Raw genomic sequence first — 225,602 nt, 5'->3', positions numbered from 1 at the left:
ATCGTCCCGCCCGAGCCGACCGCGCAGATGAACCCGTCGACCTTGCCGCCCGTCTGCGCCCAGATCTCCGGACCGGTCGTGTCGATATGCGCCTGCCGGTTCGCGACATTGTCGAACTGGTTCGCCCATATCGCGCCGTGCGGCTCCGTCTCGGCCAGCTTTTGCGCCAGCCTCTGCGAGTATTTGATGTAATTGTTCGGGTCTCGGTAAGGCTTGGCCGGCACCTCGACCAGCTGCGCCCCTGCAAGCCGCAGCATCTCCTTCTTTTCCTGGCTTTGCGTCTCGGGGATGACGATCACCGTGCGGTAGCCCAGCGAAGCACCCACCAGCGCCAACCCGATGCCGGTGTTGCCCGCCGTGCCCTCGACGATCGTTCCGCCTGGCCTCAGCTCTCCCGACGCGATGGCGTGCTGGATGATCGACAGCGCCGCGCGATCCTTGACCGACTGGCCGGGGTTCAGGAACTCCGCCTTTCCGAGGATTTCACAGCCCGTGGCCTCGGAGGCGGCCGTCAGCCGGATGAGCGGAGTGTGACCGATCGCATCGACCAGATTTTTGGCTACGCGCATGACGCCTCGCAAACTTGAATTTCGCGCCCGGTCTATGCCCGCCGCGCGCCTGTTTCAAGCCGCGCCCGCCGCCTGCCTCAGTCGCGGGCGATGTCGTGCCAGCCAATGCCCCATCATCGCGAGCGGCATGGCCGACAGACGATTTATATCGACCATCTCAAGAAAGGCGTCGAAAGTCATCCGGTGCGCCCGGATGTCCTCGCCCTCCGCATCGAGCCCGCCCAGCCCTTCGGCGCTTTCAGGAAGGTCCGCAAGTCCCAGGAACATATGGTAAAACTCGGTTGACGCGCCCGGCGAAGGATAGCCCCGCGCGATGAGTTCGAGGCTCTTGAGCGCCAGCCCTGCCTCCTCTTCCGCCTCGCGGCGGGCCGCTTCCTCCGGCTCCTCGCCAGCGTCCACGAGACCGGCGATCGGCTCGAGAACCCACGCCGTTCGGGACCCCCTCAAATGCGGCGCGATGCGGAATTGTTCGACGAGCAGCACGCAGTCCTGGACCGGATCATACGGCAGCACCAGCGCCGCATCGAAAGCGGTAAAGACCTCGCGCCGCGTCGGCGCCATCTCGCGCCCGTCGAACCGCGCATGGGCCACGTCACAGGTCTTGAGCGCAAAGAAACCGCCGTGGCCGTACCCTTCGTTCGTCAGTGCCACATCCCGCGGTGCCTCGGCCAGATCGCGTAGCAGGTCTCGGCGCGCCAGCACCCGGCTCCACGCCCGCATCTGCGCCGTCCTGAGCCTTTTGCGGACTGCACTCGGCGCCTCACGCTTTGACCAATAAAGGACCTCGGGCAGCATCTCCTCGAACATCGCAAGCACCTTAGGGTTGCCTATTAGTGAACTGCTTTCACTGCCCAAAATGGGAAAGGCATTGTCTTCGGCATGTGGTGCGATGTCGGCAAAGCATTCCAGCAGGCGTGACACCCGGTCCCAATCCGCAGTGACCTCCATCACAGATACCGGCTGTTTCTCCTCCGTCGGATGAAACCCAAGCAGCCCATAGTCTAAGGAAACCACATCGAAACAGAGGCTTGCGACCCGCTCCTCACCTGAGTTTGCAAGACCGTGCGCCGCCAGAAGCTGCGCGAGCCGCGTTGGCAGGAGCCGGGTTTCAGTCACGCCGGTTTGCGGATCGTGATCTGGGTCACGTCACAATTGCCGCTTTGGAAGGTTGAGGCGCAAGATGTCAGGTAAAAGTTCCACATGCGGCGGAAGCGGTCGTCGAAGCCGAGCGATTTCACCTCGTCCCAGCGGTCGTTGAACGTCTCGTGCCAACGGCGCAGGGTCTGTGAGTAGCTTTCGCCAAATTCTATTGATTTCTCGACACTTAGCCCGGCTTTCTCAACCTCTGCCTTAAGAACGGTGGGGGCCGGCAGCATCCCCCCAGGAAAGATGTATTTCTGGATGAAATCCACCCCCCGTTTGTAGACATGCCAACGGCGGTCCTCGACCGTGATGATCTGCAGCGTGGCTTGCGCACCGGGCCGAAGGCGGTCCCGGACGGTCTGGAAGTAGGCCGGCCAGTACTTTTCCCCGACCGCCTCGAACATCTCGATCGACGCGATGCCGTCGTAGACACCGCGCTCGTCGCGGTAGTCCTGCAGCTTGAAGGCGACTTTATCGGAAAGCCCTGCCTTTTCAATGCGCTCCACGGCGTAGTTATACTGCTCTTCGCTGATCGTCAGGCCGGTCACCTTGAGCCCGCGTTCCTTGGCCGCGTATTCCGCGAACCCGCCCCAACCGCAGCCGATTTCCAGCACGTGATCGCCGGGCTTGACGCCCATCTGGTCGACCATCGAGGCGTATTTGGCGATCTGCGCGGCCTCGGTGCTCTCCTGCCCTGTAGTGAAGAGCGCCGACGAATAGGTCATCGTGTCATCGAGCCAAAGCGCGTAAAATTCATTCCCAAGATCGTAGTGATACGAAATATTCTTTTTCGCTTGCCCGCGGGAATTGGATTGCAGCCAGAACCGCAGCTTTTCGAACTGGCGCACCAGACCCATGCCGGGAAAGGCGTCGTACATGCTTTCGTTGTCGTCGTGCACGAGGTCCATGAAGGCTTGCAGGTCCGGCGTCGACCACCACCCGTCGAGGTAAGCGTCGCAAAAGCCCAGATCTCCTTCGCGAATAAGTCTTGCAAAGAGATCGGCGTTGTGGATTTCCACCACCGCAACCGGGCCCGGATTCCTGGCATCCGCGCGGAACGTGCGCCCGTCGGGCAGGACAAAGTCCACCCGCCCGTTGTTCATCTCCTGCGCCATGGCAAAGACGCGCGCAAAGTAGCGCGGCAGCCCGGTCTGGCCTTCGGTGGATGTCAGAACCATGGTCGTGTCTCCCAACTGACCGTCACGCTAGGCTGTGAGTTGCGTCCCGTGCAACCTGTAACCCTGCGGCATCGTTCAAAATTTGCGGTTTTCGTAGGCGCCGAGCGCGCGTTTGCGTCCCTTGTCGGCGGTGACGATGGGCTCGGGGTAGCTGTCGTGCGGCGCCATGTTCCATTGGCGCGGGATTGCGTCAAAGTATTCAAGGGCTTCGGAGGCTTTCTTCGAGTAGGGCTCGGCCAGCCATGTGCCGACGTAGCGGCGGTCCTTGTCGAACTTGTCGAGCTGCGTGACCGGGTTGAAGACGCGGAAGTAGGGCGTTGCGTCCGGGCCAGAGCCTGCGGACCATTGCCAGCCCATCGCGTTCGACGCCGGGTCCCAGTCGATCAGGCAATCCTCGAACCACTTCATCCCGACTTTCCAGTGCGTCATCAAGTGCTTGCAGAGATAACTTGCCACGATCATGCGCGTGCGGTTGTGCATGCGGCCGGTCGTGTACATCTCGCGCATGCCGGCGTCGACAAAGCGGATGCCGGTGCGGCCTTGCTTCCACGCTTTGACCTCGGCCAGGCGCTCGTCGGTGTTCCATGGAAAGGCGTCCCATTCCTCGCGCCAGTTCCCGGTCGTGATGCGCGGCGTGTGGAACATCAGGTGGTAGGCGAACTCGCGCCAAACAAGCTCCTTGAGGAAGGTTTCGGCGCCTGCCTTGCCGTCCTGCATCGCCTGCATCCCGGCGTGCCAGCACGTGCGCGGGCTGATCTCGCCCAGCGAGAGGTTCTCGCTGAGGTTCGACGTGCCGGATTTCCACGGCAGGTCGCGGTTCGCGTCATATCCGGCGACGCCATGGGCGATAAACGACCCCAGCCGGGACGAGGCGGCGCGTTCGCCCACGTTGGCATAGCGCGCGACGACGTCCGCCCCGCGGTCCATCGCCTTGCCCAGCTGCCAATCCGCCAGCGTCTCGCTCGCAGGCCAGCTGGAGGGCGCGGGAATCGACCCGGGCGTGGGCAGGGGCGTGTCGACATCGCGGTCGCGGTTGGATTTCCAGAAGGGTGTGTAGACCTTGTAGAACCCGCCCGTCTTGGTTTCCGAGGTCCAGGGCTCGAACATCAGGTGCCCGTGGAAGCTCTGGGCGTCGATGTCCTGCTCCTTGAGCGCGGACTTGATGTCGGTGTCGCGCTCGCGGGTGTCGGGGTCATAGAGCCGCGTCCAGTAGACCGCGCCCGCGCCGGTCTCCTCGATCAGCTCTTGCAGCGTCTCGAGCGCATTGCCGGACCGCAGGATCAGGCGGCTGCCTTTGTCCCGGAAGCTGGCGTCCAGCGCGGCGAGCCCCTCGCCCAGACGCCATTTCGGCGCCGCGCCATAGCCGTCCACGATCCCATCCCGGATAAAGACCGGGATCACCGGCCCGCCGGCCTTGCACGCCTCGGTCAGCGCCGGGTGGTCGCCCAGCCGCAAGTCGCGCCGCAGCCAGAGTAGAATTGGTGTGCTCATGCCCCGCCCCAAGTTACGTTACCTTGACATACGGACCGGGCGGGCGATCAGTTTCAAATAACCTCGTCCAGGGCCGACAAAAGTTGGTCGATCTCGGCCCTCGAGGTGTAGTGCACGAAGCTGAGGCGCAGCACGCCGGGGTCCGGGGCGACGCCCATACCATTGAGCGCGCGCACCGCGTAAAAGTCCGAGGCGGCGGTCATGATGCCGTGCTGCGCAAGAGTGGCGGCCTTGCCGGCGGGGTCCGGCAGCTCGAGCGCCACGGTGGGCGCACGCGACGCGGCGTCTGCGGGGCCGAGGAGCCGCACGTCGTTGCGCGCCGACGCCCAGTCGAGGAGCGGCTGCAAAAGCCCCGTCTCATGCGCGCGCATCAGGTCGTGGCACCCTCTTGCATCGGTGCCGTGATGCGCGCCAAGCGCGTCGAAATAGTCCACAATTCCGGCCGAGGCCGCGACCTGCGCGTGATCGGGCCCGGCGGGCGTGAACTTCTTGGTCAGGTCGTATCCGTTGAACCCGTGGCCCTGGTTCGGCAGCATCTCGGCAAGCGGCGCGCGCATGGCGAGGATGCCCTGGTGCGGTCCGTAGGTCTTGTAGGCCGAGAACATATAGATGTCGCACCCCAGCGCGCCCACGTCCGGGATGCCGTGCGGCGCGTAGGAGACGCCATCGACGCAAACAAAGGCGCCCGCCGCATGCGCCAGCGCGGTGATCTCGACCACCGGGTTGATCTCTCCAACGACGTTCGAGCAGTGGGGAAAACATACCAGCCGCACCCGCTCGTCGAGTAGGTCTTCGAGCGCCTCGAGGTCCAGATGGCCGGTCTCGGGATCCATCCGCCACTCGCGCACTTCAAAACCGCGCTCCGCGAGGCGCCGCCACGCGCCGGTGTTGGCCTCATGGTCCTGGTTGGTCACGATGATCGCGTCGCCGGGCTGCATCCAGGCCGCAAACGCCTGCGCCAGCACGTAGACGTTCTGCGTGGTCGAGGGGCCAAAGCTCACCTCGTTCTCCGCCATCCCCATCAGCGCGGCAAGCCGCGTGCGCGCCTCGTCCATCTCCTCCCCGCCGAGGCGGGAGGCGTCGTAGGGCGCGTAGGGCTGCACCTTGCGCTCGGTGTAGAAGCGCATCAGGCGCTCCACGACGGCGCGCGCGGTGTAGCTGCCGCCCGCGTTCTCAAAGAACGCCTGCCCCTTGAGCGCGTCCACGTCAAAGGCCGGGAACTGCGCCCGCACGAAATCGAGATCGAGGGATGTGCCAGATGTCATGGCGCGTTTGTGCGGTGTCGGGTGCCGGGCGTCAATCGCGGGCGCACACAAAAAAGGCCCGGACCCACGCCGGGCCCGGACCTTTCGAGATGGCGCGGTCTATTCCGCCGGGGTCGCGAGCTCACCGATCGTCGTCGGAACGCCCGCTGCCTCGCGGCGCCCGTCGTTCCAGATCGCCTTGATCAGCGCGAAACACATCAGCACCATCACGATGCTGAACGGCAGCGCGCCGATCACCATGGCCGTCTGGATCGCCGAGGTGCCCCCCGAAAGCAGCAGGCCGCCCACGACCAGCGCCAGCGCCGCCCCCCAAAAGAGGATGTGCGGGCGCGCCTTCGGCCCTTCGTCTCCGGCGGCGTTGATCGTGTTCACGATCAGCACGGCCGAGTCCGCCGACGTCACGAGGAACGTCATCAGCAGCACCACGATCAGCACCGCCATCCCCCAGGCCAGCGCCTGCGCGATCGGCGCCAGCATGAACTCGGTCATGGCAAAGATCTTGTCACCGTTGCCGGCATCAAAGATCACGCCATTGGCCTCGCCGTAAAGCTCCAGCCAGATCGCCGTGCCGCCCGCCCAGGAGAACCAGACCATGCACATCAGGCCCGGCACGATCATCGCGCCCAGCACGAATTCGCGGATGGTGCGCCCGCGCGAGATGCGTGCCAGGAAGAGGCCGACAAACGGCGCAAAGGCGATCCACCAGGCCCAATAAAAGACCGGCCACCAGCCCTGCCACTGCGCGAGGCGGAACGCCTCGGAGCCTTCCACGCCGTCCGAGAAATAGACGTTAAAGCTCAGGTAAGGCAGCGCCAACAGGTAGTCCCACAGGCCCACGATCAGCGCCGTCGCCCCGAACCATGTCGCGCCAAAGATGATAAAGAACCCCAAGAGCACGATCGAGAGCACCATGTTGATGTTCGACAGCCACTTGATCCCCTTGCCGACGCCCGACAGCGCCGAGAGCGTCGAGGCACCCATGATGAACAAGAGCGCGACGAGGATCCCGACAAAGTTGACCGATCCGGCGATGTCGGCGCCGCTGGAATCCACCGCTCCCGCCGGATGCACAAGGCCGCCGATCCCGATCCGCGTCAGGCCGGCCACGAACTGATCGACCCCAAAGCCCAGCGTCTGCGCCACGCCGAGGATGGTCGCAACCACGGCGACGATGTCGACGATGTGACCGAGGGTGCCCGACAGCGCCTTGCCAAAGAGCGGCGTCAGCGCCGACCGGATGGTCAACGGCAAGCCGCGGCGGTAGCTGAAGAAGGCCAGCGCGAGCCCGATCACCGCGTAGCACGCCCAGGCGCCCGCGCCCCAGTGCAGGAACGACCAGACGTAAGCCGTGCGGATGTTGTCCTCACCCCCCGCCGTCGTCAGCCCCTGGATCACCGATGGGTTGTTCTGAAAATGCGCCACCGGCTCGGCCACCGCCCAGGTGAGCATGCCCACGCCGATGCCCGCGCCGAACATCATCGAAAACCACGAAAAGTTGGTGAACTCGGGCGTGTCGCCTGGCTGGCCAAGCAGCAGCTTGCCCCCGGACGGCCAGGCCGCGAGCCCCAGACACACGATCACGAAAAGCGCGACCACCCAGATGTACCAGGCGGCAAAGTTCGACAGGATGACCGAGTTGAGATCGCCCAGCACGCGCCCCGATTGCGTGGGCCAAAAGATGCACCAGACGACGAGGACCGAGATGATGATTTTGCTGACCACGGTGACGTCGACGCTGAACCCGCGGTAAAACCCGGAGTCCGCCGTCTTGATGGGCAAGTCCATCAACGGTGGTTTGACTGGCATGAGAAAGGCTCCCTTTTTGGCGTCCCCGGTTCTGCCGCGCGTGTGTCGCAAGACGTTCTCTGCCGGAGTGCCTTTCAGCCTTTGCCGCGCGCCCTCCCATGTCAAGAAAAAGCCCGCGCCAGGAGCACGGGCTGAAAATTTCTCAGGTTTTTTCAGGATTGCCGCAGTTTTCGGACTTAAATCGGCCCGCCCTACGCGTTCACGTCCACGACGACCCGCCCCTTGACCTGACCCTTGAGGATGTCCTTGCCGAGCCCCGGCAGATCGCTCAGGACCGCCGGCTGGATCATCCCTTCGAGCTTGTCCATCGGCAGGACCTCCGCCAGCCGGTCCCAGGCCCGCACGCGGTTCTCGTAAGGCTGCATGACCGAGTCGATGCCCAGAAGGTTGACCCCGCGCAAAAGGAACGGGATCACCGTTGCCGGCAGCGCCGCGCCACCCGCCAGCCCCACCGCCGAGACCGAGGCGCCATACTTCATCTGACCCAGCAGACGCGCCAGCATCGCGCCACCCACCGCATCGACACAGCCCGCCCAGGTCTCCGCTTCGAGCGGGCGCTTCGACGTCTCCGCCAGCTCCTCGCGCGGCACGATGCGCGCCGCGCCCAGCTCCTTGAGATACCCTTCCGTCTCCGGCCGCCCCGTCACCGCGGCCACCTCATAGCCCAGAGCGGCCAGGATCGCCGTCGCCACCGAGCCGACGCCGCCCGCAGCGCCCGTGACCAGCACCTCACCCTGCCCCGGCGCCAGCCCGTGATCTTCGAGCGCTTGCACCGCCAGCATGGCAGTAAAGCCCGCAGTCCCAACCGCCATCGCCTGGCGCGCATCGAGCCCGCCCGGCAGCGGCACCAGCCAGTCCGCCTTGACGCGCGCCTTCTGCGCATAGCCGCCCCAATGCGCCTCCCCCACGCGCCAGCCGGTCAGCACAACCTTGTCGCCAGCCTTGTAGCGCTCATCGTCAGACGCCTCGACCGTGCCGGCAAAGTCGATGCCCGGCACGTGCGGGTAATTGCGCACCAGACCGCCGCCCGGCCCGATGCAGAGCCCGTCCTTGTAGTTCACCGTCGAATAGTCGACCGCCACCGTGACCTCGCCCTCCGGCAGCCGGTCCTCGCTAATCTCCTGCACCGAAGCTGACGTCTTGCCGTCGTCATCCTTCTCGACGATCAAAGCCTTGAACATGGGTCTTCCCTTCTCTGGTTTCCCAAATACCTCGGGGAGCTCGAGGGGTTGACCCCTCGAACCCGCCGCTCAAATCCAGAACTTCGGCTGCACTTCGGCGCCGAACGCGCCAGCTTGCGTTTCGACCGTCAGTGCCGTGCCGGCGTCCCAGTGCGTCATGCGCACCATGCCAATTGCGACGTTGGTGTCAAAGTCCGGCGATTTCGCCGCCGAGGTCACCTGCCCCACAACCGTGTCCCCCGCTTTGAGCGGCCAGACGCGGTCACAGCCTGGCAAGTCGCCGTCGATCGCGATCGCCCGGATTTGCCGGATCGGCCCCTCCTGCGACACCCTGAGGAGCGCATCGCGCCCCACACAGCCAATCGCCGTCTGGACCGAGCAGAACTTGCCCAGGCCGCATTCATGCGGCGTGTTCGCGCGCGTCATGTCGTTGCCGTAGCTCAAGAGCCCACCCTCGACCCGCTCGATCAGGTTCGGACAGCCCGCGTGGATGTCGAGGTCGCGGCCCGCCTCCATCAACGCGTTCCAGAGCGGCATGCCCAGATCGCTGCCCTCGACATAGATCTCGAAACCGCCCTGCTTGGAATAGCCCGAGCGTGCGACCACCAGATAACGTCCCTGAAACTCGAACCAGCCGTAGCGGAAAAATTTGATCTCCTGCACCGCGTCGCCAAAGACCCGCGCCATCAGCGCGTCGGCCTTGGGACCCTGCACCGCGAGCGGCGACACATCCGGCTCTTCGACCAGTACGTCGAGGCGAAAGCCGTAGGCGATCCCCTTGACCCAAAAGAGCAGATCACTGTCCGCAATCGAAATCCAATAGCGGTCCTCGGCAAGCTTCACCCCCACCGGGTCGTTCAGCATCCCGCCCGTCTCGTCGACCATCGGCAGGTAGAAACACTGCCCCGGCAGCATCCCCCTCAGATCGCGCGGCGTGAGCATCTGCATAAGCCGCCCCGCATCGGGTCCGCGCACCTCGACCTGCCGCTCCACGGCCACATCCCACAGCTGCACTGCGCTCTTGAGATGGTGGTAATCCTCCACAACCGAGCGAAAGACCGTCGGCAGCAGCATGTGGTTGTAGACCGTGTAGGCCTTGACCCCCGCCGCTTCGACCCCGTCCGAGAACGGCGTCCTGCGCGCCCGGCGCGACACCGACAAAAGCGGCGGCATACTCACTGGTGTTTGCACGTTCATGTCCCCTCCATCCGGGCTGCGCTCCCCGCCGCCCCCAAACCCAAGGTTGTGCGCCTCTTCAGTGCTCCGGCTCCCCGTCCGGCATGATGAAAAGGTCGGTGTCCTGCGGGCGCGCGCCCGCTGCCGTCAGCATCGCGTGCATCTGCCCGCGGTGATGCGTCTGGTGATTGAAGAAATGCGTGACGCACAGCGCCAGCGGCTTCTCGACCTCACGCCCCAGCGCGCCCGAATGCCAGCTGAGACGGCCCGAAAGGGCCGGCGAAGTGACCCCTTCGGCCCAGCCGAGTATCCGCGCGTCCGTCTCCACCCGCGCCTCGCGCCAGGCGCCCAGGTCTGCGCACAGCTCCGGCGAGCCCGGAATGCCGACCTCCGGCGCCGGCTGCCCGTCGAACCGCGACATCCAGACGAGATCTCCCCAAAGCAAATGGTTCGCCGTCCCCAAGAGCGAGCCGAAGAACGCGCCGCGATCCTCGCGCAGTGCCGCCTCCAGCAACGTCTCCAGCGCCGCGATCAAGCCCTCGTTCTGCCAGGCGTTGTAGCGCGCCATGGTCAGAACATAGCCCCTGTCGATCACTTGCCCGGACCGGACCAGTCGATCGGGCAGATCTCGGCCGACTTGCCGCCGAAATCCCAGACCCGGCCGTAGTCACGTACCCTGGACTTCAGCCCGCGCGCCGCAATGATGTTCGGACCCATCCAATATTTGGAGTTGGTCACAGTAACCGGCTCGCTCGGATCGGCGCCCGTAATCATCTCGATCTCGCCCGAGATCTTGCGCCCGATGTGCAGACCGCGCTTGGTGCCCTCGCGCACGATCTCCACCGGCGCGCGCTCGGCGCCGATGATCGTCGAAACCAGCATCGTGAACAGACCCGTCGTCCCGCCCGCCGCGCCCGAGAAAATGCGCAGGATGCCGTCATACGCCTTCCCGCTCGCACGCTCGTCCACATAAGCCGCCACGCGCCAGTCGCCTTCGGCCATGCGGCCCGGGATCTCGACCATCAACCCGACGTTCAGACCCGAAAGGTCCTCTCCCTCGAAATGCCCCTCGTCGATCGCGATCGCCATCCAGGCCTTGCAATCGCCCTCCGTCGGAGGGTGCGCGCCAAGGCTCACCACGCAGGGGCAAAAGACCGTGCACGAGCAGTTGAGGAACAGCTCGCCCTTGATCGCCCACTCGCTGGGGTTTTGCTGACGGCGCGCCGGGTTCTGCACCCGGCTGTCGATGCGCTGACTGACCTCGAGCCGGTCCGCGTCGGGTTTGCGTCCAAGAGCCATGTTATCCTCCCATATATCCGTAGCCGATGACGCCGAGCCCGGCGACCACCAGTAACGCACCCATCGGCCGCGTCACGTAGTGTCCGATCTGCGGCAGCTTTTCGATCACCATGAAGAGCGTCGCGAGGCCCATCCACAAAAGGCTCATCACACCGCCGACAAAGCCAAGCGCCATGAACCCCCAGCAACAGCCGACGCAGAACGCGCCGAGGCCCAGCCCCATGCGCAGCCCGCCTGCCGTGCCATCACGCCAGTGACCCAGGAAATAGGTCATGGGCGCGTGACAGACGCCGTGGCAGACCTCTTTGATGCGCGTGAACTGGAACGCGCCCACGACGATCAGCAGCCCGCCTGCAAAAAGCGTTGAAGTCGCGATCCCCATCATGTCGATGGCCCCGGTCGCCAGCAAACCCACCTGGACCAGCGCAATCGCGGCGGCAAAGACGACCCAGACCACGAAATACCCGACCAGCACGCCCAGCCAGCCGCCGCGCGTCGCGTTGGCGCTCTTCATCAGGTCTTCATAGGCGCGCAAGGTCGGCACCATCGTCGGCAGCATCATCGCTGCCATCATGATCGCCCACATCGGAAAGAGCGTGCCAAAAGTGGTCATCGACATGCCGCCCATGTCCATGCCGCCTGTGTCCATGCCGCCAGTGCCGTTTTCAGACATACCTTGGCCTGACATGGCTTGGCCCGACATGCCGCCCTCGGACATCCCACCGGACATGCCACCCATATCCATGCCCATCTGCGACGGACGCCCGATCCAGTCGAGCCCCATCTGCATGGCCATCGCGTACATGACCCACCACGCGGCCAGGATCGCGCCGAAAAAGCCGAGCCACAAAATCGTTCTCAGTGAGTGCGCCATGCCGTCCCCAACGAGTCGCCATCCCAACAAGGTCTTGCATTGCCAATGTCAGACTTTTAATTGTCTGACAAATGAAAAAATCCAGCGCGAAACCAGACCTTTCGGCGCAGATCGCCACGTCGATCCGCGACGCCATCATCGACGGACGACTGATCGTCGACGAGCGCTTGCCGTCGGAGGCCGAACTGGCGACGGAGTTCAACGTCTCCCGCCCCACGGTGCGCGAGGCGCTCAAGCGGCTCGGCGCGCAGTCGCTAATCCGCACGCAGCGCGGCGCCACCGGCGGCGCCTTCGTCAACCACTTGCGGTACGAGGATGCCTACGCACAGCATGTGACGACCTCGACGCTGCTCTTGTCGATGAACGAAGTGCATTTCGAAACCGCCGCCGAGGCCCGCTTCGCGCTCGAGGCCGCCTGCCTGCCGCTCGCCTGCGCGCGCCGCTCGCCCGATCACCTGGCCACGATGCGCGCCGAGTGTCACCGGCAGGCGCAACCGGGCCTCTCGGACGAGGGGTTCTGCGCCTCGGACGTCGCCTTCCACCGCGCGCTTGTCGACGGGGCGGCCAACCCGGTTCTCAGCTACCAGCTCGCCGGCGCTGTCGAGGCTATGCAGCCGCTGATGAACATGATCACCTTCACCGCCCGCTCCCGCTCGCGCATTGTCGAGCTGCACGCCTCTGTCGCCGACGCCGTCGAGGCGCGCGATGCGGCCACCGCCGCCGCGCATCTCACCGAGCTCTGCGACTACACCCAGACCCTCGCCCGAGACGTCTTCGCCGCCCGCGCCAAGCGGTGAATCAGCACCCACACGCTGGCTACACGCGAAACATCTGAGCACGCGCCGTCCCTTAGGGGTGGCGCGGCCTGACGTAAACGTAAGGCAAGCGCTTTGATTTAAGCGTCGACTATAAGCCAACCCAGACTTTGAGCATTCGGACCTAAAGCCTCGGAGCCCGCACATTCGGCCAATCCGTAGCCCGATGCCAGCGCTCCGCCATGCCGATCAGCGCCGCGTCAGACCCCCGCGGCCCGACCAGCTGCAGCCCCATCGGCAGCCCTGCTGCGCCAAACCCAGCCGGCACCGCAACCGCCGGCAGACCGATCAGCGAAGCCGAAATTACGACCTCCATCCAGCGGTGATAGGTGTCCATCGGCACGCCCGCGATCTCGCACGGATACTCCCACGTCCCCTCGAACGGCCAGCACTGCGCCGTCGGCAGCGCATAGGCGTCATAGCGCTCGAATAGCTCCGCTGCCGCGGCAAACCAGACCGAGCGCACTTCACTCGCCCGGTGCACCTCCATCGCCGTCAGCGCCCTGCCCCGCGCGATCTCCCAGACACAGGTGTCCTTGAGCTGCGCACGTGTCGCCTCATCATCGTAAAGCAGTGACAGCCCGCCCGCGACCGCCCAGCTGCGCAACGTGATCCACGCGTCCCAAAGCGCCTCCGCATCAAACGGCGGCGCAACCGGCTCGACAACGAACCCGAGCCCTTCCATCTCGCGCAAAGCACTCTCGCAGGTGTCACGCACCCCGGCCTCCATCGGCAGCGCTCCGCCCCAGTCGCCCAGCCAGGCAATGCGTCCCGTGCGCGGCACAACATCCACGGCGCGAAACGTCCCCGCCCGATGCGGCTGACGCGGATCAGGCCCCGCCTGCACCTCCAACAGCGCCGCCAGCCCCTGCGGCGACCGCGCCATCGGCCCGTTCGTGGCCAGCTGATGCAGGAACGTCTCGCCCTTCGGCTCGGACGGCACCAGGCCAAAGCTCGGGCGGAACCCATAGACATTGCACCAGCCCGCCGGGTTGCGCAGCGAGCCCATCATGTCCGAGCCGTCCGCGATCTCGAGCATCCCCGCCGCCAGCGCCGCCGCTGCCCCGCCCGACGAGCCACCCGCCGACCGGCTCAGATCATACGGATTGCACGTGCGCCCATGCACTGGGTTGAACGTATGCGAGCCCAGCCCGAACTCCGGCGTGTTGGTCTTGCCGATCACAATGGCGCCCGCCGCCCGCATCCGCGCCACAAACAAATCGTCCCGCGCCGCGACGTGCTCCGCAAAAAGCGGCGAACCCATGCTCGTCGGCAGCCCCGCGGCATTGGCCAAGTCCTTCACCGCAACAGGCACCCCCGCCAGCAACCCCGCGCCGCGCTCAACCGCCGCCGCTTCCGCCAAAAGCGCCGCCTCATCCCTCAGCGACACAACGGCATTCACCGACCCATTGACCTCGGCCACACGCGCCAAGGTCGCCTCCATCACCGCCACCGGCGACGCCTCGACGCCCAACCGCTCCGCACACTCCGTCAAAACACTGGTCACTCCGGCTCCCCCTTCATCTTCCGAAATAAACTCCCGCCGGAGGCTCCCGAAGGTGCAATCAGCGCATCGCTCAATACCGTGTCACAACACACGCCAAACAAAAGGGGCGCGGGCCGTCAGGCCCGCGCCCCTACCGCGACGTGCGCAGCACGGCGCAAAACCTCATTCCTCGGCGCGCGCGTCGGCCCGGCTCTTCCCGGCGACATCCATCGCCAGCGTGGCCGCCATGAACCCGTCGAGATCGCCGTCCAGCACGCCCTTCGTATCCGCCGTCTCGAAGTTCGTGCGCAAGTCCTTCACCATCTGGTAGGGCTGCATCACGTAAGAGCGGATCTGGTTGCCCCAGCCGGCATCGCCCTTGGCCTCGTGCAGCTCGTTAACTACCGCGCTGCGCTTGTCGAGCTCCAGCTGGTAGAGCCGCGATTTCAACGCCTTCATCGCGATGTCGCGGTTCTGGTGCTGGGATTTCTCAGACGACGTCACCACGATCCCGGTGGGCGCGTGGGTGATGCGCACCGCGGAATCGGTCGTGTTCACGTGCTGCCCGCCCGCGCCGGACGAGCGATAGGTGTCGATGCGGATGTCGGCGGGGTTCACCTCGATCTCGATGTTGTCGTCGATCACCGGATAGGCGCCCACGGCGGCGAACGATGTCTCGCGCGTGCCCTTGCCAAACGGAGAGATGCGCACCAGCCGGTGCGTGCCGCTTTCGGATTTCAGCCAGCCATAGGCGTTGTGGCCCTTGATTTGGTATGTGACCGACTTGATGCCGGCCTCGGTGCCGGGCGTCTCTTCCTGCAGCTCGACCGAATAGCCGCGCTGCTCGGCCCAGCGGACGTACATGCGCGCCAGCATCGAGGCCCAGTCGCAGGCTTCCGTCCCGCCCGCGCCCGACTTGATCTCGAGAAAGCTGTCGTTGGCGTCGGTCTCCCCATTGAGGAGCGCCTCGAGCTCCTTCTTGGCCGCCGTCTCCTTGAGCGCCTTAAGCGCACCCTCGGCGTCCGCCACGACCTCGGCATCGTCCTCCATCTCACCGAGCTCGATCAGCTCGATGTTGTCCGCCAGGTCCTGCCGGATGCCGTCATGGGTGGCCATCTGGTCCACCAGCGTCTGCCGCTCGCGCATGACTTTCTGCGCATGCGCCGGATCGTTCCAGAGGTCCGGGTCCTCGGCGCGGGCGTTGAACTCCTCCAGCCGATGATCGGCGGTGGCGCGGTCCATGCGCTGGCCCAAGAGCTCCAGCGACTTCTGGATGTCCTCGACGACCGACTGGATTTCAGCGCGCATGGCAGGGCTCTCCAAAGAAAACGTCAGGTTCCCCGTGTACGGGGCAAGAGGGGGGCGCTGCAAGGCCCCCCGGGCGTAGCTAGCGAGCGGCCTTAGAACAGACCGCCCGAGCTCAATGTGCCGAAGGTCGCCTTTGGCCCGACCCGCGCGGTGCCGCCGCTCGAGGTGGTGACCGTACGCGCGGCGGGCTGGCCGTCCGAGAAGGTCTCGAAGTTCGTGCCCATGGCAAAGCCGCCGTCGAAGGTGATGCCGAAGATCGGCGTCTCGCCCTCGCGGAAGCACTCGGCGACGACGTTGTTGCCCCGGGCGCCCTCGCCCAGACGTGCGCCGGTGAAACGGTCGATGTTGATGAACTCGCAGCCCTCCGGCACGTCGAACTCACCGCCGCCATAAGCCTGGATCGCCTTGGACATGAAGCGCTGGAAGACCGGCCCGCATTGCGCGCCGCCACCCGCCCCGCGTCCCATGGGGCGCGGGTTGTCGTAACCGATGTAGCAGCCCGCCACGATGTTCGAGGAAAAGCCGACGAACCAGGCGTCCTTCTCGTCGTTGGTGGTGCCGGTCTTGCCGGCCACGGGCACGGGAAGGTTGATCGTCTTCTTGGCGGTGCCGCGGTCGATCACGCCCTCCATCATTGCGGTCAGCTGGTAGGCGGTGACCGGGTCCATGACCCGCTCGCGCTGCGAGACGATGCGCGGGCCGCGCCCGTCGATGATCGCCGCGCTGTCGCAATCGATGCACGTGCGTGGGTCGTGACGGTAGACGGTCTTCCCGAAGCGGTCCTGGATGCGGTCCACGAGCGTCGGCTCGACCCGTTCGCCGCCGTTTGCGAACATCGCGTAAGCCGCGACCATGCGGTAGAGCGTCGTCTCCTGGGAGCCGAGCGCATTCGCCAGCACCGGCACCGCCCGGTCATAGACGCCAAAGCGCTCGGCGTAGACGCCGACCGTCTGCATCGACACCTCCTGCGCGAGGCGGATGGTCATCAGGTTGCGCGACTGCTCGATCCCGGTGCGCAAGGGCGTGGGGCCATAAAAGCGGTTGGACGCGTTCTTGGGACGCCAGAGCCCCTGCGGCGTGTCGATCTCGATCGGGGCGTCCACGACGATCGTGGCGGGCGTGTAGCCAGAATCCAAAGCAGCGGCATAGACGAAGGGTTTGTAGGCCGAACCAGGCTGGCGCCGGGCCTGCGTCGCGCGGTTGAAGACCGAGTGCTGGTAGGAGAACCCGCCCTGCATCGCGATCACCCGGCCGGTGTTCACGTCCATCGCCATGAAGGCGCCCTGCACCTCGGGCACCTGCCGCAGCGTCCAGCGGATGTGGGCACCGCTGCCGTCCTCGGTCATCTCGCGCACATGCACCACGTCGCCGCGCTTGAAATTCTCGGCGAAATCGCCGCGCATCCACTCGATGTCGCGGCGCGGCACGACAAAGGGCTTCTCGGCCGTCTCCGTCACGCCTTCGATCCCGATACGCAGCTGCTGCGAGGAGACCTCGAGCACCACGGCGGGGTGCCAGGTGTTCTCCAGCACGATGTCTCGCGCGATGTTCACGTCGCCAAGCGCCTCGCGCCACGCCTCTTCGGAGCCCAGCGACTCTTCGGGTATCGTCTTGCCGGTGCCGCGCCAGCGCCGCAGACCCCGGTCGAACTGCTCGAGCTGGCGGCGCAGGGCGTTGGCCGCCTCCAGCTGCATGTCGGGGTCGATGGTGGCGCGCACGGTCATGCCGCCGGTAAAGAACTCCCCCTCGCCGAATTCACGGCTGAGCTGGCGGCGGATTTCATCGGTGAAGTAATCGCGCGGCGGCAGGCCGCTTTGGAAACTCTCGAAATCGCCATTCTGCACCGACCGCAGCGGCGCGGCGCGCTCTTGCTGGTAGACGGCCTCGGTGATGTAGCCGTTCTCCATCATCTCCTTGAGCACGAAGTTCCGCCGCGCCAGCAGCCGCTCCTTCCGGCGCACCGGGTGGTACTGCGAGGGCGCCTTCGGCAGCGAGGCGAGGAAGGCCGCCTCGTGCGGCGCAAGGTCGCTCAGAGGTTTGTTGAAGTAGGTCTGGCTCGCCGCCGCCACGCCGTAGGAGTTCTGACCGAGAAAGATCTCGTTCATGTAAAGCTCGAGAATCTGCTCTTTGGTCAGCGATTCCTCGACGCGGGTGGCGAGGATGATCTCCTTGATCTTGCGCTCGGCGCGGCGCGATCCATCGAGGAGGAAGTTCTTCATCACCTGCTGGGTGATCGTCGAGGCGCCGCGCACGTTCGAGCCGCGCGAGACCACCGCGTCGCGCACCGCCGCGCCGATCCCTTCGACGTCATAGCCGTCGTGCTGGTAGAACCGCTTGTCCTCGGCGGAGATGAACGCCTGCTTGACCAGGTCCGGGATCTCGTCGGCGGGCGCAAAAAGACGCCGCTCGCGAGCGAACTCGTCGATGATCTCCCCCTCGACCGAGTAGATGCGGCTGATCGTGGGCGGCTTGTAGCTCGCGAGCGACTCGTGGCTCGGCAGGTCCTTGGAATACATCCAAAAGACCGCACCGATCGACAGGCCGACCATCATCGCGCCGAGGGTGACGAGGCTGAACACCCCGCCCAGGATCGAAAAGAAAAACCGGACCACGTCAGACCGCCCTTGCTCTGCGTTTGTTCAAGTCGTTCAAGTATTGGCCGTTCAAGTCGCGGCCGCTCGTATTCTGCTTGGTTCCCGTTCGCGATACCATCCCGCCCTCGCGGGGTCAAAACACGAAGCGCCCCGGGCTGCGGGGAATTTTCCCGCTCGGCCTACTTTCGCCGAAGCGGCGCCAGCGCGGCATCCTCGAGCGCCCAGGCCTCGATCCCCGATTGCAGCCCGCGCACCATGCGCGCACGCCAGGCAGGATCCTGCATGTCCGCCAGGTCCGCCGGGGTCGACAGGTACCCGACCTCGACCAGCACCGACGGGATATCGGCTGATTTCAGCACCGAGAACGAGGCGGCCTTGAGCGGGCGCTTGTGCGTACGGGCGCCTGCGCCCCGGATCGCCGTGACAAGTTGGCCCGCCAGCGCCCTCGAGCGCGGGGTGGTCTCGAGCCGCGCCAGGTCCATGAGCACCCGCGCGACCACATCGTCGGTGTGGGCCAGATCGAGCCCGGCCAGAAGGTCGCTGCGTTCGTGCCGCTCGGCCAGCGCCGCCGCCGCCGCATCGCTTGCCTCTGCGGCCAGGGTGTAGACCGTCGCACCCCGCGCCACGCCTTCCTTGAGCGCGTCGGCATGCAACGAGACAAAGAGATCGGCCCCGGCCGCCTTGGCCAGTGCCACGCGCCGCTCGAGCGCAACAAAGACATCCGCATCCCGGGTCAGTACGGCGTCAAAGCCGTCGGTCCGGCGCAGCGCATCGCGCAGCGCGCGCGCGAGGATGAGCGTCAGGTCCGCCTCGCGCACACCGCCGGCCTCCGCGCCGGGGTCGATGCCGCCATGGCCCGGGTCGATCATCACCACGATCTCACCGGTGTTCGGCGCGGGCGGCGTCTGCGGCACGGGCGCCGGCCCCCATGTGGCATCCCGCGGAGCGCCCGCGCGCGCGGCAAAGGCCTCCGCATCCGTCTCGCCGAGCGTGAGCGTGAGCGTGGCGCCGTCCTCGCGCAGCGCCATGCCCGCCGTCTCGACCTCCAACGGCACTGCCAGATCGAGCACCATCCGCGACCAGCCGGGCTTGAACCGGCCCACGTGCACCGCGGCGACCCGGTCCGCGCGGTCGAGCGCCCGGGCGTCAAAGCCGCTCCAGTCCACTTCGCGGAAATCGAGGACCAGCCGCGGCGGGCCGGCGACGGTGAACACGCGGTAGGGCACGCCTTGCGTCAGCTCGAGCGTCAGCTCCGCCCCGCCCCAGGTGTCCTCGAGACTGCTGCCGGGCGCCGTGCGCGCGAGCGCGGAGAAGTCCTGCGCAGCCGCCAACCCCGGCAGCGCCGCAAGCCACATCCAGAAAATCGTACAAAGACGCGTCACGCACACTGCTCCGGTCTGATGCCGTTTGCACGAGTAAACGCCAGGCGCCGCCGCGCTGGCAAGGGCTGTCAGACGCTCCGCCGCGTCATGTAGGCCGCCAGCCGCTCCAGCCCTTCGGTGATGTCAGCGGTGCTGCCCGCGTAGGAGAACCGCACCGTCTGGTGGCCGCGCTCCGGGTCGAAATCGAGCCCCGGCGCCACCGCCACGCCCGCTTGATCCAAAAGCTCGTCGCAGAACGCCAGGCTGTTGCAGGTATGCTCCGACACGTCTGCATAGATGTAGAACGCCCCATCCGGCGGCGCGATCCGGTCGAAGCCGGCCTTGGGCAATCCTTCGAGCATCAATCGCCGGTTTTCCGCGTAGACAGAGAGGTTTGCAAGGCATTCCTCATGTGCCTCGAGTGCGCCAAGGGCGGCCACCTGCGCGGCATGCGGCGCACAGATGAAGAGGTTCGCGGCCAGGTTCTCGACCCGGCGCACATGCGCCTCCGGCACCACCATCCAGCCGACGCGCCAGCCGGTCATGCTGAAGTACTTGGAAAAGGAGTTGATGACGTAGACCTCGTCCGAGAGCTCCAGCGCCGAGACCGCGCGTTCGCCGTAGCTGAGGCCGTGGTAAATCTCGTCGCTGATGAAGGCCGCGCCAGTGTCCTTGCAGACGTCGATCAACGCGCCGAGCGCGACCGCGTCCAGCATCGTGCCCGACGGGTTTGCGGGGGAGGCCACAAGCAGACCGTCAAGGCCGTGGGCCGCGACATCCTCCGGCACCGGTTGCAGGCGGTTTTTCGCCAGCGTTTCAATGTCCACAGCTTCGAGCCCTAGCGCGCGCAGGATCTGCCGATAGGACGGGTAGCCCGGCCGCCCGATCCCCACCCGCGCGCCCGTGTCAAAGAGCGCGGAAAAGGCCAGCACAAACGCGCCGGAAGCGCCTGCGGTCACGACCACCCGGCCCGGGTCGAGCTGAATTCCGTACCACTTTTCATAAAGTTGCGCGATCGCCGCCCGCAGCTCCGGCAGTCCGGTCGCCTGCGTATAGCCCAGCGGCCCTTCCTCGAGCGCGCGCGACAGCGCCGCCCGCGCCGTGGCCGGTGCGCCGGTGCCCGGCTGGCCGACCTCCATGTGCACGATGTGGCGTCCTTCGGCCTCGGCTGCGCGGGCTTTTGCCAGCACGTCCATCACGATGAAGGGATCGACGTCGCCGCGCCTTGAGTTCCGCATGATCCGCCTCCTAAAGTCGCGCCAACCTCGTCACAAATCCAGAGAGTGCCGTCAATGCTTCGCCTCCGTGCCGTGCTGACCGTTTGCATGATCCTTCTGACCGCCGTTCAGGCGCAGGCGCGCGGGCTGATCCGCGATGCGGACATCGAATACGCCCTGAAACAGGTGGCAACGCCGGTGCTGCGCGCCGCGGGGCTCAGCCCGAACTCGGTCAAGATCCTGGTGATCGACGACGGATCGCTCAACGCCTTTGTCGCGGACACGCAGCACATCTTCCTCAACAAGGGGCTGATCATGCGGCTGCAAAGCGCCCCGGCGCTGCAGGCGGTGATCGCGCACGAGGCGGCGCATATCACCAACGGCCACCTGACGCGGCGCGCGGGCAACCTGCGCACGGCGCGGACGGTGGCGGGGCTGGGCGCCATCCTTGCCGCGGCCGCCGCCGTCAGCGGACGCCCGGACCTTGGCGCCGGGCTGGCGGCAGGCTCAGCCGGCTCGGCGCAGCGCGTGTTCTTCAGCCATACCCGTGCGGAGGAGGCGAGCGCCGACCAGACCTCGGTGCGCATCCTCGCGCGGGCGGGCATTCCCGTGGTGGGCGCCACCGAAGTCATGGGCATCTTTGCCGGTCAGGAGCTGCTCAAACCGGGCCGCCAGGACCCCTACGCGCGCACGCACCCGCTTTCGCGCGACCGTTTGCGCGCGCTCAAGGCGCAAGCCGAGGCTTATAAAGGCCGCGGACGCATCGATCCGGGCGCGGAGTACTGGTTCCAGCGGGCCAAGGGCAAGCTCACGGCCTTTACCCGCGCACCGGGCTGGACCTTTCGCCGCTCAAAGGAGAGCCCGACCCAGGACATCAAGCTCATGCGGGAGGCCGCCGCCCATCACCGCAAGTCAGACGTGAGACGTGCGGTTGCAGCCATCGACGGTGCGATCCGGCTGCGCCCGAACGATCCCTTCCTGTGGGAGCTCAAAGGCCAGATCGAGCTTGAGAGCCGCAGGACCGGGGATGCCGTTACCACCTACAAGCGCGCCGTGAACCTCGCCCCATCCGAGCCGCTGATCCTCGGCGGATATGGCCGCGCGCTGCTGGCGGCCAAGCAGTACCAGGCCGCGCTTCCGATCCTCGAGCGCGCCCGCTCCGCCGATTACCGCGACGCGCGCATCCTGCGCGATCTGTCGGTCGCCTATGCGCGGCTGGGGCGCAACGGGATGGCCTCGCTGGTGACGGCGGAACGCTATGCCTTGCAAGGCCGGCTCAAGGATGCAGAACTGCACGCCAAACGCGCCCTTGGCCTTTTGCCGCAGGGGTCTGGACCTGCCCGCCGGGCCGAGGACGTGCTAAGCGTCGCACGCCGCGCCCGTCGATAACCAAAGGATGATCTGATGCGCACTCTTCCCTCCTTGCTCGCCGCCTCTGCGCTGAGCCTCACGCTTTCCGCCCCCGCCTCTGCCATCGACCTCGAGGCGATGAGCGCCGAGGAGCGCGCCGCCTTCGGCTCTGCCGTGCGCGCCTACCTTTTGGAAAACCCTGAAGTCATCATGGAAGCCGTCGCCGCGCTCGAGGCGCGCCAGCAGGCCGAGCAGGCCGCCGCGGACGTCGCGCTGGCCGCGCAGCACATGGACGCGCTCCACAATGACGGCTTCTCCTGGGTTGGCGGCAACCCGGAGGGCGACATCACTGTCGTCGAGTTCATCGACTACAGGTGTGGCTATTGCCGCCGGGCGCACCCGGAGGTCGACGCCTTGCTCGCCGCGGACGGCAACATCCGCCTGATCGTCAAGGAACTGCCGATCCTCGGGGAGGCGTCGATGACCTCGTCGCGCTTTGCCATTGCAGTCAAGCAGCTGGCGGGCGGGGACGCCTACAAGGCGGCGCATGATGCGCTGATCGCGCTCAACGCCGATCCGAGCGACGCCGTGCTGACGCGTCTGGCGGAGGGGCTGGGCCTCGACGCTGGCGAGGTGCTGGCGCGGATGGAGGCGGACAGCGTCTCGGACGAGATCGCCCAGACCCGCGAGCTGGCGCGGGCGCTGCAAATCAACGGCACGCCGTCCTTTGTATTCGGGGACGAGATGGTACGCGGCTACGTGCCGCTCGATGCCATGCGCGAGATTGTCGCCGCCGAGCGCGGGTAAAGCTGGGCCCACATAAAATGAGGGCTCATTTTATGTGGGGTCACTCCGCGGCGATGGCGTCGAGTTCGGCGGCTTTCTTTTCGACCTCTTCGACGATGTGGTCGATCATCTGATCGTTCGACATCTTGTGCGAGGCCTTGCCCGCCAGATAGACCATGCCGCTGCCCGCACCGCCACCGGTAAAGCCGACGTCGGTCATCAGCGCCTCTCCCGGTCCATTGACCACGCAGCCGATGATGCTGAGCGACATGGGCGTCTTGATATGCTCGAGCCGCTTTTCGAGCGTCTCGACGGTCTTGATCACGTCAAACCCCTGCCGCGCGCAGGAAGGGCAGGAGATGATGTTCACGCCCCGGTGGCGCAGGCCGAGGGATTTGAGGATCTCATAGCCGACCTTGACCTCTTCGACCGGGTCCGCCGAGAGGGAGACGCGGATCGTGTCGCCGATCCCCATCCACAAAAGGTTGCCGAGGCCGATGGCGCTTTTGATCGTACCTGAGGTGAGCCCGCCTGCCTCGGTGATGCCGAGGTGGATCGGCGCGTCCGTGGCCTCTGCCAGCGCCTGATAGGCGGCCGCGGCCATGAAGACGTCGGAGGCTTTGCAGCTGATCTTGAACTCGTGAAAATCGTTGTCCTGCAGGATCTTGATATGGTCGAGACCGCTCTCGACCATCGCGTCTGGACAGGGCTCGCCGTACTTCTCCAAAAGGTGCTTTTCGAGACTGCCCGCGTTCACGCCGATGCGGATCGAGCAATTGTTGTCGCGCGCCGCCTTGATAACTTCCTTGACGCGCTTTTCGTCACCGATGTTGCCGGGGTTGATCCTGAGGCAGGCCGCGCCCGCCTCCGCCGCCTCGATCCCGCGCTTGTAGTGAAAGTGGATGTCCGCCACGAGCGGCACCGGGCTTTCGCGCACGATCTCCTTCATCGCCCGGGAGGACGCTTCGTCCGGGACCGACACGCGCACGATATCGGCGCCCGCCTCAGCGGCCGCCTGCACTTGCCCGATGGTGCCGGGGATGTCGGTCGTGACCGTGTTGGTCATGGTCTGCACGCTGATCGGCGCGTCGCCCCCGACGGGGACGTTGCCGACCATGATCTGCCGCGAGGTCCGGCGGTAGATGTTGCGCCAGGGGCGGACGTGATTGACGGACATGAGGGTGGTCACTTCTCAGCTGCGATCTGGGCGCAAGTGTAAACCTTGGTGGACAGGTTGCAAGACGTCTGGCGGGTCTCAGTGGAGGCTGGGCGCAATTGCCTCACGGCTGGCGCGCCAAGAAAATGGGTTCACCAAAGCCCGACCGCAAGGTGGCGCGATCAGTTGTCCTGCACCGGGAGCGCGCCAAGCTCTGCCACGACGCGGCGCACGTCTTCGGACTGGGTCGACATGTCGGCCACGCCAAAGTCGGTCATCACGGCGCTCGCGGTGAGCTGCTGGTTGTCGGCTATCTCGCCCCGTCCGCCGTAAGGTCCGTAGGTCTGGCCTGCGACGTTGAAATAGACGCCGCCCGCGTTGCCGGTACGGATGATGGGAGGGTTCTCGGTCTGTGGCACGGTGTAGGTATCGCCCGCGTTCAGCACCGCTTCGAAGAGGCGCGCACCTGCGGCGTCCTTGATCAGCACCCAGGTTGTTTGCGTTGCAACGACCGTCACGGCGGGCTGGCCGTTTTCAAAGACTTGCGGACGGGACGGCACAGACGGCAGAGCCGGCGAGGTCACATCCGCGACTTGCAGCACCGGCGCGTCGGGAGCGACCGGGACAAGGCCCGGGTCGAGATCGGCGAGCAGCGTGCCGAGGTCTTCATCGGTGCCAAGCTCAGCCAGTGCAAACTCGGTCTTGAGCGACTCTGCGGAGAGGTCGATGTTGCCGCGCGACGTGCCCGGCGCGCCCATCGGGCCGTAAACCGTGCCGTCGACCATCACGTAGACATCGCCCGCCCGGCCCACGACAAGGCTGCCGCCCTCGGGCGCAACGGTGTAACTGTCGCCCGCATTCATCGTCGCCTCGTGCACCACCGCGCCGTCCGGCCCTTCGACCTGCAGCCACGAGGGGCGCGCGGCGAGGATCGTCACGCCCGCGTGGCGCGACAGCGGCACCGCGTCGGCGGGGGCTGTGGTGATTTCCGGCGCGGCGTCTGCGACTTGTGTCCCGGTGAATGCCCCGTTGCGGCGGGGGTCGAGCGTCGAGATCGGACCGTCGCGCGCCACCAGCACGGGAACATCAAGCGCCTGCGGGCGGTACAGCCGGTCGAGCGTCTGCGTCGGCGCCTCGAGCGTCTGCGCAACTTGCGCCACCTCGGTGGTGCGCGCGGCTCCTGCGAGCGGGTCGAGGTCGGAAAGCGCGATCGGCGTCTGTTCGACCGGGGCAAGCTGCACGCGCTGGACTTCCTGCAAAACGCTCCACCCGCCGTAGCCGATCCCGCCCAGCACCAACGCCAGGACCAGTACCGAGCCGACGGCAGCCGGTTCGATCCGCGACAGCACGCTGTCACCCACCGGAACAAAGGCCGTGCGCGCATCGACGAGAGGGTCCGACTTGACCGCGGAGGCGCTTGCCGCCGCCGTCACCGCTTCGCTGCGCTTGAGCGAGGACGCCTCCGACGACATGCCGTGCGCCGTCGCGAACCCGCTTTCCTCGCAGAACGCCTGGAACACCAGGTCGCTGTCCATGCCGAGATATCGCGCGTAAGACCGCACGTAGCCCGCGATGAAACCGGGCGTTTCGAACACCGACGGGTCGCAATTTTCGATGGCGGAGATGTAGGCGGCCTTGATGCGAAGCTCACGCTGAACATCGAGGAGCGACTTGCCAAGCGTCGCACGCTCGCCGCGCATCAGGTCGCCGAGGCGCGTCTCAAAGTCGTCAAAGCCCTTTGGCTTTGGCGCCTCTGTCTCGGCACTCTGGCGCGGTTTGCGTCCGATCATGTCCCGGCCTGTCCACATTACGTCGCGCTGTCCCGCGCGATTCGATCCCCAAATCCTTGGATCTGCTTAGCACAGCATGGACTTATGAACAGGCTTTAACCTGAGTTACGCCCTGATTTCGGCACGATTCAGCGCACATCCCGACCAGAGCGCATCAAGCGCTTGCACCAATGCGTCCGTTTCCGCCGGACCGTGCACGGGGCTCGGAGTGAACCGCAAACGCTCGGTCCCGCGCGGCACGGTCGGGAAATTGATCGGCTGGACATAGATGCCGTGCTCTTCGAGCAGGCGATCCGACAGCGTCTTGGCGTGCACCGGATCGCCCACGATCAGCGGCACGATGTGCGAGCCATGATCGAGGATCGGCAGACCCAGCCCCTTGAGCCGCGCCTTCAGGCTCTTGGCCTGCGCAAGATGGCGCGCACGCAATAGGTCGTCGCTCTTGAGATGCCGGACCGAGGCCGCCGCCCCTGCCGCCACTGCCGGAGGCAGCGACGTGGTAAAGATGAACCCCGGCGCGTAGGAGCGCACCGCATCCACCATCCGCGCAGAGGCCGCGATGTATCCGCCCATCACGCCATAGGCCTTGGCAAGCGTGCCGTTGATGATGTCGATGCGCTGCGCCAGTCCGCGCGCGGCCGCCACCCCTGCCCCGCCCGGGCCGTACATGCCGACCGCGTGCACCTCGTCGATGTAGGTGAGCGCGCCGAACTCCTCGGCCAGATCGCAAATCTCGGCAATCGCGCCAAAGTCACCGTCCATCGAGTAGACCGACTCGAACGCAATCAGCTTGGGCGCTGCAGGGTCATCCGCCTCCAAGAGCTCTCTCAGATGCGCGGTGTCATTGTGGCCAAAGATGCGCTTGGCCCCGCCGTTGCGCCGCACTCCCTCGATCATCGAGGCGTGGTTGAGCGCGTCCGAATAGATGATCAGCCCCGGAAAGAGCTTTGGCAGCGTCGAGAGCGTCGCATCATTGGCGATATAGGCCGAGGTAAAGAGCAGCGCCGCCTCTGTCCCGTGCAGATCGGCGATCTCCGCCTCGAGCGCCTTGTGGTAGACCGTCGTGCCGGAAATGTTGCGTGTGCCGCCCGAGCCAGCGCCCGTGGCATCAAGCGCCTCATGCATCGCGGCCAGCACAGTCGGGTGCTGCCCCATCCCGAGGTAGTCGTTCCCGCACCACACCGTCACATCGCGCGTGCTGCCGTCGGCGCGTTTCCAGACCGCATGGGGATAGGCGCCCTTGCTGCGCTCGATGTCGATGAACGTCCGGTAGCGGCCTTCGGCATGCAGGCGGTCAAGGGCGGTGTCGAGCTGGGCGGCGTAGTCCAAGGGGCGTCTCCGTCTTTGATTTAGAACTGACCTAAACGTCTCAGCGCCGGGTGCAGCCGGGCAAATTGACGCTGCTATGGGGGCTGCTACTCTGGGTGCAAACCATTCGGAGCTCTCCATGACCCTTGACCCCGTCCTCGCCCGTATCGACGCCGACCTCGACGCCTCGGTGGCGCGGCTGATGGAGCTTTTGCGGATCCCCTCGATCTCGACCGATCCGGCCTATGCCGCGCATTGCCAAGAGGCTGCCGACTGGTTGGTAGAAGACCTCGCCTCGCTCGGCGTCGCCGCTGAAAAGAGGGAGACTCCGGGCCACCCGATGGTGGTCGGCCATATCGACGGGGACGGACCGCACCTGCTGTTTTACGGCCATTACGACGTGCAACCGGTTGATCCGCTTGAGCTTTGGGACACCCCCCCGTTCGAGCCAGAGCTGCAGGACACGCCCAAAGGCAAGGTCATCCGCGGACGCGGCACGTCCGATGACAAGGGGCAGCTGATGACCTTTGTCGAGGCGTGCCGGGCGTGGAAAGAGGTGCACGGCGCCCTGCCCTGCAAGCTCACCTTCTTTTTCGAGGGGGAGGAAGAATCCGGCTCCCCCTCGCTGGTGCCCTTCATGCAGGAAAACCGCGAGGAACTGACCTCCGACATGGCGCTGATCTGCGACACAGGCCTTTACGGCCACGACACGCCGGCCATCGTGACCATGCTGCGCGGGATGCTGCAGGAGGAGATCACGATCACCGGCCCGTCCAAGGACCTGCACTCGGGCATGTTTGGCGGGATCGCCATGAACCCCGCGCGCGTGCTGACCAAAGTGCTTTCGTCCCTGCATGACGAGACCGGGACCGTGACAGTGCCGGGTTTTTATGACGGCGTGCCGGAGCTCTCGAACTCGGTCCGCGCACAGTGGGAGGGGCTGGGTTTCGACGAAAAGGCGTTCCTCGGCGAAGTCGGCCTGTCCGAGCCTGCGGGCGAGCAAGGCCGTACCGGCCTCGAGATGATCTGGTCCCGCCCCACGGCCGAAATCAACGGCATGTGGTCGGGCTACACCGGCGCGGGGTTCAAGACCGTGCTGCCGTCCAAAGCCCACGCTAAAGTCAGCTTCCGCCTCGTCGGCACACAGGACCCCGAGGCCATCCGCGCCAGCTTCCGCAAGATGGTCGCGGACATGATCCCCACCGATTGCGAGGTGAGTTTTTCCGAAGATCTCGGCGCCGGCCCTGCCTCGGTCATGTCGACCGAGAGCCCGATGTTCGACGCCGCGCGGCAAGCGCTCAGCGACGAATGGCCGAACCCCGCGGCCTATGTGGGCTCCGGCGGGTCGATCCCGATCGCAGGCTATTTCAAGTCGATCATCGGCACCGACGCCATGCTCATCGGCTTTGGCCGGGACGACGACCAATTGCACTCGCCCAACGAGAAATACGACCTCGAGAGCTTTCACAAAGGCATCCGCAGCTGGGCGCGCATCCTCGCGGCGCTCACGTGATAGCGGGCTTCGAGACAAGTAAGACGAACGGGCTCTTCTACGCCACAGGTGGCGACGGCCCACCGCTCGTTCTGCTGCATGGCTTTCCCCAGACGCATGCGATGTGGATGAAGATCGCCCCGCAGCTTGCTGAAACACATCGCGTTTTCTGCTTTGACCTGCCCGGCTATGGCGCCAGCGACACACCGCCCCTCCAGGGCAGCAGCTTCCGCGCGATGGCCTCAGCGATCCTGACGGCGTTGGACGGTTTCGGGGTCGAGGACTTCGCGCTGATCGGTCACGACCGGGGCGCGCGGGTGGCGCACCGGATGTGTCTCGACGCGCCGAACCGCGTGTCCCGCGTGGCGCTCCTCGACATCGTGCCGACCCACACGCTTCTTGCAGAGCTCAAACAAGAGGTCGCAAGAGACTATTATCACTGGTTTTTCCTGGCTCAACCCGAACCCATGCCCGACCAGATGATCGCCGCGGACCCCGATGCCTTCTTCGAAGGCTGCCTCGCCGGCTGGGGCGGCGCGGGTCTGGCGGAGTTCGACGCAGCCGCCCTCGACGCGTATCGCGCAGCGTGGCGTCAGCCAGATCGGATACGCGGCATGCTCAACGACTACCGCGCCGCTTTATCTATCGATTTCAACGATGACGCGGACGACCTTGATGCGAAGGTTCAATGCCCTGCCCTGATCCTCTACGGGGCGGACGGGGTCATGGCGCGGCACTATGACGTGCCTGCGACCTGGGCGCCGAAGTGCGTGGATATGGTGTCGGAGACGGTGCCGGGCGGACATTTCTTCCCGGACATTGCACCGGAGGAAACGGTGGCGAAGTTGAAAGCGTTTCTCGCCGCCGGGTGATAGCCGCACGTCGACGGGCCCTGGTTCGGCGATCCGACGAGTGTTTCAAGCACCTTTATGGTGGCCAAGTCCTTGCGGCGGTCGAGCGATGCGCTGCTGTCTACGTATCGCCGGGCCGTGGGAGGGCCCGGAGATGTGCGGCGGCCTTTGGCCTTGATTCCGCACGGGTACTTAGAAAAGCCCAATAAAGCGGTCTGGCAGCACGTACTGGAGGTCGTGGTCCTTGCGGTCGAACTGGTAGAAGCCCGTATCCCCACGCGCCTTCCACGAAGCGTGCATCCCTTTGCGCAGCCAGCCAAGGTCAAAGCCGTCCTGCATCTGCAAATCGGCGAACGCGTCGAACACGGCCCGGTCCTCTCCGCGCGCTTCGGCAAACCAATGGCGGCCGATGGAGATGTCCTTGACCGTACCGCCAATGGACTGCGTCACCGCGTTGCGCTGGTTCATGGTCTCCACGTAGTTCGGGAAATCGCAGAACTTGAGGTGAAAGAGGTAAAGCTCCTCCGGCGCAAAGAGCTTGGAGGCTTGGGTGAAATGCCCGCCCCTTGCGATCTTGGTGCCAAGCGAGACCACGCAGGGTTTCGAGTAGTGCGGCGCGAGGCGCACGTGGCGGCGGGGGCCGAGGATGGTATCGGTGATCGCCTCGGGCTCGACGTCGATGCGGTGGATGACCTCCAGCCCGACAGGCGTCAGCACGCGGCGGATCGGGCTTTGCGCAAGGTAGTCCAGCAGATCAAGGCCATGGACCGGATCGACCACTACCAGCTCGTCCACGTCCCCGACGATCACATGGTCGTAGTAGCTGCGCAGACCGGCGACGAGCCCGTTGAGGAGCCGCCAGCGCTTCATATCGAAATTCTTGTGCGGATCGCCCGGGATGCCGATGACGTTGCAGCCCGAGGCGAGGTCCGAGACTTCCCCCCCGCGCCCGTGGTTGATGATGTAGCAATTCTCGCGCCCGAGCCGCGTGCCGTAATAGCGCAGCCAGGCTTTGAGAAAAAACGCGTCGTCACGCACCATCGTGACCGCGGCGGCGGTGGACTGCATCGGAACCCCTTACATGTGCGCACGCCTCTACCGGGCGCTTTCAACGTGTGTTTCGCGCCTCTACCGGACGCTTTGCGAGGGCAGCCTAGTGGACAGGGAGGCTTTTGTGAATCATCAATGGCGAAAAAAGAGCGTGCGATCATGGACCTGGTAACGTCTCCCCTGCATCTTCATCGCGTCGCAAAGACGCCGATCACCCATTTTCAAGTGTTTGGAGAGCGCGCGTCGGGCACCAACGTGGTGCGCAAGACCATCGAGAAAAACATCGCCATCGAGCGCACGGACGCGCTGGGGTGGAAGCACGGGTTTCCGCATATGGTCGCGGTGCCAACCGAATGCCTGGTGATTTGCGTGGCGCGGAATGCAGCGGACTGGGCGCTGTCGATGCATAAACGGCCCTGGCACGCAGCGCCGGCGATGCAAAAGCTCGATTTTGACGCGTTTATCCGGGCGGAATGGCACAGCATCGTCGACCGTGCGTCGGACTTTGCGGAGGCGCCCGAGGGGCTGGGCGTGGAGGGGCGGATGCTGCAGCACGACCGCCACCCGCTGAGCGGGCGCGCGTTCGAGAACCTCTTTCGGCTGCGCAGTCTCAAGCTGGAGGCGCTGCTCGGGATGCGGCACCGGGGGTGCTCGCTGGTGTTCGTGCAGTTCGAGTTCTTCCGCGATGACCCGGAGCGGTTCGTGGAGGCGCTGTGCCAAGCGTACGGACTGGCGCGGTCCACCGACACCTATCAGGGTGTGACGCGGCGCATGGGCAACCTGTGGAAGAGTTCGGTCAAGGCGCGTCCCGAGACACCAAAGGCGCTGAGCGCGGAAAACCTGGCGTTCATGAAACGCAACCTCGACCTCGATGTGGAGGCGCGGTTCGGGTACAGCTACTGACCAGCCGAAACGCTGGATCAACATACCCAAAAGGTGTGGCGGGGGGAAGTGGCGCGGTTGACGGGGCTCGAACCCGCGACCCCCGGCGTGACAGGCCGGTACTCTAACCAACTGAGCTACAACCGCGCGTGAGGCGTGATTAGGCCAAGCGGCGGGGCGCGTCAATCGGGATTTTGCGAGAAATGTGCGGGCCGTACAATTGCGGAAAATCGCGCCTGTCCGGGCACATCCGCCCGGCCCGGCCGGCGCGCAAAGGCGCGGCGCGGTGCAGGGTTCGTGTGTGGCGGAGAGGTCAGGCCGAGGCAGCCTGCTGCATGCCGAAGTGCGGGAGTGCGGGGCTGTGCGCGGGGGCGGCCAAGGGCGCCGGGTCCTGACACAGGAAGCGTTTGAGCAGCTCGACGTGGAAGTAAAGCTCGTCCCGGCGGAGCGCCATCAGGCGCAGGCGTTCCTCGAGCGCGGCGCGGCTGCCTTCGGGCAATTCAGAGACGTCGGGCAGCATCGCCAGGTCGCAGGCCGGAAGGCAGATGTCCTCGAGCGCGGCGAGCGCGACGGCGTTGCTCTGCGCGGCCACCGGGTTTGCCACGTAATCCTGGCGCCGGAACGCTGCGGCGATCGAGCCGATGAAGTACATGAACCGCATGGTGACCTTGCGCGTCCCGTCGGCGAGCACGTGGCTCAGCACCCGCATCCGGGCAAGCACCAGCCCCGGCAGCTCGATCACGCGGTCAGGTGCGGAAAAGACGGCCTGGCCGCTCGCCAGATCGCCCAGCACCTCGCGCACCGTGCGGGCAAGGTCGGGACACAGCGCCTGGTCAAGCCGGTCCCCGCGCATAAAGCTCATCCGGTGGTGGAAGTCGCCGCTGCGCACGTCTGCCGAGATCACACGGCAGCTTTCCTCCGTGTCGCCGACACGCAGCGACATCGCAAACATCGATTCAGTCATTGTCGTCCCCTGGCTTTCGCCTCCCCCTGCCATCCAATCAGGGGTGGCAAAGGTATCGTCTGCAAAAGTAAACAAAGTCTTAACGACCGGCAAATTTGCTATGTTTTATGACATATTTTGCGGATGACGTGGCGTGAACGGGCAGTTATTGATCGAGCCGTTTGAAAGCGCCAACCAAAGCAACGACTTGGCCGCCGTCCCCGAGTACCGCGGTGCCGACCGAACGGACGGCGATTTCCTGCCCATCGGCGCGTTTGAGGCGCGCATCGAAGGCAAATTCGGACTTGGTCGCGATGCAGCGGTCGAGCGAGGTGCGCACCAGCGGGCGATCATCGGGGTGGTAGAAGTCGATGGCCTTGTCCACGGAAGGCTCGCCCTTGTCCGGGTCGAGGCCGTGGATGTGGAATACCTCCCGCGACCAGGTCAGCCGGTTCACGATCAGGTTGTAGCGCCAGTGCGAAATGCCGCCGAGCCGGTCCATGAGGTCGGTCATCTTGCCGATACTCGACAGGTCGATCTCCTGCGCCGAGATCGTCAGGCCGATCACATCGCCGTGCCCGTCCCGGAACGGGGCAAAGTAGAGCCGTCGCGCGCGCAGGCCGGTCTCGAAGGGAATGACCTTCTGCTGCCGCGTCCGAAAGACCTCGCCGGCCGCGTCGATCAACGACGGAAATCCCGGCTGAGGCGTGCACTGCGTCAGGTGCATCCGTGTCGGCGCGAGGTCCGGCAGTCCGAAGAAACCGCTCCCCGACCGCGACGCGCGCCGTATCATGAGGGCCTCGTCCACCACCATGATCGGATAGGGGATGGAATCGAGGATCGCCTCGAGCTCGGTGCTGATCTTTTGCAGCTCGGAGGAGCTGACCTTCATTTCCTCGTTGACGGTGATGAGCTCTTCGTTCGTCGATTGCAATTCCTCGTTGGAGGTCTCGAGCTCTTCGTTCGTGGCCTGCAGCTCTTCGTTCGTCGATTGCAGCTCTTCGTTGACCGATTGCAGCTCTTCGTTCGAGGTCTGCAGCTCTTCGACGGTCTGTTGGAGCGCTTCGCGGGTGCTGACCATCTCGCTTTCGATATGCTTGAGGTACTCAAGCCTTTCGGCCTCCGAGAGCGTGTCGACCTGGGTGTCCAATTTCGTGCTTTCGCGCGTCTCGATGGCCACGAGCACATGCTCTTCGCCGTCGTCCATCGGGCCGAGCGGGTAAACCACGGCACGGGCCTCTTGGTTTCCGTCGGTCCTCGTCTTGTGCCACTGGCCATTGCGCCGCGCGTTGTGGCGCAGACTGAGGGTGATGAGGCTGACGACGTCGTCGCGCAGGGGCGGTGCCAGAAGGTCGGTCGACAGCGTCAGACGGCTCTTGTCGCTCAGGCGCAGGAACGGCGTGATCTCCCCGAGCACCCTCAGGATCGTCTGGCCACGGGTCGCGATAAAGCCGTTTTCTGCCACCCCGCGCAGGAGCGCGTCGTACATCTTCTGAGCGTTGGAATTGGCCTGAGCCGCAACCGGCACCCCCGGCAGCCGCGGCGCCTCCGCGCGCGGAAGGGCGCGCACGTTTGCCAGGGCCAGCCGATCGGCGAGCTTTTCGCGGAACGCCTCGCGCTTGGCGAAGATCTTGTCCGCGCCTTGGGTCGGGCGGTATTGCGCCTGCATGTTCCCGACCGTCTCGGACGTGCCGAGAAAGAGCAGCCCGCGCGGTGCCAGCGCGTAGTGCAGCCGCGTCAGCACGCGCTCCTGCAGCATCGGGTTGAAGTAGATCAGCACGTTGCGCAGGCTCACCACGTCCACGTTCATGAACGGCGGATCCTGAAAGATGTTGTGGTGCGAAAAGAGCGTCACGGCGCGCAACGCGCGTTTGACCTTGAGCTTGCCCGACTGCATGTCGAAATAATCGCGCACGTACTTTTCCGGCACGCCCTGCACAGCCGAGATCGGGTAGAGCCCTGCCCGCGCCACATCGAGCGCACGCGCGTCGATGTCGGTGGCAAAGATCTGCAGCCGCGCCTTGTCCAGCTTGTCGAGCCCGCCCATCGCCTGCGCCAGCAGGATGGCGATCGAATACGCTTCCTCCCCCGTGGCGCAGCCCGCCACCCAGACACGCAGCGGCGCGTCGCCCTTGGCCTTGACCAGCTCCTCGAGCTGCGTGCCGAGCGCGGCGAACTGGTCGGGATCGCGGAAGAACCGCGTTACCGAGATCAAAAGGTCGCGAAAGAGCGCGTCGACCTCGTCCGTGGAGACCCGGCAGAACGCAACGTAGTCGTCGTACTCGTCGATCCCCAGCGCCACCATGCGCCGCGCGATGCGCCGGTTGACGGTGTTCTCCTTGTAGTCGCGGAAATCGACGCGGGTCCGGGCCAGCAGGATGTGCATCAGGTCGGTCATCCGGCCCGGCTGCTCGTTCAAGGTCTTGAGCGCGCCGAAATCGCGCGAGGACGACAGGATCTTGCCCAGGTGCACGCCGATCTGTTCCGGCGTCAGCGTCAGGTCGACGCAGCCCGTTGCCACCGCCGAGGACGGCATGCCGTCGTACTTTGCCGTCGACGCCTCCTGCGCGATGGTGATGCCGCCCGCCTCGCGGATCGCCTGCACGCCGTAGCTGCCGTCGCTGCCGGTCCCGGACAGGACAACGCCCATGCAGTACTCGCCGCATTCCTGCGCGAGGCTCTTGAAGAGACGGTCGGCCGAAGGCTTGGGCGGCGCGGCATGTTCGGACGGCGGGCGCAGGCGGAACTGCCCGTCCTCGAGCACGACGTCGGTGTTGGGCGGCGTCACGTAGATCGTGTTCCGCTCCGGCATCACGTCCGAGGCCGTCAGCTCGATCACCGGCAGGCTCGTCTCGTGCGACAAAAGCGAGGTCAGGAGGCTCTTGTGATGGGGCGACATGTGCTGGGCAAGCACGTAGACCGCCGGCGCATCTTCCGGCAGGTTCTGTGCGAGCTGCGACACCGCTTCGAGCCCGCCCGCCGACGCGGCGATGCCGATAAAGTATGTGCGGGTGTCGGTCACGCGAGAGCCTTTGACGCAAGTCGCCTCAGGGTAGAAGGGCATGGGTGTCAGCGCAAGCGAACACTGCGAAGCGGTATGGGTGTGGCCCGGCCCGCGTAAGGTGGGCAGTGCCGAAGGACACCGCCCGCCCCTCTGGTCCGGCACTGCCCACCCTACGGTTTGAACGGAGGGAAGCGCCCCTTTTCCTGCGCCACCCGGTAGTCCATGTGGTTGCGCACGTATTCGAGCGAGGCGTCCCGGGGCGGCTGCCAGTCCCAATGCGTCGGCGCGCCACGCTGCATCGCCCGGTAGACCGCCCGCCGCTGGCTTTGCGAGGCGATCACCTCGGCTTTCAGCGCTTTGAGATCCCAGCGCGCCGCCACTTCGGCGGCAAAGGCGCCGGCCTCCTCAGCATAGTCGGGATCGTCTGCAAGGTTCACCAGCTCGTCCGGGTCGTTCGCCAGGTCAAAGAGCATCGGCGGATCGTCCGGGCAAGCCATGTATTTGAACGTCCCCCGCCGCAGCATGATCATCGGCGCGCCCGTCGTCTCGGCGCAATACTCGGAGATGGCGGTGCCATCCTGCGTTTCGCCTTTGAGCGACGGCGTCAAGGACACCCCGTCGAGTGGCAGGCCAAGCTCGGGGTCGGCGCCCGCCAGATCGAGCAGCGTCGGGGTCAGGTCCACCAGTGAGCACACGGTGTCCGAGGTGCCCTCGGCCACGCCCGGTCCGGCCACGATCAGCGGCACGCGGACGGAATGCTCGAAATGGGTCATCTTGTACCACAGGCCCCGCTCGCCAAGCATGTCGCCGTGATCGGCGGTCACGATGACGATGGTGTTCTCGAGCTGGCCCGTGTCTTCGAGCGCCTTGAGCATGATGCCGAGGTTGTGGTCCACGTGGCTGACGTTGGCATAATACCCGTGCCGCGACCGCCGGATCATGTCTTCGGTGATCTCGGCGGTGTCCGCGCCGATCCCCTTGCGCACGCGCTGGGTTTGCGGGTCGTCCTGCTCGGGGATCTGCGGCAGGTCGATCTCGTCCTCGTCGTAGAGGTCCCAGAACTCTTGCCGTGGCAGGTATGGGTCGTGCGGGTGAATGAGCGAGAGCACCATGCAGAACGGGTGCTGTTTCTGCATCGCCCGTTCGATCAACCAGCGGCGGGCGAGAAACGTCGCCTCTTCATCGTACTCGACCTGAAAGGACGTGGTAACAGGGCCGGCCTCCACGACGCTGTCCATGTTGTGGTACCACTTGTCGATCCGCTCGTCCGGGTTTCGCCAGTCCGGGATCCACGCCAGATCGGCGGGGTAGACGTCGGTGGTCAGCCGCTCTTCGAACCCATGGAGCTGGTCGGGGCCGACAAAGTGCATCTTGCCCGACAGGCACGTGCGGTAGCCGGCCTCGCGCAGGTAATGCGCAAAGGTCGGCAGGCCGGAGGCCATCTCGGACGCATTGTCGAAGGCCCCGATCTGCGAGATGTGCTTGCCGGTCATGAACGCCTGGCGCGACGGCGCACACAGCGGCGAGTTGCAATACGCCGCGTCGAACCGCATGCCGCGTTTCGCGAGCCGGTCCATGTGCGGCGTCTGTACGACGGGGTGGCCGTAGGCACCGGTGAACTGCGGCGCCAGCTGGTCGGCCATGACGATGAGGATGTTGGGCTGGGTCATTCGGAGCTCCTGAAGACGTGTTTAGGTCGTGTGGTCAGGAGCCCTTCGGTGGCGGCTGGTAGTGCATGGGTTTTGTGCTGCGCATGGGCGGTAGAGTGGGCAATTCGGACCGGCTGTCAAAGAAAAACGTGGGCACGTTGCTCCCGCGCGGAATCAAGGCGAAGCCGCCGCGCATCGACGGGCCGCCCCCCGGCACGTCGATATGTCTCAGTTCGTGCATCGCTCGAACGTCTTTAGGACTTGGCTAGGATAAAGGTGCCTAGAATAAATGCAGCATCGACGCACCGCGGCCCGTCGATGCGCTCGTATCAAATCAAAACCGGCGCGCCCGGAAAGCACGCCGGTTTAAGAATCTCGCAGAAAGATGAGGCCCTACCCCCGCCCCTTCCAAGGCACCAGCCACTTCTCGGCCATGCGCATCAGGATATCGATGCCGTAGCCGATCACGCCGATCAGGATGATGCCGGTGATGACGATGTCGGTCAGCTGGAAGCGGGAGGCGACCATGATCATCATGCCCGCGCCCTTCTCGGCGGCGACCAGCTCGGCCGCGACCACCGTCCCCCAGCAGACCCCCATCGCGACCCGCGCGCCGGTGAAGATCTCGGGCAGCGAGTTTGGCATGATCACATACCGCATCACCTGCCACTTGGTCGCACCCAGTGAATAGGCGGCGTGGACCTTAGAGATCTTGACCCCCGACACACCCGCGCGCGCGGCAATTGCCATGATCCAGAGGGCTGCGAGGAACAGAAGGATGATCTTCCCCTCCTCCCCGATGCCCGCCCAGATGATCACCAGAGGGATCAGCGCCAGTGGCGGCACCGGGCGCATGAACTCGACGATCGGATCGAACCAGCCCCGGAACCAGTTGCTGAGACCCATCGCGTAGCCCAGCGGAATGCCAACGAGCGCGCCGATGATAAAGCCCGCGATCACGCGCAAAAGCGACCAGCCAAGGTGCTCGAGCAGGGTAAAGTTCTGGTACCCCTCGTCAAAGAGCGACAGGAAACGGGTCCAGACCGTCTCGGGCGCGGGCAGCCAGATCGGCTCCATCTGCATGCCCTTGTAGGGCGTAAAGTTGATCGTGCCCTTGTCGGTGATGACCACCGTCCCGTCGTCCGTCTCGACCTCGCTGCCGGGCTCGACCGGCTCGCCGTTGATCGCGACCAGACGGGCGCCATCATCGCGGCGGGTCGCCTCGTCGTTGCGGTCCCAGAGGATCAGTCCCGAACGCCACGCGCCGATCGTGTCGGTGTCGTTCTTTGCAAAGCCGCTCCCGGGTTCGACCTCCGGCGCATCGGGCGTCTCGGAGACAGGGTGCACGCGGATCGTCACCGTCGCCTCGTCGCGCCCTGCGGGGCCCTCGGCGGTGTAGGTGAACTGGGTGTCGCCCATGAACGGTCCCGGCATGTGCAGGAACTTGGGCAAGAGCGAAGAGCCGGTGAACATGCCCCAGAGGACAAAGAGCGCGATCACCGAGATGATCGAGGCCCACCGGTCCGCGCGCACGGCACTCTCGTCGCCAAACGTCACGGTTTTAAGGGAGGTAAAATCCTTGGGCGTCGCGCGGCGCACGATGAATTTGACCGCAAAGTAGGCGCCGACAAAGATGGCGACGTAAATCAGCAAAGGGATCATGCGCTTGCCTCCTCGGTACGGCCCATGATCTCTTCTTCCATGTCCCAGATCATCGACAGGATTTCCTCACGCGTCGGCGCGTAGTCGGGGTGGGTCTTGACCTCACGCAGGTCCTTGCCAACACCCATGTCTGCGAACGGCAAACGGTATTCCCTGTGGATGCGGCCGGGTCGCGGCGCCATCACCAAGAGGCGCTCACCGAGCAGCAACGCCTCCTCCACCGAGTGGGTGATGAGGATGATCGTCTTGCCCGTCTCCTTCCAGAGCTTGAGCACCAGACCTTGCATCTTTTCGCGGGTCAGCGCGTCGAGCGCGCCGAGCGGTTCGTCCATCAAGATCACGTCCGGGTCATTCGCCAGACAGCGGGCCAAAGCCACACGCTGCTGCATCCCGCCCGAAAGCTCGTAGACCATCTTTTCCTTGAAGTCCTGAAGGCCGACCACATCCAGAAGGTGATCCACCTTTTCGCGGCTCTCAGCCTTGGGGGCGCCCTTCATTTTGGGACCAAAGCCCACATTTTCGCGCACGCTCATCCACTCGAAGAGCGCGCCCTGCTGGAAGACCATGCCGCGCTCGGCGGCGGGTCCCACGACGCGATTGCCGTCGAGCCGGATCTCGCCGGAGGTCGGCGCCAGAAAGCCCGCCACGATGTTGAGGAGCGTCGTCTTCCCGCAGCCAGAGGGCCCAAGTACCGACATGAGCTCCCCCCTCTTTAGGGTCAGGCTGACGTCCTTGAGCGCTTGCACGTAATCGCCGTTCGGCAGATCAAAGCGCATGGAGATGTTGTCGATCACAAGCTCTGACAAGAGGCGACCTCGTTCGTTGTAAGGGGGTGTCCGCGAAGGCCCGGGACCGGCATGGATAAATGCGCAAAGGGCGCGCAGCGTGTCGCCGCGCGCCCTTCACAAAGCGGCTTACATGCCGCTCACAGCCTTGAGGCCGTCGAGGTTCACCGCGTTCTCGTAGCTGTCGAGTGCGCCGTCAATGGAGCCTGCTTCGACGAAGACGTCCGCAACACCCTTCATAAAGGTCTGTGCGTTGCCGCCAAGCCAGCCGTCGCCCAGCTGCTCTTCGACCGTCGGGAAGGTGAAGGTCGCGATGGTTTCCATCGTCGCCGTCTCGTCCATGCCGGCGTCCTTGGCGATGACGGGGAGCATCTTGGCGTGGTTCGCCTCATCCGCCCACATCGCGTTGGCGTCTGCGGTCACTTGCAGGAACTTCTCAACCATTTCGCTGTTCTCAGCGACAAAGGCGGCAGGCGCCGAGGTCACGTCGAAAACGAGGATGCCGAGTTCGGTCTTCTCATCGCCGGTCAGCAGCACGTTGCCGTGCTCTTTCATACGGCGGAGCGAGCCGCCCCAGCCGCAAGCCATGTCAACCGCGCCTTGCGCGATGGCGGCCGCGCCTTCGGGCGGGTTCATGTTGACGATTTCCATGGACGCCGGATCAACGCCAAAGTGCTCCATCTGCTTGAGGTAGCCGTAGTGCGCTGCGGTGCCGAGCGGAACGGCAACCTTCTTGCCTGCCAGCTCGGAAGCGGAGGAGGCGTCGATCTCGAGCGCTTCGGCCACAACGCAGTTGTCGTTGTCAGCGTAGGACACGGCGACGTCGATGATCTGCAGGTCTTGCCCGCCCGAGGTTGCGACCACGAAGGGCGGCAGACCTTGGCTGACCGAGATTTGCACGTCGCCGGACGCCATGGCTGCGGACATCGCCACACCGGAGTCGAACGAGACCCAGTTGACGGTGGTGCCGAGCGCCTCGTCGTACATGCCTTCGACCTTGGCGAACTGGAACGGCATCGGCCATTCGAGGAAGTAGCCGACGGTCAGCGAGTGGCCATCTGCAGACGCCATTTGCGCGCTGAGCGCCATCGCCGTACCCGCGAGCAGCGCGGTCAGGTTTTTGCGTTTCATGAGTTTCTCCCTTTTGGTTGTGACCCGCCCCGGGCTTTGCCCAAGCTGAGCCGACAGAAGCGCACGCGCTTCCACGCGCCAGACTTTCAGCGCTTGAGAAGGCAATGGCAACAGCTTCCTGCGAGGGGGGATAGGATCAGTTTTGCAGGCTTGATAAGTCCAGTTTGCCCGCGCGGTATCCGACGGCACACCTTTGCGACGCATCACGTTGAATAGGCGACAGAATTCCGTGCTGCCGCCTTCATGGGTCAAAAAATGAGACTTAGGGTATTAAAAACCCCTGCATGGATTTTGTGCGGGGTCCCTGCCCGCTCAACCCCGGATCGTGCCGTTCCCGGTCACGAGGTACTTGAACGAGGTCAGCTGCGCCGCCCCCACCGGTCCCCGTGCGTGCATCTTGCCGGTGGCGATTCCAATCTCCGCGCCCATTCCGAACTCGCCGCCATCGGCAAATTGCGTGGAGGCGTTGTGCATGAGAATGGCGCTGTCGAGGCGGGCAAAGAAGGTGTCTGCCGCCGCCTGGTCCTCAGTGAGGATGCAGTCCGTGTGCTGCGAGCCGTACTGCGAGATATGGGCAATCGCCGCGTCGATGTCGTCCACCACGCGCGCGGCCATGATCATGTCGAGGTACTCGGTCCCCCAGTCCTCGTCGCTCGCCGGAACAGTGCCCTCGATCTGGGTCAGGCCTTCGCCCACGCGCATCTCGACACCTTTGTCGATCAGAGCCCGGATGACCCCCTGCCCCAATGTCTCGACCACGTCCTTGTGGATCAAAAGGCACTCCGCCGCGCCGCAGATCCCTGTGCGCCGGGTCTTGGCGTTCAGCACCACGTCGAGCGTCTTTTGGGGGTCTGCGTCCTTGTCGATGTAGACGTGCACAATCCCCTCTAGATGGGCAAAGACCGGCACCCGCGCCTCGCGCTGCACCAGCCCCACGAGGCCTTTCCCGCCGCGCGGGACGATCACGTCGATGCTGTCCGTCATCGTGAGCATCTCCGAAACCGCCGCCCGGTCCCGCGTGGGGACGCGCTGGATCGCATCTTCGGGAAGACCAGCAGACTTGAGCCCTTGGACGAGGCAGGTGTGGATCGCGCCTGAAGAGTGGAAACTCTCCGAGCCGCCCCGCAGGATCACTGCGTTGCCCGCCTTGAGACAAAGAGCACCCGCGTCTGCCGTGACGTTGGGTCGGGACTCGTAGATGACCCCGATCACCCCCAAGGGCGTGCGCACCCGCTTGATCTGAAGGCCGGTGGGCTGGGCCCATTCGGAAAGGACCTCCCCCACCGGATCGTCCTGCGCTGCGACCGCCCTGAGCCCCGCCGCGATCCCTTCGGTCCGCGCGGGATCAAGCATGAGCCGATCGAGCATCGCAGCGCTGAGCCCCTTCTCGCGCCCGTAGGCCATGTCCTTTTCGTTCGCCGCAATCACCTCGTCGCTCCCTTTCAGGAGCGCCTCGGCCGCCGCCTCCAGCGCCTGGCGCTTTTGGTCTGCCGTGGCCGTTGCGAGCGTTTCCGCTGCCTTTTTGGCACGAGCACCGAGGTCGGCCATCAGGGTGGAGATGTCGGTCATGTCTTTCATCGGTCAGGTCCTGGTGGCGATGTGGGGAGCCTCCGGCGGGGATATTTTTAGCCAGAAGAAGAGTTAGAGCGCGAGGTCGTCGCGGTGGATCATAGCGGCGCGGCCGGGATAGCCCAAGAGGGCTTCGAAGCGGGAAGAGTGCTGACCGCGGATCTTGCGCGCCTCGTCGGAGGTGTAGCGGGTGAGGCCCTGACCGAGGCGGGTGCCGGTTGGCGCGAGGACCTCGATGGCGTCGCCGCGCTCAAACGAGCCGGTCAAATCCGTGACGCCTGCCGGGAGGAGCGATTTGCCGGAAGCGAGTGCTTGGGCGGCGCCGGCGTCGAGGTGCAGGGCGCCTTGCGGTTTCATTGCGGCGATCCATGCTTTGCGCGCGGAGGCCGGGTCGGTCTTGGCAGTGAACCAGGTGACCGGCGCGCCTGTCTCGATGGCAGCGAGGGCGTGGTCGGGCGTGCCGAGGGCGATGGCCATGGCGCAGCCGGCGGCGGTAGCGGTTTTGGCGGCCATGACCTTGGTCTTCATCCCGCCTTTCGACAGGCCCGAGCCTGCGTCGCCGGCCATCGCCTCGATCTCGGGCGTGATCTCGGTCACGGTCTCGAGGCGCGTGGCAGAGGGGTCCTCGTTCGGGTTAGCGGTGTAGAGCCCGTCAACGTCCGAGAGCAGGATCAGGTGGTCGGCGCCCACTGTCACGGCGATCTGCGCGGCAAGCCGGTCGTTGTCACCGAAGCGGATTTCGTCCGTCGCGACGGTGTCGTTCTCGTTCACAATCGGCACCACGCCAAGCGCGAGAAGTTGGTTCAATGTTGCGCGCGCGTTGAGATAGCGGCGGCGGTTGGCGCTATCCTCGAGCGTCAGAAGAACCTGCGCCGTGGTCAGTTGGTGCGGGTGCAGCGCCGCCTCGTAGGCGCGTGCGAGCTGGATTTGTCCAACGGCGGCAGCGGCTTGCGCTTTCTCAAGTGGCAGGACGCCGGTGCCGAGGTTCAGCACGCCGCGCCCGAGCGCGATGGAGCCGGAGGAGACAAGCACGACGTCGATGCCGCGCGCGCGCAAAGCGGCGACGTCGGCGGCGAGCGCGGTGAGCCATGTCTCGCGCAGGGCGCCGGTCGCGCGGTCCACAAGGAGGGCCGAGCCGATCTTGACGACGATGCGGCGGGCCTGGCCTAGGGCTGCCACGGCGCGTCCTCCTCGGGCGGCAGCTCGGCCTTGCGCTCGGCGTCGATCACCCGGCGGAGGGCGCGGAGGACCTCCGGCACGCCCTGCCCCGCGACGCCGGACATCACCATGACCTCCCCGCCGGATGCTTCGGCCACCTCGGCGCGCTGCATCTCGGTCAGCTCGGCGTCGAGCGCGTCGATCTTGTTCAGGACGGTGATGCGGGGCTTGTCCGCGAGGGCGCCGCCGTAGGCTTCGAGCTCGGTGATGATGGTGCGGTAGTCCTCGGCGGGATCGTTCACGGTGCCGTCGATCAAGTGCAAGAGCACGGCGCAGCGCTCCACGTGGCCCAGGAAGCGATCACCGATGCCTTTGCCTTCAGAGGCGCCTTCGATCAAGCCGGGGATGTCGGCGACGACAAACTCGGTGTTGTCGATGCCGACGACGCCCAGTTTGGGGTGGAGCGTCGTGAACGGGTAGTCGGCGATCTTGGGGCGGGCGTTGGAGGTGGCCGCGAGAAAGGTCGACTTGCCCGCGTTCGGCAGGCCAAGGAGGCCCACGTCCGCGATGAGTTTCAGGCGCAACCAGATGGTGCGCTCGACGCCGGGCTGGCCGGGGTTGGCGCGGCGCGGGGCCTGGTTGGTCGAGGTCTTGAAATGAAGGTTGCCAAAGCCACCGTTGCCGCCCTTGGCGAGCTGTACCCGGTCGCCGACGTTCACGAGATCGGCGATCACCGTTTCCTGGTCTTCGTCCAGGATCTCGGTCCCGGCGGGCACCTTGAGCACGATGTCATCGCCGGACGCGCCCGTGCGGTTGGCGCCCATGCCGGGGCGCCCGTTGTCGGCGAACCAGTGTTGCTGGTAGCGGAAGTCGATGAGCGTGTTGAGCCCGTCCACGGCCTCGGCCCAGACCGAGCCGCCCTTGCCGCCGTCGCCGCCGTCGGGCCCGCCGTATTCGATGAACTTTTCCCGGCGAAAGCTGACGGAGCCGCCCCCGCCGGAGCCGGAGCGCAGGTAGACCTTGGCCAGATCGAGGAACTTCATGTGGCGGCCTCCAGGGATGCGCGGGTCAGGCGATAGAGCCAAACGGGCGCCGGCTCAAGTCGCGCGGCGGAGGTGGCGGTGCCGGTGCCGGTCCGTTCAAAGCCGATGGAACGCAGGATGTGGTCCGAGGCCGGGTTGTCGGTGAAGACGTCGGCGGTGAGCGCGGTGACGTCGAAGGCGTCAAAGAGGGCGGCGCAAAAGGCGACCATGGCCTCGCGTCCAAATCCCCGGCCCTGCACCGCCGGGTCGAGGAAATAGAAAACGTCGGGCTCCGCGCCTTCGTCCACGCCGACGGAGCCAACGAGGTGACCGTCGTGGTAGACGCCCAGCCGAAAAGGCAGCGCGCCGCGCGGCTGTGTCTCTTCGATAAAGGCGCGCGCGGCCTCTACCGTCCAGTCGGGCGGGAACTTGAAGAGCATCCTGCCGACGCTGTCCTGTGTGACGATGGCGCGGACGGCAGCGGCGTCGGCATCTGCCATCGCGCGCAAGGTCAGGCGCCGGGTGTTGAGCTGCATCACATCTGCCTCAGGTAGGTCCAGGTCGGCACGTTGGCGCCGCGCGCGACGGAATACGCCTCGGCGTCGCCGATGTACGCGAACCCGCAGGCGGTCAGCACGCGGGCGGAGGCCGGGTTGTCCTGGAACGTCGAGCCGAAGAGCGTCGCGCAGCCCTGCGGGTTGGCGGCCACAAGCGCAGTGAGCGCGCGCTGCGCGATACCGTTGCCCCAGTGGACGGGCGCGATCCAGTAGCCGATTTCGGATTGTTCGGGCGACAGGCGCGTGAGGGAGATGAGGCCCATGACCTCGGCCCCGCCAGAGGCGCTGGCATCGACGGCCCACACGTCCTCGACCCGGTCCGGTGCGCCGGCGCGGGCGATGAAATCCTCGGTCACGCCGGGCGGCAGCGGGTGCGGGATCGACGTCGTCATCTGCGCGACCCGCGCGTCGCTGGCGTATTGCGAGATCGGCCCGGCATCGGAGCTGCGCAGCGGACGCAGCGCGAGCGCTTCGGTGGAAATCACAGGCTGGGTCAGCGTTTGAAGGGTCATGGGGTGGCTCCTTCCAGCAAGAGGACGTGCAGCACCGAGGCCACAGTGAGCAGCGCAAGGGTGATCATCAGCGCGCGCTCGTAGCGCGTGCTAGCCAAGACGCGGGCCAGCCGGTCGCCGGCAAACGCCCAGAGCGGGTGCAGGATCAGCTGCGCGGTGCCGAGCGTGAGCGCCACCATAAGCGTCGCCTGAAAGGCGCTGGCGCCCGCGGGGACAAAGCTGGTGAGGCCGGTGATCGCCATCGCCCAGGCCTTGGGGTTGAGCGGGTGCACGATCAGGCCCGCGCGAAAGCCGACGCGCCGCGTCTCGGTCCCCGGGGTCAGCCGCATCTGCGCGACGCGCCACGCAAGCCAGCAGATGTATCCGATGGCCGCCCATTTCAGCACCGCGAACAGCAGTGGCGCATCAGCGAGAAACGTCATCAGCCCCAGACCAAGCGGCCAGATCAAGAGCTGCTTGCCCGCCGTCACGCCAAGCGCAAAGGGCAGGCTCGCGCGGAACCCCTGCGCCGCGCCCGTCGCCATCAGCGCCATGTTGGCAGGTCCCGGCGTGCCGACCTGCGCGACGGCAAAGGCGGCAAAAGGCAGCGTCGTCAGGACCATGACCGCGCCTCCCACGTGGCGCGGGTCAGGACAAATCCGGTCTCGGGCAAGTCCTCGCCGCGCGCGCGGCAGTGGCTGACGCAGCGGGTGGTGGGTGTGAACCCCAGCTTTTCGAGCACCCGGACCGAGCCGGGATTGCCGTCAAAGACGCAGCCCGAAACCGTGTCCGCCTCCGTGCGGCGGGCGAAATAGGCGTCGAGCATCAGGCGAGCGGCGCGGGTGGCCAGCCCCTGCCCCCACGCCGCGCGCGCGAGCCAGTAGCCAATCGTGTCCTCGACCCGGATCACGCCGACCGGGGCGCCGCGCCACTCGATCACCGCAGAGGCCGGCCAGAACGGCCCGCCGTCCGGCTCGGTCCGGCGCACGTCCGCTTCGCGGCAGGGATGCGGGATCACGGCCGTCCATTTGGAGACTTCAAAATCGTTCAGCGCTCGCGCCATAACCGGCACGTCGGCGTCCCGGATGTCGCGCAGGATCAGATCGCCCTCGATCATCTGCTGGTCTTGTGCGGGCATGACCTGCCCTTTCTTTTCCCTGTTGCGGCCTGAGCCAACGCCCAAACGCAAAGGGGACCGGCTGGTGCGCCGATCCCCTTGAAAGATACCCTGAACTCAGGCTCGGCTTACTCTGCGGCCTCCGCCACTGGGAGCACCGAAATGAATGTGCGGCCCTTGAGACCCTTGCGGAACGAGATCGCGCCTTCGGCGGTCGCAAAGAGCGTGTGATCCTTGCCCTGGCCCACACCTTCACCCGGCCAGAACTTGTTCCCGCGCTGGCGCACGATGATGTTGCCGGGGATGGCGTGCTGGCCACCGTAGAGTTTCACGCCGAGACGGCGACCGGACGAGTCGCGACCGTTGCGGGAGGAGCCGCCTGCTTTTTTATGTGCCATGGGGTCTTACTCCTGTTCTTTGGCGAAATCGCTCGCCTGCTGAATCCAGTTGTCACGCTCGATGCGGCCCTTGAAGGACAGACGGTCGTCCATATAGGCGATCTCGTCCGCGCCCCAGGCTGCGATCTGGTCGAAGTGGAAGACGCCGTTCTCGTGCAGCAGCCCTTCGAGCTTGGGCCCGACGCCCGAGATCTTCTTCAGGTCGTCCGGCTGGCCGCCACGTGCCTCGGTGAGCAGGTTGGCCGGCTTGGTGCCTTCTTCGGCGGCGGGGGCCTCTGCCTTGGGCGCTTCTTTCTTGGGCGCTTCGGCTTTGGGTTCTGCCTTCTTGGCCGGCTTGGACGCGGCAGCTGCGGCCACGGCCACACCGGCGACGGAGCCTGCGCCGATCGCGGCCTTCACGCCGGTCTTGTCACCGCCAGAGGCGAGGATCTCGGTGATCCGCACCATGGTCAGCTGCTGGCGGTGGCCCTTCGTCCGCTTGGACGAGTGCTTGCGGCGGCGCTTGACGAAGTGGATGACCTTGTCACCCTTGATCTGGTCAACGACCTCGGCCTGCACAGCCGCACCATCCACGGTCGGCGTGCCGACGGTGACGCTGTCCCCGCCGAGCATCAGAATGTCGTTGAACTGCACGGTTTCCCCGGCATCGGCGGCGAGTTTCTCGATCTGCAGCGTGTCGCCGGATTGCACCCGGTACTGCTTTCCGCCGGTCTTCATGACTGCAAACATATGTATCGTCCTTTGGTCCCGCGTTCTGTGGCCCGGCGGGTGCGCGTGGTGCGCCCTGTTTGCCGTGTTTGTGTGAAGGTCTGCGCCTTCACGCCGCGAACAGCGCCCGCCCGGTGGCGGGAGTTTCTGTCGAGCCTGCGCAATGGTCGGTTTGCGCGCTCATGTCAAGCGGGGTTGGTGGGGTTTGGGTCGGGAATTGCTGATGAATAATCTTTGAACAGACGTGCAGTCGCATAAACCATAACGCCCGCCTGACGGGCACCGTCAGGCCACGCCGACCCGCCCCCCTGGGGCGGCGCGATTGCGCCACCCCGCGGGACGACGCGTGAATTGCTGTTTCGAAGTTACAAGAGGTGGTCTGCGCGACGCAACACCGCCTACAGCTCCTGCACCTGCGCCTGCCGCGCCATCGCGACACCCAGCGCGTAGGAAATCTCTTCGTACATCGCGTTGAACCCGGCAAAGAGCGCCTGGTTGAGCGCGTCCCCTGCCTCGGTGTCCGACAGCTCGGTATAGGTGTCGAGCACGTCGTCGGCGAGCGGGCGGTACGCCATCAGAAGGAACCCGTAGACCCACTCGCGCGTGTCGGCACGGGTCTCCTCCTCCTGCGCCCAGGCGTTGGCAAAGATCTGATCCTCCGTCAGGTCCGACGCGCCGCCGTCGGCCATGCCGCGGAAAAACACGATGTTGGCGTTGAGCGCGCCCACGACGTTCGATTCGATCAAATCGTTGGCAGCGACGAAGTCGTCGATCTGCGCGAGCCGCGCGTCGTCGGTGTCCTCGACCACACGGAACGCCTCGCGGGCGGCCTCCTCGACGGCCTCGTCCATCATCGCCTCGCGCGCCGAAAGCTCGAGCGCGATCACCTCCTGCCCGTCGTCGGAACGGAAGAACTCGAGCATCGGGCCCATGTCCGTGTCGCCAAGCGCCGCCGTGAACGTCGTCTCCATCGTCGCCATCATGCGCTCGGCGTCATAGATGCGATCGACGACCTGCATCCAGCCAGGGCCACGCGCGCCGTCGGCGCCCAGCTCCTCACCATAGTCGAGCCCCTCGGCACGCATGATGTCGACCATCTCCTGCAGCTGCATCGTCTCGATCAGCGCCTCGGCGTCGCCGCTCTCGGCGCTGAGGGTGATCGGGAAGGCAAGGCATGTCGAAAGGGCAAGGGCGCGCAGCATGTGACGGTCTCCGGCTGTGAGGTTGCCAGTGAGGTAGGCGATGGGGCCGGCAATTCCAAGCACGGGGTCGCGGCATCGGCATCTTTCATCTTGCAGGGGTCAGGCACAGACGCTAGACGAGCGCCACCAAGACCCCCGCGGAGAGGTGCCGGAGTGGTCGAACGGGGCGGTCTCGAAAACCGTTGTGGGTGCAAGCCCACCCAGGGTTCGAATCCCTGTCTCTCCGCCATATTCTTTTCGCTGAAAATGTAGCCTGCACCTGCGCCGGAACGCGCATCCCGGTAAGACTTAACAGCATCGGGGCGGTCGCCAGACGCGTCGCTCCTTGCATGGTTGGTCTTGTGCGCCTTCGCGAAGCGCAGCTTTCACCTTCCCGCGTCTGCCGCCCCAGGACAGGTCCGGTGCCCATTGCACGCGCGATTTCGCTCACCACGTTTTTCCGACTATTTTTATCGACTACCCTTGACGGGCAACTTCACCTCTGTAATTGAGTAAAACAGTTGGATTTAACACCCAAGGGAAACACCATGTTGAAAACGTCCATTCTCGCGCTCTCCGCCGTCGCTATGTCGGCGCCGGCGTTTGCCGAAGGCGAGCTGAACCTCTACTCTTCGCGCCACTATGACACCGACGAGCGGCTTTACTCGGACTTCACCGAGGCGACCGGCATCACCGTGAACCGGATCGAGGGCAAGGCCGACGAGCTGATCGCGCGGATGGAGGCCGAGGGCGCCAATTCGCCCGTCGACGTCTTTCTGACCGTCGACACCGTGCGCATCACGCGGGCCAAGGAGCTGGGCCTGCTGCAATCCGTGGACAGCGACGTGCTCGAAGCGGCGATCCCGGCCTACCTGCAGGACGAGGACAACCAGTGGTTCGCCTTCTCGCAGCGCGCGCGGATCCTCTTCTATGACAAGAACGACGTCGAAAACCCGCCGATGACCTACCAGGATCTGGCCAAGCCCGAGTACGAAGGCATGGTCTGCATCCGCTCGTCCTCCAACGTCTACACCCAGAACATCGTGGCGGCGCTCACCGCGCACCTCGGCGAAGAAGCGATGGGCGACTGGGCCAAGGCCGTCGTCGGCAACTTTGCGCGTGACCCGCAGGGCGGTGACACAGACCAGCTGCGCGGCATCGTTTCGGGCGAGTGCGACATCGCGATGTCGAACACCTACTACTTTGCCCGCGCGCTGCGCAAAGATGTGTCGGGCCTGTCGGGGAGCCAAGAGGACATCGGCTGGGTCTTCCCCAACCAGAACGACATCGGCGCGCACATGAACATCTCAGGCGGCGGCGTCGCGGTGAACGCGCCGAACCGCGAGAACGCGGTCAAGTTCCTCGAATACCTCGCCTCCGAGCAGGCACAGGAGTATTTCTCGGCGGGCAATGACGAGTACCCGGCGGTCCCGGGCGTGGGCCTGTCGCCGTCGGTTGCGGCGCTTGGACTTTTCCGCCCGGACGCGATCGCGCTGTCGGACATCGCCGACAACATCGGCGCCGCGCAGACGATCCTGAACGAGGCCGGCTGGCAGTAACTCCATTTCCATGAAGCTCCAAAGGGCGCGGCTCCGGTCGCGCCCTTTTTTTAGTGCGGACGTAGATGCGTGCGGGCAGGTAAGGTGGGCAGTGCCGATCCCGTTTTATCAGCCTCACCCGCCGGCAGTGCCCACCTTACGGGGGTGAATCGCAGCTGGATGACGTAGGCGCCCCAAAATATCTGAGAAAAATATGAAGATTTATTTCTCACGTTTTCAGTGATTTGCGTCGCTTTTGTTTTAGCTCCGCACATTTTCTCACAAAAAATCGCGCTCATCTGTCGATTGAGCCGCCCCGCGTCCGTCGTGTGGGTGAAGAGGCCAAAAAGGTCCTTCACCACACCAACGAGGAGACAGATCATGAAACTCAAGAAAATCGCCGCCGTCACAGCCTGCGCCACCCTCGGCCTCGCCGTGGCCAGCCTCGCCCTGCCGCGTCACGTCAGCATCGAACGCAGCGCCGTCATCGACGCCGCCCCGGAGCGTGTCATCGCACTCGCGGCCTCCAACACCGGCTACCAGAGCTTCAATCCCTACTGGCAGCTCGACCCGGAGCTGAAGGTCGACATGTTTGGCCCGGAAACCGGCGTCGGCTCGGGCTTTCACTTCGCCTCCAAGGACGGCGCGGGCAGCCAGACGGTCGCCAAGGTGAGCGCGTCGCAAGTCGATTTTGACCTCGACCTTGGCCCGCTCGGCACACCCACGCAGGCCATCAAAGCCGTCGCGACGGATGCGGGTACCCGCGTCACCTGGACCATGGACGCCGACATGGGGTTCAACCCGGTGTTTCGCGTCATGGGCCTCTTCATGGACGGCATGGTCGGCCCGAACTTCGAGCTGGGACTTGAAAACATCGCACTTGAAACCACCGACGACGCCGCCGCTTAATCGAAACGCCAACAAGGGACTGAACCAATGCGTTACACATTCTTGCTTTACTCGAACCCCGCCGACTTTGCTGACATGACGCCCGAGGACTGGGCCAAGGAGAAAGAGGTCTATGGCGCCTATATCGGCGCGCTGCACGAGGCCGGCATCTTTGTCGACACCGACTGGCTGCACCCGGCGGAGACCGCCACCACGATCTCGACCAAGGACGGCGAGACCCGCGTGCAGGACGGCCCGTTTGCCGAGACGCGCGAGACGCTGGGCGGGTATTTCTGCATCGACGTGCCGGATCTGGATGCGGCGCTCGCCTGGGCCAAGAAGTGCCCCGCGGCCCAGCACGGCAAGATCGAAATCCGCGCCTCCGCCATGGACAGCGTGTGATCCCGCGCAGCCCCGAGGCCCGGGCGGAGGATGTCGCCCGGGCCGCCTACGGCAAACTGATCGCGATGCTCGCCAGCCGGTCCGGCGACATCGCGTCGGCCGAAGACGCGCTCTCGGACGCCTTCGTCGCCGCCCTGCGGACCTGGCCCGAGCGCGGCATCCCGGACAAACCCGAGGCCTGGCTTTTGACCGTGGCCAAGAACAGACGCACCGATCAGGCGCGCAAGGAGGCTCGTCTGGTCATCACAGACGAGGTTCCCGACATGCCTGATACAAAACACCCCCACCCCGACCTGGCCGAGACCGAAGAGACGCTGGACGAACGGCTCAAGCTGCTCTTTGTCTGCGCCCATCCGGCCATCGATGCCGCCATCCGCACGCCGCTGATGCTGCAAACCGTGCTGGGGCTCGAGGCCGAGCAGATCGCGCAGGCGTTTCTCGTCTCGCCCTCCGCCATGGCGCAGCGCCTTGTGCGCGCCAAAAAGAAGATCAAGAGCGCCGGCATTCCGTTTGTGATCCCCGAGCCGGACGCCTTTCCCGAGCGGATGGGTGCGGTGCTCGAGGCGGTTTACGGCGCTTATGCGGTCGACTGGCTCGAAGGCGCGGGTGATCTGTCGCACGAGGCGTTCTTTCTCAGCACGATCCTGACCCAGCTTGCGCCGGACAACCCCGAGGCGATGGGCCTGACCGCGCTCATCGGTTTCATCGAGAGCCGCAGGATAGCGCGGGTGCGCCGGGGCGTGCTGGTGCCGGTGCCGGAGCAAGACACCGATCTTTGGGACAAGAGCCTCATCGACCAGTCGGCAAAGCTATTGACCGACGCCGCGCAGCACGGGAAGACCGGACGCTTTCAGCTCGAGGCGGCGATCCAGGCGGTGCACGCCGCAAGGACGGTGACACTCAAAACCGACTGGCGCGCACTCTCGCAGCTGTACGCCGGGCTCTTGCACATCTATCCCACCATCGGCGCGGCGGTCAGCCGGGCGGCGGCGGTGGCAGAAGACGCAGGCCCGGGTGAAGGGCTCGCGATGCTGGCCAAGATCGACGCCGAGGCGCTTGATACCTACCAGCCCGCCTATGCGGTTCGTGCTGACTGCCTTGCCAAGCTTGGACGCACCGCAGAGGCCGCAGAAGCATATGCCAAGGCCATTTCGCTCTGCACCGATCTGCCCTCCCGCCGGTGGCTTGAGAAAAAAAGTACGGGTCTGCGAAAAAAAATGTCGTGAGGTGTCGATTGGCCGCCTCCCCGTCCGTCGTGTGGGCAGAAGGGCGAAAAAAGCCCCGCTCAACCCAAACCCAACACGGACCTCGAAGGACAAACCAATGACCATTCTTTACACCGCCATCGCCATCCTCGCCGCCATCGCCCTGATCGCGCTTCTCCTGCCGCGCAAGGTCGTCGTGACCCGCTCCGCCGACGTGAGCCTCTCACCCGAAGAGGTGATCGCCCGCGTCGCCTCCACCGAAGGGTTCCAGACCTTCAACCCTTACTGCACCACCGATCCCAAGCTGCAGATCACACCCTTCGGCCCCGCTTCGGGTGTTGGCTCCGGCTTTCGGTTCGAAGGCAAAGAGGGCAAGGGCACCCAGACCGTCACGGACGTGACCGCGACCTCGGTCACGCACCTCATCGACCTCGGCGCCATGGGCAAACCGGTGCAGACCATCGAGGCCAAGCCCATCGTCGGCGGTGCCCGCGTGACATGGTCGGTGGCCTCGGACATGGGCTTTAACCCGGTGTTCCGCATCTTCGGCCTCTTCATGGACGGGATGCTGGGCAAGACCTACGAGCTGGGCCTCAAGAACATCAAAGCCCTTGGCTAAGCGACTTTTTTACAAACAAAAAACGCCGGGCGCAAAAGGCCGGCGTTTTTTGCATGTCAAACAGAATTTCACGCGCCGTCCCGAGGGGTGGCGCATCGCGCCGCCCCAGGGGGCGGGTCGGCGCGGCCTGACCGTGCCGGTCAGGCGGGAGCTTTGAATTAAGCGGCGTCGCTTAGAATGCCGCCTAAACCGCTCACCCCTGCGGCGGCACCCGCGACACCCTCGTTCCCTCGGACGCATCCCCATCCAGCAGCACATGCAGCGCCGCCTCTCCGGTGTAGCGAATGGCGGCAATCCCGCCTTGAACGTCCAGCACCTCGACCGGCGTCAACGAGACCGTGTCACCCTGCCCCACAAGGCTCAGCACGGCCTCGCCCTCAACCGCGGCCTCCGGCACATGGTAAACGCCGTCGCCTGTGTGGCCCGCCGTGACCTCGACCGCCTCGTTGAGGAACAGCCGGGAGGCGCAGGCCCCGTCCACATCCAACGTCGCCTTCACGTACTGCGTCTCGAGATCGGCCTCCGTGTCGACCCAGCGCACCGTGCCACCGCACACGTCGCCATTGACTCGCGTGAAGCCCACCGGCTGACCCGTGCCGATCCCGGACGGCCCCATCGCCGACAGGCGGCTGACGAGGAAGAACGTCTCAACCGACTTCTCCGCCGGCGCATAAAGCTGCGCCGCCTCCCCGCCGTTCTGCACGCAATCGCCCACCGCCGCGTCGAAATCCACGAGCACGCCATCATATGGCGCGCGGAGCACCAGCAGCTCTGCCGTCAGCTCCGCATTGTCGACCTCGAGCGCGCCAATGTCGCGCGCGATCTCCGCCCGCCGCTTGGCCGCCCGCGCGGAGATGATTGCCTCCTGCGCCCGGTCCGCGGCAAAGCCCGCGTCCATGAACCGTCGCTCGACTACATCCATCGTCGTCTCATTGATGAGCCCGCGCCCCAACATGACCGAGTTGCGCTGATGCTCTCTGGTCACGAACTCCAGCTCCGCCTGCCGCCGCTCGCCATCCGCGATCGCCGAGGCAATCCCGAGGTCACGCTCCTCGACCAGCCCTTCGAGCTCGGCCAGCCGCGCCCGCGCCGTACGCAGCGCCAGCTGCGCGCGCCGGTCGTCGAGCCTGACGAGCACCTGACCCGCGCTTGCCCGCTGGCTGCGCAGCGCATCGGTCGACACCTCCGTGATGCAGCCGCCCGCCGTGTAGCTGAGCCCGGTCCGCTCTTTGGCGACCACGGTGCCAAAGAACGTCTCCGCCGCCGGCGGCGCCAAATCTGCAAGCAGCGCCGTCTCGACATACTGCAAGTCCTCGGCAGCAGCAGGGAACGCCGCCCCCGCCAAAAAGCCAACCATCATCATGCGTGGCAGTGTCATCGCGCCTCCTCCCGGCTCGGACGGAACCAATCCGTCTGAGGCGCAAGCTAGCGCTGCGATGTGTCAATTGCGAGATGTTTGGCGCACCCGAAAGGATTCGAACCTTTGGCCTCTGCCTTCGGAGGGCAGCGCTCTATCCAGCTGAGCTACGGGTGCGTTAGGTGCCGTATAAGACGCCGGACAAGGCCCGGCAATCCCCATTTGCGGTCAGGCGAAAAGCTCGTGCGCCAGCTCCAGCGCCTCGACCAGTGTGTCGACCTCGTCCGTCGTATTATAGAGCCCGAACGACGCCCGGCAGGTCGCCGTCACGCCCATATGCTCCATCAACGGCGCCGCGCAATGGTGACCCGCACGCACCGCGACGCCCTTCTTGTCGAGGATGGTCGAGATGTCGTGCGCATGCGCCGCGCCGTCGAGCGTGAACGAGAAAATGGCCGCCTTGTCAGGCGCTTGGCCCTGGACATTCAACCAATTGAGCCCGTGCAGTTTCTCGGTGGTGTACCTGGCAAGCGCGTCCTCATGCGCCGCCACGTTCTCCATCCCCAGCTCCATCAGGTACTCGAGCGCCACGCCCAGCCCGATCGTCTGCACGATGCCCGGCGTGCCCGCCTCGAACTTCATCGGGCCGGTGTTCCAGGTGATCTCGTCGCGCCGGACCTCGCGGATCATATCCCCGCCCCCCATAAAGGGACGCATCTCCGCCATGCGGTCAGGGTGGATGTAGATCGCGCCCGACCCCGACGGACCGTAGAGCTTATGCCCTGTAATTGCATAGAAATCACAGCCAATGTCCTGCACATCGACGGCCATGTGCACCGCACCCTGGCTGCCGTCAACAAGCACCGGCACGCCTTTCGCCTTGGCCGCCACGCAGATCGCCTTTACGTCGATCTTGGTCCCCAGCACGTTGGACAGCTGCGAGACAGCAACCAGCTTGGTCCGGGGACCGATCGCATTGATCACCTTTTGCGCATCGAGCGAGCCGTCCGGCTCAGGCTCCACCCATTTCAGCGTAACCCCTTGGCGTTCCCGCAAAAAATGCCATGGCACGATGTTGGCGTGATGCTCCAGAACCGTCAGCACGATCTCGTCACCCGCCTGCATCCGCGGCGCCGCCCAGCCGTAAGAGATCAGGTTGATCCCCTCCGTCGTGCCGGAAGTGAAAACGATGTGATCCTCGGAGGCCGCGTTCAGAAACTTCGCCACCGTCCCGCGCACCGCCTCGTACTTGTCGGTCGCAAGGTTCGAAAGGTAGTGCAAACCCCTGTGAACATTCGCATATTCCATCGAGTAGGCTTGCGTGATCGCGTCGATCACCACCTGCGGCTTTTGCGCGGACGCTCCGTTGTCGAGATAGACAAGCGGCTTGCCGTTCACCTCGCGCGACAGGATCGGAAAATCGGCGCGCACTTGGTCAAGGTCATACATTTCCCGGCATCCCTCCTGATCCGACGCCAAAGAGCGCGAGCACGACTGACAACCCCAAAGTCAGTCCCACAACCGCTGCAAACATGACGCCCAACGTCTTGAGAATATTGTCAAATCCAAACGCAACGTCGATAAAGTTCGTCGCGATCCACAGCGCCAGAGGCAGCGCGATCAGGCTGATGAGCCCCGCCACTGGCGCCAGCACAAATCCCATAAGAAGCAGCAGCACCTGCAGCAACAACTGCAGCACTTGAAACCAGACCATCAGGCTTAGCACGCCTTCGAAAGAGCTCTCCCCACCGAGCGCGCGTCCGGTCAAGTGGAACGCGTAACCCACGATACCCACGCCGAAAAACGAGACCGAAGCCAGCAAGACCGGCATCCGCAAGAGCGCCATCACTTGCGCTTGAAAAGGGTCGGTGGTCGTCTCAGGCGCAAAAAGGACGGCCGGCGCCGACGACAAGACAGCACCCAGACACGAGACCGCAGCCAACGCCAGCCACAACTCCGCCCGCGGAATTCCGTATGAAATGATCCTTCGCGCAACGTCGCGCGGAGCCATCACGGATTGGACGGCCAAATTGAGCAAAGCAGTCAAACCTGAAGTCATGCCTTAAGAACCCGCCGCAAACCGCTGATCCAAAACCATAAAAACAAAACACACCAAATCAGCCCAACCGCCGTTGCCGCGGGACTGTCGCCCGTGAACCCAACCGTGAGCCCGTAGAGCAGAATAATGGGTGACGTGGCGAGCAGCGGCCAAAAAAGCGTGATCCGCGCCGGGTATCCCGGCTCCTCCTTGCCCATCGCGCGCAGCACCAAGCCGATCACGAACGAGATCGCGTAGAACAGCAGCGGCGCGATGAAAATCCAAGCCATCAGCGACGCCCCCAGCAGCGGGCTGAGTTCGACATCTTCCAACACAGCCCGACGGTTCAGAACGGGCCATTGCGAGATGAAGACAAGCGTACATCCGGCCATCAGGACTGCGAGCGCACGGTCCTCACGCGCCCCCATGTCGAGCCAGCGCTGAGCCACTTGCCCCGGCCGGCGGTAGGTCGCCACGATGTCTTTTGATACAGACACTTATCGCCGTCTCTTCAACCAGTTTTCCAGCCGCGCGACCATGTCGTCGCGCAGGTCTTCGGCCTCGATTTCTTCCACCGCCTCGGCCAGAAACGCGAGGGTCAACAGATCGGTTGCGTCACTCTGCGACACCCCGCGCGACCGCAGGTAAAAGAGCGCCGTCTCGTCAATCGCGCCCGACGTCGAGCCGTGCGAGCACGCCACGTCGTCGGCGTAGATCTCGAGCTCGGGCTTGGCGAGGAACTGGCTGTCATCGTCGAGCAGCAGCGACTGGCTGATCTGGTAGCCGTCCGTCTTCTGCGCACCTTCCTTTACCAGGATTTTCCCTTGAAAGACGCCCGTCGCACCGTTGCGCAGCACCTTTTTGAACACCTGCCGGCTTTCGCAATTCACCGCATCATGCGTCACGAAGACCGTGGAATCGTTGTGGAAATCACCATCCCCCACGCTGGCGCCCGCGACCGTCGCCATCGCGTCGTCGCCCGTGAACTCGATCACGGTTTCATTCCGAGTCAGCACGCCGTTGGCGGTCAGGGTAAAGCTCTTGAACACGGACTCCGTGCCGAGGCGCGCGAAGATATGCGTGGCGGCGCGGCGTTCGTGGTCGCGGCCCTGCGCGCGCACGTGATGGAGCGTTGCGCCCGGTGCAATCTCCACCTCCATCCCGGTGTTGAACCGCGCAGCGCCAGGACCGGTCTCGAGAAAGGTCGCCGAAGCCCCCTCCTCCACCTTAATGCAATGATGCAAGATCGCATCGGAAGTCGTTGAGGTGTGGCGATAAATAGCGTGGATGGGACGCGCCGGAGTTTGTGTAACGTGGATGAGCACACCGTCGGTTGCAAAAGCCGTGTTCAGAGCTGCCAGCGGGCGCTCGACAGGGGTTTGTCCGCGCGCTTCGAGGGTTCCGTAGAGGTCCTTGGCCCAGTGGATGTCAGCCGACTGCGCTTCAGCGAGACGTTCGATCTGCACGCCCGAGAGCGTCAGGTCATCGGAAGCGTCCGCATCGAACACACCGTCAACAAACACGATCTTGAGCCGGTCGACGCCCTCGAACGGCATGTCAGTCTCATCATAAAGCGCCGCCTCGAGCGCCTCGACCTGAACCAGCGTGTCGGGGCGCGTGTACTTCCAATATTCGTCACGACGGCTCGGCAGACCCATGGCCTGGACACGCGCCAGAGCGGACTTTCGCGCGGCCTCGGTCCAGCCTCCCTGCGGCATGTCGAGCGCGGCGAGGCGCGCGTCGGTGGCGTCCTGTTTGAGCTTGGGCAGCGCCATCACGCGACCTCCGCCAGGATATCCGAATAGCCGTTGTTCTCGACCTCTAGGGCAAGCTCGGGGCCACCGGTTTTGACGATCTTTCCGTCCGCCATGATGTGCACGACGTCAGGTTTGATGTGGTCCAGAAGCCTTTGATAATGCGTGATAACTAGGAAACCGCGGCCTTCGTCACGAAGCGCGTTCACACCTTGTGCGACCAGCTTCATCGCGTCGACGTCGAGGCCGGAGTCGGTTTCGTCGAGGATGCACATCTTGGGCTCAAGCATCGCCATTTGCAGGATCTCGTTGCGCTTTTTCTCACCGCCGGAGAAGCCAACGTTAACCGGGCGTTTGAGCATGTCGGCGTCGATGTTGAGCGTCTTGGCGCGCTGGCGCACGACCTTGAGGAACTCGGTCGCGGACATCTCCTCCTCGCCGCGCGCCTTGCGCTGCGCGTTTACGGCGGTGCGCAGGAACGTCATGTTACCGACGCCCGGGATTTCGACCGGGTATTGGAAGGCGAGGAACATGCCGGCGGCGGCGCGCTCTTCAGGCTCCATCTCGAGGATGTCGTCGCCGCCAAGCTTGGCCGAGCCGTCCGTCACTTCGTAGCCGTCCTTGCCCGAAAGCACGTAGGACAGCGTCGACTTGCCCGAGCCGTTGGGCCCCATGATCGCGTGTACCTTCCCCGCCTCGACGGTGAGGTTCACGCCTTTGAGGATCGCTTTATCCTCTTCTTCAAGAGAGGCGTGCAGGTTGTTGATCTCAAGCATTTTTCTGTCCTTGCGCGGTAGGGTCGGCAGTGCCCACCCTACGAGTTATCCGAGTGTGACTGCGGTGCCGGAGGCCGACACCATGAGCATGTTGTTAATGACCTCGTAGTCGAGATCGACGCCGACGACGGCGTTGGCGCCTTTGGCGCGGGCGCGGTCTTCGAGCTCGCGGAGGGCGGTTTCACGGGCCTCTCCGAGGCTTTCCTCGTATGCGCCAGAGCGTCCGCCGATGATGTCGGTGATGCCTGCGAAGACATCGCGGAAAATGTTCGCCCCAAGGATCGCCTCGCCCACGACGATGCCCTTGTAGTCGGCGATCTGGTAGCCTTCGACGGAGGGGGTTGTTGTAATGATCATCCTTGTTTCATCTTCCCGACATCGAGCCATTTGAGCTTCGAGTCGTGGTCAAAGTTGATCACTTGATTGCTCCAGGTCTCGCTTAAGGTAGCACCAACAAACAGCTGTTTGATGTTCTCGTGGTTTGATTGAGCCGCCAATTCTGCCTGTTTAGGGTCATCGACTTCTTCTTCTACCCAATGCACAGGCACTTTACTTGCGCGTCCCAGGAACAAGACCCCTCCAGGATTCGGCAGCTCACATGCTTCACATGCGTATGGGTTAGTGACTTCATCTACTGTCCAAAAGAGATCCTCACCGCCAAATTCACTATCGATAGAAAAGAAACCGACAAGCTCCTGCTCGTCTTTAAGCCTCACCATAAATACCGGCATCACCCCACCGACCCTTCCAGCGAGATCGCGACCAGCTGTTGCGCTTCCATCGCGAACTCCATGGGGAGCGCTTGCAGCACGTCCTTGCAGAAGCCGTTGACCACGAGGGCCACCGCCTCCTCCTCGTCCATGCCCCGCTGGCGGCAGTAGAAGAGTTGGTCGTCGTCCACCTTGGAGGTCGTCGCCTCGTGCTCGACGCGGGAGGAGTTGTTCTTCACCTCAATATACGGGACCGTATGCGCCCCGCATTTGTCGCCGATCAGGAGCGAGTCGCACTGGGTGTAGTTGCGTCCGTTCTTGGCCTTGGGGTGCATCGAGACAAGGCCGCGGTAGGTGTTCTGTGCCTTTCCCGCGCTGATGCCTTTCGAGACGATCCGGCTCTTGGTGTTCTTGCCGAGGTGGATCATCTTGGTCCCGGTGTCGGCCTGCTGCATGTTGTTGGCGATGGCGATCGAGTAGAACTCGCCTTGGCTCTCGTCGCCGCGCAGGATGCAGGAGGGGTATTTCCACGTCACCGCCGAGCCGGTCTCGACCTGCGTCCACATGACCTTAGCCCGGTCGCCGCGGCAGTCGGCGCGTTTGGTGACAAAGTTGTAGATGCCGCCCTTCCCGTTTTCATCGCCCGGGAACCAGTTCTGGACGGTGGAGTATTTCACCTCCGCGTCTTCTTCGACGATGATCTCGACGACGGCGGCGTGCAGCTGGGAAGTGTCGCGCTGGGGCGCGGTGCAGCCTTCCAAGTAGCTGACGTAGCTGCCTTTATCGGCGATGATGAGCGTGCGTTCGAACTGGCCGGTGTTCTCCGCATTGATGCGGAAGTACGTCGACAGCTCCATCGGGCAGCGCACGCCGGGCGGCACGTAGACAAACGAGCCGTCGGAGAAGACCGCTGAATTGAGCGTCGCGTAGTAATTGTCCGACACAGGCACAACCGAGCCGAGGTATTTGCGCACCAGTTCGGGATGCTCCTTGATCGCTTCGGAGATCGAGCAAAAGATGACGCCGGCCTTCTTGAGCTCGGCCTGGAAGGTGGTCCCCACCGAAACCGAGTCGAACACCGCGTCCACGGCCACCTTGCGACCCTCGGCCGGCATATCCTCGGCGCCCTCGACGCCCGCAAGGATCATCTGCTCCTTGAGCGGGATGCCGAGCTTTTCGTACGTCGCGAGCAGCTTGGGATCGACCTCGTCCAGCGACTTGGGCTTGACCTCCATCGACTTTGGACGGGCGTAGTAATACTGGTCCTGGAAGTCGATCTCGGGGTAGTCGACCATCGCCCAATCAGGCTCTTCCTTTTCGAGCCAGCGGGCGTATGCCTCGAGCCGCCATTCGGTCATCCACTCCGGCTCGTCGTTCTTTTCCGAGATCAACTTGACGATATCGGTGTTCAGGCCCTTCGGCGCGAACTCCATCTCGATCTCGGTTTCCCAGCCATACTTGTAGGCGCCGCCCACCTGGCTCACCAGCTCGACGGTTTCCTCTTCGACGCCGTCCTTAACCTTCACATCATCCAGTGCAGCCATGTCACCCTCCAGTCACGCCGCGCGGGCGCGGAATTTGGTGTGCGCGCGCAGCCAGGTCTCGGCAAAGCGCAGCACGTCGTCTTCGGTTGTGGTGGGACCCAGCGACACGCGCACCGCGCTCGCCGCCTCCACCTCGGTATATCCCATCGCGCGCAGCACGCGGCTCGCCTTGACCTTGCCCGACGAGCAGGCCGAACCCGCACTGATCGCAAAGCCGGCCAGGTCCATCGCCATCACCTGCGTCTCACCCTTCCAACCGGGGGTGAGGAAGCACGAGGTGTTCGGCAACCGCTCTGCGCCTTTCCCGACAAAAATAGTCTCTGACGCGCCGGCTGCAATGGCGTTTTCTAGAATGTTTCTAAGTTTTTCGACATGCGCCCAGACGCCGCGTGCGAGGTCGCGCTGCGCCGCCTCCGCCGCCGCTCCAAAGCCGACGATCCCCAGCACGTTCTCCGTGCCCGACCGGCGCCCCATCTCCTGACCGCCGCCCTTGATCTGTGCCGCGATATCAAGACCTTGCCGGATCACCAGCGCCCCGACACCCTTCGGCCCGCCCAGCTTGTGTGCCGAGACCAGCCCCGTATCGACGCCCAGCCAGTCGAACCCAAAGGCCAGCTTGCCAAACGCCTGCGTCAGATCGCTCACTGCCAGCCCTTGCGACAAAGATTGCACCACACCGGTCTCCGAGTTGGCATACTGCAAAGCCGTCCGTCCCGGCGCGTCCACCGCCACGGCCCCGCTCTCGGACACCGCAAGCTCCGACAATACCCAAGCATCCACCGCATCATGCTCGACACAGCCCGCCACCAGCCCGCGTCCCGCGCAAGCCAGCGCCGCCGCCTCCGTCGCGCCGGAGGTAAACACGACATCCGCCCCGGAGGCCCCGAGCGCCTCCGACACCTGCGCCCGCGCCTTCTCGATCAGTCCCTTCGCCGCGCGCCCCTCGGCATGGACCGACGACGGATTGCCCAGCACGTCCATGGCCGCGATCATCGCGCCCCGCGACTCCGCCCGCAAAGGCGCCGTCGCGTTCCAGTCGAGGTACACCCGCTCCTTCATCTTCCCAGACAAACTCCCGCCGGAGGCTCCCGCAGCCTGCCTATTCGTCCACCATCTCGAAAAGGTTCGGAACCGCCGGACAAGGCGCTAATTCATTCGAAATCACGTCCGAGAGCCGCGTCTGATGGAGGAAGACGTAGACGTGCGCCGAAAACCCTTCCCACAGACGGTTGGTGAGCGACTGCGCCCGGCTGCCCGACTGCCCGCCAGAGGCACCCGCCCCCTTGTGCATCGCGTTGACCGTCTCGTCGACCGCGCTCAGCACGTCGACCACGCGGATATCCGACGCCGCGCGGGCCAGCCGGTACCCGCCCCCCGGACCGCGCACCGACTCGACCAGCCCCGCCCGGCGGAGCTTCACGAAGAGCTGCTCGAGATACGGCAGCGAGATGCTCTGCCTCCGCGCAATGTCTCCTAGCGGCACGAGACCGGCAGGTCCCTTAGAGGTCTCCAGCGCAATGTCGCAGAGCGCCAGCATCGCGTAGCGTCCCTTGGTCGACAGCTTCATCGGACACCCCCCGTGTCATATCCGCCAGTGCGGGCCAACCCCGCCACCGCCACGCGCGCCAAACGATTGACGCCCCAGCCGCAACAGCCTACCTGTGCCGAGCTTGCGCGGCACCATCGCCGCCTGATTTAGAACCATTCTAAGGTCTGCCAGGGAACGCCGTCAACCGGCCCCGTGCAGAACAACGACACGAAGGAGGCTCCGCCGATGCCCGAGGTGATCTTTCCCGGACCCGAAGGCCGCCTCGAAGGCCGCTATCACCCGCAAAAGGACCGCGACGCGCCGATCGCCATCGTGCTGCACCCGCACCCGCAATTCGGCGGGACGATGAACAACAAGGTCGTCTACAACCTGCACTACGCCTTCTACAACATGGGCTTCACCGTGTTGCGCTTCAACTTCCGCGGCGTCGGGCGCTCCCAGGGCGAATACGACCAGGGCGTGGGCGAGCTTTCGGACGCGGCCTCCGCGCTCGACTACCTGCAGTCGATGAACAACAACTCCAAGCATTGCTGGGTGGCCGGCTTCTCCTTTGGTGCCTGGATCGGCATGCAGCTTCTGATGCGCCGCCCAGAGATCACCGGCTTCATCTCGGTCTCGCCACCCGCCAACATGTACGACTTCTCGTTCCTGGCGCCCTGCCCCTCGTCCGGGCTGATCATCAACGGCTCGGCAGACCGCGTGGCCCCGCCCGCAGACACGGTGAGCCTCGTGAACAAGCTGCACGAGCAAAAGGGCATCACAATCACCCATACCGAGCTCGAGGGCGCCGACCACTTCTTCAAAGAGCCTTACATGGATGAGATGATCGGCAACGTCTCGGATTACGTCAAACGGCGCCTGACCGAGACCTCGCGCTGAGACATCGCGAAACACAAAAAAGGCCGGGCGCTCTGCCCGGCCTTTTGTTTTGTAGGATGGGTGCTTGCACCCATCTTACTTTAGATGTCGAAGCGGTCCGCGTTCATCACCTTGGTCCAGGCGGCGACGAAGTCCTCCACAAACAGCGTATCCGCATCGTCCGAGCCATAAACCTCCGCCAGCGCCCGCAGCTGCGAGTTCGACCCGAAGACCAGATCGACCGTCGTCGCGTTCCACGTCCGACCCGCGCCACTGCGCGAGGAACTCTCGTAGCGGTCGTCGCCCACCTCTTTCCAGGTGTTGTCCATGTCGAGCACGGTCTTGAAGACGTCCCGCGTCAACGCGCCCGGGCGCTCGGTCAGTACACCCAGCTCGGAGTTGCCCGAGGTCGCGCCCATCGCGCGAAGACCACCAACCAGCACCGTCATCTCCGGCGCCGTGAGGCCCATCAGCTGAGCGCGGTCGATCATCAGCTCCGCCTGCGGGCGCAGCTCACCCTCGCTCAGGTAGTTGCGGAAGGCGTCCGACGTCGGCTCGAGCGGGTCAAAGCTCTCGGCGTCCGTCATCTCGTCAGTCGCATCCGTGCGGCCCGGCTGGAACGGCACGGTGACGTCGTGACCGCCCTCTTTGGCCGCGGCTTCGACACCGGCGCAGCCCGCCAGCACGATCAGGTCGGCCATCGAGACTTTCTTGGCGTCCGTGTCAAACCCGTCCTTAATGCCTTCCAAAACGGTCAGCACTTTTGACAGTTCCGCCGGATCGTTCACGGCCCAGTCCTTTTGCGGGGCAAGACGCACACGCGCGCCGTTCGCACCACCCCGGCGATCCGACTGGCGGTAGGTCGAGGCCGAGGCCCAAGCCGCCTTGACCAGTGCAGAAACCGGGAGACCCGCGTCGAGGATTTGCGCCTTGAGCGCTGCCACGTCCGCGTCATCCACCAGCGCATGATCCACCGCAGGCACGGGGTCCTGCCAGATCATCGGCTCAGCGGCCTTCAGCTTGCCCAGACCCAGCTCGTGCGGGCCCATGTCGCGGTGCGTGAGCTTGTACCACGCCTTCGCAAACGCCTCGGCAAACGCCTCCGGGTCCTTGTGGAAGCGCTTGGAGATCTCGATATACGCCGGGTCCGTGCGCAGGGCCATGTCGGCGGTGGTCATCATGATCGGCGCATTGCCGTTGCCGTCCGCTGCCGGCGCGTGATCACCTTCCTTGAGGCCCTTGGCCTGCCACTGGTTGGCGCCGGCGGGCGACTTGGTCAGCTCCCACTCGTAGCCGAAGAGCACGTCGAAATAGGACATGTCCCAGGTCGTCGGCGTCGGCGTCCAGGCGCCTTCGATGCCCGAGGTGATCGCGTCGATGCCGCGGCCCGACTGGTGCGCGGAGGTCCATCCGAGACCCATCTCGACCAGCGGCGCGCCTTCGGGCTCAGGCCCCACAAGGCCCGCGTCGCCTGCGCCGTGCGCCTTCCCGAAGGTGTGTCCGCCCGCAACGAGCGCGACGGTTTCCTCGTCGTTCATCGCCATCCGGGCAAAGGTCTCGCGGATGTCGCGCGCCGAACCCATCGGGTCGGGGTTCGCGTTCGGACCTTCGGGGTTCACGTAGATCAGGCCCATCTGCACGGCGGCCAGCGGGTTCGCCAACTCGCGGTCGCCCGAGTAGCGCTCGTCATCGAGCCAGCCTTTCTCGGGACCCCAGTAGATATCCTCCTCGGGCTCCCACACGTCCTCGCGGCCCCCGGAGAAGCCCCAGGTCTTGAATCCCATGCTCTCGAGCGCGACGTTGCCGGCGAGGATCATCAGGTCCGCCCAGCTGAGCGCCGCGCCGTACTTCGCCTTGATCGGCCAAAGGAGGCGGCGGGCCTTGTCGAGGTTGCCGTTGTCCGGCCAGGAGTTGAGCGGCGCGAACCGCTGCGTGCCCGAGCGTGCGCCGCCACGGCCGTCAAACGTCCGGTAGGTGCCTGCCGAGTGCCACGCCATGCGGATAAAGAAGGGCCCGTAATGGCCATAATCCGCAGGCCACCACTCCTGGCTGTCGGTCATCAGCGCGTGAAGGTCCTCCACGACGCCATCGAGGTCGAGGCCCTGGAATGCCTTGGCGTAGTCGAACTTTGCGCCATAGGGGTTCGCCTCGGGCGTGTTCTGGTGCAACACCTTGAGGTTCAGCTGGTTCGGCCACCATTCCTGGTTGGCGATCGTGCCGCTGGGGTAGCGGGTGCCGTGGATGACCGGGCATTTGCCGCCGCCCGTCGGGGATCCGTCCATGTTGCTCTCCTATTGCTGCATGTTGGGACCCGGCGCTCCGAATCCCGATCTGCGCCTGTTCTAGCAACGTTCTGGAATAAGTCTAAGTTGAGTTTTCTGATATGAGCGATAAGCTGCGCCTATCATGAACCTCACACTCAAACAGCTGCGCTACTTCGAGGCGCTCGCCACGCAGGGCCACTTTGGCCGCGCGGCGGACTTCTGCGCGATCTCGCAGCCGGCCCTTTCGATGCAAATCAAGGAGCTCGAGCGCACGCTTGGCCAGCCGCTCTTTGAACGTGCAGCGCGGGAGGTGACGCTGACCGGGTTCGGCGCCGAGTTTGCGCCCCGCGCGCGGGCCATCCTGCAGGCGGTGGACGACCTCGGCGAGTTGGCGCGCGCGACCTCCGCCACGCCCACGGGCGAGATGCGGCTGGGGGTGATCCCGACGGTGGCGCCCTACCTGCTGCCTGCGCTCATCCCGGCGCTTGGCGCGGCGCATCCCGAGCTGACCTTGCGCATCCGGGAGACCACCACACCGCGCCTGATCGAAGAGCTGCGGCGCGGGCGGATCGACGCGGCTCTGCTCGCGACCCCGCTCGATGAGCCGGGCTTTGCCGAGCTGCCGCTCTTTACCGAGGACTTTGTGCTGGTGCGTCCGCAAGCTTCCGCCCATTTGCCCGTCCCGGCGGCGGACACGCTGAGAAGGCCCGAGCTACTTCTTCTAGAGGAAGGGCATTGCGTGCGCGATCAGACCCTCGCGGTCTGCAAGATGCCGGGGCAGGAGAAAGACGGCCTCGACGGTGCCTCGCTTGCGACGCTGGTGCAGATGGTCGGCGCGGGGCTGGGCGTGACGCTTATCCCCGAGATGGCCGTGCGGGTCGAGACGCGCTCTGCCGACGTGGCGCTCGCGCGGTTCGCCGGCCCCGCGCCGCAGCGCGAGATCGGCATGGTGTGGCGCCGCACCTCTCCGCTTGCCGCGCAGTTCAGGCAAGTGGCCGAAGTGGTTCGGCGCGTGGGGCTGAGCTCATAACTAAACGGTTTAACCCTAGGAGAAAAACAGACGCTCACGCGCCGTCCCGCGGGGTGGCGCAATCGCGCCGCCCACTTTGCCGAAGGCAAACCTTCGGTTTGACGGGGGCGGGTCATGCCGGAGGCATGCCTTTGGCATGACGCGGCCTGACAGTGCCTGTCAGGCGGGTGCTTTGGTTTGAGCGATAGTGAGTTAGGCTTAAGTCGCCCGGATCAGCTCAGGCTGTTGAGACCCAGATCGAGCAGCTCCTTGATTTGCGCCTCGCCCGTGCCTGCAACGAGGCGGCCGAGCTCCTGATCGCCTTTCAGCACGATCAGCGTCGAGCGGCGCGGGATGTTGCGCGAGGTTGTGACCTCGTGGTTGCGGTAGTCGTCCCAGTCGACACGCACAAAGAGCATGTCGTTGTACGCCGGGTTTTCTGACCGCAGCGCGCCGATCACCCGCTCCTGCCGCGCGCAGGTCGAGCACCAGTCAGCGGCGAAATCGACGAACACGGTCTTGCCTTCGGCCAGTGCGTTTTCGACCACGCCCGGCGCATAGTCGACGGTCTCGGCGGCAAAGCTTGCACTCGGCAGGGCGATGGCGGCAGCGCCAAGGGCGAGCACGGAACGGCGGTTGAGCATGAGAAATCTCCTTTTGACGTGGATGAAAGGCTGGCTCAGAAGGCTACAGAGAGGTCTTGCAGCCAGAAAGGCAAGGTGCGGACCGCCCACGCCTCGATCACGTGGTGCAGTTTGAAGAAAAGCGCGAGGCCGACGGCGATGAAGGTCACGCCGAGGATGGGCTTGGAGCGTTCGGCAAGGCCCCGCAGCTTTTGCGCCCGGCTGCGGATGAGCTCGCGCGCACCAAGGCCAAGGCCGAGGATCAGCGTCGAGACACCCAGCGCGAAGGCGCACATGATGAGTGTGACGTAGCCGAGGTTCTCGCCTTGCGAGGCCAGCGCGATGGCGCCGCCGAGCGTCGGCCCGATGCAGGGCGACCAGACTGCGCCGAGGAGAAGGCCGCCGAGGAATTGGCCTTTGAGCCCGTCCGCGCTCGACTTCGTCAGCTGCGCGTCCGCCGAGGCAGCCATACCGGCGGTCGCCATCTCGAAGCGGCGGGCGAAGGCAGGCACCAGGAGGATCGTGCCAAAGACGATCATCAGCGCCGCGCCGATTTGGGCGAGCATCTCTTGCGTGAGGCCAATTGTGGCGCCGAAGGCGGTAACAAAGACGCCGAAGACCACGAAGGACAGGCTCATACCTGCAGCCAGCGCGACGGGACCCAGCCGATCCGCGTTGAGCGCGCTCACCAGCACGATCGGCAGCACCGGCAAAACGCAAGGATTGATGAGCGTCAGGAGCCCGGCGAGATAGGCAAATAGAAATTCCATGGAAAGCGGGATGCCTCGGTTTCGCGCCCCGATCAAGCGCGCCGCACACACGCTCCGGTCACGAAGGCGTCAGGCTTTCGCAATGCGTGCTATGTGTCGTACCGCGCCTTGGCCGGGCCGCGGTAGGCAGAGGTGAGCTCTCCGGGCACTTCGCTGCCGTCGACGAGGAACGGCAGGATGCCTTTGCGCAGCGAGCCGCCGCGGCCGGCGATGATCTCGGCGTCCGAGCGGGTGATGCGCTGCGCGCAGCGGCGTCCCCAGGCGGCGAGCTGGTCATAGAGACGGTCGATGATCTCGGCATGGGCGGTGCCTTTGGCGAGGTCGTGGAACTCCTGCGGATCCTCCTGCAAATCAAAGAGCATCGGGCGAAAGCCGCCTTCGGCGTGCATCATCTTGTAGCGTCCGTCGAAGACCATGAAGAGGCGGCAATCCTTGGGTGCGAGTCCCAGTTTCACTGCCTGCGGCGTGCCGGAAAAGTCGAACTCGGAGATGGCCACCTCGCGCCAATCCGGCCTTTGGCCGTGCAGGAACGGCAGGAGCGAGCGGCCTTCGAGGATGTGGTCCGGGACCTCTCCGCCTGCGGTCTCGACAAAGGTCGGCGCGAGGTCGATGGCCTCCACGAGCGCGTCGCAGGTCGTGCCGCGCGTTGCGTCGGCTTCTGTCCGCGGATCGTAGACAATTAGCGGTACCTTGACGGATTGTTCGTGAAAGAGGTCCTTCTCCCCCAGCCAGTGATCGCCCAGATAGTCGCCGTGGTCGGAGGTGAGCACAATCATCGTGTCCTCCATCTGGCCGGTGTCTTCGAGGTACTTGAGCAGCACGCCGAGCTGGTCGTCGCATTGCTTGATCAGTCCCATGTAGGCCGGGATCACCTTGTTCCGCACCTCGTCCTGCTGGAAGGCGGCGGCGATCTTGTTGCCCATGTAGGCGCCGTAGACAGGGTGCGGGTCCTCGCGCTCGACCTCGTCACGCACGGCGGGCGGCACGTGGTCGGGGCCGAACATCTCGTGGTAGGGCGCGGGCACGATGTAGGGCCAGTGCGGCTTGATATAGCTGAGGTGCGCACACCAGGGGCCGCTCGCCTGCTCCATGAACGCGATGGCCTCCTGCGTGAGCCAGGGCGTCTCGCTGTCTTCCTCGCGGATGTTGGCGGGCTTGTCGGCGTTGGCGAACATCCAGCCCGAGGCGATGTCGCCGTCTGCGTCGACGCCCGCGTTGGCAAAGTCCGCCCAGGGGTTCTGCGACGGGTATCCCTTGTCCCTGAGGTAGGCGTTGTAGGGCGAGCGCCCGCTGTCGTAGAACCCGTCCGGTCCCTCCGCCCAGAGCCCGTCGTCGCGGGTCCAGACGTCGAAGCCGCACTCGGCCTGGCGTGCACCGATGACGCTGTCGGGTTTGAGGCCGAGGCGGGCCATGCCCTTGGCATCCGCCTTCATGTGGGTCTTGCCGATCAGCCAGCACTCCATTCCGGCGGCGCGCAGATGATCGCCCATGGTCCACTCGCCCACGCGCAGGGGAACGTTGTTCCAAGAGGCGCCGTGGGAGGAGACGTAGCGCCCGGTGTAGGTGCTCATCCGGCTGGCGCCGCAAATGGGGGACTGCACATAGGCGTTGGTGAACCGCACGCCCCTGGCGGCGACGCTGTCGAAATGCGGCGTCTCGAGATGCGGATGACCGGCGCAGCCGAGATAGTCGAACCGCAGCTGGTCATACATGATGAAGAGGATGTTCATGGCGCGCCTTTCGTGCTGTGCGGACGCTAGCGGCATTTTTGCGCCGCCGCCAGATTGTCGGCGCCTGCCGCCGGATCGAGGGTGGCTCTGCGCCGCGACCTCATTTATGCCCGTGCAAAACACGCAAACAGGCACATCCATGATCCGAGCGCTCTATGACTGGACCTTGCGGCTGGCGGACCATCCGCGCGCGCTCTGGGCGCTTTTTGTGGTGTCCTTTATCGAGGCATCGGTGTTCCCGATCCCGCCCGATGTGATCATGATCCCGATGATCCTCGCCGCGCCGCGCCGGGCGTGGCTCATCGCCTTTACCGCGCTCGCAGGCTCGGTGTTGGGAGGGCTTGCGGGCTATGCCATCGGCGCCCTCGCGTTCGAGACGCTGGGCCAGCCGATCCTCGAGGCGCTTGGCAAGGCCGATGCCATGGAGGCGTTCAACGCGCGTTTCAACGGGGTCGGGTTCTGGGCGGTGCTGGTTGCGGGACTGACGCCGTTCCCGTTCAAGGTGATCACGATCATGTCCGGCTGGACGGGTATGCCGCTGGTGACATTTATCCTGACGTCGATCCTGGCGCGCGCGCTACGGTTCTTCCTCGTCGCGGCGCTGCTGCATTACTACGGTGCGCCGATCCGCGAGTTTATCGAACGGCGTCTGGGCCTGATGTTCACGCTCTTTTGTGTTGTGCTGATCGGCGGATTTGCAGCAGTCAAGTTGCTATGAGCGCTCGGTTTTTCATTGCTTTGGCCGCAGGCGGCTCGGCGGCGGTTCTGCTGGCGGCCTACGGGTTTCAGCACCTGGGAGGGCTGGCGCCCTGCAAGATGTGCCTGTGGCAGCGCTGGCCGCATGCCGCGGCGATCCTGATCGGGGTCCTGGCGTTTGTCGTGCCTGTTGGGACGCGGGTCTGGGCGGTTCTGGGCGCGCTTGCGGCGCTGGTGACAGCGGGGATCGGGCTTTACCATGTGGGCGTCGAGCAAGCGTGGTGGAAGGGTCCAAGCTCTTGTTCGGCGCAGAGCATCGGCGGGCTGTCGACGGACGAGCTGCTGGATCAGATCATGTCCGCGCCGCTGGTGCGCTGCGACGAGATCGCGTGGAGCTTTGCCGGGCTGTCGATGGCCGGATGGAATGCGGTGCTGTCTTTGGGGCTGGCGGTGATCTGGGTGATGGCGTTTCGGAAGGCGTGAGGCTGTTCGGCGGTGCCCACCTTACGTAACGAGGCAGGCTTAGCAGGGGTCGATTTCTGGAAAATGCGCACTTGCGTCTCGAGTGGTGGGGCTGCTGGCAAACTAAGCACTCGAGTGTCATAACCCTGTTCGGCAGTGCCCACCTTACCAGTAAGGTAAGCACTGCCGTTTAGGGGGCGCGTGGTAAGCCTACAGGTTCGAAGGGCAGACAGGGTCGTCGCAAGGACACGTCGCTCGTTCGTCGCATGCGGACTTTGGTTGAATTCGGGTACAACCAAAGTAGCGATGCCATGTCAGCGTGCGCACACTGCAACCCTCTGGATAGACCTAGGTTAGGTGGTCGGTGCCGAAGGGCGCACGCTAACTTCAAAGAAGCGCGCGCCATCAAGCACAAGCCACGATCCTTGGACGGACCTAGGTAAGGTGGGCAGTACTGAAAGGCGTAAGGTCAAGCGCAAAGACATGCGCGCGCCAAGCGCAACCGTCGCTCAATGCTCACAGCCTGCCCACCCTATGGACGCACTGCCCTACCCGGCCAGATAATCCGACCGTTGGAGCGCGTACTTCGCCATCTTCTCGTTCAGCGTTCGGCGCGGCAGGCAGAGCTCTTCCATGACCGATGCGATGGAGCCCTTGTGGCGGCGCATCGTGTTGTCGATGAGCATGCGCTCGAACGCCTCCACGTACTCCTTCAACGGCTTGCCCTCGGTCGTCATCACCGGCTGCATCTCGTCGTGATCGCTCATCAGAAGCGACGCGATGGTCCCCGAACCACGCCGGCTCTGCAGCACGGCACGCTCGGCTAGGTTAATCAGCTGGCGCACGTTGCCCGGCCAGGGCGCCTGCAAGAGCTGCGCCGCCTCCTGAGCGGTCACGGCGGGCGCGTCACAGCCGTACTCTTCGGAGAACTGCTCGCTGAGCCGGGTGAAGAGCGTCAGGATATCCTCCCCGCGCTGGCGCAGCGGCGGCACGGTGATCTTGAGCGCGGCAAGGCGGTAATAGAGGTCCGGGCGCAGCGCATCCTCGCAGGTCTTGTCCTGCTCCTGCAGGTTGCAGATCGCCACGATGCGCGTCTCGGCGGGCGTGCCCTGCTCGTTGATCACGCTCAAAAGGCGCGCTTGGAGCGTGTCCGACAGCGCCTCCACGTCTTCGAGCACCAGCGTGCCGCCGCGGCCCTCTTCGATCGCCGGCAGGAACGGATCATCGGCGCGCACCGGGCCAAAGAGGCGGCGCGAGAGCTCCTCCTCCTCGAGCGCGGCGCAGGGCAGGAGCACGAACTTCTTGCCCGCCCGGCTGCCGACGGCGTGCAGCGCGTGTGCCACCAGCGTCTTGCCCGTGCCCGTCTCGCCCTCGATCAGCACATGGCCGTCCGCCTGGCCGAGGTCGAGGATGTCCTCGCGCAAACGCTCCATCACCGGGGAGGCGCCGATGAGCTTCTTCATCAGCTGCGAGCCGTCCGAGAGCTCGCGCCGCAGCGCCCGGTTGTCGAGCGTCAGACGACGCGCGTTCGACGCTTTCTTGGCGAGCTCGGTCATCTTGTCGGGGTTGAACGGCTTTTCGAGAAAATCGAACGCGCCGAGCCGCATCGCCTCCACCGCCATCGGCACATCGCCGTGACCAGTGATCATGATCACAGGCAGCGCGGAGTCAGACCCCATCATCTTTTTCAGGAACTGCATCCCGTCCATGCCGGGCATCTTGATGTCCGTGATGACGATGCCGGGGTAGTCGGGACCCAGCTTGCCAAGCGCGTCCTCGGCGCTGGCGAAGGTCTCCGTGTCGTAGCCCGAGAGCGCCAGCCACTGGCTGATGGACTGACGCATGTCCTGTTCGTCGTCGACGATGGCGATCTTCATGGGACGGGGCATGCGCGCTCCTTAGACGTTTGCGGCCGCGCGGCGCGGTCCTGGTTACTCGGCAGCTTCGATGCTGTCCTCAGGCAAGATAGGCAGCTGCATCTCGAATACAGCCCCCCCGCCCTCGGCATTGCGCGCAATCAACCGCCCGCCGTGGTCGTTCACAATCCCGGACGAGATGGCAAGCCCCAGCCCGACCCCGTCGCCGGGACGCTTGGTGGTGTAGAACGGCTCGAAGAGCGCATCGAGATCGTCGATCCCGCCGCCGTTGTCGCGCACCGTCAGCGTCGCGGTCTCACCGGCCGCCAGGATCAGCTCGACCTGCGGGTCGTCCGAAAGTTTCGTCGCGTCGAGCGCATTGCGCAAAAGGTTGATCATCACCTGCTCGATCCGCACTCGGTCGCCCAGCACCCAGACCTCGTCCGAGGGCAGGATCCGCGTGATCCGCGCCTTGCGCGATTTCAGCTGCGGCTCCATCATCGTGAGCGCCGAGGCCAGTGCATCGCCCATGTTTACAGGGGCCAGCGCATCCGCCCCCTTGCGCGCGTAGGACTTGAGCTGGCGGGTGATCGCGCCCATCCGCTCGATCAGATCGTCGATCCGGTGAAAGGCGCTCAGCGCCTCGTCGGGGCGATTGCGCCCCACCAAAAGGCGCGCGCCCGCAAGGTAGGTCTTCATCGCCGCCAGAGGCTGGTTCAGCTCGTGACTGACCGCCGCCGACATCTCGCCCAAAGCGGCCAGCTTGGACGATTGCGCCAGCGACTGCTCGGCCACTGCAAGGGTTTCCTGCACCCGCTCGCGCTCGGCGATTTCCCGCTGCAATCGCGCGTTCAATGCGCGGAGCTCTGCCGATTCCCGTTGAAAGAGCGCGACCCTGACCGCCGACTTGCGGCTCAGGAAATAGAAAGCGAGCGCCAGGAGGATCGCGAATCCCATGATCTCGAGCGCCAGAACGCCATTCACCCGCTCGCGCACGCTGGCGTAGTTGGTAAACGAGGCAATGCGCCAGCCGCGGAACGCCACACGCGCCTCGGACCGCATCATCGCCTCCCCGGCGAGGTAAGCGTCGACCGGCAGCGCCGTCCAGTCCGCAGTCGCCTTGATCGCCCGCTCGATCGCGCCTTCGGGGTCCTGGCGGCGCAGCGCCTCCTCCTCGGTCAACCCGCGCCAGCGCGGCTCGGTCGCCAGGATGATCGTGCCCTCGCTGTCGGTGACCAGAACCGCCGCGGTGATCCCCGCCCAGGCGCGCTCGAACTTCGCCAGATCCACTTCGACGGCAATCACGCCCAGCGTCTCCCCGTCGAACTGCACGCGCCGCGAATAGGTGAACTGGTATCCGCTCGCCTCGCGCGGCGTCTGCGAAAACACCGTCGCGCTCGACCGCAGCGCATCGAGGAACTGCGGCTGGTCGCGCAGGCTCGCCCCGATCCGCCGCCGCTCGGTCGCCGCCACCACGCGCCCGTCCTTGTCCATCAGAAAGAGCGAGGCCGCCCCGATCTCCTCGACGAACGAGATCAGACGCTGGGTCGAGCGCGAATAATCCCCGTCCGTCAGCGCCCCGATCAACTCGCGGTCCCGCGCCAGCAGCTGCGGCACGATTGCGTTCGAACGCAGCTCCGAAAGGAGGTTCCCCGAATGCAGCGCCAGCCGCAGGTCCGCCCGGATCCGCGTGCTCTCGGTAAACCGCTGGGTGAGGTAAGCATTGGTCTGCCAGATCGTGAGCCCGGCAATCGCCAGCAAAGCAACCAGCGCGAAACGCGCGCGCCACGGCACAGCCGTCACGCGGTCGCGGATCGTGGTGGGGGCGCTGGCAGACATGGTGTGATCCTAAGTCCAGAACGCACGCCGCTCAAGCGCCCTGCGCCCAGGCGGGTACAGAGCGCTCAGGCGGCCACCAGCCCGCGCGCAATCCCCTCGAAAAGCGCGCGCCCGCCGGTGCCGCCATGGCCCGCGTCGATGGCCCGCTCGGGATGCGGCATCATGCCCAGCACCCGGCCGTTCTCGGACAGGATGCCGGCAATGTCGCGGTCCGCGCCATTGGGATTGTCGAGGTAACGGAACGCCACGCGCCCCTCCCCTTCGAGCCGGTCCAGCGTCGCCTCATCCGCGCGGTAATTGCCCTCGTGATGCGCAATCGGCACCGCGATCTCCGCGCCCGTGGCGTACCCTTCGGTAAAGACCGACGCCGTCGTCTCGACCCGAAGCCCCACCGTCCGGCAAATATACGCCAGTCCCGCGTTCTGCATCAGCACACCGGGCAAAAGCCCCGCCTCGGTCAGAACCTGAAACCCGTTGCAGACCCCCAGCACGTACCCGCCCCGCGCGGCATGCGCGGCCACCGCGCCGCAGATCGGCGAACGTGCCGCAATCGCCCCGCAGCGCAAATAATCACCAAAGGAAAACCCGCCAGGAAGACCGACGACATCAACCCCGGCAGGCAAGGCCGTGTCCTTGTGCCAGACCATCTCGACCTCGGCCCCAGCCTCCCGAAAGCCGACCGCCAGATCGCGATCACAGTTCGAGCCGGGAAAGACGACAACCGCCACCTTCACGCCAGAACCTCGATCTCGTAGTGCTCGATCACGGTGTTGGCGAGCAGCGCCTCGCACATCTTCTCGACCTCGGCCCGCGCCGCACCGGGATCGCCCGCGGCCAGATCGAGCTCGATCACCTTGCCCTGCCGCACGCCGCCAACGCCCGCGAACCCGAGCGCCCCCAGCGCATGGCGCACCGCCTCGCCCTGCGGGTCCAGAACCCCGTCCTTGAGCATCACATGCACCCGTGCCTTCATCGCGCCGCTCCCAGCTTCATCTTCCCAAGTAAACTCCCCCCGGAGGGCCGATCCGCCACCCTCGCCTTACGCGGGCCCATTCTGCCTAGTTGATCAAAGTCGGCTTGGTGATCGGCATCGCGCCCTTGGGGATCACACCCAGCCGCGTCGCAACCTCGGTATAGGCGTCCGTCAGATTGCCCAGATCGCGGCGGAACACGTCCTTGTCGAGCTTTTGCCCCGTCTCAATGTCCCAAAGCCGGCAGCTATCCGGGCTGATCTCGTCGGCCACCACGAGACGCTGAAAGTCGCCCTCGTAGACCCGGCCAATCTCGATCTTGAAATCCACCAGCCGGATGCCGACCCCATACATCAGCCCGCTGAGGTAATCGTTCACGCGCAAGGCAAGGCTCAGGATGTCGTCCATGTCCTGCTGGCTGGCCCAGCCAAAGGCCGCGATATGCTCCTCGGTGACCAGCGGATCGCTCAGCTTGTCGTCCTTGTAGCAATACTCGACGATCGGGCGCGGCAGCGGCGTGCCCTCCTCGATCCCGAGGCGTTCGGCCATGGTCCCGGCGGCAAAGTTGCGCACGATGATCTCGAGCGGCACGATCTCGCAGGACCGCACCAACTGCTCGCGCATGTTGAGCCGCTTGAGGAAATGCGTCGGCACGCCAATCGCGTTGAGCCCGGTCATGAAAAACTCGCTCAGCCGGTTATTCAGCACGCCCTTGCCGTCGATCACGTCCTTTTTCTGCGCGTTAAAGGCCGTGGCGTCATCCTTGAAATACTGCACCAACGTGCCGGGCTCGGGCCCTTCGTACAGGATCTTGGCCTTGCCTTCGTAGATCTTCTTGCGCCGTGCCATGTGTGTGAGGTCTCTCATGCTCGCCCGGCCAAAAGAGCCGCCGCGTTGCCCGTCTCCTATCCCAAGGCCCCCTCCGCCGCAAGCCGCGCGCCCCTTGAACCCGGCCCGGGCGGAGCGCATATTTTGAGCATCCACGTCCATGCCAGAGGAGGCCTTGATGTCCAGCTTTGACGACCGCGCCGACGCGTTCGAGAACAAATACGCCCACGACGCCGAGATGCAGTTCAAGGCCGAAGCCCGCCGCAACAAGCTGCTCGGCCTCTGGGCGGCTGGCGTGCTGGGCAAATCGGGCGCCGATGCCGATGCCTACGCCACCGAGGTCGTCAAGTCCGACTTCCAGGAGGCCGGCGACGAGGACGTCTTCCGCAAAGTGTCCGGCGATCTCGGCGACAAAGCCTCCGAGGCCGACATCCGCGCACAGATGCAGACGTTGCTGATCGAGGCCAAAGCGCAGATCATGGACACCTGACCCCGTCAGTCACTGCATTCAGCTGTGACCCATCACGTGAGCCGCCGCCGGCACCGGGCGCGCGGCTCATGTTCTTTATGAACAGGATGAATTTGCGTCATATTGGCGCCCCATGCCACATGAGCCGATTGCGCCCGATTGCACATGAGGCTCCCATGACCGACCTGCTCTCCACCCTTCTGGCCGACCGCGACTGGCTTCTGGCCGATGGCGCGACCGGCACGAACCTCTTTGACATGGGGCTGATGTCCGGCGACGCGCCGGAAATCTGGAACGAGACCGAGCAGGACAAGATCCGCGCCCTCTACAAAGGTGCCGTGGACGCAGGCTCGGACATCTTCCTGACCAACTCCTTCGGCGCCAACGCGTCCCGGCTCAAGCTGCACGGCGCCGAGGGGCGCGTCTACGAGCTGAACAAGATCGCCGCCGAGCTCGGCCGCGAGGTCGCGGACGCTGCGGGCCGTCCCATCGTCGTCGCGGGCTCCGTAGGCCCGACCGGCGAAATCCTGCAGCCCGTCGGCAGCCTCAGCCACGAAGACGCTGTGGAGATGTTCTACGAGCAGGCCATCGGCCTGCGCGACGGCGGGGCTGACGTGCTCTGGCTCGAGACAATTTCTGCCGAAGAAGAGTTCCGCGCCGCCGCCGAAGCCTTCGCTCGCGCCGGCATGCCCTGGTGCGCGACCATGAGCTTTGACACCGCTGGGCGCACGATGATGGGCGTGACCTCGACGGCCTACGTGCAGATGGTGGACGGCCTCGCGCACCCACCGATCGCCTTTGGCGCCAATTGCGGCACCGGCGCGTCGGACCTTTTGCGCACCGTGCTCGGCTTTTCGGCCACCGGCACGACCCGCCCGATCATCGCCAAGGGCAACGCGGGCATTCCCAAGTACCACGACGGCCACATCCACTATGACGGCACGCCCGAGCTGATGGGTGACTACGCCGCCCTCGCCCGCGCCTGCGGCGCGACAGTCATCGGCGGCTGCTGCGGCACCAAACCCGAACACCTCGAAAAGATGCACGCCGCGCTCAGCACCCGCGAGGTTGGCCCCCGCCCCTCGCTCGAGGACATCGTCGCCGCCCTCGGCGCCTTTTCCTCGGACAGCGATGGCACCGGCGAGGACGCAGCCCCCGAGCGCCGCACCCGCCGCCGCCGCCGCGCATAAGGATGGGTGACACCACCCATCCTACGTTTACGCGCTCCACCCCGTAGGATGGGTGCTCGCACCCATTACTCTCTCAGAAAAGCGCCAGCTGATCCCCGGCCCGCTCGGGCGGCCTGAACAGGTCCGTGCGCAGCGCCGGCAACCGCGTGTCCAGCCCATGCGCCCGTGCCGCACGCTTCCAGCGCGCCGCGATCATCTCGGCATAGACCCCCTCGCCCCGCATCCGGTGTCCCCAGCGCGCGTCGTAATCCTTGTGCCCGTGCATCTCCCGCACGCGCGCCATGACCCGCGCCGCCCGGTCCGGCAGATGCGTCTCGAGCCATTCGCGAAAGAGCGGCGCCACCTCCCGCGGCAGCCGCAGCATCACCCAGGTCGCCCCCTTCGCGCCCGCCTCGGCGGCGGCCCCGAGCAGCGCCTCGATCTCGTGATCCGTCAGCCCCGGCACGATGGGCGAGGTCATCACCCGCACCGGAATGCCCGCCTCGCTCAGCTTGCGCACCGCCGCCAGCCGCCGCTGCGGCGACGGGCAGCGCGGCTCCATCAGCCTCGCCAGCCCCGCATCCAGCGTCGTGATCGACAGCCCCACGCGCACCAGGCCCTTGGCTGCCATCGGCGCCAGAACGTCGATGTCCCGCTCGATCAGCGTGCCCTTTGTCACGATCGCGACCGGATGCCGCGCCCGCGCCAGGACCTCGAGGATCGCGCGCGTGTCCCCCCGGTCCCGCTCGATCGGTTGGTAGGGATCCGTCGCCGCCCCCAGCGCGATCACAGCCGGGCGATAGGACGGCCTGCGCAGCTCATCTTCGAGCACCCGCGCCGCTCCGGGGCGCGCCACCAGCTGCGTCTCGAAATCAAGCCCCGGCGACAGTCCCAGATAGGCATGCGTCGGACGCGCGAAGCAATAGATGCAGCCATGCTCGCACCCCCTGTAGGGATTGATGGTCCGGTCAAAGCTCAGATCGGGCGAGGTGTTGCGCGTGATGACCGACCGCGGCCGCTCCTCGGTCACCTCGGTCCGCCAGGGCGGCAGCGCGTCGTCATCGCTCTGACCACCCGGCCAGCCGTCGGACACCGCCTCGCGCGCAGGCTCGAACCGGCTCGCCGCATTGCTCCCCGCCCCGCGCGCAATGGCGCGCTTACGCTCAACATGCTCCATACCGCCACGCTAGAACAAAGGCAGAACATGCGCAATAACCCGATAATCTTCTTGAACTAATGTCATTAGGCAAACCGCGCTCGGCCGCATACAAGGTCGGGGATAGCCCTGCTCGTGTCGGTTTTTTGTCAGCCGCCGGGCGGCAAACAGGTCAAGCCTGCACCAAGACCAAACCCAGGGAGACACGCCCATGTCGGATGAAGAAGACGACATCATCCTCAGCGAACTCGACGACGACGAGCTGGTCCAGCAGATGTTCGACGACCTCTACGACGGTCTCAAGGAAGAGATCGAGGAAGGGGTCAACATCCTTCTCGAGCGCGGCTGGGCGCCCTACGACATCCTGACCAAGGCACTCGTGGGCGGCATGACCATCGTCGGAAACGACTTCCGCGACGGCATCCTCTTTGTCCCCGAAGTGCTGCTGGCCGCCAACGCCATGAAAGGCGGCATGGCCATCCTCAAGCCCCTGCTGGCCGAGACCGGCGCACCGCGCGTGGGCAAGATGGTCATCGGCACGGTCAAGGGCGACATCCACGACATCGGCAAGAACCTCGTGTCGATGATGATGGAGGGCGCAGGCTTCGAGGTGGTCGACCTCGGCATCAACAACGCCGTCGAGGCGTACATGGAGGCCATCGAGAAGGAAGAGCCCGACATCCTCGGCATGTCCGCGCTCCTGACGACGACCATGCCCTACATGAAGGTCGTGATCGACACGATGGTCGAGCAAGGCATCCGCGACGACTACATCGTGCTTGTCGGCGGAGCGCCCCTCAACGAGGAATTCGGCAAGGCCATCGGCGCCGACGCCTATTGCCGGGACGCCGCCGTTGCGGTGGAGACGGCCAAAGAGTTCGTCGCCCGCAAGCACAACCAGCGTGCCTCCGCTTAGGGCACGAGCGCCCCGGAGCCTCACCGGCCAGCAGAGCTGTTCAGAAACCCGCGCCCACCTGCGCGGGTTTTTGCTTGGCAGACGGGCAGCTTACCTCTGCACCTCGTGAACGGCAGGAACATTGTGCGGCGCCCCGGCGTTGCTGCCACAATCCCTTGTTCCAAATCCGCGGAGGCCCTCCATGGCACAGCGCCTGAACATTCTGAACAAACTGATCTCCCACCTGCGCACCGGCGCCGGCTATTACCGCCGCGCAGCGCGCCAGACCGATTACGAGGACCGCGAAGAGGTCTTCCTCTCCCACGCGCTTGTGCGCGAAACCCACGCCAACACGCTGGCCGCGATCATCGAAGACGTCGGCGGCGAGGTGCAAAGCATCCACCCCGTCGAAAAGGGCTGGGAAGTCATCGGCCGGCTCTGGGCGTGGTCGAGCGAAACCGAAAAGCGGCTCGTCTTCGGGCTCGAAGAGCACGAGGACCGCACGCTGGCCGCCTTCCGCGACGCGATCGCGCACAAGGACACAGACCGCGACACCCACATGCTCGAGCAGATGCTGACCGACTTCGAGGCAACGCATGACCGCATGCGCGCGCTCAAGCACCGCATCCGCAAGAAAAAGCGGGACACCGCGACCCCGGCCGCGGAGCATCAGCCCGACGCCTGGAAGGCCGCGCCCGACAGCGCATCCGATGGCGCAAGCACAGCGCAGCAGCGCGTGGACGGCACCGCCGGCACCAAGGCCAAGCCTGACCCGGCAGCGCCCAAAGCCGCCGAAGAAAGCCCCAAAAAGGCAGCCTGACAGGCTTCGCCCAAACGTCTCTTGACCGCCCCATGGCCCTCGGGCCAACTGGCGGGATGATGGACGATCAAAGCCTCACGACCTCCGGCCTCGCCCCCTCGGGCGCGGGCCGGATTTTGCTTTTAGCCTGCGGCGCGCTTGCGCGGGAAATCCTCGCGCTCAAGGCGCAAAATGGCTGGGACCACATGGATCTGCGCTGCCTTCCCGCAATCCTGCACATCATGCCCGACAAGATCGTTCCGGCCGTCGAGGAGGCCGTCGCCAAACACCGCGCCGACTACGACGACATCTTTGTCGTCTACGCCGATTGCGGCACGGGCGGGCAGCTACAGGCAGCCTGCGACCGCCTCGGCGTCAACATGGTCGCCGGCCCGCATTGCTACAGCTTCTTCGAGGGCAACGACCGCTTTGCCGCGATGGCCGACGACGAAATCACGACGTTCTACCTCACCGACTTCCTCGTCCGCCAGTTCGACGCCTTTGTCTGGAAACCCCTCGGCCTCGACCGCCACCCCGACCTGCGGGACATGTATTTCGGCCACTACACCAAGCTGGTCTACCAGGCACAAACCGATGACCCGGCGCTCGATGCCAAGGCGGCCAACTGCGCCGAAAGACTGGGGCTGGAGTACGAACGCCGCTTCACCGGCTACGGCGATCTCAAGACTGAGTTGGCGGCTCTGACGTAAAGCGAGGCGCGCCAAACGGCGCGACGAGCGGGCGCTACGCTGACACCTCGCGCAGTCGCGCGATCATGGCACGCAGCCCGTTCGAGCGTTGCGCCGACAGGTGATCGTTGAGACCCAGACGCGCGAACTCGGCGCCTGCATCGACCTTTTGAACGTCCGGGAGCGGCACGCCCTCATAGAGCGCTTTGAGCACCGCGATCAGCCCGCGCACGATCATTGCATCGCTGTCGCCGTCGAACTGGAGCGTCCCGCCTGACGTGTCCGGGTGCAGCCACACCTGGCTTGCGCATCCGTCGACCTTGGTGGCCGGCACTTTGAAGGCGTCCTCGAGCGGGTCCATCGCCTGCCCTTTTTCGATGACATAGCGGTAGCGGTCTTCCCAATCCTCGAGGAATTCAAAGTCCGCCACGATGTCTTCAAACGCCGGTTGCGCCATGCCCGAGGTCTCCCGTTTTGCGCGCCTGAGGTAAGCCGATCCGCCCGCCGCGTCCAGTGGGGCGAATGGCTTTTCAACCGCAGGCCAAGCCGCTAGTGTCGCGCCATAAACGAACGAGGCACCCCTCCCATGAAACGGAACATGACGCGGACGGTCACCCTTTTGATCCTGTCGGCCCTGATCCTGACAAGCTGCGGCAGGGTGGCGGAGAGCCGCCTCAACCCGTTCAACTGGTTCGGACGCGGCGAGCCGGTGGAGGTGACCGAGGCGCGCGAGGTCAATCCGCTGATCCCGCAACGCTCGATCTTCGCCGCGCGTGCGCCCGACCGGACCTACACCGGGATCGCTGTGAGCCAGGTCACGGCGCTGCGCGTCGACCGGGTGCCCGGCGGGGCCGTCATCACGGCGACCGGCGTGACGCCTCGGCTTGGCGCGCATGACGTGCGGCTGACGCTCGAAGAGACGACAAACGGCATCCAAGTCTACGCCTTACGGACGCTGCAGGACCCGCGCGATGGCCGCGTCGGCCCGCCTCCGGGCCGGACTGTCACGGCAGGTGTGCGCGTGAGCGATCAGGACCTCGCCGGCATCCGCCGCATCCGCGTCCTCAGCGCCAGCAATGCGCTGGAGTCGCGGCGGTAGGTGGTACCTAGGCTAAATGAAGCGCCATGGCTGTGCGCGCGCCGACCCGAGGGGTGGCGCAATCGCGCCGCCCCAGTTGGGCGGGTCGGCGCGGCTTAACAGTGCCTGTTAAGCTGGGCTTCTAAATTAGGCAGTTCTGGCAGTTGAGAAATTGAGCAGCTAAAGCTCGATCAACTTGATCGTCCGGCCCTTGGCCGTCAGCGCGATCTGGCCCTCGCAAAGGCGCAGGGCGTCGCCGCCAAACGCCTCCTTGCGCCAGCCCCGCAACGCCGCCACGTCGCGGTCGCCCGAGGCGATCGCATCGAGATCCGCAGAAGACGCGATCAGCTTGGCCGCCACGCCGATGTCCTCGGATTTCGCCTTGAGCAGCACCCGCAAGAGGTCCGCCAGCGCCGGGTTGATCTGCTGCTTGTCACGGCTCTTCGGCACACGCGGCAGGTCGGCGTCGGGCGTGTTCAGCCCTTCCTCGATCGCGGCGAGAATGCCGTCGGCGATGGCCCCTTTGCGCGCCTCGCGCAACAGGAGCCGCGAGCGGCCGAGGTCCTGCGCCGAGCGGGGCTTGGTCGAGGCCAGCTCCACCAGCGCGTCGTCCTTGTAGACCCGGTTGCGCGGGATGTTCTGCGCCTGCGCATAGCTCTCGCGAAACGCCGCCAGCGCCCGCACCAGCCCCAAAAAGCGCGGCGTCTGCGTGCGCGTCTTGACGCGCTGCCAGGCAAGCTCGGGCGGGTTCTCGTAGGTCTCGGGATTGGTCAGGATCGCCAGCTCTTCGGCCACCCATTTCTCCCGCCGCGTCTCGCGGATCTTAGCGGCGAGGAACTCGTAGATCACCCGCAGGTGCGTGACATCGCCCAGCGCGTATTTCTGCTGCGCGGCGCTCAGCGGGCGGCGTGACCAATCGGTGAACCGTGAGGATTTGTCGAGCGACTGCTTGGCGATCTTGCGCACCAGCGTCTCGTAGCCGACCTGCTCGCCGAACCCGCAGACCATCGCCGCGATTTGCGTGTCGAAAAGTGGCTCGGGGATGACGCCTGCGTCGACGCAGAAAATCTCGATGTCCTGACGCGCGGCGTGGAACACCTTCACCACCGCCGTGTCTCGGAAGAGGTCATACAGAGGCTCGAGCGACAGCCCCTCGACCAGAGGGTCGACCAGCACCGCGTCGGTCTTGCCATCTCCCGGGTAGGCCAGCTGCACGAGGCACAATTTGGAGTAATACGAGCGCTCGCGCAGGAACTCGGTGTCGACGGTGACGTAGTCGGTGGCCGCGGCGCGCGTGCAGAACTCCTGCAGCGCCTCGGTCGTGGTGATCGTGATCATGGCAGCCTTGGTGTCTTCATGGCCTGTATCTATAGCAGCAGGCCGCGAGCGCAAGTTTGTTGCGCATCCTACTGGATGGTCGGAAAGATTGCTTTGAAGCGGAGGCTGATTTCATTGCAGAAATATCCGGCAGCGCCCCAAGTGTTGCGTCCTCACAGGTCAATCCGACCGGCCTGACCCTCCGCAAACCGGCGCAGCACGGCGGGATAAAGCCGGTGTTCCTGAACCAGAACCTTCGCCGCAAGCGTCTCTGCCGTGTCGCACGGCGCAACTGCCACCCGCGCCTGACCCAGGATCGGACCATCGTCGAGCGCGGGCGTAACCATATGCACGCTGCACCCATGCTCGGCATCCCCGGCATCGAGCGCGCGCTGGTGCGTGTTCAGCCCTTTGTATTTCGGCAGGAGCGACGGGTGGATGTTGAGCATCCGCCCCTCCCACCGCGCGACAAAGCCTTCGGTCAGCACCCGCATGAACCCGGCAAGGCAGAGGATGTCCGGCTGCGCCTTCATCAGCTGCGCGTGCAGTGCCGCCTCAAACGCAGCCCGGTCTCCCGCAAAAGGCGCGTGCGGCACGCAGGCGGTCGGGATACCCAGCGCCTCGGCTTTGGCCAGTCCGCCCGCGCCCTCGACGTTCGAGAGCACGAGGCAGGCGCGCGCGGGGTGGTCACCGGTCATGCTGTCTGCCAGCGCGACCATGTTCGAGCCGCCACCGGAGATCAGGATCGCGACCCGTTTGGTCACAAAAGCGCGCCTCGGTAGGCCACGCCCTCACCTGCCGTCACCTCACCAAGGCGGATCACCGTCTCGCCCGCGGCCTCTAGCGCCGCCGTGACCTCCGCCACGCCCTCCGGCGCAACGACCAGCGTCATGCCAATCCCGGCGTTGAACGTCTTGAGCAGCTCGCCTTCGGCCACGCCCCCAACCTCCGCCAGCCAGGCAAAGACCGCCGGCAGCGTCCAGGCACCCAAATCGATCCGCGCGCCCAGCCACTCGGGCAGCACCCGCGGCAGATTTTCCGTCAAGCCGCCGCCAGTGATATGCGCCAGCCCGCGCACATGGCCCGTGCGCACCGCCGCCAGAGCCGGCTGCACATAAAGCCGCGTCGGCGCGAGCAGCGCCTCGGCGAGTGTGCCCTCCCCGAACGGAGACGGCGCGTCCCAGCCAAGGCCCGCGTGCTCCACGATGCGGCGCACCAGCGAGTAGCCGTTGGAATGCACACCCGACGACGTGAGCCCCAGCACCACGTCGCCTTCGGACACGCCCGCAGGCAAGGCCGCGCCCCGCTCCATCGCGCCCACGGCAAAGCCGGCCAGGTCGAAATCCGCGCCCTCGTACATGCCCGGCATCTCGGCGGTCTCGCCCCCGATCAGCGCGCAGCCCGTCGCCTTGCACGCGTCCGCGATCCCCTCGACCACTGCCGAGGCGACGTCGAGGTCGAGCTTGCCCGTCGCAAAGTAGTCGAGAAAGAAGAGCGGTTCCGCCCCCTGGCACACCAGATCGTTCACGCACATCGCCACGAGGTCGACGCCCACGCCCGCATAAGTGCCAGTGTCGATGGCGATCCGCAGCTTGGTGCCGACACCGTCGGTGGCCGCCACCAGGATCGGATCGTCGTAGCCCGCCGCCTTGAGATCGAAGAGTCCGCCGAAGCCGCCGAGGCCCGCCATCACACCCGGGCGCTTCGTCCGCGCAGCCGCCGGCTTGATCCGGTCGACGAGCGCGTTGCCCGCGTCGATGTCGACCCCCGCCGCCGCATAGGTCAGCCCGTTCTTGCCGTCGCTCATGTCATGCCCCCGCGCGATCCCTGCCTACCCCGGCGGATACGGCAGGCGGACGGCCCTGTCCACGCCGAAAGGCTTGACCCGCCCGCCCCGGCAGGCCAAACCGGCGCCATGGCGGGCCTGTAGCTCAATTGGTTAGAGCAGAGCGCTCATAACGCTTTGGTTGCGGGTTCAAGTCCTGCCGGGCCTACCATACGCAGCGCCGCACCGTGAGGAGGCGCACCGCAAGGGGCGATGGCTGGCCCTCAGATGAGGTTCGGGCTGCAGTCCAGCGCCGTAATCCAGCAACGCCTGCCACCAACTTCGAGCCGGCGCAATGCGCCAAAACACGGCTACCCCGAGCCGCCACCCGTGCCATCGGCACTGACCTTTGACCTCCACGACGCGGCGTATCTCAAGAGCGCGTCGCTGCCGGGGTGATAGGTCCGTCGCCGTTCGGCCGCCGGGGGCTGCGATCCTGCGGGCAAAGCAAGAAGCGCAGCGCCCTCGCTGGTCCCCGTGGTGCCGCCCGACGCCTCGACCATAGAGCCGGACGCGGCGGCAAGCATGGCGCAAAAACTTGCGTTCCAGGCAAACGGGCCTTCAATGATCACGGTGCCTTTGTGCCCGATCAGCGTCAGGCACTCGGCTGCCATCAGGGCCAGATAAAAGCCGGTTGCGACGGTGCGTTCGATGCTGCCATGGGCCGGCTCGGAGCCGATCCAACGCGCACGGCGGTTTTGAAACGGACCGCATTCGGGAATGATCGCGGGCATGAGCATCGGGCCTTCTTGCGCCACAGCCAAGATGTTATCTTGGGTGTAGTCAGCCGCATCGCCCTTGAGGATTGTGTCATATTCCCGTCCGCCCATAAAACGCGCGGATGGCACCGGATTACCCAGGGCATTGACGTTGATCAGAGTATCCCGCGCCGGATCAAGCAGCTTCTGTGCGCCTCCGACGCTCATGGCAATGACCCAGGTGCCCGTCGAGACCACCGAGAACGGCGCGGTTTGCCGCAAGATATGCGGCAGAAGCGACGCGTTGGAATCGTGAACGCCGCAATAAACAGGCGTCGCGGGACTGAGGCCGGTTTGATCGACGATAGCAGGACGAAGTTGCCCGAGGATGTCCGAGCCTTTGCGCGGCGCACCGATCAGATCGGCAATCCCCAGGCTTTCGACCAGTGTCGAGAAAGTGCCGCTGCCCGGGCTCCAGAGGTCGGTGTGACAGCCGAGCGAGCTGACGTCGCAGGCGAAAGCCCCCGTCAGCCGGTAGCCCCAGTATTGCGGGTATGTGACCACGGCCATGGTGCGGTCGCGCAACCCTGGGTCTTCGGCGAATTGCCAATGAAGTTGCGCCCCGAGGTTGAGACCCTTGGGCAATCGTGCCGCACCCGTTTCTGCGAAGGGCGGCCGCAGGGCGTCATACGCGGCAGCGGTCTCAGCCGGCCCGTCATGTTCGTAGTCAAGGATCGGCGCGGCCAGATCGCCATCGTGACCGATCAAGGCAGCACAAGCCCCGTGGGTCGTGACCGAGATCGCGTCTATGCCGTGGCTCTTTTGAAACCGGGCCATCGCGCCAAGCAGGAAGTCCCAGATGCCCTCCACATCGAAATGCGGCCAGGGCGGTCCGGGCAGGACCCTGTTCGGACGCGTGAGAACCGCGAGCTCCTTGAGCGTCTCCAAATGCACCAACGCAAGCTTGGCGTTGGTCTTGCCGATGTCGATGACGGCGACATGGGTCATGGCATGTGAAAGACGGTCGTCAGGGGTACGACGATTGGCGCGTTGTCTGGATGGGTCTCCATGATGTCGGCCATATGCGCCCACCATCTTTGCATGATCGCATTGGCAGGCAGGCTGTCCATCGCGTGATCGTCGCTGCGCCACAGCACCCCGAACAGGATGTTGGTCTCCTCGTCGAGATGGATGGAGTAATCGGAGATGCCAGCGCCCTTGAGCAGCTCCAGAAGCTCCGGCCAGATCGCATCATGGCGCGCCTCGTAGACATCCCTGCAGCCCGGTTTGAGCTGCATCTTGAAGGCATGCTTCTCCATCACCGCGGTCTCCACATGGACCACAGGCGCGGCAGTGCGATGACACCGATGAGCAGAGCGCCAATGACGATGGACATCACGATGCCCGGCACGTTGAGCAGGCCCAGTCCAAAGGTGACCAGCCCCATGACAAAGGCCGCGATCACGACACCGGGGATCGACCCCGACCCGCCAAGGATGTTGACGCCGCCCAAGACGACCATCGTGACGATCTCCAGTTCCCAGCCCGTGGCAATGGAGGGGCGCGTGGACCCGAGCCGTGACGTCAGGCAGACGGCGGCGATCCCGGACATCAAACCGGTCAGGAGGAACAGGATGAACTTTACCCGGCCCACACGGATGCCGGAAAACAATGCCCCGGTGGGGTTGTTGCCGATCGCATAGATCGCGCGGCCAAAGTTGGTCATGTGCAAGATGACGCCGTAAATGACAGCGATGATCGCAAACAGCACGACTTCAAACGAAATCACCCACCAGACGTACCCCTGTCCGAAAAAGGCGAAATCGGGCGGGTACCCGCGATACGCCTGATCGCCCAGAATGATGAAGCTCATGCCGCGAAAGAGCGACATGGTGCCGATCGTGACGACGATCGACGGCAGGCCGAGGCCGGTGACGAGAATGCCGTTGAACGCGCCGCAAACGAGCCCCGTCGCCAGCCCGATCAGCACCAGGCCCTCGGTGCCGACGCCCACTTGCGCTGCCGCCCCCATCATGGTGGACGCCAGTGCGATGATCGCGGCCACCGACAGGTCGATCTCCCCCGAGATGATCAGCAGCGCCATAGCAAAGGCGATCATCGCCTTTTCGGTGAAATTGAAAGTCGCGTCGCTCAGGTTCCAAGCATTCAAAAAGTAGGGCGATGCAAAGGAATTGGCGACAAAGATACCCACCGCCACCAGAAAAAGAAGGCTCTCCCAGCTTTTCAGCTTGCGCTCCATCGCAGATTGCAGGCGGTCGGGGATGCTGCGCGTGGTCATGTGGCCTGCTCCGCTTTTTTGAGGATGATCCGGCCCTGCGTGCGGTTGGCCTGCGCGTTCAGGATCACGGCGATGATGATCGCCCCGCCCGAGATCGCCATTTGGGAAAACGGAGAGATGTTCACAACCGGCAGGGCGTTGGCGATGATGCCGAGAAAGAGCGCGCCAAGCAGCGCTCCGAACACGGTGCCGATGCCGCCCATGATCGAGACCCCGCCGATCACGCAGGCCGCCACCACGGTCAGTTCGAACCCGCCCGCCACGTCGACATAGGCCACCGCAAACCGCGACACCCAAAGGTAGCCCGTCAGCCCGGCGATCGCGCCGGAAATGGTAAAGGCCCAGAACTGCGTCTTGCCGACATCGATGCCCGCGTAGGTCGCCGCATGCGGGTTGCCGCCCGCGGCATAAAACGCGCGTCCCAGCGATGTGCGGGTCATCACGATGGTGAACACGATCACGACCGCAACCGCGATCCAGCTCAGTATGGGAAGGCCCAGAAAGTCCGTGCGCGGCACGGACTTGAAGCTGTCCGACATCTCGTGGCTGTTCACCCACCTGCCCTCGGTCAACAGAAAGATGATACCGCGGAAGATGGTCATGGTGCCCAACGTGACCACGATGGGCGGGATCGCCAACTTCCAGACCAGCAAGCCGTTGAACATGCCCAGAAGCGTGCCAAGGGTGATGGCGATGAGCACGATGAAGATCACCGGCAGGCCGGGAGCCGCGATGTTGATCAACGACACGACCATTCCGGTCAAGGCCAGGTTGGCCGCGACCGACAGGTCGATGCACTTGGTCAGGATGACGATCATCTGGCCGATGGCCAACAGGATCAGCGGAGACGTGTCGTTAAAGACGTTGAGCAGGTTGGACGGCGCCACGAAAGCGGGAAACCGCCATGCGATCACGCCCAGAAGGACAGCAATCGCGAGCATCAACAAGGCTTCGCGCGAGGCGAGGAGTTTCGTCATGGGTGGGCCTCCGTGATACCCGCGGCGTGGCTGACCAGCACTTCGGGGCTGATGTCCTCGCGGTCGAGCTCGGCGGCGATCCTGCCCTCGCGCATGACGATCACACGGTCCGACATTCCTATGATCTCGGGGATCTCGGAGCTGACCATGATCACAGCCAGACCCTGCGCCGCCAGCTCGGCCATGAATTCGTGCACCGCGGCCTTTGACCCGATGTCGATGCCCTTCGTCGGCTCGTCTAGGATGATCACCTTCGGCTCGGTCGCCAGCCACTTGGCGATCACCACCTTTTGCTGGTTGCCGCCCGACAGGCTGCCCACGTGCGTGTCCAAAGAGGCCGCGCGCAGATCGAGCCGTTTGGTGTAGGTCCGCGCCAGTTTGAACTCTTCGGCCATCTTCAGAAATCCCCTGCGGGAGGTCTGCTTGAGCGACGGCAGGGTCACGTTCTGGAAAATCGGCAGATCGATGATCGCGCCTTGTTTGCCGCGGTCCTCCGGCACGTAGACGATGCCGTGGGATACCGCGTCGGCAGGTGAGCGGATCGTGGCGTCGGCCCCGTCCACACGCACCGATCCTCCGGCAGGTTTCGTGGTGCCAAAGAGCGCCTGCATGAACTCCGAGCGGCCTGCGCCCACAAGCCCATAGAACCCCAGGATTTCGCCCCGTTTCAGCGTAAAGCCGATATCGGCGAATTCCGTCGGGTGGTCGTACCCGGCGACCGTCAGCACCTCGGCGCCCAGGTTGCGGCGGCGTTCGGGGAAGATCTGGCTGACATCGCGGCCGACCATCATCTTGACCAGCTCGGCTTCGGTCACGTCCGCAATGGCGCCGTCGCCGATCAACCGCCCGTCACGGAACACGGTATAATTGTCGGCGATGCGAAAGATCTCGTCGAACTTGTGGCTGATGAACAGGATCGCCTTGCCTTGAGCCTTCAAGCCGCGGACCAGCCCGTACAGCTCCTCGATCTCGGCGTGGCTGAGCGCCGCCGTCGGCTCGTCCATGATCACCACACGCGCATCCACCGAGAGGGCGCGGGCGATTGCAACGAGGTGCTTGTTGGCCGTCCCCAACTCCTTGAGGGTCGCACCCGGATCGATCTTTGCACCGAGCCCCTCCAGTATCTGCTGTGCACGATCGTACATCGCGCGTCTGTCGAGGAGGCCGAACCGTCCCCTCGGCGCGTGACCCAGGAAGATGTTTTCCGCGACGCTGAGTTCGTCAAACAGCACGGTCTCCTGGTGGATTGCCGTGACCCCGGCGGTTTCCGCCGATTGCGGGGTCGGGAAATGGACCGGCACGCCATCGACGCGAATTTCGCCGCCGTCGGGCTGGTAGATCCCGGTGAGAGTCTTGACGACCGTCGACTTGCCCGCGCCGTTTTCTCCGACAAGCGCCGTGACCTTCCCCGCAAAGAGATCAAGCGACACTTCGGACAAGGCGCGCACCCCGGGAAAGCTCTTGGTCACCCTCGCGAGGGACAGAACGGGGGTGCCGGATGGGGACACGCGGGGCCTCATGTGCAAGTCGGATTGGATTTTGGGAAAGCGGTGGGTCTGGCGCGGTATGGCCGCACCAGACCAGGCGACATCAGAAGATGTCTTTGAACTGGTCGATGTTGGAGCCGTCGTAGGTGAACGGATCGGCCATCGCGGCGCTGCCGGTCTCATCGAGCGTGATCGAGCCCATGCGGCCCATCGGGATCTCGCCGCTCGGGTCCGTTCCCGTGGCAAGCGCATGCGCGATCATCGTTGCCGAATACCCCAGGTCGATCGGGTTCCAGATGGCAAAGCTCTCGGTCGCGCCGGATTCGACGCAGCCTGCCATTTCAGACGGAAGACCAAGGCCGGTGACGTTGATCTCTCCGATCTTGCCGGCGTCAGACACGGCCTGACAGGCCGCGAGAATGCCAACGGTGGTCGGCGCGATGATGGCCTTGAGGTCGGGGTGCGTCGCCATCAGGCCCTGCGCTTCGCGGTAGGATTTGTCAGACAGGTCGTCGCCGTAGACCGTCGCGACCAGGTCGATGCCCGGGTAGTTGGGCAGCACCTCTTCTGCGGCCGCGATCCAGGCGTTTTGGTTGGTGGAGGTGGTCGTGGCGGACAGGATCGCCACTTCGCCGCCATCGGGCATGTGATCCGCGGCCAGCTTGATGATCGTGTTGCCGATCAGCGGCGTCGAGGACGGGTTCAGATGCATGGCGCGGCCGTCTTCGGCGACGCCCGAGTCCCAGCTGATCACGGTGATGCCGCGGGCCATCGCGCGCTTGAGTGCCGGGACCACCGCATCGGGGTCGTTGGCCGAGATCGCGATAGCATCCACGCCCTGGGCAATCAGGCTGTTGATCACTTCGATCTGGCCTTCGGCGGTGGTGTCGGTGGGGCCGGTGTAGATGATCTCGACATTGCCGAGCTCGGCTGCGGCCTCTTCGGCGCCTTCTGCGGCAGCCTCGAAGAAACCGATGCCGAGGGCCTTGACCACGAGCGCGATCCGCATGTCATCCTGCGCGATCGCTGTTGTCCCCATCATGCTGGCAGCCATGCTGAGGCCTGCGACAAGTGAGGTGAAAGTACGACGTTCCATCTTTGGTTCCTCCCTGAAAGTACGTCTGGTCTTTGAGCGGTTAAGAGGCCGCCTCTTCCTCGGCCTGTCCGGCACCGCTATCGGCGACGATCAGGGTAATTTCTGCAGCCTCGAGCATGGCGGCCGCCGCGTCAGATATGCCGTCGTCGGTGATGACCGTGCCGATGCGCGACAGGGGGCACAGCACGAGACTGGAGCGCTGTTCGAATTTTGAGCTGTCGACGAGCACCACCAATTCGTCGGCCTGACCGATCAGTTTCTGTTCCGCCTGGATCAGGAGCGGGTCCGCCTCCATCAGCCCCAGCGGCCCGACGCCCTGTGCGCCCATGAACATGCGCCGGGCGTAGAAGTTGCGGGTCACGTCGTTGTCGAAGGGGGACAGGATGATGTTCTGTTCCCTGTAGATCGCGCCCCCCGACAGGATGATCGTGTTCTTGGAATGCTTGAGCAGATGTTCCGCGATGGGAAAGCTGTTGGTGAAGACCTGGCAGCGACGCGACGCAAGGGGATGCACCATCTGAAAGGTCGTGGTGCCGCCATTGATGATGATCGGGTCGCCATCCTCGCACAGATCGACGGCGGCCCGCGCGATCGCGCGCTTCTCGCGGCTGCGCAGTGTCTCGTTGACCGCAAAGGGCCGCCCGGCAAGTCCGACGAACTGCGGCGGGGTGATCGCCTCCGCGCCGCCACGCACCCGGCGCAGCTTCTTTTGCATGTGGAGCGTGGCGATATCACGGCGGATCGTCGCCTCGGACACGCCGGTCAGGCTGCACAGGTCCGCCACCGTCACGACGGGCCTGTCCTGGACTGCGGATAGAATGATCCTGTGGCGTTCCGTCTCGTGCATTTCGGCCTCCCACCGTCAACGTTGTGCAGATTCGGGGAGTCTGTCAATCAGTTTCAATCATTATCAATCATTCTGCGATGCAGCATGATTGATAATGATTGTTTATGATTGACTTTATACCTTTGTGTACGCAGCCTGCCGGCATACGAGCGCGAGCGATGATGCGCCCGCAGGGAGGAAAAGATGTTGAAAACCGCTGAAAAACAGCTGCTTGAAAACCGGTGGTCCGAGACCGACGCAGCCGGCATGAGCGAGTCGGAATTGCTGCTCTACCGCTCCAACATCCTCGGCGCGGACAAGCGGGTGACCAACTACGGCGGCGGAAACACCTCGGCCAAGGTGATCGAAACGGATCCCCTGACGGGAGACGAGGTCGAGGTCCTCTGGGTCAAGGGATCGGGCGGTGACATCGGATCGATCCAGATGGACGGTTTTTCGACCCTCTACATGGACAAGCTGCACGCGCTCAAAGGGCTTTATCGCGGCGTCGACTACGAGGACGAAATGGTGGGTTACCTGCCCCACTGCACGTTCAACCTGAACCCCCGCGCGGCCTCCATCGATACGCCTCTGCACGCCTATGTGCCCCGCACGCATGTGGATCACGTCCACGCCGATGCCATCATCGCCATCGCAGCCTCCAGCGATTCCGAAGCGCTGACGCAACACGTCTTTGGCGACCGGATCGGGTGGCTGCCGTGGAAACGCCCAGGCTACGAGTTGGGGCTTTGGCTTGAGAAGTTCTGTATCGAAAACCCCGACGCCGATGGCGTCGTTCTGGCCAGCCACGGGCTGTTCACCTGGGGTGACACCGCCAAGGACTGCTATGACACGACAATCGACGTGATCAATGTCGCAACGGAGTGGCTGGCACGCGAGACCCGCGGAGCCCCCGCCTTCGGGGGTGCAAAGTACGAGAGCCTCGACCCTGCCGGGCGCCGCACGGTTGCGGCGCGCTTGATGCCCGCGATCCGCGGTTTTGTGAGCGGCAATCAGCACATGGTCGGCCATTTCAACGACAGCGATGCGGTGCTGGAGTTTGTGAACTCTCAGAAACTGGAGCCGCTCGCCGCGCTCGGAACCTCTTGCCCCGACCATTTCCTGCGCACGAAAATCCGCCCACTCGTGGTGGATTTTGACCCGGCGGCCCGCAACATCGACGCGGTGCTCGAAGGATTGCCCCAGCAGATCGCAGAGTACCGTGACGATTACGCAGCCTATTACGAGCGCTGCAAACACGGCGACAGCCCCGCCCTGCGTGACCCGAACGCAGTGGTCTATCTGGTTCCGGGCGTGGGCATGATCACATTTGCCAAGGACAAGGCCACGGCGCGCATCAGCGGCGAGTTCTACGTCAACGCGATCAACGTGATGCGTGGAGCCTCAGCCGTCAGCGAGTATCAGGGGCTGCCCGAGCAAGAAGCGTTCGACATCGAATACTGGCTTCTGGAAGAGGCCAAGCTGCAACGCATGCCCAGGCGAAAGGCGCTTGCCGGCCGTGTCGCGCTGGTCACCGGCGGCGCAGGCGGCATCGGCTCGGCCACCGCCGAACGCTACCTGCGCGAGGGGGCCTGCGTGATGTTGGCCGATATCAACGACGACGCGCTGGTCTCGACGCTGAACAATCTCACGTCGCGATACGGCAGCGACGTGGTCCGGCAGATCAACATGGACGTCACCGACGAGGCCGCCGTGACCTCTGCCTATGCGGAGATCGCGGTTGAATTCGGCGGCGTCGATATCCTGGTCTCCAATGCCGGCATCGCGTCCTCCGCTCCGGTCGAGGAGACCACCCTGGAACTGTGGAACAGAAATATGGACATCCTCAGTACCGGCTATTTCCTGGTCAGTCGCGAGGCGTTCAAGGTCATGCGGGTGCAGGACATGGGCGGCGCGATTGTCTTTGTGGCGTCCAAGAACGGGCTGGCCGCCTCGCCCAACGCCTCTGCCTACTGCACGGCCAAAGCGTCGGAAATTCACCTGGCGCGCTGCCTCGCCCTCGAAGGCGCCGAGGCCGGCATTCGCGTCAACGTCGTGAACCCGGACGCCGTGCTCCGCGGGTCCAAGATCTGGGAAGGCGACTGGCTCGAACAGCGCGCAGGCACCTACGGCACCGACAAAAGCGGGCTTGAGGAGATGTACCGCAAGCGGTCGATGCTCAAACGCTCCGTCCTGCCCGAGGACATCGCGGAGGCGGCCTATTTCCTTGCAGCCGACACGTCGGCCAAATCCACCGGCAACATCATAAATGTCGACGCCGGCAACGTTCAGGCGTTTACGCGCTAGGGGGCCGATATGAGCTATGAAACTGCAAAGGCCCAGTTCGCGGATTGGGGCATCGACACCGAAGCCGCCATCACGCGCCTCACGACCATCCCGATCTCGATGCACTGCTGGCAAGGCGACGATGTCGTGGGGTTCGAACGGAAAACAGGATCGTCCGGCGGCGGCATTCAGGCGACCGGCAACCACCCCGGCCGTGCACGCACCCCGGACGAGCTGCGCGCCGATCTGGAGTTCGCCTATGGCATGATCCCCGGCGCGCACCGCCTGAACTTGCACGCAATGTACCTCGACACCGACGAGACCCCTGACCGCGACGCGATAGACTACAAACACTTCGCCACGTGGGTCGACTGGGCAAAGCATCAGGGGCTTGGCCTCGATTTCAATCCCACGTTCTTTGCCCACGCCAAGGCCGACGACAACCTGACCCTGTCGCATCCTGACAAGGGCATTCGCGACTTCTGGATAGAACATGGGCGGCGGACCCGCGAGATTGCCGCAAGGATCGGGGCGGAGCTGGGGTCCACGTGCGTCAACAACGTCTGGGTGCCCGACGGCTTCAAGGACACGCCTGTCGACCGCATGGCCGCGCGCCGCCGTCTCGAAGCCTCCCTCGACCAGATGATCGCCGCGCCGCAGGACCGCGCGCACATGCGCGACGCTGTCGAAAGCAAGCTCTTTGGCATCGGTGTCGAGGCCTGCACCGTCGGAAGCCACGAATTCTACATGGGTTACGCCATGAAGAACGACACCGTGCTGTGCCTCGACATGGGCCATTTCCATCCCACGGAAAACGTGGCCGACAAGCTGAGCGCGGCGTCACTCTTCGTGGACGACATCCTGTTGCACGTCTCGCGTCCCATGCGGTGGGACAGCGACCATGTGATCCTGCAAAGCGACGATGTCCTGCAGATCGCGCAAGAACTTGTGGCGTCGGACCTCTTGAACCGGACCTACATCGGCCTTGATTTTTTCGATGCCACGATCAGCCGGACGGCGGCGTGGGTGATTGGGACACGCAACATGCAAAAGGCGCTGCTGCGCGCTTTGCTGATGCCGCTCGACCGACTTCGGTCTGCCGAGGACGCCCTGGACTTCACCGCGCGGTTCGCTCTTTCCGAAGAGCTCAAAGACCTCCCGTTTGGCCATGTCTGGGATGAGTTTTGCGCGCGGATGGACTGTCCGTCGGGTCTGCACCTGATCGATCAGCTGGAGCGGTATCAGAGCGCTGTGGCGGACCGCTGAGAGAAGGATCAGATCGGCCGGATGCCGCCTTGGCATGACGATGCACGTTGGCCAGCGCGCGGAGATATGTAGGCGTTCGAGACATCACAGAGGTCACGGATGGCAGGACCCGATCATCCGCACGACCTCCGTGAGCGTGTCGACCGAGGCTCGGGAGACGCGTCTCGTTCCCAGCCTTATCCCGGTTTCCGGCCATAGCATTGCAGGTGACCGCTTCGGCATGCGCGGGACGGTCCGCTGCGCGAAGACTCTGCCTAAGTCAGATGCTGGCGAACCCGGTCGACGAACCACGCGATCACGCCTTCCCCACTGGTGCGTCGGTGCCAGCTGGCTGAAACCGAGAACGGTCGCGGCGCGACCGGCGGATCGGCCACATTTAGCCCGAAGTTGGCCGCTTGGGACATGGCCAGCCTGGCCGGCACGGTTGCAATCAGATCGGTGCGTGAGACCAGCTCCAGCGTCGAGAGGAATCCCGGCGTCGTCACGGCCACCGTCCGCACGCAGCCCTTGTCCCGCAGCGTGGTGTCGACGATGCTGCCCGGCGTGCCGACAACATGTTTCTCTGCGCAAAACGTGTGCATATCGACTGGTCGACCGGACCCGACGCGCTACCACCTTGTTGGTCTCCGTCAACAAACGCTTTCCAAGGTCGCGGGAAGTTGGCGGGGATAGCCAAGCCAGAGGTCCGCCTCTTTGCGCTCGAGCCATTCCGATGAGGTGTTCGCGGACACCGGCTACACAATCAAGATCGTGTCACCCGATGGCGGCACGCTTCAAGCCGACAGCTATTCGGACCCCGAGGATGCCAGCGGCTATTCGGTCCACGACACGATCTCGCTCGCGTTCAAGAACGACCCCGACAAGATGAGACTTCTGGTCGATACCCCGGCTTCGGCAGACGTGGATCCCGCCGAATACGACGCCCTTTTTGTGGTGGGTGGGCAAGGCCCCATGGTGACGATGATCGACGATGAGGCCGTGCACGGCTTTGCGGCCGCGTTCTACGAAGCGGGCAAGGTCACGTCCGCCGTGTGCCACGGAACCTGCATCCTTTTGAAAGTGCGGCTCGCAAACGGCGACCTTCTGGTCAAAGGCAAACGCTGGACAGGGTTTGCCGACGCCGAGGAGCAATACGCCGAGCAGGCCATCGGACAGAAGATCCAGCCGTTCTGGATTGAAACCGAGGCCCGCAAGATCGCCGAGACGCGGTTCGAGGTTGCCGGTGCCATGGAAGAACACGCGATCCGTGACGGAAATCTGATCACCGGTCAGCAACAGGTCTCGGCCCGCGCCGCCGCCCAAGAAGTCGTTGCGGCGCTTTCGTGACCCCCTGGCCGCTGATTTTCGCCGCCCTCGCGACGGGCGCGGTGGTGCCGCTCCAGTTGGTTTTCAACGGCCAATTGGGGGGCGTCTTGCGGAATGCCTTCACGGCCTCGCTGATCGTCTTTGTGGTCGGCGCTGCCCTGCTGCTCGCGCTTGTCGCGATCATGCGGCCACAGCTGCCTTCCCTGGCCGAATTGATGGCCGCGCCTCGGACGGTATGGCTCGGCGGGGTGATCGCGACTGGTTATATCGTGGCGACCGTCATCATCACGCCGCGCCTGGGCGTCGGATTGACAACCGGTCTGATCCTGGTCGGCCAGCTCTGCATGGCGCTGGCACTCGACCATTTCTGGGCATTGTCACCGGCCCCTCGGTGCAGCCATCGCGTCGGCCTTTTACGAGAAAGGTTGGCGCGTTGTCGGAACGGTCCGGTGGCCAGAAAGCCGCCGCCGCGCTGAACACCGGCTGGATGCAAACGGACATGGGCGGCGCCAATGCAAAACGCACGCCGACAAAAACTGCCCACGATTTCGTCGAGCGGCATGCAGACGGCACGCTCCACCGCGCCAACGCGCGTTTCCCGAACGCCGGCGGCACCGAGCAGGTGTGATAGCGGGGCGTGAAGCTTCCAGCACCTGGTAGTCTGCGCGAGCCTCAAGCGGCTGACACATCACGTCTGGCGCCGCACGGAAGTTTCCCTCACAAGCCTTTTGGATGACGAGGGCGGGACATGCCGAAAGCAAGCCTATGGCACGACGCCGCCTGACAACACCGGTCAGACGGGCGCCCCTCGTCTCACCTCACGTGGATCAGGTCCGGCGCTACCCGCCGCGTGGACCTCCCTAACGAAGATGCGCCCCGCGCGCTTGGGCGAAGATCAGTAGAGCACCACGTCGTCCACCAGCCCCACCAGATCCGTCTCCCCTTCGAGCAGGATCGACTGGCCCATTCCGTTCGAGATCACGATCCCGCCCGTGCCGACGCCGATCGACGCCATCTGCTGCATCGCCGCAAGCGGCGTCGCACCGATCACCCAAGCGTTCGACAGATGCAGCTCGTCCACGCCGATCTCGAAATCGGTGATGACCTCGTTCGCGACTTGAGCGCCAAAGATGAACGTGTCCGCCCCTGCGCCGCCGGTGATCGTGTCATTGCCGAGCACGCCCGTCTGCGCATCGTCGGTGTAGACATCCGCGCCGGCGCCCATGCGCACGGTGTCGGGACCCCGTCCGCCCTCTATGCTATCCGCGCCGCCATTGCCTTCGATGTAGTCGGCGCCGCTGCCACCCTTGATGGTATCAGCGCCGCTGCCGCCAAAGAGGTTGTCCGCCCCGGCGTTGCCAAAGAGTTCGTCGTTGCCACCACCGCCGGAAATCTGGTCGGTGCCGTTGCCGCCTTGCACGATGTCCGCGCCCGCCGCGCCGGTCTGCGCCGTGTCGCGGTAGACGTCGGCGCCGTTGCCGAGGCTCACGCGGTCCGCGCCATCGCCGCCCTCGACGCTGTCCGCGCCGTTGCCGGCGTCGATGACGTCGCTGCCGGAGCCGCCGGTGATCGTGTCAGACCCACCGCGGCCGTTGATCGTGTCGGCGTTGTCCTCACCGTGCAGAACGTCGTTGCCACCGCCGCCCTGCAGCGTGTCCTCGCCCGCACCGCCAAAGACCGTGTCGCGGCCGGCCGCGCCGCCCTGGGTGTTGTCCTGAAAGAGGTCGCCGCCCGCGCCAAGACGCACCTCGTCCGCGCCGTTACCGCCCACGACCGTGTCCGCGCCCTGCCCTGCCAGGATCATGTCACCATGCGTGCCCCCGGCAATCGAGTCGCTGCCGACGCCGCCTTCGAGCGTGTCCGCCCCGGCGTTGCCCAAAAGCGTGTCATCGCCATCCCCGCCAAGCAGCGAGTCGAGGCCATTGCCGCCCACCAGCAGGTCGTTGTCCTCCTCACCCGCCAGGCTGTCGGCGCCGTCGCCGCCTTCGAGCGTGTCGTTCCCGGTCCATCCGGTGAGCTGGTCGTTGTCCGCACCGCCGTCGAGGAAGTCCGCGCCGCTGCCGCCTCCGAGGCTGTCGTCGCCCGCCCCGCCCAGCGCCTTGCCGCCGTCGTTCGACGCAAGGATCGTGTCGTCGCCGCCTTGGCCAAAGAGCTCGTCCGCGCCGCGGAAGCCAGAAATGAAGTCATCCCCGAGCCCGCCGTAGACCGTTTCGTCGCCAGTGAAGCCTGACCCAAAATTCTCGCGGAATTCGTCATCGCCCGCACCGAGGAAGATCAGGTTGTTGCCGTCGCCCGCGCGCACTGTGTCGTCGCCGCCATTGGTGCGCAGCGTGTCGTTGCCGCCCCAGGGCTCGATCAGGTCGCCGCCATCTCCGGTGCGGATGTCTTCGGCGTCCGGGCTGCCCACGACTTCGATGCCGATGAACTCACCAAGGCCAAGCTTGAACTGCTCGATCGACGAAAACTCGTCGAGCCTGCCGCCGCTTTCCTCGTCGCGGATCAGCCCCGCCCAGATCTCCACCAGCGGGTCGATCACCTGCCCCGGATACTCGGTGGCAAAGCTCTTCACGAGCGTGTCGAACCCTTCGCCGCCGTTAATCGTGTCGAGCCCGGCGCCATCGGTGATGCTGTCATCTCCGGTGCCGCCCTCGATCACGTCGTCGCCTTCGAGCCCGAGGATCGTGTCGTTGCCGCCGCCCGCGTCCAGCACGTCCGCGCCCGGCGTGCCGGTCAGCAGATCGTCCGTGGCGCCGGTGCTTTGCACCTCGCCGTCGATGGCGACCCGGCGGTCGAGAAAATCGATGTGCTCGACATTGTAGAGGATCTTGGTGCCTTGCGAGGACACCACCGACGTTGCGTCGTTCACCCGCGTGATGGTCGCGTTGTACGAATTGACGTCGATCACCACCCGGTCGAGGTCACGCCCCGGCCCGCCATCGATCGTGTCGAACCCCAGCCCGGGGTGAAAAACGTCGTAAAGCCCGACGTTGGACGCCAACGGTGACGTTTCACCTTCAAGCGAGTCGTTTCCGTCTGTGCCAAAGACCGGGTTGTCGCTCAGCGGCTGGACGCGTGTCTCTGCCGTGATCTCTTCAAAGCCGCGGAGCGTGTCCTCCCCTTTGATACTCAAGACAATAAAGTCGTCGCCGTCGCGCCGGATACCGAGATTGCCAAGTGCAGGCACGTCATAGCGCGCACGGTCGTATCCTTCGCCGCCTTCCATGAGGTCGAAGCCCAAGTCGCCCTTGACGGTGTCATTGCCCGCGCCGCCCAGCAGCGTGTCGTCGTGGATACTGCCAAAGATCACGTCGTTGCCGGCGTTGCCCTCGATCCAGTCCTGCCCGTTCGCCACGTCGGGGAACGTGCTGCGGTGCGCATAGATCGTGTCGTCCCCGTCGAGGCCGTAGATGGTCTCGGCGTAGTTCATCCCGTCGATGACATCGTCGTCCTGCGTGCCGCGCACAGGCGACGCATGGGTGAATCCCCCTCCGCCAGGCGAGCCATCGCCCACGTCGATGTTGGGGTCTTTGGAATACATGCCCGTCAGGACGCTAAAGGCGTAGTTGTTGTCCTGTTCATAAAGCGCGTCGCCGGCGAGGAACGTGATTCCCGCGTCATCGAGCGCCTCGGAGAAGCTCGCCCATGCGCCAGCATCGGCCCCGCTGTCGAGCCGTTGCTGCGGCACTTGCGCGACGAACACGAGCTGCACGCCAAACGTGTCCGGCGTCTCCGGTGTCTCGTCACCCGGCCCGATGTTCGGCTGTTCCGCAGGATTGAGTTCGCCCCGTCCATCGAACCCGCCGTCGCCGCCGTCAAACCCTCCGTCTCCGCCATCACCGCCGTCGAAGCCGCCGTCACCACCGTCTCCGCCGTCACCGCCGCCGCCTCCGCCGCCCGTTCCCGGATCAATCGCCGGCTGGAAGTACTCGACAGACCGCGAGTTAAGCACGCTGATGAGCTCGGGCAGCTTGTCGACGTCCTTGGGTGGCGCGTCGGTGAAAACGATGACCTTGCGGTCCGCTGCGCCGATGCGCCACTGCGCCGTCTTTACAGCCTCGATCGCGGCCTCGATGACATCCTCGCCAATCGTCTCGTCGAAATAGTCCGGCTCGGGCTCCACGAGGTCTTCCTGAAAGCTGGGAAGTTCGTTGAACATGAACTTGGAATCGTTCAGCCGCGCCTGCAGGTCCGTCCCGCTGCGCAAATCCTGCGGCAACACGACAAGCTCGGGCTCATCGTCCGTTCCAAAGGGGTTTTCCGGCGTCTCGTTCGCCTCGGGCGTCTCGTAGAACAGCGTTACACCCGTGCGCACGTCGCGCGTCGAGTCGCTCGATGTGGCATCCATGATCGCCCGCGCCGCTTCGGCCCAGGTGTTCATGAAGATGCTGCTGACCGACTGGCTGATGTCCGCGAGAAAGAGGATGTCGGATTGAAACGTCATCCCCTCGGCGCGCAGATCGAACGTCTCGCCCGTGCCGCGAAAGTGGATCTTTTCCACGTTGGACAGCCGGTTCGTGCCTTCATCCGCAGCGCCGCGCACGTGATCGACCACCCATGTGCCGTCCTTGGCCATCTGCACATCGTAATCGGACGGATTGCCGCTAAAGACCGCGGTGTCCTCGCCAGACCCACCGTCGAGCGTGTCGTCACCGCCAAATCCGTACATCGTGTCATCGCCCGCGTCGGCGTCAAAATACTTGCTCCGCGCACCCGGCGTCTTTTGCATCAAAAGGTCGTTGGACGGCGCGTGCAGCGACATCGTCACGCTGTTGTCGGTGAGCCAGGCTTCGTCGACCGGGCGACCGAGGGAATAGTTCACGCCCTCTTCGATGTAGTCACCGACAAACGCCCAGCCGTCGTAGGAGGCTTGGTTCGCAAGCCCAAGCGAGTCCTCGATCAGGAATTGCTCGCGCAGAGTGTCACCCTTGAGGTCATCGCTTCGCGCGGTGCCGTGCAGATCACGGAGATCGAGCAAAGCATGGATCAGCTCGTGGCCAACCGTGACGATATCGGAGTCGATATAGGCCGTCCCTTCGTCATTGATGTAGAGGCGCCGGTCGATCTCCTCCGGGTCGATCCAAATATAATGGTTGCCGTCCGAGAACTGACCCTGGGTCGCTTTCAACTCGCCGGGCTCGTAGCGGACATACACCACGCTGCCCGGGTTGTTCATCGCCCAGATGTCGATCATCGACTGGAAGTGGAACGAGGTCTCGTACCCCTGCTGGATCGCCAGCTCCACGCGCCCCTCCAAGCTGACGCTCGGATAATTCTCGAAAACAAACCGCGCACTGACGTCGTCAAAATTGGCCATGATCGATACTCACATCTGAGAAGTGTCCCGGGCAGAATGTCCCCCTTGCCCATGCCGCAACAACAGCGGAAAACCTGACCCAAGGCCATAACCCAATTGGGTGAAAAGCGCGCAAAACCCCTTTGGCGAAAGGCTTTTGCGTGGAATGATTTCACGATGCGTGAAATTATTTTGCCGAATATGTCTCGAGACATAGCGTTTCTCACGCGCCATCCGAGAGCTCGCGCGACCTACGCCGGGCAGTCAGGCTTCTGGGTGCATTCAGCTTGCAAGGCACGTAAGTCTCGGCGACCGCAAAGACGCGCGTCGGACGGGCAACCTTTCCCAGAGCGCTTTGAATATGCGCTGTCGCAACTACGCGCGCACCGGCCACACCATCCGAAAGCCCTGGTGCGGTGTCGCACTGTCGGCGGCATTGCCCGTCCGCGCCGCGATCCGGTAGCGAAAGCAATAGCTTGCGTGGCAAAGGAACGAGCCGCCCTTGAGCAGCTTGTACCCTTTCATCTGCCGCATGCGCGCCTTGGCCCCTGCCTTCATCGAGCGCAGCTTGAAGGGCTCCGCCGTCCACTCCCACACGTTGCCGACCGTCCCGTAAAGGCCATAGCCGTTTGGCGCAAAGGACCGCGCGGGAGCCGTCGTAACGTAGCCGTCCGCGCCGGTGTTCACCTCGGGGAACCGGCCCTGCCAGATGTTGCAATGCCCGACATTGACATCGCTCGGCGCATCCTCGCCCCACGGAAACGGCATGTCGCCCAGACCTCCGCGCGCGGCGTGTTCCCACTCGGCCTCGCTCGGCAGGCGCCCCCCCGCCCAGGCGGCATAGGCCCGCGCGTCACGCCACGAGACCTGCACCACCGGGTGCTCCGGGTGCCATGCGTCCTCGCTGCCGGGTCCGTTGATGCACCGCCAATCGGCACCGTCCACGCGGCGCCACCATTCGGTTCCCGCCACCGCTTGCGTGGCGCCCAGCGCCTCCGGCACCTGCGCCCAAAAGACGAACGACCAGCCGAACCGCTCCGCTTCGGTGACATAGCCGGTATCGCGGACAAATGCCGCGAATTGCGCGTTGGTCACCGGCCCGCGGGCCATGCGGAACGGCGCGACCTTGACCCGCCTGAGCGGGCCCTCCTCGTCCTGTGGCAAGGCCGGCGTATCGGTCCCGACAAGTGCAGTGCCGCCCGGGATCAGCACGGCGTCGGAGTCCATCGCGCCACCGACCGGGACGCCGACCATGCCAGAGGAGACACTCTGCCCGCCGCGGCTCGGAGTGCAGCAGGGCTTGACCGCGTCTGTCACTTGTCCTCCGCGCGCTCCAGCGGGCCGCCTTGCGCCTCCCACGTCGAGAAGCCCTCGCGCAGATGCGCCGCGTCAAACCCCATGTCCTGCAGCGTCGCGACGGTCAGCGCCGAACGCCACCCGCTTGCGCAGTGAAAGACGTAGGTCTTGTCCTGCCCGAACACCTCCTTGAAGTAGGGGCTCTCGGGGTCGACCCAGAATTCGACCATGCCGCGCGGTGCGTGCACCGATCCGGGGATGAACCCGGTCCGCTGCCGCTCGCGCACGTCGCGGATGTCGACGATCACCACCTCCGGGTCGTCCACCATCGCGATCAAGTCCGGCGTTTCGATCTCGCGGATTCGCGCGCGGGCGGCGGCGACCATCTCGGCGGCGGAGGTCTTGAGCTTGGCCATGGGGTCTCCTGCATGGTTGTTGGCCGCATCATGCACGGCGCAGCGGCCAAGCGAAAGGCCGGCGCGGCGGCGCACATCCTCGTGAGCCCCCTTGCGCGGCGCGCGCGGCTCGGCCATCCCGGACGCACCATCATCGAGGTTGCCCATGTCCCCATCCCGCGCCGCCGACCACCTCGCCCGACGCCTTTACGAAGCCGGGTGCCGCCACGCCTTCGGCATGCCGGGCGGCGAAGTGCTCACGCTTGTCGACGCGCTCGAAAAGGCTGGCATTCAATGCGTGCTCGCCCGGCACGAGAACGCCGCCGCCTTCATGGCCGAGGGGGTCTGGCACCGCACCGGCGCGCCGGGCATCCTGCTCGCCACGCTGGGTCCGGGCGTGCTCAACGGGGTGAACGCCATCGCCAACGCGCATCAGGACCGGGTGCCGCTGATCGTGCTCGCGGGCTGTGTGGACGAGGACGAGGCGCACACCTACACGCACCAGGTACTCGACCATCAGGCGGTGCTGCGCCCGATCACCAAGGCCACCTTCAGGTTGAGTGCCGCCTCCGCCGACCTCATCGCCGACAAGGCCGTCACCATTGCCTGCGAGGACCGCCCCGGCCCCGTGCATATCGACGTGCCGATCGGGGTGGCGGCCACCGAAGTCTCGATCTTGCGGACCCGCCGGAGGCCGCCATCCGAGCCCGTGGTGCCGGCTGATCTCGGGCCGCTGCAAGAGCATCTGGCCAAGGCGCAGCGCCCTGTGATGATCGCCGGTTTGGATGCGCTGAACGAAGGCGCGAGCACGGCTGTTCAGACCCTCGCCGAGCGCCTCGGCATGCCTGTCATCACCACCTACAAGGCCAAGGGGCTGATCCCCGAAACGCACCCTCTGGCGCTCGGCGGCGCGGGGCTCTCGCCCAAGGCGGATGGCGTGCTTGTGCCGTTTGTGGAAGAGGCGGACCTGATCCTCTGCGCCGGCTACGATCCCATCGAGATGCGCCCCGGCTGGCGCGAGATTTGGGATCCTGCCAAGGTCACCGTCATCGACATCGCCGCCGTTCCGAACCATCAGTACATGCACCAGGCGACGATCAATGTCGTGGGCCATACCGGCGCGACGCTCGAGGCGTTGGCGGACAGGCTTCCTCCAAGAAAGACTTGGAGCGAGGACCGCTTGTCGGCGCTCAAGGCCGATCTGGAAAAAACATTTCCCGTGAATGACCTCTGGGGCGCAGCTGCAGTGATAGATGCAGTGCAGAATGCCCTTCCCGAAGGTGCGGTTGCTACCGTTGATTCGGGCGCGCACCGTATCCTTTTGAGCCAGATGTGGCGCTGCGCGGAGCCACGCTCGCTGCTGCAATCTTCGGCGCTCTGCACCATGGGCTGCGCCGTGCCGCTCGCGGCGGGCGCCAAGCTGGTTGAGCCGGACCGCCCTGTCGTCGCCTTCGTCGGCGATGCGGGCCTGATGATGGTCGCGGGGGAGATGTCGGTGCTTGCCGAGCAGAAATTGCCGGTGATCGTCGTCGTCTTTGTCGACGCCTCGCTCGCGCTGATCGAGAAGAAGCAACGCGAGCGGCAGCTGAGCAATGCGGCGGTGGACTTTGGCCACCACGACTTTGCCGCCATCGCGCAGGGCTTTGGCGGAAACGGAGTGACAGTGCGCGACCGGCAGAGCCTGCGTGCGGCAGTGGAAGACGCGCTGACGGCCGACTGCTTTACGGTGATCGCGGCAGAGATCGACAGGCAGGGCTATGACGGGAAAATCTGACGGGTCCGAGCAGGCCAAGGGACCGCTCGACGGCATCTTTGTCCTCGACCTTTCGCGCATCCTCGCGGGGCCCACATGCACGCAACTTATGGGCGATCTCGGCGCAGAAGTCATCAAGGTCGAGGCGCCCGGCAAGGGCGATGACACGCGCGGCTGGGGACCGCCCTACGTGACTGGCAAGGACGGCGCACCGACCGACCTTTCGGCCTATTTCATGGCCGCCAATCGCAACAAGAAATCCGTGGCGCTGGATCTCGGCACTGCAGATGGCCAGGCCGCCGTGCGCAAGCTCGCGGCGCGCGCGGATGTGGTGATCGAGAACTTCAAACCCGGGGGGCTGGCCAAGTACGGGCTGGACGCTGAAACGCTGCGCAAAGCGCATCCGGGACTGGTCTATTGCTCGATCTCGGGGTTCGGGCAGACCGGACCGAACCGCGACAAGCCGGGCTATGATTTGATGGCGCAGGGCTATGGCGGCGTGATGTCAGTCACCGGAGAGGCGGACGGCGCGCCGATGAAGGTGGGCGTCGGGATCGCGGATGTCATGTGCGGGATGTACGCCTGCGTCGGCATCCTCGCCGCGCTGCACCACCGCGCCAAGACGGGCGAAGGGCAGCATATCGACCTGTCGCTGGTCGATGCGCAAATGGCGTGGTTGATCAACGTCGGCACCAACTACCTGACCTCGGGGAAGGTCCCGGGCCGAGTCGGCAACGCGCATCCCAACATCGTGCCGTACAACGTCTATGGGACCGCGGACGGCCACGTGATCGTCGCGGTTGGCAATGACGCGCAATTCGCGCGGTTCGCGGATTTTCTCGGCGCGCCGGACTGGGCGGAGGATGCGCGATTTGCCACGAACTCGGCCCGGATCGCCAACCGGGAGGCGCTGGAGCCGCTGATCGTGCAACGCATGGCGGCGCGCAGCACCGCAGAGGTGATCGCGGGTCTCGAGGCGCGCAAGGTCCCGGTGGGTCCGGTGCACGACGTGGCCGAAGCATTGGCGTCAAATCAGGCAGAGGCGCGGGGCGCGGTTGTGTCGATGCCAGTCGAGACGGCCGCCGAAGGCGCTGTACATCTTTTGGGAAACCCGTTGAATTTCTCTGCAACGCCAGTGACTTACCGGCGCCCTCCGCCGCATCTTGGGGCGGACACCGCAGAGGTGCTTGGCAGCTTCGACGATGCGGGCGAGGCAAGTTGACGTCACGAACCCGTGATCTCACCAGCGCGTGATTTGTGCGTGGGCGGCACCAGCCGATAGTGCGGAAGCACACCACTTCCTGTGACCGATTGTCCCGGTCCGAGATCAGCGCGAGGGCCGCACGATGACAACCGACCTTTTTGGCTACGCGTTGACGCTTTCAAATCCCAAGGCAGGCACGCACTGGGACGCGCTTGTCCGCGCGTTTCTGGCACATTCGGCAGAGGCGCCGACACATCTGGCCTCGGCGCTTGAGGCGGAGCCGGACTTTGCCATGGCGCACGCTGCGAAGGGCCTCTTTACGCTGCTGCTGGGACGGCGGGAGCTGGTGCCGGTTGCGCGGGATGCCCTGGCTGCTGCGGAGGCTGCCGCACGCCGGACTCAGCCGAGCGCGCGCGAGATGGCCTTTGTCCACGCTTTGAGCGCCTATCTGCGGGACACGCCCTCCGAGGCAGTGGCCGAGATGGAGCGCGTGCTGGCCGCGCATCCGCGCGACACCTTTGCGCTGAAGGTCGGGCACGCGATCCGTTTTGTGCTGGGCGACAACGCGGGCATGCGGCGGTCGATCGAGCGGGTGATGCCGGCGTACGACGCGGACCACCCGGCGCGGGGGTATCTCTTGGGCTGTCACGCCTTTGCGCTGGAGGAGACGGGCGACTATGCCAAGGCGGAGACGGCGGGCCGAATGGGTCTGTCGCTGGCAGCGGACGATGCGTGGGGTCTGCACGCGGTCGCGCATGTGCACGACATGACGGGCAATGCGCAGGCGGGGCTCGACTGGCTGACCGGGCGCGAGGCGGCTTGGGCGCATTGCAACAACTTTCGCTACCACGTGTGGTGGCACAAGGCGCTGATGCACCTCGACCTGGGCGATACGGAGGCGGTGCTGGCGCTTTATGACGCCGAGATCCGCGCCGACAAGACGGACGATTACCGCGACATCTCGAACGCGACCTCGCTGCTTTCGCGGCTCGAGCTGGACGGCGTCGATGTGGGCACGCGGTGGGAGGAGCTGGCGGCGCTGTCAGCCGAGCGCACCGAGGACGGGTGCCTGATCTTTGCCGATCTGCACTATATGCTGGCGCTGATCGGCGGGCGGCGCGAGGACGCGGCGCGGGACATGCTGCGGCGGCTGAGCGCGGATGCGCGGCGCACGCACCCCACCGAGATCGAGGCGCGCATGGCCAAGCCGGGGCTGCACATCGCAACCGGGCTCGAGGCGTTCGGGGAGGCGGATTACCGCACGGCCTTCCTCAACCTCGCGCGGGGGCGGCAGAGCTTGCAGGCCGCGGGCGGCAGCCACGCCCAGCGCGACGTCTTCGAACGGCTCACGATCGACGCAGGCATCCGCGCCGGGTTCGTGGCGGAGGCGGAGGCCATCCTTGCCGAGCGCACGGCCAAGCGCGCAGGCCGCGAGGACGGGTACGCCGCCGCCCGGCGCGAGATGATCGCGGCCGCGCAGTCCTGGGCGAGCCCTGAGCAGCTTCCGGCCGAGTAAGCCCGTTGAGCGCGCTTGCCGATCCATCCGGTGTGGGGCATGCGGGAGGCGCTATGACTTCCGCGCCATCTGCCACGCCTGACACCCCCGCCGCAAAGGTGCGGGACATCCGCCTCGATTTCTTTCGCGGCATCGCGATGTTCATCATCCTCCTGGCGCACACGCCGGGCAACCTCTGGACGCGGTGGATTCCGGCGCGCTGGGGCTGGTCGGACGCGACGGAGATGTTCGTCTTTTGCTCAGGGATGGCCTCGGCGCTGGCGTTCGGGAAGCTCTTTCAGAGCCGGGGGCTGGGCCTTGGCACGCTGCGCATCAGCTTTCGCATCTGGCAGGTCTACTGGGCGCACATCGGGCTCTTTCTCGTCACGCTGGGCACAATGCTGGCGCTGGGAGTCCTTGGGTTCGAGCTGCGCGACTATGTGGGTCAGCTGAACCTCTACCCGTTCCTGCGCAATCCCGAAGGCAACGTGATCGGTCTGCTCACGCTGACCTACGTGCCGAACTATTTCGACATCCTGCCGATGTACCTGGCGATCCTCGCGATGATCCCGCTCGTGATGGCGCTGGCGCGGATCGATTTGCGGCTGGTGGCGCTTTTTGTGGGTCTGTTGTGGCTCGCGGCGAACCTCGAGATTGCGGAGCTCTGGCAGGGCGACGGGATCACGCCGCTGCAGCTGCCGGCGCAGTTGTGGTTCCCGGAGGGGTCCGACACGCGGCCCTGGTTCTTTAACCCCTTTGGTTGGCAGCTGTGTTTCTTTACTGGCTTTGCGCTGATGATGGGCTGGCTGCCGACGCCGCCCGTGACGCGCACGCTGATCGCGATTGCGGCCGCCTACGTGCTCTGGTCGTTCTTCTTTTCCTCGGTGGGGCTGAGGAACTTTGCCTGGCTGCCCGAGTGGTGGGAGCCGATCCGTGACACCCTGCGCGGCTGGCGGCGCGACATGGGCGTGCTGGCGCACAAGACCGACTTTGGCATCCTGCGCTACCTCCACATGCTGGCGCTCGGGTATCTGGCCTGGGTGCTGGTGGGTCCGGGTGGTGCGCGGCTCAACGCTGCGGTGCTGCAGCCGGTGATGCGGCTCATCGTGAAGGTCGGGCAGCAATCGCTCGCGGTCTTTGTGTTTTCGATGCTTTTGGCGCGTCTGTTAGGCGTGTGGCTCGACGAGACCTCGGTGATCGAGGGGCGGCGGTTTATCCGTGATCCGTGGATCAACGCGGGCGTGAACCTCGTGGGCTTTGCGATGATCATCGGCTGCGCCTACCTAGCAGGGTTCTACAAATCCCAACCGTGGAAGAAGCGCTGATGCTGCGGCGCGATCTCCTCAAGCTCCTCGGCGGGCTGGCGGTGACACCTCTGGCGGGGATGGCGCGCGCGGGCGAGCCTTTTTCCGAAGCGCGACTCACCCAGCTTGCGACGCGCATTGCCGCCAAGCCTTATGCGCCGCGCCCCAAGGTCCCGCAGGCGTGGCTGGACCTGACCTATGACGAATACCGCACGATGTGGTTCAACACGTCGAAGGCGGTGTGGGCGGATACCGAGAGCCCGCTGCAGGTCGACCTCTTTCACCCCGGCCTCTACTTTCCCCACGGTGTGCAGGTCGCGGTGGTCGAGGACGGGATGGCGCGGGCCCTGCCCTTTGACCTGAGCCTCTTTGACAAGACCGACCAGGCGCCAGACCTGCCGGTCTCTGCAGACATGGGATATTCCGGTCTCCGTTTGCGCACGCCTCTGACCGCGGGTGGCGGTCACCAAGAATACGCGGTCTTCCAAGGCGCGAGCTATTTCCGGGCGATCGGCCTTGAGGAGATCTACGGTCTTTCGGCGCGCGGGCTTGCCCTCGACACCGCCCAGCCGGGCGGGGAAGAGTTCCCGGACTTTACCCGTTTCTGGATCGAGCGGCCTGCGGCTGGGGAGCCCCACAAAGTCCATGCGCTGATGGAGAGCCCGTCGGTCACCGGCCTTTACCATTTCGAGCTAAGCCCGGGCGATGACACGGTGATTGACGTGCGCACCACGCTCTGGCCGCGCCGTCCGCTCGATCACGTCGGCATCGCGCCGCTCACCTCGATGTTCTTCTTTGACGAGACCAACCGGGCGGGCTTTGATGACTTTCGCCCTGCGGTGCACGACAGTGACGGGCTGATGATCCATAATGGCGCAGGCGAGCATTTGTGGCGGCCTCTGGCGAACCCTTCCACCTTGCAGGTTTCGAGCTTTGCCGATGACAGCCCCAAAGGGTTCGGCCTGGCACAACGCGCGCGGCGGTTTTCGGACTTTGCCGATCTCGAGGCGCTTTACCACAAACGCCCCTCCCTCTGGATCGAGCCGGGTGAAGACTGGGGGCAAGGCGCCGTCACGCTGATCGAGATCCCGACGGACAAGGAGATCTACGACAACATCGTCGCCTTCTGGCAGCCTGCCGCGCCCTTGGCCGTGGGCCAGTCGCACCAGATGTCCTACCGGATGACGTGGAGCGGGACCGGGCTTGCAGTCACGGATGTCGCGCCGGTGCTCAACACCCGCATGGGGCGCGGGCATGTGTTCGGAGAAAAGCGGACGGTGACGGTGGATTTTGCGCCTTCGCCCGCCTTCGACACGCTCGAGGACGTGCAGATCGACCTGAGCGTGACGGGCGACGTGGCCTCGAACGGGATTTTGCAGCGCAACCCGGAAACCGGCGGCGTCCGGCTCGCGTTCAGCTTTGAAGCGGGCGATGCCACCACCCTCGAGATGCGCGCCGCGCTCCGTCGCGACACACTCCCCCTGACCGAAATCTGGACCTACCGTTGGACGGCCTGAGCCCCTACCCCCTGCTGGCCGAGATGCCGCCCGAAGCGCCGCTGGCCTGCCCGGCACAGCGCCTCGGCACGTGCGAGCGCGACCGCGCGGCGCCGGGGATCGAGGCAAGCTGGCACCCCTGGGCGTGGCGCGCGGCGGTGGTGCTGCCCGCGTTGGCGCTGACGGTGCTCTTCGACATCGGCTTCGCCTCCTGGCGCGGCAGTTGGGGCGCGCCCTGGCTCGAGGCGCTGGTGATGGTCCTGGTGACAGTCACGTTCTTCTGGGTCGCGCTCAGCGCGGTCACGGCGGCGCTTGGACTTTTCGGTCAACGGCGGCGCGCGCCCGTCTCAAAAGGTGCGCAAAGCCTGCGCGTGGCGCTCTTGATGCCGGTCTATCATGAAGACCCGGCCGAGGTCTTTGGCAACGCCGCCGCGATGCTGCGTACGCTCAATGAGGCCGGGCACAGCCATGCATTTGAATTCTTTATCCTGTCGGACACGCAGGATGCGGCGCTGGCTGAAACCGAACGCGCAGGCTTTGCGGCGCTGCGGGCCGTGCTGCCGAAGGGCCCGCCCGTCTGGTACCGCCGCCGCACCCGCAACACCGAGCGCAAGTCCGGCAACATCGCCGACTGGGTGGCGCGTTGGGGCGGCGCGTTCGACGCCATGGTGGTGCTCGATGCCGACAGCCTGATGACCGCGGACGCGCTCGCCGCGCTGGCAGACGAGATGGCCGCCGATCCCGGCGTGGGCCTCATCCAGTCGGCGCCGATGCTGGTCGGGCAGCAGACGCTCTTTGGCCGGGTCCAGCAATTTGCCGGCCGCGTCTATGGCCCGCTGTTGACGCACGGGCTGGCGCGCTGGAGCGATGCGGAGGGCAATTACTGGGGTCACAACGCGATCCTGCGCACGCGCGCCTTTGCCGCGACGGCGGGACTGCCGCGCATGCCGGGCGTCTTTGGCCCCGGCGGGCTGATCCTGAGCCATGACTTTGTCGAGGCCGGGCTGATGCGCCGGGCAGGCTGGGCCGTGCGGTTCCGCCCCGAGATCACGGGCTCCTTCGAAGAGCCGCCCGCCACGCTGATCGACTTTGCCCTGCGGGACCGGCGCTGGTGTCACGGGAACCTCCAGCACCTGATGCTGCTCGGCACGCGCGGCTTTCACGCGGTGTCGCGGTTTCACCTGCTCAACGGGGCGGTGTCCTACCTGCTGTCGGTCTTCTGGTTTGCGCTGCTGATGGTCTGGGCGCTGATGGGCACCCAGAGCGGTGCGCCGACAAGTCCCATGCCGCAAGTCCACCCGGCGCTGATCCTTGCCTTCATGTACGCGATGCTGCTCGCACCCAAGGTGATGGGCGCCCTCGCGCTGGCGCTGCGCCCGCACGCGGTGCCTTTGGGAGGCTGGCCTCAGTTTGCAGGTTCGGTGCTGCTCGAAGTGCTGGCCTCGATCCTCTACGCGCCGATCCTGATGGTGCAGCAGGTCGTGTCGGTCACCCGCAGCGCGCTTGGCCTGTCGCCGGGCTGGGCGCCGCAGGCGCGCAAGGGCGGGCGCTACGATCTGGTCACGACGGTGAAGTTCCACGCGCTGGAAACCGTGACCGGCGTCGCGCTTGGTGCGGGGATGCTCGCGGGCATGGTCTCGCTCTGGCTCTTGCCGATCGCGCTGAGCCTTGCCTGCGCGGTGCCTCTGTCGCTGCTCTCGGGTCTCGACCTCAGCCGGTGGCGCGCCACGCGGCGCTGGATGGCGACGCCCGAGATGCTCAACGCACCCCGCGTGCTGCGCCGCGCCCGTGCCGCCCGCAGCCAGTTCCGCCGTCTGCTTGAGAGCGCCTATCCGGCGGAGTGATCGAAAGAAGGCGGCCACTTACACAATCGCTCAATTGAAAGCACCGGCCTGACAGGCACTGTCAGGCCGCGCCGACCCGCCCCCGTCAAACCGAAGGTTTGCCTTCGGCAAAGCGGGCGGCGCGATGCGCCAGCCCGCGGGTCGGCGCGTGAACTGCCGCTTCATTTGCATTATTTCAAATGGCCGCGGCTAAAGCCCCTCGGCCCAATCCAGCACCCGTCCCAACCATCCGCGCGGCACCTGGTGCCCGCCGTCAAAAAGCTCGAGCGTCAGGGACTTGCCACTGTCGCAGCTCGTCCAGCTGCGCGTCCAAAGCCCATCCTCAACGCTCATCACATCAGGCCGGGTCTGCTGGCAGCCATTTGCCTCACGCAAGAGTTGCAGCGCAAAGAACGTGTCGCCCTGATGGAACGCCTCACCGTCGCGCAAGCCAAGGAACCGCCCCTCCAGCGGGACTGTACCGTCGTTCCACCCGTGGCTGTGGTAAAGATCGACGGGCGCCTCGCAGCCCTCAGGATGCGGTCGCCAGATCGAGCCGCCGACTGGCGCAAAGGCGAGAACCCCTTCGGGCGCGCTGCAGGCGGTGTAGGTGGACATCGACCCGCCGATCGAGAACCCTGCGAGCACCACGCGCGCAGGGTCCACATCAAAGCGCGTCGCCGCGTCTGCAATGAGCTCTGCAAAGAAAGCCGGCTCGTCCCGCTGTGCCTCCCAATCGGGATGGAACCCCCACGAACTGCGCGTCCCGCCGGGGCGCGTGAGCCCCTGCGGCGCGGCAAAGGCCCAGCCGCGGGCGGCCGCACGCTCCGCCATGCCGCCGTCCCGGAAATAGCCTGTCGCCTTGCCCCCGAACCCATGAAGAAAGATCATCAGAGGATGGCCCGTCCCTTCCTCCGGGACCGCGACGTGATATGTGCCGCTGGCCGTCTCACACGGCGCGCCCTGCCCGTCACAGGCGGCAACAGGCGCGCCATTGATGGCCAGACCTGCGGCCAGAGCAAGCGCCCTCACGGGCGCACCACCGGCAGGCCCGCCTTGATCCAGCCGGGACCCGCGCGCGAGCCCAGCATCCCTTCGGGCACGTCCACGATCTGCGTAAAGCCCGCCGCCGCCAGACGCCGCGCCATCCGGTCCGAGCGGACACCGCGGGCGCACATCACCGCGATCCGGGCACCCGTGTCGCCCCCGGTCAGCTGCCGCAGAGCGTCGATGAAATCACGCCGGCGCATGTCGAGCGGCACCGCTCCCTCGCCCACGCCCGTCGCCGCCCATTCATCGGGCCTGCGGATGTCGACGAGCAGCAGATCGCCCGCCCGCGCAGCTGCGTGTGCCTGAGCCGGTGTGAGGTCCGCGCCGCCATGCGCCGGGCGCAAGGCCCATGTGGCAGCGCCAGCCGCGACCACCGCGCCGGTACCAAGCATCATCGTGCGCCGCGTGATCTGCATGGGGGGTGTCCTTCGTGTTTTTCGGCAGTTTGCGCGAACGCGGGACAGGCCGCCACGCACGTTTGCGCGAGCATCTGTCGCCGCGCCGCAACACTGCGCGGGGCAAGCGTACATGCGGGGGATTCAAAATCTCCCGGCCCTCTGTCACACAGACCCTATGCGCCGCCCGCGCGCGCTTTGAGGCTCAGCACATGCACCGCACGCGACCCAGCTTTGGCCCGCTGATCTTTTTCAGCCTCGCGTTCTGCCTGTCGCTTTATTTCACCTTTGCCGCCGTGCAGGGCGATTTCGGCCTCTTCAAACGCGCCGAGATCGACAGCGAGACACGAGCGCTCAAGACCGAGCTGGCGCTCTTGCAGACCGAAGTGGCAGAGCTCGAGAACCTGACGCGCCGCCTCAGCGACACCTGGCTCGATCTCGATCTTCTCGACCAGCAGGCGCGAGACGTGCTCGGCTTCGTGCGCCCCGACGAGATCGTCATCGACTAAATTAACAGCTTGGGAACCTTTCTAAGCGCACATGCGTTTCGCGCATGGCAGGAATGCGCTTGGGAGTGTCGCTAAATTTGCCCTCGCGCTTTAAGGACAAGTCAGATAGTTTAACGTTAAACTATGTGCCGAAGTGGAGGAGCCGCAGCGTATGGCCGCGAAGAAATCGACACGGAAATCGAACGTGTCCGCCGAAGACCTCAAAGCATATTACAAGGACATGCTGCTGATCCGGCGGTTCGAAGAGAAAGCCGGACAGCTCTACGGAATGGGCCTGATCGGCGGCTTTTGCCACCTTTACATCGGACAGGAAGCAGTGGTCGTAGGGCTCGAAGCCGCGGCCGAGGAAGGCGACAAGCGCGTCACCTCCTACCGCGACCACGGTCACATGCTCGCCTGCGGAATGAACCCGGACGGCGTGATGGCCGAGCTCACCGGACGCGAGGGAGGCTATTCGCGCGGCAAGGGCGGCTCGATGCACATGTTCAGCCGTGAGAAGCATTTTTACGGTGGTCACGGCATCGTCGGCGCGCAGGTGCCCATCGGCGCCGGCCTCGCCTTTGCCGACAAGTACCTCGAGAACGGTCGCGTGACCTTTGCCTATTTCGGCGACGGTGCGGCGAACCAGGGTCAAATCTACGAGACCTTCAACATGGCGGCCCTTTGGAAACTGCCGGTCGTCTTCGTCATCGAGAACAACCAGTACGCGATGGGGACGGCGCAGAGCCGCTCAACCTCCACTCCGGCGCTCTACACGCGCGGCGAGGCGTTCGGCATCCCCGGCGAGGAAGTCGACGGGATGGACGTGCTCAAGGTCAAGGAAGCCGGCGAGAAAGCCGTCGCACATTGCCGCAATGGTGACGGTCCCTACATCCTCGAGATCAAGACCTACCGCTACCGCGGCCACTCCATGTCGGACCCGGCCAAGTACCGGACCCGCGAGGAAGTGCAAAAGATGCGCGAGGAGCGCGACTGCATCGAGATGGTCCGCAAGATGCTGCTCGAGGGCAAACACGCCTCCGAAGAGGACCTCAAGGCGATCGACAAGGAAATCAAGGAGGTCGTGAACGCCTCCGCCGAGTTCGCCAAGGAGAGCCCCGAGCCCGACGTGAGCGAGCTCTACACCGACATCTACGCCGACGAGCTGCCGCAAGGCGAGGCGGTGTGATGGCGGAGAACGTCACGAACGAGCTGCTGCTCGAACATCTCAAGCGGATGCAGGATCGCCTGAACGGCCTTGAGAACGGTCAAAAAGATATCATGGCAGAGCTGCGATCGCACAAGTCGATTCTCGGCGCTCTGGTGTCGTCTGAGTCGATCCAGGATGGACGGATCGCGGAAATATCTGTGCGCCTCGACCGGATCGAAGCGCGGTTGGACTTGAAGGAGGCCAACTGATGGCAACCGAAATTCTGATGCCCGCCCTCTCCCCCACAATGGAGGAAGGCACGCTGGCGAAATGGCTGGTCAAGGAAGGCGATACCGTCTCCTCCGGCGACATCCTGGCCGAAATCGAAACCGACAAGGCCACGATGGAGTTCGAGGCCGTCGACGAGGGCGTGATCGGCAAGATCATGGTCTCCGAAGGCACCGAAGGCGTGAAGGTCAACGACCCCATCGCCATCCTCGTCGAAGAGGGTGAGGATGTGCCGGACGAAGTCGAAACCTCCAGCGCGCCCGCGCCCGCCGCCCTGTCAGGCGAGGAAGGCAAGACGGAGGCCAAGGCCAACGGTGCAACGCCCGCCGCGCCGAAGGCACCCGAGACCGACGCCTCCCCCGACTGGCCCGAAGGCACCGAATTGAAACAGCAGACCGTGCGCGAGGCCCTGCGCGACGCCATGGCCGAAGAGATGCGCGGCGACGAGGGTGTTTTCCTCATGGGTGAGGAAGTGGCCGAGTACCAAGGCGCCTACAAGATCAGCCAGGGCCTTCTCGACGAGTTCGGCGGCAAGCGCGTCATCGACACGCCCATCACCGAGCACGGGTTTACCGGCATCGGCGTCGGCGCGGCCTTCGGCGGGCTGAAACCCATCGTCGAGTTCATGACCTTCAACTTCGCCATGCAGGCGATCGACCAGATCATCAACTCGGCGGCCAAGACGCTTTATATGTCGGGCGGTCAGATGGGCTGTCCGATCGTCTTCCGCGGCCCCAACGGCGCGGCGGCGCGCGTTGGCGCCCAGCACTCGCAGGACTACGCGGCGTGGTACAGCCATATCCCGGGTCTCAAGGTTGTCCAGCCCTACTCGGCCTCCGACGCGAAGGGGCTTTTGAAACAAGCCATCCGCGACCCGAACCCGGTTGTCTTCCTTGAGAACGAGATCCTCTACGGGCGCTCCTTCGATGTGCCCGTGATGGACGACTTCACAATCCCTTTCGGCAAGGCAAAGGTCTGCCGCGAGGGCGAAGACGTCACGCTCGTCAGCTTTGGCATCGGCATGCAATACGCCCTCGAGGCGGCTGAAAAGCTTGCCGAAGATGGGATCAGCGCCGAAGTCATTGACCTGCGTACGCTCCGCCCGATGGACACCGCCACGGTGATCAAATCGGTGATGAAGACCAACCGCTGCGTCACCATCGAAGAAGGCTTCCCCGTCTGCTCGATCGGCAACCACATCTCGGCGGTGCTGATGCAGGAGGCGTTCGACTACCTCGACGCGCCCGTCATCAACTGCACCGGCAAGGATGTGCCCATGCCCTACGCCGCAAACCTCGAGAAACTGGCGCTGGTCACCACCGCCGAAGTGACCGAGGCCGCGAAACAGGTGACGTACCGCTGATGCAGGTGCTCGGGCGCGACATGAATCTCAACGCCTACCGCGTCCAATGCGATGCGGCGGGTGTGACCGGGTTTGTGCCCGAAAGCCTCATGACCGACACGATGGTGGGCTTTCCCTCGCACGGAGCCGCCTACGACTGGATCGCAGCGCATCAGCCGCAGATCACCCAAGCCCTGACCGCGCGGGCCGCCAATCGCACCCCGCGCCCGCCCTACGACCGCATCACGCTCGCGGAGGACTAAGATGCCGACCCAAATCCTCATGCCCGCCCTGTCGCCCACGATGGAGGAAGGCACCCTCGCCAAATGGCTCGTCAAGGAAGGCGATACAGTCTCTTCCGGCGACCTTCTGGCCGAGATCGAAACCGACAAGGCGACCATGGAATTCGAGGCCGTGGACGAGGGGACGGTGGGCAAGCTGCTCGTCTCCGAAGGCACCGAAGGGGTCAAGGTCAACTCCCCTATCGCCGTGCTGCTCGAGGACGGCGAAAACGCGGACGACATCTCGGGCGAGGCGGACGCACCCGCGTCCGAAGAGGCATCCTCTCATGCTGCGCCTGCCGAAGCCTCTGAAATAACCGAACCTGCGCAAGGATACGGACGCGGCGAGGCCCCTGCCTCGACAAGCTCAAGCTCGAGTTCCGAGAATTCCGGCGACCGCATCTTCGCCTCCCCCCTTGCCCGCCGCATCGCCAAGGACAAAGGTCTCGATCTGGCCTCCATCAAGGGCTCTGGCCCTCATGGCCGCATCGTCAAGGCCGATGTAGAGAACGCCAGCGCAGCGCCTGCGGAAAAACCTGCCGCCGAAACCGAAAGCGCTCCGGTTGCTAAATCCGCATCTGCACCCTCCGGCCCCTCCTCCGACGCCACCGCAAAGATGTACGCGGACCGCGAGACCGAGGACGTCGCCCTCGACGGCATGCGCAAGACCATCGCCGCGCGCCTCACCGAGGCCAAGCAGCAGATCCCGCATTTCTACCTGCGCCGCGACATCGAGCTCGACGCGCTTCTCAAGTTCCGCTCCCAGCTCAACAAGCAGCTCGAGGGGCGCGGCGTCAAACTCAGCGTCAACGACTTCATCATCAAGGCTTGCGCGCTCGCCCTGCAATCGGTGCCGGACGCAAATGCGATCTGGGCGGGTGACAAGATCATCAAGCTCAAGCCCTCCGACGTGGCCGTGGCCGTCGCCATCGAAGGTGGCCTCTTCACCCCGGTCCTCAAGGACGCCGACATGAAGTCGCTCTCGGCCCTGTCGTCCGAGATGAAGGATCTGGCCACCCGCGCGCGCGACCGCAAACTCGCACCGCACGAGTATCAGGGCGGCTCCTTCGCGATTTCGAACCTCGGGATGTTCGGCATCGACAACTTTGACGCGGTCATCAACCCGCCCCATGGCGCGATCCTCGCCGTCGGCGCAGGCGTCAAGAAACCCGTGGTCGGCGCGGACGGCGAACTGGCAGTCGCGACGGTCATGTCGGTCACGCTCAGCGTCGATCACCGCGTCATCGACGGTGCGCTCGGCGCCGAGCTCTTGGCCGCGATCAAGGACAATCTCGAAAATCCGATGGTCATGCTCGCCTGACGCGCAGCACCCTTCCAAACGCAGGAAACCGCCCGGCCGTCGCCGGGCGGTTTTCTTTTGGGATCGGGTCAGGATCCGGTTTCAATTGAAGCAAATCTGACCAAAGCGCCACGGCCTTGCCATGATTTTGGCGCCAGGCAGGCATGTTCGGGCAGCACACAGGCAAGGCAATTGAACCCCACGGAGCCAAATCCATGACTGAACGAGAGCCCATGACCCAAAAAGAACTTGTGACCCGCTTTTCGCTTTTGATCCTGCTGACAACCAGCATCTTTCTAATCGCCGGCGCCGGCTAACTCTTTGGCCCGGCATGGCAAAACGCACGATCGGGGGCTTTGCCCCCACCGTGCGTATGTGCGTGCCAGAGATGACTAAGTGAAAATCGCGCCGATCAGGGCGCGGTCGCGCGCAAGATATGGTCCATGGTGATCGACGGCTGCGAACAGCCCGCCTCCCCGACGATCTTGGCGGGCACACCGGCCACCGTCTTCATCGGGGGAATGTCGTGCAGGACGACGGACCCCGCCGCGATCCGCGAGCAATGACCAACAGAGATATTGCCGAGCACCTTGGCCCCGGCCCCGATCAGCACGCCATTCCCGATCTTGGGATGGCGGTCTTCCTCTTCCTTGCCGGTGCCGCCCAGCGTCACCGAATGCAGCATCGAGACGTTGTCGCCCACAACCGCCGTCTCCCCGATCACGATGGAGTGCGCGTGGTCGATCATGATGCCCTGCCCGATCGTCGCCGCCGGGTGGATGTCGACGCCAAAGACCTCGGAAATTCGCATCTGGAAGAAATAGGCAAGGTCCTTGCGCCCTTTCCGCCACAGCCAATTTCCAACGCGGTACGCCTGGAGCGCCTGGAACCCTTTGAAAAAGAGCATCGGCTGCAAAAACCGGTGGCAGGCCGGATCACGGTCCAGCACCGCCATCATGTCCGCCCGCGCGGCCTGTCCCAGCCAAGGCGCATCGCCATGCGCTTCGTCACAAATCTCTCGGAGCAGCTGGTCGGGCATCTCCGCCGATCCCAGCTTGAGCGCGACACGATAGCCAAGCGCCTTATCGAGCGATCCGTGGTGGAGAACGCTTGAATGCACGACCCCGCCCAGCATCGGCTCGGCGGCAATCGCGTCATGGGCTTCGGCGCAGATACGCTCCCAAACCGGGTCAACTGCGGTCACCTTCGTCTTGGACGTCGCCATGGCGGGCCTCCCTTTCGGTGACCCAGATATAGACAGCAATCCCCTCAGCACAAACGCAAATCTGTGATGGCCCCTTTCACAGCGCAGCGTGTGACAAGCTCACGCCTGCCACACAGCCGCCGGTCCCGGCCCATAAACAGCGCTAATCTGCGCCACCGTGACCGAGACATCTGCCACTCCGTCAGCGCTCTGCATCGCGGCGGAATAGGTCCAGCCCGGCGCCGTGACAGTGGTTTCCCGGACGATGGCCTCGCCATCCCGCACCCGCACCAGATACGCCTCGCGCTCCTCGCCCAGCGGGACCTCCATCGGCTCCCAGGCGTCCCCCGCCACCCGCGTGCGCCGCACCCAGGTAAAGCGCAGGTCCCCGCCATCGGGCATCACATTCAAATGTGCCGGACGGTAGGGGCGCAGCCCTTCCCCCGTGAAGGCCACTGCCTGCTCCTCATAGACCGGATCGTCTATCGGCCGGCGCGCCGGCCCGATCCTGTAGGTCTGCGACACCAAACGCTGATTGAGTGAAAGCGCAAGCTGCTCGGGTACGCCATCGAGAAGCACGACCCGCGCCCCAACAGGCCACGCCTCCGGCATCTTGCCGTCCGACCCAGCCTGCCCCCGCAGACGATGGGACAGCTCGAACACCCGCGGGCTCATCGGCACGGCGTCACGGAATTGAAAGAGCTCCCAACGGTCAACGGACCCGTCCCCGATCGCCATCAAGTTGCCACCGGCCAGGAGCGCCGCGTCCGTGATCCCACTCAACGCGCCCTGCATCAGCTTCACCCGAAGAGGCGCACCGCGGTCGATCAGCCCCGGCTGTGCCGCAAAGAGAGGCGTTTCCGTCACCCCCAGCGTCGCCGCGCCCGCAATCAGGTCCGCAAGCTCGAAATCGGCGTCACTTGCGGACTTGTATACCGCCACCGATCCCGGCCAGGGCCGAGCCGAGACGGCCAAGTGCGGCGCATGCGGCACCTCGTCCCCGGACATGAGCGGCAAGTCGAGGAACACGGGCGTCACCGGAACCGCAGGTTGGAAGGCCGACAGGATCGGATCGCTACCTTCGATATCCGCAGGCGTGTAGACGTTGGGTTCGATCCGCACCGCCTCGACACCCAGACCCGCGCCGTGTTCGAGGCGGTCGATGCGGAAACGGGCCTCAGGCGGCGCGCCTTCGACCGAGACGACCTGACCGGGCGCGACATCCTGCATCGACGGTGGCAAGGCAAACCGCAGCGTGTCACGCGCAACACGCGCCTCCGACAGCCACCGCTCGACCACATGCCGTCCCTCGGCCCGGCTCATCACCAAAGGGACTTCGCTTTCCGACACCGAATGAGTGCGATCCTCGGACAAGACGGATTCCTCGGAAATGACGGCGTAGTCGCCTTCGCCTTCGAAGAACTTGACCCGCACGCGCCCCATCAGCTCCACATCCGAGCCGCGCACCAGCTCGAGGCCGCCGCTGTCGCCGTCCCCCTCGACGAGGTGATCGGCGCTGATCTCGCGCGGCAAAGCCCCGTCGCGCATCACAAACTTGAGCGTGCCATCCGCCTCCACCGCGTCGAACGCAAAGCGCAGCATCAGTGGCTGGAGCGCGGAGCGCACATCGGTGACATCCGGCACGGAGTAGCCACGCACGACCCCGCGGAGGTCGCTGACATCGACGTCGAACACACCAGCCTCCGCGCACAGCTCCCGCACCACGTCGGCAAGCGTGCGGAACGAGACGCGCCCGGTGATCCAATGGCCCCGGTGGTAGTTCTCGCCATCCGTCCAAAGGCCAGAGTTGGTCGGGAACCACGGGAACGGACGCGCATCCCACGCCCAGACAAACGCGCGCGACATGTCCAGCATGCGCCCGCCGTAGACATCGGAGGCCGGGTTATGTACGGGATCGTTCCAATGCGCCAGCGTCGCCGCGACGTAGCGCGCCTGGATGAAATCGTCCCGCGCTCCTGTGGAGAAATAGGGCAAGCTCGATTCCGAAGACTTGGGATCGAGGAACTTGTTCGGCTGGTTCGTGCCCTTGTCGATGGCGGCGCAGCCGTATTCGGTGAACCAGACGGGCTTGGACTGCGGAACCCAATCGGTCGGCGTATCGCTGCGAACGCCACCCACACGGTCATGGTGCTCGTGCAGCCACCAGTTTTTGAGGTCCTTGTAGCGGAACACCCAAGGCTCGCCGTGCGCGCCGTCTTCGATCGGCGTCCGGCGCTGCATCTCGCGTGCTTCGGCGCTGTCGTAGTACCAATCGTACCCTTCACCCCCCGCCACGTTGCCTTGCAGATAGGCGAGGTTCGACACGTCTCCCCAGGCCGCGTCCAGGTGATCCTCCCCCTCGCGCCAATCGGATAGCGGCATGTAATTGTCGATACCGATGAAATCGATGACCGGGTCGGACCAGAGTGGGTCGAGGTGAAAGAACACATCCCCCGAGCCGTCTTGAGGATGGTGGCCAAAGTACTCCGACCAGTCGGCAGCATAGCCGATCTTGACATCGGGACCGAGGAGAGTGCGGCATTCCGCGGCGAGCGCGCGGAGGGCGGCAACGGCCGGGAAGCTGTTTTGCGCGCCGCGGATTTGCGTCAGGCCGCGCATCTCTGACCCGATGCAGAACGCCTCGACCGAACCCGCCGCAGCGCAGAGTGCCGCCTGGTGCAGGATAAACCGGCTGTAGCGCCATTCATTAGGCCCGGAATACACAACAGCGCCGTCTTCGATCGAGAAATCGGAGGCTTGTGCGGAGCCGAAGAACGCCGCGACTTCACTCTCCGCTGCCGCGGTTGCATCAGGTGTGCCCTCCTGCAGAGGCGCCAGCGACGTCGTGATCCGTCCGCGCCACGGCAGTTTCGGCTGTCCGTCCTCGCCGGTGTATGGGTTCGGCAAAGTGTTTCCGGCAGGTTGGTCCATCAGGATGAACGGATAGTAAAGTACCGCCTTGCCCGCCTCCGCCATCCGGCGGATCGCCTGGACGACCGACTGATCGGTCGGCGTGCCGCCGTAGACAGGACGACCATCGACCTTGGCAACGGCCTCCGCCTCGTCGCGAGTCAACCCACTGACACGCCACGGCAGTTTGGAACCGTCGAACTCAGTCTGCTCGACCTTCGGCTTGATGCGGCACTCTCCGCAGCGCAGGTCATCGCCGAACCAACTGACGATCAGGGAGGCCGCTTCACAATTGGGCAGCTCCTCATCCAACTGCCGCATCGAGGCTTCGAAATCGGTCACGCCTGTGGGCGTGTTCATGTTCGCGATGGCGCTGCCGTCCTCGCCGTAGGACATCGGCACCGGCGCCGTAGCCAGCACGTACTCTCCCGAGCCGGGCATGACCGCCACCGCCTTGATCCCGCGCGCCATGTCGGTGCCTGCCTCCGGCGCATCCGGTGCCACGGGACGGGTCACCTCAAAGTTGAACTGCGGGATGCGGCTACCAAATTGGGTGAGGCTCAAGTCCTCCATCACCACATAGGCGGTGCCGCGGTAGGCCGGAACCTGGCCTGCACCCTCGACCGCTTCGATCTTGGGATCGGGCAGCTGGTCGCCCGTGCCGTGGTAGACCCGCATGTTGAGATCATCGAGCGCGACTTCGGCGCCATCCGCCCAGACGCGGTGCACGCCCGTGATCTCTCCCTTGCCAAGCGCGATCGCGAGGCTGACCGAATAAGAGTAGGTCTTGGTCTCGGGCTCAGCAGGAGTTGACCCCTTGCCGCCCCCGCCGCCGGATTTCTTGACCCGTTCGGTGAAATGCGTGGACCAGATCACGTGGCCCGGGACGCGAAACCGGCCGTAGGTGCGTCCGATGGACTGCCCTTCCCCGGCCCCGGTGAGGCGAAACCGGTCGACCTGGCCACGCTTGACCGCGGGCTGTGAGCCCTGCCCCATGAGACGCGCGTCAATGGCACGGCCAAGCGTCGCGCCGACAAAGCGGCCTGCGGCGACCGCGCTGAGCCCCAGGAAGGAGCCGCCCACCGCGCCGCCAATCGCGGCGCCGGCAACCGAAAGCAAGATCGTGGCCATGAGTCAGTCTCCGTCTGCAGCGAGGTCCGGGAAGGCAAAGCGCGCCACGATGCGGCGCGCCCAGGGGCGGCTCAGCGGGCTTTCGACGACGCTGTGCCCCGTGTAGGCATGTATGAACGTCGGGGCGGCGCCAATTTGACCCTGAATGCCAAGGTGCTTGGCCACCGCGCCGTGCCGCATCCGAAAAAGCAGCACATCACCCGGCGCCGCATCCGCCAGATCGCGCGGAACCAGATGCGCCTTGGCCGCGCGCCACAGCTGCTCATCGCCCTGCGGCTCGGACCAGTCGCGGGTGTAGTTCGGCACCTCGGTCGGTTCAGTTCCGTGGATGGACCGCCAGACGCCCCGCAAGAGACCGAGACAGTCTGTTCCGGTCCCGCACGCGCTCGCCTGATGCAGGTAGGGCGTGCCGATCCATGTGCGCGCTTCCACAACGATGTCTGGACGGCTCATCGGCGGCTGCCTCCGGCTTTGCTCTGCGCGCGGGTGGGATGGACGAGCACCCAGTCATCCTCGGGGATGTCGGGGAAACCTTGGAAGTTCAGAACGTTGGCAAACTTGAGCCGGCAAGTCTCGAACCGCTTGTCGCAACCTGCGGTCAACGTGACCTCGTCGCCTACAGCGATGGGTGCGCCAAGCGTTTCCCACAGCTCGATCTGGCGTGTCGCGCCCACCTGGCGGTCTTCCTTGATCATCGCCGTAAGGCCCTGCGCAGCACCTGTTTCGACCGTAACCGTGCCACGCTGGAACCACTCAGCGTCAAACCCGTCCAGCGCGTCAAAGTGCAGGATGCGCCCCTCTTCCACGTCACGCAGCGCGCCTTTGTGGCGGTAGCCGGGCGTTGTGAGATCGACTTTGCATGCCTTGTCACCCAGCACCGCCGAGCAGGGTTTCTGATAGACCCGCCCTATCGGTTGGTTGAGATTGTCTGTCAGGCCGCGGATTTCGGCCTGAAACGCGGATTTGCCGCGTGTCACGTCGCCGATCATGCCGCGAAAGATGACCTGCCGGGCGTCCGTGTTATCCCACTGCACCCGCCAGGCTGTGACCGTCGCACGGTCAAATCTGCCGGCGTCGATGTCCGCCTCGCTGATCGCATCACCCGAGAGCGCGCCCATCGCCTCGGTGTTGTCGACCGAGAGGCCGGTCGACTGCTGCAGCGCCATCGCCGAAAGGCCGCTGTCTGCGCGGAACGTCAGACCGTCAAAGACGAGGTTCCGGTCATGATCGGTAAAGCCAAGCCGCATGCCATCGGTGCGCGTGATCTCCCAGGCGTGGCACACATGGGTGGCCCCGGTTTGCAGATGGTCGAGAAGCGCGCTCACAGCCGCACCTCCACCACAGGCACATTCGGCACGTCGCCAGCCTTGAAGCTCGCCACGCTCGTCTGGATGCGGTCGGTGTCAAAGCGCACCGGCACGTCGAATTCGAACCCTGCGGTGACTTCGAGGCCCTCCGCGGGTGGCGCGGCAAAGATTACCGTGCCTGCGGCCAGGTCGACCTCGTAGGTCAGCCCTTCCTGCATTTCGTCGCCCTGCACGCCCGCGCGCACCGTGCCGGCCACGGGCTTGCCGATCCGGCGCGAGACGGATTGCGCTCCGGAGGCATAGGCTTTGGTCAACGCAAATTCCGCCGTCCGGCCATCCCCGCGCCCGATGGTCTGGTCGTCGAACCGCACCTCGCGAGAGGGTTTGCAGGATTTGAAATCCGACCAGTCCTTCCACCGGAACGCGTGCAGCTGCCCCTCGCGCGCCTCGAAAAACGCGATGAGCGTCTCGACGTCGTCGAGCGAGCGCAGGCCGATCCCGGCGTCATAGCGCCGGCGGGACTGTGACCAGGGCGTGTTGCGCTCCTCGAACCCGTTGGTGAGCGTGACGATCTCGGTGCGGCGCTCGGGCCCGCCAACGGAGCCAAAACTCAGCGATGCGGGAAAGCGGACTTCGTGAAATGCCATGTCAGGTCCTCTCAGGAATTGCGGTGCGCACGGGCGAGCGCGCGCGAGGCTTGCGCCGCGATCTGGCTTTGCGAGCGTTGAAAGCCCGACACGTCGGGCGTCGTGATGTTCATCACCACGGTCACCGGCTGCCCGCCACCCTGAGCGCGCACGCCAAGCTTGCCGTCAGCGCCGCGAGTGAGCGGCATGATCGCTTCGGGACCCGCCTCCCCCATCAGGCCCGTACCGCCGCGCATGGGAAAGGTGACCGGCCCGTTCACCACCCCGCCGTTGGCAAAAGGCGTGACGCGGCCCTGGGTAAAGGCGCCCCCGTCCGCAAAAGGCGACATGCCGCCAAAGATCGCCGTGGTGCCGCGCGCGAGCATCGAGCCAAAATGCTCGGTCACCGGTTTGACGGCCGAGTTGTAGGCGGCGTTGATGAGCGACTGGCTCACCGCCTCGAGCGCGTCTGTGAGCGAAAACCCGTTCAGCACGACCCCGTCGATGGCGCGTTTGAGCCCGCCTGAGAACGTCTTTTCCAGCGCCTCCGCCTGCTTGCCGGTCGCGGCAAACGTCTGGTGGATACGCTTGAGTTCCGCGTCGAACCCCGCCGCCATGGCAGAGGTCTGCGCAAAAGCGCCGTCGAGCGCGTCGATCTGATCTTCGAGGGATTGCTGGTCCATCGGTGTCTCCATCTAGTCGGGGAAGGCCGCCATCAGCGCATCAAGACGCGACCGGCCCATCGGCGGGCTTTGCGGCTCTCCCAATAGCAGGCGCAGCTCGGCAGGTGTCAGCTGCCAGAACACGTCCGGCGTCAGGCCCAGTCCGCGCATCCCGGCCTGCATCAGCTGAGGCCAGTCAAACCGCATTCGTCGCCTCGGGCATCGCAAATGCGCGGGTGATCAGCGCCGCCGCGGCCTGTGCCGCCGCAAGCGGTCCGCCCTCGATCTCGGCCTGTGCAAGCTCCGCGGCGCTGCCGGTCCACCCACCCCCGCGCAGACCGGCCAGCAGCAGCGCCAGCACGTCCCGCGAGGAAAAGGCAGCGCCCTCGAACCGGGCGATCAGCGCCACCAGGCTATCCTCGCCGAGCGTCTCCTCGAGCTCGGCCAGCGCGCCCAGCGTAAGCCGCATGAGGTGGCGCGACCCATCCATCACCAGCGCCACCTCTCCCCTCCAAGGATTGGCCATGCTCAGGCGCCCGCGTCCGCTGTGAACGCCAATGCGCCTGCCGAGGCGAGCGAGACTTCATAGGTCGCCTCCCCGTTGTGCGAGCCCGCGTACTCGATCGACGTCACCTGAAATGCGCCCTCAATCACGCCAAAGTCCGGCACGATCACCTGGAAATTCGGCGTCTCGGCGTCAAAGAAGATCTGCCGCGCCCGCTCGTCGGTATCGGCGTCCTTGAACACGCCCGAGCCGCTGATCGCCGCCGTCTTGACGCCCGCGCCGGCAAGCAGCTCGCGCCAGCCGCCCTGGCTTTCGAGCGAGGTCACATCGACCGTCTCGGCGTTAAAGCTGATGCGCGTGGCGCGCAGCCCGGCCATCGTCTCGAACTGGCCGTCGCCGGTCAGGTCCAACTTGATGAGCAGGTCTTTTCCGTTTTGAGCCGTCATGGGCTTGTCTCCAGTCTTGCAAAGAGGGGTGGCGCGGGGGTCAGTCGTCTTCGACCCGCGCGCGAAATGTCAGGTCGATCCGGCGCAGCGCATTGGCGTCCTCCCGCCGGGCGCTTGCTTTCACGAACCGCAGCGCGATCAGAGTGCCACGGCTGAGGCTCAGGTCTGCGCCTTCGAGCGCGTCGCCCACGGCAGTCGCCGCCGTCTTGGCACTTTGAAAGCCCGCGTTCGAGGTGACCACGGACACGGTAAAGTCATGCTCCGCCCCTGCGCCGGTCTTGTCCGAACGCTCGCGCACCGCCTCTGGCCCGAGCGTGAGGTAAAGGGGCGGCACCTGGCCCGCCGGCACCGCGTCGTAGATCGCGCTGCCGACCTCGGCCTGCACGCCGGGATCGGCGCTCAGGTGGGTGTAGACGGCCTTCTGAAGGGCGGCGGATACGGCATAGGTCATGCGATGCGCTCCTCTGTGGCAAACACTGTCAGGTACTGGCCGCCCGCGTCGCGCTCGGTCACGGCCTCGATCACGTAGACCCGCGCGCCGTCGCGCAGGCGCTGCGCCGGGAGCGGACGCATCGACGAGCCAACCGGCGCGCCGCGCAGCGTGATCCGGTGGCGCACCACCGACAGCGCCACATCCGCCCCCGCCTGCCCCTGGCCCGACCGCGGGGCGATCTCCGCCCAGAGCGTGCCGAGCGGCATCCAGATGTCGGTGAACCCGCCAGCGCCATCCGGCACGCGGTCGAGACGCTCGAGCGCCAACCGCCGGTTGAGATGCGGCCGCGCGCTCATGCCGGCGCCCCGCCAAAGAGGCGCAGCGCCCGGTAACGCTCGATCAGCGAGGTCACGCCAAACGGCATGCAGCCCTGCGCCAGCCCCACATCATAGCGGTACTCGTAGTAATGCGCGGCCAGCATCAGCACGGCCTGCTGCATATCAGCAGGCAGATCGGCCCAGCCCGCGCCAAGGCCGGCGGTCAAGGTGACCTCCACCCAGCCTCCCGCCGGTGCCTGCGGCAAGGCCGCGCTGCGTGCGACGAGACGCGGGCGGTGGGTGTCCGGCTCGATCACGAAATCCGCGGCATCCTGCGCGGTGCGCGCGCCATCGCCGGCGACCACGACAACATCCGTCACGGCGGTCACCGGCGCGATCGGCATGACCTGCGCATAAGCGTCGCGCCAGCCCGTGACCATCCAGACAAAGCTGCGCGCGAGCAAAGCCTTGCCCGTCCGCGCCTCGATCGCGGCGAGTGCGGCGCGCAAAAAGCCGACCAGCACCGCGTCCTGCACATCGTCCTCGGCAAAACCCGAGCCGAGGCGCAAGTGCGCCTTGAACTCGGCCACCGGCAGCGCGGCCTCGGCAATTTGCGTTTCTTCAACCAGCATCATCGGTTCTTCTCCGAAATCCTGCACCGCTCCATCCTTGTTCGGGCGCGCCAGGGCCCTGTACTGCTCGGACGGAGGAGAGCAGCTAGACAGCACAGGTTTGGAATGCCCAAACGCGCCCACGGGCGGGACAAGGACCGGCGTGCCGGCCCTCGCCTTCCCGTGATCGACCTCGCTTACGCCAGGCCGAACTTCAGCAGCTTGATCGCGGCAAAGTCGCTCACGTCACCGCCCACACGCTTGGTCGCGTAGAAAAGCACGTTGGGCTTGGCCGAGAACGGGTCGCGCAGCACGCGCAGGTCCGGGCGCTCGGCGATGGTGTAGCCGGCGGCAAAGTCGCCAAAGGCGATGGCCGTTGCGTCGCTGCCGATGTCGGGCATGTCCTCGGCAATGACCACCGGGTAGCCCATGAGGCGCGCCGGCTCACCCGCCGCAAGACCGTCGGACCAGAGGAACCGCCCGTCGTTGTCCTTGAGCTTGCGCACGGCGCCCGCGGTGCGGGAGTTCATCACGAAAGTGGCGTTGGCGCGGTAAGCTGCCCCGAGCGCGTAGACAAGATCGACGATCGAATCCGCACCGTCAAAGTCGCCGTCGACGCCCGTCGGCACGTAGCCGAGGTTGCCCCAGGTCCAAATGTCCTGATCGACGGCGGCGTGGTTCAGGAACCCGCGCGGCTTGCCGGCGCCATCGCCGACGACGAAGGCGGAGGCTTCGGTGCGTGCGAACTTGTCCGCGATGCGTGCCGCGAGCCAACCCTCGATGTCGAACGCCGCATCGTCGAGCAGACGCTGAGAGGCTTTCGGCAGCGCCGAAAGCTCATGCAGCGGGATGACGATCCGGTCGATCTGCGGCGTGCCGGTCTCGGCGGTCGCGGTGACTTCATCCGCCCAGCCCGCGCCCAGATCGGTGTGATCGACCAGCACGTCATACGACGTCGCCTCGACATTCACGACCGTCGCAATCGCGCGGAGCGAGGCTTGCGAGGAGAGCGCGCCCTTGACCGCTTCGGAGGTCATCGGATCGACGAGGTACCCACCGTCCGAGTTGATCGCGGTGGTCATCGACTTGCCTTCCAGCTCGACGCCGCGCAGGCCGTCGTCTTCGCCGGTGCGCAGATAGGCGCCAAACGCCTTCTGGTGCGGCGCTTCGAAATCGGTGGCACCTGCCAGCGCCGGGCGGCGGTGGGCGGTCATCTTGCGGTCCATCTGGGTCATGCGGCTGTCCTGCTCTTTAAGTTGCATGTGAATGTCGGACTGGAATGCGTTGAAATCGCAGATGAAGTCTGTGACAGCAGTCTTCACCTCGGTGACCGGGTCCGAACCGGTGCCTGCCTCTGTGCTCATGTGCCGTATCCTTTGGCTGAGTGAACGTGTTTCTTGGTTTTATGGCTGTATGTCAGAGCCTTGCGAGCCTCTGTGAAAGTCGATTTGAGCGTCAGGAGGTCCTGCGCGTAGGACGCTTCCGCCTTGGCGCCGATCTGCGCATCGGGCAGCATCGGGAAGGTGACAAGCGACACCTCCCAGAGCTCCACATCCGTGAGGACGCGGCGGCCCTGCTGGTCGCGATGCGCCTTGACCGTCCGATATCCGATGGACAGACCCTCGATGGCGCCTGCGGCGACAAGCGCCGCGGCCTCGCGTCCTTTTTCCACGGTTTCAAGCAGTTGCCCAGCGACCTTCAAGCCCTTTGTGTCTTCGACCACGCTGTGCCAAACGCCGATGGGTTGTGCCGGGTCGTGCTGCCAGAGCATCTTGATCCGGCGGCCTTTGGCGAGCGAGCGGGCATAGGCCCCCGGCGCGACAATGTCGCTGCCCTGATCAGGCACCCCAAAGAGCGAGGCGTAACCCTCGATCCGCACTCCGTCGATCATCTGCACCGCGTCGTCAAAGCGGCAAAACTTGCGCTCAAGTTCCATGGAAATGTCCGTTTGTTGAGTATGTTACGGGGCGACGTTGAGAATCTGCTCGAAGGCTTGCGCGAGGATCACGGCGACCACGCCGTAGACCGTCAGCCAGAGCCTTTTTTCGAGCCGCTCCATCGCCTGCTCGATCCGGTCCATCCGGGCGCCAAGCCCTTCGACCTGCAGCTTGGTGACTTGCTCATGCGCGGCGAGACGCATCGCGGGCGCGCAATCGAACGGTGCGTAGCCGACGGTGGGGCTGTCCCTTCGTTCACTCATCGCCGATCTCCAACGGCGGCAGGCCGAGCAGCTGACGCTTTTCCGCGTCACTGAGGAAGTCCGCCTCCCCGATGGAGCGCCACTGCGCCTCACGTTCGGCGGAGAGCGCGGCGATCTGATCGAGGTCGGGTTTCAGCGCCACGCCGTCCCCCGAAAACCCATCGAGCCAGTGGCCGAGATGCGCCGTGACCTTGCTCACGAGCGGCAGCACCGTCAGGCGGTAGAAGGCGCGGTTGGCCTCCTGGTAGTTCGAGTAGGTCGCGTCGCCAGGCACGCCCAGCAGCATCGGCGGAACGCCAAAGGCGAGCGCGATCTCGCGGGCGGCGGCCTCCTTGGTCTTTTGGAACTCCATGTCCGAGGGGCTGAACCCCATCGGTTTCCAGTCGAGCCCCCCTTCGAGCAGCATCGGCCGCCCGGCGTTGCGCGCGCCCTGGTGGTAGCTCTCCATCTCGTTCACGAGCCGGTCGTACTGGTCGGAGGTCATCTCGCCTCCGTTCGCCTGCCCGCTGTAGACGATCGCCCCCGAGGGCCGCGCGGCATTGTCGAGCAGCGCCTTGGTCCAGCGCGTCGCGGAGGTGTGCACGTCGAGCGCCATGGCAGCCGCTTGGAGCGGCGAGAAGCCGTAGTGGTCGTCCTGCGGGTGGAAGGCGCGGATGTGCGTGACGCTTTCGGTCGTGAAGCGGTGTTTGCGCCCGCCCACGGCGTATTCGTAGCCCGCGGGCCAGCCGTCGGCGCCGGGCACCACGTGCATGCGGTCCGAGCGGAGGATGTGCAGCTCGTGTGGCAGGGCGTCTTCTACGCCAACCGCCTCAAGGTAAGCGTTGCCGCTCAGGAGGAGCTGGCCGTAGAGCGCCTCGAACATCTCTGCGCGGCTTTGCGCGGCGTTGGGGCGGGCAAGCAGCGCTTGGACGGGGTGGGTCTCGTAGCGGCGCTCTGCGTCCTGACAGAGGAGTGGTACGGCGGCGGCAGCTTCAGCGATCAGCTTGACGCAGCGAAAGCCGACCGGGTTGCTCGCGTAGCCGGTACGTGTCAGCGAAACCTGATCGCGGGGCGACCACGCCACCCGGCCCGAGCTCGCATAAGCCACGACGGGGCCGGCGGCGCTCGCCTTGGCCTCGGGCGCCGTGCCGGCCGCGCTGCGTTTGAGAAAGTCGAAAACCATGCTCTGCTCCGATTGGCGGGGGCGTTGATCCTTGCGCAGAAGGTATCCGCACCGGGGTGAAGGCCGGGTTTGGGAAAAGGGCGCCGCGTTAAGATTTGGGTAAGGACCCGATTGGGTCTGGATGGGTGCGAGCACCCATCCTACGGGGTGGGCGGGTAGGATGCGGTGCGCGCACCTATCCCGGTCAGATCGCGCGCATCCGGGGGCGGGCCCAGGCCTTGGCCGGGTCGATCATCAGGTCGGTGAGCGCCCAGACGAGCGCGTCGGTGCGGTCCGGCGAGCCTTTGCCGGTAAAGCCCGTATGGGTCATCTGGCACATCTCGTCCTCGAGCGCGCCGAGGCCGCGGAGGTGGTGGACGCGGCCTTGCTCGTAGAGCGCGGCGACGGGCTCAGCCCGGGCGGCTTTGCCACGGCTGGCGTGGACCGCCTTGAACGGGACGCTCGGGTCGATCTGGCGCAGAAGCGTTTCGACCAGGGCGCCGCCCTGGTTGACCTCGGCAACCAAACGGTCGGCGTCGTGTTCGTGGAGCGCGGCGAGCGCCGCTTTTGCCCAGCCGGTGGGAGACGCGCCCTGGATCGAGGCGTCGGCGAGCACGTAGGCCTTCCACTCTTGCGGCGGGCCTTGGGTGACTGCGCCGACGACAACGATGCCGCAGGCGTCGGCTTTGCCACCCTCGCTGACGGGCGGGTCGACGGCGACGACGATGCGGTCGAGCGTCGGGGCTTCTTCCACCCTGCCCGCCTCGACCATCTCGTTTGTCCAGAGCGCGCCGTCGATGTCGGTGAGGAGGACGCCGTCGAGTTCTTGCCGTCCGAGCCTTGTGCCGGCGTAGCGGCGCTCGACCTCTTCGAGGAAGGTGCTGGCGAGATAGGCGGCGTTCGCCTCGGTTGGCGCGTGGGTCTGCACGGTGCTTTCGTGGGCGAGGATGTCGCGCAGATGCGGCACGTTCTGCGGCGTCGTCGTGATGCACTGCCGAGGCGCATCGCCGAGGCGCAGCGCGAATTGCAGGTTGTCCCAAGCCTTGGCGCCGTCGGGCCACTTGGCCAGCTCGTCACACCAGGCGGCGTCGAACTGCGGTCCGCGCAGACGCTCGGGGTCGCGGGCGGAAAAGCAGTGAGCCGTGGCGCCGTTCGGCCATTCGAGCATCCGCCGGGTCGCGATCCATGTCGGGCGCCGGTCGGGCGGCGAGACGGCGAGGATGCCGCTTTCGCCGAACACCATGACCTCGCGCGCCTGTTCCAAGGTCTCGGCCACCAGGGCCACCCGGTGGGCCCGGCCGGGATCGAGGGGTTTGGACCCTTCGACCTGCGACCGGACCCATTCCGCGCCGGCACGCGTCTTGCCCGCGCCGCGCCCGCCGAGGCACACCCATGATCGCCAGTCGCCCTCGGGCGGCAGCTGGTGCGCATGCGCCCAGAATTCAAAAAGAAACGGGAGAGCCAAAAGCTCCCCCGTCCCCAACTCATTCAGAAACTTATTCTGGACCTCCGCAGGTGCGGAGGCGAGCCAGACGGCACCCGATTTCACGCCGTGCGGCGTCGAAGTCGAGTGCATAGTCCTTACCGGGTGCAATGCCCTGGACATCCCTCTTTCGCTCATCAAGCCTCTTTTCCAAGTCGAGTGCCGACCGTATCCATCCCGATACTTCCGTCAGCATCCGTTTCCCAGTTGCACCCGAGCTCATATCGCCCGCTGCCGCTTCGTCCGACCAGGTGGCCAGGTTCTGCCGCAGCACGCGCAATTGCCGTTCGAGGGTGTCCAATTGGTCCTCGACCGACAGGTCTCCTTGCGGAGTGTTGATGGTCATATGTGCTCAAGCCTCTCATGGGAGTGTTGCTCCGCACGAGGGACATGAAAAAACGGCCCGGGATGCCCCGAACCGTTCAAAGCCATGTCTCCTAGCTTGCCTGAATGTCTACGTCAGACCGTGCGGTGAGTCAAGCAAAAATGCTTTAAGATCGCCGTGCAAGCGTTCGTAAACGTTACGTTTTCTTTAGGTCTGTACGAGGCGCCGCAGCTCTATTGATCCGCGCGTTCCGCCTCGATCCGGCGCCAGACGGCGACGTTGCGGTTGTGCTCTTCAAGCGTTTGCGCAAACGCGTGACCGCCCGTGCCGTCCGCCACGAAAAAGAGGTAGTCCGTGCTGTCGGGGTCGAGCGCAGCCTCGATCGCAGCGCGGCCCGGATTGGCGATGGGCGTGGGCGGCAAACCGGGGATTACGTATGTGTTGTAAGGGGTTGCGCGACGAAGTTCACTTTGGCGCAGACCCCGTCCCAGCACACCTTCGCCGTTCGTGATGCCATAGATCACCGTCGGGTCGGTTTGCAGGCGCATGCCGCGGTTGAGCCGGTTAATGAACACGCTCGAGACCTGGCGCCGCTCCTCGGCGACGCCGGTCTCCTTCTCGATAATCGAGGCGAGAATCAGCGCCTCCTCTGCGCTTTCGAGCGGCAGGTCCGCCACGCGGCTTTCCCACGCCTCGGCGAGGATCCGGGTCTGAGCGGCCGCCATGCGGTCCACGACGCTTTCGACCGTGTCGCCCTTGCGCACCTCGTAGCTGTCGGGCGCGAGGGAGCCCTCGACGGGCATATCGTCCACCTCGCCGGTCAGGAGCGGCACCGATTGCAGCGCATTCACGATCTGCCAGGAGGTCGCGCCCTCGGCGATGGCGACGCGTATGCGCGTGTCCCCGGGCGTGTCGTAAAGCGCGGCGATCGCGGCGGGCGCCTCCTCGGCGGTCGGGTCATAGGCGGCGGTCTCGGCATAGCGGCCGGTCTGCGGATCGAGCTCGCGCAGCTGCACCTCCTGCCGGGTCACGCCGATGCGGAAAACCATTTCGGTCCCGCAGGTCGAGGCGCCGCCGCGGGTCACCTGGTCGACGATCTCGGACATCGAGGCGCCTGCCGGGATAAGGTAGGAGCCGGCCTTGAGCTCGTCCGTCTTGTCCGCGTAATCCGCACCGATGCGGAACACCTGCGCGCTCGAGATCGCCCCGTCGCGGGCAAGGTTCTCGGAGACGCGGGAAAAGGTCGAGCCGCGCGCCACCTTGAGGCACATCGGCTGCTCGAGCGGGCCTGCGGTCGAATATTGCTCCTGCCCCCACAGCACCAGCCCGCCGGCGAGAAACACCAGCACGGTGAGCAGCGTCAGGGTATTGGCGGCAACGTGGCGCCACATGGCTCGCACCTCTTGATCGGCTCAGGTTGGTCGGCTTGTGCTGGTCGGCTCAGACTGGTCAACCCGGGAGCCTTGCAGACGTAAGCGCCCATCAGACCTTTTTGAAGATCACGCTCGCGTTGGTGCCACCAAACCCAAACGAATTCGACAGCGCGACGTTGATCTCGCGGTCGTGCTTGGCATTGGCGGCAAGGTTCAGCTTGGTCTCGACGGCGGGGTTTTCGAGGTTGATCGTCGGCGGCGCGACCTGGTCGCGGATCGCGAGGATCGAGAAGATCGCCTCGATTGCACCGGCAGCGCCCAAAAGGTGGCCCGTCATCGACTTGGTCGAGGACATGGTGGCCTTGGCCGCCGCATCGCCCATCAACTTTTCGACCGCGCCCAGCTCGATCGTGTCCGCCATGGTCGAGGTGCCGTGCGCGTTGATGTAGTCGATGTCAGACGGCTCAAGGCCAGCCTTGCGCAAAGCCATCTTCATGCAGCGCAGCGCACCGTCGCCGTCCTCGGACGGTGCCGTGATGTGGTAGGCGTCGCCCGAGAGGCCGTAGCCCACGATCTCGGCGTATATCTTGGCACCACGTGCCACGGCGTGCTCATATTCCTCGAGGATCACGACACCCGCGCCCTCGCCCATCACAAACCCGTCGCGGTCGGCGTCATAGGGGCGGGATGCGGCTTGCGGATCGTCCGAGCGCTTGGTCGAGAGGGCCTTGCAGGCGTTGAAACCCGCGATCCCGATTTCGCTGATGGAGGCTTCCGCGCCGCCGGCGACCATCACCTCGGCGTCGCCATCCTTGATGAGCCGTGCCGCGTCGCCAATTGCATGCGCGCCCGTCGAGCAGGCCGTCACGACCGAGTGGTTTGGACCTTTGAAGCCGTATTTGATCGACACCTGACCGGAGATCAAGTTGATGAGCGCGCCCGGAACGAAGAAGGGCGACACGCGGCGCGGACCGCGCTCCTTGAGCACGATCGCGGTCTCGGCAATCGAGTTGAGCCCGCCGATGCCCGAGCCGATCAGAACGCCGGTCTGTTCCAGCGCCTCGGCATCCTCGGGAATCCAGCCGCTGTCCTCGACCGCCATCTGCGCCGCAGCCAGACCGTAACGGATGAAGGTGTCGACCTTCTTCTGCTCCTTCGGGACCATCCAGTCGTCGACGTTGAACGTCCCGTCCGAGCCGTCGCCCAGCGGCACTTCGCAGGCGTAGTTGGTGGCGAGATGCGAGGCGTCGAACCGCGTGATCGTGCCCGCGCCCGACTGCCCGTCCAGAATGCGCGACCATGACGCCTCGACGCCGCTTGCCAGAGGCGTCACCAGCCCCAGGCCCGTTACCACAACCCTGCGCATCCGCTCTTGTCCTGTCGTTTGCCAAACTTGGCGCGCTCATACCTGACAACCCGGCCCAGCCGCAAGCCCGGCGCAGCGCGCGGGCGGGCATTTGCGGGGTATGACAAGCAATCGCAAACTAGCTGCATTCGAAAGGGATGTTCACGCGCCGTCCCGGGGGTGGCGCAATCGCGCCGCCCCCGGGACGGCGCGGCCTGACGTTGCCGTCAGGCGGGTGCTTTGACTTAAGGCTGCACGTACAACGTTTAGCCTCGCCTGTTCTAACCCTAATCCTCCCGCAGCTGCCTCTTGAGCACCTTGCCGTAGGCATTGCGCGGCAGCTCGGACAGGTAGCGGTAGGCGCGCGGGCGTTTGTAGCGGGCGATCTGCGCGAGGCAGAGCGCATCCAGTTCGGCTTCGGTGGCGGTACCGACCACGCAGGCCACAACCGTCTCGCCATAGACGGGATCGGCACGGCCGATGACGGCGACTTCGGTGACGTTCGGGTGCGTGGCGAGCACCTCTTCGACCTCGCGGGGATAGATGTTGTAGCCGCCCGAAATGATCAGGTCCTTGGACCGGTCCACGAGTGTCAGGAGGCCGTCGGCGTCTATCCTGCCCACGTCACCCGTGCGCAGCCAGCCGCCGGCAAAGGTCTGGACGGTCGCCTCGAGGTTCTTCCAGTACCCCGCACAGACGATGTCGCCGCGCACGGCAACTTCGCCGGAGGTGTCCGTTGGGAGCGGTGTGCCGTCAGAGTCGAGGATCGCGACTTCGACGCCTTCCTGAGCATACCCGGCAGAGGCTTTCAGCCTCTCATCTCCCGTGCCCAGCTGCCGGCGGGTGAGCGCGGAGATGGTCATGGGCGCCTCGCCCTGACCGTAGAGTTGCGCGAGCTTTGGCCCGTAAGCCTCGAGGAACGCGTCAATATCCGCCACCGGCATGGGCGCGCCGCCGTAGATCGCGGCCTTGAGCGGCGCAAGGTCGGCTCCCGTGGCCACCAGACGCCGAAGGATCGCGGGCGCGGCAAAGAAGACGGAGCCGGGCCAGGTGGCGATGAGCGTTTCGAGTTCGGCTTCCTGAAAGCCGCCCGAAGCCGGAATGACCTGCACGCCTCCTTGGCGCAGGATCGGCAGCGCGTAGAGGCCGGAGCCGTGACTCATCGGCGAAGGGTGCAGGATCGCGGGCCACGGCGCTTCGGGGTCGACGGAGGCGAGGTAGCCTTTGCAGGCCGCATCGAGATTGCGGTGGGTGATCATCGCGCCCTTCGGACGGCCCGTCGTGCCGGAGGTGTAAAAGAGCCAGGCGAGGTCGGTGTCGTCGATTTCGGTAGGCGGTGCGGGCTCCAGCAAGTCCTCCCAGTCTGCGCCTGACATGGTGACGACGGGCACGCCGGAGGCGGCAGCTTGAGGCGTGAGGGCTGCGGAGGCACAGATCAGGTTGGCCTCGCTGTGGGTGAGGATCCACGTGGTCTCCGCTTCGGCAAGGCGGGCATTGATCGGGACCGCCGCCGCGCCGCACCACCAGATCGCCAGCAGCGTTTCGATGTAGGCCGGAGCGTTCGCCGAAAGGATAGCGATGCGGCTGCCGGAACCGAGCCCGCGCGCGGCAAAGGCCGAAGCGCGACGGGACACGCGGTCCTTGAGGTCGGCAAAGGTCCAGAGCGTCTCCGCGCCCAACGCCACAGCGGGGGCGTCCGGGCGGTCTTCCGCGTGGCGGATCAGATCCGCGACGGCGGGCGCGAGCGGCACGTCAGACCCGCTCGAGCGCGAGGGCCAGCCCCTGCCCCACGCCAATGCACATGGTGGCAAGCGCGCGGGTGCCGCCCGTATTCTGCAGTTCGAGCGCCGCAGAGCCGACGATGCGGGCGCCGGACATGCCGAGGGGGTGGCCCAGCGCGATGGCGCCTCCGTTCGGGTTCACGCGCGGGTCGTCGTCAGGCACCCCCAGCGCACGAAGGACGGCAAGCCCTTGCGCGGCGAAAGCCTCATTCAGCTCGATCACGTCGAAGGCGTCCATGCCGAGCCCGAGCGGCGCACAAAGCCGTTGCGTCGCCGGCACCGGCCCGACGCCCATCACGCGCGGCGGAACGCCCGCGGCGGCACCGCCAAGCACCCGCGCGATGGGGGTGAGGCCGTGGCGTTTGGCGCCTTCCTCCGAGGCCAGGATCAGAGCCGCCGCCCCGTCGTTCACCCCCGAGGCGTTGCCCGCCGTCACGGTACCATTTTCGCGGAAAGGTGTGCGGAGGCGGGCGAGGTCTTCGGCAGTGGTCGACGGGCGCGGGTGCTCGTCGGTGTCCACCACCTTCGGGTCGCCCTTACGCTGCGGGATTTCGACGGGCGTGATCTCCTGCGCCAGCCGCCCCGAGGCGATGGCCTGCCCGGCCTTGACCTGCGAGCGGAGGGCGAAAGCGTCCTGATCTTCGCGCGAGATGCTGTGGTCTTCGGCGACGTTTTCGGCCGTCTCGGGCATCGAGTCGATGCCGTACTGCGCCTTGAGCACCGGGTTCACGAAGCGCCAGCCGATGGTGGTGTCGTGGATTTCCGCGCTGCGGGAAAAGGCCGTCTCGGCCTTGGGCAAGACGAAGGGCGCGCGGGACATGCTTTCGACCCCGCCCGCAAGGCAGAGGTCCGCCTCTCCGGCGCGGATCGCGCGGGCGGCGGCCAGGACCGCGTCCATGCCCGACCCGCACAGGCGGTTGAGCGTCGTGCCCGGGACCGCCACCGGCATCCCGGCCAGCAAGAGCGCCATGCGCGCGACATTGCGGTTGTCCTCGCCGGCCTGATTGGCGCAGCCCATGTAGGTGTCGTCCACCCGCTCCCAATCGACGCCGCTGTTGCGCGCCATGAGCGCCCGAAGCGGGATCGCCGCCAGGTCATCCGCGCGCACAGAAGACAATGCGCCGCCAAAGCGCCCGATGGGCGTGCGGATCGTGTCGCAGATTAATGCCTCGGGCATGGCGCTCTCCATGTGTCTCGCGGCAGAGCCGCTGGCAGCAGGTTTGGCGCGGTGCACAGCGGAGTGCAAGGAGAGGCAGAGGCGGAGGCGGATCGGTCCACAAGAGCTGGCGCACTAGATATGCGATGAAACCGAATCGCGATTGTCAAGTTGGCACAACATGCTGTAAATTAATCCCACCTGAGGGGGTAAAAAGAGCAGTGAGCACCCAGGCCAACGACGCGCCCGGTGCGTCAGGCGATCTGATCGCCTGTCCGCATTGTGATGCGCTCTACCGTGTGACCACCGTCGCCAAGGGCGAACGGGTGAATTGCGCGCGCTGTCACGCCCCCCTGATCCATCCGCGCGCGCACGCCGGCCTCTTCATCATCGCGCTGGCGACGGCTGCGATGGTGCTGATCGTGGCGGCGCTGTTCCTGCCGTTTCTCGAAATCCGGCGCATGGGCTTTTCCAACGGCGCGAGCCTGATCGACGCGGCGCTCGCGTTCAGCGGCGGGCCGATGGTGGTCCTGTCGCTGGCGGTCGTGGCGATGATCGTGGCGCTGCCGCTGACGCGGCTGATGCTGACGGTCTACGCGCTGACGCCGCTGGTGCTGGAGCGGCGGGCCTGGCCCGGCGCGCGCCGCGCGTTTCTCTTGAGCGAGCGGCTCAAGCCGTGGTCGATGGCCGAGATCTTCATGGTCGGCTGCGTCGTGTCGCTCTTCAAGCTGACGGATCTCGCAAGGGTCGAGTTCGGGGCCGCGTTCTGGATGTTCATCGCCTTTGTCGCGCTGGTCTCTGTGCAGGACCGGCTGATGTGCCGCTGGTCGGTCTGGCGGGCGCTCGAGCGATGAGCGGCGCGGTGCAGGATACGGTGACGGCGCGGGACAAGGGCCTTGTCGGCTGCCGCGACTGTGCGCGGGTCTGGCCCATGGGGACGGAGCGCTGCGGGCGCTGCGGCAGCACGCTCACCTCGCGCGACACGCGGAGCTTGCAGCGGGTCTGGGCCTGGTGGATCGCCGGCATCATGGCCTACATCCCGGCCAACACCTACCCGATGCTGCAAACGCGCACGCTCTTTCAGACCCAGGAGGACACGATCATCGCTGGCGCGCTCGATCTGGCCTCCTACGGCGCCTACGGGATTGCAGCGATCATCCTCTTTGCCTCGGTGGTGATCCCGCTGGCCAAGTTCTTTGCCATCGCTTACCTCGCGCTCTCGGTGCGGCAGGGCGCACGGATGCGGCCGGAGCGGCGGTTCTTTATCTTTGAGATCGTGGAGTACATCGGGCGCTGGTCGATGATCGACGTCTTTGTCGTGGCCATCCTGTCCGCGCTGGTTCAGCTGAGCGCGGCGGCCTCGATTGCGCCGGGGATCGCCGCGCTGGCCTTTGCCCTGTCGGTGGTGTTCACCATGCTCTCGGCGCAGAATTTCGATTCCAGGATGATCTGGGACCGGCTGAGCGAGGGCGACGACGCAGCGCCCGAAGGCACGCGCAAAGCCAAGACACATCAAGAGCCCAAAGGAGCGGCCAAGGCGTGAGCGACGACATCCCAGAGGCGCCCCGGGCGCAGGGCACCAAGCGCAAGGCGCGCGGCGCCTCGGTCGTGTGGCTCGTGCCGCTCGCGGCGCTTTGCGTTGCGATCTTTGTCGCCTGGACAACCTACGCCGACCGCGGGCCCGTCATCCGCATCGCGTTCGAGGACGCGGGCGGCATCCTGCCGAACGAGACCGAGCTGCGCTTTCGCAACGTGCCTGTGGGCGTCGTCGAGGAGGTCGCCTTCAACGCCGACCTGACGCGGGTGCTCGTGGACGTGCGCCTCGACAAGGGCGTCGCGCCGTTTGTCGACGAAGGGGCCGAGTTCTGGGTCGTGCGCCCCGAAGTCTCCACCAGCGGGGTCACGGGCCTGCAGACGGTCCTGTCGGGCGTCTACATCGCCGGCAACTGGGACGATGAGCCGGGCGGCACGTCGGTCTCGTACCTCGGACGCGACGCGGCGCCACTGGTGACCGCCTACCGGTCCGGCACGCTGATCGAGCTGCGCTCGACCCGGTCGCAGGGGCTCTCGGAGAACAAGCCCATCGTCTACAAGGGCATCGAGGTCGGCCGCGTGGGCACCGCGCGTATCTCCCAGGACGGCGATGCGGTGGTGGCGAACGCCATCATCTACGAGGACCACGTGCGCCTCGTCTCCAGCGCGACGCGGTTCTGGGACACCTCGGGGTTCAGCTTTTCGCTCGGGCCGAACGGCGCCGAGCTGGATTTCTCCTCGCTCGCCTCGCTGGTCTCTGGCGGGATCACCTTCGACACGCTGGTGTCGGGCGGCACTGCACTGGAGGAGGGCATGTCCTTTGCCGTCTTCCGCGACCAGTCGGCGGCGCGCAACTCGGTCTTTGAGGAGAACGACGGCGAGACGCTCACCGTGCGCATGGTGTTCGAGGAAAACGTCAGCGGCCTCGCCGCAGGCGCGCCCGTCGAGTGGCGCGGGCTGCGCATCGGGGAGGTCGTCTCCGTCTCCGGGATCGTCGATGAGGCGCGCTTTGGCGACGCCCGCGTGCGCCTTCTGGCAACGGTCGATGTCCGTCCGGCGCGGTTCGGCCTCGGACGTGCGACCACAACGGAAGAAGCGTTCGACTACCTCGAGCGGCGCGTGGCCAACGGCCTGCGCGCGCGGCTCGCCACAGCCTCGATCCTCACCGGCGGGCTCAAGATCGAGTTCGTGGTCGACCCCGATGCAACCGAGGACACGCTCGACCGCAATGCTGAGCCCTTCCCGATCTTCCCGGTCACGGCGGGCGACATCGCCGATGTCTCCGCCACCGCCGACGGCGTGCTGCAGCGCGTGAGCGCCCTGCCCTTCGAAGAGTTGCTCGACAGCACCATCGCCTTTCTCAACAACGCGACCGCACTGGTGAGCAACCAGAGCCTGCAGAACACCCCGGCGGAGCTGCTCGGGCTGGTGACCGACGCCCGCGGCGTCGTCAGCTCGGACGCGGTGCAGGCCCTGCCCGCCGACATCCAGACGCTTGTGACCGACCTGCAATCGGCCAGCGGCGATCTCAGCGCGCTGCTGTCGGATCTGCGCGAGGCGAACACCGCCGAGCGCCTGCTTGCCGCCATCGACCAGGCGGGGCTCGCCGCCGAAGCCGTGACCGCCGGCCTGGCCGGCCTGCCGGATCTCACCGAGCGCGCCACGACGCTGCTCGACACGGCCAACACTTTGCCGCTGGTCGACCTGGTGACCGAAGCCGGCGGGGTCGCGACCGAACTGCGCACGGTCCTGGCCTCCGACGCGACCCAGGCGCTGCCCGCCACGGCGGTCGAGGCTCTGGGCGCTTTGCAGACGTTGCTCGCGGATCTCAACGAGGCCGGAACCGCCGCAAGCCTCAGCGATGCGCTGACCCGCGCCGGTGAGGCGGCGACGGCAGTCGAGACCGCGATGGAGGGCGTGCCGGAGCTGATCGAGGGGGTGAACACCCTCGTTGCGACCGCCAACACCTTGCCGCTGCAGACGCTGATCGCCGACGCGCAGGGCCTTGCCGTGGAGGCGCGCGCGCTGCTGTCGTCCGAGGCCACCCGCGCCCTGCCCGCCAGCGCGACCGCTGCGATCACCGAACTCGAGACGCTGCTTTCGGGGCTCAACGAAGCGAACACCGCGCAGACGCTTTCGGAGACGCTCGTGAGCGCCGGCGAGGCGGCGACCGCGGTCGAGACCTCCGTCGCGGGCCTGCCGGGCGTCGTCGAAGAGCTCGACACGTTTGTGACAAACGCCAACACGCTGGCGCTCGACGAGCTGGTGCGCGACGCCCAGGGCCTTGCCGCCGAGGCGCGCCGCCTCTTTGCCGCGCCCGCGCTGCAAACGCTGCCGGCGTCGGTGTCCGGCGCGGTGGCCGAGCTTGACACGCTCTTGACCGGGCTGACCGAGGCGAACACGGCGCAGACGCTCGAGACCGCACTGGTGGAGGCCGCCTCCGCCGCCGAAGCGGTCGAGCTGGCCGTCGAGGGCATTCCCGGTATCATCACCCGGATCGACACCATCGCCGCGCGCGCCGAAGAGGTGCCGCTCGACGAGCTTGCCGCCGAGCTGGAGCTTTTGCTCAACGCCGCCACGCGCCTCATCGGCGACACGAGCGAGGCGGACCTGCCCGACGCGCTCGCCTCCGCACTGAGCGAGGCAGAGGCGGCGATTGCCGACCTGCGCGCCGGCGGGCTGATCGACAGCGCCAACGCCACCATGGCCTCCGCCCGGCGCGCGGCCTCCGCGATCGAAGACGCCGCCGGCGATCTGCCCGCGCTTGTCTCGCGCCTCTCGGCGACGCTCACGCAGGCCCAGTCGACGCTTGCCGGCTTTGACGGCAACTCCAACTTCAACCGCCAGACCACCCAAGCGCTGCGCGAGGTGGAGCGCGCGGCCAAGGCGGTCTCCGACCTCGCCCGCACGCTGAACCGCCGGCCAAACTCACTTATCCTGGGACGCTGATCCATGATGCTACGGACTTTCCTGACTGCCCTGTCGCTGCCGCTGATCGCCGCCTGTGGCGGGCAGGACGTGCTGGCCACCGCCCCCAAGGTCGCGGTGACCGAGCGCGTCCCGTCCCACTTCCGCAGCATCGAAGTGGTCGAGGTGTCGCTGCCGAACTACGCCTCCGGCGAGCAGGTCGCGGTCTCCGAAGACGGCGCGCTTGTGCTCTCGGACGTGCTCTGGGCGGATGATCCGGTGCGCGCGGTCACGCTCTCGCTGGCGCGCAACCTCACCGAGCTCACGGGCGCGCGCGTCGCGCCCGAGCCCTGGCCCTTCGACGGGTTCGCCGCCGCGCGCGTCGATGTGCGCGTCGAAGAGCTGCTCGTCGTAGATGGCGCCCTGCGCATGTCGGGTCAGTATTTCGTGGCCGACCTCGACGGGCTTGGCCGGGACCACGCGCACCTCTTCGACGTGGCCGCGCCCTTGACGGACCTCACAGCCGGCACCACCGCCGCCGGCCGCGCCGTACTGATCGCAACGCTCGCGCGGGAGATTGCGAAGACGGCGCTTTAGGGCGCCGGCGAGCAAAAGAGAGGCGCCTAAACCGAAGCACGCGCCTGACAGGCACTGTCAGGCCGCGCCGACCCGCCCCCGTCAAACCGAAGGTTTGCCTTCGGCAAAGCGGGCGGCGCGATTGCGCCACCCCGCGGGTCGGCGCGTGCCCTGGCGGTGCTCGGATTTCAGGCGAAAGCGCCCCTCAATCAATACAAAAGTTGCCCGGGCAATGATCGCCGGCCTACTCCGCGGCAGCATCCAGCGCGAGCCGGCTGAGGAGCGTCGTGATCTCTGGCCGGCACGACCCGCAGGTCACACCCGCGCCCGTCGCCTCGCAGACACGCGCAAGGTCGGGGCCCAGCTCTTCGGCAGCGGCGAGGATCGTGTTCGCCCCGACGCCCATGCACGAGCAGATCGTCGGCCCGGGATCGGGCGCGTCCCCCTTGGGACGCGCGGCCAGCACGCCATCGAGCGGCTGCCCGATCAGCCCGGCCACATGCTCCCGCGCCACGGCCACAGGCTGCGGCGCGACAAAGAGCGCGGCGACAAGCCGGCCCGCCGGGTCCGCAAACGCCAGCCGCACCGTGCCGGACGCCGGATCACTCAGCACCTGCGGCGCGGCCTCCAGTCCAAAAAGAGTTTGCGCATACGCGGTCCAATCGTCCGGCGCCACGAGACCCGCAATCTCCGTCCGCCATCCCTGCGCCGTGCGCACGCGCGCCCAGTAATCGGCCTCCACCTCGGGGCGTTCGGCAGCAACGGCAAATCCGTACCACGCCGCCTCGAACCGAGTGATCGCCACGACGCTCGCCTTGCTCTCCGGCTGCCCGCTCACGGGGTCCACCGCAGGGGCAACCACCGCGTCGATCCGTCCCGTGGGCGCGGTCTCGCCCGTCCAGTGCATCGGTGCAAAGGGCGCGCCTCGCGCCGCCCCGTCCGTCACCAGCACGCGCAAGACGGCTGTGCCATGCGGGCTGTCGACCCGTGCGAGATCGGCCGGCGCCAGCTGCAGGTCGGCGGTATCCTCCGGGTGCAGCTCGAGGAACGGCTCCGCGAGGTGCCGCGACAGCCGGGGCGCCAGCCCCGTGCGCGTCATCGTGTGCCACTGGTCGCGCGTGCGCCCTGTGTTCAGCCGGTAGGGATAGCGCGGCGTGCGCCTCGCCTCGGGCGGCTTCTGGCGCACCGGCACGCACCGCGCGCGTCCGTCCGGGGTAAAGAACATCCCGTCCCCAAAGAATCGCCCGCCTGCGCGCGTGGCCGAAGCCGGCCAGCGCTGCGGCTCAAGCGCGTCGTATTCGGCATCCGAGACATCTTGAAGCGCGCTGATGTCAAAGTCCCGCCCGAGCCGCCCGGCAATCCCCGACAACGCAGCATGCTCGCGAAAGACCTCCGCCGCCGAGCGGTAGTCGAAGGCTTCCGTCCAACCCATGCGGCGGCCCACCTCGGCAAAGATCGCCCAGTCGTGGCGCGCCTCGCCCGGCGCGCCGAGTGCAGGGCGCTGGCGGCTCATGGTGCGGTCCGAGTTGGTGACCGTTCCGTCCTTCTCGCCCCAGCCCGTCGCCGGCAGCAGCACGTCGGCAAGGCGCGCGGTGTCGGTCTGGCCGGTGATGTCCGACACGACGGTGAACGCGCAGCCCGCGATGGCGGCGCGCACGGCATCGGCGTCGGGCATCGACACCGCGGGGTTGGTGCAAGCGATCCAGAGCGCCTTGATCCGGCCCTCGCCCACCGCGCGGAACATGTCGACCGCCTTGAGGCCCGGCGCCTCGGCGATGCGCGGGGCGGACCAGAAGGTCTGCACGGCCGCGCGGTGCGCGGCGTTCTCGAGGTCGAGATGCGCGGCCAGCATGTTCGCGAGCCCGCCGGTCTCCCGCCCGCCCATGGCGTTGGGCTGGCCGGTCACGCTGAGCGGCCCCATGCCCGGCTTGCCAATGCGCCCGGTGGCGAGGTGGCAATTGAGGATCGCGTTCACCTTGTCCGCGCCGCTCGTCGACTGGTTCACGCCTTGGCTGAAGACCGTGACGGTGCGCTGGGTTTCCGCGACCATCCGGTAGAATGCCGCAATGTCCTCGGGGTCGAGACCGGTGGCAGCGGGATCGTCTGCCCTAGCCGCCTCCAGCGTTTCTTCAAAGCCGGACGTATGCGCCTCCAAAAACCGCGGATCGAGCGCGCCTTGCTGCGCCAGATGCGCCAAAAGACCGTTGAAGAGCGCGACATCCGTACCGGGCTTCAGCTTAAGGTGGAGGTCGGCGATGTCACAGGTCGCAGTGCGGCGCGGGTCGATCACAACGACTTTGGTGCCGCGCGCGGCGCGGGCGGCCACGAGCCGCTGGTAAAGCACCGGATGGCACCACGCGAGGTTGGAGCCGACGAGCACCACCAGATCGGCGAGCTCGAGGTCTTCATACGTGCCCGGCACGGTGTCGGTGCCAAAGGCGCGTTTGTGCCCCGCGACGGTGGAGGCCATGCAAAGGCGGGAGTTGGTGTCGATGTTGCCCGAGCCGATGAAGCCCTTCATCAGCTTGTTGGCGACATAATAGTCTTCGGTCAAAAGCTGGCCCGAGACGTAAAATGCGACGCTGTCCGGGCCGTGCTCAGCGATGGTCTCCTTGAAACGGGTTGCGACGAGGTCGAGGGCTGTGTCCCAGCTCGCTGTCTCTCCGCCCACTTGCGGCGCGAGGAGCCGGGTGCCGAGGCCGACCGTCTCCCCCAGTGCCAGCCCCTTGGAGCAGAGCCGGCCGCGATTGGCCGGGTGATCTGGATCGCCCTCGACAGTGACGCCGCTCGCGCCGTCGGCGCGCAGTTTGACCCCGCACCCGACCCCGCAATAGGGACAGGTGGAGCGCACTTCGGGCAGGCCGGCGCCATCCATCAGGCGGCTTTCCGCGCCAGCAAGGCGGCGTCGATCAGGATGCGCCCGTCCTCAACCTTGGCCGGGTAGGTCTCGATCCGCCCCTCGTCGGCGCCTTGCGCCACCCCGGTTTCGAGGTCGAACACCCAGTTGTGGAGCGGGCAGGTCACCTTGTTGCCGTGCACGATGCCTTCGGCCAGCGGGCCTTGCTTGTGCGGGCAGGTGTTGGAGGTGGCGTAGACGGTGCTCTCGCCCGTGCGAAAGACCGCGATGCAGCCCTGATGGGTGGTGACCTTGCGGGCGCCGCGCAGGGGGATGTCCCCGATGGCGCCGATGTCGATCCAGCTCATATGCTGGCCTCCTTGGGTTGGTTGGGTGCGAGGCCCCGGATCAGGTCCGGGGCGGGTCGGATCAAGTCCGGGGCGTGGCGGCAATCCCGTCCCGGGCCTGACCCGGGACCTCTGCGAAGAAAGCCCGTCATTCCGCCGCCTCCAAAGTGAGGTTGGCCAGCGGCTGGAAGGTCTCTGCAACCTCCGCCCCGGCACGCTCCGCCCACGGGTCCTTCTGGTAGATCGACTGGCTCAGCTCGAACGCCGCAACGAGCCGCCCGCGTTCCTCGGCGAACCCAAGCGTCTCCTGCACCCAGTCGAGGCCGACCTTGGCGATCCACTTGTAGGCGCGGTCGAGGTACTTGGCGTTCTCGCGGTAAAGCTGGACAAAGGCGATCACCCACTCCATCGCCTCCGCTTCGGTGGCGACCTTCACGAGCGGTTCGATCTCCTTGAGGTCCATGCCTGCCGCGCCGCCGACGCCGATCTCGTAGCCGGAGTCGACGCAGACGATGCCGATGTCCTTGCAGGTCGCCTCCGCGCAGTTGCGGGGACAGCCGGAGACGGCGAGCTTGACCTTGTGCGGGGTCCATGACCCCCAGAGCGCCTGCTCCAGCTTCACACCGAGCCCGGTCGAATCCTGCGTGCCGAAGCGGCAGTGGTCCGAGCCGACACAAGTCTTTACCGTGCGCAGGCCCTTGGCATAGGCGTGGCCGGAGACCAGACCGGCCTTGTTCAGGTCCGCCCACATCGACGGCAGGTCCTCGCCCTTGACCCCCAGAAGGTCGATGCGCTGGCCGCCGGTAACCTTGACCGTCGGCACGTTGTACTTGTCGGCGGCATCGGCGATGGCGCGCAGCTCGGTCGCGTTGGTGAGCCCGCCCCACATGCGCGGCACCACGGAGAACGTGCCGTCCTTCTGGATGTTGGCGTGCTTGCGCTCGTTGACAAAGCGGCTTTGCGGGTCGTCCTGGTACTCCACCGGCCAGTCGGCGAGAAGGTAAAAGTTCACCGCCGGGCGGCAGACATGGCAGCCGTTGGGGGTGGACCAGCCGAGCTCCTGCCAGACGGCGGCCTGGCTCTTGAGCTCCTTCGACTTGATGAGGCGGCGGACGTCCTCGTGGGTGAGGTCGGTGCAGCCGCACATGGGCTTGGCCGCGGGTACGACGAACTTGTCGCCCAGCGTGAACGACAGGACTTGCTCCACAAGCCCCGTGCAGGTCCCGCAGGAGGACGACGCCTTGGTCGTGGCTTGGACTGCCGCGAGGTCGGTGGCACCGTCCTCGATGGCTTCGACGATCTGACCTTTGCAAATGCCGTTGCAGCCGCAGATTTCTGCGTCAGCCGGTAAGGCTGCAACGGCCGCCATAGGGTCCAGGGCGGCTCCTCCCTGGTAAGCGGGTCCAAAGATGAGCGTGTCGCGCATCTCGGTGATGTCGGTCTTGTCCTTGATGAGGCCGTGGAACCAGCCGCCATCGGCGGTGTCGCCGTACATGACCGCGCCGATGAGCTGGCCGTCTTGCAGGACGAGCCGTTTGTAGACCCCGCGCGAGGGGTCGCGGAAGACGATGTCCTCCCGGTCGTCCCCGTCGGCAAAGTCGCCGGCAGAGAAGAGATCGCAGCCGGTGACCTTGAGCTTGGTCGCGGTCTCGCGGTTGACGAAGGCGGCCTCCTCGCCTGCGAGCGTTTGTGCCGCGACCTTGGCTTGATCGTAGAGCGGCGCGACGAGGCCGAAGACATCGCCGTTGTGCTCGATGCACTCGCCGATGGCCAGGACGTCTGCGTCGCTCGTGACCATAGCGTCGTCCACATGGATGCCGCGCCCGGTCGCCAGTCCCGCCTCGGACGCCAGAGCCGTCGCCGGGCGGATGCCCACGGCCATGACCAACAGATCGCACGGCAGCTCGGTGCCGTTGTCGAGCTTGAGCGCTTTGACCTTGCCGTCCTCGCCGAGGATCTCCTTGGAGTTGGTGGAGACAAGTACGTTGATCCCGCGCGCCACCAGCTCCTTGCGCAGGAGATACCCCGCTGCCTCGTCGAGCTGCCGATCCATCAGCCAGGGGTTGATGTGAATGACCGTGACCTCGACACCGCGCAGGCGCAGGCCCGCCGCCGCCTCCAGCCCCAGAAGACCGCCGCCGATCACCACCGCCTTGCCGTCATCAATGCCCGAGGCCGCGATCATGCGGTTGGTGTCTTCGAGGTCGCGGTAGGCGATCACCCCGTCGAGGTCATGGCCCGGCAGCGGGATGATGAAGGGGCTCGAGCCCGTCGCGAACACCAGCTTGTCGTAGGCAACCGCACCGTTCTCGCCGTGCACCACCTTGGCGTCCCGGTCGATGGAGACGACGCGCTCGCCAAACCGGCAAGTCACATCGTGCTCCGCATACCAGGCGTCGTCATGGGTGACGATCTCCTCGTAGGTGCGCTCGCCCGAGAGCACCGGGGAGAGCATGATGCGGTTGTAGGTGCCGCGCGGCTCGGCGTTGAAAAGCGTGACCGACCAGGCGCCCGGCATGTCCTCGAAGACGTGCTCGAGGAAGCGTCCGGCGGCCATGCCTGCTCCGATGATGACTAGGTTCTTCACCTCGATCTCCTTAGCTGTACCAGGCCACGACGTGGCTGATGGTGTCGCCGGCATGGATGGGCAGCGCGACGACGGAGGTGTGCCCGCCCGGAAGTCCGGCCAGTTGGCGTTTGGCGATGGGGATGCCGTCCGAGGCGACGTTGCCGATCACGCCCTGCCAGGCGGCGGCGCGCGTCTTGGGCTCTTCGAGGCCCAGCGGGCCGTCGGTGCTGCAGACGCCGTCGATGAGGACGGCGCCGCCCGCCGTGCCGACGACGGCCTTGCGGGCGTCCCAAATCTCGAACCGGCGGGCGAGCGGCGTGCCGCGCGCGGAGAGGAGCGCCAGCACGTAGCTGCTGTTGCCCGGCACTGGCACCGGCAGGCCGAGGCCAGTGGTCAGTCCAGCCTCCCCGGCGCTCTCGGCGCGCACGAACTTGTAGCCTGACCCGAGGTTGCGCATCAAAAGCGGCGTGCCGGTGGACCAGACGCTGCCGGGCATGCCTTGCCCGCGCGGGAATTGCGTGTGGCGGCTCACCCATTCGAAGTGGTCGGCGGAGCCAAAGTAGCCATCGTCGAGCTTGAGCACGCCGCCCTGGTCCGACCAGACTTCGATGGCGCCGATCCGGTCGTCGCCGTCACCGCAGAGCGTGACCAGCACCGCCTTGAGCGTGTCTCCGGCAAAGACCGGGACAGCGACGGCGGCTGTCAGGCCCGCCGCATGTGCCGCCTCGATGCGTTTGAAGTAGGACCCTTCAAAGCCCTTGAGCACCACCGGGCGCCCTTCGGACCAAGCCTTCCCGGGAAGGCCCTCGCCCTTGCCAAAGGTCTCCTTGCCGGAGACCGCCTTGAAGTCGTCGAGGTCGCCGTAATCGCCGCCTTTCCAGACCAGCCGGTCTCCTTCGGGCACCCAGACTTCGGAAACCTCGACGAAGGTGCGGCTGGTTTTGGCGTCCTTGCCGTCCAGCATCACGCCGCCTCCTGGTCTTTGGCGGGCTCGGGCTCTGCTTCCGCCTCGGCGGCAGGCGCTTCGCTCGCGCTCTTGCCATGGGCGCCGTGCTCATACTCCTCGAGGAAGTTCAGCACCTGTTCGCGGTAGAGGTAGTAGTCCGGGTGCGCGAGCAGCGCCTTGCGGGTGCGCGGGCGCGGCAGGTCCACGTCAACGATCCGGCCAATCGTGGCCTGCGGCCCGTTGGTCATCATCACCACGCGGTCAGCGAGGAGGATCGCCTCGTCCACATCGTGCGTCACGCAGATGGCCGTGACCTTGGTGCGGGACCAGACCTCCATCAGCACCTCTTGCAGCTCCCAGCGCGTGAGGCTGTCGAGCATCCCGAAGGGCTCATCGAGGAGCAGCAGCTTGGGAGAGAGGGCAAAGGCCCGGGCGATGCCCACCCGCTGCTTCATCCCGTTCGAGAGATCCAGCGCGGACTTGTCCATCGCGTCGGCCAGCCCCACCCGCTCGAGGTAGTATTCCACGACGTCGTTCCGCTCGGCGCAGCTCGCCTTGGGGTAGACCTTGTCGACCCCGATGGCGCAGTTCTCCCGCGCGGTGAGCCACGGAAAGAGGCTCGGCGCCTGAAAGACAACCGCCCGCTCGGGGTCCGCGCCCTCCACGTGGCGGCCGTCGAGCTTGATCGCCCCCTTGCTGATCTCGTTGAGCCCCGCGGCCATGGTGAGCACCGTGGACTTGCCACAGCCCGAATGCCCGATGAGCGAGATGAACTCGCCCTTGTTCATCTTGAGGTTAAAGTCCTCCACCACTGTCAGTGGTCCCTTGGGCGTGGGATAGACTTTGTGCAGCTGGCTGAAATCGAGGTAGCGCTCCTCGATCGAGCCTTTCTGCACGTCCGCCACTGCCGTGGGCACGCCATGGATGGGCGTGACATCCGGCAGGATGCGCGCGCCTTCGACCTTGGACTCGATCCCGACGTCCATCAGGTACTTCGTGACGTCCGAGCGCAGCGCCTTGAAGGTCTCGTCGTGGTTCATCGCAGACCGGTCGCGGGGGCGCTGGATGGTGACCTTGAACTCCTGCCCCAGCGTGCCGTCGGGATTGAGCGCGATGATCCGGTCGGCCAGCGTAATCGCCTCGTCCACGTCGTTGGTGATCAGCACGCAGGTCTTCTTGTCGGCCTGCCAGATCGCCTCGATCTCGTCGGCGAGGTTGGCACGGGTCAGCGCATCGAGCGCCGAGAGCGGCTCGTCGAGGAGGAGGACCTCCGGGCTCATCGCCAGCGCGCGTGCCACGTTCACCCGCTGTCGCATCCCGCCCGACAGCTCCGCCGGACGGCGCTCGGCAGCGTGGGCCAGCCCCACCATCTTGACGTAATGCGCGACCTTCTCCGCCCGCTCCTTGCGGGACAGGTTGGGAAAGATCGTGTCCACCGCCAGCCCCACATTGCCGTTCACCGTCAACCACGGCATCAGCGAGTAGCTTTGGAAGATCACGCCGCGCTCAGGTCCTGGCCCGGTGATCGGCGCGCCTTTGAAGGTGGCGGCGCCCGTCGTGGGCGTCTCGATCCCGGCAAGCAGGTTGATCAGTGTCGTCTTGCCCGTGCCGGAGAAGCCGAGGAGGACGAGGAACTCGCGCTCCTCCACCTCCAGGGTGATGTTTTTCAGAACTTCGGTCGCGGCGGTGCCTTCGCCAAAGCTCTTGGAGACGTTGTCCAGTTTGAGAATGCTCATCATCTTTCCTTTCGCGCTACCGCTTCGCTACCTGAGCGCGGCTCACCGATGGTTCGTAAAGGTGAAGAGCGACTGGATCGCGTACATCAGCCGGTCGAGGAGGAAACCGATGATCCCGATGGTCAGCACGGCCACCATGATCTTGGCCAGCGACTGGCTCGAGCCGTTCTGGAACTCGTCCCAGACGAACTTGCCGAGGCCGGGGTTCTGCGCGAGCATCTCGGCCGCGATCAGCACCATCCAGCCCACACCCAGCGACAGGCGCAGCCCGGTAAAGATGAGCGGCAGCGAGGACGGCAGCACCAGCTTCGTGATCTTGGTCCAGGTCCCCATCTTGAGCACCTTGGAGACGTTCACCAGATCTTTGTCGATCGACGCCACGCCCAGCGCGGTGTTGATCAGCGTCGGCCAGAGCGAGCAGAGCGTCACCGTGATGGCCGAGATGAGGAAGGACTTGGCAAAAAGCCCGTCGTTCGTCGCATAGACCGCCGAGACGATCATGGTCACGATCGGCAGCCAAGCGAGCGGCGAAACCGGTTTGAAGATTTGAATGAGCGGGTTGAGCGCCGCGTTCGCGGTCTTGGAAAGACCCGCCGCGATGCCGAGCGGTACGGCAAAGGCGGTCGCAATCAGAAAGCCGAAGAAGACCGTGGCGATCGAGGTCCCGATCTGCTGGTAGTAGCTCGGCGCGCCGGTGTAGGCCCGCTCGACCGGTTCCTGCCCGTTCGAGATGCGCCGTTCGTTGAGCTTGGCAACCTGGGCCTGGAACTTCTCCCGGCTCTCAGCCTTGCGCTGCGCGTCTTCGTGCAGGTTGACCGCCTGCTCCCAGACTTGCGCCGGTCCCGGCACGGCGCCCAGCGACGTCTGCACTTTGGGGGCCAGAGTCCCCCAAGCCGCGAGGAAGAGCACGATGGCCAGCAAAGGCACGCCCAGCAGGCGCCAGATCTCGCCCACCTGCGCTTTGGGGTTGTCGCCGGCGGCGGCCTTGAGCATGGGCGTCAGCCACGACAGGCCGAGGACGCTGAACCACTTGTCGGCCTTGTTGATGCGGGTGAAGAGGACGGCCTTGCGGGCGGCACGCGCCTCGGCGGCGGCGTCTTCGGAGAAATTCGGGTCAACTGCGGTCATGGGTCTGCCCCTGCCTGGAGATGAGGAAATAATGAGAAGGTCCGGGCCGCCCGATGAGGAGGCGGGCAGCCCGGGGTCCGGGTCTTAGCCCTGCACTTCGGAGCCGACGACGATCTGCTCGCCTTTCAGGCCAATCGGCAGGCTCTCGAGGTAGGCGTTGGGCGCGCGTCCGTCGTAGGGGATGCCGTCGATGATGTCGGCGGCGGGCGTCGGCGCCTTGTAGCCATCGCTGTCCCAGGGGAAGTCGGCCTCGCTTGCCAGGCCCTCGTCCACGAGCAGGCGCGCGGCTTCGAGGTAGATGGCGGGCTTGTAGACCTTTTTGGCGACGTCATCGTACCAGGCGTCGGACTTCGGCTCGGCGATCTGGCCCCAGCGGCGCATCTGCGTCAGGTACCAGATGGCGTCAGAGTAGAAGGGATAGGTCGCGTTGTAGCGGAAGAAGACGTTGAAGTCGGGGATGTCGCGCACGTCACCCTTTTCGAACTCGAACGTGCCGGTCATCGAGGCGGCGATGACTTCCTGATCGGCGCCGACGTATTCGGGGCGCGAGAGGATTTCGACCGCGTCGAGCCGGTTGGCGTTCTCGTTCTCGTCGAGCCAGATGGCCGCGCGGATCAGCGCCTTGGTCACGGCAAGCGTGGTGTTGGGATACTGTTCGGCGAACTCGTTGGTGATGCCAAACACCTTCTCGGGATTGTTCTTCCACAGCTGGTAGTCAGTGATGACCGGCACGCCGATCCCCTTGAAGACCGCCTGCTGGTTCCAGGGCTCACCCACGCAGTAGCCGTAGATCGTGCCCGCCTCGAGCGTGGCCGGCATCTGGGGCGGAGGCGTCACGGAAAGGAAGACATCCGCCGCGATCTGCCCGCTCACGTCTTCGGGCGAGTAGAACCCCGGGTGCAGACCGCCCGCCGCGAGCCAGTAGCGCAGCTCGTAGTTGTGGGTCGAGACCGGGAACACCATGCCCATGTTGAAGGCCTTGCCCTCGTTGCGGTACTGCTCGACCACCGGCAATAGTGCCGACGCGCTGATCGGGTGCTGCGGGCGGCCATCATCCATCGACGGGATATGCGGACGCATCAGGTCCCAGACCTCGTTCGAGACGGTGATCCCGTTGCCATTGAGGTCCATCGAGAACGGCGTGATGATGTGGGCTTCTGTCCCGAACCCGATCGTCGCCGCCAAAGGCTGGCCTGCCAGCATGTGCGCGCCGTCGAGCTGTCCGTCGATCACGCCGTCCAGCAGCACCTTCCAGTTGGCCTGCGCCTCGAGCGTGACAAAGAGCCCTTCGTCGAGGAAATAGCCCTGCTCGTAAGCCACCGCGAGCGGCGCCATGTCCGTCAGCTTGATAAAGCCGAAGGTCAGCTCGTCCTTTTCCAGTTCCAGCATCTGCGCGGATGCGCTTGAGATCGTCAGCGCGGCCGCAGCGGCGCTCAGCAAATACTTCATCAGGTCAGTCCCCCTGTCTCGGATGCAGCTCCCGCCAAAGCGGGGCGCAAAACAAAAAAAGCCGCCAGACCTCCCGCGGTGTCGCGAGATGGGTCGAGCGGCTGTGCTCAGTGTGCCCTGTCGTGGGTGAGGTGGAGAGCGCCGTTGCTCTCTGATCTCAAGAATGCCGCGATGCAGCGGCAAGGCAAGCTTGGGGTCCAAAAGGTTCCCAGGTTTTTCTGCCTTGCAGCGAAACTTGGGGGCATTTGCCTAAAAATGTGTCAGATGCCCCGTGCGGGATCAAAGACGCGCCCGTCGAAGAACCGGTTTTGCGTCAGGATCAGCCGTCCGCTCTCGGAGGAGACGGCGGTGCCTTCGGCGATTCCCCCTTCGGTCTTTTCGGAGGCGCCCGGCAGGATCGCGCCCGCCGGGCCGAGATGGCGCCGGTAGAGGTCCGTGCGGAAGCTCTGCCGCGCCGAGGCCATCGCCTGCTCTGCGTCCAGCCCCAGCCGCCCGGCCATCTGCGCTGCAATCCACGCCGCCTGGCTGCGCCAGGGGAACTGCGCCGCGCCCTGGTAGAACTCGACAAAGCCCGGACAGTCGCGCGTCTCGCCGCGGGCGTTGATCACCAACCGACCCGTCAGCGCGCGGTCGATGATGTCGGGGGCGAGGTCGAGGTAGCGCTCGCGTGCCAGCAGCTCGGCCGCCGTCGTGCGCGCGCCGCCCGTGCCGAGCCAGCGCCCGGCCTTCCAGACCGCCCGCATCAGCCGCCCGGTCAGATCGGCGTTCTCCTCCGCCCAGCCGGTCCGCACGGCGAGCACCTTTTCGGGGGCAAAGCTCCAGATCGCCTTGCCAGGGAGCAAGAGCGTGCCAAATCCGCTTTCGACGGACTTGGACCCCCAGGGCTCGCCCACACAAAAGGCGTCGATCTCGCCCGCCGCCAAGGCGTCGGCCATCAGGGGCGGCGGCACGGTGCGCACGGTCAGGCTTTGCGGCGCCGGCAGACCGGAGGCCGCCAGCCAGTAATAAAGGAGCTCGGCCTGCATCGAGAACGGGAACGGCACGCCGACGCGCAGCGCGCGCCCGGTCTGCGCCAGCGCCCGGCCCGCCGCCGCCGCATCGGTGAAGTCGAAGGAGGCTCCGGCGCCCTGCAGCTCCGCGGCCAGCGCGTTCGACACGCCCACAACAGTCCCGTTCACCGACAGGGCCATCAACGCTGAGACCTCCGAGGCGACGCCCCCGATCCCGAGCGACATGGCGACCGGCACGGGGGCAAGCAGATGCGCCGCCTCCACCGCGCCAAAGGCGAGCATGTCCCGCAGCGACGACCACGACGGCGCGCGCACCAGATCGAGGGCGAGGCCCTCTTCCTGCGCGAAGCCCATCTCGGCGGCGGCAATCAGCGGCACCGCGTCGGTCAGCGGGATAAACGCGACGGAGAGACGCGCGAGCGTCATGCCAGAAGGTCCGCCGCCGTCACCAGCGCCTGCGCGACCTCCGAGATCTTCTTGCCCTGGTCCATGGCGGTCTTGCGCAAGAGCGCGTAGGCCGCGTCCTCGTCGATGCCGCGCGCCTTCATCAAAAGGCCCTTGGCCCGGTCGGTGATCTTGCGCTCCTCGAGCGCGCGCTTGGTCTCCGCCAGCTCGTCGCGCATCCGCCGGAACATGTTGAACCGCGCAATCGCGGCGGAGATCACCGGCCGCATCCGCTCGGGGCGCAGGTTGTCAACCACGTAAGCCGACACGCCCGCCTCGATCGCTGCCTTGGTCAGGCTTTCGTCGCTCTGGTCGGCAAAGACCGCGACGGGCCGGTCGAGCGGCGAGGTCGCCAGCGTCAGCTCCTCGATCATGTCGCGGGTCGGGCTGGTGAGGTCCACGATCACGACATCGGGCTGGATGTCGGCGATCTGCCGGGCGAGGCTCGAAATCTCGGAAATCACGCGGATGTCGTTGTCGCCGGCCTCCTTGAGGCTGTCGACGATCATCAGCGCCCGGTCACGGTCGGGCTCGGCAACGATGATGGACAGCGGCTTGGACATGGCGCGGACTATGCGCAGCGCCTCTGGACGTACCAAAGGGATTCCGCAGCGCAGCGTCAAAATTTCCGCGTGGCGCCAGTTTGTTAGGCACCCTGGCGTCGGTACCCGGGCCGTCGCCTCAGAACAATCCGGCACTCCCCTCTGCCTGATCCGTCGCGCGTTGCAAGCGCAGCAAAAGCCGCACGCCTTGCGCCGATACGGCGCAATTTTCGGCCACGTGGACCGACTGCACCTTGCTGCTACAATCGCGGCACGGGCACGCGGCATCTGGCGCGACGGGCCCTTCTTTGGAGGACGTCGGAACACGCGTTCCCGACCCGAGGCAAACGTTCTACGGCGCTTTTTCTTGCGTGGTGATGAGAAACCACTCATATTCGCATAAAAGAATTTAAGGGAGCGCTCCATGTCATTCACGCGTCGAACTTTGCTGGGCGGGCTTGCCGCCGCGCCGCTGGCGGCCGCGGTGCCGCGTATGGCGACGGCATCCCTTTCGCTCGGAACGGCTGAGCTGACGACTGTCAGCGACGGGAACCTGTCTCTCCCGGGCGATTTTGCGTTCGGGTCGATGCCGCAGGACGAGCTCCTCCCGATCCTCGCGGAGTTCGGCCTCTCGCGCGATAGCTTCACGCCCGATTGCAACCTCGCGCTCTATCGCGACGGCACCAACACGGTGCTCTTCGACGTCGGCTCCGGCCCTGATTTCATGCCCACGGCAGGCAAGATCACGGACAGCCTCGCGGCGCTCGGTCTTGGCCCCGAGGACATCACGCATGTCGTCTTCACCCACGCGCATCCCGACCATATCTGGGGCCTGCTCGACGATTTCGACGACCCGCTCTTTACCGAGGCGGCCTATCTCATGGGGCGCGCGGAGTGGGACTATTGGTGGGACCCGAACACCGTCGACACCATCGGCGAGGCACGCGCAGCCTTTGCCGTCGGCGCCAAGCGCCGGATGGAGGTCATCGCGGATAGCGTGACACTGGTCGAGCCGGGCGCAGAAATCTTGCCGGGCATCGCCGCCGTCGCCTCGCCCGGGCACACGCCCGGCCATATGGCGTTCGAGGTCCGGCAAGGCGGCGCGGCGGCGCTGATCGTGGGGGACGCCATCGTCAACCACCACGTAGCGTTCCGCAAACCAGGCTGGGAGAGCGGCACCGACCACGACCCGGCGCTCGCCGTTCAGACACGGCGCGCTTTGCTGGACCGGCTCGCCGCCGAGGACTTGACCCTCGTCGGCTTTCATCTGCCCGGTGGCGGCATCGGGCGCGTCGATCGCTTCGGGGACGCCTACCAATTCGTGGAGGGCGCGTGATGCTCCGCTGGCCCCTGCCACTGCTGCTCGCTGCAGCCCCGGCCCTCGCCAGCGAGGACATCGCCGATCAGTACCCCGGCTCGCCGCTCTATTCCAAACCGATCGAAGTCATCCCGCACGTCTGGTCCGCCATCGGCGCGACCGCGCCGCCGACCTACGAGAACTCCGGCCACAACAACAACCTCAGCTTCATCGTGACCGGCGACGGGGTCGTGGTGATCAATGGCGGCGCGGCGTACATCCTGGCCGAGGCGCTGCATGCCGAGATCAAGGCGGTCACCGATCAGCCGGTGAAGCTCGTCATCGACGAGAACGGGCAGGGCCATGCGATGCTCGGCAACTCCTACTGGGCGGAGCAAGGCGTGCCGATCCTCGCCCATGTGGATGCCGCGCACGAAATCGAAACCCGCGGCAACCGCATCCTCGAGGGGATGAAGCGCTACAACCTCGACAAGGCCGAAGGCACATTCGTCGCGCCCCCGACCGAGACCTTCGAGGACAAACGGGTGATTGAGATGGGCGACTTCCGCATCGAGGTGCTGCACCTCGGGCCCGCCCACGGGCCCGGTGACACGCAGGTCTGGCTGCCCGAGCAGAGCCTCGTGATCGCGGGCGACATGGCCTTTCACCAGCGAATGCTGCCGATCTTTGAGGACACCATTGCGCTCGACTGGATCGAGACGTGGGAGACCGGCTTTGAGGCGCTGAATGCCACCTACGTCATTCCCGGCCACGGCACGCCGACCAACATGGACCAGGTGCGCCGCTACACGCGCGACTACCTCGTCTACATACGCGACAAGATCGGCGAACATCTCGAGGACGGGGGCGACCTGGCGGACGCCTATTACGTCGACCAAAGCCCCTACGCGCATCTCGACACGTTCGAGCAGCTCGCGACCCGCAACGCAGGCCGGGTCTACGAGCAGATGGAATTCGAGTAGCTTTTGCTCAGGCGCTGACCGCCGCACCGCGCGGCTGGAGCAGTGCGCGACCCAGAAGCCCGCCGGCGATGATGGAGGCCAGCGCCAGCAGCGCCGCGAGGCTCAGCGCCGCGCTGCCCGACAGACCCGCGCCGATGGTGCAGCCTCCGGCCAGCACACCGCCGACACCCATGAGCGCCCCGCCCGCTCCGTAGCGGACGGTCTGCGCAGGCGTCTCAAAGCTCTGCAGCGCCAGCTCTCCGCGCAGGGCAGCGCTGGCAAAGGCGCCGAGCAGCACGCCGCCCACCAGCCCCGTGCCAAAGCCCGCCGGGATCGCGCTCGAGGCGATCACCCAAAAGAGCGTGTCCGACCAGGGCAAGGTGAAGGCCGCCGACTGCACCGGCAGCGGATCGAAGTCATCGACCAGCAGGACCGACGTGCCTGCCCAGCCTGCCACCGCGACGAGGCCAATGACAGCGCCCAGCGCGAGATCGCGCGGCTTTGCGCTAGACTGGCGCGCGAGCAGTCCCGCTCCAACGGCCAAGAGCAGCGTTACAATAATCGAAAGGCCCGGCACTTCGGCCAGCGAAGCAATGCCGAGGTCCAGCTGCACCGACCCAAGGCTCGTGCGGAGCGGCGCCAGCACGCCCTTGAGCGTGGCATGGGCGACGATGGCAAAGACCGCGACCACCATCAGCGCGCGCAGGTTGCCCGTCGCCGAAAGCACCGTCAGCCGCGACATGCAGCCTCGTGTCAGGACCATGCCGATCCCGAACGCCACGCCGCCCAGCACGATGGCCAGCACCGGCACCGACGCGTCGAGCAGGCGATGGCCGTCCAGCGCGACCCAGCCGAGGCTCTGCGCAACGGCGAAGCCGCCCACCGCAAACGCCAGCGCCGTCAGCCAGACGGCACCGGCGGCCCGGTCTGGTCCCTCTTCGCCGGCCACCGCGCGGCGCAGGCAAAAGCGCGAAATTTGCGCCGCCACACCGAAGATGAGCCCCAGCAGCGCGCCAAAGAGCAGATGCACGGTCTGGACCGGCAATTCGAACGGCAAAGTCTCCAGCAGCATGGCGCAATTTCCTTAACAACGATGCAGAGGAAATAATCTCAAGTTCAGATATGAAAAGTGTCTGATACAGAACGCATGTTCCAACTTATGCTCAGAAATGCGCTCTCCGATCCAAAACGCCACGCGCCGAAAGACGAGGTTCCGCTTCAGCAGCACACGCCACGAGATCCTCCCTCATTTGCCCTTGTGACAAAAAACCCCCGGCGCAGCGCGCGCCGGGGGTCTGTGGGCCGTCTTGCGGCTTTCCTTTAGCGACAGGTCAGGCTTTGGCGCCGAACATGTCCGCGGTGATGCCGGCGTACCAGCCCTCGCTCTCTTCGTAGGTGGCCTTGCGCAGATCGGCGCTTTCGCCGACCTCCGAGATAAAGCCGTCGACCTTGGCGATCTTTTCCTCGGTCGCCTCGTAGGTCGCGCCGACCTTGACGCCGTCGTTGGTGTCGATGAGCGACCAGCAGGTGTTCGAGAACTTGGCCGGGAAGACGCGGCTGCCGGTCAGCGCACCGCGCACGGCGTTGGCGCAGACCTTGGCCTGGCTGTTGGCCGAAAAGCCGGACTTCGGCATGTCGCCCTGCTGGCTGGCATCGCCCAGCACGTAGACGTCCGGGTCGGCCTTGGAGGACATGTCGGCGGCGTTGACCGGCGCCCAGTTGCCGTCCGTGACGCCGGCGATCTCGGCGATGCGGCCTGCCTTCATCGCGGGGATGACGTTGCAGACGTCGACGTTCGTCACCTCACCGTCGATGGAGACGGTCATGGCGCCCGGGTCGACCTCGACCACGGCGCCGCCAAAGTCCTCGCCGATCCAGTCGATCATGCCGGAGTAATGCGCGTTCCAGCCCTCCTGAAAGAGCGACATCTTGGAGAACTTGGGCTTGGGGTCGGCCACGAGGATCTTGGCCGTCGGGTTATTGTTCTTGAGGTAGTGCGCGACCATCGACACCCGCTCGTAGGGTCCCGGCGGGCAGCGGTAGGGGTTGGGCGGCGCGACCATCGCAAAGGTGCCGCCCTCGGGCATCGCCGCGAGCTGCGCCTTCAGGAGCTCGGTCTGCGAGCCGGCCTTGTAGGCGTGCGGCATGGCGTTCTGCGCCGAGATGTCCCACCCGGGCACGGACATGTCGACGAAGTCGATGCCGGGGCTGAGGATCAGCTTGTCGTACTTGAGGCTGCCGCCGCCGGCGAGGCTCACCGTCTTGGTGTCGCGGTCGACGCCCACCGCCCAGTCGTGCACGACGTTGACGCCGTTCGCCGCGAGCCCGCCGTAGGAATGGCCGAGGTCATCGATCTCTTTGAACCCGCCGAGATAGAGGTTCGAGAAAAAGCAGGTGTAGTAGGTGCGCGTCGGCTCGATCAGCGTGACGTCGATGGCGCCCTCGCTGTCCTTGGCGATGTAGCGGGCGGCGGTTGCGCCCCCTGCCCCGCCGCCGACGACGATCACGCGCGGCTTGGCATGGCCGTCCGCCAGCACCATAGGTGCGGCGAGCGCAGCGGTAGCCGCGGCGGTGGTGCCGAGGAACGCTCTTCTGTTCAGTGTCATGTGGGTCTCCTCCCTGGTGTGCGGCGTCATTCGACGTCCAGTGTCGTGAAGTAAGCGGCGAGCGCGGCGATCTCCTCGTCGCCGAACTTGCCCGCGGTCATCTGCATCACGGCATTCTCGCGCGTCTTGGCCTTGTAGGCGTACATCGCGAGACGAAAGGTCAGATCGTCGAGGTAGACGATGGCCGGGATGCCGTTGCTGTCGCCGCTCTGCTGGTGGCAGGTGGTGCATTCGCCGCCCAAGTATTCCCCGTATTCGGCATCGCCCGCCGTGGTCAGCTGCGCTGGAACAAGCCCCGCGTCAGCCGCGTATTCGGCGATCTCCTCGGGCGTGTAGGCGCTGCCTTCCGCAAGCGCGCCTGCGCCCGATAGCACGAGCGCCGCGCCAAGGAGGGCGCCGCGCGTCATGTCCCGTCTCCGAAGCTGGCGAGGTAGGCGGTGATCGCCTCGAGGTCGGCCTCCTTCTTGAGCCCGGCAAAGGCCATCTTGGTGCCTTTCATGTACTCCCGCGGCTTGGCGAGAAAGCCGGCGAGCTCCGCCTCGTCCCAGACGCGGCCTTCGGCGGCGGCGGACTCGAAGACGGAGGAGTACGAGAACCCGTCGACCGATCCCATGGTGCGCCCCATCAGGCCGTTGAGGTGCGGGCCGGAGCGGTTGTCCGCCCCTTCGCCGACCTGGTGGCACGCCTTGCATTTACGGAAGACCTTTTCGCCGGCGGCGATCAGTGCGGCGCCCTCGTCGGACGCCGGCGCGTCCGCCTCGGCAGGTGCGGCGCTCTCGGCCTCTGCTTGCGCGGGCGGGGTCACGGCGGCGGGGATGAAGGACGGGCCATCGGCAGTGAACGACGGCAGCTCTTCGTCGGCGGCGTGGTTCATCACCGAATTCGTGCCACCCTCGGGCGGGGTCTCGACCAGAAAGACCGAGCGCATCGTGACCTGCACTTCCTCCTTGCAGTCCTCCATGCAGGGCTCCGCGCGCCACTTGGCGTATTCCAGCTCGGGCCGGTCGTCGATCACGAAGCCCTCCATGTTGTACATGTCGAACGCGGCGAAGTTCTCGTGGCTGAGCTCGAAATCGTCGTCCACCAGGTCGTTGGAATAAAGGATGTAGGCGACGATGGCGTAGGTCTCGTCAGCGGTCAACGTCCCGGCCTCGCCGAAGGGCATGGAGCGGGAGATGTAGTCCCAGGCGGTCGACAGGTGCGGCCAGTAGGAGCCGACCGTCTTGACCGGGTCCTTGTCCCCGAGCGTGTCGAAGCCGCCGGCCAGCACGGGCCAGTTGTCGACCCCCTCGGCAAAGTCGCCATGGCAGGAGGCGCAGCGGTCGGCGAAGACCTCTTCGCCGGTCCAGACATCGCCCGATCCTTTGGGCAGGCCGCGCCCATCGGGGAGCACGTCCACGTCCCAGGCGGCGATCTCTTCGGGCAGGGCTGCTCGGCCGATACCAAGCGCGCCGCCCGCAGGGGCCGGTGCCGTGAGGGAGGCCGCCATGGGGCGCGCTTCTAGCTCGGCGACGCGGGCGCGTGCCTCGTCTTGGACGGCAGTGATGCGCGCGGCGAGGTCCGCGTTGGCGGCGGCCTGCTCGGTCACGCGGGCTTCGGCGGCTGCGGCCTGGGCTTGCGCCAGCGCCGCCGTTTCCGCCTGATAGCCCCGGGTCGAGACGCCGTAGGCCGCGCCCAGCACGATCCCGGTCACGCCCAGCGTGGGCCAGAGGATGTTAGGAGACTTCGACATTCTCGGCGATCCCTTCTGCGTTCACGTACCAGGTCTGGATACAGTTGTTGTGGTAGACCGAGTTCTCGCCCCGCTCGGCGCGCAGCTGGTCCTTGGTGGGCTGCACGTAGCCGGTCTCGTCCATGGCGCGGGCCTGCAGGAGCATCGGCGCGCCGTCCCATGTGGTGTCGAGGTAGAACCGCGTCAGAGCCTTGGTATCGCCCTGCTTGCCGAGGCGCGCGGTCTCCCAGGTGATGCCGCCGTCCTTTGAGACATCGACGCGGGTGATCTGGCCGTGGCCGGACCAGGCGAGGCCGGAGATGACCATCGGGCCCGCCCCGTGGGGGATCGGCACTTGCGGCGAGGGGGAGGTGATGACGGACTTGGCGTCCATCACCCAGGTCCATTTGCGCGCGGTGCCGTCCTCGTAGACGTCGGTGTACTTGCTGGTCTCCTCGCGGCTCTCGACGGCGGTGTCGACCACCTCGATCCGGCGGAGCCACTTGACCCACATGTTGCCTTCCCAGCCGGGCACGACGAGGCGGACGGGGTAGCCGTGCTCCATCCGGAGTGCCTCTCCGTTGGCCTTGAAGGCGACAAGCACGTCGTCGAGCGCCTTTTCCATTGGGATCGAGCGTCCGTTCGAGGAGGCATCGGCGCCCTCGACATAGACCCATTTGTCCAGGTCGATCTCAGCTCCCGCCTCCTGCAACAGGAGCCGAAGGGGGACGCCCGTATACTCCATATTGTGGATCATGCCGTGGGTGAACTGCACGCCGTTAAGCTGCGCCCCCGCCCACTCCATCCCGGTGTTGGCCGCACATTCGCAGAAATAGACGTGGTTTTCGCGCGGGAAGCGTTCGAGATCGGCGTAGGTAAAGACCAGCGGCCGCTCCACCAGCCCGTTGATCATCAACCGGTAGTCCTGCTTGGACAGCTCGATCGCGCCCGAGTGGTGCCGCTCGAAGGCGCAGCCCTGCGGGGTGATCGTCCCGTCGAGCGCGTGGATGGGCGTGAAGTTGATCGACGAGATGGGGGAGGCCGTCAGCCACTCCACATTGCGCCGCACCACGTGGCTCTCAAAGCTGATCGGCATGCCGTAGGGCGTCTCGTCGACGCCCGCGCCGGTGTAGGACGCCCAGTCCTGCAGCTCGGTGATCAGCGGGTCAGGCCCTTCGGCGGCAGCCGCGCCCGCGACCGAGCCCGCGGCCATCGCGGCGCTCCCCCTCAGGAAGGCGCGGCGGGACGGTTTGATCAGGTCATCCATGTCTCGTCATCCATGTCTCGAGGTCTCCCGATGTGCTTAGGTGCCGACGATGTCGACGCTGGTGTTCTCGGACACGGTGACCGTGCCCTGCTTGCGGATGTGGCTTTCGACCACGTCCCAGATTTGCGGCCCTTCGGTGTCCTGGTTCACGCTCGCCCAGCCCGCCACGACGTAGGCGCGGGCGGGATCGATGGCCTCGCCGGTGCTCAGGAGCGTCATGTTCGAGATGCGCGAGCCCTGCGGTTTCGACACGTCGATGCGGTAGCCGAGCCCGCCGGTGCGGACCATGTCGCCGCCCTGCTGGTAGTAGGGGTCGGGGTTGAAGATGTTGTCGGCCACGTCCTCGAGCACGATCTTTAGGAACTCGCCGGTCATCTCCGTCCGGTACGCCTCGCCATAGGTCATCGCCGTGACGCCAAAGATGTCCTCGCGGGTGATGTCCTGGCCCGGCACCAGCGACGGCCCCCAGCGCACGCCGGGCGACAGGGCGATCTCAGCGTCCCGCTCGGAGAGGAGCGCGTCGCAGATCAGGTCATCCCAGGAGCCGTTGAAATTGCCCCGGCGGTAAAGAAGGCTCTCCGTCTGGCCGACCACCTCCGTCATCTGCGGCAGGAACGGCGCGCGCTCGGCCTCGATCAGCGCGGCGACCTCGCGGTCCGGCGCGATCACGTCGGAAAAGATCGGGATCAGTTTCGACCGGTACCCCATCATGCGCCCATCGCGGATATCGAGATCGACGCGGGTGACGAACTTCCCGTTCGAGCCGGAGGCGAGGATCACCGTGTCGCCGACGATCACCGGCTCGGGCAGCGCGTCGTGGGTGTGCGCCGAGAGGATCACGTCGATGCCCGGCACGACGCGCGCCATCTTCTTGTCCACGTCAAAGCCGTTGTGGCTGAGGCAGACGACGCATTCGGCGCCCGCCGCGCGGACTTCTTCGACCATGGCGGCCATGTTCTCGTCCCGGATGCCGAACGAGTATTCGGGGAACATCCAGCCGGGGTTGGCGATCGGCATGTAGGGGAACGCCTGGCCGATCACGGCGATCCTGGTGCCGCCCCGCTCGAACATCTTGTAGGGCGGGAAGAGCTCGGCCGGCTCGTCCCACTCGGCGTCAAAGACGTTCTGGCCAAGTGCCGCGAACGGCAGGCCCTCGACGATCTCGTGCACCCGGTCCGAGCCCAGTGTGAACTCCCAGTGGAAGGTCATCGCGTCGGGCCTCAGCGCGTTCATCACGTTGACCATGTCCTGCCCGGCGGTGTGGTAGGTCGTGTAGGACCCGTGCCATGTGTCACCCCCGTCGAGAAAGAGCGCATCGGGCCGCTCGGCGCGAATGGCGTTCACCACGGTCGCGACACGGTCCAGGCCCCCCACCCTGCCGTAGGCTTGCGCCAGCGCGGCAAAGTCACCGGAGCTCAGCGCGTAGTGGCTCGGGCTGCCGTCGGCGATCCCGTAGAGCCGGCGAAAGTCGGCGCCGGTGATGTGCGGCACCGCGCCATTGTTCCCGCCGACGCCGATGTTGATCGACGGCTCGCGAAAATAGAGCGGCTTGAGCTGGCCGTGGATGTCGGTGACATGCACCAACGTGACGTTGCCAAAGGTGTCGAACTCCAGGAGCTGATCTTGGGTCAGGCGCTGCTGCGCGGCGAGCCGCGCCCAGTTGCCAAATCCCGACGCGCCCACCAGCGCGGAGGCGGCCATTCCGACCTGAAGGAAATCACGGCGCGAGATCATGGGCGTTCAGCCTCCGTTTACATATACGCATAAGTGAATGTCATGCAGACAAGAAAGCCCCGCACCTTGTGGCGCGAGGCTTCCTGCGGTTGGTCAGTTGCGGACGGAGGGCGTTTCCACCGAAAGCCCCTCGCCACGGGATGCAAGGTAGAGCTCGAGCGCCTTGAACTCGTCGCCACCTTCCTTGAAGGGCGTGGCGCGGATGTTCTTCATGCAGCCCTTGAAACGACCGTGGATCGAGTTGAGCTTGGCGTTCTTGAGCCGGTAGGTCGGAAAGCCGTTGATCTGCCCCTGGCTGAGGTGGTCGGCGCGGATCATCACGCCGTAATTGTCCTCGTGGCAATTCGAGCAGGCCATGTCGAGCTGGCCGACGCGGGTGTAGTAGAGCTCCTTGCCCTTTTCCCAGAAGGGCGCCGCCTCGCCGTCGATGGCGACGTTCATCGGCAGGCCGCGCGACTGGAGCCCGATCAGAGCTGTGACTGCCGTCATCTGGCCACCCGACCACTTCCAGGGCTCGGCGCCCATGCGCTCGGTCCGGCAGCCGTTCACGAGGTTCTCCATCGTCACGAGCTCGCCATTCTCGACCCGCGGCAGCTCTGTGCGCAGTCCGGCAAAGTCCTCGACGTTCTCGTGGCAGGAGGCGCAGGACTTGCCCTCGCTGCCGTTCACGGCCTCGAAGAGGTCGATACCCTGATCGACGAAGATCATCGCCGGGTTGTCGAAATCGTCCGTTTCGAGCGCCTGCGTCTCCGGCGAACGGAAGTGCCAGCCCGAGTAAATCGTCTTGACGTTTTCCATATGCGCGGGTGCGGAGGTCGTGGTGACCATGTCCTGACCCTCGATGCTGAGCATGTTCGAGTCCTGGGCCACGGCCGTGCCCGCGGCCAAGAGCGCAACAGCGACGGCTGTCCGTTTGAATGTCATTGGTGTCCCTCCCATGGCGGGATCTCGGCCCTCTGACGGGACCGGTGATCCGTTTGCTGTGTCGGCGCGATCCCGGTCTTCTTCAGGAGACGGTGATCTTCTTGGATGTGTCGTAGACGTCCCCGTCGTCGTCGTACCAGGTGAAGGTGAACTCACCGGATTCCGGCACGACCGCCTTGAACTCGAAGAACGGGTTGGTCGAGATCGCGGGCTCCAGCTGCACGTCAATCACGTTCTGGCCGTTAAAGTCGGCGGTGAACCGGTTGATGATCGAGCGCGGAATGACGTTGCCGTCATCGTCCTTGCGCTGGCCGCTCTCCATCTTGTGGCTGATGAGCGTCTTGATCGTGATCGTCTCGCCGGCGGCGGCGGTCTTGGGAACCTTGACGCGGGGTTTTACACCGGATGCCATGATGTCTCTCCTCTCATCCTGAACTCAGCCGCCGCAGCCGCCGATGGTCACTTTGACTTCGGCCGATGCCATCTGGAACGAGCCGTCTTCCATCTTGGCCACCGCGATCACGTTCTGCGTCGAGGCGAGACGGATGCGGGTCGAGGCGCTGCGCGACGCGCTGAGCGGGCCGAATTTGAAGGTCGCCACGTTCGGGACCGGGTTCCCGTCCGCGAACAGCGTGATCTGCGTCGCGCCCGGAGCGTCGACCCCGATCGGGACCGTGTTGCCGTTTTCGGCAATCTCGGGGGCGGTCAGCTTGACCGCGCCGCTGCCCATCTCCGCGCCGCCCGTCAGGGCGGAAATCGCCTCGTCGGTCAGGCTGGCAAAGGCCGGCAGACCCGTGAGGCCCGCGGCAGCAAACGCGCCCGAGCCGATCGCAAGGATTTTGCGCCGTGTCAGTTCCATATCGAACTCCCTGTTGGGAAGGTCACCCTTCCTTGAGTGTCATCAGATAGGCGACCACATCCTCGACCTGCTGCGCAGTCAGGATGGAGGTGCCTGCAAACTTGTCGAGCGGGCGTTCGTAGCCGCTGTCGACGTAGAAGGCGGGCATGATCGTGCCCTCAAACATCTGCTTGGAATTGGTCACGATCCCGCGCAGCTCGGCCTCGCTCCAGCGGTCGGCGACGCCGTCCATGGTCGGGCCGACCTCGCCGTGAAAGCTCTCTTCGGCCAAATCCGCGTTGGTGTGGCACGCCAGGCAATTGCCCTGTTTGCGGTTGGCAAAGACCTTGCGGCCCATCGCCGGATCGCCCGCAACGCCCGTGAGCGAGCTCTCGACCATCCCGTCCGAGAAAGCCACGTTCATCGGCTTGACCTCTTCTGCCCCCGCCGGCAGGGCCAGCGAAATGGCGGCTGCCACCCCTAATACATATGTCCGTGTCATGTCCCCTCCCTTGGTCGATTCCCGACCTTGTTTTCAGCACACTACGGCACACATTCGCCGGCACGCAACGACAAATTCAACTAAATGAATTTTTGTATTCGTTCGCATCCGCAGCATCGCGCGCGCAGCAAAGCCCGCCGTCCCGTGTCACCCCGCCTGCTCGGCGAACTTGCGGGCGTGGTACTTTTGAAACGGCTCATCGCCCGCGTAGCCCTCCTCGACCACCCAGGTCAGCAGGTTGAGCGTCGTCCACCGCCCGAAGGCGCCCGGCATGGTGGCCACCGCCGCCTCGGTCGCGGTCTGGTCGCCGCTCACCTCCTCGGGAAAGAAATAGATGCTGGGCGTAAAGAGCGCGTTCCAGCGTTTGACCATGTCCTTTTCCGGCAGGCTGGTTCCGTCGAAATCTGTGACCTCCACGTCGCCGAACATGTTGATCTGCACGACAAAGAAGTTCTCTTCGATGTAGTCTGCGATCTCGGGGACGACGAACACCTCCTCGTGCAGCTTGCGGCAGTAGATGCAGCCGCGCTGCTCGACTAGTACCATCAGGCGTTTGCCCTCGGCGGTCGCCTCCGCAAGGTCCTCGCCAAGGTCCTTGAACGTGTCGCGCATCCAGGGCGCCTTGTGCAGCCCGTCGTCACCCATCTCCGCAGCCCAGGCCGTCGTCGCCATGACGCAGGCGATCACCGCCATCCAAAGTCGTTTCATGCAAAAGTCCTCCCCAAAGTGTGTCTTAAAGTGTGTCTGGCCGCGGCTCATCCGATCGTCTGGAACCACGGGATATGCTCCAGCATCCACTGGGCGATGATGTTGATGGAATTGGTGGCGATCAGCACGCCAAAGACGATGAGCAGCGCTCCCATCAGCTTTTCGATGGTCCCGAGGTGACGCCGGAACCGCGCCATCCACGCCATGAACGGCCCGATGAAGAGCGCCGCCGCGATGAACGGCAGCGTCATCCCCAGACCGTAGGTAAAGAGCAAGAGCGCCCCCTGCCCGGCGGTGTCCTGACCCGCCGCGGTAAAGAGGATCGCCGCCAGCACCGGTCCCACACAGGGCGTCCAGCCAAAGGCAAAGGCGAGCCCGATCACGTAGGCACCCGCCAGACCGACGTTCGAGGTGTCGCCCGCGTCCGCGCGCAGCTGCCGGTAGAGGATGCCGATGCGGATCACACCCAGAAAGTGCAGCCCCATCGCGATGATGATTGCCGCGGCCACCCAGCGCAGAACGTCGAAATACTCCCGCACCAGCCCGCCAAAGGCCGTCGCGGTCGCGCCCAGCCCGACAAAGACGGTGATGACGCCAAGCGCGAAACAGCAGGCCGCCAGGAACGCGCGCAGACGCACCGCCCGCGACACCTCCGCCTCCGCCGAGATCTGGTTCATGCCGACCCCGGCCAGATAACTGAGGTAAAACGGCACGATCGGCAGGATGCAGGGCGACAGGAACGACAGCAGCCCCGCCGCCAAAGCGCCCAAAAGTGTGACATCGAACATGCGTGAGGCGGCCTTCGTGTTGGGCTTTACTTGAGATATTCACACATTAGATTATGAGAGAAGAAGACAGCCCGTCAACGAAAGGGGCACATTCCATGCGCAAGGTGTTTGCCGCAGCGCTCTTTGCTTTCCTCCCGCGCGCCGGCTTGTCCCTGGCCAGCGTGTCTCTGGTTAGCGTGTTTCTCGTTAGCCTGTCTGTGGCCAGCGTGCCTCTGCCCGCCTCCGCCGAGCCGCGCCTGCTGATGGCCGAGGAAGACGGCTGCTACTGGTGCGCCAAGTGGGACGAAGACATCGCGCATATCTATCCCAAGACCGCCGAGGGGCGCACCGCCCCGCTCGAGCGCTATGACCTGCACAGCACCACGCCCGACGTGCGCTTTGCCCGGCGGGTGCACTACACGCCGACCTTCATTCTGGTCGAGGACGGCATCGAGGTCGGCCGGATTGAAGGCTACCCCGGGGAGGACTTCTTCTGGGCACTCCTCTCCATGATGTTCGACAAGGCCGGTATTCCCTTGGACGAGGCGAGCTAGCGTTCTATGACACTCCAGATGCCCAGCGAGCCTGACACCCACGCCGAGACGCCCTCGCGCCTGCCGGTCTTCGACGTCAACATGTGCGCCGACGACATGGAGCGCATGATGGACAACGCCCAGCGCGCGTCCAACTTTCTCAAGGCGATCAGCCACGAAGGGCGGCTGATGATCCTGTGCCATCTCGCCTCGGGCGAAAAGTCGGTGACCGAGCTCGAAGAGCTGCTGTCGGCCCGGCAGGCGGCGGTGTCCCAGCAGCTCTCACGGCTGCGCCTCGAAGGGCTGGTGACGCCCCGCCGCGAGGGCAAGGCGATCTACTACAGCTTGACAGACGACAGGCCCCGGCAAATCATGGAGGTCGTCTACGACCTGTTCTGCAGGCAGGACGACTGACCGGACGCCGCGCCAGCATTCGGTCCGGGAGGGAAGAGATGCTGGAACTCTTCGGAGAAGCCAACGCCACCGCGTTCATCGGCCTATTGGGCGGGCTCGCGCTTGGGCTGGCCGCCCGCGTGGGCCGGTTCTGCACGCTCGGCGCGATCGAAGACGTGCTCTACGGCGCCGACACCCGCCGCCTGCGCATGTGGTGTGTGGCCATCGCCGTCGCGATCCTCGGCACACACCTGGCCATCGCCACCGGGCATTTCGAGGCCCGCGGCAGCGCCTATCTCGACCGGGTCTGGAGCCCCCTCGGCACCATCGTCGGCGGGCTCCTCTTCGGCTACGGCATGGCGCTGAGCGGCAATTGCGGCTACGGCGCGCTCGCCCGGCTCGGGGGCGGCGACATGCGCGCCTTCGTGATCGTGCTGGTGATGGGGCTCTCGGCCTATTTCGTGATGTCCGGTCCCCTCGCCCACACCCGCGTGTGGCTCTTTTCCGTGGAAACCGGCGCGACATCACCGCAAAGCCTGACGCAAGTGCTGGCCGGGCTTGGCATCGCGCCGGGCGTGACGGGCCTTGCCGTGGGCGGCGCACTCCTCGCCGCGGCGCTCTGGACACCCGAGATGCGCGCCGCGCGCGGCCACATCGCCTGGGGGACTGTGGTCGGGCTCGCCATCGTCTCGGGCTGGGTCGGCACGCACTGGGTGGCCATGACCGGCTTCGAGGCCGAACCCATCGAGACGCACACCTTTGCCGCGCCCATCGGGGACACGATCTTTTACACCATGACCGCCTCGGGCAACGCGCTGTCCTTCAGCGTCGGCTCGGTGGTGGGCGTTGTGATCGGCGCCGCGCTCGGCTCCTATTCCAAGGGCCACTTCCGCTGGGAAGCCTGCGACGACCCGCGCGAGCTGCGCCGGCAGATCCTCGGCGCCGCCATGATGGGACCGGGCGCGATCCTCGCCGTCGGCTGCAGCGTCGGGCAAGGCATCTCGGCCTTCTCCCTCCTCGCCTTCAGCGCGCCCGTCGCCTTCGTCTCGATCTTCATCGGCGCTGCCTTCGGCCTGCGCCAGCTGATCACCGGCCTCGCTCCGGCGGAGTGAGGGGGCGCAATCCTTCGCCGGCATGTTGCACTGGCCCCCGAGAACCGGGCAAACTGAAACCGGCCCGACCCTCACGAAAGGCTTTGCCATGTCCTGGTCCCCCTGCCCCGACCCCACGCCCGGTGACGCCGAGAGCGTCAACGCCATCGAGACGCTGATCGTGCCGCGCGCGGTCGATCTCGGGGAGATGACGGTGCGCCGCGCGCTGCCGTCCGTGAAACGCCAGATGGTCGGTCCGTTCATCTTCTTTGACCAGATGGGACCGGCGGAGTTCCTGACCGACCAGGGGATCGACGTGCGCCCGCATCCGCACATCAACCTCGCCACGCTCACCTACCTCTTCGAAGGACAAATCCACCACCGCGACAGCCTCGGCACCGACGCGGTGATCGAGCCCGGCGCGCTCAACTGGATGAAAGCCGGACGCGGCATCGTGCATTCCGAGCGCACCAGCGAGGACCGGCGCGCGTCGGGACAGCGGCTCTTTGGCCTGCAAACCTGGGTGGCGTTGCCCGAGGACCAGGAGGAGAGCGACCCGGACTTTGTCCACCACGGCGCCGAGGCGCTTCCGGTGATCGAGGACGGCGGGATCTCCGCGCGGCTCATCTCGGGGACGGCCTTCGGCGCGACCTCCCCGCTGACGCCTGCATCCGAGACGATCTACGCGGACGTGGCGCTCGAGGCGGGTGCACGGATGCCGATTGATCCCACCTACGAAGAGCGCGCGATCTACACCATCTCGGGGGAGATCGAAGTTTCGGGTCAGACCTTCGAACCCGGCCAGCTCCTGATCCTGCATTCCGGCGACGCCGTGACCGTAACAGCCCGCGCCGCAAGCCGGTTCATGGTCTTCGGCGGCGCGCCGATGGAAGGCCCGCGCTACATCTGGTGGAACTTCGTCTCGTCGCGCGCCGAGCGCATCGAACAGGCCAAGGAGGAATGGCGCAAAGGCCAGTTCCAGACCGTCCCCGGCGACGAGGCCGACTTCATCCCACTCCCCCAAGACAACACCAAACCCCGCCGCGCGACGGGCGCCGTGCATTATCCGTGATGGGTGACGGGTTTGGCAGCGCGCTGCTAAACCCACGCCGCGCCCGAGATGCGGGCGATGGCAGCTCTCACAGCTTCCTCACTGCATCTCCGCCGGCTCGTGCAGCCTTCAGGACCTGCACCACGTTTGCAGGCACTGCGCCCGCAAAAGTCACCCGCCGCGGTCGCCGCAGCGCGGTTTGTCGGCACGACACCCGGCTTCAAACTGCGCACGGACAAATATTGGCCCTTAGCAGCGGACTTGGCGGCCCCCGGCCCCGGCCATCCTGCTCTAATCGATCAGCAAGTTCGGCAATGTCATGGAGATCGCCGGCACAAAGGTGATCAGCATCAGCGCCACGAAGATCGCGAGGTAGAACGGCCAAATCGTGCGCACCGCCTTTTCCATCGGCAGCTTGCCCACGGCGCAGCCGACAAAAAGGCATGTCCCGACAGGCGGGGTGCACAGCCCGAGGCCGAGGTTGACAAGCAGGATCATCCCGAACTGCACCGGGTCGATCCCGAGGCTGTACATCACCGGCAGGAAGATCGGCGTACAGATCAGGATCAGCGCTGCCATGTCCATGATCATTCCGAGCAGCAAAAGCACTCCGTTGATCATCAGCAGGATCAGGATCGGGTTCTCGGTGATCCCCAGCAGGAATTTCACGGTGTTGTCCGGGACGCGGTAAAACGTGAGCATGTAGGCAAAGGCCCCGGCGCAGGCGATCAGGATCGTCACCATCGAGGTGGTGCGCACCGACGAGATCACCGCCGTCTTGAATTTCTCCCACGTCAGGCTGCGGTAGACGATCAGCGTGACGACAAAGGCGTACATCGCCCCGAACGCACCCGACTCGGTGACCGTGAAGATGCCCGACAAGACGCCCCCCACGATGATCACCGCAGTCAGCAGGCCCGGGATCGCGCCCGCAAAGCTGAGCGCGAGCGCCGTCCAGCCCGGGAAGCGCTCGGCGCGGTATCCGCGCCTGACGGCCACGATATAGGCGGCCACGGCGAGGCACAGGCACATCAGGATGCCCGGCACGACGCCGGCCAGGAACAGCTTTGAGATCGAAACCGCCCCGCCCGTGGCCAGCGCGTAGATGATCATGTTGTGGCTGGGCGGGATGATGATCCCGGCAATGGAAGAAGTGACCGTCACGTTCACCGCGTAGTCGGCGTCATAGCCCTTGTCCTTCATCACCGGCACCAGGATCGAGCCGAGCGCCGAGATGTCGGCGATGGCCGAGCCGGAGATGCCGCCAAAGAGCATCGAGGAGAACACGTTCACGATGCCGAGCCCGCCGCGCACCGCGCCCACCGCGGCCTGCGCGAACCGCACCAGGCGCTGCGCGATGCCGCCGTGGAACATCAGCTCGCCGGCGAAGATGAAGAACGGGATCGCCATGAACGCGTAGACGTTGATCCCCGCCACGATGCGCTCGAACCCGACAAAGAGCGGCAAGCCCTCGTACCAGAAGGCGGCGATGGCCGAGATGCCGAGCGCGAACGCGACCGGCACGCCGATCACGACGGTAAAGGCAAAGGCCGAGATGAGGACGAGAAAACCCATGACCTATCCTTGATCGATGTTGTCCCGGCGCAGGTCCCTGCCGGTGAGCGCGCGCAAGAGATGACCGGCGGAGAACACAAGCAGCAGCACGCCGCAAAGCGTCATCGGCAGCGAGCGCAGCCCCTCGGACCACTGGATCAGCGGGATCAGCGTCTTCCACTTGAACGCGGTCAGCTCCCAGCCGTGCCAGAACATCATGCCGCCGAAGACCATCATCAGCGTGTCGGTGATCACCACGAACACCAGCCGCACCGGCCGCGGCACCATGTTGCGAAAGACCACGACCGACAGGTGCGTGTGCTGCTGCACCCCGACGGCGGCCCCGAAGAAGGCGATCACCATGACCAGCAGCAAAGAGACTTGCTCGACCCAGGTGGGCGTGTCGTTGAGCACGTAACGGCCAAAGACCAGCCAGGCGAAGATCCCCGTCATCACGACGAGCGCGGTGCCGGCGACCGCCAGGCTCACCTTGACCAGCCCACCAAAGAGCCGGTCCATCGCACGAAAGATCGTCGAAGCGTCAGGCGTGGGCATGGCACATCCTCCGGGTCTGCAAAATGCCCGGCACCGCACCTGGCACCGGGCATGTTCTTGCTAAAGCGACTTGCAGCCTAGTCGGTCGATTGCGCGATCTCGACGAGCTTGGCCATGTCCGGGTTCGCGGCCAGGTACTCTTCTTAGACCGACGCCATGGCCTCCTGGAACGGGACTTTGTTGGCGATCTCGGTCACGACGATGCCAGCGGCTTCCACGTCCTTGCGCGCTTGCTGCGAACCAACGGCCCAGAGCTCGCGCTGATAAAGCGCAGCCTCTTCGGCGGCGGCGCGCACGGCGGCCTGAATGTCGGCGGACAGCGCCTCGAACCTGGCCGTGTTCACGCAGATGCACTCGGGGATAATCAAGTGCTCGGACAGCGAGTAATGCGTCGTCACTTCGTAGTGGCCCACGCTCTTGAACGAGGGGAAGTTGTTTTCCGCACCGTCAACGACCCCGGTCTTGAGCGCCTGCTACACCTCGGAAAAGGCCATCGGGGACGGGTTGCCGCCCATCGCCGAGATCATAGAGGTGTAGAGATCGTTGTTCATCACGCGGATCTTGAGGCCGGCCACATCGGCGGGCGTCTCAATCGCCTTTTGCGCGTAGAACGAGCGCGCGCCCGCGTCGATCCAGGCGATCGGCATGATGCCGGCATCGGCCATCGCCGCACCCATGATGTCACTTGCCTCACCGTCGAGCACACGGAACATGTGCGGCACGCTTTTGAAGATGAAGGGCAGCGAAACAAGGTTCGCCTCGTTCACGATCGGGCCGATTGGACCAAGGTTGAAGTTGCCCACGTCGATCGCACCGATGCGGACCTGTTCGATGGCGTCCGGCTGCGAGCCGAGCACGCCGCCGTGGAACACGTCGACGGTGATCTCGCCGCCCGTCTTGTCAGCAACCAGTTCGGCGAACCGGTCCATTGCCGCTGTGTTGGGGTGCCCGTCATTGTGGATGTTCCAGGCGCGCCAATTGTCCGCCGATGCCGCGGATGCCAGCACCGCAACCGCGCCCAGCGTCACAAAGCTTTGGTCAGTTTGTTGAACATATCGTTCCTCCCTTTTCAGTCGTCATGCCGAACGCCCCGATCCGTTGCAGGCCGCAGCTGGCTGCAAGCGAGTGCTAGTATCCCAGATTTGCCAACAAGTATTCTAGTGGACTTAAGTCGAAGCGACTACGCCATCCCGCGGGTGGGGCGGTCCTCGTCGATGTTGAAGGTCATGCCGTCGAGCAATTCATCGAGATCGGGACGCGCCGCCGGGCCGTTCGACAGATCGACGAGCATCAAAGTTCCGTCTGGTCTGATCCCGAAGGCGCCTGGCTCCGCAAAGAGCCCGGTGGTCTCCGCCTCCGACAAAGGCGCGGAGACATAGAGCCCGAGCGCGCGCATCTGATCCACGCACAGCCCGTAGCACAGCGGGAACGACCAGCCGAACTCTTCGTGGTCGGCGCGGGCCTTGGCCTCGCCGTCAGCGGAGACGACGACGACATCCATCACCGCCGTCCAGTCCGCCAGTGCCGCGTCGAGCTTGTTCAAGAAACGTTTGCAGCGGGGACAATGCCGGCCCCGGTAGACGAAGAGCATCGTCCAGCGCTCCCGCGGCGCGCCGATCTGGACGGTTCCGCCTCCCACACGCGCGAGGGTCATCTGCGGCATCGCGGCACCAACGTCGGGTTTCGGAGAGGTCATCTGAGGTCCTTTCTCTAGTAATTCCACATGGTGCCGTCCATGAGGCGCACGACCGGATGGCTGCCGGGCGTGTAGCTGTACCGCGCCGCTTCCCTTTCGTCGAAACCCACGCCCAGTCCCGGCGCGTCGCTGACCTGAAACGGGCCGTCCTGCACGAAGTGATCAGACGGGAAAAGCGCGTCACACGCGGGCGTGCCGAGCACCAGGTATTCCTGAATGCCAAAGTTCGGCGCCCAGGCGTTGAGATGTGCCTGCGCCGCCATGGAGATCGGGGAGTGGCTCGGCGCGCCGTGAAAGCCGGTGCGCACATGGTGCAGCCCTGCCAGATCGACGATCCGGCGCACGGGGGTGATCCCACCCGCGTAGGTCACCGCCACGCGGATGAAGTCGATCAGCTCCTTCTCGATCAGCCGGTTGCAATCCCAGACCGCGTTGAAGACCTCGCCGATGGCGATGGGCGTCGTGGAATGCTGCCGGATCAGGCGCAGGGCGTTCTGATCCTCGGCGGGCGTGGGATCTTCGAGCCAGTAGAGGCGCACCGGCTCGACGGCCTTGGCGAACTCCGCCGCCTCCCGGGGCGTCAGGCGGTGGTGCACGTCGTGGAGCAGCTTGAGGTCCGGCCCGAAACGGCTGCGCACCTCTTCAAGCGCGTTCGGCATGAAACGCAGGTATGTGTCCGTGTCCCAGAACTCCGTTTTGGGCGTAATGGCGCTGAAATCGGTGATGAAATCCTGGCCAGCCGATTTGGTCTCCGGCACGGCGTAGCTGGCGGTGGGCATCCCCGGAATGCCGCATTGCAGTCGCACGGCCTTGTAGCCCTGCGCCACGTATGACGCGACGCTCTCCATCAAATCCTCGAGGTCCCGCCCGGTGGCATGGACGTAGACCAGAGCGCCCTCGCGGCTCTTGCCGCCCAGAAGGTCGTAGACCGGCAGGCCGGCCAGCTTTCCCTTGATGTCCCAGAGCGCCATGTCGATGGCGCCAAGCGCGGCCATCGCAACCGGACCGCGCCGGAAATAGGCGCCGCGATAGAAGAATTACCAGAGGTCCTCGCTGCGGCGCGGGTCCTTCCCGATCAGGTTCGGGATCAGGTAGTCATTCAGGTATGCGGCGGGCAACGTCTCGTGGTTGTTCAGCGTCGCGTCCCCTAGGCCGGTAACGTCCGCGTCGGTCTCGATCTTGAGCGTCACGTAGTTCTTGCCCGGCCCGCCGACGAACACCTTGGCGCCAGTGATCTTCATCCTCCGCTCCCCCTTGCTCCGTCATACCGCCTGCACCTTCCGGTCACGCCGCCACCTGCGCGCGCTTCCAGTCGCCGCGCCAGAGACGGCGGTGAAAGGCCGGGAACTTGATCACCTCCTCCCAGAGGAAGATCGACAGAACCCAAAAGGCCGGCGCATCGAGATAGAGCATCAGCAGCGCCGTCGCCGGTACACGGAACGCCCATTGCGACCAGACGAAGATGTGCATGACATAGACCGTGTCTCCCGCCGCGCGCGGCGTGTTGCCGCAGATCGCGTTGGTCGCGCGCGGCAGCTGTATGAGCATCAAGAGCGGCAGAAAGCCGAACAGGATCGCGCGGGTCTCGGCCTCCAGCTCGGGATAGACGTGATCGAGCGCGAGAAAGACCGCCAGAAACACCGCCGCAACCAGCCCCGCCGCCACAAAGGCGCCGGCCCAGGCGCGAGACAGGAACGTGTCGAGCACGCGCTCGGGGCGGTGCTGTCCCAAAAGCTGCGCCACCAGGATGCCCGTCGCTTGCGTCCACTGCATCGCGATCTGCCCGGCAAGCAGGTTGAGCGGTCCCGTGAGCGTCATCGCCGCAAAGGCGCTGAGCGGCATGTTCGCATAGATCAGCGCGCAGACATGCGTGGCCATCGTCGCGCTCACAAAGGTCGCCGCGATCGGCAGGGCAAAGATCAAATGCCGCCGCACGGTGAAGCGCAGCGTGCCATTGTGCCAGCCACCTAACCTTCGCAAGGCGCCATGCCCGCGCATCAGCAGAAAGGCCCAAAGCGCCGTCTGCAGCGTGATCGCGATGGCACTGCCGAGCGCGGCACCGAAAGCAGGTAGCCGTAGAGCGGGAGCTTGGTCTGGCTGCACCCGTTGAAATAGCTGGTAATGCACTGTCCGACCGATTCCGCGAGGAGCACGATCGAAAAGATCGCAAGGTAGACCTGCGCAGTGGCCGCGATCTCCGGGCTGGGCGCCAGCAGCGCCACGACCCGCGCGCCCGCGACAAGGATCACCGACACGCCCACCACACCGATGACGGCGCTGATCGCCAGACCCGAGGCCAGCACGGATTTGAGAAACACCCGGTCCCCGCTGCCATATGCCCGCGCGGCGCGGATCTGCATCGCATGCGAAAAGGCAAAGATCACGCCCAGCACCATCCCGCCGAGAGCGGCGGCAAGGCCCATGGCCGCCAGCGCCTCCTCGCCAAGCGGAGCAACCATCAGACCGTCCATCACGACGATCCCGTGTAGGAAAAATGCTTTGAGCGTCATCGGCCAGGCCAAGGCGAAGACATCGCGCGCACCGGGCGCATCTTTTGACCTAAGAGGCATTGCGTCTACCAAGATGCACCATCCGACACATCCGGCACGGACACAGGCTTTCTATTGCAGGATCAGGAATTGTCGAAGTAATCCGCATTCGTTGCCTCGATCCTCTGGATCGTCTCGTCGAGGCGCGACAGATGGATCGTGATGGCGGCGACGGCTGCGGCGGCGTCGTGGTTGATGACCGCGTCCGCGATGGCACGGTGGTCGTCGACAAGGTCGGGCAGGCGCTGCTCCTTTTCGTGACCAAGTGTGCAGAGCCGATCCACCTTGGCCTTTTCCTCCATGATGACGTCGAAGGCATAGGTGGCCTCGCCGATCTCGCACAGCATCTTGTGAAACGCATAGTCCAGCCGCGCAAAGACGTCGTATTGCCCGCTGGCAATCAGCGCCTCCTGCTCGGCAATCGCCGTCTGCAGGCGGTCCGCGCCATGCGCATCACACAGACCCGCAGCCCGCACGAGCACTTCCTTCTCGATGGCCGCCCGGATGAACCGCGCCTTTTCGATGTTGCGGGACGAGAACCGGCGCACCTCCGTGGCGCGTTGCGGCCGGATCAGGAGAAGGTCCTTGTTGGCCAGCCGGCTGAACGCATCCCTGACCGGCTGACGCGACACGCCAAAGCGCGAGGCGATGTCGGCCTCGGAAATCCGGTCCCCCGGCTTGAGCTGCAACGTGGCGATGCGCTCGTTCAGGTAGTCGTAGATATCGTCCACGCTTGTGCGCCGCTCACGCAAGATGGTTGTCGGTGACATATCCGCCTCTCTCTGTAGCCCGCCGTGGCGCCGGCTTTCAGCATTTAGCAACTACCATGTTCAAATAACAATATAAAACTAGTATTCCAGACTGGTATTCTAGATTGCAGGGCAAAACAGTGGCACCCGACGCGGATTCGACCAGGGACAAACCCCGGCGAGAGGGAGCGTCATCGGCAGGGTGCAATGACTGGAGTTCGTCTTGACGGCCTGGTGAAGGCGTATGGGGCGCTGCAAGTGGTGCATGGCATCGACCTTGCAGTCCAGGAGCAGGAATTCGTCGTGCTGGTCGGCCCTTCGGGCTGCGGCAAGTCCACGACGCTGCGCATGATCGCCGGGCTCGAAGAGATCACCGCAGGCGATCTGACCATCGACGGACGGCGCATGAACCGGGTCGCCCCGAAGGACCGCGATGTGGCGATGGTGTTCCAGAACTACGCGCTCTACCCGCACCTCAATGTCGCCGACAACATGGCGTTCGGGTTGCGCATCCGCCGCACGCCCAAGGCCGAGATCGCCACCACGATTGCCGAGACCGCCGAGATCCTCGGGCTGACACCTTATCTCGGGCGCCGTCCGGCGGACCTTTCGGGCGGGCAGCGCCAGCGCGTTGCGATGGGACGGGCCATCGTGCGCCACCCCAAGGTGTTCCTCTTCGACGAGCCGCTCTCGAACCTCGATGCCAAGCTGCGCACGCAGATGCGCGCCGAGATCAAGCGGCTTCACAACCGGCTGGGCGTGACCTCGATCTACGTGACCCATGACGAGGTCGAGGCGATGACGCTGGCCGACCGGATCGTGGTGATGAACGACGGCCGGATCGAGCAGGTCGGCACGCCGATGGAGCTCTTCAACAACCCCGCGAACACCTTTGTGGCGGGCTTTCTCGGCTCGCCGCCGATGAACCAAATCAGCGGAACCTTGACCGGCACGGGTGCACGCATCGGCGGCACCGAGATCAAGCTGCGCGGCGCCGCGCCGAACCAGAAGGGGCGCGACGTGATCGTCGGCATCCGCCCCGAACACGTGAGCCTGACCGCCGGCCCTGAGACGTCGGCCCTGCCCATCGCGCTCGATCTGGTGGAGCCCCTTGGCTCCGAGGCGCTGCTGCACGCACGCTTTGGCGAGGACGAGATGGTCTTCAAGGCCGATACCGAGGGCGACATCGCGCATCTGTCCGGCGTGCAGGAGGTCCATGTGCCCGCGCATCTGGTCAAGGTTTTCGACGCCGAGACGGGCCGCGCCCTGCCGATGGGGGCCTGAGGCGATGGCGGATCGCAACTCGGACGTTGGCGGCATTCCCATCGAGGAGGTGGTCGTCGAGGCGGGCGAGGCCCTGCGCGAGGATGCCAAGACCAGCAGCGTCGAGCCGTCCTGGGTGCGCCTTTACGACCATTTCCGGCGCGAATGGCAAATCTACCTGATGCTCTTGCCGACGATCGTCTGGTTCGTCGTCTTTCTCTACAAACCGATGTACGGCCTGCAGATCGCGTTCAAGGATTATTCGATCTTCCGCGGCGTGGCCAACAGCCCGTGGATCGGGTGGGAGCATTTCCAGACGCTCTTCTCGAACGACAGCTTTCTCCGCGCGGTGCGCAACACCGTCACGATCAGCTTCTACAACCTGCTCTTCGGCTTTCCGGCGCCGATTATCCTGGCGCTGATGTTCAACGAGGTGCTGAACGCGACCTACACGCGCACGACGCAGACCATCGTCTATCTGCCGCACTTCATCTCGTCGGTCATCATCGCAGGCATCGTGATCACCGCGTTCTCGCCTACGGTCGGCGTGATCAACACGGTGCTGGGCTGGCTCGGAATGGACTCGATCTACTTCCTCACCCAGCCCGAATGGTTCCGCCCGATCTTTGTCGGGACCGGCATCTGGCAGGAGGCGGGCTTCGGCTCCATCGTCTTCCTCGCCGCCATCGCGGGTGTGAACCCGTCGCTCTACGAAAGCGCGGTGGTGGATGGCGCCAACCGCTGGCAGATGATGTAAAAGATCACGATCCCCTCGATCCTACCCACCATCCTGATCATGCTGATCATCCGCATCGGCTACGTCATGGAAGTCTCGTTCGAGCTGGTGATCCTGCTCTACCAGCCCGCCACCTACGAGACCGCCGATGTCGTCAACACCTGGGTGTACCGGCAGGGCCTGCAATCGGGACAATACGATCTCGCCGCCGCTGCAGGGCTCTTCAACGCGGTGGTCGCTTTTGTCCTGGTGATGACGGCCAACACCCTCTCGCGCCGCTTCTCGCGCACATCGCTTTGGTGAGGGGGAAGAGGATGATAGATTTGTTTTTCCACCGGTCACCAAGCCGCGCATCGACGGGCCCTGGCACGGCGAGCCCGACGGTCTTTCCCGGGCTCTTTATGGCTGCCAAATCCGGAAGACTTCAAATCGAAGTGAATACAGCAAACGTATCGCCGGGCCGTGGGAGGGCCCGGCGATGCGCGGCGGCCTATGGCCTTGATTCCGCGCTTGGGTACGCCACCAACTGCCAGTCCTCTATTCAGTTGGGAGGCGCCTGAGATGCAGAAATGGTCTCTCTATTCGCGGGGTGACAAGGTCTTTGCGCTGGTTGTTTCGATCCTGATCGGGATGTTCACGGCGGCGACGCTCTACCCGTTCATCTACGTCGCCGCCGTCTCGTTCAGCTGGGGCTTTGCGGCACAGGCGGGCAAGGTGGTGCTGACCCCCATCGACGCCACGCTCGAAGCTTATGGCTACATCATCGGCGACCCGAAGTTCTGGATCAGCTACCGCAACACCTTCATCTACACGATCGGGGGCACGCTGATGTCCCTCGCGTTCATCATCCCCGGCGCCTACGCGCTCTCGCGCCCGCAGCTGAAGGGGCGGCGGTTCTTCAACCTCTTCATCGCGTTCACCATGTGGTTCAACGCAGGGCTCATCCCGTTCTTTCTCAACATGCGCGATCTTGGGCTCTTGGACTCGATGTTTGGGATCATCCTCGCCTTCGCGGTCAACGCCTTCAATATCATCCTGCTCAGGAACTTCTTCGAAGCGATCCCGCAGTCCTTCGAGGAGGCCGCGCGCATGGACGGGGCGAATGACTTCCAGGTGCTCTGGAAGGTGTTCATCCCGCTGTCCAAGCCCGCCATCGCCACCATCACGCTCTTTTGCATCGTCTCGCGCTGGAACGGCTTCTTCTGGGCGATGGTGCTGCTGCAATCCGAAGACAAGATCCCGCTTCAGGTCTTCCTGCGCCACACCATCGCGACCCTCTCGGACAACGACGAGTTCGCCATCGTGCAGACCGACGCGGGCTTCAGCGCCGAGACGGTCACCGCTGCCATCATCGTCTGCAGCATCATCCCGGTGCTGATCGTCTACCCGTTCATCCAGAAATACTTCGAGAAGGGCATCCTGCTCGGAGGGGTCAAGGAATAATGAAAAACGCAAATGGGAGGAAAACATATGCGTAAACTGAGCCTTGTGGCCGCCCTGCTTGCCGGCAGCGCGATCGCCACGCCTGCGCTGGCCGACGGCCATCTGCGGATCGTCGACGAACCGCTGGAGCTGACGATCCAGATGAACCACGCCCGCTACCCGATCTACGAGGAAAGCTGGCCCGTGGAGCAGGCCGCGCGCGCGTTGACGGGCATCCACCTGATCAACGACACCGTCGGCGCCAACATGCGCACGGACGAGAACACCGGACGGACCGAGGCGCTGAACCTGATGCTCGCCTCCGGCAACATCCCCGACATCGTGGGCTCCAGCCGCATCCGCGACTTCGTCAACCAATACGGCCCCGAGGGCGCCTTCATCCCGCTCAACGACCTGATCGAAGAGCACGCACCCAACATCGCCGCCTATTACGAAACACGGCCCGACATCGAAGCGGCCGTCAAAGCGTCCGACGGGCAGATGTACTACATCCCTTACCTGCCGGATGGAAAGTATGGACGGGCCTTCTGGATCCGCACCGACTGGCTCGACAAGCTGGGCCTCGACATGCCCGAGACGGTCGAGGAGTACGAAGAGGTGCTGCGCGCGTTCAAGACGCAGGATCCCAACGGCAACGGCCTCGCGGACGAGGTGCCTTTCTTTGCGCGCCAGTGGCCCGAGGTCGTGCGCCTCGTGACGCTCTGGGATGGCCGCGCCCACGGCTCGGACACCTACCACGACTTCCTCGTGGAAGACGGCAAGATCGGCCACGGCTATGTCGGCGAAGGCTACCGCGAAGGCATCAAGAACCTCGCGCGCTGGTACGAGGAAGGCCTGATCGACGCGGAGATCTTCACCCGTGGCTCGTCCGCGCGCGATTTCCTTCTGTCCGAGAACCTCGGCGGGTCGACCCATGACTGGTTCGCCTCCACCTCGGGCTACAACCGCCTCTCCTCGGAGATCGATGGCTTCGAGTTCAAGGCGTTCCTGCCGCCCGCGTCGCCCTCGGGCCGCCGCATCGAGGAGCACCGCCGCATCCTCGTGAAACCCGACGGCTGGGCCATCGGCCACACCAACGAGCACCCGGTCGAGACGATCAAGTATTTCGACTTCTGGTTCACCGAGGAAGGCCGCCGGCTCGCAAACTTTGGCGTCGAGGGCATGCACTACGACATGATCGACGGCAAGGCGATCTTCAAACAGGAGTTCCTGGACGCGGGACCGGTCAACCGCTCGCTCTATCAGGTGGGCTCGCAGCTGCAGGGCCGTGGCTATTTCCAGGACTACGGCTACGAGATCCAGTGGTCGAACGCGTTCGCGCTCGAGGGCATCGCGCTCTACGACACGATGGACCTCCTGATCCCGGACTTCCTCGGCGTTGCCTTCACGGCAGAGGAGCAGAAGGTCTATGACCGGACCTGGGCCAGCATCCGCGATTACATGCTCGAGCGCCAGCAAAGCTGGATCCTCGGCAATGGCGATGTCGAAGAGGACTGGGACGAATACATCGCCCAGATCGAGTCGATGGGCTGGGACGAGCTGATCGGCGTGATGCAATCGGCCTACGACCGTCAGTACGGCGGCTAATCGTCTACACTTCGCGCCCCGGGCCGGGCCCGGGGCCTCTTTCCGCCCCGCCGCGCGTGGGGCGGAGACCAGACCCCGAATGGATACCCCATGAACGCGCCGTCCGCCTCCTCGCTTCCCGATCTCGAAGAACCCAAAGCCGGCCGGCTGACCATTCAGTACGCGCCAAGTGCCGAGATGGACGTGGTGGAGAACCCGCCGCGCTTCACCTGGCTTCCGGTGATCGACGAGGCCGCGCGCTACGTGCTGCGTCTGTCCTCCGATCCCGCGTTCCCGGAGGGCGCGACACAGGTGTTCGAAGGTATCCCCTACAACTTTTTCACGCCCGACGTGGTGCTCGCACCCGGCACGCACCATTGGTCTTACGCCACCTGGGACAGCGCGCGCGGCGCCGCAACCAGCGGGTGGAGCGAGACGCGCAGTTTTACCGTTGGCGAGGGCCTGCCTGAGACGCCCCTGCCCCTGCGTGCGACGCGGCTGGACGAAGTGGAGACCGGGCACCCGCGGCTCTGGATGACGCCAGGCAGGCTTGCCGACTTCAAGACGGCGGTGAAAGCCGATCCCGGGCACTGCACCTGGGACACCTTCTTCGAAGGCTCCGTCCTGCCGTGGATGGCGCGCGCGGTGATGACCGAGCCGGCAGGCTACCCGAACCACCAGCGCACCGCGCCGGTCTGGCGGGCGACCTATATCGAACTGCAAGAGCTCTGGTACGCGATCCGGCACCTCGCCATCGGTGGCAAGGTGACAGAGGATGCCGAGATGACCACCCGCGCCAAGGAATGGCTCTTGGAAGCGGCAAGCTGGGACCCGATGGGCGTCACGTCGCGCGCCTATACCGATGAATGGGCCTACCGGGTGTGCAATGCGCTCGCCTGGGGCTACGACTGGCTTTACGACGATCTGAGCGCGGACGAACGCGCCACCGTGCGCGCCGCCCTCCTCGCCCGAACGCGCGACATCGCCGAGCACGCGATCCTCAACGCCAAGATCCACCTCTTTCCCTATGACAGCCACGCCGTGCGTTCGGTCTCGCTGGTGATCGTGCCGGCCTGCATCGCGCTCCTCGGAGACGACGCCGAGGACGAGGCGCGCGACTGGCTGAACTACTGCATCGAGTTTCTCTACATCGTCTATTCGCCCTGGGGCGATGCAGACGGCGGTTGGGCGGAGGGTGCGCAATACTGGATGATGGGCATGGCCTATCTCATCGACGCCGCGAACCGCCTCAAGAGCTTCACCGGCCTCGACCTCTATGCCCGCCCCTTCCTGCAGAACACTGGCGATTTCCCTCTTTACTGCAATGCGCCGACCACGTGGCGCGCCTCCTTCGGGGACGACAGCGCCTTGGGAGATTTGCCGGCCATCAAGACTGGGCTCAACATGCGCCAGCTCGCGGGGGTCACCGGCAAAGGCGCCTACCAGTGGTATTGCGCGCAGAACCTCGCGCTCAACCCCGGCACGGAGATGGCGTTCTACAACTGGGGATGGTGGGACACACGGTTTGACGAGCTTGTCTTCCAGACCGATTTCCCGGTGGTCGAGGCGAGCCCGCCCGAAGACGGCTTGCGCCATTTTCGCGGGATCGGCTGGGTGGGCGTCCAGCATGCCATGGCGGACCCAGACAACTATATCCAGTTCGTCTTCAAATCCTCGCCCTACGGTTCGATCAGTCACAGCCACGGCGATCAGAACGCGTTCTGCCTGGCCGCCTACGGCGAGGATCAGGCGATCCAGTCGGGCTATTGCGTCGCGTTCAACTCGAACATGCACCGCAACTGGCGCCGTCAGACCCGGTCCAAGAATGCCATCCTCATCAACGGCAAAGGGCAGTATGCCGAAAAGGACAAGGCCAGAGCGCTGAGCGCCACGGGCCGGATTGTTGCCGCAGAAGAGCGCGAGGATCACGTGTACATCTGCGGAGACGCGACGGCGGCCTACCAGAGCCTTTCGCCCGAGGTGACGCTGGCCGAGCGCGAGGTCTACTTCGTGCGGAACTCCTATTTCGTGATCGTGGACAAGGTGGACGCCTCCGAGCCGGTCACGATCGAATGGCTCCTGCACGCCAACGAACCGTTCGAGCTTGGCGCGTCATCCTTTCGCAATACGCAAAAGCGCTCGGGCTTTTACGGTCAGGTCGTCTGGTCCGAGGGCGGCAAGCCGGAAATCACCCAAAAGACCGAGTTCACGGACGTGGACCCGGCCGATTACGAGGGCCTGCCCGTCAGCACTTGCCTCACTGCCGCCTACCCCGCCGCCACGCGCCACCGGATCGCCACCCTGCTGGTGCCCTACAGGCTGGATGCGCCCAAGCGGATTTTCAACTTCATGGACGATCAGGGCTATGACGCCGATCTCTATTTCACCGACCCGGGCGAGAACACGTTCAAGGTCGTGATGAAGAAACTTGCCAACACCTGAGCCGCCGGAGACCGACATGAGCGTACAGAATTACTTCCCGAGCGATCAGTCCGAGCTGGAGCCGGTGGCCGAGGGCCTGAGCCGCAAGGTGGGCGCCTACAACGACAATCTGATGGTGGTCGAAGTGCACTTCGAGGCGGGCACCACCGCTCCCCTGCACCACCACCGGCACGAGCAGATCACCTATGTGATGTCTGGCCGGTTCGAGTTCACCGTCGGCGACAAGACCTACGTCGTGGGCCCGGGAGACTCGCTCTACAAAGAGCCGAACGTCGAGCACAGAGCGACTTGTCTAGAGTCCGGTACATTGCTCGACGTCTTTACCCCACATCGCGAGGACTTTGTTTGATGCCGCTCCTCCAAGACGCCTCAGAAAAGGGAATGTTATGACCAAACCCGTGATCGGTTTCATCGGCCTTGGCCTGATGGGCGGCAACTTGGCCGAGAACCTGCAGGCGCGTGGCTATGAGCTTGTCGTCTACGGACGCAAGCGTGGCGCCCTCGAAGCGGTGCTGGGCCGGGGGCAATGCGCGCGAGGCAGCCACCCCGCGGGAGCTGGCCGTCTCGAGCGACATCGTCATGCTTTGCGTGACCACCTCGGAGGTGGTCGACAGCTTGATCTACGGCGAGAACGACATCCTCGCCGGCATTCCCGAAGGCGCGACCGTGATCGACTTTGGAACGTCCATCCCCGCCTCTACGCGCAAGATCGGTGCGGACCTTGCAGACAAAGGCGCTGGCATGATCGACGCGCCACTCGGCCGGACGCCCGCCCATGCCAAGGACGGGCTCTTGAACATCATGGCGGCAGGCGACCGCGAGACATACGACAAAGTCAAGCCGGTCCTCGATGACCAGGGCGAGAATGTCTTTTACGTCGGCGCACTCGGCGCGGGGCATGCCACCAAGCTTATCAACAACTTCATCGGGATGACCACCGTCACCGCCATGAGCCAGGCCTTCGCCGTGGCGGACCGGAGCGGCATCGACCGGGGGCTGCTTTACGAAATCATGTCGGCGGGCCCCTCGAACTCGCCCTTCATGGGGTTTTGCAAAAACTACGCGGTGGATGGCGTGAGCAATCTGGGGTTCTCGATCAGCAACGCGAACAAGGACCTCGGCTACTTTCTGGCAATGGTCGAGGACCTCGGCACCCGGGCCGAGATCGCCGAGGGCACGTCGCACAACCTCGAGGCCGCAGTGGCCGCAGGCATGGGCGATGGCAACGTGCCGGAGATCTTCGACTACTTCATGACGCGCGCGCGCTGACAGCGCCAAACCCAAGGACAGCCCCATGAAACTTGCAGGCAAGACCGCCATCGTGACCGGCGGCGGACGCGACATCGGCGCCGCGATCGCCCGGAAGCTCGCCTCCGAAGGCGCCTCGGTCGCGATCAGCTACTTTGAAAGCTCGAAGGGCGCGGACAGCGTGGTCGCCGAGATCGAGGCGGCGGGCGGCAAGGCGCTGGCGGTGCAAGCTGACCTTAACACGCAAGAGGGTGTCGACGCTTTGGTGAGCGCCACTGTCGACGCCTATGGCGGGGTCGACGTGCTGGTGAACAACGCGGGCGGGCTCGTGGCGCGCAAGACGATCGCTGAGATGGACCTGGCGCACTGGAACCACGTGATGACGCTGAACCTGACCTCGACCTTCATGATGACCAAGGCGTGTCTGGAGCACATGCCGCAGGGCGCCATCGTGAACATCGCAAGCCAGGCGGGGCGCGACGGGGGCGGTCCGGGCGCGGTGCCCTATGCAACGTCCAAGGGCGCGGTGATGACCATGACGCGCGGTCTGGCCAAGGAGTTGGGTCCGGACATCCGCGTCAACGCGCTCTGCCCCGGCATGATCGACACGGATTTCCACAACATCCACACGCCCGACGCGGGCCGGCGCGGGTTCGAGGCGAATGCGCCGGTCAAGCGGCAGGGCCATGTGGACGACGCCGCCAACCTGGCGCTGTTCCTCGCCTGCGACGACAGCGCCTTCATGACCGGCACAAATATCGACATCAACGGGGGAATGCTCTTCTCATGAGTGCCGGCGGCACCAGCGGTCAGTCTATCCGTTCGGACAGGAAAGCGCCGGTCGCCTTGTAGTGTTCGATCAGCAGCCGCTGCGCGCGGGCGACGTCGCGTGCGAGGACCGCATCGAGGATGCCCTGATGCTCGTCCGCGACGTTGCGCCCGACATAATCCGCCGCGGCGCCCGCGATATAGCGATAGCGGATGTTGAGATCATAAAGCTGGGCGCAGAACCGCAACAGCAAGGGCCCGTCGCAGGCCGCGATCAGCGCTAGGTGGAAATCCTTGTGTCGCCGCTCGAAAAGGTCACGGTCCTGGGCCGGCGATGTTGCCATGCGGTGGTGCGCCAGGATCAGCTGCTCAGCGTAAGCTTCGTCCGCGCGCTCCATGCTCTGTCGCAGCGCCTTGGCCTCGAGCGTGCAGCGCAGGTCAAGGATTTCTTCAAAGTTCTCGCGGCTGGTCTCGGCGGTCCGAAACCCCCGCTGATCGAGCCGGACAACCAGCTGATCGGAGGTCAGAAGGCTCAGCGCCTCACGGATCGGAGACGCGCCGACCTCCAGCACCTCCCGCAGCGTTTCGATCTTGAGCCGGGTGCCGGGCGCCAGCTCGCCGGTCACGATCATGCGACTCAGGCGCGTATACGCGATCCGGGTTGCTGACGTCTCCTGCGGGGCAGCGTCCGGGGCCGGGCCAAGATACATCTCACACCTTTCCGGTCAGGCAGCCTTGACGGACGCGACGATGTTGACGAATTCCTCGTCCGACAGCACGTCGCGCTTGGCAATGCCGGTGGCTTTGACCTCGTCGAGGATCGCGGCGATCTTGTCGTCCTCGAGCTCGCCAAGACCCAGCTCGCCCATCTTGTAGATGATCGAGGCTTTCCCTGACTTCTTGCCGAGCACGACTTCACCGCTCTTACCGGTGAGCGCGGGATGGGTGGCGAACATCACAAGCGGGTCGTTCATCACGTAGTTGATGCCGATCCCGCTCTCGCGGATGAAGTTGCCGTGACCCAGCACCGGCTTGTTGCGCGCAATGGGGATGTTCGACTTTTCCGAGATCATCGCCGCCAGCTCGGGCAGCTTGTCGAGCTTGTAGTTGGTGTCGTAGCCGTAAAGGAGGTGCAGACCCATCATCAGCTCTTCGAGCGCCGCGTTGCCGGTGCGCTCACCCAAACCGTTGGCGCAGCTGTGGACGCAGACCGCCCCGGCTGTGACGGCGGCAAGCTCGGTCGCGACCCCCATCCCGAAGTCATTGTGCGTATGGATCTCGACCGGCAGGCCGGTCATGTCCGTCACCCAACGCACCATGTGCTTGATTGCCTCGGGCGTGGCGCAGCCCATCGTGTCGACGATCCCAATGCTGTCTGGCGGGGAATGCTCCATGACGTAGTCGCACAGGTTCGTCAGGTCGTCCTTGCGTGCGCGCGTCGTATCGTAAGGAAAAAAGAGCGCATGCAGGCCGTTCTCGCGCGCGTAGTTGATGACCGGTGCTGATTTCTCAGCCACCTCGCGCCAGGTCCAGCCGAACTGTGTCGTCAACTTAGGATAGCCGATGGGCACCTCGATCACCACGCCATCCGCACCGCATTCGAGCGCCATGTCGATGTCTTTCTGCATCGCGCGGGCAAAGGTAAACACCTTTGCGTCAAGGCCCAGTTTAGAGATCTGTGTGATGGCCTCTTTGTCCTGGGGCGACACGGCGGGCATCCCCGCTTCGATCCGGTCCACGCCCAGCTCGTTGAGCTTTGAGGCGATTTCGATCTTGTCGTCGACGGAAAAGACCACACCCGGCGTCTGCTCACCATCACGCAGGGTTGCATCATGGATCTCGACTTTCTCAGGCAGGTTCAGACCGCCCCGCACGTCATCGACGAAATTGTACGGGCTGACCCACCACTTGCCATCTTCGATATGTGTCTCGCGCATATGTTCTATCCTTTGCTCGGGGGCAGTTTCAGCCGTTTTCAGGCGCCAGGACAAAGTCGAAATCGACTTTGTACCAGGGCAGTGTCACGTTTTGCCCAACTGCCAAATCAGGCGGCAGTGCGGCGTGGTCGGTGTGTTCGGCGTAGTCCATGATCAGGTCTTCGCGCACGCCAAAGACAGCGTCTCGGTCGAGGTAGGGATCACCGTCCGCGAACACCTCGGTCACCAGCGTCTTGTGCCCTTCGGCTTGCACGATGAAGTGCAGATGCGACGGCCGCCAGGGCGTGCGCCCCGTCGCGCGGAAGAGCTCGCCGACCGGGCCGTCGTCGGGCACCTTGTAGGGGGCGGGCTTGACCGTGGTCAGCGCGTAGCGCCCGTCAGGCCCCGTCGTCAGCGTGCAGCAGAGGTTGAAATCCTCCTGCGCGGCGTCCTGGCTGTAGTAAAGTCCGTTCTCGGCGGTTTGCCACAGCTCGATCCGCGCGCCTTCGACCGGGGCTCCGCCGATGCTGCGCACATACCCTTCGACCACCACCGTGGCCCCCTCATTGTCCTGCTTGAGGTCCCCGCCCACGTCCATCTCCGGCGCACCAACCGAGTGGAACGGGCCCAGCACGCTTGACGATGTACCGTCATGCTGCGAGCCGATCATGTCAACGAGGGACGACATGCCCGTGACGTCCGACAGGAGCACGAACTCGTTGCGCTCGGGGCTCGAGATTTGCCCGGCATCGTAGAGGAACTTGAGCCCGCGCATCCACTCGGCATGGGTCAGCTGCGTCTCCTTGGCAAAGGCATGCGCATGTTCGACCATCTTGGATAGCACGAAAAGTGTGCGCGGATCGGTCTCCTCTCCGCAGTAATCCAGGAAAGCCTGGGTGATCGTGTCCATCGAAACGTTCTTCATCGGCAGGCTCCTAAGGCAAAAGCGCGGTGGACAAAATGGGGTAGCGGATCAGCACGATCAGAACGCAAAGCATGATCGCGGCAAAGGGCAGCGCGCCGAGGAACACGTCCTTGAGGCTGATATCTGCCCGGTTGAGCGTGCTCTTGATCACAAAGCAGGAGATCCCGAGGGGCGGCGTCAAAAGGCCGATCTCCGCGCCGATCACCGTGACGATCCCGAACCAGATGAGGCTGAGGTTCATCCCCTCGATCAGCGTGATGAAGAGTGGCACGACGATCAGGATGATCGAGGCGGTGTCGAGAAGCGTGCCCAGCACCAGCATCAGCAGCACATAGATCACCATGATCTGAAAGAACGACAGGTCCCAGTCCTGCAAGAGCTGGTCGAGCTCGTTCGGCAGACCGGCATACCCGAGCATCCGGCTGTAGAAGGACGCCATGGTGATCAGGAGCAGGATCGCGGCGGTGATATGCCCGGTCTCGACCAGCGCCGACCAGAAGCCGCTCCAGTCGATCGAGCGGCGCACCAGAGCGACGATCAGCGCCAGCGAGGCGCCCGCCGCGCCCGCCTCGACCGGAGTAAGCCAGCCGGTGTAGATGCCGCCCAGCACCATCACGATCAGCGCGACCACCGGCCACGCCTTGGCCGCCATCTCGCCCCAACTCATCGCGGCGCTGTCATCGACGCGGATGTCGCGCCCAATGTAGGACGGCCAGAAACGTGCCATCAGGTAGATCGCGGCGATATAGGCCGCCGTCAGGATGAGCCCGGGAATGATGCCCGCCAGGAACATGTGGCCCACCGATTGCTCGGCCACGAAGGAGTAGATGATCAGCATCGCGGACGGCGGGATGATCATGCCCAGCACAGAAGAGCCCGCCACAACCCCCACCGCAAAGCGGCGGTTGTAGCGAAAGTTCAGCATCTCCGGCACGGAAATCTTGGTGAACACGCTGGCCGACGCAATTGAAGAGCCGGTGATCGCGGCAAAGACGGCGTTCGCGCCCACCGTCGCCATGCCGATCCCCGCCAGCACACGCCGGAACGCCGAATTCATCACTTCGTAGATGTCGCGCCCGAGGCCCGCCTTGGACACCAAAAGCCCCATCAACGTGAACAACGGAATGGTCGCGAACTCGTATTCGGTGACCCCGTCACCCACGGCGACCTTGAGAAAGTTGAACGCCAGGATTGACTTGCCCGACATCACCCAGATCGACACGAAGGACACAAGTCCCAGCGCGATGGGAATGTAGAGACCGAGGTAGACCAGCGTCACGATGGCCGCGACCGAGATCATGCCGATTTCAACCGGGCTCATGGCTCAGACCTCGCCTTCGGACATCGGACCGGGCTCGGCATTGCCCAGCATCGCGCGGAAGAAAAAGAGGATGCCCGCCCAGGCGCAGCCAAAGGCGATGGCGAGCCGCGCCGGCCACCACGGCACCGTCAGGATGCCGGGCGTGCCGAAGTAGTCGCACCGGAGCAGCGCCGCCTTGAAGTCGGTCCAGATCTCGCCCGTGGGCGGCGCGCCGAATTCGGGCGGGGTAAAGAAGTGGCAGCTCTCGAAGGCCTCGACAAACTCCGGCCAAACCGTCCAGACGATCATCGCCATGAAGAGGCAGGAGATCGCCTGGATCGTCCGCTCCAGCGCGTCGCCGACACGCGGCCTGCGCGCGCGCATGAGGCCGGGAAACCCGTCCGAGCGGGTCAGGCGCCCGGTCCGCACCACGTCCGGCAATTGCAGAAAGACGATCAGCACCAAGGCAAAGATCACGATCTCGACCACGCCGCGGAAGGGCGCGCTGAAGACGCCCCGCGCGATCACATCGACATTCATGATAAAGACCAGCGCCAGCAGGACAAACGCCCCGCTGACGTTGGCAATGATGGCGACCGCCTCCACCCAGCGTCTTATTCTACGCAGTGTTGCGATCACCATCTGTCCTGCCCCTTGCGTCTGGATCAGTTGCTGAGTTCAGCCGACCAGTCGCGCAGCGGCGTCATGCCCGCGTCTTTGAGCTTGCCCATATAGGCGGCCAGCATCGCCGAGCCGGGACCGCCCGCGCGGTCGATCTCCGCCGCCCAGGACACCGCGATGTTCGGCATGGCATCTGCCCAGGCCTGGCGCTCTTCGGCGGTCATCTCAACCACCGTGCCGCCGCCGTCCTTGTAGGCTTGCAGCGAGGCCGCTGCCCGGTCCATGGCAACGCCCGCAACGTGGTCGCGGTACTCGATCGCGACAGCCTGCAGCACGTCCTTGACCTCATCGGGCAGGCCCGCCCAGACGTCCGCGTTCACCGTGACCGTCTTGGAGTTCACCGCACCCAAATCAGCGCGCAGCATGTAGGGCGCGACTTCGGCGATCTTGAAGGTCTTGGCCGCCTCCGGCCACAGCATCGCAGCATCGACGACGCCGGTTTGCAGCATGTTGTAGAAGTTCGGCAGGCCGCCGCGCACGCCCGCTGCACCGGGAATGCCTTCGAGATAGCGCAAGTTGTAGCCCGCGCCCGCCACCTTGAGCCCTTCGAGGTCCGCAAGCGAGTTGATCGGCGTCTTGGAGAACATCTGATACGTGTCGAGCACAACGCCCGTGGCGAGATAGACCTGGTTCTCGGCGGCGAGCTCCGCGGCCATCTGCGGGAATTCTTTGGCGATCTCGTCCACCGCCTTGGCCACGACACGCGCGTCTGCGGCGACAAACGGCGTCACAGCCGAGATGCCTTGCGACGGCAACGCCGAGTTGTGGAAGATCGTCGTGACAATGCCGATGTCGCCGAGGCCCAGCTTGATCCCTTCGAGCACGCCGCGCGGCTTGACGATCTGACCCCCGTAGGCCTCCATCCAGTCGATCTTGTAATTGCCCGACTTGGCCAGCTCCTCGTTCACGCGCGGAATAAAGAAGTTGGTGAACTCCTGCACCCACATCGCCCGAGCCGGATAGCCGTCGATCGCCGTCATGCGGATCGTTTCTTGCGCTGTCGCCGCACCACCAAGCGCGCCAAGGCCCCCAAGTGCCAGCCCCGCGGCCAGCGCCATACGCCGTGTGAAAGTCATGGGTTTCCTCCCGGTTTAGGTGTCGCTGGCTTTGCGCCAGTCCTCTTGAATATCGGTGCCCGCCTCGCGAAAGAGCTTGGAGAGAGGACAGTATTTGGCGACTTCAGCGGCGACCCGCGCAAGCTCATCAGTCGAGGCAGACCCGTCCGCCACCACACTCAGCGTGATCGCCTCGAACGGCACGTCGATCTCTTCGGCAAGCGTCACGCCCAGCCGGTTGAACGTGCACTCGGCAGAGATCGACAGATGTCCGATGTCGATCCCGAGCTTTTGCGCGCATTTGTGGCCGATGATGTTGGTGCACCCGATCAATGCGCTGAGCGCGGTATCGGTGGGCGTGAAGCCCTGGTTCGTGCCGCCGCGCGCCTCCGGCTCGTCGATAACCTGCATCAGGTCCCGGACCGAGACCTCGGCACGCGCGTGGGTCGGGCAGCTGGCCTTTGCCGACAGCGTCACCGAAGTCTTTGCACGCATCGCCATCGCCCCTCCCCCTCAGACGATCTCGCAGACGTCGCCAAACTCGAACCGCGGCAGACGCTGGAACAGCGCGCTCTCGTCGGCGTATCCCACGTTGCACAGGAAGTTCGATTTGAGCGGGGTGCCGTCAAAAAACTCGGCATCGACCACCGCATTGTCGAACCCCGAGATGGCTCCGACATCGAGCCCCAGCGCACGCGCGGCGACCATGAAATAGGCGCCTTGCAGGGTAGAATTGCGGAACGCCGTAGTCTCGATATGCTGCGCCTTGCCCTCGAACATCGGCCGGCGGTCTTCGTGCGGGAAGAGCTGCGGCAGCTTCTCCCAAAACGCCAGATCGTAGGCGATGATGGCCGTCACGGGCGCGCCCAGCACCTTTAGCACGTTGGCGGATTTGAGCGACTTGGCGAGCCGCGCCTTGCCCTCCTCGGAGCGCACGAACAAAAACCGCGCGGGGCAGCTGTTCATGCTGGTCGGCCCCATGCGGGTGAGGTCGTAGACCTCGCGCAGCAGCGCATCCGGCACCTGTTTGTCGGTCCAGGCATAGTGCGATCGGGCCTCGGACAAGATCAATGCGATCTCGTCGGCGCCCAACGCCTCGATCCGCCCTCGCAGCGACGTCACCGCCTCTTGCGCCTTGCGACGCAAGCCCTCCATCGTCTCGGTCACGGTGTTCTCCCTCCCCCGCGGTCCGCGTCAGATAATCGTTATTTTTGATCTCTGTCCAATAAAATCGATTTTTTGTTTGACCCCATCGCGCCCGTCAATAGCATCGCGGGCGTAGCAAAGGAGGTGGCAGATGCCTGCGTGGGAGACCTACAAAGCCGAAGCGAAATCGCGCGGCGCGCTCGCGATGGAGCTTTATGTCGTGCACTCGACGCCAAACGCGGACATGGAGCTGGTCAAGGCCACCCTGCCCGACCATCTGGCCTACCAAAAGCAGATGGAGGCGGCCGGCACGCTCTTTCTGGCCGGTCCCGTCTCCGACCTTTCAGGCAAAGAAATGCAGGCGCAAGGGATGATCATCTACCGTGCCGAAAGTCTCGAGGCGGCCCGAGCAGTGGCAGAAGCGGACCCGATGCACGCCACCGGAGCGCGGTCATTCGAGATCCGCAAATGGCTGGTCAACGAGGGCAGCCTCTCCCTGTCGGTGGCGCTTTCCGGGCAGTCCGCTTCCCTTGGGTGAGATAGCATGACGGCGCAAAACGTCGCGGCCGCGCCGCCCGAGCAGCGCCAAGCCGAGGTCGCAATCGTGGGCGCAGGGCCCGTAGGTTTGATGCTCGCGATCCTTCTGGGGCGGCACGGCATCTCTGTTGCGATCTATGACAAGTGGCCGGAGGTGTATGACCGCCCGCGCGCGGTCACGATGGACGCCGAAGTGGCGCGTATCCTTGCAACGCTGGACATCGACGTGGACCTTGACCCGGCCTTCGAGAACCACCGGGAGCTCTACTATTGGAAGAACGCCGCGCTCGAGGATCTGCAGATCGTCGACTGGGAGAGCCTCGCACCCTGCGGCTGGCACGTAACTTACTGGTTTAACCAACCCCAGCTCGAGGCGCGCCTGATCGAGATGGCCGAGGCACTGCCGAACATCCATCTGGCGCGCGGCTGGACCGCGACTGAGCTCGAAAAGGATGACACGGGCGTTTCGCTCACGCTGCGGGATACTGCCACCGGGCAAATGAGCCAAACGGTGACCGCCCAGTACCTCGTAGGTGCCGATGGGGCGAACAGCTTTGTGCGCGAGGCGCTGGGGCTCGAGACCATCGACAAGGGCTACTTCTTCGATTGGCTGATCCTCGACATGATCCCGGAGCCGGGCTTCACCGTCTCGCCAGCCCAGTGGCAGCTGTGCGATCCCAAGCGCCCGACGACCATCGTGCCCGGAGGGCCGGGCCGGCGGCGGTGGGAGTTCATGGTGCTGCAGGGGGAGAGCAACGCTGAGATTTCCGAACCAGAAGCGGCGTGGCGCCTTTTGGAACCTTGGGGGCTGACGCCAAACAACGCGGAGCTCGAGCGCAGCGCGGTCTACCGGTTTCAGGCACGCTGGACCAAAGCTTGGGTGGCGGGGCGCTGCATGATCGCCGGGGACGCTGCGCACCTGATGCCGCCCTTCGCGGGCGAAGGCATGTGCGCAGGGCTTCGCGATGCGGTGGCGCTTGCCTGGCGGCTGCGCGGGATGCTGGACGGCACGCTCGGCCCGCAGGTCCTGCAAAGCTACGAGAGCGAGCGCATCGCCCATGCCAAACACTATATCCAGTTCAGCCAGGACCTCGGCGACATCATTTGCATCGCCGATCCCCAAAAGGCCGAGGCGCGCGACGCGCGGATGAAGGCCGATCTGGCCGCACGCGATTTCGAGCCGATCACGGGTGACCTCGTCAAGCTCGGGCCGGGCCTTTGGTGCGCCGAGACGCCGGACGCGGGTGCATTGTCACCTCAGGGCCGGGTGCGGTTCGAGGGCCGCGAGGACCGGTTCGATCAGGCGGTCGGTCAGGGATGGATGCTGCTGGGGCTGGACGCGCCCTTAGGCGACCTGTTGACGCCGGACCAGTCGGAGGCTTGGGAGCGGCTCGGCGGCAGGGCGTTCAGGATTGGGTCTGACGCTGGCCCGGCGGATGTGACAGCGCTCGATGATACCTATGCGGAATGGCGCGCCGATGGCGTGGCCTATGTCCTCATCCGCCCGGACTTCTATGTCGCGGCAACGGCAAGCACCGCAGGCGAGATGCGCGGCTGCCTCGACCGTCTCTTGAACGACTTGCTGCCCGCCAAAATCTAAAACGCCGGTTAGGGCAAAGGCTCGGTCAGGTGCGGCGGCATGGTCAGGCCGGCCGCCTCCAATTCCTCCTGATCGAGGTAGGCGATGTAGATGCCCGGAGGCTCCCTACCGGTGGTCATCCGCTCGATCATCTCGGGCGTGCGGGTGATCCGGTTGTGGTGCTTGCGCGCCCAGGCGAAGTGCAAATCGCGCAGGCGGTCGAGCTCGGCTCGGTGCGCGTCGCTGTCGCCGAGATCGTGCAGCTCCTCCGGGTCGGTCTCGAGGTCGAAGAGCATCGGGCGCATCGTCTCGGCGTGGATATATTTCCAGCGCCCGTCGAACACCATCACCAGCCGTGCGTCGCTTTGGTCCACCCCGAGCGGCCGGCGGGCGTCGCGCGTGGCGTAGTCGTATTCCGAGATGCAGTGATCCCGCCATTCGGTGTCTTGCCCGTGCAAAAGCGGCGTCAGCGCCCTGCCCTCGTAGATATGCGGGAGTGCCGAACCGCCTATCAGCTCTTGAAAGGTCGGGGCAAGGTCGATCCCCTCGATCAGCTTGTCCGTCGCGGTGCCGCGTGTGGCGTCCGCCTCTGCCCGAGGGTCGTAGACGATCAGCGGGATGCGTGCGGAGCAATCGTAAAAGAGATCCTTCTCCCCCATCCAGTGATCACCCATATTGTCGCCGTGATCGGAGCAGAAGACCACCATCGTATCCTGCATCCGCCCGCTGGACTCGAGGTAGTCGAAGAGCCGGCCCATCTGGTCGTCGAGTTCCTTGATCAGACCCATATAGACCGGCGCCACGATGTCCCTTACCTCGTCCCGCGAAAAACTCTCGCAAATCCGCGTTTTGGTCCATTCACGCATCAGCGGGTGACTGTGCTCGCCCTCCCGCCGATTCACGGGAGGCAGATCGGAGGCGGAGTACATGTCGTTGTAGGGCGCGGGCGCCAAGTATGGCCAGTGCGGCTTGATATAGCTCAAATGACAGAGCCAGGGCGCGTCGCCTTGCGCCTCGATGAACTCGATTCCGCGGGTGGTGAGCCAGGCTGTCTCCGAATGCTCCTTTGGCACGCGGGCAGGCAGAGGCGCGGTCTCGAGGAGCCAGCCGGATTTCTTTGACCCATCGGGCGCGATGGCGGTGTTGGCCCATTCCTCCCACGGGGTCTCTCCGCCCATGCCGTGCGCGCGCAGATACGCCTCGTAGTCTTCGGCGTGCCGGTTCTTGTCGATGGCAGCATTGGTGCCGTCGTCGCGGACAAAGACCTCGAATCCGCATTCGCTGACCCGCGCGCCAATCTCGCTTTCGGGATCGAGGCCAAGTCGGGCCATGCCTTCGAGATCGGGGCGCATGTGCGTCTTGCCGACCAGCGTGCTCGTCACGCCGAGATCGCGCAGGTGATCACCCATGGTTGGCTCGCCGACGCGCAGGGGGAACCCGTTCCAAGTCGCGCCGTGACTGCGCACGTAGCGCCCGGTGTAAAAGCTCATGCGGCTGGGTCCGCAGATCGGCGATTGCACATAGGCCCGGTCAAACCGCACGCCCTTGGCGGCAAGCCGGTCGATATTGGGCGTGTCGATATGGGTGGCGCCGTAGCAGCTGAGGTAATCCCAGCGCAGTTGGTCGGCCATGATCCACAGAACGTTCATCGCAAATCCTCCCGCCGGTCCGTTACCGGGGCGCCATGTAGAGGCCCTCGGCCTCGAGCGTTTCGATGTTGCGCGCCTCGCGCGCCATGGCGCGCTGCACCGCCGGGCGTTCCTGGCTCAGCGCGAAGTGGCGGGTGATGTGGGCAAAGTCGCTGCCGTCGAACCCGACGCCGGTGATGCGCGACCAGACCCAGAAGAGGTAGCCGTCCACCACGGACCACTCAGCGCCATACCACCAGGGCCCGTCCTCTAGCCGCGCGTCGATCATCGCCATGATCTTGCGCATGTCCTCGGTGCCCTTGGGACGCACCGTTTCAAACGATTGCGCAGCGTCGGGGATCATCTTCATCGGCATGGCGATGCGCGTGACGACCGGGTGCACCGTGCCGGCAAAGAAGGCCAGATCCGCCGTCTGCCGCGCTGCTTCCAGCGCGTCCAGAGGCTCGGGCAGCAGCTTTGCTTCGGGATAGCTCGCCGCCAGCCACCGTAGGATTGCGACATTCTCCGTAAGAGGTGCGCCGTCGATCAAAAGTGTCGGGACCTTTCCCTTGGGGTTGATCGCAAGGAACTCGGGCGAGGTCTGCTGGCCGGCCGCAGTGCGGATCAGCTCGGTCTCGAACGAAACGCCGATCTCTTCGAGCGCGATGGTCGGCACCCGCGCGCACGTGTTGGGGGCAACGAATAGCTTTAACTCCGGCATTGCGCGATGTCCCGATCTGGCTACTAATGTCAGAACCAAAAATATCGATTTTTTGGCCGTGTGGGAGAGTTAAGCAGGTCCCAAAGGTCCTGTCACGGCCAAAGACGCAAGTAAAAACAACACAGTATCATCTGGGAGGAGATACCATGAGACCATCGGCTTTGGCGGCGTTTGCCGCAGCAGCGTGTTTGGGGACAAGTGCGTTCGCGCAGGGTCTTTTAACCGCCGAGACGGCAGCACCCAACACAACGCCCGGCATTTCGATCATTTCGCTCTCCGAGGCGGCGGCGCAGGCGGGCGTGGCGGACATCCAGGTGACCTCCGGGCAAACGCTGACCAATTCGGTACAGAACGTCGCCGAGGGCAAGTCGGACATCGCGGCGGCGCCGTTTATCCTGCCCTTCCTGATGTCGCGCGGCGTCGGCCCCTACGCCAAGCTCGGCAAGGAAGACGGCAGTGCGCTCGCAAGCAACCTCGCCGTTCTCTACACGTACCGCATCTCGGTGCAGGGGCTCTACGCCTACGACAGCTCGAACATCAGCGGCTGGGACGGGCTCGAGGGCAAGACCATCTTTAACGGCCCGCCGCGCGGCGCGGCGCTCACCAATGCGCGGCTGCTGATCAAGACGATCACCGGCCTCGACGAAGGCACGGGCTACACCGGCGTGCAGGTCAACTGGGGACAGGCGGTCAAGACGATCCAGGACGGCTCGGCCGACGCGTTCGTGCTGCCGCAATCCTTCCCGGACTCGCGCATTTCCGCGGCGGTGTCCTCGGGCGACATGACGGTGTTCTCCATGCCGAAGGACGTCTTTGAAAGCGACGCCTTTGCCAACATCGCGGGCCTTCCCGGTACGGTCGCCTTTTCGATGCCGGTTGCGGACATGGGCTACGGCGACAACGTGACGGTGGTATCCGAGGACGGCACGTTCCGCGGTCCCGGCACCGTGGGCGGGGACATCGTGAACGTGAACATGGATTTCGACACGGCCAAGGGCCTGACGGCGGCCTTTATCGAGAACATCGAGTCGATCTATCACGCCAAGTCTTCGTTCATGGCCTCGGCCTGGCACGGGGAGACCGACATGGCGCTGACCGACATGTGCGGCAACAACCCGATGAAATACCATCCTGGCGCGGTCGCCGCATGGGAAGAGGCAGGCTACACGCTGCCCGATTGCGCCAAGTGATCGCGTGACCTGAAGGCCCGCTTCAGGGCCTGACGACCGGCGCGTGCCTGTGGTGCGTGCCGGTCTGTTTCCATGCGGTGACGAGGCGCGGGATGTCCGACATATCAACCCAAGACCAACGCCCCAGGAGCCTGGCACGCGCTGCGCTTTACACGCTCTCGCTGTTGCTGGTCGTGGTGGGACTGCTCAACTCCACACCGGGCATTCCCGGTTATGACGCGCTGGTGGGCGGCCTCTTCGGAGATGCTGGGCTGACGCTGCGCAAGTTCCCGACGGAATGGTTTTATCCGGCGGTCTTTGCCCTGATGATGAGCGTCGTGGTGCTGCGGCACTCGATGTGGCGCGACTGGCGGGAAAAGGCGCCGGCGCGGCGGGCCTTTGGCCTCGCGCTCGACATCGCGCTTGTGGTCATGGCGGCCACCATCGCGCTCACCTACCTGATCGAGATCGAGTCCGTCTGCCTCATCGACCGGCTCAACGGCGACCGCGCGCGTCTGATCGCGCAGAGCCTCGCGGCGGCGGCGGAGTTCAACGCCAGCCTCGGTCTGCCCGCGCCCGAGACGGTGGACGATCCGCAATGCGTGAACACCACGGGCGGCTGGCTGGTGCTGATCGTCGGCCTCGCGGTGGTCGTGTTCCTGGCCTACAACGTCAAGGTCTGGGGCCTGCCGCTGGTCATCGTCGCGATCCTGATCGCCAGCTACACGATCCTGACGGTGCTGGTCTGGTACGTCTACGGCGCGGAGGACATCAACAAGTACCTGGTGACCAAGCTCGCCGGTGAGCCGCGCCTCTTGTCGGACGGACGCCCCCGTGTGCACGACGTGCTGGTCAACAACGCCTCGGGCCTTCTGGGCCGGTTCATGGACATCGTGCTGAACACGATCTTTCCGTACCTCGTCCTTGGCGCACTCTTTGGCAGTTCCGCCGGCGGGCGGTCCCTGATCAAGCTGGCGTTCCGCTGGACGCGCCACTTGCGCGGCGGGCCGGCACATGCCGCCATCGTCTCTTCCGCGATGTTCGGGACGATCTCGGGCGGGCCGATCGTGAACGTGCTGTCGACCGGAGTTCTGACGATCCCGATGATGGTCAAGCGCGGTTTTTCCAAGGTTTTCGCCGGCGGGGTGGAGGCTGCCGCCTCCTCCGGCGGGTCGATCATGCCGCCGGTGATGGGAGTGGCCGCCTTCGTGCTCGCGTCACTTACTTCCGTCCCTTACTCGAGCGTGATCGTGGCGGCGCTGATCCCGGCGCTGGCCTATTTCTTTTGCCTGTTCCTGTCGGCGGTCTTCCAGTCGCGCAAGCAGAACATCACCGCGATCGGCACCCTGACCGAGGACATGATCCTCGACCGGCAGGACTACCTCAATCTGACGATGGTGTTCGGCCCGATCCTTTTGATCCTGACGCTGCTTTTGATCCCCAAGGACGCCGTCGGTTGCGGCCTTTTGGGCGGCGTCTTGGGGGCGGAGCGCACATTTTCGGACGGCGCTTGCAGCGTTCAAAGCCTCAGCTGGTTCCTGACGACGGTCCAGAACGCCTCCGGCTCGGCAGGCGCCGCCGGCTGGTGGGCCGTCATGCTGCTGCTCGCTCTTTTGTTTCTGGACCCGGAAATCCGTTCAACGCCGCGCAAGATCGTCGACGCGCTGGCGGAGGCAGGCGGGTTGATTGCTACGCTTTACCTGATGTTTCTGGCGGTCTCGATCATTGACTTTTGCCTGTCTTTTACAGGACTGCCCGTGTTCCTGTCGCTCGACGTGCTGGCATGGCTCAACAGCCTTAACCTTGGAAGTGGTGGCTCGTCCCTGTCGCAGTTCATCGCGCTGCTGCTGACCATGCTGCTCGCCGTCCTGCTCGGCATGGGGATGCCTGCCGTGCCCGCCTATATCAACGCGGCACTTTTGATGAGCCCCGTACTGGCTGGCCTCGGGCTGTCACTTTTCACGGCGCACATGTTCATCTTCTACTTTGCCGTCGCGAGCGCCATCACACCGCCCGTCGCGCTGGCGGCGTTTGCCGCCGCTTCGATCACCAAGGCCGAGCCCATGGCCACCGGGTTTTCCGCCGTCAAGTCCGGGATCGTGATGTTCGTGGTGCCCTTCGTCTTTGCCTTCCATCCCGAACTGCTCCTGATCCCGGAGGCCGTGCTCGATCCACGATCAAGCGCCGGAGCCTACCTGCCGGGCTATGACGGCGCGCTTCGGCTGGGGGCGCTCGCGCTTTTGCTGGGGCGTCTGGCGCTGGCGCTCTACCTCGTCTCCTCGGCCATGGCCGCGTTCGACCGTCGGCGCCTTGCAGCTTGGGAGATCATGGCACGGCTGGGTCTGGCGGTTCTGCTCCTGTCCCGCGTCGAGAGCCTCTGGCTGGCAGCCGCCGCCTTGAGCGTGGCCGCGCTGGCGCTGCACGCCTGGCGCAGCCGCAGGGCGCCGGTCGCGACCTGAGACAGGCTCCGCCTTAGGCGCCTCAGCTTATGCGTGCTTCGGCAAGAACCCGGCCCGCGTAGCCATTCAGCGCCGCCTCGCACCCCTCGCGCCAGATCACGGACAACCATGTGCAAAAGGCCGTCGCAAAGGGCGCAGCCTCGGCGAGATCGCCGTAGATCCTGTCCTGCTCGAGCCAGGCCATGGGGCGGTCCCTGGCCTCGAGCGCAGCGGCCTGGAGGCTGTCCCAGATCGGGTCGTTCGGCTCAATGGTGCTGCCGTCCTCGCGCACACCTGCGCACATGCGCGCCCAGAGCGCCTCGACAAGCGCCAGCCCCTCGGCAGACCTGCCCGCGGCAAGCTGGTCGCGCACGATGGGCAGGACAAATCCGGTGTGCCGCGCCGAGCCGTCAAAGGCGACGCGGCGCGTGGTGTCAACGATCCGGGGGTTGGAAAAGCGCGCCTCGATCAGGTCCACATAGGCGGCGGGCGTCTTGCCCGGCACCGGCGCCACGGTTGGCGCGATCTCTTCGTGTTCGACCTTGTTGAAGAGCGCCATGATCCCCGGGTGCGCCATGCAGTCGGCGATGGTCTTCAGACCGAGGACCTCGCCGGCGTTCGCGATCACCTGGTGGCCGGCGTTGAGGATGCGGATCTTCATCGTCTCGTAGGCGTGCACGTCTGCCGAGAAGGTCGCGCCGATCCTGTCCCAGTCGGGACGCCCGGCGCAAAAGTGATCCTCGATCACCCATTGGCGGAAGGTCTCGTGCGTGACGACGCAAGGGTCGGAAATGCCAAACTCCGTTGCGAGCGCGCGCTCGGTTGGTCCCGTGGCGGGCACGATGCAGTCCACCATCGAGTTCGGAAAGGTCACGTGCGCGTCGATCCAGCCCGCAAGCTCCGGGTCGGACATGCCCGCGAGCGACACCACCGTTTGGCGCAGGATATCGCCATTGCCTTGCAGGTTGTCGCAGCTGAGCGCGGTGAAGGGCCCATGGCCGGCATCCCGGCGTATGCGCAGCGCGGCGATCATGGCGCCAAACGCCGTCTTCGGAGCCTCGGGGTGTGCTGCATCATGGATCAGGTCGGGATGGCCGGCGGCAAAGCCCTTGGTGACCGGGTCGACGAAATACCCGCTTTCGGTGACGGTCAACGAGACGATACGGATCGCCGGATCGGCCATCTGCGCGATGAGCGACGCGTTGCCCTCCTCGATGGGCAGGTAGCCCGTCATCGCGCCTGTCACCTCGGCGGACACTGCTTTGGGATCGAGCTCGATCAGGGTCGTCAGGCAATCCTGCGCCAGAAGCTTGTCCCGCATGGCCGCATCATAGGGGCGCACGCCCGCGCCGATGATGGCCCAGTCGAGCGCATCGCCCGCCTGCATCAGCCGGTGCAGGTACCACGCTTGGTGCGCACGGTGAAAGTTGCCCACGCCGATGTGCACGATCCCCGGCGTCAAAGCTGTCCGGTCGTATTGTGGATGCCCAACGGTCAGCTCTGAAAGCAGCGCGTTCGAAAGCGAGATCAACTCATCCATTGTCCACCATCCACATTGTAGGTTTGCGCCACGATGTAGCGCGCCGCACCCGTGGCGAGAAAGACGGCGAGCCCCGTCAGGTCATCGGGTGTGCCCATGCGCCCGAAGGGCACGCCGGCGCCGACTTCGCGCTTTTTCTGGCCCGGGGCCTTGTTTTCGTATTTGGCAAAGAAGGCATCGACGCCATCCCAGTGCTCGCCGTCCACAACGCCGGGCGAGATGGCGTTCACGTTGATCCCGTGTTTGATGAGATCGAGCCCCGCCGATTGGGTCAGACTGATGACGGCGGCCTTGGTGGCGCAATAGACCGCCACCAGCGGCTCACCGCGTCGCCCGGCCTGGCTTGCCATGTTGATGATCGTCCCGCCCTCTCCGCGGTCGATCATGTGCCGGGCAACTGCCTGCATCGTAAAAAGCGTGCCTGCCACGTTGATGTCGAAGACGCGCGCGTAGTCCGCCCGGTCGATCTCGACGATGGGCGCCGCCGTGAAGAGCGCCGCGTTGTTGATGAGAATGTCGATCTTTCCGAAAGCCTCCACGGTCTCGGCGACCGCCGCGTCGATGCTTGCCTGGTCGGTGACATCCATGCGCACGGCCCGCGCTGCCGTGCCAAGCTCCCGGGCCGTCTCGGCTCCGCGGTCCATGTCGATGTCCGCGATGGCGACCTGCGCACCCTCGCGCACATACGCGGCCGCAAAGGCCCGCCCGATCCCCCGGGCGGCGCCTGTGATCAAAGCTGTTTTGCCAGCCAACTGCATCATTCGATCCGTAGGCCCTGAGCGTCGAACTTGTGCAGTTGCGCCATGTCCGGCGTCAAGAAGACCGTGTCGCCATGCTTGAAGTCGACGCCACCTGCGGCCCGGACGGTGATCGGATCACATCCTTCGATCCCGTGAATGTGGATGAAGGTGTCGGAGCCGAGGTGTTCGGCGACACCCACCGTCCCTTGCCACAGCCCGTCGGTGCTCGACACAGCCGTGTGTTCGGGACGGATGCCGATGGTGTGCGCGCCGTGCTTTTCCGCCTCTGCGCCTTCGATCAGGTTCATCTTGGGCGAGCCGATGAAGCCCGCGACAAACTTGTTGCGCGGGCGATGGTAAAGCTCGAGCGGGCTGCCGACCTGCTCGATCACGCCGGCCTGGAGCACGACGATCTTGTTGGCCATGGTCATGGCTTCGACCTGGTCGTGCGTGACGTAGATCATCGTCGTCTTCATCCGCTCGTGCATCTCGGTGATCTCGAGACGCATGCCCACGCGGAGCGCCGCATCGAGGTTCGAAAGAGGCTCGTCAAAGAGGAAGGCCGACGGGTCGCGGACAATCGCACGGCCAATGGCCACCCGCTGACGTTGCCCACCAGAGAGCTGACCGGGTTTGCGGTCGAGATAGTCCGTGAGGTTCAGCGACTTGGCCGCAGCGGTGATCCGCTTCTCCTGCTCTTCCTCGCTCATGCCCGCCATGCGCATCGGAAAGGCGATGTTCTTGCGCACGGTCATGTGCGGGTAAAGCGCGTAGGTCTGGAACACCATCGCCAGCCCGCGTTTGGAAGGCGAGACTTCGGTGACATCCTCGCCGTCGATGATGACGCGGCCCGTGGTGGCGTCTTCAAGCCCCGCGATCACCCGCAGGAGCGTGGACTTGCCACATCCCGAAGGGCCGACAAAGACCGCGAACTCGCCATCTTCGATGGTCAGGTCCAGGGGCGGGATGACCTGCGTTTCACCAAAGCTCTTGGTGACTTGTTCGAGAACGATGCGTCCCATGATCTTGTCCTTTTCCCAGAGTTACTTGACCGCACCGAAGGTGAGACCTTGGACGAGTTGTTTTTGGCAGAACCAGCCCAGAACGATGATCGGGCCGACGGCGGCTGCAGAGACGGCGGACAGGCGTCCGAAGAAAAGCCCCTCGGGCGCGCGGTTGCCTTCGATGAGTTTCGACAGGGTCGCGGCCTCCGTCGTCGTCAGACGCACGGTCCAGTAGGCTTCGTTCCAGCAGAAGATGAAACACAGGAGCGCCGTCGAGGCGATGCCGCCCCAGGCCAGCGGGATGAGGATCTCGCGGATCTCGCCCCAGGTGTTCACACCGTCCATCTGTCCGGCCTCGATGATCTCCTTGGGGATCTCCTTGAAGTAGGTGAAGAGCATCCAGATCACGATCGGCAGATTGATCAGCATCAACACGACGATGATCAGAAAGTGCGTGTCGAAGAGACCAAGGCTCTTGGTCAGGAAGGTCATCGGGTAGAGCACAGCCGCCGCCGGCAGCATCTTGGTCGACAGCATCCACATCAGCACGTCCTTGGTGCGCCGCGTAGGATTGAACGCCATGGCGTAGGCGCAAGGAATGCCGACTGCGAGGGCAAAGATGGTGGCAAAGACCGCCGTGATGACCGAGTTGGTCGCAAAGCGCCAATAGTCGTAATTCTCGGTCATGTTCAGGTAATTGTCGAGCGTCGGCGTGAAGAAGAAGAGGAACTCCGGCTTCACCGCATCCGCGTCTGTCTTGAAGCTGGTCAGCACCAGCCAGAAGATCGGGAAGAAGAAGAGCAGCCCGACAACCCAGGCCAAAATCGTGCGACCCGTTTTTCCATACTTGGACTGTTGTGCAACGATAGCCATGGCTGGGTTACTCCATCAGTGTCTTGCCGACCATCCGCAGAAGGAAGATGGCGACGATGTTGGCGAGGATGACAGCAAAGATACCCGTGGCAGATGCCGCGCCGATGTTGTTGTTGGCAAACTCACCGATCAGATACGGCAGGTTTTTGTTGCCGTTCCCGCGGCTGACGATCTCGATCTCGGCATAAAGCGAGAGGTGAAAGATCGCCTGGATCATCACCACGATCGCGATGGGCCGTCCGAGGTGCGGCAATGTCAGGAACCGGAACTGCGACCAGGCGCTGGCGCCGTCGAGGATGGCCGCCTCCTTCTGCTGCTGGTCTTCGGATTGCAGCGAGGTCATGAAGATCAGCACCGCAAAGGGCGTCCACTGCCAGGTGACCATGATGATCACCGCATAGGCCGAAGTCTGCGTCGCGCGGAAGGAGATCGGCTCAAGCGTCGGCCAGAGCGAGAAGAACCAGCCCACCAAAGGCGCGTCCTTGAGCCCCGCGATCCAGGCGTTGATCCCCTCGACCGCGATCCCCTGAAGACCCAGCACGGGGTCGAGGATCATGTTGATCCAGAGCACTGCATTCACCGCCGGCATCACGAAAAAGGGCGAGATCAGCAGAACCCGCACGATCCCCTGCCCCGGGAAGCTCTTGTTGATCAGCACGGCGATCAGAACGCCGAGAATGACGGTCAGAAAGAGGATGCTGCCAACGATGAGCAGGCTGTTCTGGATGGCAAAGAGAAAGTCCTTCGACTTCAGAACGAACTCGTAGTTGCCAAACCCGCGCCAGTTGCTGAGCGAAGGCGTTGTCCATTCAGGGCGACGCAGCGAGTTAAGAACATAACGAATGAACGAGAAATAAAGCGTCATCGACAGCGGGACGATCATCCAGATCAGCAGCAGGATAACCGCCGGTGACTGAAGCAGACGTGGTAGCTTTCGACTGGACATGACTTAGCCCCCCTCGCGACGCGCAATGCTCGCAATGCGTTGAGTTGTTTTCGGTTTTTATGAGTTTGGGTGTTCGGCACGGATGGCGGTCTGAACGCCGGATGTGCCTTAAACTCCGGGTGGGAAGGCCCGATCGGAACCGGGCCCTCCACTCAGGTCAGGCGATCAGTAGCCTGCCTCTTCCATGATCGATTCAGCTGCTGCTTGGGAGGCGGCCAGCGCTTCGTCCACGGATTTCGCACCGGACAGAGCCGCGGCGATCTCTTGCGCAACCGCGGAGCCGACTTCCGGGAATTCCGGGATCGCGGCGAACTGGACACCGACGTAGGGCTTCAGATCGGTCGCTTCGGGTGCTGCGGATTCGATGGCGGCCATTTCGGCTGCGGCGAAACCGGCCACTTCCTGGAACTCGGGGATCGCGTAGGTCGATGCGCGCTGACCGGTCGGAACCGAGCCCCAGCCAAAGTCGGGGTGTGCTGCCACGGCTTGCACGTACTCTTTGGAGGTTGCCCACTCGATGAAGGCTTTTGCTTCGTCGGTGTTCTCGGTGCCCGACGGAACCGCCATGGCCCACGCCCAGAGCCAGTTCGCACCAACCGGGTTGCCCGCGTTCGGCGACTGCGCATAGGCGACGCCGTCAACCTCGAGGAAGGATGCCGCGATGGTCGCGTCGATCCAGAGGCCGCACTTGCCTTCGTTGTAAAGCGCGAGGATCTCGTTGAACGAGTTGCCTTCCGAGCCCGGAGGGCCGTAGTTGCCCAGCAGGTCGACGTAGAAGTTGATGGCCTCGCGCCATTCGTCGCTGTCGATGGTCGGCTTGAAGTCCGCGTCGAACCAGGCACCGCCGAACGAGTTCACCATGGTGGTGACAAACGCCATGTTGTCGCCCCAGCCCGGCTTGCCGCGCAGGCACGCGCCGTAGACGCCGTTGTCCGGGTCGTGCACGGCAGCCGCCGCGGCTTTCACGTTCTCCCAGCTGTCATTGTCCGCGATCGATACGCCAGCGGCATCCATGAGGTCCTTGCGGTACATGACCATCGACGATTCACCGTAGAACGGCGCGGCGTACATGGTGCCCTCGTGCGACAGACCTGCGCGGATCGCCGGCAGGATGTCGTCCATGTCGTACTCGGCGCCGAACTCGAGCGGTTCGATCCAGCCGGCCGCACCCCAGATGGGCGCTTCCTGCATGCCGATGTTGATGATGTCGTACTGGCCGCCACCGGTGGCCGTGTCGGACGTAACCTGCTCGCGCAGCACGCCTTCTTCGAGCGACACCCAGTTGAGCGCGACGCCGGTCTCCTCGGTGTAGGCTTCCGCGACCTTCTGCATGTTGATCATGTGACCGTTGTTCACGATCGCGATGGTCAGCTCCTTGGCGTGACCATCGGCCAAGGCACCCACGGTGCCGGCCAGTGTCAGTGCGGTTGCACCGAGAAGCGCATTTCTGATTTTCATCCCCAATTCCTCCTAGCTTGGTGATTGAGGTGACGCTACCGTGGTCGACAACGCGAAGTCAATTCTAAATTTGCGCGCGTAAATATTTTTGCATGCCACTGTATATCAACGATTTATGCCGAATCCCGCATCACAAGTCGGCCATCGAACATGGTTTCGGACTTGTCGGAACTCTCCGCCCCTTCGTCGAGCAAACTGAAAAGCTCGCTCACCGCGCGAGTCGCAATCGCCTCGTAATCCTGCGCGATCGTCGTCAGCGGCGGACAGGTGAACCGCGAAAAGGGGTGGTCGTCATGCCCTGCGATGCGGATGTCGCACTCCGCGCCGTGGCCGACCTTGAGCCCCTGCTGAAACGCAGCCGACAGAAGCCCGATGGCCAGGCGATCGTTGCTGCAAAGAATGGTGTTCGTCTTGAACGCCTTGCTCGCGAGAAGGCGCCCGCCCTCCGCGCTGCCGATCTCCTCAAAGTTCCAGCCGTCGCCCTTGGCCTGATAGATGTGCGGCTCCTGCCCATGCCGCTCCATGCTTTCCAGGTAGGCGTGGCGCCGCTTGTTGGCATTCGGGTTCTTGGCCGCCTCGACTTCGAAAAAGCAGGGCGGCTCCCCGCTCCGACACAGGTATTCCACCATCAAATCAACGCTTTGATCGTTGTTTGTGCCGACGAACGCCTGGCCGACATCCCTGATGTTGGCATCGAAGAGCACGAGCGGAAAATCGTCGTCGATCTCTTCCACCGCCTTCGCATCGGAGATGCGGCCGAACGGCGCCAGCAGGATGCCCGCCGGTTTCAACGCCCGCAGGGACTGCAGGTTCTCGCGCTCCATGCTCGGCTTGCCGTGGGAGCTGAGCAGAATGGGGCTGAACCCGGCATCGATGCAGGCAAGCTCCACACGCCGGCCGATCTCGGAAAAGAAAGGGTCAGCCAGGTTCGGCACCACGATCCCAATATTCTTGGTCGTGCGCCTGTTTTGGTTCATCGCAAAGACGTTCGGCTGATAATCGTGCCGCTTGAGCGCGTCTTCGATCTTGGCCCGCGTCGTTGCGCGCACGCTGTCGGGATCGTTGAAATACTTCGAGACCGTCGGCCGCGATATCCCGCTCACGGCCGCGAACTCTTCCATATTCCGAATGCGTGAACGTCCCATCTTTACACCGGTTTCTTTCGAAAGATACGCGCGGCAAACAAAACCTACCGACTTTGACACCCGAGCGTCAAGAAATTTGGATAATAGCCAAAAAACGCGAAATGCAAGGAAGCCCGCCTTTTGGCAAGGCCCCGGCTTTGTAGAACCTAGCCATTTCTTTCAACGATGTTGCGGGGATTGCCCCGTCCCAGCCGGATCGGTGCAGGCCGTTAAGTCCGGAACTCCAAAGCGCCATGGGATCGCCGCCGGCACGTGACGTCCGTTAGCGTGCACAGGCCGCAGCAACGCACCCAGTCCGACCACCCCACCAACGCGCAGGGTGGGAGGGTCCGTTTGCTGCGGCCCGGATAGCGGGGCGATGGTCATCGGTGCGGTCCGTCATCCCAAGGTTGAACTTCAGCGATGCGTGGGGCGCCACAACACGTTGGTGCGAGGTCATATAATACGTCAAAAGACATAGTATTATGAGTGAATCATGTGTTGGAATATAACTGTGATCTCAGCACGCCCCCGAAGCACCAAAGTAGCGACCCTTTCTTAAGTTCCTAAAAAAGTTGAATATTTATTCATTTGCGCACTGCCAACGCCGGCCGAATGGGCCACGGCCCCACGCGCAAAAAGTGTGCAGCCGATTAAACTAGGTTGTTTACCTATTTTCTCGTGCCGGTTTCTGGGCAAAGCTTTGACCCATTGATCTTACCACCTTTCTCGCGAGGCAACATGACCACTCGGACCTTCAGATTTTCCGCGCTTGTCGTGGCCGCCATCATCGCTGCAAACACGGCAACGGCACGCCCACTGGAAGAAATCCTCAACTCCGGCGTATTGCGCGCTTGCGTTCCAACGGCCAATCCGCCCGACGGTGAAGTTATCCCGGAAGGATGCACGGGCTATTGCCAGTACGAAGGCATCATTGGCGATCTGGTCGAAACGTTCGCAGACAGCATCGATGTGACGCCCGAATACTACGTCCAAAGTTGGGACTCGCTTTTTCACAACGCCGATGGCGAGACGGTCAAAGACGCCTCCTACACGCCCCGCGCCATGGAGGCAGAGCAGTGCGACATGATCGGCGCGGTGATGGTGCCGCTCGAGTGGCGGCTCAAAAAGATGGATATGGAGTGTTTCCTGCCCTCCCGCATGATGGTGGTGACGCATCGCGACCGGGTGGGAGACTTCTCGGGACCCGAGGACCTTGCCGGATTGTCGGTGGCCGTCGAGCGGAGCATGTATCTGCACGACTGGGTCGAGGATCAGAACGCAGGGATTTGGAGCGACAATCCTGCGACGATCCATTTCCGGGACTACAAGGACACCATCCCTGCCGTCGACCAAAAGGACGTCGATTTCACTGTCGTGTCCGTGCTCGATGCGCTCTACCAGACCCGGCACGTCTCCAAAAACTCGGTCGCGGCCTTTGCCGTCGGCGACACCAACACGGGATGCTGGGGGTACCGCAAAGGCGACACGGAGATGGGCGATCTGATCAAGTCCTTTTTCGAGGGTCAGACAGCTGAGCCGAACTCGGACCTGAACGCCGTTTGGCAAGCCTATTACGGCATGCGCTTCAGCGAGTTCGTGCGCCTGGTCAGCAGCATACAATGAAGGCGCTGATCTGGTCGCTGGCAAGCCTGGTGCTTGCGTCGACGGCCTTTTCAGGCACCTTGCAGGAGATCCAGGCGCGCGGGACCTTGCGCGCCTGTTTTGCTCCCATCCACCCGAGCTTTGCCAGCGTGGCCCCGGCTGGCTGCACCGAAGACTGCAGATTTTCAGGTCTGCATGTCGAACAGGCGCGCGCGTTTGCAAAGGCGCTTGGCGTGACCTTGGACCCGTCGATGCACCCCTGGCAGAGCCAGTTCGAGGATGCGGGCGGTGCCGTGCGCATGGGGGACACCTACGTTCCGCGTCTCTTGGCGGATGGCACGTGCGACGTGCTGCCGTCCAATCTCGCGCGGTTGCCGTGGCGGCTTAAGATGATGGAGATCGTGCCTCTGTTCTCGAGCCATATGATTGCCGTGATCCACGAAGACGATCGTGATCGGTTCAGCCGCGTGGCGCATTTTGCGGGAAAGCGAACGGCCGTGGTGCCCGGCTCGTCCTTTGAAAGCTGGCTCATGGCGCGAAACCTCGATGTCTTCGCGCAGGATCCGGTTGAGCTGGTGCCCCTGGGCGGCCGCGGGGCGTTGGAGATGGTGGCAGACAGGAGTGTCGACTTTTCGATTACGGATGCGGACATCGCGGTCCTGACCGCACGCGTCGAGGAGAGCAGCTTGCTCCCCGCGTTCACTGTCGGACCGGTGCAGGAGCTCGGTTGGGGCGTGTCGAAGGACAGCGTTGAGCTGCAACAGGCGCTGGCGCGTTTCTTTGCCGCACAGCGCGATCAGGGGCGGTCCACCATCAACCGGGCCTGGATCGAATACCTGGGTGTGAGCATCAACGGTTTCGAGGCACTTGTCGGTTCGCTCTCCTCCGATCCCGGAACGTCCGGGCTAGGCACGACCGATGGCGACTGAGAAGACAGCCGTCGCCGCATTCAACATGTCTCTGCGCCTGCGGCTGATCGTGTGGATCGTGGTGATCCTGGCTTTGGTCGTGGCCGCACTGACAACACTTATCGCGCGCCGCGCGTCCGAGGTGCTCGAGACCCAAACGCGTGCGCAGCTTGCCCAGATCACGGCGCAAAGTGCGCGGACGGTCGGTGACTTCTTGGATGCGCGGGCGCGGACAACGGCGCTTTGGGCGAACGATTCCCTGCTTCTTGCGGTTGCGCGTGATCCGGGGTTGCGCGCGGTCTTCATGCCTGGCCTGGCCACCTACCTCAACGGCTATGCCGAGCGTGAGCCGTGGATCTACGACATCATCGTGGTCGAAGACCGTGTGCCGATCTTTGCGCTCTCCGGGCGGAACCGGGTGCTATCCGAGGCGATGTCTTACGTCACCTTGACCAGCGAGGACATGCCCGCGCGCCAGATCGTCCGCGCGATTGGCGACAATCGCCGATTTATCGCTTTGCGCGAGCAGGCGGTGGATGATGGTCAGCCCCTCGAGGGCATCTACATCCTTCTGATCCTCGATCCCGAGGTGATGCATGAGGTGCTGCTGGCGGATGCCGCGCCGAGCGCATCCGGGTTCGTGTCGCTCCTCGGCTCGCGGGGCAGCCCATTCGGAGACCAAAGCCCGGACCTAGATCGGCGTCTCGCGCCCTCGTCGCAGGACTTCTTCGCCCAGTCGGAACTGACGGACGACTTTGCCATGACCGAGGTGCAGCCCGTGGAAAGGAGCGCCCTCTTCGTGATGGGTGTGGCGCCTTTGTCTGACATCGGCGGGCCGATCCGATCGTTCGTTACTCAGGCTGCCATCTTGGGTGTCGGTGCGATCTTGCTGGGGTTCGCCGGCACGCTCTATTTCACCGGCCGGGTCACGGCGCCGATCCGGCGGCTCACAACCGACGCACGAAGCCTCGCGCGGGCGCGGTTTGGCACCGTTAAGGTTGCCGCGAACGTGGCGACACCCGGCCAAGGCTACGGCCAGGACGAAGTCGGCGAGCTGGCGTCGGTTTTCGAACTCCTCGATCGCACCACGGAAGACTTGACCCACGCGAACGCACTTCTCGAGGATCGCAACCGCGCTTTGTCGGACACCCGCGAACGCCTGGCCTCCAACCTCGACCGGCTTGCCAACGAGCTCGACGCCGCCAGGCAATTGCAGCTGTCGATGGTGGCGAGCGAAGGTCAGGTGCAGCGCATCGGCCCGGCCAGCAGCATTGGACGCATGACCCCTGCGCGCGAGGTGGGTGGAGACTTCTTCGAGAGCCTGGCGCTGAATGATCACCGGGTGCTCTTCTTTATCGGGGACGTGTCTGACAAGGGCACGGCCTCCGCGCTGTTGATGTCGCGCACGGTGAGTTTGCTCAGGTTTGCCGCGCAGCAATCGACGGCTGTGTCTGGCAAAGTGCCAACGCCGTCAAACGTGTTGGCCCAGGTCAATCAGGAGCTTTGCCGGAACAACTCGACCCGGATGTTCGTGACGGTCTTCCTCGGCATCCTGGACACCCGCACCGGCGAGGTCACGTTTGCCAACGCGGGGCATATGAGCCCGCTCCGCACTGGGACTGGCACTGGCACTGGCACGGGTGACATCGTCCAAATCACGCGCGACCTTCCTGACCTGCCGCTCGGCGTCAAAGCGTCAGCGACCTATGCAACCGGCGCCATCCGGCTCACACCGAAGGAACGTCTGGTGCTCTATACGGACGGCGTCACCGAGGCGGAAAACAGCTCCGGGGTTTTCTTTGGCCTGCCCAAGCTCAAGTCGGCGATTGGCACCGCCGCGCACGCGCCTCTTCCCAAGCTCATCCGCAAAATCGAAACCGCGCTCGATACGTTCGTCGGTCAGACCAAGCAATTTGATGACATCACTTTGCTGGTTCTAGGTTGGGAACCTATTCCTGAAAACCGCTCCGCGGACGCAGATTGACGTCACTTTTATCACGCGGAGAATTTGCATGTTGGCCTCAACGACGGCGGGAATGCTCGCTGGATTCGGTCTCTTTTTCGTCGGTGTCTGGACGCTGACCGAAAATCTGAAAAAGCTCTCGGGACGCAGGCTCAGGCAGGCCGTGCAATCCTACACACGCCACCCCGCACTCGGTTTTTTCTGGGGAACACTTGTGGGCGGCATGGCGCAGAGCCTGGCGGCCGTCGTCTTTATCACGGTCGGCATGCTGACGGCCGGCATATTGACGATGCGCGCCGCCATTCCCTTGCTGGCTGGCGCCAACGTCGGCTCATCGCTGTTGGTCTTCCTGTCAACGATCGACCTCGAAGTGACCGTTCTGCTCGTGCTCGGCGTCTCGGGCATCATCATGACGCTCGTGAACAAGGACTGGCTCCGCCCCATAGCGCATGGGCTCTTTGGGTTGGGGCTTCTGTTCCTTGGGATCGGCTTCATTCAGTCGAATGCGGCGCCGCTTGTGGAACAGCCCTGGATGGCCGAAACGCTTGCCGAAAGCAGGAGCTCTTACGTCCTGATGTTCCTGATCGGCGCGGGCATGTGCATTTTGGCGCAGTCCGTGTCGGCGGTGACCATCCTGGCCAGCAGCCTCGGCGCGGCGGGCATCCTCACCCTCGACCAAACCATCCTCGTGATCTACGGCGCCAATGGGGGGTCCGGTGTCGTCACATACATGTTGGGCATCAACTTGCGCGGCACCGTCCGCCAGATCGCGCTTTTGCAGATCATCTCGACCAACATCTTTGGCACCGCGCTTTTTGTCGTGCTTTGGGCGATCGAAGTTGGGTACGGCGTGCCACTGGTCAAGGCTTTACTCGAATTCCTGACCGAGGATCTGGCCGCACAAATGGCGTTTCTCTACCTCGTTCTTTGTGCGCCCATCTGCGCGCTCCTCTTTGTGCTCCCCTCGACCGAGCGCTTCCTTGCCTGGGTTGCGCCTGCCACGCAGGCCGAACGTGACGCAAAGCCCGTCTATATCCTGACAACGCCGGTCTCCGACGTGCCTGCTGCCACTGCCGCCGCGCAAAGCGAGCAGGACAGGTTGATCTCGTACCTCGAAGTCTTCTTTGAAGCCTCGGACGGTGCAGGCAGCGCGCATAGCGTTGCCACCCTGGTCGACTCCTTTGTGAACTTGTCGACGGAAATCGACTATTATCTCGAGGATTTGGGACACGAGCCGCTCACGCCCGAGCAGTTCGACGCACTCAACAGGATCGTCTTCAGGCAGCGCATTCTCAGCTCCTTGCGCGAGACGATGGAGGAATATGCCAAGGCAATCAAGGCAGGCTCGGCGTCAGACGGCATGGCCCGGTTCACCTCGCTCTTGCGCACAGCTCTGCAGACGACAGTTGTCACCGCCAGCAGCGCCTTTGTCGAAGGACACAGCCGCGACATGGCGCGACTGCAGTCGATGGTGGGTGACCGGAGCGATGTCCTCGGCGAGGTCCGCCGCGCCTATCTGACCCACCATGTGGTCGAAGACCGGACCGAGCGGATGCGGCTGGTCAAGATGACCGTCATGGCCGAGCGCATCTTCTGGTCGCTGGATATGCTCCGAAAGACCCTTCAAACGCCGCCAGACGTGACGCGGCTCAAAGACCTGGCCTAGTCACGAATAAAAGCGCCGCCGCAGGACTTTCTGCGGCGGCGCTTTTTTGTGGGACTTGGAAAACCTAGCTGATGACAAAAGCGCGGGAGAGACCGCTGAGATCAAAGAGCTCGCGCACCTCTTCGGTCAAGTTCGCCAGATGCAAAGTGCCGCCCGCCTCCTCCGCCGCATCGCTCACCAAAAGCAAAGTCCGAAAGCCCGCGCTGGTCAGGTATTTGAGCTTGGCCAGATCAAGCGTGATCTTCTTGTGACCAGCCGAGACAAGCGCTGTCAGATGCTCGGTCAATTGCCCTGCGTTCCCGCTGTCGATCCGTCCTTCGAGCGACACGCGCGCCGTGTCGCCCTCGCGGGTTTCTTCGATTTCTAGTCCCTGAATCATGGTCTGACTTCCATCTTGTCTGAGGCTTATGGCCTTGGTGGCCTTGGTGATGTTGCGCCCTTCGGATCGCCGGTAGGTGAGCGTGTCCGTGAGGCTTTGAACCATCTCGAGGCCGCGCCCCCCGATCCGCGGCCGCGCATCTTGCGGGATGGGATGGCCCTGTGTCGGATCAAACGGCTTGCCCAGATCGGTGAACGTCAAGGTGACGACGCCCGCCTTGATGCGCATGGCGACCAGCACACGTTCCGCGGTCTCGACCGGCGGCTCGAATCCGTGGTGGACGATGTTGCTCAAGAGCTCATCGAGCACGATTTGAAGCCGGCCCGTCGCGCTGGGGGAAAACCCGTTCACTGCCGAAAAGCGGTCGAGCGCGGTCCGCGCCAGATCCATCTGGGGCACCGTGGGATGCACGCTGACGACGATGGAGGAGACAAGGCTGGTCATGTTAACATCCTGTCAAAAACAAACATACCCCGGTGCGGAAACCGCGGCAGGGGCGTCGTGGCACTGGGAGGGGGCGGTCTGGTCCGCATCAGGCGATCCGATTGTCATGTCGCCTTGTGCCCGGAGCGCGCAAGCAACCGCGACAGGCGGCTTCGACGGTCAGAGATGCAAGCGCTGCCGCGCCAAGCATAAGGCGGGACGGCAGCTGCGCCCTTATCGACGTCAGGCACGGATTGGTGTCCTGCATCCGCGATGGGCTCCAAAAGAGACTGTGCAAGACGCGGCGCGTCATATTCCAGGTGACGGACCGGTCGCGACCTCGGGACACGAGGTTTGCAACCGATCCGCCTGGCACTTTGTCCCGGCCCGTGGGGAGAGTGGCCAGAGACGTGCACATATGAGCGCCGCGCTGCACAGCCCTGAAACCGGCAGAGTTCACGGCCACACCAATGGGACGACAGTCGGGCGCATGGGCGACAGCGGCGCTTGCGCACCGTCTGCGGCAAGCCACAGGCCGCCAAGCGCCAAAAACCGCCTCCCAAAATTTAAAGGGTAAGCCCATGTGTCTGCCCGGCGCCGCAAGGCCGGCCCCGCATCAAGAGCCTTCGCCCAGGCGCAAAGCTGGTGCATCCCGGGTATCGCTGCGCGCAAGTTAGCTATCGCACAGGTCCAAAACCGCAGATCGTGCCATCGCGGTTTGTACTCGCGAAAAAGGCCCGTGCCGAGAGGCTGGCTCAAAGATGTTTGCGTCACAAAGATAACCTCCGGCACGGCCATATCCGCAGGCTACGCTGCCCGGCTGCCGCGCCCCATAGGTCAAACACCTATCGTGCCTGGGAAAATGCACGGGCATGACTTGATCCGCGGCCCTCAATGGCCGCACACTTTGGTGGGAGATAGTCCATGCCTGACGCGCCGATCCGAGTTTTCCTGGTCGATGACCACCCGATTGTCGAGGCCGGGCTGCGGCTCGGCTTCTCGCTCAGCGAGGATTTCGAGCTGGTCGGAACAGCCCTCAACCATGACGCGGCGCTGGAACGGCTCGACGACCTGAAACCCGACGTCATCGTGTCGGACCTCGTCATTGATGGCGATCTGGACCTCGAGTACCTGACGCAATACCGCGAACACGCCCCCGAGAGCCGCCTTGTCGCGTTCTCCTCTCTCCCCGAAGAGAGCTTCGCCGAGAGGTGCCGCGCAGCCGGCGCAGATGGTTATATCTCCAAGTCGACCTCACCGCATGACCTGGCCGCGCGGATCAGAGCGATCCTCAGGCAAGACCGCGCGCCTGTGAGCGTGTCGGCCGACCTCGACACGCCGGTGGTCGTCGAAGGTGTCATTTTGACCCCACGCGAAAGCCAGGTCGGCCGCAGGCTCGCGCAGGGTCAGAGCATGGGCGACATTGCCGAGGCATTCGGCATCTCGAAAAAGACCGCCGCGATACACCGCGACAACCTGCGGACAAAGCTGCACTGCGCCACGAGCCGGGAGCTCATTGCCCTTCTGGCGCGATCTTTGAGCAATACTTCATGAACCGAAGCCTCGCCATCAAAGTGGCGATTGCGATTGTGTCCGGTTTGGGCGGGCTCTATTCGTCCTGGGCTTTTTGGGGACTCGCTCTTCCAGCGATACTCGAGCGCGACAGACCGAGGCTCGCCGAGGTGGCGGCATGCGCTTCGGGCGCGCTTTGTGGTCTGTGCTTTCTGCTGCCCTTGTCGATCGCAGTGCCGATGCTTGCAGGGTGCAGCCTGTTTGCCGCGCTGATCTGCACGCAGCTCGCACCACGGATTTTGCCCGGGCTTGCCGGCCTCGGCGCCGTCATGCCGCTCGTGCAACCCGACACGTCAGTGGCGCCCGCGCTTGGCCTTCTTGCGGCAGCGATGTGCGTCGCGTGGGACCGTGACCGGCATCTGCGTGCGGACCGGACCGACCTCGAAGATCGGCTCGAGCGCCGCACGCACCGGATACGCTTTCTGCTCGGCGAAAGGGATGAAGTCACAACGCTTGCCGTGCACGATCTGCAAAGCCCCATCCAGGCGATCTCGGGCATGCAAAAGACGCTGCTGCACATGCTCGACACTGCGGACGCAGACCGCCATCAGATGCGCCAAGCGCTGAAGGCGGCAATTGCGACGAATGAGGACCTGTCCGCGCGGATCGGGTCACTTTTAGACGGCAGCCGGGATTATCTGGGCGGTGACCGCGAGACGACGCAAGTGCGCCGGGTTCTCGAGCAAGCCAAGGCCGCTCATGTGTTGGCGCTCAAGGAAAAGCGGATTGCCGTGAAGCTGGCGGTGGCGCCGTCTTTGTCGCTGCGCAATGGCGAGGACGTGATCGACATCCTCGACGTGCTCCTCGACAACGCGATCCAGCACAGTCCCGACGGCTCCAACATCTGTCTCAGCGCCGCGCCAATTGGTCCGGGCCGGTTGGGAATATCCATCGACGATGAAGGCCCGGGTATCGATCCGAAGACCCTGCAGACCCTGTTCGAGCCCAAAGCCACGGGACGCCGCGGCATCGGTCTTCATCTCGCGCGCCGCCGCGCACGGCTTCTCGGCGGCGAGTTGACCCTTGCGACTAGCAAGTTGGGCGGAAGCTGCTTCGAACTCCATCTGCCATCGGCCGAACACGGAGCCTGACATTCTGGTTGCTCGTTTGCCGTTGCCGTCCTGCCAAACCACTAACAACGGCGTTCAATCGCTGTGAACCGCCCCTTGTTTGCCGGAGACCCAGAAGTAGGGATACTGGGTCATGGGAAAGACGAAGTACGGAACACGTTATCCAGACGAATTGCGCGCGCGAGCGGTGCGGATGGCCTTGGATCACGAGACAGAATACGCGAG

General features: G+C 65.0%; 208 protein-coding genes, 4 tRNA genes and 4 pseudogenes (1 of these 216 running past the window's edge). 70 read left to right on the top strand and 146 right to left on the bottom strand.

Annotated features, from left to right (window positions below; translation table 11 throughout):
* The 11 genes from ACU0B3_RS02175 to ACU0B3_RS02125 form a co-directional block, all read right to left on the bottom strand.
* A protein-coding gene (locus tag ACU0B3_RS02175; RefSeq protein ID WP_446259164.1) for a cysteine synthase A crosses the window boundary here: on the bottom strand, positions 1-569 show its 5' portion. 466 nt of this gene lie to the left of the window's left edge; the window shows 569 of its 1,035 coding nt (coding positions 1-569); its start codon is at positions 567-569; its stop codon lies beyond the left edge, outside the window.
* Positions 570-623: 54 nt separating this feature from the next.
* A complete protein-coding gene (locus ACU0B3_RS02170) occupies positions 624-1,517 on the bottom strand; it encodes an NUDIX domain-containing protein (protein ID WP_446259163.1) in 894 nt (297 codons plus the stop codon).
* A 164-nt stretch (positions 1,518-1,681) separates the two neighbouring features.
* Entirely contained in the window at positions 1,682-2,890 is a 1,209-nt protein-coding gene (locus ACU0B3_RS02165) for a class I SAM-dependent methyltransferase (RefSeq protein ID WP_446259162.1), read from the bottom strand.
* Positions 2,891-2,965: 75 nt separating this feature from the next.
* On the bottom strand, positions 2,966-4,381 hold the full coding sequence (locus ACU0B3_RS02160) for a cryptochrome/photolyase family protein (RefSeq protein ID WP_446259161.1): 1,416 nt from the start codon (positions 4,379-4,381) through the stop codon (positions 2,966-2,968).
* Positions 4,382-4,434: 53 nt separating this feature from the next.
* Entirely contained in the window at positions 4,435-5,646 is a 1,212-nt protein-coding gene (locus ACU0B3_RS02155) for an aminotransferase class V-fold PLP-dependent enzyme (protein ID WP_446259160.1), read from the bottom strand.
* Between the two features lie 99 nt (positions 5,647-5,745).
* Positions 5,746-7,452, bottom strand: a complete 1,707-nt coding sequence (locus tag ACU0B3_RS02150; protein WP_446259159.1) for a BCCT family transporter — start codon at positions 7,450-7,452, stop codon at positions 5,746-5,748.
* A 191-nt stretch (positions 7,453-7,643) separates the two neighbouring features.
* Positions 7,644-8,633 carry an acryloyl-CoA reductase gene (acuI, locus tag ACU0B3_RS02145; RefSeq protein WP_446259158.1) on the bottom strand — a complete coding sequence of 330 codons (990 nt, stop codon included), beginning with the start codon at positions 8,631-8,633 and terminating at the stop codon, positions 7,644-7,646.
* Positions 8,634-8,702: 69 nt separating this feature from the next.
* On the bottom strand, positions 8,703-9,830 hold the full coding sequence (locus ACU0B3_RS02140; protein ID WP_446259157.1) for a dimethylsulfoniopropionate demethylase: 1,128 nt from the start codon (positions 9,828-9,830) through the stop codon (positions 8,703-8,705).
* Positions 9,831-9,888: 58 nt separating this feature from the next.
* A complete protein-coding gene (locus ACU0B3_RS02135) occupies positions 9,889-10,377 on the bottom strand; it encodes a DinB family protein (protein ID WP_446259156.1) in 489 nt (162 codons plus the stop codon).
* A gap of 23 nt (positions 10,378-10,400) precedes the next feature.
* Complete coding sequence (locus ACU0B3_RS02130) at positions 10,401-11,108, bottom strand: DUF1326 domain-containing protein (protein ID WP_446259155.1); 708 nt, start codon at positions 11,106-11,108, stop codon at positions 10,401-10,403.
* A 1-nt stretch (position 11,109) separates the two neighbouring features.
* Complete coding sequence (locus ACU0B3_RS02125) at positions 11,110-11,982, bottom strand: DUF2182 domain-containing protein (RefSeq protein ID WP_446259154.1); 873 nt, start codon at positions 11,980-11,982, stop codon at positions 11,110-11,112.
* A 71-nt stretch (positions 11,983-12,053) separates the two neighbouring features.
* Here ACU0B3_RS02125 and ACU0B3_RS02120 point away from each other — a divergent pair, with 71 nt between their 5' ends.
* Positions 12,054-12,779 carry a FadR/GntR family transcriptional regulator gene (locus ACU0B3_RS02120; RefSeq protein WP_446259153.1) on the top strand — a complete coding sequence of 242 codons (726 nt, stop codon included), beginning with the start codon at positions 12,054-12,056 and terminating at the stop codon, positions 12,777-12,779.
* Between the two features lie 142 nt (positions 12,780-12,921).
* On the opposite strand, the gene ACU0B3_RS02115 is transcribed toward ACU0B3_RS02120, so the two are convergent.
* The 5 genes from ACU0B3_RS02115 to ACU0B3_RS02095 form a co-directional block, all read right to left on the bottom strand.
* Complete coding sequence (locus ACU0B3_RS02115; protein ID WP_446259152.1) at positions 12,922-14,304, bottom strand: amidase; 1,383 nt, start codon at positions 14,302-14,304, stop codon at positions 12,922-12,924.
* Positions 14,305-14,466: 162 nt separating this feature from the next.
* Entirely contained in the window at positions 14,467-15,591 is a 1,125-nt protein-coding gene (gene prfB, locus ACU0B3_RS02110) for a peptide chain release factor 2 (RefSeq protein WP_446259151.1), read from the bottom strand.
* 92 nt (positions 15,592-15,683) lie between these two features.
* Positions 15,684-18,203: a penicillin-binding protein 1A gene (locus ACU0B3_RS02105; protein WP_446259150.1), complete on the bottom strand. Its 2,520-nt coding sequence runs from the start codon at positions 18,201-18,203 to the stop codon at positions 15,684-15,686.
* Between the two features lie 161 nt (positions 18,204-18,364).
* Complete coding sequence (locus tag ACU0B3_RS02100; protein ID WP_446259149.1) at positions 18,365-19,567, bottom strand: N-acetylmuramoyl-L-alanine amidase; 1,203 nt, start codon at positions 19,565-19,567, stop codon at positions 18,365-18,367.
* Positions 19,568-19,635: 68 nt separating this feature from the next.
* The gene (locus ACU0B3_RS02095; protein ID WP_446259148.1) at positions 19,636-20,784 is read right to left on the bottom strand and encodes a pyridoxal phosphate-dependent aminotransferase; all 1,149 of its coding nucleotides are present in this window, start codon (positions 20,782-20,784) and stop codon (positions 19,636-19,638) included.
* A 54-nt stretch (positions 20,785-20,838) separates the two neighbouring features.
* On the opposite strand from ACU0B3_RS02095, the gene ACU0B3_RS02090 reads away from it, so the two are divergent.
* Both ACU0B3_RS02090 and ACU0B3_RS02085 read left to right on the top strand, forming a co-directional pair.
* On the top strand, positions 20,839-22,152 hold the full coding sequence (locus tag ACU0B3_RS02090; protein WP_446259147.1) for a M48 family metalloprotease: 1,314 nt from the start codon (positions 20,839-20,841) through the stop codon (positions 22,150-22,152).
* 15 nt (positions 22,153-22,167) lie between these two features.
* Complete coding sequence (locus ACU0B3_RS02085; protein ID WP_446259146.1) at positions 22,168-22,920, top strand: DsbA family protein; 753 nt, start codon at positions 22,168-22,170, stop codon at positions 22,918-22,920.
* Positions 22,921-22,960: 40 nt separating this feature from the next.
* On the opposite strand, the gene ispG is transcribed toward ACU0B3_RS02085, so the two are convergent.
* The 3 genes from ispG to hemA all read right to left on the bottom strand — a co-directional run bounded on the left by ispG (position 22,961) and on the right by hemA (position 27,174).
* Positions 22,961-24,076: a flavodoxin-dependent (E)-4-hydroxy-3-methylbut-2-enyl-diphosphate synthase gene (gene ispG / locus ACU0B3_RS02080; RefSeq protein ID WP_446259145.1), complete on the bottom strand. Its 1,116-nt coding sequence runs from the start codon at positions 24,074-24,076 to the stop codon at positions 22,961-22,963.
* Positions 24,077-24,237: 161 nt separating this feature from the next.
* On the bottom strand, positions 24,238-25,845 hold the full coding sequence (locus tag ACU0B3_RS02075) for a helix-turn-helix domain-containing protein (protein ID WP_446259144.1): 1,608 nt from the start codon (positions 25,843-25,845) through the stop codon (positions 24,238-24,240).
* A gap of 105 nt (positions 25,846-25,950) precedes the next feature.
* Positions 25,951-27,174 carry a 5-aminolevulinate synthase gene (gene hemA / locus ACU0B3_RS02070; protein WP_446259143.1) on the bottom strand — a complete coding sequence of 408 codons (1,224 nt, stop codon included), beginning with the start codon at positions 27,172-27,174 and terminating at the stop codon, positions 25,951-25,953.
* Between the two features lie 118 nt (positions 27,175-27,292).
* Here hemA and ACU0B3_RS02065 point away from each other — a divergent pair, with 118 nt between their 5' ends.
* Together ACU0B3_RS02065 and ACU0B3_RS02060 are read left to right on the top strand one after the other, a co-directional pair.
* Entirely contained in the window at positions 27,293-28,666 is a 1,374-nt protein-coding gene (locus tag ACU0B3_RS02065; RefSeq protein WP_446259142.1) for a M20/M25/M40 family metallo-hydrolase, read from the top strand.
* Positions 28,663-29,517: an alpha/beta fold hydrolase gene (locus ACU0B3_RS02060; RefSeq protein WP_446259141.1), complete on the top strand. Its 855-nt coding sequence runs from the start codon at positions 28,663-28,665 to the stop codon at positions 29,515-29,517. Before ACU0B3_RS02065 ends, ACU0B3_RS02060 begins: the two co-directional genes overlap by 4 nt.
* Before the next feature lie 171 nt (positions 29,518-29,688).
* On the opposite strand, the gene ACU0B3_RS02055 is transcribed toward ACU0B3_RS02060, so the two are convergent.
* A complete protein-coding gene (locus ACU0B3_RS02055) occupies positions 29,689-30,564 on the bottom strand; it encodes a glycosyltransferase family 2 protein (protein ID WP_446259140.1) in 876 nt (291 codons plus the stop codon).
* 141 nt (positions 30,565-30,705) lie between these two features.
* On the opposite strand from ACU0B3_RS02055, the gene ACU0B3_RS02050 reads away from it, so the two are divergent.
* Positions 30,706-31,449 (top strand): hypothetical protein, encoded by a 744-nt coding sequence (locus tag ACU0B3_RS02050; RefSeq protein WP_446259139.1) that lies wholly within the window; start codon positions 30,706-30,708, stop codon positions 31,447-31,449.
* Between the two features lie 49 nt (positions 31,450-31,498).
* Here the strand turns inward: ACU0B3_RS02050 and ACU0B3_RS02045 are convergent.
* From ACU0B3_RS02045 to ACU0B3_RS01965, 17 genes are all read right to left on the bottom strand, one after another.
* Positions 31,499-31,575: transfer RNA gene (locus ACU0B3_RS02045), tRNA-Asp, on the bottom strand.
* 166 nt (positions 31,576-31,741) lie between these two features.
* Positions 31,742-32,392 (bottom strand): hypothetical protein, encoded by a 651-nt coding sequence (locus tag ACU0B3_RS02040; RefSeq protein WP_446259138.1) that lies wholly within the window; start codon positions 32,390-32,392, stop codon positions 31,742-31,744.
* Positions 32,393-32,537: 145 nt separating this feature from the next.
* Entirely contained in the window at positions 32,538-35,435 is a 2,898-nt protein-coding gene (locus ACU0B3_RS02035; protein WP_446259137.1) for a CheR family methyltransferase, read from the bottom strand.
* A 110-nt stretch (positions 35,436-35,545) separates the two neighbouring features.
* The gene (betC, locus tag ACU0B3_RS02030; protein ID WP_446259136.1) at positions 35,546-37,045 is read right to left on the bottom strand and encodes a choline-sulfatase; all 1,500 of its coding nucleotides are present in this window, start codon (positions 37,043-37,045) and stop codon (positions 35,546-35,548) included.
* Between the two features lie 372 nt (positions 37,046-37,417).
* Entirely contained in the window at positions 37,418-38,686 is a 1,269-nt protein-coding gene (locus tag ACU0B3_RS02025; RefSeq protein ID WP_446259135.1) for an ABC transporter permease subunit, read from the bottom strand.
* Positions 38,683-39,462: a taurine ABC transporter ATP-binding protein gene (locus tag ACU0B3_RS02020; RefSeq protein WP_446259567.1), complete on the bottom strand. Its 780-nt coding sequence runs from the start codon at positions 39,460-39,462 to the stop codon at positions 38,683-38,685. Before ACU0B3_RS02020 ends, ACU0B3_RS02025 begins: the two co-directional genes overlap by 4 nt.
* Positions 39,463-39,600: 138 nt before the next feature.
* Positions 39,601-40,602, bottom strand: a complete 1,002-nt coding sequence (locus ACU0B3_RS02015) for a taurine ABC transporter substrate-binding protein (protein ID WP_446259134.1) — start codon at positions 40,600-40,602, stop codon at positions 39,601-39,603.
* Between the two features lie 312 nt (positions 40,603-40,914).
* Positions 40,915-42,180 carry a glutamate-5-semialdehyde dehydrogenase gene (locus ACU0B3_RS02010; protein WP_446259133.1) on the bottom strand — a complete coding sequence of 422 codons (1,266 nt, stop codon included), beginning with the start codon at positions 42,178-42,180 and terminating at the stop codon, positions 40,915-40,917.
* Positions 42,181-42,243: 63 nt separating this feature from the next.
* A complete protein-coding gene (gene proB, locus ACU0B3_RS02005) occupies positions 42,244-43,350 on the bottom strand; it encodes a glutamate 5-kinase (RefSeq protein WP_446259132.1) in 1,107 nt (368 codons plus the stop codon).
* Complete coding sequence (obgE, locus tag ACU0B3_RS02000; RefSeq protein ID WP_446259131.1) at positions 43,338-44,372, bottom strand: GTPase ObgE; 1,035 nt, start codon at positions 44,370-44,372, stop codon at positions 43,338-43,340. Before obgE ends, proB begins: the two co-directional genes overlap by 13 nt.
* Entirely contained in the window at positions 44,369-44,887 is a 519-nt protein-coding gene (locus tag ACU0B3_RS01995) for a GNAT family N-acetyltransferase (RefSeq protein ID WP_446259130.1), read from the bottom strand. The genes obgE and ACU0B3_RS01995 overlap by 4 nt, the downstream gene beginning before the upstream one ends.
* On the bottom strand, positions 44,887-45,420 hold the full coding sequence (locus ACU0B3_RS01990; protein WP_446259129.1) for a GNAT family N-acetyltransferase: 534 nt from the start codon (positions 45,418-45,420) through the stop codon (positions 44,887-44,889). Before ACU0B3_RS01990 ends, ACU0B3_RS01995 begins: the two co-directional genes overlap by 1 nt.
* Positions 45,417-46,022, bottom strand: a complete 606-nt coding sequence (locus ACU0B3_RS01985; RefSeq protein ID WP_446259128.1) for a LysE family translocator — start codon at positions 46,020-46,022, stop codon at positions 45,417-45,419. Before ACU0B3_RS01985 ends, ACU0B3_RS01990 begins: the two co-directional genes overlap by 4 nt.
* A complete protein-coding gene (locus tag ACU0B3_RS01980) occupies positions 46,013-46,537 on the bottom strand; it encodes a GNAT family N-acetyltransferase (RefSeq protein ID WP_446259127.1) in 525 nt (174 codons plus the stop codon). Before ACU0B3_RS01980 ends, ACU0B3_RS01985 begins: the two co-directional genes overlap by 10 nt.
* A 107-nt stretch (positions 46,538-46,644) precedes the next feature.
* Positions 46,645-46,914, bottom strand: coding sequence for a 50S ribosomal protein L27 (gene rpmA, locus ACU0B3_RS01975; RefSeq protein WP_446259126.1), 270 nt, complete (start codon positions 46,912-46,914; stop codon positions 46,645-46,647).
* A gap of 6 nt (positions 46,915-46,920) precedes the next feature.
* Positions 46,921-47,643 (bottom strand): 50S ribosomal protein L21, encoded by a 723-nt coding sequence (locus tag ACU0B3_RS01970; RefSeq protein WP_446259125.1) that lies wholly within the window; start codon positions 47,641-47,643, stop codon positions 46,921-46,923.
* A 377-nt stretch (positions 47,644-48,020) separates the two neighbouring features.
* The gene (locus ACU0B3_RS01965) at positions 48,021-48,887 is read right to left on the bottom strand and encodes a DUF2059 domain-containing protein (protein ID WP_446259124.1); all 867 of its coding nucleotides are present in this window, start codon (positions 48,885-48,887) and stop codon (positions 48,021-48,023) included.
* A 76-nt stretch (positions 48,888-48,963) separates the two neighbouring features.
* On the opposite strand from ACU0B3_RS01965, the gene ACU0B3_RS01960 reads away from it, so the two are divergent.
* Both ACU0B3_RS01960 and ACU0B3_RS01955 read left to right on the top strand, forming a co-directional pair.
* Positions 48,964-49,053, top strand: a tRNA-Ser gene (locus ACU0B3_RS01960).
* A 298-nt stretch (positions 49,054-49,351) separates the two neighbouring features.
* A complete protein-coding gene (locus ACU0B3_RS01955) occupies positions 49,352-50,362 on the top strand; it encodes an extracellular solute-binding protein (protein WP_446259123.1) in 1,011 nt (336 codons plus the stop codon).
* 50 nt (positions 50,363-50,412) lie between these two features.
* Here the strand turns inward: ACU0B3_RS01955 and ACU0B3_RS01950 are convergent, their stop codons facing one another.
* Positions 50,413-50,724 (bottom strand): hypothetical protein, encoded by a 312-nt coding sequence (locus tag ACU0B3_RS01950; protein WP_446259122.1) that lies wholly within the window; start codon positions 50,722-50,724, stop codon positions 50,413-50,415.
* Here ACU0B3_RS01950 and ACU0B3_RS01945 point away from each other — a divergent pair.
* From ACU0B3_RS01945 to ACU0B3_RS01930, 4 genes are all read left to right on the top strand, one after another.
* Entirely contained in the window at positions 50,723-51,250 is a 528-nt protein-coding gene (locus tag ACU0B3_RS01945; RefSeq protein ID WP_446259121.1) for an SRPBCC family protein, read from the top strand. The two genes, ACU0B3_RS01950 and ACU0B3_RS01945, sit on opposite strands and share 2 nt — an antisense overlap.
* Positions 51,251-51,277: 27 nt before the next feature.
* Positions 51,278-51,631, top strand: coding sequence for a YciI family protein (locus ACU0B3_RS01940; protein WP_446259120.1), 354 nt, complete (start codon positions 51,278-51,280; stop codon positions 51,629-51,631).
* The gene (locus ACU0B3_RS01935) at positions 51,628-52,857 is read left to right on the top strand and encodes an RNA polymerase sigma factor (protein WP_446259119.1); all 1,230 of its coding nucleotides are present in this window, start codon (positions 51,628-51,630) and stop codon (positions 52,855-52,857) included. The genes ACU0B3_RS01940 and ACU0B3_RS01935 overlap by 4 nt, the downstream gene beginning before the upstream one ends.
* A gap of 97 nt (positions 52,858-52,954) precedes the next feature.
* Positions 52,955-53,455, top strand: a complete 501-nt coding sequence (locus tag ACU0B3_RS01930; protein ID WP_446259118.1) for an SRPBCC family protein — start codon at positions 52,955-52,957, stop codon at positions 53,453-53,455.
* 193 nt (positions 53,456-53,648) lie between these two features.
* On the opposite strand, the gene ACU0B3_RS01925 is transcribed toward ACU0B3_RS01930, so the two are convergent.
* From ACU0B3_RS01925 to ACU0B3_RS01870, 12 genes are all read right to left on the bottom strand, one after another.
* Positions 53,649-54,833 (bottom strand): efflux RND transporter periplasmic adaptor subunit, encoded by a 1,185-nt coding sequence (locus ACU0B3_RS01925; protein WP_446259117.1) that lies wholly within the window; start codon positions 54,831-54,833, stop codon positions 53,649-53,651.
* Positions 54,834-54,912: 79 nt separating this feature from the next.
* Positions 54,913-54,989, bottom strand: a tRNA-Arg gene (locus tag ACU0B3_RS01920).
* Between the two features lie 51 nt (positions 54,990-55,040).
* Complete coding sequence (locus ACU0B3_RS01915) at positions 55,041-56,261, bottom strand: cysteine desulfurase (protein WP_446259116.1); 1,221 nt, start codon at positions 56,259-56,261, stop codon at positions 55,041-55,043.
* A complete protein-coding gene (locus tag ACU0B3_RS01910; protein ID WP_446259115.1) occupies positions 56,254-56,823 on the bottom strand; it encodes a YIP1 family protein in 570 nt (189 codons plus the stop codon). Before ACU0B3_RS01910 ends, ACU0B3_RS01915 begins: the two co-directional genes overlap by 8 nt.
* A gap of 44 nt (positions 56,824-56,867) precedes the next feature.
* Positions 56,868-57,326, bottom strand: a complete 459-nt coding sequence (locus ACU0B3_RS01905) for a YIP1 family protein (protein ID WP_446259114.1) — start codon at positions 57,324-57,326, stop codon at positions 56,868-56,870.
* Between the two features lie 21 nt (positions 57,327-57,347).
* Complete coding sequence (sufD, locus tag ACU0B3_RS01900) at positions 57,348-58,625, bottom strand: Fe-S cluster assembly protein SufD (RefSeq protein WP_446259113.1); 1,278 nt, start codon at positions 58,623-58,625, stop codon at positions 57,348-57,350.
* Positions 58,625-59,380: a Fe-S cluster assembly ATPase SufC gene (gene sufC, locus ACU0B3_RS01895; RefSeq protein ID WP_446259112.1), complete on the bottom strand. Its 756-nt coding sequence runs from the start codon at positions 59,378-59,380 to the stop codon at positions 58,625-58,627. Before sufC ends, sufD begins: the two co-directional genes overlap by 1 nt.
* Before the next feature lie 45 nt (positions 59,381-59,425).
* Positions 59,426-59,737 carry a heavy metal-binding domain-containing protein gene (locus ACU0B3_RS01890; protein WP_446259111.1) on the bottom strand — a complete coding sequence of 104 codons (312 nt, stop codon included), beginning with the start codon at positions 59,735-59,737 and terminating at the stop codon, positions 59,426-59,428.
* The gene (locus ACU0B3_RS01885; protein WP_446259110.1) at positions 59,734-60,111 is read right to left on the bottom strand and encodes a hypothetical protein; all 378 of its coding nucleotides are present in this window, start codon (positions 60,109-60,111) and stop codon (positions 59,734-59,736) included. The genes ACU0B3_RS01890 and ACU0B3_RS01885 overlap by 4 nt, the downstream gene beginning before the upstream one ends.
* Positions 60,111-61,634 (bottom strand): Fe-S cluster assembly protein SufB, encoded by a 1,524-nt coding sequence (gene sufB, locus ACU0B3_RS01880; RefSeq protein WP_446259109.1) that lies wholly within the window; start codon positions 61,632-61,634, stop codon positions 60,111-60,113. Before sufB ends, ACU0B3_RS01885 begins: the two co-directional genes overlap by 1 nt.
* A gap of 12 nt (positions 61,635-61,646) precedes the next feature.
* Positions 61,647-62,693 carry a cysteine desulfurase family protein gene (locus tag ACU0B3_RS01875; protein WP_446259108.1) on the bottom strand — a complete coding sequence of 349 codons (1,047 nt, stop codon included), beginning with the start codon at positions 62,691-62,693 and terminating at the stop codon, positions 61,647-61,649.
* 40 nt (positions 62,694-62,733) lie between these two features.
* On the bottom strand, positions 62,734-63,201 hold the full coding sequence (locus ACU0B3_RS01870) for an Rrf2 family transcriptional regulator (RefSeq protein WP_446259107.1): 468 nt from the start codon (positions 63,199-63,201) through the stop codon (positions 62,734-62,736).
* Positions 63,202-63,408: 207 nt separating this feature from the next.
* Here ACU0B3_RS01870 and ACU0B3_RS01865 point away from each other — a divergent pair, with 207 nt between their 5' ends.
* Positions 63,409-64,062, top strand: a complete 654-nt coding sequence (locus ACU0B3_RS01865) for an alpha/beta hydrolase (RefSeq protein ID WP_446259106.1) — start codon at positions 63,409-63,411, stop codon at positions 64,060-64,062.
* 80 nt (positions 64,063-64,142) lie between these two features.
* Here ACU0B3_RS01865 and katG read toward each other — a convergent pair whose 3' ends face one another.
* The gene (gene katG / locus ACU0B3_RS01860) at positions 64,143-66,323 is read right to left on the bottom strand and encodes a catalase/peroxidase HPI (RefSeq protein WP_446259105.1); all 2,181 of its coding nucleotides are present in this window, start codon (positions 66,321-66,323) and stop codon (positions 64,143-64,145) included.
* Between the two features lie 124 nt (positions 66,324-66,447).
* Between katG and ACU0B3_RS01855 the strand changes: the two genes are divergently transcribed.
* Entirely contained in the window at positions 66,448-67,335 is an 888-nt protein-coding gene (locus tag ACU0B3_RS01855; protein ID WP_446259104.1) for a LysR substrate-binding domain-containing protein, read from the top strand.
* A gap of 212 nt (positions 67,336-67,547) precedes the next feature.
* Here ACU0B3_RS01855 and ACU0B3_RS01850 read toward each other — a convergent pair whose 3' ends face one another.
* The 3 genes from ACU0B3_RS01850 to ACU0B3_RS01840 all read right to left on the bottom strand — a co-directional run bounded on the left by ACU0B3_RS01850 (position 67,548) and on the right by ACU0B3_RS01840 (position 70,437).
* Complete coding sequence (locus tag ACU0B3_RS01850) at positions 67,548-67,958, bottom strand: thioredoxin family protein (protein ID WP_446259103.1); 411 nt, start codon at positions 67,956-67,958, stop codon at positions 67,548-67,550.
* 35 nt (positions 67,959-67,993) lie between these two features.
* Complete coding sequence (locus ACU0B3_RS01845; RefSeq protein ID WP_446259102.1) at positions 67,994-68,707, bottom strand: cytochrome c biogenesis CcdA family protein; 714 nt, start codon at positions 68,705-68,707, stop codon at positions 67,994-67,996.
* An 89-nt stretch (positions 68,708-68,796) separates the two neighbouring features.
* A complete protein-coding gene (locus tag ACU0B3_RS01840) occupies positions 68,797-70,437 on the bottom strand; it encodes a sulfatase-like hydrolase/transferase (protein WP_446259101.1) in 1,641 nt (546 codons plus the stop codon).
* Positions 70,438-70,576: 139 nt separating this feature from the next.
* On the opposite strand from ACU0B3_RS01840, the gene ACU0B3_RS01835 reads away from it, so the two are divergent.
* Positions 70,577-71,155 (top strand): YqaA family protein, encoded by a 579-nt coding sequence (locus ACU0B3_RS01835; protein ID WP_446259100.1) that lies wholly within the window; start codon positions 70,577-70,579, stop codon positions 71,153-71,155.
* The gene (locus ACU0B3_RS01830; protein ID WP_446259099.1) at positions 71,152-71,616 is read left to right on the top strand and encodes a disulfide bond formation protein B; all 465 of its coding nucleotides are present in this window, start codon (positions 71,152-71,154) and stop codon (positions 71,614-71,616) included. The genes ACU0B3_RS01835 and ACU0B3_RS01830 overlap by 4 nt, the downstream gene beginning before the upstream one ends.
* 527 nt (positions 71,617-72,143) lie before the next feature.
* Here ACU0B3_RS01830 and ACU0B3_RS01825 read toward each other — a convergent pair.
* The 5 genes from ACU0B3_RS01825 to purC all read right to left on the bottom strand — a co-directional run bounded on the left by ACU0B3_RS01825 (position 72,144) and on the right by purC (position 77,110).
* Positions 72,144-73,484: a sigma-54-dependent transcriptional regulator gene (locus tag ACU0B3_RS01825; RefSeq protein ID WP_446259098.1), complete on the bottom strand. Its 1,341-nt coding sequence runs from the start codon at positions 73,482-73,484 to the stop codon at positions 72,144-72,146.
* A gap of 42 nt (positions 73,485-73,526) precedes the next feature.
* Complete coding sequence (locus ACU0B3_RS01820; protein ID WP_446259097.1) at positions 73,527-75,290, bottom strand: sensor histidine kinase; 1,764 nt, start codon at positions 75,288-75,290, stop codon at positions 73,527-73,529.
* Positions 75,291-75,355: 65 nt separating this feature from the next.
* Positions 75,356-76,024 (bottom strand): phosphoribosylformylglycinamidine synthase subunit PurQ, encoded by a 669-nt coding sequence (gene purQ / locus ACU0B3_RS01815; RefSeq protein ID WP_446259096.1) that lies wholly within the window; start codon positions 76,022-76,024, stop codon positions 75,356-75,358.
* On the bottom strand, positions 76,021-76,263 hold the full coding sequence (gene purS / locus ACU0B3_RS01810; RefSeq protein ID WP_446259095.1) for a phosphoribosylformylglycinamidine synthase subunit PurS: 243 nt from the start codon (positions 76,261-76,263) through the stop codon (positions 76,021-76,023). Before purS ends, purQ begins: the two co-directional genes overlap by 4 nt.
* Positions 76,264-76,348: 85 nt before the next feature.
* Entirely contained in the window at positions 76,349-77,110 is a 762-nt protein-coding gene (gene purC, locus ACU0B3_RS01805; RefSeq protein ID WP_446259566.1) for a phosphoribosylaminoimidazolesuccinocarboxamide synthase, read from the bottom strand.
* A 157-nt stretch (positions 77,111-77,267) separates the two neighbouring features.
* On the opposite strand from purC, the gene ACU0B3_RS01800 reads away from it, so the two are divergent.
* Together ACU0B3_RS01800 and bmt are read left to right on the top strand one after the other, a co-directional pair.
* Positions 77,268-77,579, top strand: coding sequence for a DUF1476 domain-containing protein (locus ACU0B3_RS01800; RefSeq protein ID WP_446259094.1), 312 nt, complete (start codon positions 77,268-77,270; stop codon positions 77,577-77,579).
* Positions 77,580-77,734: 155 nt separating this feature from the next.
* A complete protein-coding gene (bmt, locus tag ACU0B3_RS01795) occupies positions 77,735-78,748 on the top strand; it encodes a betaine--homocysteine S-methyltransferase (protein WP_446259093.1) in 1,014 nt (337 codons plus the stop codon).
* A 73-nt stretch (positions 78,749-78,821) separates the two neighbouring features.
* Here the strand turns inward: bmt and ACU0B3_RS01790 are convergent, their stop codons facing one another.
* A complete protein-coding gene (locus ACU0B3_RS01790) occupies positions 78,822-79,904 on the bottom strand; it encodes a PA0069 family radical SAM protein (protein WP_446259092.1) in 1,083 nt (360 codons plus the stop codon).
* A gap of 190 nt (positions 79,905-80,094) precedes the next feature.
* On the opposite strand from ACU0B3_RS01790, the gene ACU0B3_RS01785 reads away from it, so the two are divergent.
* The 3 genes from ACU0B3_RS01785 (at position 80,095) to ACU0B3_RS01775 (ending at position 82,287) form a co-directional block, all read left to right on the top strand.
* Positions 80,095-80,799 carry a corrinoid protein gene (locus ACU0B3_RS01785; RefSeq protein ID WP_446259091.1) on the top strand — a complete coding sequence of 235 codons (705 nt, stop codon included), beginning with the start codon at positions 80,095-80,097 and terminating at the stop codon, positions 80,797-80,799.
* Between the two features lie 181 nt (positions 80,800-80,980).
* A complete protein-coding gene (locus ACU0B3_RS01780; RefSeq protein WP_446259090.1) occupies positions 80,981-81,598 on the top strand; it encodes a hypothetical protein in 618 nt (205 codons plus the stop codon).
* 56 nt (positions 81,599-81,654) lie between these two features.
* Positions 81,655-82,287 carry a DUF1638 domain-containing protein gene (locus ACU0B3_RS01775; RefSeq protein WP_446259089.1) on the top strand — a complete coding sequence of 211 codons (633 nt, stop codon included), beginning with the start codon at positions 81,655-81,657 and terminating at the stop codon, positions 82,285-82,287.
* A gap of 34 nt (positions 82,288-82,321) precedes the next feature.
* Here the strand turns inward: ACU0B3_RS01775 and ACU0B3_RS01770 are convergent, their stop codons facing one another.
* Positions 82,322-82,723, bottom strand: a complete 402-nt coding sequence (locus tag ACU0B3_RS01770) for a SufE family protein (RefSeq protein ID WP_446259088.1) — start codon at positions 82,721-82,723, stop codon at positions 82,322-82,324.
* A gap of 129 nt (positions 82,724-82,852) precedes the next feature.
* On the opposite strand from ACU0B3_RS01770, the gene ACU0B3_RS01765 reads away from it, so the two are divergent.
* Entirely contained in the window at positions 82,853-83,365 is a 513-nt protein-coding gene (locus ACU0B3_RS01765) for a hypothetical protein (protein WP_446259087.1), read from the top strand.
* A gap of 159 nt (positions 83,366-83,524) precedes the next feature.
* Here the strand turns inward: ACU0B3_RS01765 and rnd are convergent, their stop codons facing one another.
* The 3 genes from rnd to purM form a co-directional block, all read right to left on the bottom strand.
* On the bottom strand, positions 83,525-84,682 hold the full coding sequence (rnd, locus tag ACU0B3_RS01760) for a ribonuclease D (protein ID WP_446259086.1): 1,158 nt from the start codon (positions 84,680-84,682) through the stop codon (positions 83,525-83,527).
* 152 nt (positions 84,683-84,834) lie between these two features.
* Positions 84,835-85,425 (bottom strand): phosphoribosylglycinamide formyltransferase, encoded by a 591-nt coding sequence (gene purN / locus ACU0B3_RS01755; protein ID WP_446259085.1) that lies wholly within the window; start codon positions 85,423-85,425, stop codon positions 84,835-84,837.
* Positions 85,422-86,468, bottom strand: coding sequence for a phosphoribosylformylglycinamidine cyclo-ligase (gene purM / locus ACU0B3_RS01750; protein WP_446259084.1), 1,047 nt, complete (start codon positions 86,466-86,468; stop codon positions 85,422-85,424). The genes purN and purM overlap by 4 nt, the downstream gene beginning before the upstream one ends.
* A gap of 113 nt (positions 86,469-86,581) precedes the next feature.
* Between purM and ACU0B3_RS01745 the strand changes: the two genes are divergently transcribed.
* Positions 86,582-86,658, top strand: a tRNA-Ile gene (locus tag ACU0B3_RS01745).
* A gap of 139 nt (positions 86,659-86,797) precedes the next feature.
* Here the strand turns inward: ACU0B3_RS01745 and ACU0B3_RS01740 are convergent.
* From ACU0B3_RS01740 to ACU0B3_RS01710, 7 genes are all read right to left on the bottom strand, one after another.
* On the bottom strand, positions 86,798-88,192 hold the full coding sequence (locus ACU0B3_RS01740; RefSeq protein ID WP_446259565.1) for an FGGY-family carbohydrate kinase: 1,395 nt from the start codon (positions 88,190-88,192) through the stop codon (positions 86,798-86,800).
* Positions 88,189-88,503: an L-rhamnose mutarotase gene (rhaM, locus tag ACU0B3_RS01735; RefSeq protein WP_446259083.1), complete on the bottom strand. Its 315-nt coding sequence runs from the start codon at positions 88,501-88,503 to the stop codon at positions 88,189-88,191. Before rhaM ends, ACU0B3_RS01740 begins: the two co-directional genes overlap by 4 nt.
* On the bottom strand, positions 88,503-89,483 hold the full coding sequence (locus tag ACU0B3_RS01730) for an ABC transporter permease (RefSeq protein WP_446259082.1): 981 nt from the start codon (positions 89,481-89,483) through the stop codon (positions 88,503-88,505). The genes rhaM and ACU0B3_RS01730 overlap by 1 nt, the downstream gene beginning before the upstream one ends.
* Positions 89,480-90,460 (bottom strand): ABC transporter permease, encoded by a 981-nt coding sequence (locus tag ACU0B3_RS01725; protein WP_446259081.1) that lies wholly within the window; start codon positions 90,458-90,460, stop codon positions 89,480-89,482. Before ACU0B3_RS01725 ends, ACU0B3_RS01730 begins: the two co-directional genes overlap by 4 nt.
* Entirely contained in the window at positions 90,457-91,980 is a 1,524-nt protein-coding gene (locus tag ACU0B3_RS01720; RefSeq protein WP_446259080.1) for a sugar ABC transporter ATP-binding protein, read from the bottom strand. Before ACU0B3_RS01720 ends, ACU0B3_RS01725 begins: the two co-directional genes overlap by 4 nt.
* A 70-nt stretch (positions 91,981-92,050) precedes the next feature.
* Positions 92,051-93,043: a rhamnose ABC transporter substrate-binding protein gene (gene rhaS, locus ACU0B3_RS01715; protein ID WP_446259079.1), complete on the bottom strand. Its 993-nt coding sequence runs from the start codon at positions 93,041-93,043 to the stop codon at positions 92,051-92,053.
* Between the two features lie 40 nt (positions 93,044-93,083).
* Positions 93,084-93,890, bottom strand: coding sequence for a DeoR/GlpR family DNA-binding transcription regulator (locus ACU0B3_RS01710; RefSeq protein WP_446259078.1), 807 nt, complete (start codon positions 93,888-93,890; stop codon positions 93,084-93,086).
* A gap of 183 nt (positions 93,891-94,073) precedes the next feature.
* Between ACU0B3_RS01710 and ACU0B3_RS01705 the strand changes: the two genes are divergently transcribed.
* A complete protein-coding gene (locus ACU0B3_RS01705; RefSeq protein ID WP_446259077.1) occupies positions 94,074-96,176 on the top strand; it encodes a bifunctional rhamnulose-1-phosphate aldolase/short-chain dehydrogenase in 2,103 nt (700 codons plus the stop codon).
* A 9-nt stretch (positions 96,177-96,185) separates the two neighbouring features.
* On the top strand, positions 96,186-97,421 hold the full coding sequence (locus ACU0B3_RS01700) for an L-rhamnose isomerase (protein ID WP_446259076.1): 1,236 nt from the start codon (positions 96,186-96,188) through the stop codon (positions 97,419-97,421).
* Positions 97,422-97,675: 254 nt separating this feature from the next.
* Here the strand turns inward: ACU0B3_RS01700 and ACU0B3_RS01695 are convergent.
* Positions 97,676-98,005, bottom strand: a pseudogene (locus ACU0B3_RS01695) (LysR substrate-binding domain-containing protein); the annotation flags it as partial.
* A 133-nt stretch (positions 98,006-98,138) separates the two neighbouring features.
* Here ACU0B3_RS01695 and ACU0B3_RS01690 point away from each other — a divergent pair.
* From ACU0B3_RS01690 to ACU0B3_RS01680, 3 genes are read left to right on the top strand one after another with little or no spacing between them, the layout of a single operon-like run.
* Entirely contained in the window at positions 98,139-98,747 is a 609-nt protein-coding gene (locus tag ACU0B3_RS01690) for a type 1 glutamine amidotransferase domain-containing protein (protein WP_446259075.1), read from the top strand.
* Positions 98,744-99,202 carry a DMT family transporter gene (locus ACU0B3_RS01685; protein ID WP_446259074.1) on the top strand — a complete coding sequence of 153 codons (459 nt, stop codon included), beginning with the start codon at positions 98,744-98,746 and terminating at the stop codon, positions 99,200-99,202. The genes ACU0B3_RS01690 and ACU0B3_RS01685 overlap by 4 nt, the downstream gene beginning before the upstream one ends.
* A complete protein-coding gene (locus ACU0B3_RS01680; RefSeq protein ID WP_446259073.1) occupies positions 99,160-99,354 on the top strand; it encodes a hypothetical protein in 195 nt (64 codons plus the stop codon). Before ACU0B3_RS01685 ends, ACU0B3_RS01680 begins: the two co-directional genes overlap by 43 nt.
* A 267-nt stretch (positions 99,355-99,621) precedes the next feature.
* Here ACU0B3_RS01680 and ACU0B3_RS01675 read toward each other — a convergent pair whose 3' ends face one another.
* The 3 genes from ACU0B3_RS01675 to ACU0B3_RS01665 all read right to left on the bottom strand — a co-directional run bounded on the left by ACU0B3_RS01675 (position 99,622) and on the right by ACU0B3_RS01665 (position 105,731).
* Complete coding sequence (locus tag ACU0B3_RS01675) at positions 99,622-104,040, bottom strand: calcium-binding protein (protein WP_446259072.1); 4,419 nt, start codon at positions 104,038-104,040, stop codon at positions 99,622-99,624.
* Between the two features lie 354 nt (positions 104,041-104,394).
* Entirely contained in the window at positions 104,395-105,336 is a 942-nt protein-coding gene (locus ACU0B3_RS01670; RefSeq protein WP_446259071.1) for a formylglycine-generating enzyme family protein, read from the bottom strand.
* Positions 105,333-105,731: a rhodanese-like domain-containing protein gene (locus tag ACU0B3_RS01665; RefSeq protein ID WP_446259564.1), complete on the bottom strand. Its 399-nt coding sequence runs from the start codon at positions 105,729-105,731 to the stop codon at positions 105,333-105,335. The genes ACU0B3_RS01670 and ACU0B3_RS01665 overlap by 4 nt, the downstream gene beginning before the upstream one ends.
* A 145-nt stretch (positions 105,732-105,876) precedes the next feature.
* Between ACU0B3_RS01665 and ACU0B3_RS01660 the strand changes: the two genes are divergently transcribed.
* The 6 genes from ACU0B3_RS01660 (at position 105,877) to mdoH (ending at position 114,806) form a co-directional block, all read left to right on the top strand.
* On the top strand, positions 105,877-107,484 hold the full coding sequence (locus ACU0B3_RS01660) for a thiamine pyrophosphate-binding protein (protein ID WP_446259070.1): 1,608 nt from the start codon (positions 105,877-105,879) through the stop codon (positions 107,482-107,484).
* On the top strand, positions 107,468-108,685 hold the full coding sequence (locus ACU0B3_RS01655; protein WP_446259069.1) for a CaiB/BaiF CoA transferase family protein: 1,218 nt from the start codon (positions 107,468-107,470) through the stop codon (positions 108,683-108,685). Before ACU0B3_RS01660 ends, ACU0B3_RS01655 begins: the two co-directional genes overlap by 17 nt.
* 124 nt (positions 108,686-108,809) lie before the next feature.
* A complete protein-coding gene (locus tag ACU0B3_RS01650; RefSeq protein ID WP_446259068.1) occupies positions 108,810-110,183 on the top strand; it encodes a tetratricopeptide repeat protein in 1,374 nt (457 codons plus the stop codon).
* Between the two features lie 53 nt (positions 110,184-110,236).
* A complete protein-coding gene (locus tag ACU0B3_RS01645) occupies positions 110,237-111,487 on the top strand; it encodes an OpgC family protein (RefSeq protein ID WP_446259067.1) in 1,251 nt (416 codons plus the stop codon).
* Positions 111,487-112,983, top strand: coding sequence for a glucan biosynthesis protein (locus tag ACU0B3_RS01640; protein ID WP_446259066.1), 1,497 nt, complete (start codon positions 111,487-111,489; stop codon positions 112,981-112,983). The genes ACU0B3_RS01645 and ACU0B3_RS01640 overlap by 1 nt, the downstream gene beginning before the upstream one ends.
* Positions 112,971-114,806: a glucans biosynthesis glucosyltransferase MdoH gene (gene mdoH, locus ACU0B3_RS01635; protein WP_446259065.1), complete on the top strand. Its 1,836-nt coding sequence runs from the start codon at positions 112,971-112,973 to the stop codon at positions 114,804-114,806. Before ACU0B3_RS01640 ends, mdoH begins: the two co-directional genes overlap by 13 nt.
* A 189-nt stretch (positions 114,807-114,995) precedes the next feature.
* Here the strand turns inward: mdoH and ACU0B3_RS01630 are convergent, their stop codons facing one another.
* A complete protein-coding gene (locus ACU0B3_RS01630) occupies positions 114,996-115,817 on the bottom strand; it encodes an alpha/beta hydrolase family esterase (RefSeq protein ID WP_446259064.1) in 822 nt (273 codons plus the stop codon).
* The gene (locus tag ACU0B3_RS01625; RefSeq protein WP_446259063.1) at positions 115,814-116,251 is read right to left on the bottom strand and encodes a rhodanese-like domain-containing protein; all 438 of its coding nucleotides are present in this window, start codon (positions 116,249-116,251) and stop codon (positions 115,814-115,816) included. The genes ACU0B3_RS01630 and ACU0B3_RS01625 overlap by 4 nt, the downstream gene beginning before the upstream one ends.
* Positions 116,252-116,442: 191 nt before the next feature.
* On the opposite strand from ACU0B3_RS01625, the gene ACU0B3_RS01620 reads away from it, so the two are divergent.
* From ACU0B3_RS01620 to ACU0B3_RS01595, 6 genes are all read left to right on the top strand, one after another.
* Positions 116,443-116,739 carry an FtsB family cell division protein gene (locus ACU0B3_RS01620; protein WP_446259062.1) on the top strand — a complete coding sequence of 99 codons (297 nt, stop codon included), beginning with the start codon at positions 116,443-116,445 and terminating at the stop codon, positions 116,737-116,739.
* Positions 116,740-116,890: 151 nt separating this feature from the next.
* Positions 116,891-117,907, top strand: a complete 1,017-nt coding sequence (gene pdhA, locus ACU0B3_RS01615) for a pyruvate dehydrogenase (acetyl-transferring) E1 component subunit alpha (RefSeq protein ID WP_446259061.1) — start codon at positions 116,891-116,893, stop codon at positions 117,905-117,907.
* Positions 117,907-118,137, top strand: coding sequence for a hypothetical protein (locus ACU0B3_RS01610; RefSeq protein WP_446259060.1), 231 nt, complete (start codon positions 117,907-117,909; stop codon positions 118,135-118,137). The genes pdhA and ACU0B3_RS01610 overlap by 1 nt, the downstream gene beginning before the upstream one ends.
* Positions 118,137-119,519 (top strand): pyruvate dehydrogenase complex E1 component subunit beta, encoded by a 1,383-nt coding sequence (locus ACU0B3_RS01605; RefSeq protein ID WP_446259059.1) that lies wholly within the window; start codon positions 118,137-118,139, stop codon positions 119,517-119,519. Before ACU0B3_RS01610 ends, ACU0B3_RS01605 begins: the two co-directional genes overlap by 1 nt.
* Positions 119,519-119,761 carry a hypothetical protein gene (locus tag ACU0B3_RS01600; protein ID WP_446259058.1) on the top strand — a complete coding sequence of 81 codons (243 nt, stop codon included), beginning with the start codon at positions 119,519-119,521 and terminating at the stop codon, positions 119,759-119,761. Before ACU0B3_RS01605 ends, ACU0B3_RS01600 begins: the two co-directional genes overlap by 1 nt.
* Before the next feature lies 1 nt (position 119,762).
* Entirely contained in the window at positions 119,763-121,100 is a 1,338-nt protein-coding gene (locus ACU0B3_RS01595) for a pyruvate dehydrogenase complex dihydrolipoamide acetyltransferase (RefSeq protein WP_446259057.1), read from the top strand.
* A 391-nt stretch (positions 121,101-121,491) separates the two neighbouring features.
* On the opposite strand, the gene cysE is transcribed toward ACU0B3_RS01595, so the two are convergent.
* The 22 genes from cysE to pcaF form a co-directional block, all read right to left on the bottom strand.
* Positions 121,492-122,304, bottom strand: coding sequence for a serine O-acetyltransferase (gene cysE, locus ACU0B3_RS01590; RefSeq protein WP_446259056.1), 813 nt, complete (start codon positions 122,302-122,304; stop codon positions 121,492-121,494).
* 99 nt (positions 122,305-122,403) lie between these two features.
* Positions 122,404-126,324 (bottom strand): baseplate multidomain protein megatron, encoded by a 3,921-nt coding sequence (locus ACU0B3_RS01585; protein WP_446259055.1) that lies wholly within the window; start codon positions 126,322-126,324, stop codon positions 122,404-122,406.
* Between the two features lie 3 nt (positions 126,325-126,327).
* Positions 126,328-126,777, bottom strand: a complete 450-nt coding sequence (locus ACU0B3_RS01580; RefSeq protein ID WP_446259054.1) for a peptidase — start codon at positions 126,775-126,777, stop codon at positions 126,328-126,330.
* Complete coding sequence (locus tag ACU0B3_RS01575; protein WP_446259053.1) at positions 126,774-127,649, bottom strand: DUF2163 domain-containing protein; 876 nt, start codon at positions 127,647-127,649, stop codon at positions 126,774-126,776. The genes ACU0B3_RS01580 and ACU0B3_RS01575 overlap by 4 nt, the downstream gene beginning before the upstream one ends.
* On the bottom strand, positions 127,646-128,278 hold the full coding sequence (locus ACU0B3_RS01570; protein WP_446259052.1) for a phage distal tail protein, Rcc01695 family: 633 nt from the start codon (positions 128,276-128,278) through the stop codon (positions 127,646-127,648). Before ACU0B3_RS01570 ends, ACU0B3_RS01575 begins: the two co-directional genes overlap by 4 nt.
* Positions 128,279-128,289: 11 nt before the next feature.
* The gene (locus tag ACU0B3_RS01565) at positions 128,290-128,940 is read right to left on the bottom strand and encodes a phage tail tape measure protein (RefSeq protein WP_446259051.1); all 651 of its coding nucleotides are present in this window, start codon (positions 128,938-128,940) and stop codon (positions 128,290-128,292) included.
* 12 nt (positions 128,941-128,952) lie between these two features.
* Positions 128,953-129,126, bottom strand: coding sequence for a rcc01693 family protein (locus ACU0B3_RS01560; RefSeq protein WP_446259050.1), 174 nt, complete (start codon positions 129,124-129,126; stop codon positions 128,953-128,955).
* Complete coding sequence (locus ACU0B3_RS01555) at positions 129,116-129,445, bottom strand: gene transfer agent family protein (RefSeq protein ID WP_446259049.1); 330 nt, start codon at positions 129,443-129,445, stop codon at positions 129,116-129,118. The genes ACU0B3_RS01560 and ACU0B3_RS01555 overlap by 11 nt, the downstream gene beginning before the upstream one ends.
* A gap of 2 nt (positions 129,446-129,447) precedes the next feature.
* On the bottom strand, positions 129,448-129,870 hold the full coding sequence (locus tag ACU0B3_RS01550; RefSeq protein WP_446259048.1) for a phage major tail protein, TP901-1 family: 423 nt from the start codon (positions 129,868-129,870) through the stop codon (positions 129,448-129,450).
* Between the two features lie 40 nt (positions 129,871-129,910).
* Positions 129,911-130,321, bottom strand: coding sequence for a DUF3168 domain-containing protein (locus ACU0B3_RS01545; protein WP_446259047.1), 411 nt, complete (start codon positions 130,319-130,321; stop codon positions 129,911-129,913).
* Positions 130,318-130,659, bottom strand: a complete 342-nt coding sequence (locus ACU0B3_RS01540) for a head-tail adaptor protein (protein ID WP_446259046.1) — start codon at positions 130,657-130,659, stop codon at positions 130,318-130,320. The genes ACU0B3_RS01545 and ACU0B3_RS01540 overlap by 4 nt, the downstream gene beginning before the upstream one ends.
* Positions 130,656-131,255, bottom strand: coding sequence for a head-tail connector protein (locus tag ACU0B3_RS01535; protein WP_446259563.1), 600 nt, complete (start codon positions 131,253-131,255; stop codon positions 130,656-130,658). Before ACU0B3_RS01535 ends, ACU0B3_RS01540 begins: the two co-directional genes overlap by 4 nt.
* 173 nt (positions 131,256-131,428) lie before the next feature.
* Positions 131,429-132,595 carry a phage major capsid protein gene (locus ACU0B3_RS01530; protein ID WP_446259045.1) on the bottom strand — a complete coding sequence of 389 codons (1,167 nt, stop codon included), beginning with the start codon at positions 132,593-132,595 and terminating at the stop codon, positions 131,429-131,431.
* Positions 132,592-133,167: an HK97 family phage prohead protease gene (locus tag ACU0B3_RS01525; protein ID WP_446259044.1), complete on the bottom strand. Its 576-nt coding sequence runs from the start codon at positions 133,165-133,167 to the stop codon at positions 132,592-132,594. The genes ACU0B3_RS01530 and ACU0B3_RS01525 overlap by 4 nt, the downstream gene beginning before the upstream one ends.
* Positions 133,168-133,191: 24 nt before the next feature.
* Positions 133,192-133,431 carry a GTA head formation protein, RCAP_rcc01685 family gene (locus tag ACU0B3_RS01520; protein ID WP_446259043.1) on the bottom strand — a complete coding sequence of 80 codons (240 nt, stop codon included), beginning with the start codon at positions 133,429-133,431 and terminating at the stop codon, positions 133,192-133,194.
* Positions 133,424-134,593 carry a phage portal protein gene (locus ACU0B3_RS01515; protein ID WP_446259042.1) on the bottom strand — a complete coding sequence of 390 codons (1,170 nt, stop codon included), beginning with the start codon at positions 134,591-134,593 and terminating at the stop codon, positions 133,424-133,426. The genes ACU0B3_RS01520 and ACU0B3_RS01515 overlap by 8 nt, the downstream gene beginning before the upstream one ends.
* Before the next feature lie 184 nt (positions 134,594-134,777).
* On the bottom strand, positions 134,778-136,148 hold the full coding sequence (locus ACU0B3_RS01510) for a DNA-packaging protein (RefSeq protein ID WP_446259041.1): 1,371 nt from the start codon (positions 136,146-136,148) through the stop codon (positions 134,778-134,780).
* A complete protein-coding gene (locus tag ACU0B3_RS01505; protein ID WP_446259040.1) occupies positions 136,069-136,401 on the bottom strand; it encodes a hypothetical protein in 333 nt (110 codons plus the stop codon). Before ACU0B3_RS01505 ends, ACU0B3_RS01510 begins: the two co-directional genes overlap by 80 nt.
* A gap of 212 nt (positions 136,402-136,613) precedes the next feature.
* Positions 136,614-137,771: an endolytic transglycosylase MltG gene (gene mltG, locus ACU0B3_RS01500; protein WP_446259039.1), complete on the bottom strand. Its 1,158-nt coding sequence runs from the start codon at positions 137,769-137,771 to the stop codon at positions 136,614-136,616.
* A 91-nt stretch (positions 137,772-137,862) separates the two neighbouring features.
* Positions 137,863-139,119 (bottom strand): beta-ketoacyl-ACP synthase II, encoded by a 1,257-nt coding sequence (gene fabF / locus ACU0B3_RS01495; RefSeq protein WP_446259038.1) that lies wholly within the window; start codon positions 139,117-139,119, stop codon positions 137,863-137,865.
* Positions 139,120-139,385: 266 nt separating this feature from the next.
* Positions 139,386-140,849, bottom strand: coding sequence for a class I adenylate-forming enzyme family protein (locus tag ACU0B3_RS01490; protein WP_446259037.1), 1,464 nt, complete (start codon positions 140,847-140,849; stop codon positions 139,386-139,388).
* A gap of 1 nt (position 140,850) precedes the next feature.
* Positions 140,851-142,056 (bottom strand): 3-oxoadipyl-CoA thiolase, encoded by a 1,206-nt coding sequence (gene pcaF, locus ACU0B3_RS01485; RefSeq protein WP_446259036.1) that lies wholly within the window; start codon positions 142,054-142,056, stop codon positions 140,851-140,853.
* Between the two features lie 200 nt (positions 142,057-142,256).
* On the opposite strand from pcaF, the gene ACU0B3_RS01480 reads away from it, so the two are divergent.
* From ACU0B3_RS01480 to ACU0B3_RS01465, 4 genes are read left to right on the top strand one after another with little or no spacing between them, the layout of a single operon-like run.
* A complete protein-coding gene (locus ACU0B3_RS01480; protein WP_446259035.1) occupies positions 142,257-142,889 on the top strand; it encodes a paraquat-inducible protein A in 633 nt (210 codons plus the stop codon).
* Positions 142,886-143,578: a paraquat-inducible protein A gene (locus ACU0B3_RS01475; protein ID WP_446259034.1), complete on the top strand. Its 693-nt coding sequence runs from the start codon at positions 142,886-142,888 to the stop codon at positions 143,576-143,578. Before ACU0B3_RS01480 ends, ACU0B3_RS01475 begins: the two co-directional genes overlap by 4 nt.
* The gene (locus ACU0B3_RS01470) at positions 143,575-146,517 is read left to right on the top strand and encodes an MlaD family protein (RefSeq protein ID WP_446259033.1); all 2,943 of its coding nucleotides are present in this window, start codon (positions 143,575-143,577) and stop codon (positions 146,515-146,517) included. Before ACU0B3_RS01475 ends, ACU0B3_RS01470 begins: the two co-directional genes overlap by 4 nt.
* A 3-nt stretch (positions 146,518-146,520) precedes the next feature.
* Entirely contained in the window at positions 146,521-147,072 is a 552-nt protein-coding gene (locus ACU0B3_RS01465; RefSeq protein WP_446259032.1) for a PqiC family protein, read from the top strand.
* 223 nt (positions 147,073-147,295) lie between these two features.
* On the opposite strand, the gene ACU0B3_RS01460 is transcribed toward ACU0B3_RS01465, so the two are convergent.
* From ACU0B3_RS01460 to ACU0B3_RS01420, 9 genes are all read right to left on the bottom strand, one after another.
* Positions 147,296-149,926 carry a molybdopterin-dependent oxidoreductase gene (locus ACU0B3_RS01460; RefSeq protein ID WP_446259031.1) on the bottom strand — a complete coding sequence of 877 codons (2,631 nt, stop codon included), beginning with the start codon at positions 149,924-149,926 and terminating at the stop codon, positions 147,296-147,298.
* The gene (gene nirD, locus ACU0B3_RS01455) at positions 149,926-150,255 is read right to left on the bottom strand and encodes a nitrite reductase small subunit NirD (RefSeq protein WP_446259030.1); all 330 of its coding nucleotides are present in this window, start codon (positions 150,253-150,255) and stop codon (positions 149,926-149,928) included. The genes ACU0B3_RS01460 and nirD overlap by 1 nt, the downstream gene beginning before the upstream one ends.
* Positions 150,256-150,382: 127 nt before the next feature.
* Positions 150,383-152,875 carry a nitrite reductase large subunit NirB gene (nirB, locus tag ACU0B3_RS01450; RefSeq protein ID WP_446259029.1) on the bottom strand — a complete coding sequence of 831 codons (2,493 nt, stop codon included), beginning with the start codon at positions 152,873-152,875 and terminating at the stop codon, positions 150,383-150,385.
* Complete coding sequence (locus ACU0B3_RS01445) at positions 152,832-153,767, bottom strand: GAF domain-containing protein (RefSeq protein ID WP_446259028.1); 936 nt, start codon at positions 153,765-153,767, stop codon at positions 152,832-152,834. The genes nirB and ACU0B3_RS01445 overlap by 44 nt, the downstream gene beginning before the upstream one ends.
* The gene (locus ACU0B3_RS01440) at positions 153,767-155,485 is read right to left on the bottom strand and encodes an ABC transporter ATP-binding protein (RefSeq protein ID WP_446259027.1); all 1,719 of its coding nucleotides are present in this window, start codon (positions 155,483-155,485) and stop codon (positions 153,767-153,769) included. The genes ACU0B3_RS01445 and ACU0B3_RS01440 overlap by 1 nt, the downstream gene beginning before the upstream one ends.
* A 42-nt stretch (positions 155,486-155,527) precedes the next feature.
* Complete coding sequence (locus ACU0B3_RS01435; protein ID WP_446259026.1) at positions 155,528-156,613, bottom strand: ABC transporter permease; 1,086 nt, start codon at positions 156,611-156,613, stop codon at positions 155,528-155,530.
* Between the two features lie 84 nt (positions 156,614-156,697).
* Complete coding sequence (locus tag ACU0B3_RS01430; RefSeq protein WP_446259025.1) at positions 156,698-158,062, bottom strand: CmpA/NrtA family ABC transporter substrate-binding protein; 1,365 nt, start codon at positions 158,060-158,062, stop codon at positions 156,698-156,700.
* Between the two features lie 260 nt (positions 158,063-158,322).
* Positions 158,323-159,498, bottom strand: coding sequence for an ABC transporter substrate-binding protein (locus ACU0B3_RS01425; protein WP_446259024.1), 1,176 nt, complete (start codon positions 159,496-159,498; stop codon positions 158,323-158,325).
* The gene (locus ACU0B3_RS01420) at positions 159,495-160,079 is read right to left on the bottom strand and encodes an ANTAR domain-containing response regulator (protein WP_446259023.1); all 585 of its coding nucleotides are present in this window, start codon (positions 160,077-160,079) and stop codon (positions 159,495-159,497) included. Before ACU0B3_RS01420 ends, ACU0B3_RS01425 begins: the two co-directional genes overlap by 4 nt.
* A gap of 403 nt (positions 160,080-160,482) precedes the next feature.
* On the opposite strand from ACU0B3_RS01420, the gene ACU0B3_RS01415 reads away from it, so the two are divergent.
* On the top strand, positions 160,483-161,394 hold the full coding sequence (locus ACU0B3_RS01415; RefSeq protein ID WP_446259022.1) for an MBL fold metallo-hydrolase: 912 nt from the start codon (positions 160,483-160,485) through the stop codon (positions 161,392-161,394).
* Positions 161,394-162,338: an MBL fold metallo-hydrolase gene (locus tag ACU0B3_RS01410; protein WP_446259021.1), complete on the top strand. Its 945-nt coding sequence runs from the start codon at positions 161,394-161,396 to the stop codon at positions 162,336-162,338. Before ACU0B3_RS01415 ends, ACU0B3_RS01410 begins: the two co-directional genes overlap by 1 nt.
* Positions 162,339-162,345: 7 nt before the next feature.
* Here the strand turns inward: ACU0B3_RS01410 and ACU0B3_RS01405 are convergent, their stop codons facing one another.
* From ACU0B3_RS01405 to ACU0B3_RS01350, 12 genes are all read right to left on the bottom strand, one after another.
* Positions 162,346-163,389, bottom strand: coding sequence for a YeeE/YedE family protein (locus ACU0B3_RS01405; RefSeq protein WP_446259020.1), 1,044 nt, complete (start codon positions 163,387-163,389; stop codon positions 162,346-162,348).
* 259 nt (positions 163,390-163,648) lie between these two features.
* Positions 163,649-164,923, bottom strand: a complete 1,275-nt coding sequence (locus ACU0B3_RS01400; RefSeq protein WP_446259019.1) for an FCSD flavin-binding domain-containing protein — start codon at positions 164,921-164,923, stop codon at positions 163,649-163,651.
* Between the two features lie 26 nt (positions 164,924-164,949).
* Positions 164,950-165,330 (bottom strand): c-type cytochrome, encoded by a 381-nt coding sequence (locus ACU0B3_RS01395; RefSeq protein ID WP_446259018.1) that lies wholly within the window; start codon positions 165,328-165,330, stop codon positions 164,950-164,952.
* Positions 165,327-166,655, bottom strand: coding sequence for a c-type cytochrome (locus ACU0B3_RS01390; RefSeq protein ID WP_446259017.1), 1,329 nt, complete (start codon positions 166,653-166,655; stop codon positions 165,327-165,329). The genes ACU0B3_RS01395 and ACU0B3_RS01390 overlap by 4 nt, the downstream gene beginning before the upstream one ends.
* Entirely contained in the window at positions 166,639-167,901 is a 1,263-nt protein-coding gene (soxC, locus tag ACU0B3_RS01385) for a sulfite dehydrogenase (RefSeq protein WP_446259016.1), read from the bottom strand. The genes ACU0B3_RS01390 and soxC overlap by 17 nt, the downstream gene beginning before the upstream one ends.
* A gap of 36 nt (positions 167,902-167,937) precedes the next feature.
* The gene (soxB, locus tag ACU0B3_RS01380; RefSeq protein WP_446259015.1) at positions 167,938-169,635 is read right to left on the bottom strand and encodes a thiosulfohydrolase SoxB; all 1,698 of its coding nucleotides are present in this window, start codon (positions 169,633-169,635) and stop codon (positions 167,938-167,940) included.
* A 93-nt stretch (positions 169,636-169,728) separates the two neighbouring features.
* Positions 169,729-170,559, bottom strand: coding sequence for a sulfur oxidation c-type cytochrome SoxA (gene soxA / locus ACU0B3_RS01375; RefSeq protein WP_446259014.1), 831 nt, complete (start codon positions 170,557-170,559; stop codon positions 169,729-169,731).
* Between the two features lie 82 nt (positions 170,560-170,641).
* Positions 170,642-170,971 carry a thiosulfate oxidation carrier complex protein SoxZ gene (gene soxZ, locus ACU0B3_RS01370; protein ID WP_446259013.1) on the bottom strand — a complete coding sequence of 110 codons (330 nt, stop codon included), beginning with the start codon at positions 170,969-170,971 and terminating at the stop codon, positions 170,642-170,644.
* A gap of 24 nt (positions 170,972-170,995) precedes the next feature.
* Positions 170,996-171,418, bottom strand: a complete 423-nt coding sequence (soxY, locus tag ACU0B3_RS01365; protein WP_446259012.1) for a thiosulfate oxidation carrier protein SoxY — start codon at positions 171,416-171,418, stop codon at positions 170,996-170,998.
* A gap of 22 nt (positions 171,419-171,440) precedes the next feature.
* Positions 171,441-171,899, bottom strand: coding sequence for a sulfur oxidation c-type cytochrome SoxX (gene soxX, locus ACU0B3_RS01360; RefSeq protein ID WP_446259011.1), 459 nt, complete (start codon positions 171,897-171,899; stop codon positions 171,441-171,443).
* 147 nt (positions 171,900-172,046) lie between these two features.
* Positions 172,047-172,607, bottom strand: a complete 561-nt coding sequence (locus tag ACU0B3_RS01355; protein ID WP_446259010.1) for a thioredoxin family protein — start codon at positions 172,605-172,607, stop codon at positions 172,047-172,049.
* Between the two features lie 47 nt (positions 172,608-172,654).
* A complete protein-coding gene (locus tag ACU0B3_RS01350) occupies positions 172,655-173,395 on the bottom strand; it encodes a cytochrome c biogenesis CcdA family protein (RefSeq protein ID WP_446259009.1) in 741 nt (246 codons plus the stop codon).
* Between the two features lie 95 nt (positions 173,396-173,490).
* On the opposite strand from ACU0B3_RS01350, the gene ACU0B3_RS01345 reads away from it, so the two are divergent.
* The 4 genes from ACU0B3_RS01345 (at position 173,491) to ACU0B3_RS01330 (ending at position 176,463) form a co-directional block, all read left to right on the top strand.
* Positions 173,491-173,928 (top strand): hypothetical protein, encoded by a 438-nt coding sequence (locus ACU0B3_RS01345; protein WP_446259008.1) that lies wholly within the window; start codon positions 173,491-173,493, stop codon positions 173,926-173,928.
* Between the two features lie 18 nt (positions 173,929-173,946).
* On the top strand, positions 173,947-174,321 hold the full coding sequence (locus ACU0B3_RS01340) for an ArsR/SmtB family transcription factor (RefSeq protein ID WP_446259007.1): 375 nt from the start codon (positions 173,947-173,949) through the stop codon (positions 174,319-174,321).
* 38 nt (positions 174,322-174,359) lie between these two features.
* The gene (locus ACU0B3_RS01335) at positions 174,360-175,412 is read left to right on the top strand and encodes a YeeE/YedE family protein (RefSeq protein ID WP_446259006.1); all 1,053 of its coding nucleotides are present in this window, start codon (positions 174,360-174,362) and stop codon (positions 175,410-175,412) included.
* Between the two features lie 88 nt (positions 175,413-175,500).
* Entirely contained in the window at positions 175,501-176,463 is a 963-nt protein-coding gene (locus tag ACU0B3_RS01330; protein ID WP_446259005.1) for a pirin family protein, read from the top strand.
* 270 nt (positions 176,464-176,733) lie between these two features.
* Here the strand turns inward: ACU0B3_RS01330 and ACU0B3_RS01325 are convergent, their stop codons facing one another.
* From ACU0B3_RS01325 to ACU0B3_RS01290, 8 genes and pseudogenes are all read right to left on the bottom strand, one after another.
* Positions 176,734-178,017, bottom strand: coding sequence for a TRAP transporter large permease (locus ACU0B3_RS01325; RefSeq protein WP_446259004.1), 1,284 nt, complete (start codon positions 178,015-178,017; stop codon positions 176,734-176,736).
* A 3-nt stretch (positions 178,018-178,020) separates the two neighbouring features.
* The gene (locus tag ACU0B3_RS01320; RefSeq protein ID WP_446259003.1) at positions 178,021-178,551 is read right to left on the bottom strand and encodes a TRAP transporter small permease; all 531 of its coding nucleotides are present in this window, start codon (positions 178,549-178,551) and stop codon (positions 178,021-178,023) included.
* 143 nt (positions 178,552-178,694) lie between these two features.
* Positions 178,695-179,480: pseudogene (locus ACU0B3_RS01315) on the bottom strand (TRAP transporter substrate-binding protein).
* A 251-nt stretch (positions 179,481-179,731) separates the two neighbouring features.
* Positions 179,732-180,247, bottom strand: coding sequence for a redoxin domain-containing protein (locus ACU0B3_RS01310; protein WP_446259002.1), 516 nt, complete (start codon positions 180,245-180,247; stop codon positions 179,732-179,734).
* Positions 180,248-180,261: 14 nt separating this feature from the next.
* A pseudogene (gene manD / locus ACU0B3_RS01305) lies at positions 180,262-181,488 on the bottom strand (D-mannonate dehydratase ManD).
* Between the two features lie 43 nt (positions 181,489-181,531).
* The gene (locus tag ACU0B3_RS01300) at positions 181,532-182,245 is read right to left on the bottom strand and encodes an MATE family efflux transporter (RefSeq protein WP_446259001.1); all 714 of its coding nucleotides are present in this window, start codon (positions 182,243-182,245) and stop codon (positions 181,532-181,534) included.
* On the bottom strand, positions 182,245-182,757 hold the full coding sequence (locus ACU0B3_RS01295) for an MATE family efflux transporter (RefSeq protein WP_446259000.1): 513 nt from the start codon (positions 182,755-182,757) through the stop codon (positions 182,245-182,247). Before ACU0B3_RS01295 ends, ACU0B3_RS01300 begins: the two co-directional genes overlap by 1 nt.
* A 122-nt stretch (positions 182,758-182,879) precedes the next feature.
* Positions 182,880-183,527 (bottom strand): GntR family transcriptional regulator, encoded by a 648-nt coding sequence (locus tag ACU0B3_RS01290; RefSeq protein WP_446258999.1) that lies wholly within the window; start codon positions 183,525-183,527, stop codon positions 182,880-182,882.
* A gap of 225 nt (positions 183,528-183,752) precedes the next feature.
* On the opposite strand from ACU0B3_RS01290, the gene ACU0B3_RS01285 reads away from it, so the two are divergent.
* The 10 genes and pseudogenes from ACU0B3_RS01285 to ACU0B3_RS01240 all read left to right on the top strand — a co-directional run bounded on the left by ACU0B3_RS01285 (position 183,753) and on the right by ACU0B3_RS01240 (position 193,033).
* A complete protein-coding gene (locus tag ACU0B3_RS01285) occupies positions 183,753-184,829 on the top strand; it encodes an ABC transporter ATP-binding protein (RefSeq protein ID WP_446258998.1) in 1,077 nt (358 codons plus the stop codon).
* 4 nt (positions 184,830-184,833) lie between these two features.
* Entirely contained in the window at positions 184,834-185,565 is a 732-nt protein-coding gene (locus ACU0B3_RS01280) for an ABC transporter permease (protein WP_446258997.1), read from the top strand.
* Between the two features lie 39 nt (positions 185,566-185,604).
* Entirely contained in the window at positions 185,605-185,847 is a 243-nt protein-coding gene (locus tag ACU0B3_RS01275; protein WP_446258996.1) for a hypothetical protein, read from the top strand.
* A gap of 258 nt (positions 185,848-186,105) precedes the next feature.
* Positions 186,106-186,987, top strand: a complete 882-nt coding sequence (locus ACU0B3_RS01270) for a carbohydrate ABC transporter permease (RefSeq protein WP_446258995.1) — start codon at positions 186,106-186,108, stop codon at positions 186,985-186,987.
* Positions 186,988-187,014: 27 nt separating this feature from the next.
* Complete coding sequence (locus tag ACU0B3_RS01265) at positions 187,015-188,574, top strand: extracellular solute-binding protein (protein ID WP_446258994.1); 1,560 nt, start codon at positions 187,015-187,017, stop codon at positions 188,572-188,574.
* Positions 188,575-188,664: 90 nt separating this feature from the next.
* The gene (locus ACU0B3_RS01260) at positions 188,665-190,995 is read left to right on the top strand and encodes a DUF4962 domain-containing protein (RefSeq protein ID WP_446258993.1); all 2,331 of its coding nucleotides are present in this window, start codon (positions 188,665-188,667) and stop codon (positions 190,993-190,995) included.
* Between the two features lie 16 nt (positions 190,996-191,011).
* Positions 191,012-191,344, top strand: coding sequence for a cupin domain-containing protein (locus tag ACU0B3_RS01255; protein ID WP_446258992.1), 333 nt, complete (start codon positions 191,012-191,014; stop codon positions 191,342-191,344).
* A 37-nt stretch (positions 191,345-191,381) separates the two neighbouring features.
* Positions 191,382-191,462 (top strand): annotated as a pseudogene (locus tag ACU0B3_RS01250) (NAD(P)-binding domain-containing protein); the annotation flags it as partial.
* Between the two features lie 4 nt (positions 191,463-191,466).
* Positions 191,467-192,264 (top strand): NAD(P)-dependent oxidoreductase, encoded by a 798-nt coding sequence (locus ACU0B3_RS01245; RefSeq protein ID WP_446259562.1) that lies wholly within the window; start codon positions 191,467-191,469, stop codon positions 192,262-192,264.
* A gap of 25 nt (positions 192,265-192,289) precedes the next feature.
* A complete protein-coding gene (locus tag ACU0B3_RS01240) occupies positions 192,290-193,033 on the top strand; it encodes an SDR family NAD(P)-dependent oxidoreductase (protein WP_446258991.1) in 744 nt (247 codons plus the stop codon).
* 19 nt (positions 193,034-193,052) lie between these two features.
* Here the strand turns inward: ACU0B3_RS01240 and ACU0B3_RS01235 are convergent, their stop codons facing one another.
* From ACU0B3_RS01235 to ACU0B3_RS01200, 8 genes are read right to left on the bottom strand one after another with little or no spacing between them, the layout of a single operon-like run.
* On the bottom strand, positions 193,053-193,721 hold the full coding sequence (locus ACU0B3_RS01235; RefSeq protein WP_446258990.1) for a GntR family transcriptional regulator: 669 nt from the start codon (positions 193,719-193,721) through the stop codon (positions 193,053-193,055).
* A gap of 15 nt (positions 193,722-193,736) precedes the next feature.
* Complete coding sequence (locus tag ACU0B3_RS01230) at positions 193,737-194,948, bottom strand: LeuA family protein (protein ID WP_446258989.1); 1,212 nt, start codon at positions 194,946-194,948, stop codon at positions 193,737-193,739.
* Positions 194,949-194,976: 28 nt separating this feature from the next.
* The gene (locus ACU0B3_RS01225) at positions 194,977-195,852 is read right to left on the bottom strand and encodes a dioxygenase family protein (protein ID WP_446258988.1); all 876 of its coding nucleotides are present in this window, start codon (positions 195,850-195,852) and stop codon (positions 194,977-194,979) included.
* Positions 195,853-195,862: 10 nt separating this feature from the next.
* Positions 195,863-197,173, bottom strand: a complete 1,311-nt coding sequence (locus tag ACU0B3_RS01220) for a TRAP transporter large permease (protein WP_446258987.1) — start codon at positions 197,171-197,173, stop codon at positions 195,863-195,865.
* Positions 197,174-197,176: 3 nt separating this feature from the next.
* Complete coding sequence (locus tag ACU0B3_RS01215; RefSeq protein ID WP_446258986.1) at positions 197,177-197,794, bottom strand: TRAP transporter small permease; 618 nt, start codon at positions 197,792-197,794, stop codon at positions 197,177-197,179.
* A gap of 23 nt (positions 197,795-197,817) precedes the next feature.
* Positions 197,818-198,909 carry a C4-dicarboxylate TRAP transporter substrate-binding protein gene (locus ACU0B3_RS01210; RefSeq protein WP_446258985.1) on the bottom strand — a complete coding sequence of 364 codons (1,092 nt, stop codon included), beginning with the start codon at positions 198,907-198,909 and terminating at the stop codon, positions 197,818-197,820.
* Between the two features lie 15 nt (positions 198,910-198,924).
* Positions 198,925-199,389 carry an OsmC family protein gene (locus ACU0B3_RS01205; protein ID WP_446258984.1) on the bottom strand — a complete coding sequence of 155 codons (465 nt, stop codon included), beginning with the start codon at positions 199,387-199,389 and terminating at the stop codon, positions 198,925-198,927.
* 12 nt (positions 199,390-199,401) lie between these two features.
* Positions 199,402-200,055, bottom strand: a complete 654-nt coding sequence (locus tag ACU0B3_RS01200; protein WP_446258983.1) for a malonic semialdehyde reductase — start codon at positions 200,053-200,055, stop codon at positions 199,402-199,404.
* 130 nt (positions 200,056-200,185) lie between these two features.
* On the opposite strand from ACU0B3_RS01200, the gene ACU0B3_RS01195 reads away from it, so the two are divergent.
* Positions 200,186-200,572 (top strand): YciI family protein, encoded by a 387-nt coding sequence (locus tag ACU0B3_RS01195; RefSeq protein ID WP_446258982.1) that lies wholly within the window; start codon positions 200,186-200,188, stop codon positions 200,570-200,572.
* A 6-nt stretch (positions 200,573-200,578) separates the two neighbouring features.
* On the top strand, positions 200,579-202,171 hold the full coding sequence (gene mhpA / locus ACU0B3_RS01190; protein ID WP_446258981.1) for a bifunctional 3-(3-hydroxy-phenyl)propionate/3-hydroxycinnamic acid hydroxylase MhpA: 1,593 nt from the start codon (positions 200,579-200,581) through the stop codon (positions 202,169-202,171).
* Between the two features lie 8 nt (positions 202,172-202,179).
* Here the strand turns inward: mhpA and ACU0B3_RS01185 are convergent, their stop codons facing one another.
* Together ACU0B3_RS01185 and ACU0B3_RS01180 are read right to left on the bottom strand one after the other, a co-directional pair.
* Positions 202,180-203,799 (bottom strand): alkaline phosphatase family protein, encoded by a 1,620-nt coding sequence (locus tag ACU0B3_RS01185; protein ID WP_446258980.1) that lies wholly within the window; start codon positions 203,797-203,799, stop codon positions 202,180-202,182.
* Between the two features lie 22 nt (positions 203,800-203,821).
* Positions 203,822-204,499 (bottom strand): glutathione S-transferase family protein, encoded by a 678-nt coding sequence (locus ACU0B3_RS01180; protein WP_446258979.1) that lies wholly within the window; start codon positions 204,497-204,499, stop codon positions 203,822-203,824.
* Between the two features lie 146 nt (positions 204,500-204,645).
* Between ACU0B3_RS01180 and ACU0B3_RS01175 the strand changes: the two genes are divergently transcribed.
* Both ACU0B3_RS01175 and ACU0B3_RS01170 read left to right on the top strand, forming a co-directional pair.
* On the top strand, positions 204,646-205,689 hold the full coding sequence (locus ACU0B3_RS01175; protein WP_446258978.1) for a TAXI family TRAP transporter solute-binding subunit: 1,044 nt from the start codon (positions 204,646-204,648) through the stop codon (positions 205,687-205,689).
* A 92-nt stretch (positions 205,690-205,781) separates the two neighbouring features.
* Complete coding sequence (locus ACU0B3_RS01170) at positions 205,782-208,127, top strand: TRAP transporter fused permease subunit (protein WP_446258977.1); 2,346 nt, start codon at positions 205,782-205,784, stop codon at positions 208,125-208,127.
* A gap of 22 nt (positions 208,128-208,149) precedes the next feature.
* Here ACU0B3_RS01170 and ACU0B3_RS01165 read toward each other — a convergent pair whose 3' ends face one another.
* From ACU0B3_RS01165 to ACU0B3_RS01135, 7 genes are all read right to left on the bottom strand, one after another.
* Positions 208,150-209,646 (bottom strand): mannitol dehydrogenase family protein, encoded by a 1,497-nt coding sequence (locus ACU0B3_RS01165; protein ID WP_446258976.1) that lies wholly within the window; start codon positions 209,644-209,646, stop codon positions 208,150-208,152.
* A complete protein-coding gene (locus ACU0B3_RS01160; protein WP_446258975.1) occupies positions 209,634-210,407 on the bottom strand; it encodes an L-iditol 2-dehydrogenase in 774 nt (257 codons plus the stop codon). Before ACU0B3_RS01160 ends, ACU0B3_RS01165 begins: the two co-directional genes overlap by 13 nt.
* A complete protein-coding gene (locus tag ACU0B3_RS01155; protein WP_446258974.1) occupies positions 210,404-211,408 on the bottom strand; it encodes an ABC transporter ATP-binding protein in 1,005 nt (334 codons plus the stop codon). Before ACU0B3_RS01155 ends, ACU0B3_RS01160 begins: the two co-directional genes overlap by 4 nt.
* Positions 211,409-211,429: 21 nt before the next feature.
* The gene (locus ACU0B3_RS01150; RefSeq protein ID WP_446258973.1) at positions 211,430-212,263 is read right to left on the bottom strand and encodes a carbohydrate ABC transporter permease; all 834 of its coding nucleotides are present in this window, start codon (positions 212,261-212,263) and stop codon (positions 211,430-211,432) included.
* A 7-nt stretch (positions 212,264-212,270) separates the two neighbouring features.
* On the bottom strand, positions 212,271-213,209 hold the full coding sequence (locus ACU0B3_RS01145; protein ID WP_446258972.1) for a carbohydrate ABC transporter permease: 939 nt from the start codon (positions 213,207-213,209) through the stop codon (positions 212,271-212,273).
* A gap of 165 nt (positions 213,210-213,374) precedes the next feature.
* A complete protein-coding gene (locus ACU0B3_RS01140; protein ID WP_446258971.1) occupies positions 213,375-214,667 on the bottom strand; it encodes an ABC transporter substrate-binding protein in 1,293 nt (430 codons plus the stop codon).
* Positions 214,668-214,780: 113 nt separating this feature from the next.
* Positions 214,781-215,812 (bottom strand): LacI family DNA-binding transcriptional regulator, encoded by a 1,032-nt coding sequence (locus tag ACU0B3_RS01135; RefSeq protein ID WP_446258970.1) that lies wholly within the window; start codon positions 215,810-215,812, stop codon positions 214,781-214,783.
* Between the two features lie 720 nt (positions 215,813-216,532).
* Here ACU0B3_RS01135 and ACU0B3_RS01130 point away from each other — a divergent pair.
* The 4 genes from ACU0B3_RS01130 to ACU0B3_RS01115 are packed head-to-tail and all read left to right on the top strand — an operon-like array spanning position 216,533 to position 221,933.
* On the top strand, positions 216,533-217,417 hold the full coding sequence (locus ACU0B3_RS01130) for a substrate-binding periplasmic protein (RefSeq protein WP_446258969.1): 885 nt from the start codon (positions 216,533-216,535) through the stop codon (positions 217,415-217,417).
* Positions 217,414-218,325 (top strand): hypothetical protein, encoded by a 912-nt coding sequence (locus ACU0B3_RS01125; protein WP_446258968.1) that lies wholly within the window; start codon positions 217,414-217,416, stop codon positions 218,323-218,325. The genes ACU0B3_RS01130 and ACU0B3_RS01125 overlap by 4 nt, the downstream gene beginning before the upstream one ends.
* Positions 218,315-220,288 carry a SpoIIE family protein phosphatase gene (locus tag ACU0B3_RS01120; RefSeq protein WP_446258967.1) on the top strand — a complete coding sequence of 658 codons (1,974 nt, stop codon included), beginning with the start codon at positions 218,315-218,317 and terminating at the stop codon, positions 220,286-220,288. Before ACU0B3_RS01125 ends, ACU0B3_RS01120 begins: the two co-directional genes overlap by 11 nt.
* Before the next feature lie 52 nt (positions 220,289-220,340).
* On the top strand, positions 220,341-221,933 hold the full coding sequence (locus tag ACU0B3_RS01115; protein ID WP_446258966.1) for a Na/Pi symporter: 1,593 nt from the start codon (positions 220,341-220,343) through the stop codon (positions 221,931-221,933).
* Between the two features lie 64 nt (positions 221,934-221,997).
* Here the strand turns inward: ACU0B3_RS01115 and ACU0B3_RS01110 are convergent, their stop codons facing one another.
* Positions 221,998-222,756 (bottom strand): anti-sigma factor antagonist, encoded by a 759-nt coding sequence (locus ACU0B3_RS01110; RefSeq protein WP_446258965.1) that lies wholly within the window; start codon positions 222,754-222,756, stop codon positions 221,998-222,000.
* Positions 222,757-223,659: 903 nt separating this feature from the next.
* Between ACU0B3_RS01110 and ACU0B3_RS01105 the strand changes: the two genes are divergently transcribed.
* Positions 223,660-224,289, top strand: coding sequence for a response regulator (locus ACU0B3_RS01105; RefSeq protein WP_446258964.1), 630 nt, complete (start codon positions 223,660-223,662; stop codon positions 224,287-224,289).
* A 44-nt stretch (positions 224,290-224,333) separates the two neighbouring features.
* On the top strand, positions 224,334-225,398 hold the full coding sequence (locus ACU0B3_RS01100; protein ID WP_446258963.1) for a sensor histidine kinase: 1,065 nt from the start codon (positions 224,334-224,336) through the stop codon (positions 225,396-225,398).
* Positions 225,399-225,602 lie beyond the last annotated feature (204 nt).

Source organism: Pseudaestuariivita sp. (genome assembly GCF_052825805.1).
The sequence above is the reverse complement of the archived record's forward strand: the minus strand, read 5'-3'. Positions and strand labels throughout refer to the sequence as shown.

Coding starts and splice junctions, on each gene's coding strand:
- ACU0B3_RS02170 (WP_446259163.1), bottom strand. CDS start 1,517: ATGGAGGTCACTGCGGATTGGGACCGGGTGTCACGCCTGCTGGAATGC.
- ACU0B3_RS02165 (WP_446259162.1), bottom strand. CDS start 2,890: ATGGTTCTGACATCCACCGAAGGCCAGACCGGGCTGCCGCGCTACTTT.
- ACU0B3_RS02160 (WP_446259161.1), bottom strand. CDS start 4,381: ATGAGCACACCAATTCTACTCTGGCTGCGGCGCGACTTGCGGCTGGGC.
- ACU0B3_RS02155 (WP_446259160.1), bottom strand. CDS start 5,646: ATGACATCTGGCACATCCCTCGATCTCGATTTCGTGCGGGCGCAGTTC.
- ACU0B3_RS02150 (WP_446259159.1), bottom strand. CDS start 7,452: ATGCCAGTCAAACCACCGTTGATGGACTTGCCCATCAAGACGGCGGAC.
- acuI (WP_446259158.1), bottom strand. CDS start 8,633: ATGTTCAAGGCTTTGATCGTCGAGAAGGATGACGACGGCAAGACGTCA.
- ACU0B3_RS02140 (WP_446259157.1), bottom strand. CDS start 9,830: ATGAACGTGCAAACACCAGTGAGTATGCCGCCGCTTTTGTCGGTGTCG.
- ACU0B3_RS02135 (WP_446259156.1), bottom strand. CDS start 10,377: ATGGCGCGCTACAACGCCTGGCAGAACGAGGGCTTGATCGCGGCGCTG.
- ACU0B3_RS02130 (WP_446259155.1), bottom strand. CDS start 11,108: ATGGCTCTTGGACGCAAACCCGACGCGGACCGGCTCGAGGTCAGTCAG.
- ACU0B3_RS02125 (WP_446259154.1), bottom strand. CDS start 11,982: ATGGCGCACTCACTGAGAACGATTTTGTGGCTCGGCTTTTTCGGCGCG.
- ACU0B3_RS02120 (WP_446259153.1), top strand. CDS start 12,054: ATGAAAAAATCCAGCGCGAAACCAGACCTTTCGGCGCAGATCGCCACG.
- prfB (WP_446259151.1), bottom strand. CDS start 15,591: ATGCGCGCTGAAATCCAGTCGGTCGTCGAGGACATCCAGAAGTCGCTG.
- ACU0B3_RS02095 (WP_446259148.1), bottom strand. CDS start 20,784: ATGCGGAACTCAAGGCGCGGCGACGTCGATCCCTTCATCGTGATGGAC.
- ACU0B3_RS02090 (WP_446259147.1), top strand. CDS start 20,839: ATGCTTCGCCTCCGTGCCGTGCTGACCGTTTGCATGATCCTTCTGACC.
- ACU0B3_RS02085 (WP_446259146.1), top strand. CDS start 22,168: ATGCGCACTCTTCCCTCCTTGCTCGCCGCCTCTGCGCTGAGCCTCACG.
- ispG (WP_446259145.1), bottom strand. CDS start 24,076: ATGTCCGTCAATCACGTCCGCCCCTGGCGCAACATCTACCGCCGGACC.
- ACU0B3_RS02075 (WP_446259144.1), bottom strand. CDS start 25,845: ATGATCGGACGCAAACCGCGCCAGAGTGCCGAGACAGAGGCGCCAAAG.
- ACU0B3_RS02065 (WP_446259142.1), top strand. CDS start 27,293: ATGACCCTTGACCCCGTCCTCGCCCGTATCGACGCCGACCTCGACGCC.
- ACU0B3_RS02055 (WP_446259140.1), bottom strand. CDS start 30,564: ATGCAGTCCACCGCCGCCGCGGTCACGATGGTGCGTGACGACGCGTTT.
- ACU0B3_RS02050 (WP_446259139.1), top strand. CDS start 30,706: ATGGACCTGGTAACGTCTCCCCTGCATCTTCATCGCGTCGCAAAGACG.
- ACU0B3_RS02040 (WP_446259138.1), bottom strand. CDS start 32,392: ATGACTGAATCGATGTTTGCGATGTCGCTGCGTGTCGGCGACACGGAG.
- ACU0B3_RS02035 (WP_446259137.1), bottom strand. CDS start 35,435: ATGCCCTTCTACCCTGAGGCGACTTGCGTCAAAGGCTCTCGCGTGACC.
- betC (WP_446259136.1), bottom strand. CDS start 37,045: ATGACCCAGCCCAACATCCTCATCGTCATGGCCGACCAGCTGGCGCCG.
- ACU0B3_RS02025 (WP_446259135.1), bottom strand. CDS start 38,686: ATGATCCCTTTGCTGATTTACGTCGCCATCTTTGTCGGCGCCTACTTT.
- ACU0B3_RS02020 (WP_446259567.1), bottom strand. CDS start 39,462: ATGCGCTTTGATCTGCCGAACGGCGATTACGTGCAAGCGCTCAAGGAC.
- ACU0B3_RS02015 (WP_446259134.1), bottom strand. CDS start 40,602: ATGAAACGCAAAAACCTGACCGCGCTGCTCGCGGGTACGGCGATGGCG.
- ACU0B3_RS02010 (WP_446259133.1), bottom strand. CDS start 42,180: ATGAAAGACATGACCGACATCTCCACCCTGATGGCCGACCTCGGTGCT.
- obgE (WP_446259131.1), bottom strand. CDS start 44,372: ATGAAGTTCCTCGATCTGGCCAAGGTCTACCTGCGCTCCGGCTCCGGC.
- ACU0B3_RS01995 (WP_446259130.1), bottom strand. CDS start 44,887: ATGCAGCTCAACACCCGGCGCCTGACCTTGCGCGCGATGGCAGATGCC.
- ACU0B3_RS01990 (WP_446259129.1), bottom strand. CDS start 45,420: ATGACCCTTCAAACGCTGACCCAGCCTGTGATTTCCACCGAAGCGCTC.
- ACU0B3_RS01985 (WP_446259128.1), bottom strand. CDS start 46,022: ATGGTCCTGACGACGCTGCCTTTTGCCGCCTTTGCCGTCGCGCAGGTC.
- ACU0B3_RS01980 (WP_446259127.1), bottom strand. CDS start 46,537: ATGCCCGCACAAGACCAGCAGATGATCGAGGGCGATCTGATCCTGCGC.
- rpmA (WP_446259126.1), bottom strand. CDS start 46,914: ATGGCACATAAAAAAGCAGGCGGCTCCTCCCGCAACGGTCGCGACTCG.
- ACU0B3_RS01970 (WP_446259125.1), bottom strand. CDS start 47,643: ATGTTTGCAGTCATGAAGACCGGCGGAAAGCAGTACCGGGTGCAATCC.
- ACU0B3_RS01955 (WP_446259123.1), top strand. CDS start 49,352: ATGTTGAAAACGTCCATTCTCGCGCTCTCCGCCGTCGCTATGTCGGCG.
- ACU0B3_RS01945 (WP_446259121.1), top strand. CDS start 50,723: ATGAAACTCAAGAAAATCGCCGCCGTCACAGCCTGCGCCACCCTCGGC.
- ACU0B3_RS01950 (WP_446259122.1), bottom strand. CDS start 50,724: ATGATCTGTCTCCTCGTTGGTGTGGTGAAGGACCTTTTTGGCCTCTTC.
- ACU0B3_RS01940 (WP_446259120.1), top strand. CDS start 51,278: ATGCGTTACACATTCTTGCTTTACTCGAACCCCGCCGACTTTGCTGAC.
- ACU0B3_RS01930 (WP_446259118.1), top strand. CDS start 52,955: ATGACCATTCTTTACACCGCCATCGCCATCCTCGCCGCCATCGCCCTG.
- ACU0B3_RS01925 (WP_446259117.1), bottom strand. CDS start 54,833: ATGACACTGCCACGCATGATGATGGTTGGCTTTTTGGCGGGGGCGGCG.
- ACU0B3_RS01915 (WP_446259116.1), bottom strand. CDS start 56,261: ATGTATGACCTTGACCAAGTGCGCGCCGATTTTCCGATCCTGTCGCGC.
- ACU0B3_RS01910 (WP_446259115.1), bottom strand. CDS start 56,823: ATGGCTCCGCGCGACGTTGCGCGAAGGATCATTTCATACGGAATTCCG.
- sufD (WP_446259113.1), bottom strand. CDS start 58,625: ATGGCGCTGCCCAAGCTCAAACAGGACGCCACCGACGCGCGCCTCGCC.
- sufC (WP_446259112.1), bottom strand. CDS start 59,380: ATGCTTGAGATCAACAACCTGCACGCCTCTCTTGAAGAAGAGGATAAA.
- ACU0B3_RS01890 (WP_446259111.1), bottom strand. CDS start 59,737: ATGATCATTACAACAACCCCCTCCGTCGAAGGCTACCAGATCGCCGAC.
- ACU0B3_RS01885 (WP_446259110.1), bottom strand. CDS start 60,111: ATGCCGGTATTTATGGTGAGGCTTAAAGACGAGCAGGAGCTTGTCGGT.
- sufB (WP_446259109.1), bottom strand. CDS start 61,634: ATGGCTGCACTGGATGATGTGAAGGTTAAGGACGGCGTCGAAGAGGAA.
- ACU0B3_RS01875 (WP_446259108.1), bottom strand. CDS start 62,693: ATGAAGGAGCGGGTGTACCTCGACTGGAACGCGACGGCGCCTTTGCGG.
- ACU0B3_RS01870 (WP_446259107.1), bottom strand. CDS start 63,201: ATGAAGCTGTCGACCAAGGGACGCTACGCGATGCTGGCGCTCTGCGAC.
- ACU0B3_RS01865 (WP_446259106.1), top strand. CDS start 63,409: ATGCCCGAGGTGATCTTTCCCGGACCCGAAGGCCGCCTCGAAGGCCGC.
- katG (WP_446259105.1), bottom strand. CDS start 66,323: ATGGACGGATCCCCGACGGGCGGCGGCAAATGCCCGGTCATCCACGGC.
- ACU0B3_RS01855 (WP_446259104.1), top strand. CDS start 66,448: ATGAACCTCACACTCAAACAGCTGCGCTACTTCGAGGCGCTCGCCACG.
- ACU0B3_RS01850 (WP_446259103.1), bottom strand. CDS start 67,958: ATGCTCAACCGCCGTTCCGTGCTCGCCCTTGGCGCTGCCGCCATCGCC.
- ACU0B3_RS01845 (WP_446259102.1), bottom strand. CDS start 68,707: ATGGAATTTCTATTTGCCTATCTCGCCGGGCTCCTGACGCTCATCAAT.
- ACU0B3_RS01840 (WP_446259101.1), bottom strand. CDS start 70,437: ATGAACATCCTCTTCATCATGTATGACCAGCTGCGGTTCGACTATCTC.
- ACU0B3_RS01835 (WP_446259100.1), top strand. CDS start 70,577: ATGATCCGAGCGCTCTATGACTGGACCTTGCGGCTGGCGGACCATCCG.
- ACU0B3_RS01830 (WP_446259099.1), top strand. CDS start 71,152: ATGAGCGCTCGGTTTTTCATTGCTTTGGCCGCAGGCGGCTCGGCGGCG.
- ACU0B3_RS01825 (WP_446259098.1), bottom strand. CDS start 73,484: ATGCCCCGTCCCATGAAGATCGCCATCGTCGACGACGAACAGGACATG.
- ACU0B3_RS01820 (WP_446259097.1), bottom strand. CDS start 75,290: ATGTCTGCCAGCGCCCCCACCACGATCCGCGACCGCGTGACGGCTGTG.
- purS (WP_446259095.1), bottom strand. CDS start 76,263: ATGAAGGCACGGGTGCATGTGATGCTCAAGGACGGGGTTCTGGACCCG.
- purC (WP_446259566.1), bottom strand. CDS start 77,110: ATGGCACGGCGCAAGAAGATCTACGAAGGCAAGGCCAAGATCCTGTAC.
- ACU0B3_RS01800 (WP_446259094.1), top strand. CDS start 77,268: ATGTCCAGCTTTGACGACCGCGCCGACGCGTTCGAGAACAAATACGCC.
- bmt (WP_446259093.1), top strand. CDS start 77,735: ATGACCGACCTGCTCTCCACCCTTCTGGCCGACCGCGACTGGCTTCTG.
- ACU0B3_RS01790 (WP_446259092.1), bottom strand. CDS start 79,904: ATGGAGCATGTTGAGCGTAAGCGCGCCATTGCGCGCGGGGCGGGGAGC.
- ACU0B3_RS01785 (WP_446259091.1), top strand. CDS start 80,095: ATGTCGGATGAAGAAGACGACATCATCCTCAGCGAACTCGACGACGAC.
- ACU0B3_RS01780 (WP_446259090.1), top strand. CDS start 80,981: ATGGCACAGCGCCTGAACATTCTGAACAAACTGATCTCCCACCTGCGC.
- ACU0B3_RS01775 (WP_446259089.1), top strand. CDS start 81,655: ATGATGGACGATCAAAGCCTCACGACCTCCGGCCTCGCCCCCTCGGGC.
- ACU0B3_RS01770 (WP_446259088.1), bottom strand. CDS start 82,723: ATGGCGCAACCGGCGTTTGAAGACATCGTGGCGGACTTTGAATTCCTC.
- ACU0B3_RS01765 (WP_446259087.1), top strand. CDS start 82,853: ATGAAACGGAACATGACGCGGACGGTCACCCTTTTGATCCTGTCGGCC.
- rnd (WP_446259086.1), bottom strand. CDS start 84,682: ATGATCACGATCACCACGACCGAGGCGCTGCAGGAGTTCTGCACGCGC.
- purM (WP_446259084.1), bottom strand. CDS start 86,468: ATGAGCGACGGCAAGAACGGGCTGACCTATGCGGCGGCGGGGGTCGAC.
- ACU0B3_RS01740 (WP_446259565.1), bottom strand. CDS start 88,192: ATGACCCATGTCGCCGTCATCGACATCGGCAAGACCAACGCCAAGCTT.
- rhaM (WP_446259083.1), bottom strand. CDS start 88,503: ATGGAGAAGCATGCCTTCAAGATGCAGCTCAAACCGGGCTGCAGGGAT.
- ACU0B3_RS01730 (WP_446259082.1), bottom strand. CDS start 89,483: ATGACCACGCGCAGCATCCCCGACCGCCTGCAATCTGCGATGGAGCGC.
- ACU0B3_RS01725 (WP_446259081.1), bottom strand. CDS start 90,460: ATGACGAAACTCCTCGCCTCGCGCGAAGCCTTGTTGATGCTCGCGATT.
- ACU0B3_RS01720 (WP_446259080.1), bottom strand. CDS start 91,980: ATGAGGCCCCGCGTGTCCCCATCCGGCACCCCCGTTCTGTCCCTCGCG.
- rhaS (WP_446259079.1), bottom strand. CDS start 93,043: ATGGAACGTCGTACTTTCACCTCACTTGTCGCAGGCCTCAGCATGGCT.
- ACU0B3_RS01710 (WP_446259078.1), bottom strand. CDS start 93,890: ATGCACGAGACGGAACGCCACAGGATCATTCTATCCGCAGTCCAGGAC.
- ACU0B3_RS01705 (WP_446259077.1), top strand. CDS start 94,074: ATGTTGAAAACCGCTGAAAAACAGCTGCTTGAAAACCGGTGGTCCGAG.
- ACU0B3_RS01700 (WP_446259076.1), top strand. CDS start 96,186: ATGAGCTATGAAACTGCAAAGGCCCAGTTCGCGGATTGGGGCATCGAC.
- ACU0B3_RS01675 (WP_446259072.1), bottom strand. CDS start 104,040: ATGGCCAATTTTGACGACGTCAGTGCGCGGTTTGTTTTCGAGAATTAT.
- ACU0B3_RS01665 (WP_446259564.1), bottom strand. CDS start 105,731: ATGGCCAAGCTCAAGACCTCCGCCGCCGAGATGGTCGCCGCCGCCCGC.
- ACU0B3_RS01660 (WP_446259070.1), top strand. CDS start 105,877: ATGTCCCCATCCCGCGCCGCCGACCACCTCGCCCGACGCCTTTACGAA.
- ACU0B3_RS01655 (WP_446259069.1), top strand. CDS start 107,468: ATGACGGGAAAATCTGACGGGTCCGAGCAGGCCAAGGGACCGCTCGAC.
- ACU0B3_RS01650 (WP_446259068.1), top strand. CDS start 108,810: ATGACAACCGACCTTTTTGGCTACGCGTTGACGCTTTCAAATCCCAAG.
- ACU0B3_RS01645 (WP_446259067.1), top strand. CDS start 110,237: ATGACTTCCGCGCCATCTGCCACGCCTGACACCCCCGCCGCAAAGGTG.
- ACU0B3_RS01640 (WP_446259066.1), top strand. CDS start 111,487: ATGCTGCGGCGCGATCTCCTCAAGCTCCTCGGCGGGCTGGCGGTGACA.
- ACU0B3_RS01625 (WP_446259063.1), bottom strand. CDS start 116,251: ATGCAGATCACGCGGCGCACGATGATGCTTGGTACCGGCGCGGTGGTC.
- ACU0B3_RS01620 (WP_446259062.1), top strand. CDS start 116,443: ATGCACCGCACGCGACCCAGCTTTGGCCCGCTGATCTTTTTCAGCCTC.
- pdhA (WP_446259061.1), top strand. CDS start 116,891: ATGGCCGCGAAGAAATCGACACGGAAATCGAACGTGTCCGCCGAAGAC.
- ACU0B3_RS01610 (WP_446259060.1), top strand. CDS start 117,907: ATGGCGGAGAACGTCACGAACGAGCTGCTGCTCGAACATCTCAAGCGG.
- ACU0B3_RS01605 (WP_446259059.1), top strand. CDS start 118,137: ATGGCAACCGAAATTCTGATGCCCGCCCTCTCCCCCACAATGGAGGAA.
- ACU0B3_RS01600 (WP_446259058.1), top strand. CDS start 119,519: ATGCAGGTGCTCGGGCGCGACATGAATCTCAACGCCTACCGCGTCCAA.
- ACU0B3_RS01595 (WP_446259057.1), top strand. CDS start 119,763: ATGCCGACCCAAATCCTCATGCCCGCCCTGTCGCCCACGATGGAGGAA.
- cysE (WP_446259056.1), bottom strand. CDS start 122,304: ATGGCGACGTCCAAGACGAAGGTGACCGCAGTTGACCCGGTTTGGGAG.
- ACU0B3_RS01585 (WP_446259055.1), bottom strand. CDS start 126,324: ATGGCCACGATCTTGCTTTCGGTTGCCGGCGCCGCGATTGGCGGCGCG.
- ACU0B3_RS01580 (WP_446259054.1), bottom strand. CDS start 126,777: ATGAGCCGTCCAGACATCGTTGTGGAAGCGCGCACATGGATCGGCACG.
- ACU0B3_RS01570 (WP_446259052.1), bottom strand. CDS start 128,278: ATGGCATTTCACGAAGTCCGCTTTCCCGCATCGCTGAGTTTTGGCTCC.
- ACU0B3_RS01565 (WP_446259051.1), bottom strand. CDS start 128,940: ATGGACCAGCAATCCCTCGAAGATCAGATCGACGCGCTCGACGGCGCT.
- ACU0B3_RS01560 (WP_446259050.1), bottom strand. CDS start 129,126: ATGCGGTTTGACTGGCCTCAGCTGATGCAGGCCGGGATGCGCGGACTG.
- ACU0B3_RS01555 (WP_446259049.1), bottom strand. CDS start 129,445: ATGGCCAATCCTTGGAGGGGAGAGGTGGCGCTGGTGATGGATGGGTCG.
- ACU0B3_RS01550 (WP_446259048.1), bottom strand. CDS start 129,870: ATGACGGCTCAAAACGGAAAAGACCTGCTCATCAAGTTGGACCTGACC.
- ACU0B3_RS01545 (WP_446259047.1), bottom strand. CDS start 130,321: ATGACCTATGCCGTATCCGCCGCCCTTCAGAAGGCCGTCTACACCCAC.
- ACU0B3_RS01540 (WP_446259046.1), bottom strand. CDS start 130,659: ATGAGCGCGCGGCCGCATCTCAACCGGCGGTTGGCGCTCGAGCGTCTC.
- ACU0B3_RS01535 (WP_446259563.1), bottom strand. CDS start 131,255: ATGATGCTGGTTGAAGAAACGCAAATTGCCGAGGCCGCGCTGCCGGTG.
- ACU0B3_RS01530 (WP_446259045.1), bottom strand. CDS start 132,595: ATGAGCACAGAGGCAGGCACCGGTTCGGACCCGGTCACCGAGGTGAAG.
- ACU0B3_RS01525 (WP_446259044.1), bottom strand. CDS start 133,167: ATGGAACTTGAGCGCAAGTTTTGCCGCTTTGACGACGCGGTGCAGATG.
- ACU0B3_RS01520 (WP_446259043.1), bottom strand. CDS start 133,431: ATGAGTGAACGAAGGGACAGCCCCACCGTCGGCTACGCACCGTTCGAT.
- ACU0B3_RS01515 (WP_446259042.1), bottom strand. CDS start 134,593: ATGGTTTTCGACTTTCTCAAACGCAGCGCGGCCGGCACGGCGCCCGAG.
- ACU0B3_RS01510 (WP_446259041.1), bottom strand. CDS start 136,148: ATGCACTCGACTTCGACGCCGCACGGCGTGAAATCGGGTGCCGTCTGG.
- ACU0B3_RS01505 (WP_446259040.1), bottom strand. CDS start 136,401: ATGACCATCAACACTCCGCAAGGAGACCTGTCGGTCGAGGACCAATTG.
- mltG (WP_446259039.1), bottom strand. CDS start 137,771: ATGTGGCGCCACGTTGCCGCCAATACCCTGACGCTGCTCACCGTGCTG.
- fabF (WP_446259038.1), bottom strand. CDS start 139,119: ATGCGCAGGGTTGTGGTAACGGGCCTGGGGCTGGTGACGCCTCTGGCA.
- pcaF (WP_446259036.1), bottom strand. CDS start 142,056: ATGCCCGAGGCATTAATCTGCGACACGATCCGCACGCCCATCGGGCGC.
- ACU0B3_RS01475 (WP_446259034.1), top strand. CDS start 142,886: ATGAGCGGCGCGGTGCAGGATACGGTGACGGCGCGGGACAAGGGCCTT.
- ACU0B3_RS01465 (WP_446259032.1), top strand. CDS start 146,521: ATGATGCTACGGACTTTCCTGACTGCCCTGTCGCTGCCGCTGATCGCC.
- ACU0B3_RS01460 (WP_446259031.1), bottom strand. CDS start 149,926: ATGGATGGCGCCGGCCTGCCCGAAGTGCGCTCCACCTGTCCCTATTGC.
- nirD (WP_446259030.1), bottom strand. CDS start 150,255: ATGAGCTGGATCGACATCGGCGCCATCGGGGACATCCCCCTGCGCGGC.
- nirB (WP_446259029.1), bottom strand. CDS start 152,875: ATGCCGGCGACACCATCAGCCACGTCGTGGCCTGGTACAGCTAAGGAG.
- ACU0B3_RS01445 (WP_446259028.1), bottom strand. CDS start 153,767: ATGCTGGACGGCAAGGACGCCAAAACCAGCCGCACCTTCGTCGAGGTT.
- ACU0B3_RS01440 (WP_446259027.1), bottom strand. CDS start 155,485: ATGAGCATTCTCAAACTGGACAACGTCTCCAAGAGCTTTGGCGAAGGC.
- ACU0B3_RS01435 (WP_446259026.1), bottom strand. CDS start 156,613: ATGACCGCAGTTGACCCGAATTTCTCCGAAGACGCCGCCGCCGAGGCG.
- ACU0B3_RS01430 (WP_446259025.1), bottom strand. CDS start 158,062: ATGAAGTATTTGCTGAGCGCCGCTGCGGCCGCGCTGACGATCTCAAGC.
- ACU0B3_RS01425 (WP_446259024.1), bottom strand. CDS start 159,498: ATGACGCTCGCGCGTCTCTCCGTCGCGTTTATCCCGCTGACCGACGCG.
- ACU0B3_RS01420 (WP_446259023.1), bottom strand. CDS start 160,079: ATGTCCAAGCCGCTGTCCATCATCGTTGCCGAGCCCGACCGTGACCGG.
- ACU0B3_RS01415 (WP_446259022.1), top strand. CDS start 160,483: ATGTCATTCACGCGTCGAACTTTGCTGGGCGGGCTTGCCGCCGCGCCG.
- ACU0B3_RS01410 (WP_446259021.1), top strand. CDS start 161,394: ATGCTCCGCTGGCCCCTGCCACTGCTGCTCGCTGCAGCCCCGGCCCTC.
- ACU0B3_RS01405 (WP_446259020.1), bottom strand. CDS start 163,389: ATGCTGCTGGAGACTTTGCCGTTCGAATTGCCGGTCCAGACCGTGCAT.
- ACU0B3_RS01400 (WP_446259019.1), bottom strand. CDS start 164,923: ATGACACTGAACAGAAGAGCGTTCCTCGGCACCACCGCCGCGGCTACC.
- ACU0B3_RS01395 (WP_446259018.1), bottom strand. CDS start 165,330: ATGACGCGCGGCGCCCTCCTTGGCGCGGCGCTCGTGCTATCGGGCGCA.
- ACU0B3_RS01390 (WP_446259017.1), bottom strand. CDS start 166,655: ATGTCGAAGTCTCCTAACATCCTCTGGCCCACGCTGGGCGTGACCGGG.
- soxC (WP_446259016.1), bottom strand. CDS start 167,901: ATGGATGACCTGATCAAACCGTCCCGCCGCGCCTTCCTGAGGGGGAGC.
- soxB (WP_446259015.1), bottom strand. CDS start 169,635: ATGATCTCGCGCCGTGATTTCCTTCAGGTCGGAATGGCCGCCTCCGCG.
- soxA (WP_446259014.1), bottom strand. CDS start 170,559: ATGACATTCAAACGGACAGCCGTCGCTGTTGCGCTCTTGGCCGCGGGC.
- soxZ (WP_446259013.1), bottom strand. CDS start 170,971: ATGGCATCCGGTGTAAAACCCCGCGTCAAGGTTCCCAAGACCGCCGCC.
- soxY (WP_446259012.1), bottom strand. CDS start 171,418: ATGGAACTGACACGGCGCAAAATCCTTGCGATCGGCTCGGGCGCGTTT.
- soxX (WP_446259011.1), bottom strand. CDS start 171,899: ATGACACGGACATATGTATTAGGGGTGGCAGCCGCCATTTCGCTGGCC.
- ACU0B3_RS01355 (WP_446259010.1), bottom strand. CDS start 172,607: ATGAAACGACTTTGGATGGCGGTGATCGCCTGCGTCATGGCGACGACG.
- ACU0B3_RS01350 (WP_446259009.1), bottom strand. CDS start 173,395: ATGTTCGATGTCACACTTTTGGGCGCTTTGGCGGCGGGGCTGCTGTCG.
- ACU0B3_RS01345 (WP_446259008.1), top strand. CDS start 173,491: ATGCGCAAGGTGTTTGCCGCAGCGCTCTTTGCTTTCCTCCCGCGCGCC.
- ACU0B3_RS01340 (WP_446259007.1), top strand. CDS start 173,947: ATGCCCAGCGAGCCTGACACCCACGCCGAGACGCCCTCGCGCCTGCCG.
- ACU0B3_RS01335 (WP_446259006.1), top strand. CDS start 174,360: ATGCTGGAACTCTTCGGAGAAGCCAACGCCACCGCGTTCATCGGCCTA.
- ACU0B3_RS01330 (WP_446259005.1), top strand. CDS start 175,501: ATGTCCTGGTCCCCCTGCCCCGACCCCACGCCCGGTGACGCCGAGAGC.
- ACU0B3_RS01325 (WP_446259004.1), bottom strand. CDS start 178,017: ATGGGTTTTCTCGTCCTCATCTCGGCCTTTGCCTTTACCGTCGTGATC.
- ACU0B3_RS01320 (WP_446259003.1), bottom strand. CDS start 178,551: ATGCCCACGCCTGACGCTTCGACGATCTTTCGTGCGATGGACCGGCTC.
- ACU0B3_RS01310 (WP_446259002.1), bottom strand. CDS start 180,247: ATGACCTCTCCGAAACCCGACGTTGGTGCCGCGATGCCGCAGATGACC.
- ACU0B3_RS01300 (WP_446259001.1), bottom strand. CDS start 182,245: ATGCGCGGGCATGGCGCCTTGCGAAGGTTAGGTGGCTGGCACAATGGC.
- ACU0B3_RS01295 (WP_446259000.1), bottom strand. CDS start 182,757: ATGACGCTCAAAGCATTTTTCCTACACGGGATCGTCGTGATGGACGGT.
- ACU0B3_RS01285 (WP_446258998.1), top strand. CDS start 183,753: ATGACTGGAGTTCGTCTTGACGGCCTGGTGAAGGCGTATGGGGCGCTG.
- ACU0B3_RS01280 (WP_446258997.1), top strand. CDS start 184,834: ATGGCGGATCGCAACTCGGACGTTGGCGGCATTCCCATCGAGGAGGTG.
- ACU0B3_RS01275 (WP_446258996.1), top strand. CDS start 185,605: ATGCTGATCATCCGCATCGGCTACGTCATGGAAGTCTCGTTCGAGCTG.
- ACU0B3_RS01270 (WP_446258995.1), top strand. CDS start 186,106: ATGCAGAAATGGTCTCTCTATTCGCGGGGTGACAAGGTCTTTGCGCTG.
- ACU0B3_RS01265 (WP_446258994.1), top strand. CDS start 187,015: ATGCGTAAACTGAGCCTTGTGGCCGCCCTGCTTGCCGGCAGCGCGATC.
- ACU0B3_RS01260 (WP_446258993.1), top strand. CDS start 188,665: ATGAACGCGCCGTCCGCCTCCTCGCTTCCCGATCTCGAAGAACCCAAA.
- ACU0B3_RS01255 (WP_446258992.1), top strand. CDS start 191,012: ATGAGCGTACAGAATTACTTCCCGAGCGATCAGTCCGAGCTGGAGCCG.
- ACU0B3_RS01240 (WP_446258991.1), top strand. CDS start 192,290: ATGAAACTTGCAGGCAAGACCGCCATCGTGACCGGCGGCGGACGCGAC.
- ACU0B3_RS01235 (WP_446258990.1), bottom strand. CDS start 193,721: ATGTATCTTGGCCCGGCCCCGGACGCTGCCCCGCAGGAGACGTCAGCA.
- ACU0B3_RS01230 (WP_446258989.1), bottom strand. CDS start 194,948: ATGCGCGAGACACATATCGAAGATGGCAAGTGGTGGGTCAGCCCGTAC.
- ACU0B3_RS01225 (WP_446258988.1), bottom strand. CDS start 195,852: ATGAAGAACGTTTCGATGGACACGATCACCCAGGCTTTCCTGGATTAC.
- ACU0B3_RS01220 (WP_446258987.1), bottom strand. CDS start 197,173: ATGAGCCCGGTTGAAATCGGCATGATCTCGGTCGCGGCCATCGTGACG.
- ACU0B3_RS01215 (WP_446258986.1), bottom strand. CDS start 197,794: ATGGTGATCGCAACACTGCGTAGAATAAGACGCTGGGTGGAGGCGGTC.
- ACU0B3_RS01210 (WP_446258985.1), bottom strand. CDS start 198,909: ATGACTTTCACACGGCGTATGGCGCTGGCCGCGGGGCTGGCACTTGGG.
- ACU0B3_RS01205 (WP_446258984.1), bottom strand. CDS start 199,389: ATGGCGATGCGTGCAAAGACTTCGGTGACGCTGTCGGCAAAGGCCAGC.
- ACU0B3_RS01195 (WP_446258982.1), top strand. CDS start 200,186: ATGCCTGCGTGGGAGACCTACAAAGCCGAAGCGAAATCGCGCGGCGCG.
- mhpA (WP_446258981.1), top strand. CDS start 200,579: ATGACGGCGCAAAACGTCGCGGCCGCGCCGCCCGAGCAGCGCCAAGCC.
- ACU0B3_RS01185 (WP_446258980.1), bottom strand. CDS start 203,799: ATGAACGTTCTGTGGATCATGGCCGACCAACTGCGCTGGGATTACCTC.
- ACU0B3_RS01180 (WP_446258979.1), bottom strand. CDS start 204,499: ATGCCGGAGTTAAAGCTATTCGTTGCCCCCAACACGTGCGCGCGGGTG.
- ACU0B3_RS01175 (WP_446258978.1), top strand. CDS start 204,646: ATGAGACCATCGGCTTTGGCGGCGTTTGCCGCAGCAGCGTGTTTGGGG.
- ACU0B3_RS01170 (WP_446258977.1), top strand. CDS start 205,782: ATGTCCGACATATCAACCCAAGACCAACGCCCCAGGAGCCTGGCACGC.
- ACU0B3_RS01165 (WP_446258976.1), bottom strand. CDS start 209,646: ATGGATGAGTTGATCTCGCTTTCGAACGCGCTGCTTTCAGAGCTGACC.
- ACU0B3_RS01160 (WP_446258975.1), bottom strand. CDS start 210,407: ATGATGCAGTTGGCTGGCAAAACAGCTTTGATCACAGGCGCCGCCCGG.
- ACU0B3_RS01155 (WP_446258974.1), bottom strand. CDS start 211,408: ATGGGACGCATCGTTCTCGAACAAGTCACCAAGAGCTTTGGTGAAACG.
- ACU0B3_RS01150 (WP_446258973.1), bottom strand. CDS start 212,263: ATGGCTATCGTTGCACAACAGTCCAAGTATGGAAAAACGGGTCGCACG.
- ACU0B3_RS01145 (WP_446258972.1), bottom strand. CDS start 213,209: ATGTCCAGTCGAAAGCTACCACGTCTGCTTCAGTCACCGGCGGTTATC.
- ACU0B3_RS01140 (WP_446258971.1), bottom strand. CDS start 214,667: ATGAAAATCAGAAATGCGCTTCTCGGTGCAACCGCACTGACACTGGCC.
- ACU0B3_RS01135 (WP_446258970.1), bottom strand. CDS start 215,812: ATGGGACGTTCACGCATTCGGAATATGGAAGAGTTCGCGGCCGTGAGC.
- ACU0B3_RS01130 (WP_446258969.1), top strand. CDS start 216,533: ATGACCACTCGGACCTTCAGATTTTCCGCGCTTGTCGTGGCCGCCATC.
- ACU0B3_RS01125 (WP_446258968.1), top strand. CDS start 217,414: ATGAAGGCGCTGATCTGGTCGCTGGCAAGCCTGGTGCTTGCGTCGACG.
- ACU0B3_RS01120 (WP_446258967.1), top strand. CDS start 218,315: ATGGCGACTGAGAAGACAGCCGTCGCCGCATTCAACATGTCTCTGCGC.
- ACU0B3_RS01115 (WP_446258966.1), top strand. CDS start 220,341: ATGCTCGCTGGATTCGGTCTCTTTTTCGTCGGTGTCTGGACGCTGACC.
- ACU0B3_RS01110 (WP_446258965.1), bottom strand. CDS start 222,756: ATGACCAGCCTTGTCTCCTCCATCGTCGTCAGCGTGCATCCCACGGTG.
- ACU0B3_RS01105 (WP_446258964.1), top strand. CDS start 223,660: ATGCCTGACGCGCCGATCCGAGTTTTCCTGGTCGATGACCACCCGATT.